Origin of the sequence: Pseudomonas sp. 29, from assembly GCF_002754355.1 — a bacterium.
In the GTDB taxonomy this organism is placed as follows: Bacteria; Pseudomonadota; Gammaproteobacteria; order Pseudomonadales; family Pseudomonadaceae; genus Aquipseudomonas; species Aquipseudomonas neuropathica.
The window spans coordinates 4522988-4753673 of record NZ_PEEY01000001.1 but is presented as its reverse complement, the minus strand read 5'-3'; the positions used below and the strand labels follow the sequence as shown (position 1 = coordinate 4753673).

The 230686-nt window shown below is 59.4% G+C and carries 214 protein-coding genes and 1 pseudogene (2 of these 215 cut by a window edge); 77 read left to right on the top strand and 138 right to left on the bottom strand.

Features of this window, described 5'->3' with window-relative positions; all coding sequences use genetic code 11:
- The 9 genes from sucD to sdhC form a co-directional block, all read right to left on the bottom strand.
- On the bottom strand, positions 1-134 hold the 5' portion of the coding sequence (gene sucD / locus CLU80_RS22075) for a succinate--CoA ligase subunit alpha (RefSeq protein ID WP_008082972.1). It extends 748 nt beyond the left edge of the window; the window shows 134 of its 882 coding nt (coding positions 1-134); it begins with the start codon at positions 132-134; its stop codon lies beyond the left edge, outside the window.
- Positions 134-1300 (bottom strand): ADP-forming succinate--CoA ligase subunit beta, encoded by a 1167-nt coding sequence (gene sucC / locus CLU80_RS22070; RefSeq protein ID WP_007919879.1) that lies wholly within the window; start codon positions 1298-1300, stop codon positions 134-136. Before sucC ends, sucD begins: the two co-directional genes overlap by 1 nt.
- A gap of 182 nt (positions 1301-1482) precedes the next feature.
- Positions 1483-2919 (bottom strand): dihydrolipoyl dehydrogenase, encoded by a 1437-nt coding sequence (gene lpdA / locus CLU80_RS22065; RefSeq protein ID WP_007919881.1) that lies wholly within the window; start codon positions 2917-2919, stop codon positions 1483-1485.
- A 94-nt stretch (positions 2920-3013) separates the two neighbouring features.
- Positions 3014-4234, bottom strand: a complete 1221-nt coding sequence (odhB, locus tag CLU80_RS22060; protein WP_099758392.1) for a 2-oxoglutarate dehydrogenase complex dihydrolipoyllysine-residue succinyltransferase — start codon at positions 4232-4234, stop codon at positions 3014-3016.
- Positions 4235-4276: 42 nt separating this feature from the next.
- The gene (locus CLU80_RS22055; RefSeq protein WP_093439917.1) at positions 4277-7108 is read right to left on the bottom strand and encodes a 2-oxoglutarate dehydrogenase E1 component; all 2832 of its coding nucleotides are present in this window, start codon (positions 7106-7108) and stop codon (positions 4277-4279) included.
- Positions 7109-7359: 251 nt separating this feature from the next.
- Entirely contained in the window at positions 7360-8064 is a 705-nt protein-coding gene (locus tag CLU80_RS22050) for a succinate dehydrogenase iron-sulfur subunit (RefSeq protein ID WP_093440161.1), read from the bottom strand.
- 11 nt (positions 8065-8075) lie between these two features.
- Complete coding sequence (gene sdhA, locus CLU80_RS22045; RefSeq protein WP_099758391.1) at positions 8076-9848, bottom strand: succinate dehydrogenase flavoprotein subunit; 1773 nt, start codon at positions 9846-9848, stop codon at positions 8076-8078.
- 3 nt (positions 9849-9851) lie between these two features.
- Complete coding sequence (sdhD, locus tag CLU80_RS22040) at positions 9852-10220, bottom strand: succinate dehydrogenase, hydrophobic membrane anchor protein (RefSeq protein ID WP_003222999.1); 369 nt, start codon at positions 10218-10220, stop codon at positions 9852-9854.
- A complete protein-coding gene (gene sdhC, locus CLU80_RS22035; protein ID WP_016773673.1) occupies positions 10214-10588 on the bottom strand; it encodes a succinate dehydrogenase, cytochrome b556 subunit in 375 nt (124 codons plus the stop codon). The genes sdhD and sdhC overlap by 7 nt, the downstream gene beginning before the upstream one ends.
- A gap of 363 nt (positions 10589-10951) precedes the next feature.
- Here sdhC and gltA point away from each other — a divergent pair, with 363 nt between their 5' ends.
- Positions 10952-12241 carry a citrate synthase gene (gene gltA, locus CLU80_RS22030; RefSeq protein ID WP_039763648.1) on the top strand — a complete coding sequence of 430 codons (1290 nt, stop codon included), beginning with the start codon at positions 10952-10954 and terminating at the stop codon, positions 12239-12241.
- A gap of 1252 nt (positions 12242-13493) precedes the next feature.
- Here gltA and CLU80_RS22025 read toward each other — a convergent pair.
- The 3 genes from CLU80_RS22025 to CLU80_RS22015 form a co-directional block, all read right to left on the bottom strand.
- The gene (locus CLU80_RS22025; protein WP_093439909.1) at positions 13494-15152 is read right to left on the bottom strand and encodes a cation acetate symporter; all 1659 of its coding nucleotides are present in this window, start codon (positions 15150-15152) and stop codon (positions 13494-13496) included.
- Positions 15149-15460, bottom strand: a complete 312-nt coding sequence (locus tag CLU80_RS22020; protein ID WP_093439905.1) for a DUF485 domain-containing protein — start codon at positions 15458-15460, stop codon at positions 15149-15151. Before CLU80_RS22020 ends, CLU80_RS22025 begins: the two co-directional genes overlap by 4 nt.
- A 240-nt stretch (positions 15461-15700) precedes the next feature.
- Positions 15701-16552 carry a glycine betaine ABC transporter substrate-binding protein gene (locus CLU80_RS22015; protein ID WP_034151546.1) on the bottom strand — a complete coding sequence of 284 codons (852 nt, stop codon included), beginning with the start codon at positions 16550-16552 and terminating at the stop codon, positions 15701-15703.
- Positions 16553-16838: 286 nt separating this feature from the next.
- Here CLU80_RS22015 and CLU80_RS22010 point away from each other — a divergent pair, with 286 nt between their 5' ends.
- Positions 16839-18434, top strand: a complete 1596-nt coding sequence (locus CLU80_RS22010; protein WP_099758390.1) for a glycoside hydrolase family 17 protein — start codon at positions 16839-16841, stop codon at positions 18432-18434.
- Positions 18435-18531: 97 nt separating this feature from the next.
- On the opposite strand, the gene CLU80_RS22005 is transcribed toward CLU80_RS22010, so the two are convergent.
- Positions 18532-18900, bottom strand: a complete 369-nt coding sequence (locus tag CLU80_RS22005) for a hypothetical protein (protein ID WP_099758389.1) — start codon at positions 18898-18900, stop codon at positions 18532-18534.
- A 224-nt stretch (positions 18901-19124) separates the two neighbouring features.
- Here CLU80_RS22005 and mlaY point away from each other — a divergent pair, with 224 nt between their 5' ends.
- Complete coding sequence (gene mlaY / locus CLU80_RS22000; protein ID WP_099758388.1) at positions 19125-20423, top strand: lipid asymmetry maintenance lipase MlaY; 1299 nt, start codon at positions 19125-19127, stop codon at positions 20421-20423.
- On the top strand, positions 20416-21204 hold the full coding sequence (locus CLU80_RS21995; protein WP_034151542.1) for an MlaA family lipoprotein: 789 nt from the start codon (positions 20416-20418) through the stop codon (positions 21202-21204). The genes mlaY and CLU80_RS21995 overlap by 8 nt, the downstream gene beginning before the upstream one ends.
- Before the next feature lie 181 nt (positions 21205-21385).
- On the opposite strand, the gene CLU80_RS21985 is transcribed toward CLU80_RS21995, so the two are convergent.
- Positions 21386-22300 carry a DUF808 domain-containing protein gene (locus tag CLU80_RS21985; RefSeq protein WP_099758387.1) on the bottom strand — a complete coding sequence of 305 codons (915 nt, stop codon included), beginning with the start codon at positions 22298-22300 and terminating at the stop codon, positions 21386-21388.
- Positions 22301-22435: 135 nt separating this feature from the next.
- Between CLU80_RS21985 and CLU80_RS21980 the strand changes: the two genes are divergently transcribed.
- On the top strand, positions 22436-23044 hold the full coding sequence (locus CLU80_RS21980; RefSeq protein ID WP_008083515.1) for a TetR/AcrR family transcriptional regulator: 609 nt from the start codon (positions 22436-22438) through the stop codon (positions 23042-23044).
- 110 nt (positions 23045-23154) lie between these two features.
- Here CLU80_RS21980 and CLU80_RS21975 read toward each other — a convergent pair whose 3' ends face one another.
- Together CLU80_RS21975 and CLU80_RS21970 are read right to left on the bottom strand one after the other, a co-directional pair.
- On the bottom strand, positions 23155-23613 hold the full coding sequence (locus tag CLU80_RS21975) for an REP-associated tyrosine transposase (protein WP_093439884.1): 459 nt from the start codon (positions 23611-23613) through the stop codon (positions 23155-23157).
- Positions 23614-23822: 209 nt separating this feature from the next.
- Complete coding sequence (locus CLU80_RS21970; protein WP_095050212.1) at positions 23823-24263, bottom strand: GlcG/HbpS family heme-binding protein; 441 nt, start codon at positions 24261-24263, stop codon at positions 23823-23825.
- A gap of 268 nt (positions 24264-24531) precedes the next feature.
- Between CLU80_RS21970 and gcl the strand changes: the two genes are divergently transcribed.
- The 8 genes from gcl (at position 24532) to CLU80_RS21930 (ending at position 34128) form a co-directional block, all read left to right on the top strand.
- A complete protein-coding gene (gene gcl, locus CLU80_RS21965) occupies positions 24532-26307 on the top strand; it encodes a glyoxylate carboligase (RefSeq protein WP_099758386.1) in 1776 nt (591 codons plus the stop codon).
- 140 nt (positions 26308-26447) lie between these two features.
- Complete coding sequence (gene hyi / locus CLU80_RS21960; protein ID WP_077571696.1) at positions 26448-27230, top strand: hydroxypyruvate isomerase; 783 nt, start codon at positions 26448-26450, stop codon at positions 27228-27230.
- Between the two features lie 156 nt (positions 27231-27386).
- The gene (locus tag CLU80_RS21955; RefSeq protein WP_007919937.1) at positions 27387-28280 is read left to right on the top strand and encodes a 2-hydroxy-3-oxopropionate reductase; all 894 of its coding nucleotides are present in this window, start codon (positions 27387-27389) and stop codon (positions 28278-28280) included.
- A gap of 160 nt (positions 28281-28440) precedes the next feature.
- Positions 28441-29715 (top strand): glycerate kinase type-2 family protein, encoded by a 1275-nt coding sequence (locus tag CLU80_RS21950; RefSeq protein WP_099758385.1) that lies wholly within the window; start codon positions 28441-28443, stop codon positions 29713-29715.
- Entirely contained in the window at positions 29712-31127 is a 1416-nt protein-coding gene (pyk, locus tag CLU80_RS21945) for a pyruvate kinase (RefSeq protein WP_099758384.1), read from the top strand. The genes CLU80_RS21950 and pyk overlap by 4 nt, the downstream gene beginning before the upstream one ends.
- A 137-nt stretch (positions 31128-31264) precedes the next feature.
- Entirely contained in the window at positions 31265-32179 is a 915-nt protein-coding gene (locus CLU80_RS21940) for an urea transporter (RefSeq protein WP_099758383.1), read from the top strand.
- A 21-nt stretch (positions 32180-32200) separates the two neighbouring features.
- Positions 32201-33025 (top strand): ion transporter, encoded by an 825-nt coding sequence (locus CLU80_RS21935; protein WP_099758382.1) that lies wholly within the window; start codon positions 32201-32203, stop codon positions 33023-33025.
- A 104-nt stretch (positions 33026-33129) separates the two neighbouring features.
- Positions 33130-34128: a sulfate ABC transporter substrate-binding protein gene (locus tag CLU80_RS21930; protein WP_099758381.1), complete on the top strand. Its 999-nt coding sequence runs from the start codon at positions 33130-33132 to the stop codon at positions 34126-34128.
- A 239-nt stretch (positions 34129-34367) separates the two neighbouring features.
- Here the strand turns inward: CLU80_RS21930 and CLU80_RS21925 are convergent, their stop codons facing one another.
- Positions 34368-34979, bottom strand: a complete 612-nt coding sequence (locus CLU80_RS21925) for a DUF5666 domain-containing protein (protein ID WP_099758380.1) — start codon at positions 34977-34979, stop codon at positions 34368-34370.
- 241 nt (positions 34980-35220) lie between these two features.
- Between CLU80_RS21925 and CLU80_RS21920 the strand changes: the two genes are divergently transcribed.
- Positions 35221-36408: an MFS transporter gene (locus CLU80_RS21920; protein WP_099758379.1), complete on the top strand. Its 1188-nt coding sequence runs from the start codon at positions 35221-35223 to the stop codon at positions 36406-36408.
- 69 nt (positions 36409-36477) lie between these two features.
- Here the strand turns inward: CLU80_RS21920 and CLU80_RS21915 are convergent, their stop codons facing one another.
- The 12 genes from CLU80_RS21915 to ccmA all read right to left on the bottom strand — a co-directional run bounded on the left by CLU80_RS21915 (position 36478) and on the right by ccmA (position 44682).
- Complete coding sequence (locus CLU80_RS21915; RefSeq protein WP_099758378.1) at positions 36478-36882, bottom strand: type II toxin-antitoxin system HicB family antitoxin; 405 nt, start codon at positions 36880-36882, stop codon at positions 36478-36480.
- Positions 36882-37094 (bottom strand): type II toxin-antitoxin system HicA family toxin, encoded by a 213-nt coding sequence (locus tag CLU80_RS21910; protein WP_099758377.1) that lies wholly within the window; start codon positions 37092-37094, stop codon positions 36882-36884. The genes CLU80_RS21915 and CLU80_RS21910 overlap by 1 nt, the downstream gene beginning before the upstream one ends.
- A 207-nt stretch (positions 37095-37301) precedes the next feature.
- Positions 37302-37706: a hypothetical protein gene (locus tag CLU80_RS21905; RefSeq protein WP_099758376.1), complete on the bottom strand. Its 405-nt coding sequence runs from the start codon at positions 37704-37706 to the stop codon at positions 37302-37304.
- A 25-nt stretch (positions 37707-37731) separates the two neighbouring features.
- The gene (gene ccmI, locus CLU80_RS21900; RefSeq protein WP_099758375.1) at positions 37732-38934 is read right to left on the bottom strand and encodes a c-type cytochrome biogenesis protein CcmI; all 1203 of its coding nucleotides are present in this window, start codon (positions 38932-38934) and stop codon (positions 37732-37734) included.
- Positions 38931-39401, bottom strand: a complete 471-nt coding sequence (locus CLU80_RS21895) for a cytochrome c-type biogenesis protein (RefSeq protein WP_099758374.1) — start codon at positions 39399-39401, stop codon at positions 38931-38933. Before CLU80_RS21895 ends, ccmI begins: the two co-directional genes overlap by 4 nt.
- Positions 39398-39934 carry a DsbE family thiol:disulfide interchange protein gene (locus CLU80_RS21890; protein WP_099758373.1) on the bottom strand — a complete coding sequence of 179 codons (537 nt, stop codon included), beginning with the start codon at positions 39932-39934 and terminating at the stop codon, positions 39398-39400. The genes CLU80_RS21895 and CLU80_RS21890 overlap by 4 nt, the downstream gene beginning before the upstream one ends.
- Positions 39931-41919 carry a heme lyase CcmF/NrfE family subunit gene (locus tag CLU80_RS21885; RefSeq protein ID WP_093439827.1) on the bottom strand — a complete coding sequence of 663 codons (1989 nt, stop codon included), beginning with the start codon at positions 41917-41919 and terminating at the stop codon, positions 39931-39933. Before CLU80_RS21885 ends, CLU80_RS21890 begins: the two co-directional genes overlap by 4 nt.
- Before the next feature lie 3 nt (positions 41920-41922).
- On the bottom strand, positions 41923-42378 hold the full coding sequence (ccmE, locus tag CLU80_RS21880) for a cytochrome c maturation protein CcmE (RefSeq protein ID WP_053118425.1): 456 nt from the start codon (positions 42376-42378) through the stop codon (positions 41923-41925).
- Positions 42375-42551: a heme exporter protein CcmD gene (ccmD, locus tag CLU80_RS21875; protein WP_003222944.1), complete on the bottom strand. Its 177-nt coding sequence runs from the start codon at positions 42549-42551 to the stop codon at positions 42375-42377. The genes ccmE and ccmD overlap by 4 nt, the downstream gene beginning before the upstream one ends.
- Entirely contained in the window at positions 42548-43303 is a 756-nt protein-coding gene (locus CLU80_RS21870) for a heme ABC transporter permease (RefSeq protein WP_099758372.1), read from the bottom strand. The genes ccmD and CLU80_RS21870 overlap by 4 nt, the downstream gene beginning before the upstream one ends.
- 78 nt (positions 43304-43381) lie before the next feature.
- Entirely contained in the window at positions 43382-44050 is a 669-nt protein-coding gene (ccmB, locus tag CLU80_RS21865) for a heme exporter protein CcmB (RefSeq protein WP_007919970.1), read from the bottom strand.
- Positions 44047-44682: a cytochrome c biogenesis heme-transporting ATPase CcmA gene (gene ccmA / locus CLU80_RS21860; RefSeq protein WP_099758371.1), complete on the bottom strand. Its 636-nt coding sequence runs from the start codon at positions 44680-44682 to the stop codon at positions 44047-44049. Before ccmA ends, ccmB begins: the two co-directional genes overlap by 4 nt.
- Before the next feature lie 197 nt (positions 44683-44879).
- Here ccmA and fliK point away from each other — a divergent pair, with 197 nt between their 5' ends.
- Together fliK and CLU80_RS21850 are read left to right on the top strand one after the other, a co-directional pair.
- Positions 44880-46454, top strand: a complete 1575-nt coding sequence (fliK, locus tag CLU80_RS21855; protein ID WP_099758370.1) for a flagellar hook-length control protein FliK — start codon at positions 44880-44882, stop codon at positions 46452-46454.
- Positions 46451-46780 (top strand): EscU/YscU/HrcU family type III secretion system export apparatus switch protein, encoded by a 330-nt coding sequence (locus CLU80_RS21850; protein WP_016987484.1) that lies wholly within the window; start codon positions 46451-46453, stop codon positions 46778-46780. The genes fliK and CLU80_RS21850 overlap by 4 nt, the downstream gene beginning before the upstream one ends.
- A 112-nt stretch (positions 46781-46892) precedes the next feature.
- Here the strand turns inward: CLU80_RS21850 and CLU80_RS21845 are convergent, their stop codons facing one another.
- From CLU80_RS21845 to flhA, 14 genes are all read right to left on the bottom strand, one after another.
- Positions 46893-47285, bottom strand: a complete 393-nt coding sequence (locus CLU80_RS21845; protein WP_093439804.1) for a DUF2802 domain-containing protein — start codon at positions 47283-47285, stop codon at positions 46893-46895.
- A complete protein-coding gene (locus CLU80_RS21840; protein ID WP_095050193.1) occupies positions 47286-47771 on the bottom strand; it encodes a chemotaxis protein CheW in 486 nt (161 codons plus the stop codon).
- 90 nt (positions 47772-47861) lie between these two features.
- On the bottom strand, positions 47862-48821 hold the full coding sequence (locus CLU80_RS21835) for a CheW domain-containing protein (RefSeq protein ID WP_099758369.1): 960 nt from the start codon (positions 48819-48821) through the stop codon (positions 47862-47864).
- A gap of 2 nt (positions 48822-48823) precedes the next feature.
- Positions 48824-49612, bottom strand: coding sequence for a ParA family protein (locus tag CLU80_RS21830; RefSeq protein ID WP_008077691.1), 789 nt, complete (start codon positions 49610-49612; stop codon positions 48824-48826).
- Between the two features lie 43 nt (positions 49613-49655).
- On the bottom strand, positions 49656-50546 hold the full coding sequence (gene motD / locus CLU80_RS21825) for a flagellar motor protein MotD (RefSeq protein ID WP_093439795.1): 891 nt from the start codon (positions 50544-50546) through the stop codon (positions 49656-49658).
- A gap of 12 nt (positions 50547-50558) precedes the next feature.
- Complete coding sequence (locus CLU80_RS21820) at positions 50559-51299, bottom strand: flagellar motor protein (protein ID WP_003222929.1); 741 nt, start codon at positions 51297-51299, stop codon at positions 50559-50561.
- Positions 51299-52435, bottom strand: a complete 1137-nt coding sequence (locus tag CLU80_RS21815) for a protein-glutamate methylesterase/protein-glutamine glutaminase (protein ID WP_095050191.1) — start codon at positions 52433-52435, stop codon at positions 51299-51301. Before CLU80_RS21815 ends, CLU80_RS21820 begins: the two co-directional genes overlap by 1 nt.
- Positions 52436-52484: 49 nt before the next feature.
- Complete coding sequence (locus CLU80_RS21810; protein ID WP_099758368.1) at positions 52485-54755, bottom strand: chemotaxis protein CheA; 2271 nt, start codon at positions 54753-54755, stop codon at positions 52485-52487.
- Between the two features lie 54 nt (positions 54756-54809).
- Entirely contained in the window at positions 54810-55598 is a 789-nt protein-coding gene (locus CLU80_RS21805) for a protein phosphatase CheZ (protein ID WP_099758367.1), read from the bottom strand.
- Positions 55599-55616: 18 nt separating this feature from the next.
- Complete coding sequence (locus CLU80_RS21800; protein ID WP_161986607.1) at positions 55617-55988, bottom strand: chemotaxis response regulator CheY; 372 nt, start codon at positions 55986-55988, stop codon at positions 55617-55619.
- 166 nt (positions 55989-56154) lie between these two features.
- Positions 56155-56895 carry an RNA polymerase sigma factor FliA gene (fliA, locus tag CLU80_RS21795; protein WP_093439777.1) on the bottom strand — a complete coding sequence of 247 codons (741 nt, stop codon included), beginning with the start codon at positions 56893-56895 and terminating at the stop codon, positions 56155-56157.
- Positions 56892-57722: a flagellar synthesis regulator FleN gene (fleN, locus tag CLU80_RS21790; RefSeq protein WP_003222917.1), complete on the bottom strand. Its 831-nt coding sequence runs from the start codon at positions 57720-57722 to the stop codon at positions 56892-56894. The genes fliA and fleN overlap by 4 nt, the downstream gene beginning before the upstream one ends.
- A gap of 116 nt (positions 57723-57838) precedes the next feature.
- Positions 57839-59179 carry a flagellar biosynthesis GTPase FlhF gene (flhF, locus tag CLU80_RS21785; RefSeq protein ID WP_008077677.1) on the bottom strand — a complete coding sequence of 447 codons (1341 nt, stop codon included), beginning with the start codon at positions 59177-59179 and terminating at the stop codon, positions 57839-57841.
- An 11-nt stretch (positions 59180-59190) separates the two neighbouring features.
- Positions 59191-61320 (bottom strand): flagellar biosynthesis protein FlhA, encoded by a 2130-nt coding sequence (gene flhA, locus CLU80_RS21780; RefSeq protein WP_093439768.1) that lies wholly within the window; start codon positions 61318-61320, stop codon positions 59191-59193.
- Positions 61321-61909: 589 nt separating this feature from the next.
- Between flhA and CLU80_RS21775 the strand changes: the two genes are divergently transcribed.
- Positions 61910-62269 carry a DUF6124 family protein gene (locus tag CLU80_RS21775; protein WP_099758366.1) on the top strand — a complete coding sequence of 120 codons (360 nt, stop codon included), beginning with the start codon at positions 61910-61912 and terminating at the stop codon, positions 62267-62269.
- A 704-nt stretch (positions 62270-62973) separates the two neighbouring features.
- Complete coding sequence (locus CLU80_RS21770) at positions 62974-63333, top strand: DUF6124 family protein (RefSeq protein ID WP_099758365.1); 360 nt, start codon at positions 62974-62976, stop codon at positions 63331-63333.
- Between the two features lie 227 nt (positions 63334-63560).
- Here CLU80_RS21770 and CLU80_RS21765 read toward each other — a convergent pair whose 3' ends face one another.
- Positions 63561-64229 carry a hypothetical protein gene (locus CLU80_RS21765; protein WP_099758363.1) on the bottom strand — a complete coding sequence of 223 codons (669 nt, stop codon included), beginning with the start codon at positions 64227-64229 and terminating at the stop codon, positions 63561-63563.
- 264 nt (positions 64230-64493) lie between these two features.
- Here CLU80_RS21765 and CLU80_RS30320 point away from each other — a divergent pair, with 264 nt between their 5' ends.
- A complete protein-coding gene (locus CLU80_RS30320; protein ID WP_286079756.1) occupies positions 64494-65606 on the top strand; it encodes a hypothetical protein in 1113 nt (370 codons plus the stop codon).
- Positions 65607-65640: 34 nt separating this feature from the next.
- On the opposite strand, the pseudogene CLU80_RS30725 reads toward CLU80_RS30320, so the two are convergent.
- Positions 65641-65724: pseudogene (locus CLU80_RS30725) on the bottom strand (hypothetical protein); the annotation flags it as partial.
- Between the two features lie 543 nt (positions 65725-66267).
- Between CLU80_RS30725 and CLU80_RS21755 the strand changes: the two are divergent.
- Positions 66268-66627 carry a DUF6124 family protein gene (locus CLU80_RS21755; protein ID WP_099758361.1) on the top strand — a complete coding sequence of 120 codons (360 nt, stop codon included), beginning with the start codon at positions 66268-66270 and terminating at the stop codon, positions 66625-66627.
- Between the two features lie 299 nt (positions 66628-66926).
- Here the strand turns inward: CLU80_RS21755 and CLU80_RS21750 are convergent, their stop codons facing one another.
- Positions 66927-67139 (bottom strand): hypothetical protein, encoded by a 213-nt coding sequence (locus CLU80_RS21750; protein WP_099758360.1) that lies wholly within the window; start codon positions 67137-67139, stop codon positions 66927-66929.
- Positions 67140-67852: 713 nt separating this feature from the next.
- On the opposite strand from CLU80_RS21750, the gene CLU80_RS21735 reads away from it, so the two are divergent.
- Positions 67853-68212 carry a DUF6124 family protein gene (locus tag CLU80_RS21735; RefSeq protein WP_099758357.1) on the top strand — a complete coding sequence of 120 codons (360 nt, stop codon included), beginning with the start codon at positions 67853-67855 and terminating at the stop codon, positions 68210-68212.
- A gap of 167 nt (positions 68213-68379) precedes the next feature.
- On the opposite strand, the gene CLU80_RS21730 is transcribed toward CLU80_RS21735, so the two are convergent.
- From CLU80_RS21730 to rfbF, 44 genes are all read right to left on the bottom strand, one after another.
- Positions 68380-68616, bottom strand: a complete 237-nt coding sequence (locus tag CLU80_RS21730; protein ID WP_095050185.1) for a hypothetical protein — start codon at positions 68614-68616, stop codon at positions 68380-68382.
- A 140-nt stretch (positions 68617-68756) separates the two neighbouring features.
- On the bottom strand, positions 68757-69896 hold the full coding sequence (gene flhB, locus CLU80_RS21725; RefSeq protein WP_093439755.1) for a flagellar biosynthesis protein FlhB: 1140 nt from the start codon (positions 69894-69896) through the stop codon (positions 68757-68759).
- 3 nt (positions 69897-69899) lie between these two features.
- Positions 69900-70685 carry a flagellar biosynthetic protein FliR gene (gene fliR, locus CLU80_RS21720; RefSeq protein ID WP_093439752.1) on the bottom strand — a complete coding sequence of 262 codons (786 nt, stop codon included), beginning with the start codon at positions 70683-70685 and terminating at the stop codon, positions 69900-69902.
- A 3-nt stretch (positions 70686-70688) separates the two neighbouring features.
- On the bottom strand, positions 70689-70958 hold the full coding sequence (fliQ, locus tag CLU80_RS21715; protein WP_038363854.1) for a flagellar biosynthesis protein FliQ: 270 nt from the start codon (positions 70956-70958) through the stop codon (positions 70689-70691).
- A complete protein-coding gene (fliP, locus tag CLU80_RS21710) occupies positions 70955-71713 on the bottom strand; it encodes a flagellar type III secretion system pore protein FliP (RefSeq protein WP_095050183.1) in 759 nt (252 codons plus the stop codon). The genes fliQ and fliP overlap by 4 nt, the downstream gene beginning before the upstream one ends.
- A complete protein-coding gene (fliO, locus tag CLU80_RS21705; RefSeq protein WP_093439747.1) occupies positions 71713-72165 on the bottom strand; it encodes a flagellar biosynthetic protein FliO in 453 nt (150 codons plus the stop codon). Before fliO ends, fliP begins: the two co-directional genes overlap by 1 nt.
- A complete protein-coding gene (fliN, locus tag CLU80_RS21700; RefSeq protein WP_008077656.1) occupies positions 72166-72615 on the bottom strand; it encodes a flagellar motor switch protein FliN in 450 nt (149 codons plus the stop codon).
- A gap of 55 nt (positions 72616-72670) precedes the next feature.
- Complete coding sequence (fliM, locus tag CLU80_RS21695) at positions 72671-73639, bottom strand: flagellar motor switch protein FliM (protein ID WP_003222890.1); 969 nt, start codon at positions 73637-73639, stop codon at positions 72671-72673.
- 9 nt (positions 73640-73648) lie between these two features.
- Positions 73649-74152: a flagellar basal body-associated protein FliL gene (gene fliL, locus CLU80_RS21690; protein ID WP_007920033.1), complete on the bottom strand. Its 504-nt coding sequence runs from the start codon at positions 74150-74152 to the stop codon at positions 73649-73651.
- A gap of 764 nt (positions 74153-74916) precedes the next feature.
- Positions 74917-76287 carry a flagellar hook-length control protein FliK gene (locus CLU80_RS21685; protein ID WP_099758356.1) on the bottom strand — a complete coding sequence of 457 codons (1371 nt, stop codon included), beginning with the start codon at positions 76285-76287 and terminating at the stop codon, positions 74917-74919.
- A 104-nt stretch (positions 76288-76391) separates the two neighbouring features.
- Complete coding sequence (locus CLU80_RS21680) at positions 76392-76739, bottom strand: Hpt domain-containing protein (protein WP_093439737.1); 348 nt, start codon at positions 76737-76739, stop codon at positions 76392-76394.
- Positions 76740-76770: 31 nt separating this feature from the next.
- Positions 76771-78474 carry an ATP-binding SpoIIE family protein phosphatase gene (locus CLU80_RS21675; RefSeq protein WP_099758354.1) on the bottom strand — a complete coding sequence of 568 codons (1704 nt, stop codon included), beginning with the start codon at positions 78472-78474 and terminating at the stop codon, positions 76771-76773.
- 5 nt (positions 78475-78479) lie between these two features.
- The gene (locus CLU80_RS21670; protein WP_093439728.1) at positions 78480-78785 is read right to left on the bottom strand and encodes an STAS domain-containing protein; all 306 of its coding nucleotides are present in this window, start codon (positions 78783-78785) and stop codon (positions 78480-78482) included.
- A gap of 190 nt (positions 78786-78975) precedes the next feature.
- Positions 78976-79425 (bottom strand): flagellar export protein FliJ, encoded by a 450-nt coding sequence (fliJ, locus tag CLU80_RS21665; protein ID WP_093439724.1) that lies wholly within the window; start codon positions 79423-79425, stop codon positions 78976-78978.
- A 6-nt stretch (positions 79426-79431) separates the two neighbouring features.
- Positions 79432-80790: a flagellar protein export ATPase FliI gene (fliI, locus tag CLU80_RS21660; RefSeq protein ID WP_093439720.1), complete on the bottom strand. Its 1359-nt coding sequence runs from the start codon at positions 80788-80790 to the stop codon at positions 79432-79434.
- Positions 80780-81586, bottom strand: coding sequence for a flagellar assembly protein FliH (gene fliH / locus CLU80_RS21655; protein ID WP_099758353.1), 807 nt, complete (start codon positions 81584-81586; stop codon positions 80780-80782). Before fliH ends, fliI begins: the two co-directional genes overlap by 11 nt.
- A gap of 4 nt (positions 81587-81590) precedes the next feature.
- The gene (gene fliG / locus CLU80_RS21650) at positions 81591-82610 is read right to left on the bottom strand and encodes a flagellar motor switch protein FliG (RefSeq protein ID WP_016771079.1); all 1020 of its coding nucleotides are present in this window, start codon (positions 82608-82610) and stop codon (positions 81591-81593) included.
- Positions 82603-84390 carry a flagellar basal-body MS-ring/collar protein FliF gene (gene fliF / locus CLU80_RS21645; RefSeq protein WP_093439711.1) on the bottom strand — a complete coding sequence of 596 codons (1788 nt, stop codon included), beginning with the start codon at positions 84388-84390 and terminating at the stop codon, positions 82603-82605. Before fliF ends, fliG begins: the two co-directional genes overlap by 8 nt.
- 15 nt (positions 84391-84405) lie before the next feature.
- The gene (fliE, locus tag CLU80_RS21640; RefSeq protein ID WP_007920044.1) at positions 84406-84735 is read right to left on the bottom strand and encodes a flagellar hook-basal body complex protein FliE; all 330 of its coding nucleotides are present in this window, start codon (positions 84733-84735) and stop codon (positions 84406-84408) included.
- 128 nt (positions 84736-84863) lie between these two features.
- Positions 84864-86255, bottom strand: coding sequence for a sigma-54-dependent transcriptional regulator (locus CLU80_RS21635; protein ID WP_099758351.1), 1392 nt, complete (start codon positions 86253-86255; stop codon positions 84864-84866).
- A 5-nt stretch (positions 86256-86260) separates the two neighbouring features.
- Positions 86261-87454: a sensor histidine kinase gene (locus CLU80_RS21630; RefSeq protein WP_175559666.1), complete on the bottom strand. Its 1194-nt coding sequence runs from the start codon at positions 87452-87454 to the stop codon at positions 86261-86263.
- Between the two features lie 125 nt (positions 87455-87579).
- On the bottom strand, positions 87580-89055 hold the full coding sequence (locus CLU80_RS21625; protein ID WP_007920053.1) for a sigma-54 dependent transcriptional regulator: 1476 nt from the start codon (positions 89053-89055) through the stop codon (positions 87580-87582).
- Positions 89056-89227: 172 nt separating this feature from the next.
- Entirely contained in the window at positions 89228-89524 is a 297-nt protein-coding gene (gene fliT, locus CLU80_RS21620; protein WP_016984299.1) for a flagellar protein FliT, read from the bottom strand.
- An 11-nt stretch (positions 89525-89535) separates the two neighbouring features.
- Positions 89536-89934: a flagellar export chaperone FliS gene (gene fliS, locus CLU80_RS21615; RefSeq protein WP_093439698.1), complete on the bottom strand. Its 399-nt coding sequence runs from the start codon at positions 89932-89934 to the stop codon at positions 89536-89538.
- 129 nt (positions 89935-90063) lie between these two features.
- Positions 90064-91506 (bottom strand): flagellar filament capping protein FliD, encoded by a 1443-nt coding sequence (gene fliD / locus CLU80_RS21610; RefSeq protein WP_007920056.1) that lies wholly within the window; start codon positions 91504-91506, stop codon positions 90064-90066.
- A gap of 82 nt (positions 91507-91588) precedes the next feature.
- Positions 91589-91948, bottom strand: a complete 360-nt coding sequence (locus tag CLU80_RS21605; RefSeq protein ID WP_093439690.1) for a flagellar protein FlaG — start codon at positions 91946-91948, stop codon at positions 91589-91591.
- 72 nt (positions 91949-92020) lie between these two features.
- Complete coding sequence (locus CLU80_RS21600) at positions 92021-92872, bottom strand: flagellin domain-containing protein (protein ID WP_093439686.1); 852 nt, start codon at positions 92870-92872, stop codon at positions 92021-92023.
- A gap of 242 nt (positions 92873-93114) precedes the next feature.
- The gene (locus tag CLU80_RS21595; protein WP_099758350.1) at positions 93115-93381 is read right to left on the bottom strand and encodes a hypothetical protein; all 267 of its coding nucleotides are present in this window, start codon (positions 93379-93381) and stop codon (positions 93115-93117) included.
- Positions 93378-94667, bottom strand: coding sequence for a motility associated factor glycosyltransferase family protein (locus CLU80_RS21590; RefSeq protein ID WP_093439670.1), 1290 nt, complete (start codon positions 94665-94667; stop codon positions 93378-93380). Before CLU80_RS21590 ends, CLU80_RS21595 begins: the two co-directional genes overlap by 4 nt.
- 87 nt (positions 94668-94754) lie before the next feature.
- The gene (locus CLU80_RS21585) at positions 94755-95681 is read right to left on the bottom strand and encodes a ketoacyl-ACP synthase III (protein ID WP_007920064.1); all 927 of its coding nucleotides are present in this window, start codon (positions 95679-95681) and stop codon (positions 94755-94757) included.
- Positions 95682-95907: 226 nt separating this feature from the next.
- Positions 95908-96960, bottom strand: a complete 1053-nt coding sequence (gene pseI / locus CLU80_RS21580) for a pseudaminic acid synthase (RefSeq protein WP_099758349.1) — start codon at positions 96958-96960, stop codon at positions 95908-95910.
- The gene (gene pseG / locus CLU80_RS21575) at positions 96953-98458 is read right to left on the bottom strand and encodes a UDP-2,4-diacetamido-2,4,6-trideoxy-beta-L-altropyranose hydrolase (RefSeq protein ID WP_099758347.1); all 1506 of its coding nucleotides are present in this window, start codon (positions 98456-98458) and stop codon (positions 96953-96955) included. The genes pseI and pseG overlap by 8 nt, the downstream gene beginning before the upstream one ends.
- A complete protein-coding gene (gene pseF, locus CLU80_RS21570; RefSeq protein ID WP_099758346.1) occupies positions 98455-99150 on the bottom strand; it encodes a pseudaminic acid cytidylyltransferase in 696 nt (231 codons plus the stop codon). The genes pseG and pseF overlap by 4 nt, the downstream gene beginning before the upstream one ends.
- Positions 99147-99767 (bottom strand): pseudaminic acid biosynthesis-associated methylase, encoded by a 621-nt coding sequence (locus tag CLU80_RS21565; RefSeq protein WP_099758344.1) that lies wholly within the window; start codon positions 99765-99767, stop codon positions 99147-99149. The genes pseF and CLU80_RS21565 overlap by 4 nt, the downstream gene beginning before the upstream one ends.
- A 31-nt stretch (positions 99768-99798) precedes the next feature.
- Positions 99799-100956 (bottom strand): UDP-4-amino-4,6-dideoxy-N-acetyl-beta-L-altrosamine transaminase, encoded by a 1158-nt coding sequence (gene pseC / locus CLU80_RS21560; RefSeq protein ID WP_099758343.1) that lies wholly within the window; start codon positions 100954-100956, stop codon positions 99799-99801.
- The gene (gene pseB, locus CLU80_RS21555) at positions 100953-101954 is read right to left on the bottom strand and encodes a UDP-N-acetylglucosamine 4,6-dehydratase (inverting) (RefSeq protein ID WP_093439643.1); all 1002 of its coding nucleotides are present in this window, start codon (positions 101952-101954) and stop codon (positions 100953-100955) included. Before pseB ends, pseC begins: the two co-directional genes overlap by 4 nt.
- 23 nt (positions 101955-101977) lie before the next feature.
- Positions 101978-104893: a TIGR00180 family glycosyltransferase gene (locus tag CLU80_RS21550; protein WP_099758341.1), complete on the bottom strand. Its 2916-nt coding sequence runs from the start codon at positions 104891-104893 to the stop codon at positions 101978-101980.
- Between the two features lie 54 nt (positions 104894-104947).
- A complete protein-coding gene (locus tag CLU80_RS21545) occupies positions 104948-105685 on the bottom strand; it encodes a cephalosporin hydroxylase family protein (RefSeq protein ID WP_093439633.1) in 738 nt (245 codons plus the stop codon).
- 17 nt (positions 105686-105702) lie between these two features.
- Positions 105703-106773: a class I SAM-dependent methyltransferase gene (locus tag CLU80_RS21540; RefSeq protein WP_093439628.1), complete on the bottom strand. Its 1071-nt coding sequence runs from the start codon at positions 106771-106773 to the stop codon at positions 105703-105705.
- Positions 106770-107621 carry an NAD-dependent epimerase/dehydratase family protein gene (locus tag CLU80_RS21535; protein WP_099758340.1) on the bottom strand — a complete coding sequence of 284 codons (852 nt, stop codon included), beginning with the start codon at positions 107619-107621 and terminating at the stop codon, positions 106770-106772. The genes CLU80_RS21540 and CLU80_RS21535 overlap by 4 nt, the downstream gene beginning before the upstream one ends.
- Positions 107618-108844 (bottom strand): class I SAM-dependent methyltransferase, encoded by a 1227-nt coding sequence (locus tag CLU80_RS21530; protein ID WP_099758338.1) that lies wholly within the window; start codon positions 108842-108844, stop codon positions 107618-107620. The genes CLU80_RS21535 and CLU80_RS21530 overlap by 4 nt, the downstream gene beginning before the upstream one ends.
- Positions 108841-109401: a dTDP-4-dehydrorhamnose 3,5-epimerase family protein gene (locus CLU80_RS21525; RefSeq protein ID WP_099758337.1), complete on the bottom strand. Its 561-nt coding sequence runs from the start codon at positions 109399-109401 to the stop codon at positions 108841-108843. The genes CLU80_RS21530 and CLU80_RS21525 overlap by 4 nt, the downstream gene beginning before the upstream one ends.
- A complete protein-coding gene (gene rfbG / locus CLU80_RS21520) occupies positions 109398-110480 on the bottom strand; it encodes a CDP-glucose 4,6-dehydratase (RefSeq protein ID WP_099758336.1) in 1083 nt (360 codons plus the stop codon). Before rfbG ends, CLU80_RS21525 begins: the two co-directional genes overlap by 4 nt.
- Positions 110462-111235, bottom strand: coding sequence for a glucose-1-phosphate cytidylyltransferase (gene rfbF / locus CLU80_RS21515; protein ID WP_093439605.1), 774 nt, complete (start codon positions 111233-111235; stop codon positions 110462-110464). The genes rfbG and rfbF overlap by 19 nt, the downstream gene beginning before the upstream one ends.
- Before the next feature lie 293 nt (positions 111236-111528).
- On the opposite strand from rfbF, the gene CLU80_RS21510 reads away from it, so the two are divergent.
- Positions 111529-112670, top strand: a protein-coding gene (locus tag CLU80_RS21510; RefSeq protein WP_286079704.1) for an IS3 family transposase whose coding sequence is annotated in 2 segments (ribosomal slippage) — positions 111529-111790 and positions 111790-112670 — 1143 coding nt in all. Because the reading frame shifts where the segments join, the coding sequence is not laid out codon by codon here.
- Between the two features lie 673 nt (positions 112671-113343).
- Here CLU80_RS21510 and CLU80_RS21505 read toward each other — a convergent pair.
- The 9 genes from CLU80_RS21505 to CLU80_RS21460 form a co-directional block, all read right to left on the bottom strand.
- Entirely contained in the window at positions 113344-116937 is a 3594-nt protein-coding gene (locus CLU80_RS21505) for a glycosyltransferase (RefSeq protein WP_099758335.1), read from the bottom strand.
- 107 nt (positions 116938-117044) lie between these two features.
- Positions 117045-118613 carry a flagellar hook-associated protein 3 gene (locus tag CLU80_RS21500; RefSeq protein WP_099758333.1) on the bottom strand — a complete coding sequence of 523 codons (1569 nt, stop codon included), beginning with the start codon at positions 118611-118613 and terminating at the stop codon, positions 117045-117047.
- A gap of 13 nt (positions 118614-118626) precedes the next feature.
- Positions 118627-120672, bottom strand: coding sequence for a flagellar hook-associated protein FlgK (gene flgK / locus CLU80_RS21495; protein ID WP_093439590.1), 2046 nt, complete (start codon positions 120670-120672; stop codon positions 118627-118629).
- 24 nt (positions 120673-120696) lie between these two features.
- Positions 120697-121989, bottom strand: coding sequence for a flagellar assembly peptidoglycan hydrolase FlgJ (gene flgJ / locus CLU80_RS21490; protein ID WP_099758332.1), 1293 nt, complete (start codon positions 121987-121989; stop codon positions 120697-120699).
- 11 nt (positions 121990-122000) lie between these two features.
- Entirely contained in the window at positions 122001-123089 is a 1089-nt protein-coding gene (locus tag CLU80_RS21485; RefSeq protein ID WP_177413072.1) for a flagellar basal body P-ring protein FlgI, read from the bottom strand.
- Positions 123090-123116: 27 nt separating this feature from the next.
- Positions 123117-123812, bottom strand: coding sequence for a flagellar basal body L-ring protein FlgH (gene flgH / locus CLU80_RS21480; protein WP_034153262.1), 696 nt, complete (start codon positions 123810-123812; stop codon positions 123117-123119).
- 52 nt (positions 123813-123864) lie between these two features.
- On the bottom strand, positions 123865-124650 hold the full coding sequence (flgG, locus tag CLU80_RS21475; protein WP_016984271.1) for a flagellar basal-body rod protein FlgG: 786 nt from the start codon (positions 124648-124650) through the stop codon (positions 123865-123867).
- Positions 124651-124695: 45 nt separating this feature from the next.
- Positions 124696-125436: a flagellar basal body rod protein FlgF gene (locus tag CLU80_RS21470; RefSeq protein WP_093439577.1), complete on the bottom strand. Its 741-nt coding sequence runs from the start codon at positions 125434-125436 to the stop codon at positions 124696-124698.
- A 313-nt stretch (positions 125437-125749) separates the two neighbouring features.
- Positions 125750-127309, bottom strand: coding sequence for a sigma-54-dependent transcriptional regulator (locus tag CLU80_RS21460; RefSeq protein WP_099758329.1), 1560 nt, complete (start codon positions 127307-127309; stop codon positions 125750-125752).
- Positions 127310-127700: 391 nt separating this feature from the next.
- Between CLU80_RS21460 and phhA the strand changes: the two genes are divergently transcribed.
- From phhA to CLU80_RS21435, 6 genes are all read left to right on the top strand, one after another.
- Complete coding sequence (phhA, locus tag CLU80_RS21455; RefSeq protein ID WP_007965510.1) at positions 127701-128492, top strand: phenylalanine 4-monooxygenase; 792 nt, start codon at positions 127701-127703, stop codon at positions 128490-128492.
- Positions 128493-128607: 115 nt separating this feature from the next.
- Positions 128608-128964, top strand: coding sequence for a 4a-hydroxytetrahydrobiopterin dehydratase (locus tag CLU80_RS21450; protein ID WP_003222798.1), 357 nt, complete (start codon positions 128608-128610; stop codon positions 128962-128964).
- Positions 128964-130157, top strand: coding sequence for an amino acid aminotransferase (locus CLU80_RS21445; protein WP_099758328.1), 1194 nt, complete (start codon positions 128964-128966; stop codon positions 130155-130157). Before CLU80_RS21450 ends, CLU80_RS21445 begins: the two co-directional genes overlap by 1 nt.
- A gap of 271 nt (positions 130158-130428) precedes the next feature.
- Positions 130429-130560 (top strand): hypothetical protein, encoded by a 132-nt coding sequence (locus CLU80_RS30315; protein ID WP_256573958.1) that lies wholly within the window; start codon positions 130429-130431, stop codon positions 130558-130560.
- A gap of 71 nt (positions 130561-130631) precedes the next feature.
- Positions 130632-130814, top strand: a complete 183-nt coding sequence (locus tag CLU80_RS21440; protein ID WP_095050236.1) for a hypothetical protein — start codon at positions 130632-130634, stop codon at positions 130812-130814.
- Positions 130815-130928: 114 nt separating this feature from the next.
- Complete coding sequence (locus CLU80_RS21435) at positions 130929-132116, top strand: MFS transporter (protein ID WP_176471293.1); 1188 nt, start codon at positions 130929-130931, stop codon at positions 132114-132116.
- Here the strand turns inward: CLU80_RS21435 and arfB are convergent.
- Positions 132113-132526, bottom strand: coding sequence for an alternative ribosome rescue aminoacyl-tRNA hydrolase ArfB (arfB, locus tag CLU80_RS21430; protein WP_095050152.1), 414 nt, complete (start codon positions 132524-132526; stop codon positions 132113-132115). The genes CLU80_RS21435 and arfB overlap by 4 nt on opposite strands.
- A 157-nt stretch (positions 132527-132683) precedes the next feature.
- Here arfB and queC point away from each other — a divergent pair, with 157 nt between their 5' ends.
- Positions 132684-133382, top strand: coding sequence for a 7-cyano-7-deazaguanine synthase QueC (gene queC / locus CLU80_RS21425; RefSeq protein ID WP_099758327.1), 699 nt, complete (start codon positions 132684-132686; stop codon positions 133380-133382).
- A 54-nt stretch (positions 133383-133436) separates the two neighbouring features.
- Here the strand turns inward: queC and CLU80_RS21420 are convergent, their stop codons facing one another.
- Positions 133437-134312 (bottom strand): queuosine precursor transporter, encoded by an 876-nt coding sequence (locus tag CLU80_RS21420; protein ID WP_093439557.1) that lies wholly within the window; start codon positions 134310-134312, stop codon positions 133437-133439.
- The gene (locus CLU80_RS21415) at positions 134296-134901 is read right to left on the bottom strand and encodes a helix-turn-helix transcriptional regulator (protein WP_093440146.1); all 606 of its coding nucleotides are present in this window, start codon (positions 134899-134901) and stop codon (positions 134296-134298) included. Before CLU80_RS21415 ends, CLU80_RS21420 begins: the two co-directional genes overlap by 17 nt.
- A gap of 532 nt (positions 134902-135433) precedes the next feature.
- Between CLU80_RS21415 and glyA the strand changes: the two genes are divergently transcribed.
- A complete protein-coding gene (gene glyA / locus CLU80_RS21410) occupies positions 135434-136783 on the top strand; it encodes a serine hydroxymethyltransferase (RefSeq protein WP_099758326.1) in 1350 nt (449 codons plus the stop codon).
- Positions 136784-136851: 68 nt separating this feature from the next.
- Here the strand turns inward: glyA and CLU80_RS21405 are convergent, their stop codons facing one another.
- Positions 136852-138270, bottom strand: a complete 1419-nt coding sequence (locus tag CLU80_RS21405; RefSeq protein ID WP_093439548.1) for an amino acid permease — start codon at positions 138268-138270, stop codon at positions 136852-136854.
- A gap of 893 nt (positions 138271-139163) precedes the next feature.
- Between CLU80_RS21405 and CLU80_RS30310 the strand changes: the two genes are divergently transcribed.
- Positions 139164-139301 (top strand): hypothetical protein, encoded by a 138-nt coding sequence (locus CLU80_RS30310; protein ID WP_003222780.1) that lies wholly within the window; start codon positions 139164-139166, stop codon positions 139299-139301.
- Positions 139302-139372: 71 nt separating this feature from the next.
- A complete protein-coding gene (locus CLU80_RS21400; protein WP_099758325.1) occupies positions 139373-140338 on the top strand; it encodes a M29 family metallopeptidase in 966 nt (321 codons plus the stop codon).
- 218 nt (positions 140339-140556) lie between these two features.
- Here the strand turns inward: CLU80_RS21400 and rluB are convergent, their stop codons facing one another.
- The 6 genes from rluB to CLU80_RS21370 form a co-directional block, all read right to left on the bottom strand.
- Positions 140557-141780 carry a 23S rRNA pseudouridine(2605) synthase RluB gene (gene rluB, locus CLU80_RS21395; protein ID WP_099758324.1) on the bottom strand — a complete coding sequence of 408 codons (1224 nt, stop codon included), beginning with the start codon at positions 141778-141780 and terminating at the stop codon, positions 140557-140559.
- Positions 141781-141934: 154 nt separating this feature from the next.
- Complete coding sequence (locus CLU80_RS21390) at positions 141935-142126, bottom strand: DUF1289 domain-containing protein (protein ID WP_034153249.1); 192 nt, start codon at positions 142124-142126, stop codon at positions 141935-141937.
- Between the two features lie 143 nt (positions 142127-142269).
- Positions 142270-143256 (bottom strand): SMC-Scp complex subunit ScpB, encoded by a 987-nt coding sequence (gene scpB, locus CLU80_RS21385; protein ID WP_093439535.1) that lies wholly within the window; start codon positions 143254-143256, stop codon positions 142270-142272.
- 11 nt (positions 143257-143267) lie between these two features.
- Positions 143268-144089 carry a segregation and condensation protein A gene (locus tag CLU80_RS21380; RefSeq protein ID WP_024012074.1) on the bottom strand — a complete coding sequence of 274 codons (822 nt, stop codon included), beginning with the start codon at positions 144087-144089 and terminating at the stop codon, positions 143268-143270.
- Positions 144090-144719, bottom strand: coding sequence for an L-threonylcarbamoyladenylate synthase (locus CLU80_RS21375; RefSeq protein ID WP_093440143.1), 630 nt, complete (start codon positions 144717-144719; stop codon positions 144090-144092).
- A 13-nt stretch (positions 144720-144732) separates the two neighbouring features.
- Positions 144733-145596, bottom strand: coding sequence for a PHP domain-containing protein (locus CLU80_RS21370; protein ID WP_099758323.1), 864 nt, complete (start codon positions 145594-145596; stop codon positions 144733-144735).
- Positions 145597-145683: 87 nt separating this feature from the next.
- Between CLU80_RS21370 and CLU80_RS21365 the strand changes: the two genes are divergently transcribed.
- The 6 genes from CLU80_RS21365 (at position 145684) to CLU80_RS21335 (ending at position 150023) form a co-directional block, all read left to right on the top strand.
- A complete protein-coding gene (locus CLU80_RS21365) occupies positions 145684-146283 on the top strand; it encodes a septation protein A (RefSeq protein ID WP_099758321.1) in 600 nt (199 codons plus the stop codon).
- Position 146284: 1 nt separating this feature from the next.
- Positions 146285-146584, top strand: coding sequence for a YciI family protein (locus tag CLU80_RS21360; protein ID WP_007919677.1), 300 nt, complete (start codon positions 146285-146287; stop codon positions 146582-146584).
- Positions 146585-146733: 149 nt separating this feature from the next.
- Positions 146734-147144, top strand: coding sequence for an SH3 domain-containing protein (locus CLU80_RS21355; RefSeq protein WP_099758320.1), 411 nt, complete (start codon positions 146734-146736; stop codon positions 147142-147144).
- Positions 147145-147151: 7 nt separating this feature from the next.
- Positions 147152-147829, top strand: a complete 678-nt coding sequence (locus CLU80_RS21350) for a response regulator transcription factor (RefSeq protein ID WP_093439526.1) — start codon at positions 147152-147154, stop codon at positions 147827-147829.
- A gap of 229 nt (positions 147830-148058) precedes the next feature.
- The gene (locus CLU80_RS21345) at positions 148059-148508 is read left to right on the top strand and encodes a Spy/CpxP family protein refolding chaperone (RefSeq protein ID WP_007919681.1); all 450 of its coding nucleotides are present in this window, start codon (positions 148059-148061) and stop codon (positions 148506-148508) included.
- A 174-nt stretch (positions 148509-148682) separates the two neighbouring features.
- Positions 148683-150023, top strand: a complete 1341-nt coding sequence (locus CLU80_RS21335; protein ID WP_099758318.1) for a sensor histidine kinase — start codon at positions 148683-148685, stop codon at positions 150021-150023.
- Between the two features lie 303 nt (positions 150024-150326).
- On the opposite strand, the gene CLU80_RS21330 is transcribed toward CLU80_RS21335, so the two are convergent.
- Positions 150327-150893 carry a nitroreductase family protein gene (locus CLU80_RS21330; RefSeq protein ID WP_099758317.1) on the bottom strand — a complete coding sequence of 189 codons (567 nt, stop codon included), beginning with the start codon at positions 150891-150893 and terminating at the stop codon, positions 150327-150329.
- Between the two features lie 121 nt (positions 150894-151014).
- Here CLU80_RS21330 and CLU80_RS21325 point away from each other — a divergent pair, with 121 nt between their 5' ends.
- Positions 151015-152469 carry a TrkH family potassium uptake protein gene (locus tag CLU80_RS21325; protein WP_099758316.1) on the top strand — a complete coding sequence of 485 codons (1455 nt, stop codon included), beginning with the start codon at positions 151015-151017 and terminating at the stop codon, positions 152467-152469.
- Here the strand turns inward: CLU80_RS21325 and CLU80_RS21320 are convergent.
- On the bottom strand, positions 152426-153487 hold the full coding sequence (locus CLU80_RS21320) for an AraC family transcriptional regulator (protein ID WP_202894563.1): 1062 nt from the start codon (positions 153485-153487) through the stop codon (positions 152426-152428). The two genes, CLU80_RS21325 and CLU80_RS21320, sit on opposite strands and share 44 nt — an antisense overlap.
- A gap of 164 nt (positions 153488-153651) precedes the next feature.
- On the opposite strand from CLU80_RS21320, the gene CLU80_RS21315 reads away from it, so the two are divergent.
- Together CLU80_RS21315 and CLU80_RS21310 are read left to right on the top strand one after the other, a co-directional pair.
- On the top strand, positions 153652-153963 hold the full coding sequence (locus CLU80_RS21315; RefSeq protein ID WP_093442638.1) for an Mpo1-like protein: 312 nt from the start codon (positions 153652-153654) through the stop codon (positions 153961-153963).
- A gap of 14 nt (positions 153964-153977) precedes the next feature.
- A complete protein-coding gene (locus CLU80_RS21310; protein WP_099758314.1) occupies positions 153978-154568 on the top strand; it encodes an HD domain-containing protein in 591 nt (196 codons plus the stop codon).
- 116 nt (positions 154569-154684) lie between these two features.
- Here the strand turns inward: CLU80_RS21310 and CLU80_RS21305 are convergent, their stop codons facing one another.
- Positions 154685-155500, bottom strand: a complete 816-nt coding sequence (locus CLU80_RS21305; RefSeq protein ID WP_007919701.1) for a UDP-2,3-diacylglucosamine diphosphatase — start codon at positions 155498-155500, stop codon at positions 154685-154687.
- A gap of 135 nt (positions 155501-155635) precedes the next feature.
- Here CLU80_RS21305 and CLU80_RS21300 point away from each other — a divergent pair, with 135 nt between their 5' ends.
- Complete coding sequence (locus CLU80_RS21300) at positions 155636-156400, top strand: AraC family transcriptional regulator (RefSeq protein WP_093442629.1); 765 nt, start codon at positions 155636-155638, stop codon at positions 156398-156400.
- 176 nt (positions 156401-156576) lie between these two features.
- Entirely contained in the window at positions 156577-157470 is an 894-nt protein-coding gene (locus tag CLU80_RS21295) for a DMT family transporter (protein WP_093442625.1), read from the top strand.
- On the opposite strand, the gene CLU80_RS21290 is transcribed toward CLU80_RS21295, so the two are convergent.
- Positions 157464-157751, bottom strand: a complete 288-nt coding sequence (locus CLU80_RS21290) for an Rdx family protein (RefSeq protein WP_093442622.1) — start codon at positions 157749-157751, stop codon at positions 157464-157466. The two genes, CLU80_RS21295 and CLU80_RS21290, sit on opposite strands and share 7 nt — an antisense overlap.
- A 71-nt stretch (positions 157752-157822) precedes the next feature.
- On the opposite strand from CLU80_RS21290, the gene CLU80_RS21285 reads away from it, so the two are divergent.
- A complete protein-coding gene (locus CLU80_RS21285; RefSeq protein WP_093442619.1) occupies positions 157823-160012 on the top strand; it encodes a patatin-like phospholipase family protein in 2190 nt (729 codons plus the stop codon).
- Positions 160013-160133: 121 nt separating this feature from the next.
- On the opposite strand, the gene CLU80_RS21280 is transcribed toward CLU80_RS21285, so the two are convergent.
- From CLU80_RS21280 to recQ, 3 genes are all read right to left on the bottom strand, one after another.
- Positions 160134-161903, bottom strand: a complete 1770-nt coding sequence (locus CLU80_RS21280) for a motility hub landmark protein FimV (RefSeq protein WP_099759395.1) — start codon at positions 161901-161903, stop codon at positions 160134-160136.
- Positions 161904-162030: 127 nt separating this feature from the next.
- Positions 162031-162465 carry a MarR family transcriptional regulator gene (locus tag CLU80_RS21275; RefSeq protein WP_016984207.1) on the bottom strand — a complete coding sequence of 145 codons (435 nt, stop codon included), beginning with the start codon at positions 162463-162465 and terminating at the stop codon, positions 162031-162033.
- A gap of 428 nt (positions 162466-162893) precedes the next feature.
- The gene (gene recQ, locus CLU80_RS21270; protein ID WP_099758313.1) at positions 162894-165023 is read right to left on the bottom strand and encodes a DNA helicase RecQ; all 2130 of its coding nucleotides are present in this window, start codon (positions 165021-165023) and stop codon (positions 162894-162896) included.
- Positions 165024-165320: 297 nt separating this feature from the next.
- Here recQ and CLU80_RS21265 point away from each other — a divergent pair, with 297 nt between their 5' ends.
- The 5 genes from CLU80_RS21265 (at position 165321) to CLU80_RS21245 (ending at position 169201) form a co-directional block, all read left to right on the top strand.
- Positions 165321-165908, top strand: a complete 588-nt coding sequence (locus tag CLU80_RS21265) for a UPF0149 family protein (RefSeq protein WP_099758311.1) — start codon at positions 165321-165323, stop codon at positions 165906-165908.
- Between the two features lie 10 nt (positions 165909-165918).
- Entirely contained in the window at positions 165919-166314 is a 396-nt protein-coding gene (locus tag CLU80_RS21260) for a YbaN family protein (protein WP_099758310.1), read from the top strand.
- A gap of 124 nt (positions 166315-166438) precedes the next feature.
- On the top strand, positions 166439-167842 hold the full coding sequence (locus CLU80_RS21255) for an AAA family ATPase (protein WP_099758308.1): 1404 nt from the start codon (positions 166439-166441) through the stop codon (positions 167840-167842).
- Between the two features lie 13 nt (positions 167843-167855).
- The gene (gene ptuB / locus CLU80_RS21250) at positions 167856-168503 is read left to right on the top strand and encodes a retron Ec78 anti-phage system effector HNH endonuclease PtuB (protein ID WP_099758307.1); all 648 of its coding nucleotides are present in this window, start codon (positions 167856-167858) and stop codon (positions 168501-168503) included.
- A 338-nt stretch (positions 168504-168841) separates the two neighbouring features.
- Complete coding sequence (locus tag CLU80_RS21245; RefSeq protein WP_099758306.1) at positions 168842-169201, top strand: DUF6124 family protein; 360 nt, start codon at positions 168842-168844, stop codon at positions 169199-169201.
- Between the two features lie 191 nt (positions 169202-169392).
- Here the strand turns inward: CLU80_RS21245 and CLU80_RS21240 are convergent, their stop codons facing one another.
- On the bottom strand, positions 169393-178005 hold the full coding sequence (locus CLU80_RS21240; protein ID WP_099758305.1) for a retention module-containing protein: 8613 nt from the start codon (positions 178003-178005) through the stop codon (positions 169393-169395).
- 532 nt (positions 178006-178537) lie between these two features.
- Here CLU80_RS21240 and CLU80_RS21235 point away from each other — a divergent pair.
- The 3 genes from CLU80_RS21235 (at position 178538) to CLU80_RS21225 (ending at position 183595) form a co-directional block, all read left to right on the top strand.
- Positions 178538-179896: a TolC family outer membrane protein gene (locus CLU80_RS21235; RefSeq protein WP_093438007.1), complete on the top strand. Its 1359-nt coding sequence runs from the start codon at positions 178538-178540 to the stop codon at positions 179894-179896.
- 167 nt (positions 179897-180063) lie between these two features.
- Positions 180064-182223: a type I secretion system permease/ATPase gene (locus CLU80_RS21230; protein ID WP_093438012.1), complete on the top strand. Its 2160-nt coding sequence runs from the start codon at positions 180064-180066 to the stop codon at positions 182221-182223.
- 10 nt (positions 182224-182233) lie between these two features.
- Complete coding sequence (locus CLU80_RS21225) at positions 182234-183595, top strand: HlyD family type I secretion periplasmic adaptor subunit (protein WP_099758304.1); 1362 nt, start codon at positions 182234-182236, stop codon at positions 183593-183595.
- A 121-nt stretch (positions 183596-183716) separates the two neighbouring features.
- On the opposite strand, the gene CLU80_RS21220 is transcribed toward CLU80_RS21225, so the two are convergent.
- Positions 183717-184313: a tRNA-uridine aminocarboxypropyltransferase gene (locus CLU80_RS21220; RefSeq protein ID WP_093438021.1), complete on the bottom strand. Its 597-nt coding sequence runs from the start codon at positions 184311-184313 to the stop codon at positions 183717-183719.
- A gap of 5 nt (positions 184314-184318) precedes the next feature.
- Positions 184319-185212, bottom strand: coding sequence for a LysR family transcriptional regulator (locus tag CLU80_RS21215; protein ID WP_007956593.1), 894 nt, complete (start codon positions 185210-185212; stop codon positions 184319-184321).
- A gap of 395 nt (positions 185213-185607) precedes the next feature.
- On the opposite strand from CLU80_RS21215, the gene speB reads away from it, so the two are divergent.
- The 6 genes from speB to CLU80_RS21185 all read left to right on the top strand — a co-directional run bounded on the left by speB (position 185608) and on the right by CLU80_RS21185 (position 191205).
- Positions 185608-186558 (top strand): agmatinase, encoded by a 951-nt coding sequence (gene speB / locus CLU80_RS21210; RefSeq protein ID WP_003222717.1) that lies wholly within the window; start codon positions 185608-185610, stop codon positions 186556-186558.
- A 10-nt stretch (positions 186559-186568) separates the two neighbouring features.
- Positions 186569-186991: a YybH family protein gene (locus tag CLU80_RS21205; RefSeq protein WP_099758303.1), complete on the top strand. Its 423-nt coding sequence runs from the start codon at positions 186569-186571 to the stop codon at positions 186989-186991.
- A 57-nt stretch (positions 186992-187048) separates the two neighbouring features.
- Positions 187049-188551, top strand: coding sequence for a purine-cytosine permease family protein (locus CLU80_RS21200; RefSeq protein ID WP_099758302.1), 1503 nt, complete (start codon positions 187049-187051; stop codon positions 188549-188551).
- A 170-nt stretch (positions 188552-188721) separates the two neighbouring features.
- Complete coding sequence (locus CLU80_RS21195; protein ID WP_093438031.1) at positions 188722-190101, top strand: sodium:solute symporter family protein; 1380 nt, start codon at positions 188722-188724, stop codon at positions 190099-190101.
- 86 nt (positions 190102-190187) lie between these two features.
- Positions 190188-190913 carry an MBL fold metallo-hydrolase gene (locus tag CLU80_RS21190; protein WP_099758301.1) on the top strand — a complete coding sequence of 242 codons (726 nt, stop codon included), beginning with the start codon at positions 190188-190190 and terminating at the stop codon, positions 190911-190913.
- 43 nt (positions 190914-190956) lie between these two features.
- The gene (locus CLU80_RS21185) at positions 190957-191205 is read left to right on the top strand and encodes a phosphopantetheine-containing protein (protein ID WP_034153223.1); all 249 of its coding nucleotides are present in this window, start codon (positions 190957-190959) and stop codon (positions 191203-191205) included.
- A 104-nt stretch (positions 191206-191309) separates the two neighbouring features.
- On the opposite strand, the gene CLU80_RS30305 is transcribed toward CLU80_RS21185, so the two are convergent.
- Positions 191310-191438 carry a PA1414 family protein gene (locus CLU80_RS30305; RefSeq protein WP_007914492.1) on the bottom strand — a complete coding sequence of 43 codons (129 nt, stop codon included), beginning with the start codon at positions 191436-191438 and terminating at the stop codon, positions 191310-191312.
- Between the two features lie 142 nt (positions 191439-191580).
- On the bottom strand, positions 191581-192474 hold the full coding sequence (gene ptrR, locus CLU80_RS21180) for a putrescine utilization regulator PtrR (protein WP_099758300.1): 894 nt from the start codon (positions 192472-192474) through the stop codon (positions 191581-191583).
- 104 nt (positions 192475-192578) lie between these two features.
- Here ptrR and CLU80_RS21175 point away from each other — a divergent pair, with 104 nt between their 5' ends.
- Positions 192579-193760 carry an MFS transporter gene (locus CLU80_RS21175; protein ID WP_099758298.1) on the top strand — a complete coding sequence of 394 codons (1182 nt, stop codon included), beginning with the start codon at positions 192579-192581 and terminating at the stop codon, positions 193758-193760.
- On the opposite strand, the gene CLU80_RS21170 is transcribed toward CLU80_RS21175, so the two are convergent.
- The 3 genes from CLU80_RS21170 to CLU80_RS21160 all read right to left on the bottom strand — a co-directional run bounded on the left by CLU80_RS21170 (position 193705) and on the right by CLU80_RS21160 (position 196150).
- Positions 193705-194637, bottom strand: coding sequence for a DMT family transporter (locus CLU80_RS21170; protein ID WP_099758297.1), 933 nt, complete (start codon positions 194635-194637; stop codon positions 193705-193707). The two genes, CLU80_RS21175 and CLU80_RS21170, sit on opposite strands and share 56 nt — an antisense overlap.
- 225 nt (positions 194638-194862) lie before the next feature.
- Positions 194863-195267 (bottom strand): DUF2177 family protein, encoded by a 405-nt coding sequence (locus CLU80_RS21165; protein WP_099758296.1) that lies wholly within the window; start codon positions 195265-195267, stop codon positions 194863-194865.
- Positions 195268-195313: 46 nt separating this feature from the next.
- Positions 195314-196150 (bottom strand): CvfB family protein, encoded by an 837-nt coding sequence (locus tag CLU80_RS21160; RefSeq protein ID WP_095049293.1) that lies wholly within the window; start codon positions 196148-196150, stop codon positions 195314-195316.
- Between the two features lie 340 nt (positions 196151-196490).
- Between CLU80_RS21160 and CLU80_RS21155 the strand changes: the two genes are divergently transcribed.
- From CLU80_RS21155 to CLU80_RS21145, 3 genes are all read left to right on the top strand, one after another.
- Positions 196491-196679: a PFL_1563 family small protein gene (locus CLU80_RS21155; RefSeq protein WP_170844885.1), complete on the top strand. Its 189-nt coding sequence runs from the start codon at positions 196491-196493 to the stop codon at positions 196677-196679.
- Positions 196680-196884: 205 nt separating this feature from the next.
- The gene (locus CLU80_RS21150; RefSeq protein ID WP_093438058.1) at positions 196885-197601 is read left to right on the top strand and encodes a TorF family putative porin; all 717 of its coding nucleotides are present in this window, start codon (positions 196885-196887) and stop codon (positions 197599-197601) included.
- 78 nt (positions 197602-197679) lie between these two features.
- Positions 197680-198549: a DUF6279 family lipoprotein gene (locus CLU80_RS21145; RefSeq protein ID WP_099758295.1), complete on the top strand. Its 870-nt coding sequence runs from the start codon at positions 197680-197682 to the stop codon at positions 198547-198549.
- A gap of 122 nt (positions 198550-198671) precedes the next feature.
- Here CLU80_RS21145 and CLU80_RS21135 read toward each other — a convergent pair whose 3' ends face one another.
- On the bottom strand, positions 198672-199064 hold the full coding sequence (locus CLU80_RS21135; protein WP_093438066.1) for a transcriptional regulator: 393 nt from the start codon (positions 199062-199064) through the stop codon (positions 198672-198674).
- A 172-nt stretch (positions 199065-199236) separates the two neighbouring features.
- Here CLU80_RS21135 and CLU80_RS21130 point away from each other — a divergent pair, with 172 nt between their 5' ends.
- The 4 genes from CLU80_RS21130 to CLU80_RS21115 all read left to right on the top strand — a co-directional run bounded on the left by CLU80_RS21130 (position 199237) and on the right by CLU80_RS21115 (position 201812).
- The gene (locus CLU80_RS21130; RefSeq protein ID WP_099758294.1) at positions 199237-199971 is read left to right on the top strand and encodes a DUF899 domain-containing protein; all 735 of its coding nucleotides are present in this window, start codon (positions 199237-199239) and stop codon (positions 199969-199971) included.
- Positions 199972-200077: 106 nt separating this feature from the next.
- Complete coding sequence (locus CLU80_RS21125; protein ID WP_093438074.1) at positions 200078-200353, top strand: hypothetical protein; 276 nt, start codon at positions 200078-200080, stop codon at positions 200351-200353.
- A 262-nt stretch (positions 200354-200615) separates the two neighbouring features.
- The gene (locus CLU80_RS21120; protein WP_093438078.1) at positions 200616-201200 is read left to right on the top strand and encodes a C39 family peptidase; all 585 of its coding nucleotides are present in this window, start codon (positions 200616-200618) and stop codon (positions 201198-201200) included.
- Between the two features lie 12 nt (positions 201201-201212).
- Positions 201213-201812, top strand: coding sequence for a hypothetical protein (locus CLU80_RS21115; RefSeq protein ID WP_093438082.1), 600 nt, complete (start codon positions 201213-201215; stop codon positions 201810-201812).
- Between the two features lie 54 nt (positions 201813-201866).
- On the opposite strand, the gene CLU80_RS21110 is transcribed toward CLU80_RS21115, so the two are convergent.
- Complete coding sequence (locus CLU80_RS21110) at positions 201867-203207, bottom strand: DEAD/DEAH box helicase (RefSeq protein WP_038358505.1); 1341 nt, start codon at positions 203205-203207, stop codon at positions 201867-201869.
- Between the two features lie 191 nt (positions 203208-203398).
- Here CLU80_RS21110 and CLU80_RS21105 point away from each other — a divergent pair, with 191 nt between their 5' ends.
- Positions 203399-204697 (top strand): mechanosensitive ion channel family protein, encoded by a 1299-nt coding sequence (locus CLU80_RS21105; RefSeq protein WP_093438086.1) that lies wholly within the window; start codon positions 203399-203401, stop codon positions 204695-204697.
- A gap of 106 nt (positions 204698-204803) precedes the next feature.
- Here the strand turns inward: CLU80_RS21105 and CLU80_RS21100 are convergent, their stop codons facing one another.
- The 3 genes from CLU80_RS21100 to CLU80_RS21085 form a co-directional block, all read right to left on the bottom strand.
- Positions 204804-205670: a carboxylate/amino acid/amine transporter gene (locus CLU80_RS21100; protein WP_099758292.1), complete on the bottom strand. Its 867-nt coding sequence runs from the start codon at positions 205668-205670 to the stop codon at positions 204804-204806.
- A 345-nt stretch (positions 205671-206015) separates the two neighbouring features.
- Positions 206016-206615, bottom strand: a complete 600-nt coding sequence (locus CLU80_RS21095; protein WP_099758291.1) for an FMN-dependent NADH-azoreductase — start codon at positions 206613-206615, stop codon at positions 206016-206018.
- Between the two features lie 230 nt (positions 206616-206845).
- A complete protein-coding gene (locus CLU80_RS21085) occupies positions 206846-207160 on the bottom strand; it encodes a hypothetical protein (RefSeq protein WP_016985956.1) in 315 nt (104 codons plus the stop codon).
- A 49-nt stretch (positions 207161-207209) separates the two neighbouring features.
- Between CLU80_RS21085 and CLU80_RS21080 the strand changes: the two genes are divergently transcribed.
- The 5 genes from CLU80_RS21080 (at position 207210) to aqpZ (ending at position 212424) form a co-directional block, all read left to right on the top strand.
- Complete coding sequence (locus CLU80_RS21080; RefSeq protein ID WP_007914443.1) at positions 207210-208133, top strand: PA3225 family LysR-type transcriptional regulator; 924 nt, start codon at positions 207210-207212, stop codon at positions 208131-208133.
- 14 nt (positions 208134-208147) lie between these two features.
- Complete coding sequence (locus CLU80_RS21075; protein WP_099758290.1) at positions 208148-208951, top strand: alpha/beta fold hydrolase; 804 nt, start codon at positions 208148-208150, stop codon at positions 208949-208951.
- A gap of 3 nt (positions 208952-208954) precedes the next feature.
- On the top strand, positions 208955-209512 hold the full coding sequence (locus tag CLU80_RS21070) for a peptidylprolyl isomerase (RefSeq protein ID WP_034153204.1): 558 nt from the start codon (positions 208955-208957) through the stop codon (positions 209510-209512).
- 90 nt (positions 209513-209602) lie between these two features.
- Complete coding sequence (locus CLU80_RS21065) at positions 209603-211435, top strand: ABC transporter ATP-binding protein (protein WP_093438109.1); 1833 nt, start codon at positions 209603-209605, stop codon at positions 211433-211435.
- A gap of 296 nt (positions 211436-211731) precedes the next feature.
- On the top strand, positions 211732-212424 hold the full coding sequence (gene aqpZ / locus CLU80_RS21060) for an aquaporin Z (protein ID WP_093438113.1): 693 nt from the start codon (positions 211732-211734) through the stop codon (positions 212422-212424).
- A gap of 116 nt (positions 212425-212540) precedes the next feature.
- Here the strand turns inward: aqpZ and CLU80_RS21055 are convergent, their stop codons facing one another.
- A complete protein-coding gene (locus tag CLU80_RS21055; RefSeq protein ID WP_099758289.1) occupies positions 212541-213665 on the bottom strand; it encodes a GNAT family N-acetyltransferase in 1125 nt (374 codons plus the stop codon).
- 282 nt (positions 213666-213947) lie between these two features.
- Here CLU80_RS21055 and CLU80_RS21050 point away from each other — a divergent pair, with 282 nt between their 5' ends.
- Positions 213948-215270 (top strand): putative porin, encoded by a 1323-nt coding sequence (locus CLU80_RS21050; RefSeq protein WP_007914428.1) that lies wholly within the window; start codon positions 213948-213950, stop codon positions 215268-215270.
- Between the two features lie 143 nt (positions 215271-215413).
- Here CLU80_RS21050 and CLU80_RS21045 read toward each other — a convergent pair whose 3' ends face one another.
- From CLU80_RS21045 to aceK, 5 genes are all read right to left on the bottom strand, one after another.
- Positions 215414-215650 carry an anti-sigma factor family protein gene (locus CLU80_RS21045; RefSeq protein WP_093438121.1) on the bottom strand — a complete coding sequence of 79 codons (237 nt, stop codon included), beginning with the start codon at positions 215648-215650 and terminating at the stop codon, positions 215414-215416.
- Complete coding sequence (locus tag CLU80_RS21040) at positions 215644-216255, bottom strand: RNA polymerase sigma factor (protein ID WP_093438125.1); 612 nt, start codon at positions 216253-216255, stop codon at positions 215644-215646. Before CLU80_RS21040 ends, CLU80_RS21045 begins: the two co-directional genes overlap by 7 nt.
- 137 nt (positions 216256-216392) lie before the next feature.
- The gene (locus CLU80_RS21035) at positions 216393-217514 is read right to left on the bottom strand and encodes a beta-ketoacyl-ACP synthase III (RefSeq protein WP_093438130.1); all 1122 of its coding nucleotides are present in this window, start codon (positions 217512-217514) and stop codon (positions 216393-216395) included.
- 319 nt (positions 217515-217833) lie between these two features.
- Positions 217834-221745 (bottom strand): ATP-dependent RNA helicase HrpA, encoded by a 3912-nt coding sequence (gene hrpA, locus CLU80_RS21030; protein ID WP_099758287.1) that lies wholly within the window; start codon positions 221743-221745, stop codon positions 217834-217836.
- Positions 221746-222037: 292 nt separating this feature from the next.
- A complete protein-coding gene (gene aceK / locus CLU80_RS21025; RefSeq protein WP_099758286.1) occupies positions 222038-223759 on the bottom strand; it encodes a bifunctional isocitrate dehydrogenase kinase/phosphatase in 1722 nt (573 codons plus the stop codon).
- Positions 223760-224157: 398 nt separating this feature from the next.
- Between aceK and CLU80_RS21020 the strand changes: the two genes are divergently transcribed.
- Positions 224158-225783, top strand: a complete 1626-nt coding sequence (locus tag CLU80_RS21020) for a methyl-accepting chemotaxis protein (RefSeq protein ID WP_099758285.1) — start codon at positions 224158-224160, stop codon at positions 225781-225783.
- 85 nt (positions 225784-225868) lie between these two features.
- Entirely contained in the window at positions 225869-226777 is a 909-nt protein-coding gene (locus CLU80_RS21015; protein WP_093438149.1) for a DMT family transporter, read from the top strand.
- A gap of 121 nt (positions 226778-226898) precedes the next feature.
- On the opposite strand, the gene CLU80_RS21010 is transcribed toward CLU80_RS21015, so the two are convergent.
- Positions 226899-227762: a DMT family transporter gene (locus tag CLU80_RS21010; protein WP_099758284.1), complete on the bottom strand. Its 864-nt coding sequence runs from the start codon at positions 227760-227762 to the stop codon at positions 226899-226901.
- A gap of 472 nt (positions 227763-228234) precedes the next feature.
- Between CLU80_RS21010 and CLU80_RS21005 the strand changes: the two genes are divergently transcribed.
- Both CLU80_RS21005 and CLU80_RS21000 read left to right on the top strand, forming a co-directional pair.
- A complete protein-coding gene (locus CLU80_RS21005; protein WP_353616997.1) occupies positions 228235-228741 on the top strand; it encodes a hypothetical protein in 507 nt (168 codons plus the stop codon).
- Complete coding sequence (locus CLU80_RS21000; RefSeq protein ID WP_099758281.1) at positions 228738-228935, top strand: hypothetical protein; 198 nt, start codon at positions 228738-228740, stop codon at positions 228933-228935. Before CLU80_RS21005 ends, CLU80_RS21000 begins: the two co-directional genes overlap by 4 nt.
- A 56-nt stretch (positions 228936-228991) precedes the next feature.
- Here CLU80_RS21000 and CLU80_RS20995 read toward each other — a convergent pair whose 3' ends face one another.
- Positions 228992-229930, bottom strand: a complete 939-nt coding sequence (locus CLU80_RS20995) for an aspartyl/asparaginyl beta-hydroxylase domain-containing protein (RefSeq protein ID WP_093438167.1) — start codon at positions 229928-229930, stop codon at positions 228992-228994.
- A gap of 184 nt (positions 229931-230114) precedes the next feature.
- On the bottom strand, positions 230115-230686 hold the 3' portion of the coding sequence (gene cysK, locus CLU80_RS20990; RefSeq protein ID WP_007911289.1) for a cysteine synthase A. It continues 403 nt past the right edge of the window; only the last 572 of its 975 coding nucleotides appear in the window; the start codon falls outside the window, past its right edge; its stop codon occupies positions 230115-230117.

Genomic DNA, 230686 nt, shown 5'->3' with positions numbered 1-230686 from the left:
CCGCCTTTACCAGGAGTAACGCCACCAACCATTTTGGTGCCGTATTCGATGGCTTGCTGGGTGTGGAAACTACCTTGCGAACCGGTAATACCCTGGCAGATAACTTTGGTGTCTTTATTGATCAGGACGCTCATTATTTGCCCTCCGCAGCTTTGACAACTTGTTGAGCAGCGTCGGTCAGGCTGGTAGCCGCGATGATGTTCAAACCGCTTTCTGCCAGTACTTTAGCGCCCAGCTCAGCGTTGTTGCCTTCAAGGCGAACAACAACCGGGATTTTCACGCCGACTTCTTTCACAGCGCCAATGATGCCTTCGGCAATCATGTCGCAGCGAACGATGCCGCCGAAGATGTTGACCAGTACTGCAGCGACGTTGGTGTCGGACAGGATGATCTTGAACGCTTCAGTTACGCGTTCTTTGGTAGCGCCACCACCTACGTCGAGGAAGTTGGCTGGCTTGCCGCCATGCAGGTTGACGATGTCCATGGTACCCATGGCCAGGCCAGCACCGTTGACCATGCAACCGATGTTGCCTTCCAGTGCTACGTAGTTCAGTTCGAACTTGGCAGCGTGCGCTTCGCGCGGATCGTCTTGCGACGGATCGTGGAAAGTCTTCAGCTTAGGCTGACGGTACATGGCGTTGGCGTCGATGTTGATCTTGGCGTCCAGGCAGTGCAGATCGCCATCAGCCTTGATCACCAGCGGGTTCACTTCCAGCAGAGCCAGGTCGTGATCCTTGAACAGTTTGGCCAGACCTACGAAGATCTTGGCGAACTGAGCAACCTGCTTGCCTTCCAGACCCAGCTGGAATGCCAGCTCGCGACCCTGGAATGGCTGAGCGCCAACCAGTGGATCGATAGTGGCCTTGAGAATTTTTTCTGGAGTGTCGTGAGCGATTTTCTCGATGTCCACGCCACCTTCGGTGGAAGCCATGAACACGATGCGACGGCTCGAACGGTCAACGACAGCGCCCAGGTACAGCTCTTTAGCGATATCAGTGCACGATTCAACCAGGATCTTGGTGACTGGCTGGCCATTGGCATCAGTCTGGTAAGTCACCAGACGCTTGCCCAGCCACTGCTGTGCGAAGGCTTTGGCGTCTTCTTTGCTGCGAACCAGCTTAACGCCGCCCGCTTTACCGCGACCACCGGCGTGGACCTGGGCTTTGACAACCCACTCGCTGCCGCCGATTTTGTCGCAAGCTTCTGCTGCTGCTTCCGGGGTGTCTACTGCGTAACCAGTGGAAACTGGCAGGCCGTATTCAGCGAACAGCTGCTTACCCTGATACTCGTGAAGATTCATGCTTTTTACCGTCTTCGTTAGGTACTGCGCATTCGGCGCTGCGCTCGTTTGAGTGCCGCGCCACCTGTGACTGCTGCTTGCGTAGCTGAGCTACGCAAGACTGCGTCCAGCGGACATTCCGCGGTGAGACTTGCTCGCAAGGCTCACGACGGGCCGTTACCGCCGTGGTTTCTTATTGTGTCTTAACGCTTCTTGCGGTTGGCAATGTGGATGGCACCGCCATTCACAGCCAGAGCAGCTTCGTGCAAGGCTTCAGACAGGGTCGGATGGGAGAAAACCATCATGCCCAGGTCTTCAGCGCTGGTGCCGAATTCCATACCGATCGCGCCCTGCTGAACCAGTTCTGCAGCGCTCGGGCCAATCACGTGCACGCCCAATACGCGGTCAGTCTTGGCATCAGCGATGACCTTGACGAAACCACCGGTATCGTTGGCGGCCATGGCACGGCCGGAAGCGGCGAACGGGAAGGTGCCGACGTTAACTTCAACGCCTTCAGCTTTCAAGGCCTGCTCGGTTTTGCCAACCCACGCGATTTCCGGGTGAGTATAAATAACCGAAGGGATCAGGTCATAGTTCATCTGGGCTTTGTGGCCCTTGATGCGCTCGACAACCATGATGCCTTCTTCCGAAGCTTTGTGAGCCAGCATCATGCCGCGAACCACGTCACCGATGGCGAAAACGCCCGGTACGGTGGTCGCGCAGTGATCGTCAACGTGCACGAAACCGCGCTCGTCGAGGGTCACGCCGCTGTCGGCAGCCAGCAGATCAGTGGTCACCGGACGGCGACCAACGGCTACGATCAGCTTGTCGAAAGTGATGGTCTGTTCGCCGTTGGCATCGGTGTAGTTCACAACGACTTCGTCGCCGTTCACTTTCGAGCCGGTTACGCGAGCGCCCAGTTTGATGTCCAGACCTTGTTTGGTCAGGGTTTTCAGCGCTTCCTTGGAAACAGCGGTGTCCGCTGCCATCAGGAAGGTGTCCAGTGCTTCCAGAACAACGACTTCGGAGCCCAGACGCGACCACACCGAACCCAGCTCCAGACCGATCACGCCAGCGCCGATCACGCCCAGACGCTTAGGTACGGACTGGAATTCCAGAGCGCCAGTCGAATCAACGATGACTTTCTGATCAACCGGAGCCGGTGGAATGTCGATCGGACGCGAGCCTGGAGCCAGAATGACGTTTTCAGCTTCGATGACTTCAACCGAGCCGTCTGGCTTGGTTACTTCGACTTTCTTGCCAGCCAGCAGTTTGCCGTGGCCCTGGATCGAAGTAACGCCGTTGGCCTTGAACAGGGTGGCAACGCCGCCGGTCAGGTTCTTGACGATGCCAGCCTTGCGGCCAACCATCGCAGCGACGTCCATTTTGACCTCGCCAGTCGAGATACCGTGAACGTTGAAGCTTTCTTTCGCTTCCTTGTATTTCCAGGAACTGTCGAGCAGCGCCTTGGAAGGAATGCAGCCCACGTTCAGGCAGGTGCCGCCCAGGGCTTGCTTGCCTTCTGCGTCGGTGTACTTCTCGATGCAGGCAGTGGTCAGACCCAGCTGCGCCGCCTTGATGGCAGCCACGTAGCCACCAGGGCCAGCACCGATCACTACTACGTCAAATTTCTGCGACATTCAAAAAATCCTCTTTAGCGAAAAGCTTCAAGCCGCGCGCTGCAGGCTGTACCGCCGTTTCCGGCGATACCCCCACAGCCCGCGACTGCTTCTATCAGATATCCAGCAACAGACGAGCTGGATCTTCCAGCAGGTTCTTGATGGTCACCAGGAAGGTCACAGCTTCTTTGCCATCGATCAGACGGTGATCGTAGGACAGTGCCAGGTACATCATCGGACGGATAACGACCTGACCATTGATGGCCATAGGACGCTGGATGATGTTGTGCATGCCCAGAATCGCTGCCTGCGGCGGGTTGACGATCGGAGTCGACATCATCGAACCGAAGGTACCACCGTTGGTGATGGTGAAGGTACCACCGGTCATCTCGTCCATCGACAGTTTGCCGTCACGGGCTTTCTTGCCGAAGGTGGCGATGCCGCCTTCGATTTCAGCCAGGCTCATCAGTTCGGCGTTACGCAGAACCGGAACCACCAGACCGCGATCGCTGGAAACGGCAACGCCGATGTCCGCGTAGCCGTGGTAAACGATGTCGCCGCCGTCGATCGACGCGTTGACAGCCGGGAAGCGTTTCAGCGCTTCGGTGGCCGCTTTCACGAAGAACGACATGAAGCCCAGGCGTACGCCGTTGTGGGACTTCTCGAACAGATCCTTGTACTTCGAACGCAGGGCCATGACTTCAGTCATGTCGACTTCGTTGAAAGTGGTCAGCATCGCCATGTTCGACTGTGCTTCAACCAGACGCTTGGCGACGGTGGCACGAACGCGGGTCATCGGTACGCGCTTCTCGATGCGGTCGCCAGCGGCGAACACAGGAGCAGCAGCCGAAGGAGCAGCAGCCTTGGCAGGCGCAGCAGCCGGAGCAGCTTTCTTGGCAGCAACAGCAGCAACCACGTCTTCCTTGGTCACACGACCGCCCTTGCCGGTGCCGGCAACGGAAGCGATGTTGATGCCGTTTTCTTCAGCCAGCTTGCGAGCAGCCGGAGCAGCAACAGGATCGTCTTCGCCTTCGGCAGCAGCTGGAGCAGCGGCAGCGGCCGGAGCAGCAGCGGCGGCTGGGGCAGCGGCAGCAGCGCCGCCCGCTTCGATGGAGCCCAGCACTTCGTCGGACAGAACGGTGTCGCCTTCGTTCTTGACGATTGCGCCCAGCACGCCATCAGCGGTAGCCAGAACTTCCAGTACGACTTTGTCGGTTTCGATGTCGACGATCAGGTCGTCGCGCTTGACAGCGTCGCCCGGTTGTTTGTGCCAGGTGGCAACGGTGCCATCGGCAACCGATTCCGGGAAAGTGGGGGCTTTGATCTCGATAGCCATTATCTGTGGTTCCTTAAATTCGGTTTCAGGTGCGCGAAGGCGTTAAATGGTAAACGCGTCTTGCAGGAGTTTTTCCTGCTGCTCGGCGTGCATCGATGCGTAACCACAAGCTGGGGCAGCAGAAGCCTCACGGCCCGCGTACTCAAGTACGAGAGACTTGTCGAGGTTACCGATGCTGCGACGCAAGTGGTGCTGGCTGCAGTACCAGGCGCCCTGGTTCATCGGCTCTTCCTGACACCAAACGGCATTTTTGACGTTGGTGTATGGAGCCAGGACTTCTTTCAAGTCGTCCTCAGGGAATGGATACAGCTGCTCGATACGCACGATGGCGATATCTTCACGGCCTTCGGCACGGCGTTTTTCCAGCAGGTCGTAGTAGACCTTGCCGCTACACAGAACAACGCGCTCGACCTTTTTCGGGTCCAGAGCATCGATTTCCGGGATCACGGTCTGGAACGAACCTTCGGCCAGATCTTCCAGGGTCGAGATGGCCAGCTTGTGGCGCAGCAGCGACTTCGGCGTCAGCACGATCAACGGCTTGCGCAGCGGACGAATCACCTGACGACGCAGCAAGTGGTAGATCTGTGCTGGCGTAGTCGGTACGGCAACCTGAATGTTGTGCTCGGCGCACAATTGCAGGTAACGCTCAAGACGTGCCGAGCTGTGCTCAGGACCCTGACCTTCGTAACCGTGTGGCAGCAACATGGTCAGACCGCAGAGACGGCCCCACTTGTGCTCGCCGCTGGTGATGAACTGGTCGATTACAACCTGTGCACCGTTGGCGAAGTCGCCGAACTGGGCTTCCCAGATCACCAGCGCATCCGGCGTGGTGGTCGAGTAACCGTATTCGAAGGCCAGTACCGCTTCTTCCGACAGGAACGAGTCGTACAGGTCAAAGCGTGGCTGACCGTCGTACAGGTGCTGCAGCGGAATGTAGGTACCCGCGTCTTTCTGGTTGTGCAGCACAGCGTGACGGTGCGAGAACGTACCGCGGCCGATGTCCTGACCGGTCATACGGATCGGGTGACCTTCGAACGCCAGGGTCGCGTACGCCATGGTTTCGGCGTAACCCCAGTTGATCGGCAGGCCGCCGGCTTGCATCTTCTGACGGTCTTCGTAGATCTTCGAGACCTGACGCTGAACCACGAAGCCTTCCGGAATTTCCAGCAGCTTGGCGGACAGTTCTTGCAGGGTCTTCAGATCAAAGCGAGTGTCGTGACGCGCAGTCCAGGCATGGCCCAGATACGGACGCCAGTCCACGAACAGCTCTTTGTTCGGCTCTTTGACCAGCGATTTCACTACGTGCAGACCGTTGTCCAGCGCGTTGCGGTATTCATCGACTTTCGCCTGAACACGCTCTGCGTCCAGCACACCGCCCTGGGTCAGACGATCAGCGTACAGCTCACGGGTGGTGCGCTGTTTGGTGATCTGCTGATACATCAGAGGCTGGGTGCCGCTAGGCTCGTCAGCTTCGTTGTGGCCGCGACGACGGTAGCAGACCAGGTCGATCACCACGTCACGCTTGAACTGCATGCGGTAGTCGATGGCCAGCTGGGTCACGAACAATACGGCTTCCGGATCATCACCATTCACATGGAGGATCGGCGCCTGGATCATCTTCGCGACGTCGGTGGCGTACTCGGTGGAGCGCGAGTCCAGCGGGTTGCTGATGGTGAAACCGACCTGGTTGTTGATCACGATGTGCACGGTACCGCCGGTCTTGAAACCGCGGGTCTGCGACATCTGGAAGGTTTCCATGACCACGCCCTGACCTGCGAATGCAGCGTCACCGTGGATGGAGATCGGCAGAACCTTCTCGCCAGTGGCGTCATTACGACGATCCTGACGGGCGCGCACCGAACCTTCGACCACCGGGGAAACGATTTCCAGGTGGGACGGGTTGAACGCCATGGCCAGGTGAACTTCACCGCCGGCGGTCATCACGTTGGACGAGAAGCCCTGGTGATACTTAACGTCACCGGAACCCAGCTCGACCTTCTTCTTGCCTTCGAACTCGTCGAACAGCTCGCGCGGGTTCTTGCCGAAGGTGTTGACCAGCACGTTCAGACGGCCACGGTGGGCCATGCCGATGACGACTTCCTTGGTGCCGTAGGAACCGGAACGCTGGATCAGTTCGTCGAGCATCGGAATCAGGCTTTCGCCGCCTTCCAGACCGAAACGCTTGGTGCCCGGGTATTTGGTGCCCAGGTATTTTTCCAGGCCTTCACCGGCGGTTACGCGCTCAAGCAGGTGGCTCTTGATGTCGGCGGAGTACGTCGGACGACCACGCACGCTTTCCAGACGCTGCTGGAACCACTGGCGCTGCTCGGAATCGGTGATGTGCGTAAATTCAGCGCCGATGGTGCGGCAATATGTCTGCTGCAACGCTTCGTGAATTTCGCGTAGGCTCGCTTCCTCTTTGCCGATGAACAGGTCGCCGGCACGGAAGGTCGTATCAAGATCGGCATTGGTCAAGCCGTAATGATTGATCGACAGGTCTGCAGGTGCAGGACGCTGCCACAGCCCCAGCGGGTCAAGCTGGGCTGCCTGGTGGCCACGCATACGGTAGGCCTGGATCAATCGCAACACTTCAACTTGCTTCTTCTCGTGCTCACTGCTCACGCTGCCGGCGGAAACCGGTTGGGCGCGGCGCTGGTTCTTTGCCAGCAGCACGAAATGATCGCGAATCGTGGAGTGCGAAACATCAGTGGCAGAGTTGCCGTCGGCAGGCAACTTCTGAAAGTAGGTGCGCCACTCTTCTGGCACAGCGTTAGGGTCGTGCAGGTAGAGCTCATAAAGCTCTTCCACATAGGCAGCGTTTCCACCTGAAAGGTAGGCGCTGTTCCACATGCGCTGCATCACGCTTTCTTGCATGCTTGGTCACCCTCGGTTAGGGGAACACCATCGATGTCGACACCGAGCAAACTTGCAGAAGTCCGAATGCAGCGACTAAAACAAGCCACTTAGGATCACACTGATAGTCCGGGTACCAGCCCGGATGCCCCTGCTTGTCTCATTTCTTCAAAATAAGAGCGGCAGCTTGTGGCTACTGCTCTGGTTATAGCCATGACGCGGGTTGAAGCCCGCGCCACAGCCTCTACGGTGCAGCGGTTACAGCAGCTGAATCACACGCCGCTCGAAAGCAGCATGTTACGGATGTGACCGATGGCCTTAGTCGGGTTCAGGCCTTTCGGACATACGTTGACGCAGTTCATGATGCCCCGGCAGCGGAAGACGCTGAACGGGTCATCGAGCGAAGCCAGACGCTCGGATGTCTTGGTGTCACGGCTGTCTGCCAGGAAGCGATAAGCTTGCAGCAGCGCAGCTGGACCCAGGAACTTGTCCGGGTTCCACCAGAAGGACGGGCAAGAGGTCGAGCAGCAAGCGCACAGGATGCACTCGTACAGACCGTCGAGTTTTTCACGCTCTTCTGGCGACTGCAGACGCTCGATGGCCGGAGCCGGCGTGTCGTTCTGCAGGTAAGGCTTCACCTTCTCGTATTGCTTGTAGAAGATGCTCATATCGACGACCAGGTCACGGATAACCGGCAAACCTGGCAGCGGACGAACGATCAGCTTGTTACCTTTTACAACGGCGGACAGCGGCGTGATGCACGCCAGACCGTTTTTACCGTTGATGTTCATGCCGTCGGAGCCGCAGACGCCTTCACGGCAAGAGCGACGATAGGAGAAACCCTCGTCCTGCTCTTTGATCAGGGCCAGCACGTCCAGCACCATCAGGTCTTTACCACCGGTATCGACCTGGAATTCCTGCATGAACGGCGCAGCGTCCTGATCAGGGTTGTAGCGATAAACACTGACATTCAACATGGCGGTCACCCTTAATAAGTCCGGACTTTAGGTTCGAAAGTCGGAACAGTCTTCGGCGAGAAGTTCACGGCACGCTTGGTGACGCGCTTGTCACCCGGGAAGTACAGGGTGTGGCACAGCCAGTTTTCGTCATCACGATCTTCAAAGTCTTCACGGGCGTGAGCACCGCGGGACTCTTTACGTACTTCGGCCGCGATGGCGGTAGCTTCAGCCACTTCCAGCAGGTTTTGCAGTTCCAGCGCTTCGATACGTGCAGTGTTGAACGCCTGCGACTTATCGTTGATCTTCACGTTGGCGATACGCTTGCGCAGATCGGCCAGCTGGGCAATACCCTTCTGCATGTATTCGCCAGTACGGAATACACCGAAGTAGTTCTGCATGCAGCTCTGCAGCTCGCGACGCAGGGTAGCGACGTCTTCGCCGTCAGTACGGCTATTCAGTGCGTTCAGGCGCGACAGGGCAGCTTCGATATCGGCTTCGGTAGCGTCGTCGTATTCGATGCCGTCGGTCAGGGCTTTTTCCAGGTGCAGGCCGGCAGCGCGGCCGAATACCACCAGGTCGAGCAGCGAGTTGCCGCCCAGACGGTTGGCACCGTGAACCGATACGCAAGCCACTTCACCTACCGCGAACAGACCAGGAATGATCTGATCCACGCCATCGGCGTTCTGGGTGATCGCCTGACCATGGATGTTGGTGGCAACGCCGCCCATCATATAGTGGCAAGTCGGAACAACCGGAACCGGCGCAACAACCGGGTCAACGTGGGCGAAAGTCTTCGACAGTTCGCAGATGCCTGGCAGACGGCTGTGCAGCACTTCCTCGCCCAGGTGGTCGAGTTTGAGCATCACGTGGTCGCCATTCGGACCGCAACCGTTGCCGGCGATGATTTCTTTAACCATCGAGCGAGCAACCACGTCACGACCGGCAAGGTCTTTGGCATTCGGAGCATAACGCTCCATGAAACGCTCGCCGTGCTTGTTGATCAGGTAACCACCTTCACCACGGCAACCTTCTGTAACCAGTACACCGGCACCGGCGATGCCGGTCGGGTGGAACTGCCACATTTCGATGTCTTGTACCGGTACGCCAGCACGCAGAGCCATGCCGACGCCGTCACCGGTGTTGATCAGGGCGTTGGTGGTGGAAGCGTAGATACGACCTGCACCGCCGGTAGCCAATACGGTGGCTTTGGCGCGGATGTAGGAAGTTTCGCCAGTTTCGATGCAGATCGCGATCACACCGACGAAATCGCCTTCCTGGTTCTTCACCAGGTCGACAGCGTAGTACTCGTTCAGGAACGTGGTACCGGCTTTCAGGTTGCCCTGATAAAGGGTGTGCAGCAGGGCGTGACCGGTACGGTCGGAAGCCGCGCAAGTACGCGCAGCCTGGCCGCCTTTACCGTAGTCCTTGGACTGACCACCGAACGGACGCTGGTAGATACGGCCTTGTTCGGTACGCGAGAACGGCAGACCCATGTGGTCCAGCTCGAAAACCGCGGCCGGGCCTTCCTGACACATGTATTCGATAGCGTCCTGGTCACCGATGTAGTCGGAGCCCTTGACGGTATCGTACATGTGCCAGCGCCAGTCATCGTTCGGGTCAGCAGACGCGATCGCGCACGTGATGCCGCCTTGAGCGGATACAGTGTGCGAACGGGTCGGGAAAACCTTGGTGATCACGGCAGTCTTGTGACCACCCTGCGCCAGTTGCAGCGCAGCGCGCATGCCGGCACCGCCACCACCAATAATGATGGCGTCGAAAGAAATCGTTGGAATGTTAGCCATGACTCAGATACCCCAGAGAATCTGCACACCCCAGACGAAGTAAGCGAACATCGCAACGCCGCATACTGCCTGGAAAAGGAAACGTATCGCCGTTGCGGACTTGCCGAACGCCATCGGCGTCAGGTAGTCAGTCGCGATGGTCCACATGCCGACCCAGGCGTGAGCGCCCAGAGCAACAAGGGCCAGGAGGCTGAAAATACGCATCCCGTTGTGGGCGAACAGTTCATGCCACTGGGCATACTCGAGGCCAGGGTGGGCCACGACGTATCCGATCAGAAAGATGAAGTAAGCCGCGAGAACGACCGCAGACACACGTTGCGCCATCCAGTCATAGAGGCCCGAACGCGACAGGTTCGTGACGTTAGTTACCATATCCAAACTCCTGCCAGAACGATTACCACCACGGAAACGGCGATAACGATTTTCGAGCCCAGCTTGCCGCCTTCCAGCGTCTCACCGATGCCCATGTCCATGATCAAATGGCGCACACCGGCTACCAGGTGATACAGCAGAGCGGACAGGATGCCCCAAATCACTAGCTTGGCTAGCGGACTGGTCAGACACGCTTTCACCTGACCGAAGCCTTCCTCGGAGCTGAGCGACTTGTCCAATGCATAAAGCATGATGGCAAGGCACACGAAGAGGATGACACCGGAGATACGGTGAAGAATGGACGTGTAAGCAGTGACTGGGAGTTTGATGGTCCTTAGGTCTAGGTTTACAGGTCGTTGGCTTTTCACGGCTTTTTTTTCACACTGAAGAGCCCCTAACAATCAGGGCAAAGTTGTTGGGGAGTGCACTGGTCAGGTAACCACCACCCAGGGATGCGACCCCCAATGAAAGCAAGCCCAAAAGCCCTTGGCGGTCGGTGGCCGAGTATAGACAGTTAGGCTACTAATGACAACGCAATCACCTACCCCAAATAGCTGATTGCACAAGTCGTATAAAAGGCGTAAATGGCAGTCAATTTCGAGGAAAAAGTGCGCTTAAAGCCTTCTGGAGCAAGACTTTAGGCAAATTGACATTCGAATTTATCTCACTATAGTGGTGCGGGCCCTGCGTGGGGGGTCTGTCTGATGGTTCAAGCATAAATAGGAGGCCACATGGCTGACAAAAAAGCGCAGTTGATCATCGAGGGCGCAGCCCCCGTCGAGCTGCCCATTTTAACCGGCACCGTTGGTCCCGATGTAATCGATGTTCGGGGCCTGACGGCCACGGGCCGCTTCACTTTCGACCCAGGCTTCATGTCGACCGCCTCGTGCGAGTCGAAGATCACCTATATCGACGGCGACAACGGCATTCTGTTGCACCGCGGCTACCCGATCGAACAACTGGCTGAAAAGTCGGACTACCTGGAAACCTGCTACCTGCTGCTCAACGGCGAACTGCCGACTGCAGAACAGAAGGCCCAGTTCGTCAGCACCGTGAAAAACCACACAATGGTTCACGAGCAGTTGAAAACCTTCTTCAACGGTTTCCGTCGCGACGCCCACCCGATGGCCGTCATGTGCGGTGTAGTCGGCGCCCTCTCGGCCTTCTACCACGACTCCCTGGACATCAATAACCCGCAGCATCGCGAAATCTCCGCGATCCGTCTGGTTGCCAAGATGCCGACCCTGGCAGCGATGGTTTACAAGTACTCCATGGGCCAACCCATGATGTACCCGCGCAACGACCTGACGTACGCGGAAAACTTCCTGCACATGATGTTCAACACCCCGTGCGAGATCAAACCGATCAGCCCGGTGCTCGCCAAGGCCATGGACCGGATCTTCATCCTCCACGCCGACCACGAGCAGAACGCTTCGACCTCCACCGTGCGTCTGGCAGGTTCTTCGGGTGCCAACCCGTTCGCTTGTATCGCCGCCGGTATCGCCGCACTGTGGGGCCCTGCCCACGGCGGTGCGAACGAAGCCGTATTGACCATGCTTGACGAGATTGGCGATGTTTCGAACATCGACAAGTTCATCGCCAAGGCCAAGGATAAGAACGATTCGTTCAAACTGATGGGCTTCGGTCACCGCGTTTACAAGAACCGCGACCCTCGCGCGACTGTGATGAAGCAGACCTGCGACGAAGTACTGAAAGAACTGGGCATCAACAACGATCCGCAACTCGAACTGGCCATGCGCCTGGAAGAGATCGCGTTGACTGACCCGTACTTCATCGAGCGCTCGCTGTACCCGAACGTCGACTTCTATTCGGGGATCATCCTCAAGGCGATCGGCATTCCGACCAGCATGTTCACCGTGATTTTCGCGCTGGCGCGTACTGTTGGCTGGATCTCCCACTGGAAAGAAATGCTCTCCAGCCCGTACAAGATTGGCCGTCCGCGCCAGTTGTACACCGGCTACGAGTCGCGTGACATTACCAAGCTGGAAGACCGCAAATAAGATTTGTCTTGCGATAACGTCTTAAGTTGTATCGGGAACGGCCTCTATTTATATAGGGGCCGTTTTTGTTTGTCTGGGATTTGGGGCTTTGGGATTGGGATTGGGATTGGGGGCATATCCGTTGCTGCGGGTGTTGCCGCTGGCGGTTTCGCTCTTACAGCGAGTCCCTTTTTCAAACGCCAAAAAGGAACCAAAAGGCTTTGCCCCGGCGTACGGCACTTCGCTGAGGCTCAGTGTTCCCTCGCTACGGTGTCCATCCGGGGGCATCGCCTACGGTTTGCTTCGCTGCACCTCCTCTCGATGTGTTCGACTTCGTCGAACGGCGCTGCGCGCCTAACCCCCGGATGAACACCTACGCTCGGCCTGCCGATGGGGCAAAAGATCAAAAACCAAAGCCAAAGCCAAAGCAAGATCACAAGCCAGATCAAGAGCCCCTCACCCTAGCCCTCTCCCGGAGGGAGAGGGGACTGACCGAGGTGTTTGGGAGAGGTACGCCGACGTGCAATACCGCGTTGAACTAAGGCTCTGAAAAGCAAACGAATCGGCCCATCACCCTCCCTGAGAGAGAGGGGACTAACTGAGGTATTTGAGAGAGCTACGCCGACTTGCGATACCGCGTTGAACTCAGGCTCTAAAAAGCAAACAAATCAGCCCCATTTCCTTCCACTACCGGAGGGAGAGGTGACTGATTGAGGTGTTTGGGAAAGCTTCGCCGACGTGCGATACCGCGTCGAACTTAGATTCTGAAAAGCCCACAAATTGGCTCCCTCTCCCTCGGGAGAGGGCTGGGGTGAGGGGCGAATCCAACACAAAACCACAGCCGACCGCGCTGTGTTCTTCACCACTCAACAGGATGAGCGTTAGCTCGGCTGCAGCTCTTGATCTGTAAGGCGACGTCGGAAGGCTGAGTGGAGGGATTGATCCGGACGGGGGAGCGCAGCGACCGTTTGGCGCAGCCAAACACAGCGAGAGGAGGTGCAGCGAAGCAAATCGTAGGCGCTGCGCCCGGATCGATCCCGCAGCGAAGGAACCCCGAGCCCCGGCGAGCGGGCCGCACGTAGGAGCAAGCGTTTTTTTGCTTACTTTTTTTAGGCGTTTGTAAAAAAAGTGAGTCGCCGTAAGGGCGAAACCCTAATCAGCCGTTACCGCAGCAACGGATATGTACACAGCTCTAGCCGATAACCGCCCAATAAAAATGCCCCGATCTCTCAACCGGGGCATTCAGCACAACATTTACAAAACCATCAAACCATCAATGCGAAACCGCCCCACTCGCCCCCAACCCAGTCTGCGAACGCACAAACTGCGGGAAGAACAGCGCCCGCTCGTTATCCGCAGCCGTCGACTTGTCAGTAATCGAGAAGAACCAGATCCCGACAAAAGCAATGATCATCGAAAACAACGCCGGATACTCGTAAGGGAAGATTGCCTTCTCATGATGCAGAATCTGCACCCAGATGGTCGGGCCAAGGATCATCAAGCCCACCGCACTCACCAGACCCAACCAGCCACCAATCATCGCGCCCCGAGTGGTCAGCTTCTTCCAGTACATCGAAAGCAACAGCACCGGGAAGTTACAGCTGGCAGCGATCGAGAACGCCAAGCCCACCATGAACGCAATGTTCTGGCTTTCGAACAAGATACCCAAGCCAATAGCCAGAATACCCAGCGCAACCGTGGTGATCTTCGAAACGCGAATCTCATCCTTGTCGTTAGCCTTGCCCTTCTTGATCACGCTGGCATACAGATCGTGAGAGACCGCCGAAGCACCGGCCAGGGTCAGACCCGCCACTACCGCCAGAATGGTCGCAAACGCTACAGCCGAGATAAAGCCCAGGAAAATACTGCCGCCCACCGCGTCAGCCAGGTGCACCGCCGCCATGTTATTGCCGCCGAGCAGAGCGCCCGCCGCATCTTTGAAGGCCGGGTTGGTGCTGACCAGCAGGATCGCGCCGAAGCCGATGATGAACGTCAGGATGTAGAAGTAACCAATGAAGCCAGTGGCGTAGAGCACGCTCTTGCGCGCTTCTTTGGCGTCACTCACGGTGAAGAAACGCATCAGAATGTGCGGCAGGCCAGCGGTACCGAACATCAGTGCCAGGCCGAGGGAGAACGCCGATACCGGATCTTTCACCAAACCGCCCGGGCTCATGATCGCCTCACCTTTCGGGTGAACCTTGATCGCCTCGGAGAACAGCATGTTGAAGTCGAAGTTGACGTGCTTCATCACCATCAGCGCCATGAACGAGGCACCGGACAGCAGCAGCACCGCCTTGATGATCTGCACCCAGGTGGTCGCCAGCATGCCGCCGAACAGCACGTACATGCACATCAGGATACCGACCAGAATCACCGCCACGTAGTAGTCGAGACCGAACAGCAGCTGGATCAGCTTGCCGGCACCAACCATTTGCGCGATCAGGTAGAACGCCACCACCACCAGCGAGCCGCAGGCCGATAGCGTGCGGATCTGGGTTTGCCCGAGGCGGTAGGACGCCACGTCGGCAAAGGTGTATTTCCCCAGGTTACGCAGACGCTCGGCGATCAGGAACAGAATGATCGGCCAGCCCACCAGGAAGCCGATCGAGTAGATCAGGCCATCGTAGCCGGAGGTGAACACCAGCGCGGAAATCCCCAGGAAGGACGCCGCGGACATGTAGTCACCGGCAATCGCGAGACCGTTCTGGAAACCGGTGATTTTGCCGCCCGCCGCGTAGTAGTCGGCAGCCGACTTGTTACGCTTGGACGCCCAGTAAGTGATGCACAGAGTCGCACCGACGAACACCACGAACATGGCAATCGCCGCGACATTGAGCGGTTGTTTGTGAACTTCACCGGTCAGGGCGTCAGCGGCCCAGACCGCAGGCGCGAACGCCGAGATGCTCAGAAGAGCCAGTAGACGCCGGATCATTGCTGAGCCTCCTTGAGAATCGCATTGTTCAGGTCGTCAAACTCGCCATTGGCGCGGCGCACATAGATACCGGTCAGGACGAAGGCCGAGACAATCAGACCGACACCGATCGGAATGCCCCAGGTAATCGAAGATTCAGGACTGAGTTTCGCCCCGAGCACTTGCGGCCCGTAAGCGATCAACAGAATGAATGCGGAGTACAGCCCGAGCATGATTGCCGAGAGAATCCAGGCGAATCGTTCCCTTTTCTGAACCAGCTCCTTGAATCGGGGACTGTTTTGAATCGAGAGGTAAATGCTGTCGTTCATTGTTTTTATCCTCGCAGCACAGATTATTGTTGGAACATAGCTAATGTATGCGGCTGCGAGCGCGGTAACAGACGACCTTAGTAGTAGAACGCCATGACACTTTTGCCAATTTCCGGTACACACAAAACAACTGTGGGAGCGAGCTTGCTCGCGAAGGCGTCGGATCAGTCGATATTTGCATCAACTGACAGATCGCATTCGCGAGCAGGCTCGCTCCCACAGGGTTAGGCGGTGTGGCGGTTATTTGGTCCAGTCAGCCACGCGATCCGGGTGTTTGGCCACCCAATCCTTGGCCGCGGCTTCAGGTTTGGCACCGTCCTGAATCGCCAGCATGACTTCGCCGATTTCGTCTTTCGACGCCCACTGGAAGTTCTTCAGGAACTTGGCCACTTCCGGCGCCTTGGTTGCCAGCTCTTTGCTGCCGATGCTGTTCACGGTTTCAGCTGCGCCATACACGCCTTTCGGGTCGTCGAGGAAGCGCAGTTTCCACTTGGCGAACATCCAGTGCGGCACCCAACCCGTGACGGCGATGGATTCGTTTTTCTTCTCGGCACGGGTCAGCTCGGCAATCATGCCGGCGCCGGAACTGGCTTTGAGGCTGTATTTGTCGAGGCCGTAATCCTTGATCGCCTGATCGGTCTTGAGCATTACGCCTGACCCGGCATCGATGCCGACAATGCGATTCTTGAAGGTGTCATCGGTTTTCAGGTCTTCGATCGACTTGGCTTTTACATACTCCGGCACGATCAAGCCGATTTTCGCATCCTTGAAGTTCGGGCCGTAATCGACGACCAGATCCTTGTTTTTCGTCCAGTATTCGCCGTGGGTCACGGGCAGCCAGGCCGAGAGCATGGCGTCGAGTTTGCCGGTGGCTACGCCCTGCCACATGATCCCGGTGGCGACGGCTTGCAGTTTCACGTCGTAGCCGAGTTTCTGCTTGATCACTTCGGCCGCTACGTGGGTGGTCGCAACGCTGTCGGACCAGCCGTCAACGTAACCGATGTTCAGGGTCTGTTTTTCTGCGCTGGCGAAAGTGGAACTCATCGCAAGCACCAAAGCAGCACTTGCGCCTAAAAGTCGTCGCATCTTCATCGTTACTTCCCCGAAATGCTGCGCCCGACGGATGACGGGCGGCGTCAACGTATTGTTATGGTGCACGGCGCCCCCATCACGCCTGACCGCAAACTCGTTCGTCGTCAGCGGAGTACTGACGCTTTCGATCATCAACCTGACGCCCGCAGCGACCTGCTCTGTCAGCGACCTCAAGGCAACGAGAAACGACATCAGAAGGCCATTAATCGCGGCTATATAAATGACGCCAAATAATCCGCCCGAACTTTGCATGTCAAAATCATGCGGGCCACCAACCCCTCTATAAATGCAGGTAACATGCGTCGCTTTGCAGCCACTCGGCCTGACCATGTCCGCGACCTCCCGCTTCCCTTTTCTGCCTTATCTCTTCGCCTGCCTGCTGGGGCTGTTTGCCCTCGGCGGCTTCTGGTACGGCCTCGGCCAACCAGTGATCCTGCCCGACGCCGCGACCCCGACGCATAAATTGCAGTGCGCCTCCTACACCCCGTTCGATAAAGACCAATCGCCGTTCGACGTGCCGTTCAAACTGCGCCCGGAGCGCATGGACGCCGACCTCGCATTGCTGGCGACACGCTTTGAGTGCATACGCACTTACTCGATGACGGGCCTGGAAGCGCTGCCGGATCTGGCGCGCAAACACGGCTTGAAATTGATGATCGGCGCGTGGGTCAACAGCAACCCGGTGGACACCGAAAAGGAAGTCGACCTGCTGATCAAATCGGCCAACGCCAACGCGGATGTGGTCAGTGCAGTGATCGTCGGCAACGAGGCGCTGCTGCGCAAGGAAGTCACCGGCGCGCAACTGGCCCGATTGATCAACAAGGTCAAAAGTCAGGTCAAGCAACCGGTCACGTACGCCGATGTCTGGGAGTTCTGGCTCAAGCATCCTGAAGTCGCGCCAGCGGTGGACTTTCTGACAATTCATTTGCTGCCGTACTGGGAAGATGATCCGTCGAACATCGATGTCGCCCTGCAGCATGTGGCGGATGTGCGCCAGGTGTTCGGTAATAAATTCGCACCGAAAGACGTGATGATCGGCGAAACCGGCTGGCCGAGCGAAGGCCGTCAGCGCGAAACCGCCCTGCCGAGTCGGGTCAATGAGGCCAAATTCATTCGTGGTTTTGTCGCGATGGCCGAGAAGGAAGGCTGGCATTACAACCTGATCGAAGCCTTCGACCAGCCGTGGAAGCGCGGCAGTGAAGGCGCAGTCGGTGGCTATTGGGGCTTGTTCGATGCCGACCGTCACGACAAGGGCGTGCTGGCCGGGCCGGTGACCAACGTCCCCTATTGGAAGGAATGGCTGGCGGTCGGTGGTTTGATTTTTCTTGGCACGCTGATCCTTGGCGGTCGCGTCCGCACTACGCGCTCAGCGCTGGTGTTGCCGCTGCTGGGCGCCCTCGCCGCTTGCTCGATTGGCGCCTGGGGTGATCTCGCACGGGTAACCACGCGGTTTGCCAGTGAGTGGTTGTGGGTCGGCTTGCTGACGGTGTTGAATCTGTTGGTTCTGGCACACGCGGCGTTGACGCTGAGCACGCGGACTGGCTGGCGTGAGCGGGCGTTCAATCTATTGGAGCGCCGCGCGGGCTGGCTGGTCGCGGCAGCAGGCTTTGCCGCAGCGGTGATGATGCTGGAGATGGTCTTCGATCCGCGTTATCGCAGCTTTGCGAGCATGGCGTTTGTGCTGCCGGCGCTGGTTTATCTGTGCCGTCCGGTCAGTGTGCCGCGTCGCGAGATTGCGTTGCTGACGTTTATTGTCGGCACGGGGATTGCGCCGCAGTTGTATCAGGAAGGCCTGCAGAATCAGCAGGCGTGGGGTTGGGCGTTGGTGAGTGTGTTGATGGTGGCTGCTTTGTGGCGCTGCCTTCGCGTTCGCAAGGTCTGATTTTCAGCGAGGCTAAAGACCTCTTCGCGAGCAAGCTCGCTCCCACAGGAGAATGCATTCCAAATGTGGGAGCGAGCTTGCTCGCGAAGACTGACTGTCAGGCGCTGCGGGACTCGCGGACCAGACGCAACCCGGCAATCACCAACGCAAACACCGCCAACGTGGTGTTGTACAACGCCAGCGCCGGCGCCCCGAATACCAGTGCCAGCACCGCCAGCCACCACCCTGCCCGCCCCGGCAATACAAACCCGATCAACGCCGCACCCAGCGCCGTCCAGCCCAACACCTTGAAATGAATCATCCAGCCCAGGTTCGAGCGCACCTGACATTCCCAGCGACTGGCCTCATCCACGCAGATGCCCACCCACTTTCCGTCTTCCATAAAGCCATAACGCGCGCCATAACTGGCGGCCAGCCACAACGGCAACAGAACGAGCAGCAAAATCACGGGCAAACGGCGGGACATGAAACACTCCAATCTTCGGAAATCGGCGGCCAGCTTAATCTGCCGCCAGCCGTGTGCAAGAACTAACAACTGTTAACTGTTCATTGAGGGCGTGCAAAGTGTATCGTCCAGCTACTATTACTCCGAATTCTGCCTGTTTGGTGCCGCAGCATGGCACTTTGGCGCAACCCCGGTGGTCATAGCCTGCGAACTTCATTCGGCACCTTCCTCTAAGGGATCTAGTCATGCTCCGTTCCTTGCGCTTCGCCGCGCTGTTCAGCGGCCTTATTTTGAGTGCGTCCGCACTGGCGGTGGATATCGATGCCGCCAGTTATGGCTACCCCCTGACCAACCCGTTCGAGGCGACCATCGCCACGACGCCGCCGGACTTGCGCCCGGAATTGCCGCTGGACGACGACATCAATCAGTCGGACCGCAGCCTGACGTTGCGCCCGGAGCGAGAGTTCATCCTGCCGGACAACTTCTGGGCGGTGAAAAAACTCACCTATCGCATCGCCACCCAGGACAAACCGGCACCGCTGATCTTCCTGATCGCCGGCACCGGCGCGCGTTATGACAGCACCCTCAACGAATACCTGAAAAAGCTCTACTACAAGGCCGGCTACCACGTCGTGCAATTGTCGTCGCCGACCAGTTTCGACTTCATCAGCGCCGCCTCGCGCTTCGCGACCCCGGGCGTGACCAAGGAAGACGCCGAAGACATGTATCGGGTGATGCAGGCCGTGCGCGCGCAGAACCCGAAACTGCCGGTGACCGAGTACTACCTGACCGGTTACAGCCTCGGCGCCCTTGATGCCGCCTTCGTAGCGCATCTGGACGAGACGCGCCGCAGCTTCAACTTCAAGAAAGTCCTGCTGCTCAATCCGCCGGTCAACCTCTACACCTCGGTGACCAACCTCGACAAGTTGGTGCAAACCGAGGTGAAAGGCATCAACAACAGCACCACGTTCTATGAACTGGTGCTGTCGAAGTTGACCCGCTACTTCCAGCAGAAAGGCTACATCGACCTCAACGATGCGCTGCTCTACGACTTCCAGCAGTCCAAGCAGCACCTGACCAACGAACAGATGGCGATGCTGATCGGCACCTCGTTCCGCTTCTCAGCGGCCGACATTGCCTTCACCTCGGATCTGATCAACCGTCGCGGCCTGATCACCCCGCCGAAATTCCCGATCACCGAAGGCACCAGCCTCACGCCGTTCCTCAAGCGTGCGCTGCAGTGCGACTTCGACTGCTACCTGACCGAACAGGTGATCCCGATGTGGCGTGCGCGCACTGACGGCGGCAGCCTGCTGCAACTGATCGATCAGGTCAGTCTGTATGCGCTGAAGGATTACCTGCATGACAGCCCGAAAATCGCCGTGATGCACAACGCCGACGACGTGATCCTCGGCCCGGGCGATCTCGGTTTCCTGCGTAAAACGTTCGGTGATCGTCTGACCGTTTATCCACTGGGCGGCCATTGCGGCAACCTTAACTACCGCGTCAACAGCGACGCCATGCTGGAGTTCTTCCGTGGCTAAATATCTCCTGCTGATGGCAGCGCTCCTCTGCGCAGGCGTGGCCCAGGCCGACAACAGTAAAGCCAACGCGCCGGTCGTCGTCGACAGCGACGGCTTCAAAGAGCCGCTGTCCAAACTCAAGTTCAACCCGGGGCTGGATCAGCGCGAGTTCGAGCGTTCGACGCTCAACGCGCTGAACGTCTACGACCCGCTGGAGTCGTGGAACCGTCGGGTTTACCACTTCAACTACCGCTTCGACCAATGGGTGTTCCTGCCGGTGGTCGATGGCTATCGCTACATCACGCCGAGTTTTGTGCGTACCGGGGTAAGCAACTTCTTCAACAACCTCGGTGACGTGCCGAACCTGGTCAACAGCCTGTTGCAGTTCAAAGGTCAGCGCTCGATGGAAACCACCGCGCGCCTGCTGCTCAACACCACCATCGGCATTGCCGGCCTTTGGGACCCAGCGACCGCCATGGGCCTGCCGCGCCAGAGCGAAGACTTCGGCCAGACCCTGGGCTTCTACGGTGTACCGGGCGGCGCCTACTTCGTGTTGCCAATCCTCGGCCCGTCGAACATCCGCGACACCGCCGGTCTTGCTGTGGATTACACCGCCGAATCAGCGATCAACTTCCTCAACGTCTCGGAAGTCAGCTCCAACCACCCGGAAATCTGGGCCCTGCGCGCGGTCGACAAGCGCTACCAGACCAGCTTCCGCTACGGCCAGATGAACTCGCCGTTCGAGTACGAGAAGGTGCGTTACGTGTATACCGAAGCGCGTAAGTTGCAGATCGCCGAGTAAAAACGGCAGGCACAAAAAAGGGCCATTCAATGAAAATTGAATGGCCCTTTTTATTGGGACAACACAAATCAACTGTAGGAGTGAGCCTGCTCGCGATAGCGGTGTACCAGCCACCATTTGCAGTGCTGACACACCGCTATCGCGAGCAGGCTCACTCCTACAAAGGGTTTTGTGTTGAATGTCAGTTTTTCAGGGCTTTCCAGATTTTGCCGACAACGGAAACCACCGCCAACACCACAGCACCAGCGATGATCCCCGCCACGCCATTGAGCAACATCGGCACCGCAAACCCGGCACTACCGGCCGCGGCGCCAACGCCTTCAATCCAGTCATGCACGACCGGCACGCCATGGGTGAGGATGCCGCCGCCGACCAGGAACATCGCCGCCGTGCCGACCACCGACAGGGTTTTCATCATGTACGGCGCGGCACTGAGAATGGCGCTGCCGATTTTCTTCGCCAACTGCCCAGGCTTTTGCGTCAGCCACAAGCCGAGGTCGTCGAGTTTGACGATGCCCGCCACCAGTCCATACACGCCCACCGTCATCACAATCGCGATACCGGACATGACGATCACTTGCTGAGTCAGCGAAGCAGTAGCCACGGTGCCCAGGGTGATCGCGATGATTTCTGCGGAGAGGATAAAGTCAGTGCGGATCGCGCCTTTGATCTTGTCTTTCTCGTAGGCCACCAGATCGGTCGCCGGATCGGCTACCGCCTCAGTCAGTTGCGCATGTTCGACCTCGTCTTCAGCCTTGCTGTGCAGAAACTTGTGCGCAAGCTTCTCAAAACCCTCAAAGCACAGATACGCACCGCCGACCATCAACAATGGCGTCACCAGCCACGGCACGAACGCACTGATCGCCAGCGCCGATGGCACCAGAATCAGTTTGTTGACGAAAGAACCCTTGGCCACGGCCCAGACCACGGGGATTTCCCGTTCGGCACGTACGCCGGAGACCTGCTGGGCGTTGAGCGCCAGATCATCGCCGAGTACGCCGGCGGTCTTCTTGGCGGCCATTTTGCTCATCAACGCCACGTCATCCAGCACAGTGGCAATATCGTCGACCAGCACCAGCAAACTGCTTCCTGCCATGAATCCTGTTTCCTTTTATGTATGAATGGTGCGAAGCATAACGCGACCACAGACCACACGGGGCATTCTTGAGCGCCGCGCGAGGCCGGTGCTACCATGCGCAACCGCCAGAACAGGCAAGGAACCACCGGGTTTATGAGCACAATCCGCGAGCGCAACAAAGAACTGATCCTGCGTGCCGCCAGTGAGGAGTTTGCCGACAAGGGCTTCGCTGCGACCAAAACCAGCGACATCGCCGCCAAGGCGGGATTGCCCAAGCCCAATGTCTACTACTACTTCAAGTCCAAGGAGAACCTCTACCGCGAGGTTCTGGAAAGCATCATCGTGCCGATTTTGCAGGCCTCGACCCCGTTCAATCCGGACGGCGTACCGAGCGAAGTGCTGAGCGGCTACATCCGCTCGAAAATCCGCATCTCCCGCGACCTGCCCTTCGCCTCGAAAGTATTCGCCAGCGAAATCATGCACGGCGCCCCACACCTCAGCGCCGACCTGGTCGAGCAACTCAACGGCCAGGCCAAGCACAACATCGATTGCATCCAGAGCTGGATCGACCGCGGGCAAATTGCCCCGATCGACCCTAATCACCTGATGTTCAGCATCTGGGCCGCGACCCAGACCTACGCCGACTTCGACTGGCAGATTTCTGCGGTGACCGGCAAGGACAAGCTGGACGAGGCAGATTATGAAGCGGCGGCGCAGACGATTATCCGGCTGGTGTTGAAGGGGTGTGAGCCGGATCAGTAAGACCGCGGTGACCGCTTCGCGAGCAAGCTCGCTCCCACAGGGATTCGTGAACGCCACAGATCCAATGTGGGAGCGAACTTGCTCGCGAATGGAGCGACTCGGTTAGCCTGTCAGACCCACATCGCATCCCACAGGGGATAGTCGCCAAACTTCTGCACTAAACCTGCCCGCAATGGGTTGGCCACGACATAACGCGCCATTTTCACCAAATCGTCTTCCCGCCTCAGCGCACGGTCATGAAATCCCTGCTGCCACAAACTGCCTTTTCTATCCGCAGCCATATTCACAGCCCGCGCGCTCAAGGATTTGGTCCGTTGCATCAGGTCACTCAAGGAACCTCGCTTCAAATCGATCAACCAATGAAAGTGGTCAGGCATAACCACCCACGCCAAAGAGTCGGCAAAGCCCTGCTCTTGGGCGCGTCGAAATTGGTCAACGACCAACCTGCCCAACGCAAAATCGTGGAAAACAGGTTCGCGATATAGGGTATTGGCAGTCAGCAGATAAATTCGGTTGGGCTCGTCGTAACGACCAAAGCGCAAGCGATGTGAAGCGGACAGTTTCGGCATTCCTTTGCCCCTTTCAAGAGATGACCTGAAAGGTTAGATCTGTACACGGGGAGGAAGCGTCAAGACTGTTAGCCAGATGTGTCCGTTGAATCGCCTTCGCGAGCAAGCTCGCTCCCACAGGGGATTTGAGGTGTTCACACTTTATGTGACAGAACACAAACCTGTGGGAGCGAGCTTGCTCGCGAAGACTTCAGTTCAGACGCTAAAGATCAAGCAGCCACCCCCGCATCCGCCCTCAACTCCAACGCCTCCACCGCCCTGATCGCCACCTGCTCATCAATATCCGACAAATCCCCGCTGATGCCGATCGCGCCCAGCACATTCCCCGCCTGATCCCGAATCAACACACCGCCCGGTGCCGGCACGACGCTGCCTTGGCCCATGCTGTTGAGTGCGGCAATAAACGCCGGGCGTTGTTGTGCATCCAGTGCCAGCAGGCGTGAGCCTTTACCCAGGGCAATCGCCCCCCAGGCTTTGCCGATGGCGATGTTCGGACGTAGCAGGCTGGCGCCGTCTTCGCGTTGCAGGGTGATCAGGTGGCCGCCGGTATCGAGTACCGCGATGGTCAGCGGCGCGGCGTTGATGCCGCGCCCTGCAGTGATGGCTTGGTTGACCAGGTTGACTGCGACTTTCAAGGTTAAAGCGCTCATGGTGCCGTCCTCATTTTGTTATAGGGAAAGTCGTGGGCCTGCGGTTTTCTGCCGCAGCCCGATGCAACAAATAGAACACAATGAATTATTTTTTTGTATACAATAATTCTCGAAAAGCGCCACATGCGACGAAAAGCCACAGTCAGAAAGGCTTCCGACGAATGAAACAGGCGCTTGAGAAAATGGATTGACCTGCGCCGTCCGCCGTGAATACACTCTGCGCAAAGCCACTTGTATACAATTACAAAACGTAAAGAGGCACAAAACCATGAGCAAAATGAGAGCAATCGAAGCCGCCGTTCTGGTGATGCGCCGTGAAGGGGTTGATACCGCTTTTGGCATCCCGGGCGCTGCCATCAACCCGCTGTACTCCGCCTTGCAGAAGGTCGGTGGCATCGATCACGTCCTTGCTCGCCACGTTGAAGGCGCCTCGCACATGGCCGAGGGCTACACCCGCACCAAGGCCGGCAACATCGGCGTGTGCATCGGTACTTCCGGCCCTGCCGGTACCGACATGGTCACCGGGCTCTACAGCGCCTCGGCCGACTCGATTCCAATCCTCTGCATTACCGGCCAGGCACCCCGCGCCCGTATGCACAAGGAAGACTTCCAGGCTGTCGACATCACCAGCATCGTCAAGCCAGTCACCAAGTGGGCGACCACTGTCCTGGAACCGGGCCAAGTGCCTTACGCGTTCCAGAAAGCGTTCTTTGAAATGCGCTCCGGCCGTCCTGGCCCGGTGCTGATCGACCTGCCGTTCGACGTGCAGATGGCCGAGATCGAATTCGACATCGACGCCTACCAGCCGCTACCGCTGGCCAAACCGACTGCGACCCGCGTTCAGGTCGAGAAGGCTTTGGCTTTGCTGGATCAGGCTGAGCGTCCATTGCTGGTGGCCGGCGGCGGCATCATCAACGCCGACGCCAGCGATCTGCTGGTTGAATTCGCTGAGCTGACCGGCATCCCGGTGATCCCGACCCTGATGGGCTGGGGCACTATCCCGGACGATCACCCGCTGATGGTGGGCATGGTTGGCCTGCAGACTTCGCACCGTTACGGCAACGCGACCATGCTGAAATCCGACGTGGTGTTGGGTATCGGTAACCGTTGGGCCAACCGTCACACCGGTTCGGTTGACGTTTACACCGAAGGTCGCAAGTTCATTCACGTCGACATCGAAGGCACGCAGATCGGTCGTGTGTTCACGCCGGATCTGGGCATCGTTTCCGACGCCGCTGCAGCACTGACCGTGTTCATCGAAGTGGCGCGTGAGTGGCAAGCCGCCGGCAAGCTGAAAAACCGCAGTCCCTGGCTGCAAGACTGCCAGCAGCGTAAAGCCAGCCTGCATCGCAAGACCCACTTCGACAACGTGCCGGTGAAACCACAGCGCGTTTACGAAGAAATGAACCAGGTGTTCGGCAAGGACACCTGCTACGTCAGCACCATTGGTCTGTCGCAGATTGCCGGCGCGCAGTTCCTGCACGTCTACAAGCCGCGTCACTGGATCAACTGTGGCCAGGCCGGCCCGTTGGGCTGGACCATTCCGGCAGCGCTGGGCGTGGTGAAGGCCGATCCGAGCCGGAAAGTCGTGGCCCTGTCGGGGGACTATGACTTCCAGTTCATGATCGAAGAACTGGCGGTCGGCGCTCAGTTCAAACTGCCGTACATCCACGTCGTGGTGAACAACTCGTACCTGGGTCTGATCCGTCAGGCGCAGCGCGGGTTCGAAATGGACTACTGCGTGCAGCTGTCCTTCGATAACCTGAACGCGCCGGAACTCAACGGTTACGGTGTTGACCACGTCGCAGTGGCTGAAGGCCTCGGCTGTAAAGCGCTGCGTGTATTCGAGCCCTCGGAAATCGCCCCTGCCCTGCGCAAGGCCGAACAGATGATCGAAGAGTTCAAGGTGCCGGTGATCGTCGAGATCATTCTGGAGCGTGTGACCAACATCTCCATGGGCACCGAGATCAACGCCGTCAACGAATTCGAAGACCTGGCGCTGGTCGGCAACGATGCGCCAACGGCGATTTCGCTGCTTGATTAACTGCTGACCGCTCTCCCTGTGGGAGCGAGCCTGCTCGCGAAGACTGCTTCATATCCAACACGGATGTTGGCTGACAGACCGCTTTCGCGAGCAGGCTCGCTCCCACACGGAGAACCTCACAAGATTTACGGGAGACCACCATGCCGCGTTTCGCAGCCAACCTGTCCATGCTGTTCACCGAACAGGATTTCCTTGCCCGTTTCGACGCCGCCGCCAAGGCTGGTTTCAGCGGCGTTGAATACCTGTTCCCGTACGACTTCAGCTCTGCCGAAATCAAGGCCAAGCTCGACGCCAACGGTCTGACCCAAGTGCTGTTCAACCTGCCGGCCGGTGACTGGGCCAAGGGCGAGCGCGGTATCGCGTGCCTGCCGGATCGGGTTGAAGAGTTCCGCGCCGGTGTCGATCTGGCGATTGCCTACGCGCAAGTGCTGGGCAACACCCAGATCAACTGCCTGGCCGGTATTCGTCCGCAAGGCGTTGACGATGCCACCGTGGAAAAGACCTTCGTCGCCAACCTGAAATACGCCGCCGACAAGCTGCAGGCAGCGGGCATCAAACTGGTGATGGAAGCGATCAACACCCGCGACATTCCGGGTTTCTACCTGAACAACACAGCGCAAGCCCTGTCGATTCGCGAGCAGGTCGGCAGCGCCAATCTGTTCCTGCAATACGACATCTATCACATGCAAATCATGGAAGGCGATCTGGCCCGCACCCTGCAATCGCACCTGGGCGAGATCAACCATGTGCAGCTCGCGGACAACCCGGGGCGCAACGAACCAGGCACCGGTGAAATCAACTACCGCTTCCTGTTCGAACACCTCGATCGCATCGGTTATCAGGGTTGGGTGGGTTGCGAGTACAAGCCGCTGACCACCACCGAAGCAGGCCTCGGCTGGCTGAAAACCCATAACGCAATCTGACGCAGATCCCCTGTAGGAGTGAGCCTGCTCGCGATGAATTCACCTCGGTACACCTGATGTACCTCAGCGCCTGAATCGCGAGCAGGCTCACTCCTACATAAAGGCAACAGCTTCCCCCTATTTGCTTGAGCAAGACAAAAACAAGAGGATTTTCTCATGGCTAAAATCGGATTTATCGGCACCGGCATCATGGGCCACCCAATGGCTTCGAACCTGCAGAAAGCCGGTCACAGCCTGTTCCTGTCCGCGCACCACGACGCCGCCCCGGCCGACCTGGTCGCCGCTGGCGCCGTCGCCCTGGCCAACCCGCGCGAAGTGGCGCAGGAGGCTGAATTCATCATCGTCATGGTCCCGGATACCCCGCAGGTCGACGACGTACTGTTCCGCGCCGACGGCGTTGCCGCCGGCCTGAGCAAAGGCAAAATCGTTATCGACATGAGCTCGATCTCGCCGACCGCGACCAAGGCGTTCGCCGCCAAGATCAACGAGAAAGGCGCGCAGTACCTCGACGCACCGGTGTCCGGTGGTGAAGTCGGCGCCAAAGCCGCGACTCTGAGCATCATGATCGGTGGCGACGCCGATGCCTTCGAACGCGCTCTGCCGCTGTTCCAGGCCATGGGCAAGAACATCACTCTGGTCGGTGGCAATGGCGACGGTCAGACCGCCAAAGTCGCCAACCAGATCATCGTCGCCCTGAACATTCAGGCCGTCGCTGAAGCCCTGCTGTTCGCTTCGAAAAACGGTGCCGATCCAGCCAAGGTGCGTGAAGCACTGATGGGCGGTTTCGCCTCCTCGAAGATTCTTGAAGTGCACGGCGAGCGCATGATCAAAGGCACTTTCGATCCAGGCTTCCGCATCAGCCTGCACCAGAAGGATCTGAACCTGGCCCTGCAAGGCGCCAAGGAGCTGAACATCAACCTGCCGAACACCGCCAACGCCCAGCAAGTGTTCAGCACCTGCGCGGCCATCGGTGGCAGCAACTGGGACCACTCGGCGCTGATCAAGGGTCTGGAGCACATGGCCAACTTCTCGATTCGCGACAACAAATAAGCCACTGCCCCACCGCTTAAACCTGTGGGAGCGAGCTTGCTCGCGAAGAGGGCGTGTCAGTCGACATGGATATTGACTGATCCACCGCTTTCGCGAGCAAGCTCGCTCCCACAGGGATCTCTACCGCCCTTTCGAATAACAAGAATTCCGGGAGCCCGCCATGTCGGTCGATCCGCAACAACTGCTGCGCGAGCTGTTTACCACAGCCATCGACGCGGCCCATCCGAACCAGGTCCTCGAAGCCCATCTGCCTGCTGATCGCAGCGGTCGGGTGATCGTCATCGGTGCCGGCAAAGCCGCTGCTGCCATGGCACAAGTGGTCGAGCGCTGCTGGGAAGGTGACGTGTCTGGCCTGGTGGTGACCCGTTACGGTCACGGCGCCCCGTGCGAAAAAATCGAAGTGGTCGAAGCCGCGCATCCGGTACCGGACGCCGCCGGTCTGGCCGTGGCCAAACGCGTGCTGGAACTGGTCAGCAACCTGACCGAAGACGACCGCGTGATCTTCCTGCTCTCCGGTGGTGGCTCTGCCCTGCTGGCGCTGCCGGCCGAAGGTATCACCCTCGCTGACAAGCAGTCGATCAACAAAGCCCTGCTCAAATCCGGCGCAACCATCGGCGAGATGAACTGCGTGCGCAAGCACCTCTCGGCGATCAAGGGCGGGCGTCTGGGCAAGGCCTGCTGGCCTGCCACTGTTTATACCTACGCGATTTCCGATGTACCGGGCGACCTCGCCACGGTCATCGCTTCCGGCCCGACCGTGGCCGATCCAAGCACCTCCGCCGAAGCGCTGGCGATCATCAAACGCTACGGCATCGAGATTCCGGTTTCGGTACGCACCTGGCTGCAAAGCCCTGAGTCGGAAACCGTCAAACCCGGTGATCCAAGCCTGGCACGCAGCCACTTCCAGTTGATCGCCCGTCCTCAGCAATCGCTGGACGCTGCGGCGGTGAAATGCCGTCAGGCCGGTTTCAGCACGCTGATCCTCGGCGACCTCGAAGGCGAATCGCGCGAAGTGGCAAAGGTCCACGCCGGCATCGCCCGCCAGATCATCCATCACGGCCAGCCATTGGCGGCACCGTGCGTGATTCTCTCCGGCGGCGAAACCACCGTGACCGTGCGCGGCAATGGCCGTGGCGGGCGCAACGCCGAGTTCCTCCTTAGCCTCACCGACAGCCTCAAAGGCCAGCCCGGGGTTTACGCCTTGGCCGGTGACACCGACGGCATCGACGGCTCGGAAGACAACGCCGGCGCAATCATGACCCCGGACAGCTACGCCCGCGCCGCCGGTCTTGGCCTGAGCGCCAGCGACGAGCTGGATAACAACAACGGCTACGGCTATTTCGCGGCGCTCGATGCGTTGATCGTCACCGAGCCGACCCGCACCAACGTCAACGACTTCCGCGCCATTCTGATCCTTGAGAGCTGCAAATCATGACGCCTGATAAAAAGGTCAAAATCCTCGCCACCCTCGGGCCTGCTGTCGATGGCATCGAAGACATCCGTGAACTGGTCGAAGCCGGGGTCAACATCTTCCGCCTGAACTTCAGCCACGGTGATCACGCCGACCACGCCAAGCGCTATCAGTGGATCCGCGAAGTCGAGCGCCAGCTCAACTATCCGCTGGGCATTCTGATGGACTTGCAGGGACCGAAACTGCGCGTCGGCAAGTTCGCCGACGGCAAGGTGCAGTTACATCGCGGTCAGGCGTTCCGCCTGGATCTGGACGCGACACCGGGCGATGAGCGTCGAGTGAATCTGCCGCATCCGGAGATCATTGCCGCGCTGGAAGCCGGCATGGATCTACTGCTCGACGACGGCAAACTGCGTCTGCGTGTGGTCACCAAATACGCTGACGCGATCGACACCACCGTGCTCAACGGCGGCGAGTTGTCGGATCGCAAAGGCGTCAACGTGCCGCAAGCAGTGCTCGACCTCAGCCCACTGACTGCCAAGGATCGTCGTGACTTGAGCTTCGGTCTGGAACTGGGTGTGGACTGGGTCGCGCTGTCGTTTGTGCAACGCCCGCAGGACATCGTCGAAGCCCGCGCGCTGATCGGCGACAAAGCCTTTTTGATGGCGAAAATCGAGAAGCCTTCGGCCGTTGAGCAACTGCGCGAAATCGCTGAACTGAGCGACGCGATCATGGTGGCGCGTGGCGACCTCGGCGTCGAAGTGCCGGCCGAAAGCGTGCCGCAGATTCAGAAGAACATCATCACCACCTGCCGCGAACTCGGCAAACCGGTGGTGGTGGCGACGCAGATGCTTGAGTCGATGCGCTTCTCCCCTGCCCCGACCCGCGCCGAAGTGACTGACGTTGCCAACGCCGTGGCCGAAGGCGCCGATGCGGTGATGCTGTCGGCGGAAACCGCGTCCGGTGAATACCCGCTCGAAGCGGTGCAGATGATGAGCAAGATCATTCGCCAGGTGGAAAACGGTCCGGACTATCAGACCCAGCTCGACGTCAGCCGGCCGAAAGCTGAAGCGACCGTTTCCGATGCGATCAGCTGCGCGATTCGTCGTATCAGCAACGTGCTGCCGGTGGCGGTGCTGGTCAACTACAGCGAGTCCGGTGCGTCGAGTTTGCGTGCAGCGCGGGAACGGCCGAAAGCGCCGATCCTCAACCTGACGCCGAACCTGCAGACCGCACGGCGTTTGAGCGTGGCGTGGGGCATTCATTCGGTGGTCAACGATCGCCTGCGTCAGGTCGATGAAGTTTGCTCCACCGCGCTGGAAATCGCCCAGGCGCAGGGTATGGCCGAGCGTGGCGACACGCTGCTGATCACTGCGGGGGTGCCGTTCGGGCAGCCAGGGTCGACCAACTCGCTGCGGATTGAAACGTTGATTTAAGCCCCCCACCATGATCGTTCCCACACTCTGCGTGGGAATGCGGCCCGGGACGCTCTGCGTCCCAAGAGCAGACGCAGAGCGTCCTTTGAGGCATTCCCACGCAGAGCGTGGGAACGATCAGTATCGAATGACCTGCCATGCCTGCCAATCACTTCAACACCCACTGCCCCGACTGGGCCGAGGCTTTGCTCAACGGTTTCAGTCAAATATTCCTTCAGCGCCATCCGCTGTGCGGCTTGCTATGCCTGTTGGCGATCCTGCTGACAGCACCGGTGCTGTTCGCCGGTGCGCTGCTCGGTGCCGTCGCCGGTTTGCTCACCGCGCAACGGCGCAACTACGCCAAGGCTGATCGCCAGGCTGGACTGTTCAGCTACAACGGTGTGCTGCTCGGCCTGCTGCTGAGCCTGTATTTCCCATGGTCGCCGCTGCTGCCGCCGCTGATTCTCGCAGCCGGCGGACTGAGCGCGATGGCCACGCAGCAATGGCTCAAACATGTGTACCGCAGCCGCTCGATTCCGGCCTACACCTCGCCGTTCGTGGCGCTGAGCTGGATCCTGCTGTTGTTCGCCGAACCGTCGGCGCCCATGACGCACATCGAGATGAACCCGCTGAACCTGCTCGCCGCCGAACTGCGTGGTTTGGGCCAGGTGATGTTCCTTGGTCATCCACTGGCCGGCGCGTTGATCGCCATCGGCTTGCTGATCGCTGATCGCCGTGCATTCTGCTGGGCGCTGCTGGCGTCGGCGATCGGCCTCGGCTCCAGTCTGCTGCACCACGAAACCAGTGCTGCACTGTTAGGCCTCGGCAGCTACAACGCCGTACTCGCCGCCCTCGCCTTTTCCGCGCAACGCCAACAACCGTGGCTGCCGCTAGTCGGTATCGTGTTAGCGTTGCTGGTTACACCGTTGTTTGCAGCGGTGGGGCTCGCCACGTTGACCGCGCCGTTCATCCTCGCCGGCTGGCTGATCCGCGCCGGGATTCAGATGCTCGGCAAAACCGTCGTCGAGCGTGCGCCTTGCGCTCACAGGGAGAATCAACCTAGGCTGCGCTGATCTTCGATTCAGGCGTTATCCATGGACAGCAGCAACAGTTGGCGCGAACGGCTTTACGTGATGATTTTCCAGAGTGACACCCTCGCCGGGCGTCGCTTTGACGGCATCCTGCTGTTGATCATCCTCGCCAGTCTGGTGATCGTGATGCTCGACAGTATCGACAGCATTCACCAGAACTATGCGGCCGTGCTGGCCTACATCGAGTGGGGCTTCACGATCATCTTTCTCGGCGAGTACATCCTGCGCCTGTACTGCTCACCGAAGCCGTTGCGCTACGCCTTCAGCTTTTACGGGCTGGTGGATTTGCTGGCGATCGTGCCGGGCATCCTCGCTCTGTATTACAGCGATGCGCAGTACCTGCTGATTATCCGGATCATTCGGATGCTGCGGATTTTCCGTGTGCTCAAGCTCAGCCCGTACCTCAAGCAAGCCAACTACTTGATGTCGGCGCTGCGTGGCAGCAAGCAGAAAATCGTCGTGTTTTTGGTCAGCGTCTGCACGCTGGTGACGGTGTTCGGCACCTTGATGTACGTGATCGAAGGCCCGGAGCATGGCTTCACCAGCATTCCCAAAGGCATCTATTGGGCGATCGTCACGCTGACCACCGTGGGCTTCGGCGACATCGTGCCGAAGACGCCGCTGGGCCAGGTGATTTCGTCGCTGGTGATGATCACCGGTTACTCGATCATCGCCGTGCCGACGGGGATTTTCACCGCAGAACTGGCCAACGCCATGCGCGGCGAACAGCTGCAACACGACTGCCCGGTGTGCAAGAAAAACAGCCATGAACACGGCGCCGCGTTCTGCTCGCGATGTGGCAATGCACTGTTCAAGAAACTGGAATAAGCAAAGAGCTTTTTAATCTTTAAACGACTATGCGCGCGCCGTTATAGTCAGTGGCAATTGAACATCACCCCCTGCTTCTACACCGATAAAACAAGGAATGCGCAGTGAAAAAACTCTTTGGCGCCTCACTTCTCGCCGCCGGCCTGGCCTTGGCCAACATCGCTCAGGCAGCCCCGACGCTGCTCAACGTTTCCTACGACGTGATGCGCGATTTCTACAAGGACTACAACACTGCGTTCCAGAAACACTGGCAAGCCGAGCACAACGAAAACATCACCGTGCAGATGTCCTTCGGCGGCTCGAGCAAGCAAGCGCGTTCGGTGATCGACGGCCTGCCGGCTGACGTCATCACCATGAACATGGCCACCGACATCAACGCCCTCGCCGACAACGGCAAACTGGTCCCGGAAAACTGGGTCACGCGTCTGCCGAACAACAGCGCACCGTTCACCTCGGCCACGGTGTTCATCGTCCGCAAAGGCAACCCGAAAGCCCTGAAAGACTGGCCGGATCTGCTCAAGGACGGCGTGCAAGTGATCGTGCCAAACCCGAAAACCTCGGGTAACGGCCGCTACACCTACCTGTCGGCCTGGGGTTATGTGCTGAAGAACGGTGGCGACGAGAACAAGGCCAAAGACTTCGTCGGCAAACTGTTCAAGCAGGCGCCGGTGCTGGACACCGGTGGCCGTGCGGCGACCACCACGTTCATGACCAACCAGATCGGCGACGTGCTGGTGACCTTCGAAAACGAAGCGGAAATGATTGCCCGCGAGTTTGGTCGTGATCAGTTTGAAGTGATCTACCCGAGTGTTTCGGCTGAGGCTGAGCCGCCGGTGTCGGTGGTCGACAAAGTGGTCGACAAGAAAGGCTCGCGTGCGGCGGCGGATGAGTACCTGAAGTACCTGTGGTCGCCGGAAGGCCAGGAGATTGCTGCGGCAAACTACCTGCGTCCACGTGACCCGGTGGTGCTGGCGAAGTACACCGATCGCTTCCCGAAAGTTGATTTCCTTTCGGTGGAGAAGACCTTTGGTGACTGGCGTACGGTGCAGAAGACGCACTTCAATGATGGTGGGGTTTTCGATCAGATTTATAGTGGGCAGTAAGGTTTAAGCCGTGATGAAAAAGGCGACTCTCAGAGGTCGCCTTTTTTGTGGACGCTTTACCCTCACCCCAGCCCTCTCCCGGTGGGAGAGGGGGCCGACCGAGGTGTCTGGCGAGTTACATCGACCTGAGAAACCTTATCGATTATGGATTCGGCATCGCAGTTTCAGGTCGGCGTATTCCTTCAGCATCCCCCAATCGGTCCCCTCTCCCTCCGGGAGAGGGCTAGGGTGAGGGGCTTCTACATCGGCGGCGTCACCCCATCCTTCCCCGCAGAAATAGATTGCGCCGTCAGCGTGCCATCCGCACCCTGCGTGACGAACGTAACAATCTTCACCCCCACCTTCAGCAAACTCCGATCCCCGGGCACCAGATTGACGATCGGCACATCCTCCGGCACCAGAATCTTCTGCTGCCCGCCCTTGTAGTTAACCGTCAGCACCCGCCCGTTGCTCACCACCAGGTCGCCGACGCTGCCATTGGTCATGCTGCTGCCCTTGGCCAGATCAAACGGCCGATGGCCGTCGCCGCTGCCCGCCAGTTCCGGCGGAAACACATGCACCTCCAGTGCCTTGAGCGTGCCATCCTCTTGAGGCATCGCCGCCGAACCAATGTAACTGCCGGGTTTGATGTCCTCGATATTGGCCAGGGTGACCGCGCGAACTTTAGTGTCACCCGTCAACTGGATCACCACGTTCTCACCGCTGTTGACGTGGACTTTGAGGCTGTCGGCGCTGACCCCGGTGATCTCGCCGCGCACACCGAGGCGCATCCCCGGTGCGTCGGCGGCCTGTGCGCTCATCGCGCCGAGCAGGCTAGTCAGGACAATCGTTGCGATAAGACGAAGCTTCATTGCAATCCTCCGGTCATGAATGTTGAACAAGCCAATACAAACATAAGCACGCTATCGAACAGGATGTAAGTGAATGTATCATCGACCCGCAACGGTCGGACGCAAGGTCCGCCGATGGATGACACGCTGCTAGCACCCCGTCATTGCGCAACGGAATAACTGATATCAACCGAAGGCGTCTTCTGCCCATCCGGTTTGCCCCATAGCCTTAGCGCATTCTTTCGCTGGATCGAGAAACCTTATGACCACCACCACTCACGCAATGACCCGAGGCATGGTGCTGCTGTTCGCCTTCTGCTGCGGCGCCATCGTTGCCAACATTTACTACGCGCAGCCGATCATCGGCCTGATCGCGCCGGACATCGGCCTCTCCGACACCATGGCCAGTTTCATCGTCTCGCTGACGCAGATTGGCTATGCGCTGGGCCTGTTCTTTCTGGTGCCGCTGGGCGATCTGCTGGAAAACCGCCGATTGATGATCATCACCACGGTAGTGGCGATTGCCAGCCTGTTGGCGGCGGCGTTTACCGATCAGCCGAACGTGTTCCTGCTGATCTCGTTGCTGGTGGGCTTCAGTTCGGTGTCGGTGCAGATTTTGATTCCGTTGGCCGCGCATCTGGCACCGGAAGAATCCCGTGGCCGGGTGGTCGGCGGGATCATGGGCGGCTTGTTGCTGGGTATCCTGCTGGCACGACCGGTGTCGAGCGTAGTCGCCGACCATTTGGGTTGGCGGGCGATGTTCATGATTGCCGCCGCATTGATGGCGGCAATCAGCGTGGTACTGGCGTTGACCGTGCCCAAGCGCCAGCCCGATCATAGCGCCACGTATGGCCAGTTGATCGGTTCGCTGTGGACCCTGCTGCGCCAACAACCGGTATTGCGTCAGCGGGCGTTTTATCAGGGCTGCATGTTCGCCACCTTCAGCCTGTTCTGGACCTCCGTGCCGCTGGAACTGGCGCGCAACCATGGCTTGTCGCAAAGCGAAATCGCGATCTTCGCCCTGGTCGGCGCCATCGGTGCCATCGCCGCGCCGATCAGCGGACGCTTGGCCGACGCTGGCCACACCCGCATCGCTTCGCTGCTGGCGATGATATTTGCCAGCCTGAGCTTCCTGCCGGCGTTCATTCATCCGGCCTACAGCGTCATCGGCCTGGCCGTGACCGGCGTGGTGCTCGACTTCTGCGTGCAGATGAACATGGTCCTCGGCCAGCGCGCGGTCTACTCGCTGGACGCCAAAAGCCGCGGTCGTCTGAACGCGCTGTACATGACCAGCATCTTCATCGGCGGCGCCTTCGGCTCGTCGGTGGCCAGTGCGGTGTACGAGCATGGCGGCTGGTTGTGGATCGTGATTGTGGGAAGTGCGTTCCCGCTGTTGGCGTTGTTGCGGTTTTTGAGTGCTTCGCAGCGCAGTTCATTGGCAACGGCGTAAGGTCGCAAAAGCTTCGCGAGCAGGCTCGCTCCCACGGGTTATTCATTTAGCCTGAGGGAGCGATGAAGCTTAGTAACGAACCAGTTTCTCCATCGCCGCATCCGCCAGAAAGGAGGAACGGCTTTTGACGTTGTGTTCGCGCACATAACGATCGATGCGCTGAATTACATAGCCAGGCAACGTCACGTTGACCTTTTCGGTCTTGCCGAGATAGGGCGAAATGTCCAGCTCGAGCATGCCCCAACCCATGTCGGCAAAGTCCGGATTACTGCGATGAGCGGATGCCGAAGTCGGCATAGGAATCGACTCCCCGTCCGCCGCAATCTCCTGCAGCATGATGTGGGCGACTTCAACCGCCGCGTTGTAGGCATCTTCAAAGCTATCCCCCGCTGTAACGGCGCCGGGAATATCGGGGATCTGAATACCGATGGCAGTGTTCTCGTCTCCCCACTCGATACAGATTGGATATTGCATTATGGATCTCCTTCGAAACTGGCTGGCGGGTTGTACAACCCGGCACGTCTCCTGATGCTTTTGACTGTCCCCAACGGGAAATCCTTTTTCGGATGAGGAACGGGAATCGTGTAAGGGTTGTAACGGTGCCTGAAAATGTGATGACTGCCGGTAATCCGGTCCAGCGTCCAACCCGCCTCCTCCAGCTCCTTGATCAATAACCTGCTTTGCACCAATCGCCTCCTTGTCCCGGCCCATTAAAAGTAACCCTAGAGTTACCTTTACTCAAGCACGAAAATCCACAGAGCGACGTCCGGTTGTTTTACATAGTGTGATTGAAACGCTAGATCCTGAGCTTTACGCAGCACTTCCTTGAGCAATTTCTGTGCGAACCCAACAGGCACACAGCAAAACGGCGATCCAAAGATCGCCGTTTTCATTTACTGCCCAAACTGCTTGCCCAACCCCGGGGGCACGCCGTGGATGTTGGTGTCTTCCCACGGGCCATTGGGGCTGACGGAGCGGCTCCAGCCGTTGTTCCAGCGGTAGTAGGTGCGCTGGCGGTAGAAAGTGTTGGTCTGGTCGTCGAGCACGTAGACGCCGAGTTTCTGGTCCCAGTGGCTGTTGCCGCCCGGTGGCGGTGCGAAGCTGGCCGAGGTGCGCGGGACGGGTTTGGCCGGTTTTGCCGGGATGCTTTTGCCTGGGGCTGGCGAGGTCGACGGGGTCGGACTCGGTTGCGAAGGCGGGATCGGCGGCAGGCTGGTGGTCGGTTCCGGGCGTTGCACCGCACATGCACTCAAGCCCAGGGCCAGTGTGAGGACTGTGATTCGGGCGATGGTGTGCATGGCGGTGCTTTCCTGTTGTGTCCGGCTATTGGTCCGGGCTGTCGATGGTCAGTTTTTGTAGCGCAGTGGTGCTGCTGGCCAGAGGGCCGCTGCGACCGACCCACTCGCCGGCAGTCGGTTGGCCGGCGCGGGAGATGCGCGCAACCAGTTGGACTTCAGGGAAGTTCGACAGTTTCAACTGCGGCATCATTGCGTCGGCATCGCCCAGTTCGACGGTCACCGGTAGATCGGCCACGGTTAGACGCTTGGCGGCCAGTGGTGCCGGCGGGCCGGAAGTCGCGCGGGCAAAGATGAACACACTGTCGCCCGGTTGCACTTTACTTCTGAGTTCGCTGGAAAGATCGACGCTGACTTTCAACAGCGCGGCTTTCGCGGCTACGGGCGCCTGAGCAAGCTTGCCACCGCTGGCTTCCAGACGTTCGGCGGCACGTTTGATCCCGCCTTGCAGCGCCGCGCGGGAATTGTCTTCCGGCGGCAATTGCGCCAGCAAGCGGGTCCAGTAGTCGATGGCTTCCTGATAACGCTCGCCTTCGAACGCGGCGATACCGAGCAGACCAAGGCTGGTGACTTCTTTCGGATCAGCCTTCAGCGCTTCGTCGGTCAGGGCCTGAATCTTCGCCGACCACTTTTTGCCATCAGCAAAATACTGCGCCTGCGCCCACTGGCCGAGCAGTTCCGGCTGACGCCCGGCAAGGTTGGCGGCACGTTCAAACATCTTTGCCGCGTCCGCCGGACGCTCTTGCGCCATGTAGGTACGACCGAGGAAATACAGGCCTTCAGCGGAGTCCGGCTGCGCCGCGACGGCACGTTCCAGACGCTGGGTCATCTCTTCCATCGACTGCGGCGCCTGGGCGAATTCGCGGGTCAGTTCGACTTTGTCGGCAGCGCCGAAATGCAGATACAGACCTAGGCCCAACACCGGCACCAACACAGCCGCCAACAACGGCAACGGTTTACCCAGCTTCGACACACGCGGTGCGGCAACGCCTTCGGTATCCGCCAGCAACTCACGCGCCGCCTCGGCGCGGCCGCTGTCCATTTGTGCCGCGTCGAGTACACCTTCAGCCTGTTGCGACTGCAACTCGGCGACGCGCTCCTGATACAGCGCCACGTTCAGAGCAGTCCGATCCTCTTCACGCTGGGCGCGACGCTCACGCAGCACCGGGATCAGCAGAAAACTCAGGGCGACCAGAAGCAACAGCCCTGCGGCAAGCCAGAAATCAATCATTCTTGGTTTTTATCCAACAGTTGATCGAGGCGCTGACGCTCTTCGGAGGACAGCGATTGCGGGGTGTCGGCGCGTTGTCCGCGACGACGGCGGACGATGACCGCGATCACCACGAAACCACCGAGCAGCAGACCGGCCGGGCCGAACCACAGCAGTGCGGTCTTGGCATTCAATGCCGGTTTGTAGCGGACGAAATCACCGTAGCGATCGACCATGAAGTCGATGATCTGCTGGTTGTCCTTGCCCTCGCCGAGCATGCGGAAAATCTCTTTGCGCAAGTCCGCGGCAATCGGCGCGTTGGAGTCGGCGATGTCCTGGTTCTGGCACTTGGGGCAGCGCAGTTCCTTGGTCAGTTCGCGGAAACGCTCGCGATCAGCTTCCTTGGCGAACTCGTATGTATCGATCGCGGCATGGGCGACGCCGGCCAGACTCAAGCCAAAAACCACGGCAGCCAGAAAGCGCTTCATGGCTTGGCCTCATCGACCAGCGCCTGATACTTGGCGGCGAGTTTTTCCCGCCAGACCTGCTCGTCGATCACGCCAACGTATTTATCGCGGATGATGCCCTTGGCGTCGATGAAGAAGGTTTCCGGTGCGCCGTACACGCCGAGGTTCAGACCCAGCGAGCCTTCATCATCACGGATATCCAGCGCATACGGATTGTGGAATTCGGCCAGCCACTTCAAGGCATCGGCGTTGGTGTCCTTGTAGTTGATGCCGTAGATCACCACACCGCGCTCGGCGAGTTTGTTCAGCACCGGATGCTCGACCCGGCAGGAAATGCACCAGGTGCCCCAAACATTGACCAGCGCCGGTTTGCCGAGAATGTCAGCCTTGGTCAGGGTCTTGTCGCCCTGCACCGCCGGCAACGAAAACTCCGGGAACGGCTTGTTGATCATCGCCGACGGCAGCTCCGCCGGATCAAGGTACAGACCGCGATAAAGAAATACCGCCACCAGCAGGAAAATCGCCAGTGGCACCAGCATCAACCAACGTCTCATGCAGCCGCTCCCGTCATGCCCAGTGCTTCACGCACCTTGGCTTTCACCTTGACCCGATAACGTCGATCCAGCGCCGCCAGCAAACCACCCAAACCTGTGAGCAAACCGCCGAACCAGATCCAGCGCACAAACGGCTTGACGTGCACGCGCACCGCCCATGCACCGTTGTCCAGCGGCTCGCCGAGGGCAACGTAGAGGTCGCGAGTGAAACCAGCGTCGATCCCGGCTTCGGTCATCATCGAACTCTGCACGGTATACAGGCGTTTTTCCGGGTGCAGCACGCTGACTTCCTTGCCGTCGCGGATCACCCGAATGGTGCCTTTGTCAGAGGTGAAGTTCGGCCCTTCGAAGTGCTTGGCGCCTTCAAAGATGAAGTGATAACCGGCCAGGTCCATCGACTCGCCCGGCGCCAGACGCAGATCGCGCTCGGCACTGTTCTGGCTCGACAACACCACGCCCAGCGCGCACACGGCGATGCCCAGGTGCGCGATCTGCATGCCCCAATAGCTGCGAGTCAGCGTCGGCAGACCTTTGATCAAACCTTTGTGGCGAGTCTTGTCGACAATGTCGCGCGCACCGGCGAGCAACACCCACGCGGCGAGCAGGAAGGTCGCGATCACTGCCCAGTTGAAATCGCCGTAAGCGACACCAGCCACCACGGCCAGCGCGACGCTGCCGAGCAATACCGGCGTGAGCATGCCGGCCAGCCATTTCACCGGCGTGTCTTTCCAGCGCACGATCACGCCGATCGCCATCACCACCATCAGCAATCCCATCAACGGGATGAACAGCGCGTTGAAGTACGGCGGGCCAACCGACATCTTGGCGCCGCTCAGGGCATCGAGAATCAGCGGGTACAGCGTGCCGAGCAAGATCATCGACGCGGCGACGACCAGCACCAGGTTGTTGCCCAGCAGCAGGGTTTCCCGCGACCACAGGTTGAACCCGACCTGACTCTTCACCACTGGTGCGCGCAGGGCGAACAACGTCAGCGAGCCGCCGACCACAAACAGCAGGAAGATCAGGATGAACACGCCGCGCTCCGGGTCAGAGGCAAACGCATGCACCGAGGTCAGCACGCCGGAACGTACGAGGAACGTGCCAAGCAGGCTCAGCGAGAACGCGGCAATCGCCAGCAACACCGTCCAGCTCTTGAACACGCCACGTTTTTCCGTGACCGCCAGCGAGTGAATCAGCGCGGTGCCAACCAGCCAAGGCATGAAGGATGCGTTTTCCACCGGGTCCCAGAACCACCAGCCGCCCCAGCCGAGTTCGTAATACGCCCACCACGAACCGAGGGTGATGCCGATGCCGAGGAAGGCCCAGGCGACGATGGTCCACGGGCGCGACCAACGTGCCCACGCGGCATCAAGGCGACCGCCCATCAACGCGGCGATGGCGAAGGCGAACGCCACCGAAAAGCCGACGTAGCCCATGTACAACATTGGCGGGTGAACGATCAGGCCGATGTCTTGCAACAACGGATTCAAGTCGGCGCCATTGCTGGGCATTTGCGGCAGGATGCGTTTGAACGGGTTGGACGTGAGGATCAGAAACAGCAGGAAACCGGTGCTGATCATGCCCATCACCGCCAGTACACGAGCGAGCATGACTTGCGGCAACTGCCGCGAGAACACCGACACCGCGAAGGTCCAGCCGCCGAGGATCAACGCCCACAACAGCAATGAACCTTCGTGGGCGCCCCACACGGCGCTGAATTTGTAATACCACGGCAACGCGGTATTGGAGTTGTTTGCCACGTAGGCGACGGAGAAGTCATCGGTCATGAACGCGTAGGTCAGAATGCCGAACGCGAACAGCAGAAAGGCAAACTGCCCCCACGCGGCTGGCTGGGCCAGGCTCATCCAGAAACGGTCGCCGCGCCAGGCACCGACCAATGGCACCACGGCCTGCACCAGCGCAAAACACAGCGCCAGAATCATCGCCAGATGGCCGAGCTCAGGAATAAAAATTGCCGAGGTCATCGATCAACCCTCCTTCGCAGGCGTTGGTGCCGATTGACCACTGTCTTTCAAGGCTTTGGTCACTTCCGGCGGCATGTACTTCTCGTCGTGCTTGGCCAGCACTTCATCGGCCACCACCACGCCGTCGGCGTTGATCTTGCCGAGGGCGACGATGCCCTGCCCTTCGCGGAACAGATCCGGGAGGATGCCGCGATAGGTGATGGTCACGGATTTGTTGAAGTCGGTGACGACGAATTTGACGTCGAGCGAATCCGGCGAGCGTTGCAGCGAACCCTTCTCGACCATGCCGCCAGCGCGGATGCGCGTGTCTTGCGGTGCTTCGCCGTTGGCAATCTGGGTCGGCGTGTAGAACAGATTGATGTTCTGCTGCAGGGCGCTGAGCGCCAGGCCGACGGCAGCGCCGACCCCGACCAGAATGGCCAGAATGATGATCAGACGTTTCTTGCGCAGCGGATTCACTTGCCGTTCTCCCGGCGCAGACGACGCGCCTCTTGTTGCAGATAACGCTTGCGGGCCGCGATCGGCGCCACCACGTTGAGGATCAGCACCGCCAGACAGATGCCGTAGGCCGACCAGACATACAGGCCATGATGGCCCATGGCGAGGAAGTCGCCGAATGAAGCAAAACTCATCGAGCGGCCTCCAGACTGTGCTGCACTTCTTCTTTCACCCAACTGGCGCGGGCCTCACGCTTAAGCACTTCAAGACGCATGCGCAGCAACAGCACGGCGCCGAAGAAGCAGTAGAAACCCAGCACCGTCAGCAGCAGTGGCAGCCACATTTCCGCGGGCATCGCCGGTTTTTCGGTGAGGGTGAAGGTCGCGCCCTGGTGCAGGGTGTTCCACCACTCCACCGAGTATTTGATGATCGGGATGTTGATCACGCCGACGATGGCCAGCACCGCGCAGGCCTTGGCGGCGCTGTCGCGGTTGCTGATGGCATTGCCCAGCGCGATCACGCCGAAATACAGGAACAGCAGAATCAGCATCGAGGTCAGGCGCGCGTCCCAGACCCACCACGAACCCCAGGTCGGTTTGCCCCAGATCGCCCCGGTGACCAGCGCCACGGCGGTCATCCACGCGCCGATCGGTGCGGCGCATTGCAGGGCGACGTCGGCCAGTTTCATCTTCCACACCAGCCCGACCACGCCGCACACCGCCAGCATCACGTAGATCGACTGAGCGAGCATCGCAGCAGGTACGTGAATGTAGATGATGCGAAAGCTGTTGCCTTGCTGATAATCCGGCGGCGCGAAGGCCAGGCCCCAAACGACGCCGATGCCAATCAACAGCAACGCTGCAATGCTCAGCCATGGCAAGAACTTGCTGCTGATGCCGTAGAACCACTTGGGCGAGCCGAGCTTGTGAAACCAGGTCCAGTTCATACTGTTTCCATCACGGGTGCCGCTCATCGGTGTGAGCAGTCTCAGGGTCTTTGCTGGTTAAATTTTAACCAGACCTCATTATTCGCCGACGCTGATCTTCAGGCCAGCAGCTATTGCAAACGGTGTCAGGGTGATCGCCAGGGCGGTCAGGCTACCCAGCCACAGCAGATACCCGGTCGCCGGCATGCCTTGGAGGGCTGCCTGCAAAGCGCCACTGCCGAGGATCAACACCGGGATGTACAACGGCAGAATCAGCAGCGCCAGCAACAGGCCGCCACGCTTCAAACCGACCGTCAGTGCCGCGCCCACCGCGCCGAGCAAGCTCAGCACTGGTGTTCCCAGCAACAACGAAAGCAGCAAAACCGGCAGACAGGCGGCAGGCAAACCGAGCATCAACGCCAGCAGCGGTGAGAGCAGAACCAGCGCCAGACCGGAGAAAAGCCAGTGTGCCAGCACCTTGGCCAAGACCAGAAGTGGCAACGGGTGCGACGAAAGGACCCACTGTTCCAGGGAGCCGTCTTCGAAATCACTGCGGAACAGCCCGTCCAGCGAGAGCAGGACCGACAACAGCGCCGCCACCCAGACTAACCCGGGGGACAGGTTTTGCAACACTTGAGTTTCCGGGCCGACGGCCAGCGGGAACAACGCGATGACGATGGCGAAGAAAATCAGCGGATTGGCCAGCTCCGCCGGGCGGCGAAACAGCAGTCGGGATTCACGGGCAACCAGCAGGCCGAACACACTCATACTGCCCAGTTCCCCAGATCGATGTCGCGATAACCGGCCGGCATCCGGCTCAGCGTATGGTGCGTGGTCAACACCACCAGACCACCGCGTTCGCAGTGCCCGGCCAGATGCTCTTCGAGCTGCGCCACGCCCTGCTTGTCCAGTGCGGTAAACGGCTCATCGAGAATCCACAGCGGCGGGCTGTCCAGATACAAACGAGCCAACGCCACGCGGCGTTGCTGACCGGCGGACAGACTGTGGCAGGGAACATCTTCGAAACCGCGCAATCCTACGGCTGCCAAGGCTTGCCAGATGGCGTCGCGTTCGGCGGGATGATGCAGGGCGCAGAGCCAGGAGAGGTTTTCTTCAGGGGTCAGCAAATCCTTGATCCCGGCGGCGTGGCCGATCCACAGCAGATTGCGTGCGAGTTCGCTGCGTTGTTCGGTCAGCGGCTGGCCATTGAGCAGGACGTGCCCGGCGGTCGGCTGCATCAGCCCTGAAAGCAGACGCAACAGGCTGGTCTTGCCGCTGCCGTTGGGACCGCTGATCTGCACCATATCGCCACTGGCGAGTCTCAATTCGAGATTTTCGAAGAGCAGCCGCAGATCACGTTCACACGCGAGGGCAACGGTTTGCAGGACAGGACTGGTCAAGGGATCACGGGCCTTATACGGTTCAAGTCGGCTCTGGCGCGGCCGTTAAAGAGATGCAGCATAGATGCATTGACGGCTCGATCTAGAGAGCTGGGTCAAACAATTGCTATGTTTTTTATTCGAAGCGCAAGACGGGCGGCATTATACATGTCGTGCCTTACTCTCAAGAGTGCATTTTCCTCAGGTTGTGTCCGCGTATGACAGGCGAAATAAACATCCTCCCGCTCCCGCCCACCACCCCGGCGACCGTTCGCCCGCAGGTCGGTGAGCTGCTCAAGCTGCTGACCCCGGTCGAAGGCCTGATCGGCGCCGGGCAAAGCGCCAAGGCCGAGGTGTTATCGCTCAAGCAGGCGGATCAGACTTTTCAGCTATTGCTCAAGGTGACCGTCGACGGCGGACGCCAGACCACCGTGCAAGCGACCAGCAATCTGCCGCTACCCCAAGGCACCAGTCTGGCGATCACTCAGCCCTCGGCGGGCAATCTGGCGATTACTGTGCAACAAGCCATTGCCAGCAGCGTCGCCGCCCTCACCCGCATCGACACCGCACAATTGCCGGTCGGCACCCTGCTGCAAGGCAAGGTGCTGACCTCGCAGGCGCTGCCGCAGACGCCGGGGCAGGCAGCGGTGTTCCGCTCCTTGGTCAGTTTGCTCAACACCGCGCAGAGCGGCAGCACACTGACCATCGACAGCCCGCAGCCGCTGCGCATCGGCACTTTGCTGTCGGCGTTGGTCGAAGACGCACAATCCCTGAAATTCCTGCCAATGAGCAGCCGTCAGGAACAACTGGCCGTGAGTCAGCAACTGCTCGGCCAGCAAAGTCGTCAGGCGTCGCTGAGCGGGTTGTTGAACGCGCTGCAAAACCTGCCACCCGCCACCGACCAAACCTCTGCGGATCTACGCGCGTTGGTCGACAAGCTCCTTGCCAGCCTCCCGGACGTGCAACAACTGAGCACCGCCAAAGGCGTGGCCCTTGCCCTGGCCAACAGCGGCGTGTTCCTCGAAGGCAAACTGCTGACCGGGCAGAACCCGACGCTGGCACCGGACATGAAAGCCGATCTGCTCAAGCTGATCGCACAACTGACCCCGGGTTTGCCGAGCAGCACCAGTTTCAACGCAATCATCGCCGCCAACACCCTGGCGCAAGCGCTGCCGAGTTTCGTGCGTAATGCGCTCGGCATGCTCGGTCAGGTCAGCGCGAAACCGGTGCCAAGCAGCTTCCCACTGCCCGAGCGTTTGCTGCAAAGCCTGGACGGCGAAGGCGATCTGGAACAGTTGTTGCGCCTCGCTGCTGCCGCTGTTTCGCGCCTGCAAAGCCATCAGCTGTCGAGCCTGGAGCAGACCGGCGTCACCGACGATGGGCGCCTGCTCAGCACCTGGCAACTGGAAATTCCCATGCGCAATCTGCAGGACATCGTGCCGTTGCAGGTCAAGTTTCAGCGTGAAGAAGCGCCGGAGCGAGAACCGCAACCCAACGAACGCCGCGACGAGCGCGAGCCCAAGCAACAACTGTGGCGCGTCGATCTGGCGTTCGACATGGAGCCGCTCGGGCCGATGCAAATTCAGGCGCAGTTGATCGCCGGCAGCCTGTCCAGCCAACTGTGGGCCGAACGGCCGTACACCGCCGAACTCATCGAAAACAACCTGTTTGCCCTGCGCCAGCGCCTGCTCGATCGCGGGCTGAACGTCGGCGACATCGACTGCCACCATGGCACCCCGCCGCAAGGCAACCAAACCCGTCTTGAACATCGCTGGGTCGACGAAACCGCATGAACGATTCCACTGCCCCACGCCAGGCCATCGCCCTCAAATACGACGGCAACCACGCGCCAACCCTCACCGCCAAAGGTGATGACGAACTGGCCGAAGAAATCCTGCGCATTGCTCGCGACTGTGAAGTGCCGATTTACGAGAACGCTGAACTGGTGCGGTTGTTGGCGCGAATGGAGCTGGGCGACAGCATTCCCGAAGAGTTGTACCGCACCATCGCCGAGATCATCGCGTTTGCGTGGAATCTGAAGGGCAAATTCCCCGAGGGGCAGGACCCGAATGCGCCGATGGTCGAGAAAGACGTCACCGATCGCGGGGATGATTACTGAGACTTCGAAGACGCCTTCGCGAGCAAGCTCGCTCCCACATTGGTTCGGCGTACACCGATCTAATGTGGGAGCGAGCTTGCTCGCGAATAGGCAATCAGCTTGAGCGCAAAAATCAGTTTTTGTGAAGTTTGCGCATCAACTCCGCCTCAGCCTGGGTCAACCCGCAGGACTGAGTCAGTTCATCGACGCTTGCGCCCATGCCCACCAGTTTCGCCGCTTGGGCGAATGACAGGCTCGACGGGTCGCGTTGTTCAAGCGCGACAATCTTGTCCGGCAACGGATTCACCACCGCGCGCAACTCGTGCAGGGCGTCGCCCATGCGCACGTTGCCGTTCTGGTAGTCGTCGACACGCTTGGCCAGGTCTTTGATGCGCTGGTCACGCAACGCATCGCCCTGAGCCTGTTGCGCAGCGATCACCCGCTGCGCCTTGATGTACGACACAAACATTGCCAGTGTGCCTGCCCAGAAGAGGAACAGGACAATGACCGCGACCTCGAGAATCAATCAGATGCTCTCCAGTTCCGACCATTCTTCTTCGCTCATCATCTTGTCCAGCTCGACCAGGATCAGCAACTCGTTGTTCTTGTTGCACACGCCCTGGATGAACTTGGCCGACTCTTCGTTGCCAACGTTCGGCGCCGTCTCGATTTCCGACTGACGCAGGTAAACCACTTCGGCCACGCTGTCGACCATGATGCCGACGACTTGCTTGTCGGCTTCGATGATGACGATACGGGTGTTGTCGCTGATCTCGCCGGTGCTCAGGCCGAAGCGCTGACGGGTGTCGATCACGGTGACCACGTTACCGCGCAGGTTGATGATGCCCAGCACGTAGCTTGGCGCGCCCGGCACCGGAGCGATCTCGGTGTAGCGCAGCACTTCCTGAACGCGCATCACGTTGATGCCGTAAGTCTCGTTGTCCAGTTTGAAGGTCACCCATTGCAGGATCGGATCTTCAGAACCTTTTGCATTCGTCGCCTGACTACTCATACCCTGACCCCTCGAAAAAACCGCTCTGAGCGGTGTGTGTTCTGTGTGGCGGCATTCAACAATGCCGTCGCCTGATTGTTATGTCGGCTGCTATGTCGGTTTATGTAGCGGCTTGTGGCCGCCGAGGTGCTTTGCCCCACCGCTGGCGATCAACTCGGCCAGTGCGGAAACGTCAAGCAATGCACACATGTGCTCAATCACGGTGCCGGCGAGCCATGGCCGCTGACCCCGGTGACTTCTCCATTTGATTTCATTCGGGTCCAGACGCAACGAGCGGCTGACCTGATGCACCGCCAGCCCCCACTCGTAACCTTGTACCGAAATCACGTACTGCAGGCCCTGACGGAAGTCATCGCGGTAGCGATCCGGCATGACCCAGCGCGCGGTGTCCAACACTTTCAAATTACCGGCCTGGCTCGGCAGGATGCCGAGGAACCATTCCGGCTGACCGAACAGCGGCGTCAGCTCGTGGCCGGCCAGCGAGTAGATCGAGCCGAGGCACACCAGCGGCACGGCCAGCGTCAGGCCGGCGACGTCGAACAGCAGGCATTCGAACGCTTCCGAGGCCCAGGCCGGGCGACCATCGGTTTCCACCGGTGGCGGCGTATTGCTCGGCGGCAGATGTACCTCCACCAGCGGCGGGACCAGCGTCTGTTCGACGGGCGCGGGTGCAACCGGAGCTGGGGCCGGTTCGACCACTGCCGGTTCCGGCGCGGTTTTCAGCAATTGGGTTTGCAGCAGCGGTGCCAGTGTCGAGACCGGTGCGCGAACCGGCTCGGCTTCTTCAATCAATGCAACCGGTGCCTTGGCGACCGGTGCGGCGGCAGGCGCGACAACCGGCGCAGCAGGCCTGGTCGCTTTCTGTGCGTCACGCGCCTGCTCTTCCAGCACTGCGGCCTGGAATTCGTCCAGCATTTCGGTGCTTTCGACGACTTCAGGCTGCGCCTCAATGACCGGCGGCAGCTCCTCAGGAATTTCCAGCAGCAAATTATCCAGATAAGACTGCAACGCCAATTGCGGACGCGATGTGAGTTTGACCGGGCGATTCATGCTCACGCCACCTGCGGAACAAGTTGTTGCGCCAACAGATGCTTGAGCAGTGCGCGATACGCCAGCACGCCACGGCTCTTGCCGTCGAATTGCGAAGGCGTGACACCGGCCCGGCTGGCGTCGCGCAGACGGGTATCGACCGGAATGTAACCCTGCCAGATCTCGTCGGGGAATTTGTCGCGCAGCACGCGCAAGGTATGCATCGAGGCCTGGGTACGGCGGTCGAACAGGGTCGGCACGATGCTGAACGGCAGCGCCTGTTTGCGCGAGCGGTTGATCATCGCCAAGGTGTTGACCATGCGCTCCAGACCTTTGACGGCCAGATGTTCGGTCTGCACCGGAATCACCAGTTGCTGGCTCGCCGCGAGGGCGTTGACCATCAGCACGCCGAGCAACGGCGGGCTGTCGATCACCGCGTAATCAAAATCCTGCCACAGTTGCGCCAGACTCTTGGCGATCACCAGACCGAGACCACTCTGCCCTGGCGACTGACGCTCCAGGGTGGCGAGTGCAGTGCTCGATGGCAGCAGGGAAATGCGTTCGTCGCTGGTCGACAACAGCAACTGCCCCGGCAGGCCTTGCGGCACGCTGCCCTTGTGCAGAAACAGGTCGTAATTGCTGTGTTCCAGGCTGTCGGGGTCATAGCCGAAATAGCTGGTCATCGAGCCGTGCGGGTCGAGATCGACCACAACCACGCGCTTGCCCGCCTCCGCCAGCAATCCGGCTAAAGCGATGGAAGATGTGGTTTTACCGACACCACCCTTTTGATTGGCGACTGCCCAGACTCTCATTCGGTTCGTTCCTCCCGGCCGATATGCTCGACCGAGACATAGCTCAGCGTGTTAATGCGGGTGACGGAGAATTGACGGCACTCTCGCGTCCCGGCGTCTTGACCGGGGTCGGTGCAGTTTGTGTGCCAGCACGCTTCAACGCAGCATCCGGTTGCGCATGGGCGGTTCCAGTGCCGGTCAGGCTGCGGCGTACATCGAGGTTTCGCGACACCACCAGCACGACGCGACGGTTCTTCGCGCGGCCTTCAGCGGTGGCGTTGTTGGCCACCGGCTGGAACTCACCGTAACCCACTGATGCCAGGCGACCAGGGTTGACACCCTGCATTGCCAGCATGCGCACGATGCTCGCCGAGCGCGCCGAGGACAGCTCCCAGTTGGTCGGGTACTGCGCGGTGCGGATCGGTTGATCGTCGGTGAAACCTTCGACATGGATCGGGTTATCGAACGGTTTCAGAATCGCTGCAACCTTGTCGATGATGTTGAAGGCGATGTCACTCGGCATGGCGTCGCCGCTGCCGAACAACAGGCTGGAGTTGAGCTCGATCTCGACCCACAACTCGTTGCCGCGCACGGTCATCTGATTGGAGCTGATCAAATCGCCGAACGCGGCGCTGATGTCATCGGCGATGCTTTTCAGCGGATCGCTGGCACCGGCAATACCGGCGTCAACCTGCTCAGCGTCCTTGACCAGCGGCTTGGCCGGGGTCACGGTCTTCGGTCGTTCATCGCCAATCGGGATCGGTTTGAGCGAGCGGTCGGAGTCGGTGAAGACGCCGATCAGCGCTTCGGAAATGACTTTGTACTTGCCTTCGTTGATCGACGAAATCGAGTACATGACCACGAAGAACGCGAACAGCAGCGTGATGAAGTCAGCGTAGGAAACCAGCCAGCGTTCGTGGTTTACATGCTCTTCCTGGTGGCGACGACGTGCCATGAGGTTATTCCCTTAATCCATGAAGCCTTGCAGCTTCAACTCAATGGAGCGAGGGTTTTCACCTTCGGCGATCGACAAGATCCCTTCCAGCAACATTTCGCGATAACGCGACTGCCGCAACGCGATTGACTTCAGCTTGGCCGCCACTGGCAGCAACACCAGGTTGGCACTGGCCACGCCGTAAATGGTCGCGACGAAGGCCACGGCAATGCCGCTGCCCAATTGCGTCGGATCGGCGAGGTTGCCCATCACGTGGATCAGGCCCATCACCGCACCGATGATGCCGATGGTTGGCGCGTAGCCGCCCATGCTTTCAAAGACTTTCGCCGCTTCGATGTCGCGGGCTTCCTGGGTGTAGAAGTCCACTTCGAGGATGCTGCGGATCGCTTCCGGCTCGGCGCCATCGACCAGCAGTTGCAGGCCTTTGCGCGAGTAGTTGTCAGGTTCGGCATCGGCCACGCCTTCCAGGCCCAGCAGGCCTTCCTTGCGCGCGGTGAGGCTCCAGTTGACGACGCGATCGATACCACCGGCCAGATCGACCCGTGGTGGAAACAGGATCCACGCCAGAATCTGCATGGCGCGTTTGAACGCGCTCATCGGCGATTGCAGCAGTGCGGCACCGATGGTGCCGCCCAGTACGATCAATGCCGCCGGGCCGTTGGCCAGCGCACCGAGGTGACCACCTTCAAGGTAGTTACCACCGATGATGGCGACGAACGCCATGATGATCCCGATAAGGCTTAAAACATCCATCAGAGACACGCCTCGACAATGTGCTTGCCGATGTCGTCGAGGCTGTACACCGCGTCGGCGAGGTCGGCTTTAACGATGGCCATCGGCATGCCGTAGATCACGCAGCTTGCCTCATCCTGTGCCCACACCGCGCTGCCGCCCTGCTTGAGCAGACGCGCGCCTTCACGGCCGTCGGCGCCCATGCCGGTCAACACCACCGCCAGAACTTTGTCACCGTAGGATTTCGCCGCCGAACCAAAGGTGATGTCCACACACGGCTTGTAGTTCAGACGCTCGTCGCCCGGGAGGATTTTCACCGCGCCACGGCCGTCGATCATCATTTGCTTGCCACCCGGAGCGAGCAACGCCAGGCCCGGACGCAGGATGTCGCCATCCTCGGCTTCCTTGACGCTGATACGGCAGAGCTTGTCGAGACGTTCGGCGAAGGCCTTGGTGAACGCTGCCGGCATGTGCTGGATCAGCACGATCGGCGCCGGGAAATTCGCCGGCAACTGAGTCAGCACGCGTTGCAGCGCAACCGGGCCGCCAGTCGAGGTCCCGATGGCAACCAGTTTGTAGGCTTTGCGTTTCGGCGCTGGCGACGAGGCGCTGGCGGCTGGAGCGCGAGTCGGCGCTGGAGCTGGAGCCGGACGCGTTGGTGCACTGGTGCTGTGGCTGCTGAAGCTCGATGCTGCCGGAGCAGGCGTCGGCGCTGGTGCAGCAACCGGCGCAGGCGCGCTGTAGGCACTGAAACGACGATTACTGCGCGAGATGCTATGCACCTTCTCGCACAGCAGTTGCTTGACCTTCTCCGGATTGCGGGAGATGTCTTCGAAATTCTTCGGCAGGAAATCCACCGCGCCGGCGTCCAGCGCATCCAGGGTGACCCGGGCGCCTTCGTGCGTCAGCGAGGAGAACATCAACACCGGGGTCGGGCAGCGCTGCATGATGTGCCGCACCGCCGTGATGCCGTCCATCATCGGCATCTCGTAGTCCATGGTGATCACGTCCGGCTTGAGCGCCAGCGCCTGATCAATCGCCTCTTTACCGTTGGTTGCAGTGCCGACCACCTGAATGCTCGGATCCGCAGAAAGAATTTCCGAGACGCGGCGGCGGAAAAAACCCGAATCGTCCACCACCAGGACTTTGACTGCCATAAACACTCCATTAGGTGCAGCGGGACGTTGTCGCCCCGCCGCCCCGGATTCAAATACGCCGTGCGGCGTAACGCTTGAGCATGCTTGGAACATCGAGAATCAGCGCGATGCGGCCGTCACCGGTGATGGTGGCGCCGGACATGCCCGGAGTGCCCTGCAGCATTTTGCCCAATGGCTTGATGACCACTTCTTCCTGACCGACCAGTTGATCGACGACGAAGCCGATCCGCTGAGTGCCCACCGAAAGGATCACCACGTGGCCTTCACGCTGCTCTTCGTGAGCGGCAGAGCTGACCAGCCAGCGCTTGAGGTAGAACAACGGCAGCGCCTTGTCCCGCACGATCACCACTTCCTGACCGTCGACGACGTTGGTGGTCGACAGGTCGAGGTGGAAGATTTCGTTGACGTTGACCAGCGGGAACGCAAACGCCTGATTGCCGAGCATGACCATCAGGGTTGGCATGATCGCGAGGGTCAGCGGTACCTTGATGACGATCTTCGAGCCCTGGCCCTTGGTCGAGTAAATGTTGATCGAACCGTTGAGCTGGGAAATCTTGGTCTTCACCACGTCCATGCCGACACCGCGGCCGGACACGTCGGAGATCTCGGTCTTGGTCGAGAAACCCGGGGCGAAGATCAGGTTGTAGCACTCGGTATCGCTCAGGCGATCGGCTGCGTCCTTGTCCATCACGCCGCGCTTTACCGCGATGGCGCGCAGGACGTTCGGGTCCATGCCTTTGCCGTCATCGGAAATCGACAACAGGATGTGGTCGCCTTCCTGCTCGGCGGCCAGAACAACACGACCGCCACGGGCCTTGCCCGATGCCTCGCGCTCTTCCGGCGACTCGATGCCGTGGTCGACCGCGTTGCGCACCAAGTGGACCAGCGGGTCGGCCAGGGCCTCGACAAGGTTTTTGTCGAGGTCGGTTTCTTCGCCCACCAGTTCCAGGTTGATCTCTTTCTTGAGCTGACGCGCGAGGTCGCGAACCAGACGCGGGAAGCGCCCGAAGACCTTCTTGATCGGCTGCATCCGCGTCTTCATCACCGCGGTCTGCAAGTCAGCCGTGACCACGTCGAGGTTCGACACGGCCTTGGACATGGCTTCGTCGCCGCTGTTGAGGCCCAGGCGCACCAGACGGTTACGCACCAGCACCAACTCGCCGACCATGTTCATGATTTCGTCGAGACGCGCGGTGTCAACCCGCACGGTGGTCTCGGCTTCGCTAGCCGGTTTTTCCGGTGGCGGTGTCGCCGGCGCACGGGCCGGAGCCGGTGCAGCAGCGGCAGCCGGTTTTGGCGCTTCGGCTTTTGGCTCAGGCTTGGCGGCAGGCTTCGGCGCTGCAGCAGCGGCCGGTGCCTTGGCGGCAGGTGTGGCGACGGTCGAAGCACTGCCAGCAGCGGCGGTGCCGACTTCGGAGAACTTGCCTTTGCCATGCAATTCGTCGAGCAGCGATTCGAACTCGTGATCGCTGATCAGATCGCTGCCAGCCGCGGCGGCCACGGGAGCAGCCGGCGCCGGTGCCGAGGCAATCGCCGACTCCAGCGCATCCACGGCAAAGTTGCCCTTGCCATGCAACTGATCAAGCAGGGCTTCGAATTCGTCGTCGGTGATGTCAGAGCTATCACCCTTGGCCGGTGCCGCTGGGGCCGCCGCCGCTGGCGCAACCGCGTCCACCGCGAACTGGCCCTTGCCGTGCAGTTGATCGAGCAACGACTCGAACTCGGCATCGGTGATTTCATCGCTCGCGGCTTCAGCGGCCGTTTGCGCAGGTGCAACAGCGGCCGGGGCTTCGGCTTCAGCCTTGACGGCGTTCAGCGAGTCCAGCAGTTGTTCAAATTCGTTATCGGTGATGTCGCCCGACGCGTCGCCTTCGACGACCAGTTCTTCGATCATCTCGGCTACCGGCGATGCCGGGGCGGCATCCGCCGATTGCGGTTCGGCCAGACGCGCCAGGGCGGCCAGCAGTTCCGGGGTGGCAGCGGTGATCGGTGCACGCTCACGGACTTCGCTGAACATGCTGTTCACCGCGTCCAGTGCTTCGAGGACAACGTCCATCAGTTCTGCATCAACGCGACGCTCACCCTTGCGCAGGATGTCGAACACGTTTTCGGCGATGTGACAGCACTCCACCAGCTCGTTGAGCTGAAGGAAGCCGGCGCCCCCTTTTACAGTGTGGAAACCGCGAAAAATTGCGTTGAGCAGATCTGCGTCATCCGGGCGGCTTTCCAGCTCGACCAGTTGTTCGGACAGTTGCTCAAGAATCTCGCCGGCCTCAACCAGGAAATCCTGAAGGATCTCTTCATCGGCGCCGAAGCTCATTAATGGGGTGCTCCTACAGGTCTAAAAACCCAAAAAACCTAAAATTCCACAACTCTAGAATCCGAGGCTGGATAACAAATCGTCCACATCGTCCTGACCGGACACAACGTCTTCTCGTTTATCGGCATGAATCTGCGGACCTTCACCCTGCGAGAGATGTTTTTGTGGATCTTTTTCTGCAAGCATCGCGGCGCGGTCATGTTCGATGCCCGCAAAGCGGTCGACCTGACTGGCCATGAGGACGAGTTTGAGCAAATTGCTTTCGACTTCGGTGACCAGTTGGGTCACACGCTTGATCACCTGACCGGTCAGGTCCTGGTAATCCTGGGCCAGCAGGATGTCGTTGAGATTGCTCGACACCGCACGGTTGTCCGTGCTGCTGCGTAACAGAAAACCGTCGACCCGGCGCGCCAGCTCGCGGAACTCTTCAGCCCCGACCTCGCGACGCATGAAGCGCCCCCAATCGGCGCTCAAGGTCTGCGCTTCATCAGCCAGACTGTTGACCACCGGCGTGGCGCTTTCCACCAGATCCATGGTGCGGTTGGCCGCGGCTTCTGTCAGCTTGACCACATAGCCCAGGCGTTCGGTGGCGTCGGTGATTTGCGACACTTCCTCGGCCTGCGGCATGTTCGGATCGATCTGGAAGTTGACGATCGCACTGTGCAGTTCACGTGTGAGCTTGCCGACTTCCTGGTACAGGCCACGGTCACGGGTCTGATTGAGCTCATGGATCAGTTGCACAGCGTCGCCGAACCTGCCTTTTTCAAGGCTTTCGACCAGTTCGACCGCGTGTTTTTTCAGGGTCGACTCGAAATCGCCCTGTGAAGATTCGTTATGCTCCATAGCTCCCCCGCGCGTTCATCAGCCGATGCGTTCGAAAATCTTCTCGATTTTGTCTTTCAACGCCTGAGCCGTGAAAGGTTTGACTACGTAGCCGTTTACACCGGCCTGAGCGGCTTCAATGATCTGCTCGCGCTTGGCTTCTGCAGTCACCATCAGCACTGGCAGGTGCTTGAGTTTTTCATCGGCACGCACGTGGCGCAGCAGGTCGATACCGGTCATGCCCGGCATGTTCCAGTCCGTTACCAGAAAGTCGATGCTTCCGCTGTTGAGCACTGGAATGGCAGTCACGCCATCGTCAGCCTCGACGGTGTTGGTGAACCCAAGATCACGCAGCAGGTTCTTGATGATCCGCCGCATCGTTGAGAAGTCATCAACGATGAGGATTTTCATGTCTTTGTTCAATTCGACCTCCAAGCAGTCTTAAACGCGCCCAGCACCTGGACGCGCCACTTCAATCAATCGGCGCAGCACTCGAAGACTGTCTGGAGCACAACAGAGCAAGACCGGTGCCGTTCATCACCGCACCAGCCTCGTTCGCAGTGTCCCCACACTGCCTTCAGCGCGCTCGCCACTCCCCCAAACGCCCCCGCAAACGGGCCGCGCACTGGCTGTGTAACTGGCTGACCCGCGATTCACTGACGCCAAGGACTTCACCGATCTCCTTGAGGTTCAGCTCTTCGTCGTAGTACAGCGCCAACACCAGTCGCTCACGCTCCGGCAAATTGGCAATCGCGTCCGCCAACGCTGCCTGGAAACGTTCATCTTCCAGATCGCGTGACGGCTCCATATGAGCACTCGCGCCATCCTCGTGCAGCCCTTCGTGTTCGCCGTCCTGCAACAGGTCGTCGAAACTGAACAGGCGACTGCCCAAGGTGTCATTCAAAATCCCGTAGTAATCGTCGAGACTCAATTGGAGTTCGGCCGCAACCTCGTGATCTTTAGCATCACGGCCGGTTTTAGCTTCAATTGAGCGAATCGCGTCGCTGACCATACGGGTATTGCGGTGAACCGAGCGTGGCGCCCAGTCCCCTTTGCGCACTTCGTCGAGCATCGCGCCGCGGATTCGTATGCCCGCGTACGTTTCGAAACTGGCGCCTTTGCTGGCGTCGTATTTGGTCGAGACTTCAAGCAGGCCGATCATCCCGGCCTGGATCAGGTCTTCGACCTGCACACTCGCCGGCAAGCGCGCCAGCAAGTGGTAGGCAATGCGTTTGACCAGTGGCGCGTAACGCTCGATCAACTCGTACTGCGCGTCACGTGCCGACTTCTTGTAGTAGTTCATACCGCTTGCGGTCATAGCACGGGCCCTGCCGTTTGCTGCACGAGGCGCTCGACGAAAAACTCAAGGTGGCCACGCGGGTTGGCGGGCAGCGGCCAGGTGTCGACCTTCTGCGCGATCGCCTTGAACGCCAGCGCGCACTTGGAACGCGGAAAGGCTTCGTACACCGCGCGCTGCTTCTGCACCGCTTTACGCACGCTTTCGTCGTAAGGCACGGCGCCGACGTATTGTAGGGCCACGTCAAGGAAGCGATCCGTGACCTTGGTCAACTTGGCGAACAGGTTGCGCCCTTCCTGCGGGCTCTGCGCCATGTTGGCGAGGACGCGGAAGCGGTTCATGCCGTAATCGCGGTTGAGCAGTTTGATCAGCGCGTAGGCGTCAGTGATCGAGGTCGGCTCATCGCAGACCACCAGCAACACTTCTTGCGCGGCGCGAACAAAACTGACTACTGAGTCACCAATACCCGCAGCGGTGTCGATCACCAGTACATCGAGATTGTCACCGATGTCGCTGAACGCCTGAATCAGGCCGGCATGTTGCGCCGGGCTCAGGTGCACCATGCTCTGGGTGCCGGACGCCGCCGGCACGATGCGAATGCCACCAGGGCCTTGCAACAGCACGTCGCGCAGCTCGCACCGGCCTTCGATGACGTCGGCCAGCGTGCGTTTAGGAGTCAGCCCCAACAATACGTCAACGTTCGCCAGACCCAGGTCGGCGTCCAGCAGCATGACCCGACGGCCAAGCTCTGCCAGCGCCAGCGACAAGTTCACTGACACGTTAGTCTTGCCGACGCCACCTTTGCCGCCGGTCACCGCGATCACCTGTACGGGATGCATGCTGCCCATGTTATTTCTTTACCTTGTCTTGCATAGACGGAGGCCACATTACTGGCTGCGCGTTCACAACCGGAACAATGCATGGCAGACCATCGATGTAGGTACAAAAACTGTTCATGAATACCTCAGCCTACCTGCTTGGTCGGGCTGTGATAGATATCAGCGAACATGTCAGCCATGGCTTCTTCGCTGGGTTCTTCCTGCATTTGCACGCTGACGGCGCGGCTGACCAGTTGATGACGGCGCGGCAGATGCAAATCATCCGGAATCCGTGGGCCATCGGTCAGGTACGCGACCGGCAATTCATGACTGATCGCCAGGCTCAACACTTCGCCAAGGCTGGCCGTTTCATCCAGTTTAGTCAGGATGCAGCCGGCAAGCCCGCAACGCTTGTAACTGTGATAAGCGGCGGTTAGAACCTGTTTCTGGCTGGTGGTTGCCAAGACCAGATAATTTTTTGAACGAATGCCACGCCCGGCCAGACTTTCCAGCTGCATGCGCAGGGCCGGATCGCTGGCTTGCAGGCCGGCAGTATCGATCAATACCACGCGTTTGCGCAGCAGTGGATCCAGCGCTTGCACCAGCGATTGGCCCGGATCGACGTGGGTCACTGGCACATTGAGAATGCGGCCCAGCGTCTTCAGTTGTTCCTGAGCGCCGATACGGAAACTGTCCATGCTCACCAGCGCGACATTCTGCGCGCCGTATTTGAGCACATAACGCGCGGCAAGCTTGGCGAGTGTAGTGGTCTTGCCCATGCCGGCAGGGCCGACCATGGCAATCACACCGCCCTCTTCCAGCGGCTCGACTTCCGGTACGGCAATCATCCGTGCCAGGTGCGCGAGCAACATGCGCCAGGCCTGACGCGGTTCTTCGATATCGGTGATCATCGCCAGCAGATCGCGCGACAACGGGCCGGACAGGCCGATACGTTGCAGACGGCGATACAGGTTGGCTTGCGCCGGACGGCTGCCTTGCAGCTGATTCCAGGCCAGGGTGCCGAGCTGAACTTCCATCAGCTCGCGCAGGCTGTTCAATTCAAAGCGCATCGAATCCAGTGCACGCGGATCGACACCGCCGGAGGACTGTGCAGGTGCCGGGGCCGGACGCGCCGGAGCGGCGTAAGTCGGCTCGCTCAGCGGTTCAGCGGCGGTCAGCGGCAGGCCGGCCGTCAACGGCAACCCGGCAAAGATCTGGCGATTGCTGTTGCCGTCGGCTTCGCCACGCAGGCTCAACTCGGCCTGGGCGGTGACGATGCGCGACTGGGTCTTGCGCAGCTCGTCTTCGAGTTCCATGTTCGGAACCCGTGGCGCCAGCGCCGACAATTTGTAATCCAGTGCCGCCGTCAACTCGACACCGCCGGCAATGCGGCGGTTGCCAATGATGGCGGCATCAGCGCCCAGCTCATCACGAACCAGCTTCATGGCCTGACGCATATCGGCGGCAAAGAAACGCTTAACTTGCATAAACCACTACCTCAGCCGTTGGGCCCTACTGTCGCAACGATGGTCACTTGCTTGTTGTCCGGTATTTCCTGGTAGGCCAGCACATGCAATCCAGGGACTGCGAGGCGGCCAAAGCGCGAGAGCATCGCGCGGATCGGGCCGGCTACCAAGAGGATCACCGGCTGACCTTGCATTTCCTGACGCTGCGCCGCTTCGATGAGCGAACGCTGCAGCTTCTCGGCCATGCTTGGCTCCAGCAGAACACCCTCTTCCGAGCCTTGTCCTGCCTTCTGCAGACTATTGAGCAATATTTGTTCCAACCTTGGTTCCAAGGTGATCACAGGCAGCTCCGACTCAGTGCCTACAATGCTTTGGACGATGGCGCGAGATACGCCGACCCGCACAGCAGCCACCAGCGCGGCGGTATCTTGACTCTTCGCGGCGTTGTTGGCGATGGCTTCGGCAATGCTGCGGATATCGCGCACCGGCACATGTTCGGCGAGCAGCGCTTGCAACACTTTGAGCAACTGCGACAACGTGACCACACCCGGCACCAGCTCTTCTGCCAGTTTCGGCGAGCTTTTGGCCAGCAATTGCATAAGTTGCTGCACTTCTTCGTGGCCGATCAGCTCACTGGAGTGCTTGTACAGAATCTGGTTCAAGTGGGTCGCGACCACGGTGCTGGCGTCGACCACGGTGTAACCGAGCGATTGTGCCTGGGCGCGCTGGCTGATTTCGATCCATACCGCCTCGAGGCCGAAAGCCGGATCTTTGGCGTTGATACCGTTGAGCGTGCCGTAGACCTGGCCCGGGTTGATCGCCAGTTCGCGATCCGGATAGATCTCGGCTTCGGCGAGGATCACGCCCATCAGGGTCAGGCGATAGGCGCTTGGCGCCAGATCGAGGTTGTCGCGGATGTGCACGGTAGGCATCAGGAAGCCCAGATCCTGCGAGAGCTTCTTGCGCACGCCCTTGATCCGCGCCAGCAATTGCCCGCCCTGGTTGCGATCCACCAGCGGAATCAGGCGATAACCGACTTCCAGACCGATCATGTCGATCGGCGTCACGTCGTCCCAGCCAAGCTCCTTGGTTTCCATGGCGCGGGCCGGCGACGGCAGCAAATCCTGCTGGCGCTTGACCTCTTCCAACGCCACGACTTTAGCGACGTTCTGCTTTTTCCAGAACAGGTACGCGCCACCAGCGGCCAGCGCAGCCATGCTCAGGAACGAGAAGTGCGGCATGCCCGGCACCAGGCCCATGACCGCCATCAGACCGGCGGCCACCGCCAGCGCTTTGGGCGAGGCGAACATCTGGCGATTGATCTGTTTGCCCATGTCTTCCGAACCGGAAGCACGGGTCACCATGATCGCCGCCGCTGTTGATAACAACAGTGATGGCAATTGCGCCACCAAACCGTCACCGATGGTCAACAAGGCGTAAACCTTGCCGGCATCGCCGAAGCTCATGTTGTGCTGGAAGATACCGACGGCCATACCGCCGATGAGGTTGATGAACAGAATCAGCAGGCCGGCAATGGCGTCACCACGGACGAATTTGCTGGCACCGTCCATCGAACCGTAGAACTCGGCCTCTTGGGCGACTTCCTGACGGCGCATCTTGGCCTGGTTCTGGTCGATCAGACCGGCGTTGAGGTCAGCGTCGATCGCCATTTGTTTGCCGGGCATCGCATCGAGAGTAAAGCGCGCGCTCACCTCGGAAATCCGTCCGGCACCCTTGGTCACCACGACGAAGTTGATGATCATCAAGATCGCGAAGACCACGATACCGACCACGTAGTTACCGCCGATCACCACCTCACCGAAGGCCTGAATCACCTTACCGGCAGCGGCGTGGCCGTCCTGACCGTGGAGCATCACCACCCGCGTCGAGGCCACGTTCAACGCCAGCCGCAACAGCGTCGCGACCAGCAGAATCGTCGGGAACACGGCGAAATCCAGCGGTCGCAGCGCATACACGCAGACCAGCAGGACGACGATCGACAGGGCAATGTTGAAGGTGAAGAACACGTCGAGCAGGAACGGCGGCACCGGCAACATCATCATCGCCAGCATGACCAGCAACAACAACGGCACGCCCAGATTGCCTCGACTGAGGTCGGCAACGTTTGTGCGAGCAGTGTTGAATAACTGAGAGCGATCCACCGGTTTTCCCCGTTCCTTTAAAGCAAACTTTTGACGCCCAGAGCGGGCTCACGGCGGGTACTGCAAGAAGCTTTCCAACTTTTGCCGGGGAATGAAATAGAGGGGTTTGATCAAGGAATTTTTGCTGATTGGGCCGGCCCTTTCGCGAGCAGGCTCGCTCCCACAGGGAACCGCATTCCAAATGTCAGATTGAAATGCAATCCAAATGTGGGAGCGAGCCTGCTCGCGAAGGGGCCCTCATGTTCGGCGCAAATTTCTTCATTTAAACGAAGCTGTTTAAAAGACACCTCCAGACACGGTCTCAAGGCTACAAATCCTTGCGCCATTGCCTACAGCCAAGCCAGAATCCGCCGGCTTGTGCGCCTTGGGGGCGGGTTCTATTGTGGATCGGTCGCTGACGAATCAGTGATCGGGTCTCGCAGCCCGTCGATCTCTGGACGCACAACACCCGCTTTTTTATGGCGGCTGTACGTGGGAGACCTTCGGGTCTGCCGGTTCTAGAGTCCCGGTCTGCGACCCGCGTATAGCGGCCACCCTCATTCGTCTCGCAGCGAACGCTGGCAGCTCCAATGACTCTAGGAGCTTCACCATGACCAAACCAACACCCAACCCACCCGAAACCGACCCCACTTCCCCCTACGAATCCCTCGATTCAAAAAAGCTTAACGACGCCGCCGAACGCGCGCTCGATCACTACCTCTGCCCACCCGGCTCCACCCCGCCGCCCCGTAAAACCCGCCGGATGTACGCCGTCACCGCAGACTTCAAAAACGAGGAACTGCTCGCCGATGCCAGCGAAACCCTCGCCTCCGCCAGAACCATCGCCCATGACTTCGCCCACCTGATACCCGCGTCGCAGCGCAGGACGCTGTTGGGGATCGCGCAACTGATCATGCTCGGCGAGTTGGCGGTCAATCGGGCGCTGGATAATCTGGAGTTGCCGCAGTAGCGACACGCGATGATCGTTCCCACGCTCCTGCGTGGGAATGCCTCAACGGACGCTCCGCGTTCGGCTCTGGAAGGGACGCGGAGCGTCCCGGGCTGCATTCCCACGCAGAGCGTGGGAACGATCATAAAAAACCGCCGCCCCGTTCAGCGGCTTTGCGATCAATTGCTCAATACCAAGTAATTTGGGGACGGATTTATTTAACCAGTGAGCGGGGTTTGATCGAGATTTTTCTGCTGACCGGGATGGCCCTTTCGCGAGCAAGCTCGCTCCCACAGGGAAACGCATTCCAAATGTGGGAGCGAGCTTGCTCGCGAAGGGGCCAGTGAAGTCAGCGCAATGCGCTTCTTAAACTCTGGTGTTTAAAAGACACTTCAGGACACGCCTTCCAGGCTACAAATTCTTGCGCCATTGCCTACAGCTACGCCAGAATCCGCCGGCTTGTGCGCTTTGGGGTCGAGTTCTATTGTGGGTCGGTCGCTGACGAATCAGCGATCGGGTTTAGCGACCCGGACCATCTCAGTGCATCAGCGTTCGTGGCTTCGTTGTGGGACTCTTCGCCCGCAATTACGTTATGGCGGCTGTATGCGGGAGACCTTTGGGTCTACCGGGGTGCCTGTGACCGGTTCGCTAACCTGCGTACAGCTGCCACCTTCACTTGTTTAGCGACAGGGAAAGAGTGGTTCCATAACCTCAGGAGCTTCACCATGATCAAACCAACACCCGACCCACCCGAAACCGATCCCGCCTCCCCCTACGAATCCCTCGATTCAAAAAAACTCAACGACGCCGCTGAACGCGCGCTCGATCACTACCTCTGCCCACCCGGCTCCACGCCACCACCGCGTAAAACCCGCCGGATGTACGCCGTTACCGCCGACTTCAAAAACGAGGAACTGCTGGCCGATGCCAGCGAAACACTCGCCTCAGCCAGAACCATCGCCCATGACTTCGCCCACCTCATACCCGCGTCGCAGCGCAGGACGCTGCTGGGGATCGCGCAACTGATCATGCTCGGCGAGCTGGCGGTGAATCGGGTGATGGATAATCTGGAGTTGCCGCAGTAGCGACACGCGATGATCGTTCCCACGCTCCTGCGTGGGAATGCCTCAACGGACGCTCCGCGTTCGGCTTTGGAAGGGACGCGGAGCGTCCCGGGCTGCATTCCCACGCAGAGCGTGGGAACGATCAATGAGACGTTGTGATTGCTCGCGAAGGCGACCTTACAACCAACGCATGTTCAGCCATAAAAAACGCCGCACCGCGCAATCGGGACGGCGTTTTTTAATGCCGGTTACTGCGCAGTCAGTATCTGCTTGGGCGCAATATTGCCGAAGCTCAGTTGCTTGCCGTTGACGTAGCGCGTACCCCGCAAAATCTGCTCACCTTCGACCTCAACGAAGTCCTCATCCATGTACATCAGCACGACCTTGGTCACTGGCGCAATGACTCCAGGGATCATCAGATCGGTTTGCAGCAGATTGAGCGCCCAATGAAACTGGATGGCCGGCAAATCTCCGATTTCGATCTGACCCGTGTCATCCAGCGATCTGAAGTCTCTGCGTGCAGTCACGCGGAATTTTCGCCCGACCTGCACAAACTCCGGTTTGCCATAACGCACCTGCCGATGAGGGCCGGTCGCCCATTGATCGTTGTAATAACTAGGCGAGGTGAAGAGTTCGAACAGCGCCTGATTATCGCGGATGTTTCCCGCTGCACTGAACAGGTAGTTGTAGGAATAATGGTTAGCCAGGCCGTCCAGTTCAGGCCTGATCGCGTTGATCGGGTTGTCGAGATAATCCGGGATATAAGCATTGGCCATCTGTTTGAAATGGGTGAAATCCAGATCCATGTCGAAAGTGACGGTGTAGCAGATGGCCCGCTCTTTCGGGTTCTGTTCCAGTCGCCCTGACACATATTCCAGGCCCATGCCCTCGAGTTTTCGGTAAATGCGCTCTGCCATGATCGTACTCTCCTGATTAAGTAAACTTGCGCCCCTATATCGATGTCATGGACAGCCGTCCGTCTACTGTAAGAGTTGACAGGTGGATGGCACTTCCAGACCAACGGTCTCTCAACGACGGAGCCAACCAAAAGAGGACATCTGCAAAGCCACCGCTCATCGGAAATACTCGATCACCTGTCAGATCTGACAGTGGCGAGAATTCTTACTTCCTGCATCAAATGGAGCCTTTCCAGGCAATCACTCGAACGCAGGAGACACCCCATGAACTCAATTTCAGCAGTCACCGATCCAGTGGCGCCAAAAGTACTTGAGGCACACGGCTCCGCAGGGGATCAACTTGACTTCGATCATGTCTATTTCGCCCAACACGTCACGGCTCAAGTTCCGCACTACACCGGCATGGCCCACGGCCATACGGTCCGCATCACTTGGGAAAACCCTCGGCACACCTACCACTCGGAGGTGATCACCGTGGGAACCCCTCGCACCATCGACATCCGCATTCCGCGCCTGGAGGTGATCGATAGCATTGGCCATACGGTGAAGGTCTTTTACACGGTACGTACGGCCCCGGGCACGACCTTGATTCCTTCGCGCTATTTGCTGCTGCACATTCTCCCTCAGTCATTCGATCTCCTGGCACCGACCCTGTCGAGTGATCAGGAAACTGTTAGCGTCAACTACGCAGGCATGACGACTGGCTATACGGTACGTTTGCGCGCTACCGCCAACACGCTATGGGAAAGTGATACGCGACCCGTTCAGGCAGGTGTCACGCCAGTCTTTACACTTCCTTCTGACTGGCGAACAAACAATCGCGGCGCCGATGCCCTGATCAATTACACCGTGTACAAATCGGGAAGTGGTGAGCGGTTGATGTTTTCGAAGGTGTTGAGGGTGCGGGTAGGCGAGGCGGTTCCTGAGCCGATACTCTTTGAGAATTTTGATGGCCAACCCCACAGCAGCATTACCGTTGGCCAGAGCATCAGTATCCCGAGCATGACCATCACACTCACTTCCGGAGCGGGTACAACCGGCATTCAAACTTACGGTGGTCCCATAGCAGGGATGCTCACCGGCCCAGCTATCGTGACAAACGCCGGCAATGAGCTTCCGACAGGGCAACAACTGATCACGCTTAGTCTCAAATCAGCCTACTCTCGAGTCAGATTCGCATACACCTATCAACTCAGAGCTGCGGAAATCAGCTTTTCCGACAACTCTGGAAATGTGGGATCGAGAAACCTTCCTGCAGACGCTTCCAACGGCCATAAGTGGGTTGATTTTCCTGCACCCTCCGGCAGGAAAATCACTTCAATTCAAATCGTCTCAAGGGACTGGTCTTACCTGGACCACTTTCAATTCTGGGTTTGAATACTGCCGGAGGCCTGATCCTGACACTGGGCAGTCAAGAATCGCGGCGAAGATCCGGCGGAATCGGCAGGTCGTCCTTGAGCGGATCCGGACGCTTGCCCTTGCTGGCGCAGAACTGGCAAGTAAGAAAAGAGGACGGTTTTATCTAACCAGTGATTTAAACAGCGGGGCTTGATCGAGGCTTTTTCTGCTGAGCCGGATGGCCTTTTCGCGAGCAAGCTCGCTCCCACAGGGAAATGCATTCCAAATGTGGGAGCGAGCTTGCTCGCGAAGGGGCCAGTGAAGTCAGCGCAAATCGCCTTTTAAACTCAGGCGTTTAAAAGACACCTCCAGACACGCCTTCCAGGCTACAAATTCTTGCGCCATTGCCTACAGCTACGCCAGAATCCGCCGGCTTGTGCGCTTTGGGGGCGGGTTCTATTGTGGGTCGGTCGCTGACGAATCAGCGATCGGGTTTAGCGACTCGAACTCAAGTCAAAGGTGCATCAGCGTTCCAGGCTTCGTTGCGGATCTGTATTTTCGCGATTTCGTCATGGTGGCTGTATGCGGGAGACCCTCGGGTCTGCCGGGTGCCTTTGACCGGTTCGCTAACCTGCGTACAGCCGCCACCTCTCCTGTTTAGCGACAGGTTGTCGCGGCTCCACCTCAAAGGAGCTTCACCATGATTAAACCAACACCCAACCCACCCGAAACCGACCCCACCTCCCCCTACGAATCCCTCGATTCAAAAAAACTCCACGAAGCCGCCGACCGCGCCCTCGATCACTACCTCTGCCCACCCGGCTCCACGCCACCACCGCGTAAGACCCGCCGGATGTACGCCGTCACCGCAGACTTCAAAAACGAGGAACTACTGGCCGATGCCAGCGAAACCCTCGCCTCAGCCAGAACCATCGCCCATGACTTCGCCCACCTCATCCCCGCGTCGCAACGCAGGACGCTGCTGGGGATCGCGCAACTGATCATGCTCGGCGAGCTGGCGGTGAATCGGGTGATGGATAATCTGGAATTGCCGAATTAACGCCTGACGCCGTGCAGAAAATCAGTCCCACGCGAAGCGTGGGAATGATGAAAAAAACTTCCGACTTTTGCCGAGAGATGAAACAGAGGGTTAACCGAGGTTTTCTGTTGGCCGGGGCCACCTTTTGCAGATCAGGCGGAATCGGCAATACCTCGTTGAGAGGTTGCAGATTCCCCCTGCTGTTGCCACTTCTTTCAAGAACATCATGCTGTTTGATAATCCATGCTTTTCACTTGCTTTGACCCTTCCTTCACGAGATCAAAGTCGACCGCCATGCCCGGTTTGATGTTGATCTGGCGTCAATGCTCTTCAGGAACGATGAAGTAGTAATTTTCATCTTCAACTCCAGATCCTTGGATTTCCCAGGGAAGGATGTTGTCCGTGCCTAAGTCAGCCCATGCCGACGGCAATGTACTCAGCTGATCCCCGAAGAAACTATCTTCAGGTTCAGCGTCAGCCTTGATGAAGACCGTACCTGTGCTTTCGTCATACCTTACGACTGTACCTTTCATTTTCTTTCTCCCTTTCGTTGCAGAAGTGCGCACACGAGAACGTGCGGCATCACCCAACAATCAAATCGCAGAGGCTCCTTTTCCACACCTGTAAAACCTGACAGGTGCGACGTGTTTTCAGACGAAAGGTAAATCTGGAAATCACGCCGTAAATCGGGCGGGATCGTCCAATTGCCCTAAGGGGGACGGATTTATTTAACCAGTGATTTAAACAGAGGAGCTTGATCGAGATTTTTCTGCTGACCCGGATGGCCCCTTCGCGAGCAAGCTCGCTCCCACAGGGAAACGCATTCCAAATGTGGGAGCGAGCCTGCTCGCGAAGGGGCCGTCATGTTCGGCGCAAATTTCTTCATTTAAACGAAGCTGTTTAAAAGACACCTTCAGACACGCCTTTGAGGCTACAAGTCCTTGCGCCATTACCTACAGCCAAGCCAGAATCCGCCGGCTTGTGCGCCTTGGGGTCGGGTTCTATTGTGGTGCGGTCGCTGACGAATCAGTGATCGGGTTTAGCGATCCGATACCCTACAGACGCTCAATCCCCAGTCTCAATTGCAGCTTTGTCTATCTGCACTTGGCGTCATGGTGGCTGTGCGTGGGAGACCTTCGGGTCTACCCGGGGTTTCTGTGACCCGGATCGCTAACCTGCGTACAGCCGCCACCTTTACTTGTTTAGCGATGAGCCGTGGCGGCCAAATCAACCACGGAGTATCACCATGATTAAACCAACACCCAACCCACCCGAAACCGACCCCACCTCCCCCTACGAATCCCTCGATTCAAAAAAGCTCAACGACGCCGCCGAACGCGCCCTCGATCACTACCTCTGCCCACCCGGCTCCACGCCACCACCGCGTAAGACCCGCCGGATGTACGCCGTCACCGCAGACTTCAAAAACGAGGAACTGCTGGCCGACGCCAGCGAAACACTCGCCTCAGCCAGAACCATCGCCCATGACTTTGCCCACCTCATACCGGCATCGCAGCGCAGGACGTTGTTGGGGATTGCGCAGTTGATCATGCTCGGCGAGCTGGCGGTGAATCGGGTGATGGATAATCTGGAGGTGCCGCAGTAGCGACACGCGATGATCGTTCCCACGCTCCTGCGTGGGAATGCCTCAACGGACGCTCCGCGTTCGGCTTTGGCAGGAACGCGGAGCGTCCCGGGCTGCATTCCTTTGCTGCGCGTGGGAACGATCATAAAAAACCACCGCCCCGCTTTCAGCGGCTTTGCGAACAGTGGTCAATACCGGAGGATTTTTACTTTTCCATTCTTGCTCTTGGGCAATTCGAACTCGACCTCGCCGCCCACTTTGACGCTCGCCCGCAGGGCATCGGGCAATGGAATGCTGAATCGGTATTCTTTGGCCGTCAGAAAAAACCCCGTGGCTTCGGCAAAGGAAATACATCGTCCCGAGGGCTTCGGCGTGATGGTGCCCCTTCCGGTTTTTTCGTCATAACTGCTGAAAATACCTTTCATTGTCGTGCTCCCTTGCACTCGCCCGCATGACCGCGCCAGGTTCACGGCGCCACCTTGCATCAAACTGCAAAATCACGACGAGCGCACCTGTCAGAGTTGACAGTAAAGGGAGATCTCAGACCAATGGCTGCACAACGACGTCAGGAGTCGCGACGCAGATCCGGCGGAATCGGCAAGTCGTCCTTGAGCGGATCCGGGCGTTTGCCCTTGCCCGCACGGTACTGGCGGATCTGGTAGACGTAGGCCAGGACCTGCGCGACCGCGAGATACAGACCACCAGGAATTTCCTGCTCGAGTTCGGTGGAGTAGTAGATCGAACGCGCCAGCCCCGGCGATTCGAGGAGCATGACGTTGTTGGCTACGGCGATTTCGCGGATTTTCAGGGCGAGGAAGTCGCTGCCCTTGGCCAGCAGCACGGGTGCGCCGCCCTTCTCCGAGTCGTACTTGAGCGCGACGGCGTAGTGGGTCGGGTTGGTGATGACCACGTCGGCGTCGGGAATCGCCGCCATCATGCGCCGTTGAGACATTTCGCGCTGGGTCTGGCGGATGCGCTGTTTGACCTCCGGGCGACCCTCCTGATCCTTGTGCTCGTCGCGCACTTCCTGCTTGGTCATCAGCAGTTTCTTGTGGGCTTCCCAGAGCTGCACCGGCACATCGACAGCCGCGATGATGATCAGGCCGCAGGCCAGCCACAATGTGCTCCAGCCGACCAGCGTCACGCTGTGGATGATCGCCATTTCAAGTGGCTCGTGGGCGATCCGCAAAAAGTCATCGACGTCCGCCGACAACACTGCCAATGCCACGCCCAAAGTGATGAGGAACTTGGCCAGCGCCTTGAGCAATTCGACCACAGCCTTGAACGAGAACATCCGCTTCAGGCCTGCCGCCGGGTTCATCCGGCTGAACTTGGGCGCCATGGAGCCCGCTGCGAACAGCCAGCCACCGAGGGAAATCGGCCCGATCAACGCGGCGAGCAACAGAGTGATCATGATCGGCTGGATCGCCAGCAGCGCCATCTGGCCCGACTGCAACAGAAACGCGCCCATGGAACCCTGATCCATGATCACTTCGCGCGACAGCGTGAAGTTCAGGCGCATCAGTTCCATCAGGTCTTCGGCCAGCATGCCGCCAAACACCAGCAGCGCACCGGCACCGGCCATGGTCACGGCCAGGGTGTTGAGTTCTTTGGAACGGGCAATTTCACCCTTTTCACGAGAGTCCTTTTTACGTTTCTCCGTGGGGTCTTCTGTTTTGTCCTGACCGCTTTCGCTCTCTGCCATGACTCAGCGCGCCCGTGCCAGTTCGCGTAACAACTGCAAGGCCTCGGTGGCCAGCGGCTGGTACTGATTGAGAATGTCCGCCAGACCGACCCAGACGATAAACAGACCGAGCACCAGGGTCAGCGGAAAACCGATGGAGAAAATGTTCAGTTGTGGCGCCGCGCGGGTCATCACGCCAAACGCGATGTTGACCACCAGCAACGCCGTCACCGCCGGCAACACCAGCAACAATGCGGCGCCCAGCACCCAGCCGAGTTTGCCGGCCAGTTCCCAGTAATGCGCGGTCATCAGACCGCTGCCGACCGGTAGCGTGGTGAAGCTTTCAGTGAGGACTTCGAAGACCACCAGATGGCCGTTCATCGACAGGAACAGCAAAGTCACCAGCATGGTGAAGAACTGCCCGATCACCGCCACCGAGACACCGTTGGCCGGGTCGACCATCGAGGCGAAGCCCATGCCCATCTGGATCGCGACAATCTGCCCCGCGACGGCAAAGGCCTGGAAAAACAACTGCAGGGAAAAGCCGAGCACCGCACCGACCAGAATCTGCTCGGCTATCAGTAGCAAGCCACTGAGATCCAGCGGGCTGACCGCCGGCATCGGCGGCAGGCTCGGCGCAATACACACGGTGATGGCCACGGCGAAATACAGGCGCACCCGGCGCGACACCAACGTCGTGCCGAACACCGGCATGACCATCAGCATCGAGGCGACGCGAAACAGCGGCAACATGAACGACGCCACCCAGGTACTGATCTGGGTGTCGGTCAGCTGAAGCAGCGATTGCATGGCTTAGCCGATGACCATCGGGATGTTTTTGTACAACTGGATGATGTATTCCATGAACGTCTGCACGATCCACGGACCACCGATGATCAACGTCACCAGCATCACCAGCAGACGCGGGAGGAAGCTCAGGGTCTGTTCGTTGATCTGCGTAGCGGCCTGGAACATCGCCACCAGCAAGCCGACCAACAGGCTCGGCACTACCAGAATCGCGACCATCAGGGTGGTCAGCCACAACGCTTCACGAAAGATATCGACCGCAACTTCCGGCGTCATGGCGAGACACCTCCGAAACTGCTGGCCAGGGTGCCGATGATCAGCGCCCAGCCATCGACCAGCACGAACAGCATGATTTTGAACGGCAGCGAGATGATCAGCGGCGAGAGCATCATCATACCCATCGCCATCAGCACACTGGCCACGACCAGGTCGATGATCAGGAACGGAATGAAGATCATGAAGCCGATCTGGAACGCGGTTTTAAGCTCGGACGTGACGAATGCCGGCACCAGAATGGTCAGCGGCGCCTGATCCGGCGTGGCGATGTCGGTACGTTTGGACAAGCGCATGAACAGCTCGAGATCGCTGGTGCGGGTCTGCGCGAGCATGAAGTCCTTGATCGGCACCTGGGCCTTTTCGACCGCTTGCTGGGCGGTAAGGGTTTCCGCCAGATACGGTTGCAGCGCATCCTTGTTCACCCGGTCGAACACCGGGGCCATGATGAACATGGTGAGGAACAGCGCCATGCCTGTGAGGATTTGGTTCGACGGCGTCTGTTGCAGACCGAGGGCCTGACGCAGGATCGAGAAGACAATGATGATCCGGGTGAAACTGGTCATCAGAATCACGGCCGCCGGAATGAAGCTCAGGGCAGTCATGATCAGCAGGATCTGCAGACTGACCGAATACTCCTGCGCGCCATCGGCGTTGGTGCCCAGCGTGATCGCCGGGATCGACAACGGATCGGCGGCGAATGCCAGCGGCGCGGCCAGCAACAGGGCCAGCGTCAAGACGATGCGTAACGCACCCATTACTTCTTATCCTTCTGATCCTTGCCGAGAATCTTCAGCAGATGCTGGGCAAATTCCGGGGTCGCTTTCTCGCTGGTATTCGGCACCTCGACCGGCTCTTTGAGCACATGCAGCGCGGTGATGGTGCCGGGGCTGAGGCCGAGCAGAATCTGCTCGTTGCCGACCTGCACCAGCAGCAAACGGTCACGCGGGCCGAGCGCGCGCGAACCGATCAGCTCGATCACCTGGCCCTTGCCTGCCGGACCGGCCTGCTGCACCCGGCGCAACAGCCAGGCGAGGAAGAAGATCAACCCCAGCACCAGCAACAGGCCGAATACCAGTTGCGTCAGTTGCCCGGCCACGCCGCTGTTGACCATCGGCGCGGTGGCGGCTGGCACTGTGGTCGCCGTTGAAGGCTCGGCGGCCAGCACGCTCAATGGCAATGCCAGCAAAGCCCAGAGAAACCGTTTCACTCAGCGCAGCTTCTTGATGCGTTCGCTTGGGCTGATCACGTCAGTCAGGCGGATGCCGAACTTCTCGTTGACCACCACCACTTCACCGTGCGCAATCAGCGTGCCGTTAACCAGCACGTCGAGCGGCTCACCGGCCAGACGATCAAGCTCGATTACCGAACCCTGGTTGAGTTGCAGCAGGTTGCGGATGTTGATGTCGGTGCTGCCGACTTCCATCGAGATCGATACCGGGATGTCGAGGATCACGTCCAGGTTCGGGCCATCGAGGGTCACCGGATCGTTGTTCTTCGGCACGCTGCCGAACTCTTCCATTGGCAGACGCGAGCCGCTGGATGCGTCGGCGGCCAGCAGGGCGTCGATGTCAGCTTGACCGTCACCGGTTTCTTCCAGGGCCGCAGCCCATTCGTCAGCCAGTGCCTGGTCGTCCTGGGCGTTCATATCGTCGTTCATCATTTGTCCTCGGCGGGCAAAAATTCAGTTAAATGCTTGGGGTAGGAGCGCCGTTTCAGCGACGCTCGATCGGCTCGATCACTTGCAACGCGAGGTTGCCTTTGTGCGAGCCCATCTTGACCTTGAAGGCCGGCACGCCGTTGGCGCGCATGATCATGTCTTCCGGCATTTCGACCGGGATCACGTCACCCGGCTGCATGTGCAGGATGTCGCGCAGTTTCAACTGGCGGCGCGCCACGGTGGCGCCGATGGGTACGTCGACATCGAGGACGTCCTGACGCAGCGCGTTGACCCAGCGCTCGTCCTGATCGTCGAGGTCGGACTGGAAACCGGCGTCGAGCATTTCGCGCACCGGCTCGATCATCGAGTACGGCATGGTCACGTGCAGGTCGCCGCCACCGCCATCGAGTTCGATGTGGAACGTGGAGACCACGATCGCTTCGCTTGGGCCGACGATGTTGGCCATAGCCGGGTTCACTTCCGAGTTGATGTACTCGAAATTGACTTCCATGATCGCCTGCCAGGCTTCTTTCAAATCGACGAAAGCCTGTTCCAGCACCATGCGCACCACACGCAGTTCGGTCGGGGTGAATTCACGCCCTTCGATCTTGGCGTGACGGCCGTCGCCGCCGAAGAAGTTGTCCACCAGTTTGAACACCAGTTTGGCGTCAAGGATGAACAGCGCGGTGCCGCGTAACGGTTTGATCTTGACCAGGTTGAGGCTGGTCGGTACGTACAACGAATGCACGTATTCGCCGAACTTCATCACCTGCACGCCACCGACGGCAACGTCCGCCGAGCGGCGCAGCATGTTGAACATGCTGATGCGGGTATAGCGGGCAAAACGCTCGTTGATCATTTCCAGAGTCGGCATGCGTCCACGGACGATGCGGTCCTGACTGGTCAGGTCGTAGCTTTTGACACTGCCGGGTTCGGCAGCGTTATCGGTCTGTACCAGACCATCGTCGACGCCGTGCAAAAGCGCGTCGATTTCATCCTGGGACAGCAGATCCTGCACGGCCATGTCGTGTTCCTACTGCAGTACGAAATTAGTGAAAAGCAACTGTTCGATCACCACTTTGCCCAGCTCTTTCTGCGCCACTTCCTGGACGCTGGCGGTGGCCTTCTGGCGCAACATCTCTTGGCCGACCGGGGTCGCCAAGGTGGCGAAATCCTGACCGGAGAAGAGCATCACCAGGTTGTTGCGGATCACCGGCATGTGCACTTTGAGCGCTTCCAGATCGGCCTGATTACGCGCCAGCATGGTGATGCTCACCTGCATGTAGCGCTGACGGCCGTTCTGGTTGTAGTTGGCAACAAAGGCCGGCGCCATCGGCTCGAAAATCGCCGGCTGCTTGCCGACAGGCGCTGCATCAGCGGCTTCGGCAGGCTTGCTCTGAGCGCTGTGCATGAAGAACCAGGTCGCCCCCACGGACGCGCCAATGGCCAGCAGCAACGCCAGCACGATCACAATGATCAGCTTGAGTTTGCCTTTGGTTGCGGGGTCTTTCACTGCTGCTGTTTCGCTCTTCGCCATGCCAATAATCCGTCACTAATCGGGTTTTCACAGTCGCACGGCAAGGCAAGAGCAAGTGTTATGCCAGAAGTGTCGGCCGTAGCGCAGACAACGCTAAAGTCAAAGGCACCCTCACCCCAGCCCTCTCCCGGAGGGAGAGGGAGCCGACCGAGGTGTCTTGCGTTAAACATCGACGTGAAAGACCCAGTCGATTAGAGATTCACAGCAGAAGTATCAGATCGGCGTACTTCAAGAGCATCCCCCAATCAGTCCCCTCTCCCTCCGGGAGAGGGCTAGGGTGAGGGTTTTCAGGGGGCCGACCGAGATGCAAGACGTCAAACACCGACCTGAAAGACCGAGTCCATTATGGATTCACAACAGGAGTATCCGGTCGACGTACTTCGCAAGCATTCCCCAATCAGTCCCCCCTCCCTCTGGGAGAGGGCTAGGGTGAGGGTTTTCAGGGGGCCGACCGAGGTGCAAGACGTCAAACATCGACCTGAAAGACCGAGTCCATTATGGATTCACAACAGGAGTATCCGGTCGACGTACTTCGCAAGCATCCCCCAATCAGTCCCCTCTCCCTCTGGGAGAGGGCTAGGGTGAGGGTTTTCAGGGGGCCGACCGAGATGTCGGACGTCAAACATCGACCTGAAAGACCAAGTCGATTATGGATTCACAGCAGCAGTATCCGGTCGGCGCACTTCAAGAGCCCCAATCAGTCCCCTCTCCCTCCGGGAGAGGGCTAGGCGGGCGGCGTTCCGATGAGGGGCTCTTGATTTTGCTCAGGCGTAATAGTCGACCGCGCTGCTGCCAATCACGCTGGTGGTTTGAGCGGCGGCTTCAGCAATGGTTGCAGGCGCCAATTCGTCATCCGCCGAATCGAGGCGACCGCCGGCCGCGCTGGTGCGACCACTCTGGCCCTGCTGCGCCTGTTCCTGACCTTGTTGCCCCTGCCAGCCACGGTTCTGGTCGGAGACATTGACGTCGACCTGACCCATGCCCTGCTGGTTGAACATTTCGCGCAGGCGATGCATCTGGCCGTCCAGCGCTTCTCGCACGCTTGGATGCGCGCTCATAAAGGTCACTTGGGTCTGCTGGTCCGGAACCATGTTGACGCGAATATCCAATCGCCCCAGTTCAGCCGGCTGCAGCTGAATGTCCGCCGCCTTCAGATTGGCACTCGACAGATACATGACGCGATTGACCACTTCTTCAGTCCAGCCGCTCTGGTGCATGGCGATCGGCTGATTCACCGGTACCGCGTTCGCTGTCTTCGGCGTGGCCGCCTGCGTCAGTGCCGCCAGACGGTTGGCGAAGTCATCGACGCGGGTATCGCTGGTCGCAGTCTTGAGATCTTTGAGGCCATCGTCGATCAAGCCGCTGAACGCTTTGTCACCACCCTGGCTGGTGCTGTCCTTGTCGGCTTGCACGTCGAGCATACTGGCCATGCCGGCGGCGAAGGTTTGCGCGGAAGTCAATTCACCGTCGGCCTGAGCCTGAGCCGGCGACGCTTTCGGTTGCGCCTGGCTGGCGGCGGAAATGTGCCCGCCTTGCTCCATCGCCATGCGCACGGCCGGCATCGAGTCGAGCGGGTCGGCCGAAGGGTCGAAATCGCTGTCGGTGGCCGGTGCCGGATCTTTGACCGTCCCCGGCAGAGCGGCAAGCGCAGGCGTTTCGGCTTCAGGCTGGGCACTCGCGACGACCGCCGGAGTCTGTACAACTGGCGCCGTGACTACCGGCTGCACAGCGGTTGCCAATGCCGGATCAAGCGTCGGATCAACCGGCGCCGCGTCTACCACTGGCGCCTGGGCGGTGTCTGTGTTGTCGTCGCTGCTGGCGCTGCTGTCATCGGTCGCTGCGGTTTTGTCGGCAGGCAAGTCGTTGCCGCTATCGGCAACCGCCGGCTGTGCAGCGGCAGACTGATCTTTGCCGATGTCCTTTTTGCCGCTGTTGTCAGCGACCTTGTCGCGCGCCGACTTCGGCGAATTGTCAGCGGTGGCGACAGGCTTGCTCGACCCCTGATCGGCGAACACTTTAGCGAAGCTTGAGGCTTTATCCCCGGTGTCTACGGCCATAGCCGACGTTTTGGCCGAGGCAGCTTGCGCCTTGGCCTGAGCGGCATTCTGAAGAAGGATGTTGGGGGTCGCAGGCATGAAACGGTCTCCGCTGCACTGGGATCGTAGGTACAGTTGCAGAGATAACTGCAAGTGCCGGGCCAGTTTTGCCCGGCGCTCGTAAAAAGCGCCGGACGGCGGGATCAGTGCGTGTGAGCAGGATGTTTTTCGCTTTCATAAACCGGGCGAACTTCAGCAAATTCGCCACTGATCTGAGCGACCAGTTTGACTATTTCCGCCGGGCTCTTATTTTTGGCTTCCGACTCCAGCTCCTGGCAGAGCGCCGCCAAACGGACAGCCCCCATGTTGCTGGCGCTGCCCTTGAAGCTGTGGGCAACTTCCGACAAGGCCTTGGCATCCACCGCTTTTCGCAGATCAACCAAGCGACTTTCGGAATCCGTCAGAAAGGTATCCAGCAGCTCTGGATAACCATCCTCCATGACATCGCGCAGTACGCTCAGCGCCTCGCGATCAATATGTGTGTCAGTCACTTGTTCACTCCTTGATCAAGAATTGCGCGAATTATGCCTCAACCGCCCAGGAAAACTCCACGCGGGCACTACGACCTTCGTCCGACCAACTGGCGTTATGCCCCAATTGCCGGACCAGACTGACGCCGCGCCCCGACAAACGGATACCGTCCAGCGGCCTTTCCATGACTCGCGCCACATCAAAACCCTTGCCGCTGTCCTCAACGCGAATCACCAGCCGGCCGCCCTCGCCTTGTGGCTGCACCTGCAGATGCACACGGACAAAGCCATCCTGCAGCGCCTCCAGCCGATCGTTGCGCTGCTGATAATAGCGAGCAAAACCCGCCGCATCGCGCTTGAGGCTGGAGTCCAGACCCAGCACGCCATGTTCCAGCGCATTGGAATACAACTCGGCCAGCACGCTGTACAAAGCACCACTCTGCGCCCGCAACCCATGCACCTCAAGCAGCAACTGCAACAGGTACGGCAAGGGATTGAAGCGCTTGAGCGTGGCGCCACGAAACTCGAAGCTCACCGACCAGTCGAGCGGGCACGACTGGCCGCTGTCGGAATACACCGGCGCCGACGGTTTGACCTGCGCCGGCTCCAGCAGGCTGACCTCGACCATGCTGACATCGTCGCGCGCCTCGCCACGAAAATCCCGCAGCGCCTGCTCGATATCCTCGAACAAGCGATCCGGCTCGCGATTGGCGGCGAACACCTGCTGCAAACGCTCGACGCCGAACAGTTGATCACTGGCGTCACTGGTGTCGATCACCCCGTCAGACAACAGAAACACCCGATCACCGGCGGCCATCGGATGCACTTCCGTACGATCATCGAACGCCTGTGCACTCAGCACCCCCAACGGCAAGTGCCGCGCTGCCAGCGGCACACGCTCGCCAGTGGCAATCCGATGCAGATAACCGTCAGGCATGCCACCGTTCCACACTTCGACCGAACGCCGCTGAAAACTCAGGCACAGCAACGTGGCACAACAGAACATGTCCACCGGCAGGATGCGCTTGAGCTTGGCATTCATCTCGCGCAGGGTTTCCGCCAGGCCGTAGCCCTTGGCGGTCATGCCATAGAACACCTCGGCCAGGGGCATCGCCCCGACGGCTGCCGGCAGGCCATGGCCAGTGAAATCGCCTAACAGCACATGCATGTCCCCTGCCGGCGTGTAGGCCGCCAGCAGCAGGTCACCGTTGAACAAGGCATAGGGCGATTGCAGGTAGCGGATGTTCGGCGCACTCAGGCAACCGGAATGCGCCACCTTGTCGAAAACGGCTTTGGCCACACGCTGTTCGTTGAGCAGGTAATCATGGTGTTTGGCGATCAGGTCGCGCTGTTGCAGCACGGTTGCCTGCAAGCGGCGCAAGCGATCCATTGCCTTGATTTTGGCGGCGAGGATCACTTGGTTGTAGGGCTTCGCCAGAAAGTCGTCGCCACCAGCCTCCAGACAACGGGCCAGCGCTTCGCTTTCAGTCAGCGAGGTGAGGAAGATGATCGGCACCAGGGTTTCACCCGCCAGCGCCTTGATCTGCCGCGCGGCTTCGAAGCCGTCCATGACCGGCATCATCGCGTCCATCAGCACCAGATCGGGTTGCTGCCGGCGAAACAGATCGACCGCTTCGGCACCGTTGGCCGCCGTCAAGACGTTATGGCCCTGACGACGGACGATGGTCGACAGCAACAGGCGATCGGCGGCGCTGTCTTCGGCGATCAGTATGGTCAGCGGCTCCTGCGCCTGCATGGTCGTCAAGTGATGTCGAAGAGTTTGTCGAAATTGGAGATGGCGAGGATCTTCTTCACATCTGAGCTGCTGTTGACGACTCGCACGTCCGAGTTATCGCCGCCGGCGTGATCGCGCAGCAGGAGCAGCATGCCCAGTGCGGAGCTGTCGAGGTAGGTGGCTTCTTTCAGGTCGACCACAATGGATTCAGGCTTGGTGTCGAGCCGCTCATAGGAATCGCGAAATTCCTGATGGCGACCAAAATCAAATCGACCCTTGACGGAAATCGTCAGCTTTTGACCATCCGGAGAGACTTCTGTAACGACTGACATTGACTGGCTTCCTTGTCATTGACGAACCTGTACAAGGTTTAGCACTTGGTAGACCCATGGGCAAGGTGCAACACCGGATCAAATGTGGGAGCGAGCCTGCTCGCGAAGGCGTCGTGCCAGTCAACAATTGAGTCAGCTGACCGAATGCATTCGCGAGCAAGCTCGCTCCCACAGGGTTTCGCGGTGCAATTTAGAAGGGATTCTGTCGCGGCAAACGCTGTGACAATTCATCGAGCAACTTCTGCTCGCGCTTGTCTTCGAGACGTTGCGCCTCTTCGCGATAACGCTGCACCAGTTTGCGCAAACCTTCGACCTTGGCGAACGCCTGTTGCCATTCCTCACGCGCCTTGTCGAGTTTGTTCTGGTGCCAGACCAGGCTCTGGCGCTGCTGGTCGACGGCGGTGTCGAGTTGCGCCAGAAAGCCCTGAAAACCCAGCAGCCACTGCCCGCTCACGCCGGTACTGCCGCGCACGATCCATTGCTGCGAGTAATCCAGACGAAAGGCATTGAGGTCGGCGAGTTTGCTTTCTGCGACTTTGACCTGACCCTGAAAATAGCCCAGCCGTTGCACGGCGGTTTTCTCGGCCTGTTCGGCCATGTCCACCACCGGAGCCAGGCGCGCAGCGCGGCTGACGGCCATGGCCGGTTACCCGCCCGCCGCAGGGGCGAACAAGGTCTCGAGATAGGCCTGGCTTTCACCCATGTTGATTTTGTCGTTGAGGCCCTGACGCTGGTAGCGCACCAACTGCGGTTGCAGGGAAATCGCCAGATCGGTCTCGCGGTCGCCGCCGGCAACGTAGGCGCCGACGCTGATCAGATCGCGGCTCTGCTGATAACGCGACCACAACTGTTTGAAGTACTGCGCGCGCTGCATGTGTTCCGGCGAAACCACCGCCGGCATTACCCGGCTGATCGACGCTTCAATGTCGATGGCCGGATAGTGCCCTTCCTCGGCCAGACGCCGGGACAGCACGATGTGACCATCAAGTACGCCTCGAGCCGAGTCGGCAATCGGATCCTGCTGGTCATCGCCTTCGGACAACACCGTATAGAACGCGGTAATCGAACCACCGCCCTTCTCCGCATTACCGGCACGCTCAACCAGTTTCGGCAATTTGGCGAACACTGACGGCGGATACCCCTTGGTTGCCGGCGGTTCGCCGATGGCCAAGGCGATTTCCCGCTGCGCCTGGGCGAAACGGGTCAGCGAATCCATCAGCAGCAGGACGTTCTTGCCCTTGTCGCGGAAATACTCGGCAATTCGCGTGCAATACATGGCGGCGCGCAGGCGCATCAGCGGCGCATCGTCCGCAGGGGATGCGACGACCACGGAACGCTTGAGACCTTCTTCACCGAGGATGTGCTCGATGAATTCCTTAACTTCTCGACCCCGCTCACCGATCAGGCCAACGACGATGATGTCGGCCTCGGTGAAGCGGGTCATCATGCCCAGCAACACCGATTTACCGACACCGGTACCGGCGAACAGACCCAGACGCTGGCCGCGACCGACCGTCAGCAAACCGTTGATGCAACGGATACCAACGTCCAGCGGTACGCTGATCGGGTCACGGTTGAGCGGGTTGATCGTCGGGCCGTCCATTGGCACCCAGTCTTCGGCCTTCATCCCGCCCTTGCCGTCCAGCGCACGACCGGCGCCGTCGAGGACGCGCCCGAGCATGCTCATGCCCATCGGCAAGCGACCGGTATCAGCCAGTGGTACCACACGGGCGCCCGGGGCGATGCCGGCAACGCTGCCGACCGGCATCAGGAATACTTTGCTGCCGGAAAACCCCATGACTTCCGCTTCGACCTGGGACGGGTGATAGCTGTCGTCATTGATCACCAGGCAGCGCGTGCCCATGGCGGCGCGCAGGCCTTCGGCTTCGAGGGTGAGGCCGACCATGCGCAGCAGGCGACCTTCAAGAATCGGCGCGCCGGCAATCTCGGTGGCCTCAGCGTAAGTACTCAGGCGCTTGGCGAAACTGGTGCGTTCAAGGCGCATCGGGTTCGTCCGCGAGCGGCTCTTCAGGCGAGGCCGCCGGTTTTACGTCTTCAGGAATGTCCAGAGTCAGATCCGCTTCAGCCGGGTGCAACGCCTGCTCGTGCAACTGATCAAACAGTTTGGCCATGACCTGAGCGACGCGGGTTTCGATGCTGGCATCGATGCGGCTGTGCTCGGTTTCAACCCGACAGCCACCCGGCAACAGCGCTTCGTCTTCGACAATGCGCCAGGTTTCCTCATGACGTTCGCGCAAGGCCTTGGCCTGTTCGAAGTCCTGCGGATTGACGTACAGACGCACGTTTTCCACACCCAGCGGCAACAGCTTGAGCGCATCGCGCATGACGTGTTCGATCTGGCTGGAATCAATGGCCAGTTCGCGCTTGATCACCTGTCTGGTGATGTGCTGCACGAGGTCGACCAGCGACTTTTCGATCTGCGTATCTTGCTCGGCGATGGGCTCGAACAGGTTCGCCATCAACTGCTCAAGGCTGGCAAGTTTTGCCGCCAGCGCCACTTCAGCTTCCTGACGAACCTTGAGCGTGGCGCTGTGAAAGCCTTCTTTCTCGCCGATGCCAAAGCCCTCGTTGTAAGCCTCCTGACGGATGCTTTCGAGTTCTTCCAGGGTCAGTGGCTGGACTTCTTCCAGCGGCACCTCTTCCATTTCCGGCGGTTCGGGTTCCGGCTCTGGCTCGGGTTCCGGTTTCGGCGGGTCGAAGCTGGGCATGGCCCAGGATTCGAAACCACGGACATCGCGGGCACGGATCAGATCCGTCACATCGTCGTCGTGCTTGTCCATGGGCTTAGATCATTTCCTCGCCACCTTTGCCACCGAGTACGATCTCGCCGGCTTCGGCCATACGACGGGCAATGGTGAGGATTTCTTTCTGCGCGGTTTCGACATCGCTGACGCGCACCGGGCCTTTGGCCTCGAGGTCGTCGCGCAACAGTTCGGCAGCACGTTTGGACATGTTCTTGAAGATCTTCTCTTTGACGCCTTCGTCCGAACCCTTGAGGGCCAGCACCAGCACGTCCGAGGACACTTCGCGCAGCAACGCCTGAATGCCACGGTCGTCGACATCGGCGAGGTTGTTGAACACGAACATGAGGTCTTCGATCTGACCGGACAGGTCTTCGTCGACTTCGCGGATCGAGTCCATGAGCTGGCCTTCGATCGAGCTGTCGAGGAAGTTCATGATGTCGGCCGCACGCTTGATGCCACCCAGGGTGGTGCGCGAGGCATTCGAGTTGCCGGAGAACTGCTTCTCGAGAATCTGGTTCAGCTCTTTCAGTGCTGCTGGCTGTACGGTGTTCAACGACGAGACGCGCAGGATGATGTCCAGACGCACCTTGTGGTCGAAGTTGCCGAGCACTTCACCGGCCTGATCCGGGTCGAGGTACGCCACCACGATCGCCTGAATCTGCGGGTGTTCGTAACGGATCACGTCAGCAACGGCGCGCGGCTCCATCCATTTCAGGCTGTCGAGGCCACTGGTGTTGCCACCGAGCAGGATGCGGTCGATCAGGCCGTTGGCCTTGTCTTCACCCAGGGCCTGAGTGAGCATTTTGCGCACGTAGTCGTCGGAACCGACGCCGAGGCTGGTCTGGTCGCCGACGATATCGACGAACTCGCTCATGACCTGCTCGACCTGCTCGCGATGGACGTTGCCCATCTGGGCCATGGCCACGCCGACACGCTGAACCTCTTTCGGGCCCATGTGGCGCAGCACTTGTGCGGCGTCGGTCGAACCCAGGGACAGCAGCAGAATCGCGGCTTTGTCGACCTTGGTCAGTTTGACGGTAGCGGCTCGGTTATCACTCATCTGCGTTAATCCACTCTTTCACGACCTGAGCCACGCGACCCGGATCCTCGGCCACCAGACTCTTGATTGCATTCAGTTGCGCGTCATAACCCTCACTTGGGCTCGGCAACAGAATGCTCTGCGGACCACCGAGGCTTACGCGGTCGTTGGCCAGGTCGCCGTCCAGGCCGCCCATCCCACCGAGTTCCACGTCGCTGCCCAGACCGGCCAGCTCCTTGCCTTTGCCGCCGCCGGTAATGTTGTTGAGCACCGGACGCAGCACACCAAACACCAGCACCAGGATGAACAACACACCCAGCACTTGTTTGACGATGTCCCAGAACCATGGCTGGGAGTAGAACGGAATATCGGCAATCACTTCGCCGCGCTCGGCGGAGAACGGCATGTTGATCACGCTGACGCTGTCGCCACGACTGGCGTCGAAACCGACGGCGTCCTGGACCAGACGGGTGAAACGCGCCAATTCGTCGGCGCTCCACGGCGCGCGTGTGGTTTCGCCGTTGGCCGCGTTGACCTTGACCTGATCGTCGACCACCACCGACACCGACAGGCGATTCAGGCGACCCTGCTGCTGTTTGGTGTGGCTGATGGAACGGTCGAGTTCGAAGTTCTTGGTCGATTGTTGACGCTTGTCTGCCGGGTATGGCGCGAGCATCGGCTGGCCGGTGGCCGGGTCCATGATCTGCTGACCGTTGGCGTCAACCAATGGCTGGCCTGGCTGCACCATAGCGGCCGGCGCGGCGGCGCCACCGGTGGTTTGCGGCGCCGAGGCTGGCGACGGCGGCTGGTTGCTCAGGGCACCCGGCACACCTTGCGGGCCATTGCTGGCGGTGCGTTGTTCGTTGACCGACTGCTCGCTGCGCAACGCCGGTTGATCCGGGTTGAACTGCTCGGCAGTCGACTCGACGGCATTGAAATCGATGTCGGCCGAGACCTCAGCCTTGTAGCGATCATTGCCCAATACCGGCTGCAGAATGTTGTGCACGCGCTGGGTGAGCATGCTTTCCATGCGGCGGCTGTAATCGAACTGCTTGCCGGCCATGGTCATTTCGGAGTTCTCCGCCTGATCAGAGAGCAGGTTGCCCTTCTGGTCGACGACGGTGATCTGCGACTTGCTCAATTCAGGAACGGAGGTGGCCACCAGGTTAATGATCGCCACCACCTGCCCCGGCTCCAGCGAACGACCGGAATACAACTCGACCAGAATCGAAGCACTTGGCTTGCGTTCATCACGCACGAACACCGAACTCTTCGGAATCGCCAGGTGCACGCGGGCACCCTTGACGTTGTTCAAGCTGGAGATGGTCCGCGCCAGTTCACCTTCGAGGCCACGACGGTAGCGCGTCGCTTCCATGAACTGACTGGTGCCCAGCCCCTGTTCCTTGTCGAGGATTTCAAAACCGATGTTGCCGTCGCTGGGAGTGACACCAGCAGCGGCGAGTTTCATCCGCGCACGGGACAGGTCATCGGCCTTGACCAGCAAGGCGCCGGAGTTCGGTTCGACGGTGTAAGGAATGTCAGCAGAGGCCAGGGTGTCCATGACCTGCTTGGCGTCCATGCCGGCAAGGCTGCCGTACAACGGACGGTAATCCGGCTGCTGCGACCACAGCACCACGGCAAAGCCAATCGCCACGCTCGCAGCCAGGCCGACCAACAGGCCCACCTGACGCAGCATGGTCATCTCGGAGAGGTTTTCCAGGAAGGACAGGCCGAACAGCGGCGGTTTGCCGTCTATCGGGGTGGCCTTGGCCGGAACGTTATCGGCGACTGCTTCTGCCATGACTCAATCTCGTCCTTAAACCGGCATCTGCATGATGTCTTGATAAGCCTGAACCAGCTTGTTGCGCACCTGGGTCAGAGCCTGGAACGACACGCTGGCTTTTTGCGAAGCGATCATCACGTCCGTCAGATCGACGCCGCTCTTGCCCACTTCGAATGCGTTGGCCAACTGAGTCGACGCGGTCTGGGTATCGCTGACCTTGTTGATCGCCTGACCGAGCATGTCGGAAAAGCTGCTGCCTCCCAACTCAGGGACAGCGGTCGTCGATTTCGGCGCAGACATGGCATCCAGCTTCATGGCCTTCATGTCTGTCATCAACCGATTAAATTCAATACCTTGGCTCATGGTCTACTCTCTTGGGCGGCCCGCAATTTTTTGACACTCACTCGGCGGGTACACAGGTATTAGCAACAAGGGTGCCAGCTCATGGGCACCCCTTTCAGAAAAGCGTTTTCAAATCGTTGCGCCAGACGTCAGGTGGCGAACAGATAACCTTCGACGTCCATCCCGGCATCGCGCATTTGCGCCAGCTTGTAGCGCAGGGTGCGCGGGCTGATTCCGAGCTTTTCCGCCGCCTCTTTACGTCGGCCGCGCTCGGCGCGCAGGGTGTCGATGATCATCTGAAACTCCCGGCGCCGCAGGTCATCGCCCAATGCACCGGCCGAATCCGCTTCGATTTCCACCTCGCGAAGCACCGCTGACACCGGCGCGACGACGGGCATCGCGGTGTACGTCACGGGACCGGCCAGACAGAAATCCTGCGGCTGAATCAAACCGCCCTGCTGCAAGATCAGCGCACGCTGAATGGCGTTATCCAGCTCACGCACATTGCCCGGCCACGGGTAAGCGGTCAGGCAAGCTTGCGCTTCAGGTGAGAGTTTCGCCGCCGCGTGCTTCATTTTATTGACGTGTTTGGCCAGCAACCTTTCGGCCAGCGGCAGGATATCGGCAGTGCGCTCGCGAAGTGGACGCCAGGCCAAGGGGAAAACCGACAAACGGTAAAAAAGATCCTCACGGAAACGCCCCGCCGCCACTTCGCCCGCCAGATCGCGGTTGGTGGTCGCGACCACGCGAATATCCAGGGCAATCGGTTTACGCGCCCCGACGCGCTCGACCTCGCGCTCCTGCAACACGCGCAGCAGTTTGGCTTGCAGGCCGAGGGGCATTTCGGAGATTTCGTCGAGCAACAGCGTGCCACCGTCGGCTTGTTCGAACTTGCCGGCCTGCGCCGCGATGGCGCCGGTGAACGAACCCTTCTCGTGGCCGAACAACGTGGCTTCGAGCATGTTGTCCGGGATCGCCGCACAGTTGATCGCAATGAACGGCTGGCTGGCGCGATGGGATTGCTGGTGAATGTAGCGCGCCAACACCTCTTTACCGGTGCCGGATTCGCCGGAGATCAGCACTGTCGAATCGCTGCGCGCCACCCGCGCTGCCAGCTCCAGCAACTGCGCACTGGCCGGCTCGACGGCCACCGGACCGTCGCCGTCGCTTGTGCCAATACTGCCTAGCGCATGCCGTGCCACCAGATCCAGCAAGGCCTTGGGTTCAAACGGCTTGACCAGATAGTCGGCCGCGCCCTGGCGCATCGCATCGACCGCACGCTCGACCGCGCCGTGCGCCGTCATCAGCAACACCGGCAATTGCGGTTGGCGGGCCCGCAACAGCGAGAGCAACTGGTGACCGTCCATGCCCGGCATGTTGACGTCGCTGACCACCAGATTGAACGCCTCACGCGCCACTGCCGTCAGCGCTTCTTCAGCGCAGCCGACCGCGTGGTAATCGTGCCCGGCCAGCAACAACGTATCGGCCAGCGCCTCGCGCAATGAGCGGTCATCCTCGACCAGCAAAACCTTGATGCCCATGTCTTTTACTCAGCTCCGTGTACAGCGGAAAACAGCGGCAGGATCACCTGCGCGCACGTGCCGCGCCCGACCCGCGAACGCAGCAGCAATTCTCCCTGATGCGCGCGGGCCACAGCCTTCACCACGGTCAGGCCGAGGCCGGTGCCGGTGACCTTGGTGGTAAAAAATGGCTCGCCAAGCCGCGCCAGAACCGCAGGCTCGATGCCGCTGCCACTGTCGCTGATACTCAGATGCAGGTTGTTGTCACGGGTGTAGCAATGCACTTTCAGGCGGACGTCGCCGACACTGGCCTGAATGGCGTTTTCGATCAGGTTCAGCAGCGCTCCGACCAGCGTGTCGCGGTTGCACAGCAGCTCACCGGCATGACTGTCGCACTGCCAGCGGATGGGCAGATCCTGGACATGCGTCAGCGCTGCCGCTTGCAGCGCCTGCATTAAGGTATTCGGGGTCAGGCGATCGGTCAGCGGCAACTCGCCGCGAGCGAAGACCAGCATGTCGCGCACCTGGTGCTCCAGCTCGTGCAGGCGCTCTTTCAGGCGCCCGGCGAAACGCTGCTGGGTAGCGACCGGCAATTGCTGCTCAGTCAAATGACTGGCGTAGAGCAAAGCGGCTGACAGCGGCGTGCGGATCTGATGGGCCAGCGAGGCGACCATGCGCCCCAGCGAGGACAAGCGCTCGTGGCGTGCCAGTTGATCTTGCAGATGACGGGTTTCTGTCAGGTCATTGAGCAGCACCAGTTGCCCCGGCTCGGCATCCAGCGAACGGGTGGCGATCGACAGGCGTCGACCATTTTTCAAGGAAACTTCATGACCGTCGTCTTCACGCGGGGCAAAGCAACGCGCAATCACATGGCGCCACAGCTCGCCCTCAAGCGGCAAGCCGAGCAGTTCGATAGCGGCAGGATTAGATTCGCGCACCATGCCGTGACCGTCGATGACGATGACGCCACCGGGCAACAGATCAAGGAGATTTTGCAGGCGGTTGGCCAAGCGTTCTTTTTCCGCCAGCTCCTGCATGCGCTGGGCACTGACGACTGCGAGCTCACCCTTGAGCTCGGTCACCCGTGCTTCAAGCATGCTGTAGGAGTCCGTCAGTTGGCTGGACATCTGGCTGAACAGCTCGAATGCCTGCTCCAGGCCCTGTCGGCTTGCCTGCTCTACGGAGGACGGCTGCCCCTCGGGACTGGAGGCAGTAGACATCTGGGCGTGGGGCATTGTGCTTTCTCGCTTGGCTGACCGTCAGTTAAACGGAACGTTGCGAGGGCTGTAGCAATACCCGTGCCTAAAAAAAACTGCTTATAAATGAAGCAGTTGAAAAACAGGCGTCAATCCTCCGCCTGTTCATCTCCATCGCGCCGGCTCATGCCGTACTTGCGCATCTTCTCCACCAGGGTGGTGCGACGGATACGCAGGCGTTCAGCCGCACGCGCCACAATGCCATTGGCATCGTCCAGCGCCTGCTGAATCAGGCCTTGCTCCAGACCACCGAGGTAGTCTTTCAGGTCCAGGCCTTCCGGCGGCAGCATGGCGTTGGCGGTGAAGTCCGGCGTATGGCCGTTGATCGCCACGCGCTCTTCGAGATCGCTGCGCAGGCTGTCGACCATTTGCTCGTCTTCGTCGTCGACATAGCGGAATTTCTTCGGCAGCTCGACCACGCCGATCACCCCGTACGGATGCATGATCGCCATGCGCTCCACCAGGTTGGCCAGCTCGCGGACGTTGCCCGGCCAGCCGTGACGGCACAGCGACATGATCGCTGCCGAGTTGAAGCGGATCGAACCGCGCTTCTCGTGCTCCATGCGCGAGATCAGTTCGTTCATCAGCAACGGAATGTCTTCGACGCGCTCACGCAGCGGCGCCATCTCGATCGGGAACACGTTCAGGCGATAGTAAAGGTCTTCGCGGAAGGTGCCGATCTCGATCATGCTTTCGAGATTCTTGTGGGTCGCGGCGATGATGCGCACATCGACGCTCTGGGTCTTGTTGCTGCCCACGCGCTCGAAGGTGCGCTCCTGCAGGACGCGCAGCAGCTTGACCTGCATCGGCAGCGGCATGTCGCCGATTTCGTCGAGGAACAGGGTCCCGCCATTGGCCAATTCGAAGCGGCCGGCACGGCTGGTGATCGCGCCGGTAAAGGCGCCCTTCTCGTGACCGAACAATTCGCTTTCGAGCAGCTCTGCCGGGATCGCCCCGCAGTTGACCGGCACGAATGGTGCGTCGCGGCGCTTGGAATGGTAATGCAGGTTGCGCGCAACCACTTCCTTGCCAGTGCCGGACTCACCGAGGATCAGTACGCTGGCATCGGTGTCGGCGACTTGCTGCATCATCTGGCGCACGTGCTGAATCGCACGGCTGGTGCCGACAAGGCTGCGGAACAGATTGGGTTCGCGATGACGACCGCGCTCGCGTGCCTGGTCGTACATCTCGCGATAGACTTGGGCACGGTGCAGGGAGTCGAGCAATTTGCTGTAGCTGGGAGGCATTTCGAGGGTCGAAAGCACTCGGCGACGCTGGTCTTCAGGCAAGTCAACGGAAGAATTATCGCCCATCAACAAAACCGGAAGGAACTCATCCCAGGTTGAGAGTGTCTTTAGCAAGCCCAAAAGCGCACCAGGAGCATTAACCGTCCCGATCAGTACGCAAATGACCTCACGACTAGACGACAAAGAGCCGACTGCCTGCTGCCAGTCATGGCTGCCGCAGGGTAAATTTTCTTCGCCAAGAAAATTTAGAATCACCGCCAGGTCGCGGCGGCGGACGCTATCGTCATCGATCAGCAGAATTTTGGTTTCACGCCACATGCAATAGCAACTTCCCTAGTCAACTCAATGCCCAAAATAAGGGGCAAGCGAGACGCTTGCAGGACACCATGTGCCTGTAGACGCCTGAAATCTGAAAACAGCCACTAGTTAAGTCAAAAAACCGTGCACAGTCAAATTTATGGCGCACATGTCTGGATTAACTGGGGGTTAATTAACCAAACAGATGGTAAACCTTTGCCGCCTTTTGCGCTTGGGTGATCTGCGACATCTCGTTGGCTATCGCCTGCCGCTCACCCATGGCCACCTCGAGAAGCTCCTTGTAGACGTGGAGCAACTCCTCAAGGTTGTCGCGCAACGCGACCTCGTCCAGCGCAGCCTCAGCCATGACGTCTTCCATGCAGGAACGGCAAGCCAGATCCAGTTCACCAATGGCTTCCCAATTGCGTTCAGCGAGGGCAGTAACCAACGCTTCTCGGGTATCGGCGATTCGCTGCAATACAAGACTCATGACGATCTCCTTTAAAACTGCGGAGCAGGCACAGGGGCAATAGCATCCCAGCCTTCCTTGACCGTGCTCAGCAAGCCGGCAACCTCATCAAGAATGCGCAGGTCGCTGCTGATGTTCGCCTCGGCGAGGCGCTTCATCATGTAGATATACAGCCCATCCAGATCAGCCAGGGTATCTGCGCTGTTTTCCAGATCAAGGCCTTCGCGCAGACCGCTGACAATGCCAATCGCCTTGCTGATCGAAGTGCATTTGCCAGGAATGTCCTTGCGCTCGATGGCGCCTTTGGCCTGAGCGATACGGGCCAGACCACCTTCCATCAACATTTGCACCAGACGGTGCGGGCTCGCTTCGGATGTCTGAGCGTGTGCGCCGACTTTCTGATACTGCCGAAGGGCTAACATCGGATTCATGTTCTACCTCATTGCCACAATGACTCGTATAACCAGTGTATCGCCAACGAATCACAGAACTTTAGATCAAAAGACAAAAACCCGGCGCACGCCGATGAAGCGTAGCCGGGTTTTTGTCGTGCCCGCCTTTTACTTCGCGGACTGCTGAGCGTTCAGCGAGCTGAAGAACGACGTAATGTTGCTCGCCGTAGCCTTCATCTGCCCTACCAGCAAGTCCATGGCGTTGTACTTGGCAGTCAACGTCTTGGTCAGGTTGGCGACACGCAGATCCAGCGCCAACTGCTGCGACGTGAGGCTGCGGGTGTTGTTGTTCAGAATGGTCATACGCTGATCAAGCAGACCGCTGGTGGTTTTACCATCAGCAGAAGCTTTGAGGTACGGATCGACCGCTTTGCTCATTCGCGCCAACAGACCGTTTTTGTCGTCGGTACCGGAGAACAGCTGCTGCACCTGGCCAGTCATGCCTGGCTGAGACATGGCCTTGTTGAAAGCCGTCGCGTCCAGCGTCAGCTTACCGGTGTCGCGATCGGTCATGACGCCGATCTGCGACAGCACACCCAGCTCGCCAGGCGACGAAGTGGTCAACTGGGCACGAATGTCCGCAATCAACGTCCGCGGCAGAGAGTCACCGGTAAAAGCGGCCTGCACCGTCAACTTGCCATCTTCGTCCGGCGTTGCCTTGGACAGGCTATCGATGGTGGTCTTGAGCGTGTTGAAAGCGTCGACGAATTGCTGAACCGAAGCCTGCAAACCCTTAGTGTTGGTATCGACAGAGACCTTGACCGCGGTGGGGCTGGCTTCCACCAGGTTCATGGTCAAGCCACTGATCGCGCCGCTCACTGTGTTGCTCTTGCTGGTAACGGCAAGACCATCAATGGTCAGCTTCGCATCCTTGGCAATATCGCCCACAGCCCCTGAGTCACCAGCGGCCGGGGTCGCAGACATGACCTTGGTGCCATCGATTTCCAGACCGGCAATACCACTGACCGTCAGGTCGGAGCCTGCGCCCGTCTTGTTGGAGCTGATCACCAGACGCGAAGCGCCCGAGCTGTCGGTCACGATGTTGGCGGAAACACCGTTGACACCCTGCGCCTTGTTGATGGCATCACGGGTAGTCTGCAAGGTAGCATTGGCCGGAATATCGACATTGTAATCAGTGCCATTCTGACTGATTTTCAGGGTACCACTCGGAATGGCACTGGCCGCGCCGCCGGCAAAGGATGCACTGGCTACTTTCGAGCCGGTGGCCAAGTTATTTACCACGACACTGTATGTGCCCGAAACAGCCGTGTTATCGGAAGTAGCGGTCAGCGTTGTCGGGGTAGCCGAGGTCGCCGCGTAACCGGCAAACGCAGGGTTGGTCTTACTGCCCAGATCGGTCATTGCCTTCTGGTAGGCCGCCAATGCGTTTTTCAGCGCACCGACACCGGAAATCTTCAGGGTGTTGGTTTTGGTCGCAGAATCGATCTGCGTCTGCTTCGGCGACTTGTCGGCGTTTACCAGCGCGGTCACGATCGCGCCGATGTCCAGGCCGGAACCCAGTCCGGAACCCGGTAGAATTGGACTTGCCATGTGCATCTCCCTTCAGATTGTTGCCATTCTTTTGACCGTTACACGCATCTTGAGAACGGACAAACATAATTCATGCCAGCTATCAGACTTTGGCGTCAAACAATACGTGACTCGCATTGGCGAGGCTGTCTGCCAGCTTGAGGGCTTCTGCGGAGGGAATCTGTCGTACGACCTCACCCGTCTCGCTTGCGATCACCTTGACGATGACCTTCCCGGAATGCTCATCGATCGAGAACTCCAGATTGCGCTTGATCGATTGGACGAACTTCTCGATCTCCTGCACTGCCAGTTTCAGCTTGGCGTCATCCGTGCCCTGACTTTTCCTGTCAGCGACCGGCGCTTCGACCTTGGCAACTTTTGGCGTCTCTGACGGCTTGTCAGCAACAGGTGTCGCTGGCTTGGGAGCCGGATAAGACACGTTAAGCTTTACGCTCATGTCCATGCCCATCACCTCCTAACGAAAAAAGCGAGAGAGCGCGACCAGCGCACTCCCCCGCTCAAACTCATTCCGAAATTACTGAAGCAGCTTCAGTACAGCGGAAGGCAGTTGGTTGGCTTGAGCCAGAACAGAGGTCGAAGCCTGTTGCAGGGTTTGCTGCTTGGTCAGGTTAGCAGTCTCTGCGGCGAAGTCGGTATCTTGTACGCGACCTTGTGCAGCAGTGGTGTTCTCGGTGATGTTCTGCAAGTTCTGGATGGTGCTGGTCAGACGGTTTTGCGAAGCACCCAGGCTGGCACGAGTTGCACCGATGGCAGCGATTGCAGCGTCGATCGCGGTGATCGCGTTGTCGATGTTCTGCGAAGCGCCAGTTACGTTAGCACCGGTCAGGGACAGAGTACCGCTACCTACCGACAGGCTTACTGCGTCGAACTTGGAGCTCAGTACCAGGTCGATGTGGTTAGCCGAACCGGTGTTTGCGCCCACTTGCAGGGTCACAGTACCAGCCGAACCGTCCAGCAGGTTTTTGCCGTTCAGGTTGGTCGAAGCCGAGATACGGGTGATCTCGTCGGACATCTGAGCGAATTCAGCGTTGGTAGCGGTCTGGTCAGCAGTGCCGTTGGTACCGTTACGTGCTTTAACAGCCAGTTCACGCATACGCTGCAGGATGTCGGTAGTAGCTTGCAGAGCGCCTTCAGCGGTCTGGGCAACGGAGATACCGTCGTTGGCGTTCTGGATGGCTTGGGTGTTACCACGGATCTGCGAGGACATACGGTTCGAGATCTGCAGGCCAGCGGCGTCGTCTTTAGCGCTGTTGATTTTCAGGCCGGAAGACAGGCGCTGCATCGAAGTCGACAGAGCGTCGGAAGCGCGGTTCAGGTTTTTCTGAACGTTCAACGACGTGGTGTTGGTGTTTACTGTTAAAGCCATGACGAATTCCTCGTTGGTTGGGTACTGCGGCTTCCGGCCCTGGCAACCGCCGGGTATGGCCTAGAGAACCTTCGTAATAGTTATCGTCGGGTTTGCAGGTTGCTTGAGGGCTTTTTGAAAAAAATTTGCCATCACCCTGCCACCCCCGAGAAAACAAAGACTTAGCAGTACGTCAGCCGCGAAAAAATGACGTCATAAAACCGACTGCCGCGCAAAGCTGCGGGCCAGTGCTGTCGGCGTGTTCAGACCGGAACACTTTCCAGCAACTCGATCAATTCGTACTCCATATAATCAGCCAGCCCCAACCAGTCCTGGCGCTCCTGACAATCGAGCATTTGCGCGAGCACCTGCGCCCACATTTGCTGGACATCCGCAGACCCCAAGAGCAGCAACTGCTGTGCATCTTCGAAAACATCAACCATGCCCAGCGCTGCCTCGACATCCCGCCCCAGCCGAAACAGACCGGCAGACTGACGGCATTCACCGATGCACTTTTTCATCGCCGTCATTGCACAAACTCCTGATTGAATTGCGTCCCGGCGATCAGCGCACCCGCCCTGCTGCTGTTGAAGAACTCAACGTGCGGATGCGCAGCGATGTAACGTTCCAGCACACACAGGTAACCGCGAAAGTTGAGCTGGGTACTGACTCGCTGTCCCTGCCCATCGCGCACCCAGTGCCGCGCCTGATTCACACCCGGCCCCAGATCGCCATCGCTCCAGCCCGCGTGAGTCTTGTTCATCGGGAAGGCGAAATCGGCGCCAAATAGCGTGATGCGAGACGCGCCCATTTGCACCGCCAGATCGACCGCCGGATGGATCACGCTGCCGCCGACGTGCAGCAGCGCGCGCGGATGCTGTTCACGCAACCCGGCGTAGACCGGACTGGCCGAGTAACCGCCATAGCGCTTGCCCTTCCAGGCCCGCAGAACTTCGGGATCGCTCATGGGCAAATACACCAGCGGGATACCGTCAGACGCCTCGAACGGCAAATGACGGAAGCTGATGCGCTGATCAATGGTCACCACCAGATCCGGAACGATCCCGTGCTCAATCAACGGCCGATACGCCGTGTCGACACAGATGAACAGCGGGCGCTGAGCCTGAGTCCGGAGCGCTGCCAATCGTTCAAAGTGCCCTTCCAGAGTCGGCCCGGTAGCGATCACATAGATCTCGCGATCGGTGCAGGTACCAAACAACTGCGCCACATCGTCATCACCCAGCAGCACCGGCAAGCAGTCCTGCAAGCGCTGTTGAATGAACGGCGACTGCGCGTCGAATTCGCGATTGTTAAAACTCAGATGGACTTCATTGACCAGCCGATCGCGAATCTTCGCGTTGTAGTCATCGGCCAGCAACATCTCGGCAGGCAGGGCAAAAAACGGCGTGAACAAGTCCGGATGATCGGCAGCGTAAAACAACTCGACCCGCGGGTCCTCCAGCCACTGACGCTGATCGAGCAGTTGCACCACCAGCGCAAACAGCGCGCCATTGAGGATGTGCACGTACAAGCGTTGCAATCCCGTTCGCTCAAGCAGCACACCGGGCAAATCACCGAGACCGGTGCCATAGACGTGCAGTTGCGCCTTGTCCGGCAGGCTGGCCGCCTGAATCTGCGCTTCATGGAGGCGATCGTGACGACTGGTGAGCTGGATGCCGTTGATGCTCAGCGTCGAGCCTAGCCCCTCAACCAATTGAGCCGCAATGGCCGTACTGTCTTGCGCCATCAGTCGTTCGAACAGCGCCGGCCAGCGCCGTTGCAACACCTCGGCATTGGCTTGAAAAAACTCGCTCATGGCGCCTCGCGCTCCCTTCCAGGCAAAAAAATAGCGTTCAAGGTTAACCTTGAACGCTATTTTTGTATCCGCCGCTTTTGCTCGGACTCAAGGGCGATAGATGATCGCCGAGCCCCATGAAAGACCGACACCAAAACCGCTCAGCGCAATACGCTGCCAATCGGAATCGATGACGTGTTTTTCCAGCAGTAACGGAATGCTCGACGACACGGTATTACCGGTCTCGACCATGTCCTTGATGAACTTCTCCGGCTCGCCTTCGAAACGCCGCGCCACGGCATCGACAATCGCCGCACTGCCCTGGTGAATGCAGAAGGCATCGATGTCATCGGCCTTCAGACCGGAATCGTCGAGCAGTTCGTGCAAGTGTGCCGGGACTTTGAGCAGCGCAAAGTTGAAGACCTGACGACCGTTCATGAAGAACACGCCATCGGTGACTTTCAAGTGCGGTGCACCGGAGCCGTCGGTGCCAAACTTGGCCTTGCCCAGCGCCCAGGTCGGATCTTCACCCATCCACGTAGCGGTTGCGGCATCGCCGAACAGCATGGTGGTGTTGCGGTCTTCCGGGTCAACGATTTTCGAATACGGGTCAGCGGTAATCAGCAGGCCGTTCTTCAGGCCGGCGGCTTCCATGAAGCCCTTGATCGCGTAGATGCCGTAGACATAACCGGAGCAGCCCAGGGAAATGTCGAAGGCCGCCACGTTGGTCGGCAGACCGAGTTTGTCCTGCACGATTGCAGCCGTGTGCGGCAGGCCTTCTTCGTCACCGTTCTGGGTGACGACGATCAATGCGTCGATCGATTCACGTTTCAGATCCGGGTTGCTGGCAAACAGCGCATTGGCCGCTTCCACGCACAGGTCGGAGGTTTCTTGTTCAGCGTCTTTGCGCGGCAGGAATGCCGAACCGATCTTGCCAAGGATGAATTCTTCATCCTTCTCGAATTTTGCACCTTGTGCGTAATTGTCCACGCCGGCTACAGGAACGTAGCTCGCAATGCTTTTTATGCCAATCATTACGGCTTCCCAATAAAAAACAGCCCAAGACCACCGCTCGCAAGGATTTCGAGGGGCGCCGACAAACAGAAAACGGCCGCCACAACGGGCAGCCACGGGGAGCGCAAAGGGCTATCACTGGAATCGAAAACGAGCCAGGCGCCATCTCCCCGATCAATACAATACAGTGAAGATGCGCGTTATGACTCGCAGGTCACGCTATTTTGCCGAATCGGTGCAGATCGGGTTATTCGACCAACGACCAGTCCAGCGGTGTGCCGCGCTTGATCGGGGCGCGGGCGCGGTGACCAAGAACAGCGTCGGTGTGCTTGGGCGGCAAGCCGAGACCGGGGCGAATGGCGCGCAGATTGTCCCCGCTAAAGGTGTCACCGGCGGCCATGTCGGCCGTGACGTACAGCGAGCGGCGATAGACCAGCGACTTGCGCTCGGCCTCGGTAACGCCGTAATGCACCTGGCCCATGGCTTGCCAGGCGCGCTCGGTTTCCACCACCAGGCTGGCCATTTCCGCCGGTTCCAGCGAGAAACTCGCATCGACGCCACCTGCTGAACGGTCGAGGGTGAAGTGTTTTTCCACCACCGTCGCCCCCAGCGCCACCGCAGCCACCGACACGCCTACGCCCATCGAGTGGTCGGACAGCCCCACCTCGCAACCGAACAGTTCCCGCAGATGCGGGATCGTGCGCACGTTGCTGTTGAGCGGTGTCGCCGGGTAGGTGCTGGTGCATTTGAGCAAGACCAGATCCTTGCAGCCGGCTTCACGCGCGGCGCGCACGGTTTCATCCAGTTCAGCGATGCTGGCCATGCCCGTGGAGATGATCAGCGGTTTGCCGGTGGCGGCCACGCGGCGGATCAACGGCAAGTCAGTGTTTTCGAAACTGGCGATCTTGTAGGCCGGCACATCAAGGCTTTCGAGAAAGTCAACGGCGCTGTCATCGAACGGTGTCGAGAACGCGAGCATCCCCAGTTCCTTGGCACGAGCAAAAATCGGCGCGTGCCATTCCCACGGTGTATGGGCTTTTTCATACAAATCGTAGAGCGAAGTACCCGCCCACAGACTGCCCGGATCCTTGATGAAGAATTCGCCTTCAGCCAGATCCAGGGTCATGGTTTCGGCGGTGTAGGTTTGCAGTTTCAAGGCATGTGCCCCGGCCTTGGCCGCCGCGTCGACGATTTGCAGGGCCACGTCCAGCGACTGGTTATGGTTGCCGCTCATCTCGGCGATGATGAAGGGCGGCGCATCGGCACCGATCAAGCGGTTACCAATCTTGAAACTAGTCATCGGGGTGATCCTTCAAAACACGGGTGAACGTACAGGCACTCTGAGTGAACCCGGCGTCATGAAACACATTCAACGAGGCACGATTGCCCGGCAGTACCTGAGCGGTAATGGCGGTCAATTGCGGCCAGTGGCGGGTGACGAACGCTTCGCCCCGCGCCAGCAACGCCTTGCCCCAACCCAGGCCGAAACGCCCCTCAAGCAGATAGATTGATACTTCGGCAGCAAACCCGCGCAGGTCATAACGCAGCACACCGACCGGGCCGTCATCGGCTTCGGCGATCAACAGTAAACGCTGCGGATTACGCAGACTGGCGGTCAGCCAGTTGACGTGCTGCGACCAGTCGATTTCAGCGCTCGCCAGCGACCAACGCCGCACCGGTTCGGCATTGCGACCATCGAACAACAGCCGTGCATCCTCTAACGTGACGGGACGGATGGCCAGCACTGCGCCGGCCAGAGCGGCAGCAACGCGCAGCGCTCCGCGTCCATCGACCAGTTGCCGCGAGCGTTCGGCCAGGCCCTGTCGCAAATAATAATTGTCGGCGACGAAGCCGATGGCGTCGCGCAACTGCTCGACACTGACCTGCTCACGGGCGCCCATGAAAACATGTGCCCCCGTTACGGCCATGACTTCGCCGTTGGCCTGCTGGTTGTTCGACACGGCAATGCAAATTGTCGGCAAGCCCAACGCCGCGCGCTCCCAACTGGTGCCGCCACCGGCGCCGACAAACAGGTCGGCTTCGCTCATGCGCTGGTAGAAATCGCTGACAAAACTGTGCAGACGCCAGTTCGGCCGTGTCTCGGCCAATGCCTGCATCTGCGCCCACGCCGGATTATCGGCGCCAGCGACGAAGTCCACCTGCAGCTCGGTGAAATCCGCCAGGGCCAGCATCGCGTGGTGGGTTTGCATTGCGGCATCGAATCCACCGAAGTTCACCAGTATCCGGCGCGCCTTTGGCTTGATCTCGATGGCAGGGCAGTTGAATTCTTCGCGCAACAGCGCATAACGCGGCCCGAGCAACGTGCGACAACCTTCGGGCAGCAACGGCGCATAGTTTTCACTGAGGCCGGAAAGATTCTGATTGAGCAACAAATCGACGCTGTAGCGCCGGGTGGCAAGATCATCCACCGCTGCAATTCGATGCGCCCAGCGCCGTGCAGCGGTTTGCCAATGATGATCGAGACCGTAATGGTCGACGATGATCCAGTCAAACTCGGCCTGACCTTCAAGCTGCGAGCCCAGCGCATCAATGTCGGCCTGCCACGGCAGCATCGATTCGATGGCTTGCTGTGGATCTTCATTGGCGTAGCGCTCAGGCAGCGCGAACGTTTCGAAACCCTCGGCGCGCAATGCCTCCAGACGATGTCCCGGCAACCGTCGACAGGCGAAGGCGACATGACTGCCCTGCGCGCGCAGCACTCGCGCCAGCGGCAGGCAGCGGGCGATGTGGCCGCTGCCGATGGTCGGCGAGGCGTCCGCGCGAATCAGCACTCTCATTGCAGTTCTCCACCAGCCTTGAGCGCGGCGTAAAGGTATTCGGCGCGTTTCCAGTCTTCGGCGGTATCGATGTCCTGGACCAGATGCCGGGGCAGAATCACCGGCAGGCTGGCTGGCGAATAGAGCACCTCGCCGCGCAACCACGCCTCACAACGGCCCCAATAAAACTGACCGGCATCCTGAAAAGCTTTGGGCAGGTCCTGCGAGCGGGTGTTGCGGAACTCGGGATACAACGCGCGCAAGGCGCCCTGCTCGTCCAGCGTCAATGCCCGTTGCACCGGAAAGCCGAAATCGCAAACGGAGAACGCAAACGACTTGTCTGCATGCCGTTCCAGCAACTCCAGGCCTTCACGTAGATAACGCACCTGCAACAGCGGTGCCGTAGCGTAAATGCAGCAAGCGAAATCGAAGGGTGGCAGTTGCTCCAGCGCATGCACGATAACCGCAGCAGTGCCGGTGAAATCATCGGCCAACGCCGCCGGACGCATGAACGGCACCTGTGCACCGTGCGTTCGCGCCATCTCGGCAATCTCGGCATCGTCCGTGCTGACCACCACCAGGTCGAACAAGCCGGACTCGAGCGCGGTGCGGATCGAACGGACAATCATCGGCACGCCGTCGAATGGCAAAAGGTTCTTGCGCGGGATGCGTTTGCTACCGCCACGGGCCGGGATGATTGCGACGTTGCTCAAGGGCGCTTTTCCAACAGGAACCAAGTGATGTCGTCCACAGGAAACTGCGGATCGCGGTGATAGACGAAACCATAATCCAGCAAGTGCAAATCGGCATAGCGATCGAGCATTTCACCGGCAAAGTCGCGCTTGAACAGCTTGCCGCTGTTGCCACGATAGGACACCTCCACCGGTGCCGGATTGTAATACTCGGCGATCAGGATGTAGCGCTGGCTCAACGCGTACAACTGCGCATAAGCAGTCGGCAACAGCTCCGGGGCCAAGTGAATCAGCACGCCTTTACTCAGTGTCAGGTCGTAGCGGCGCTCGCGCGGGAAATCGAACAGCGAGCCTTGCCAGATCTGCGCAATGTCCAACGCCCGAGCTTGAGCACAGGCGCTTTCATTGATCTCGACGCCGAACAGTTCACAGCGCGGCAGCAGTTGATGCAACGCCTGCAAATTGTTGCCGGCATTGGTGCCCAGCTCAACCAGACTCTCGATACCTGCAGCCCGGCTCAGCGCTTTGGCAAACAGCGCCAGGTTCGCCGCCACTAGCGGCTGACCGACATTGCGCGCGACGTACTGGTTGCCGAAGTCGCCCTGCCAGAACTTTTCCTGCTCACTCAAATGACGCATTGCAGATACTCATCCATTGCCTCAGCGGCAATTATTCGGTCAGCCGACGCAATTGCTCGACCACGTAATCCTGTTGCGCATCGCTCAACAGCGGAAACAGCGGCAGGCTGATCGCCTCGGCGTAATAACGCTCGGCCTCGGGGAAATCGCCCTCGGCGAAACCCAGGTCGCGATAGTACGGCTGCAGGTGCACAGGAATGTAGTGCAGATTCACGCCAACACCGGCAGCACGCAAGCCTTCAAACACCTGACGATGACTGAGGCCGATGCGGTCGGTCTGCAGCCGAATCACATACAGGTGCCAAGCCGACTCCGCCTCGGGCTGAGAGCTGGGCAACGTCACCGGCAGATACGCCAGCAAGCGATCGTATCGCGCCGCGAGTTCACGACGTCGGGCGATGAAGTCGTCGAGTTTGCTCAGTTGCGACAAACCCAGCGCGGCTTGCAGATCGGTCATGCGGTAATTGAAACCCAGCTCGATCTGCTGGTAGTACCACGGGCCGTGGCTCGGTTCGCTCATCTGCTGCGCATCGCGGGTCATGCCGTGGCTGCGCAAACGCTGCAAGCGCTCAGCCAGTTGCGGCCGATTGGTCAGCACCATGCCGCCCTCGGCGCTGGTGATGATTTTCACCGGATGAAAGCTGAACACCGTCATCGCTGCGAACTCACCGCAGCCGACCGGCCGCCCGGCGTAGGAGGCACCGACCGCGTGAGACGCATCTTCGATCACGGTGAAGTTGTAGCGCTCGGCCAGTTCGGCAATCTTGCGCATGTCACAGCTCTGCCCGGAGAACGCCACCGCTACTAGCACTTTGGGCAAAGTTCCGTCCTGCTCAGCCTGATCGAGTTTCGCTTCGAGAGCGAACGCATCAAGGTTCCAGGTCAGCGGATCAATGTCGACGAAATCAACCTCGGCACCGCAATACCGTCCACAGTTGGCCGAGGCAAGAAAGGTGTTTGGCGTTGTCCACAAACGATCACCCGGCCCCAGGCCTGTGGCCAGACAGGCAATGTGCAGCGCCGCTGTGGCGTTGCACACCGCGACGGCGAAGTCAGCCTGGCAACGCTCGGCCATTGCCTGCTCGAAACGCTCGATGCTCGGCCCTTGGGTCAGCCAGTCCGACTGCAGCACTTGGACGACGGCATCGATGTCTGCCTGATCGAGGCTCTGCCGACCGTAGGGAATCATGCCGAGAGCTTCGCGTGCAGATCAGCGATCTGCCCGACCGAAAGGAAATGCGGATTGGTGTCGGAGCGGTACTCGAAATCCTCGCTCACGGCACGCCCCTGCTCGCCGAGTTTGTCGACGGCAAAATCAACATCGACGCTGGTAAAGCGAATCGACGGCTGGATGGTGTAGTGATCCGCAAACTCCAGGGTCATCCGCGCATCGTCCAGCGGCACCATCAATTCATGGAGCTTCTCGCCGGGACGAATGCCGACGTTCTTGTGCGGCAGGTGTTCAGCCATGCCGCGCGCCAGATCGACAATGCGGATCGATGGAATCTTCGGCACAAACACTTCACCGCCGTGCATCCGCGCAAAGCTGTCGAGGACGAATTGCACGCCGTGGTCGAGGGTGATCCAGAACCGCGTCATGCGCTCGTCAGTGATCGGCAGTTCCTGTGCGCCATCGGCGATCAGTTTGCTGAAGAACGGCACCACCGAACCACGGGAACCGGCCACGTTGCCGTAGCGCACCACGGCAAACCGCGTTTCCTGCTCGCCGGCAATATTGTTGGCAGCGACGAACAATTTGTCCGAGAGCAACTTGGTCGCGCCGTACAGGTTGATCGGGCTGGCGGCTTTGTCGGTGGACAGCGCGACAACTTTTTTCACCCCGTTGTCGATGGCGGCGGCAATGATGTTTTCCGCGCCATTGACGTTGGTGCGGATGCATTCGGTGGGGTTGTATTCCGCCGCCGGCACTTGCTTCAACGCCGCGGCATGCACCACGTAATCGATGCCGCGCATGGCCTGACGCAGACGATCGGCGTCGCGCACGTCACCAATGAAATAACGCATGCACGGCGCGTTGAACGTCTGCTGCATTTCGTACTGCTTCAACTCGTCACGGGAAAACACCACCACGCGCTTGGGCTGGTATTGCTCGAGCAGGCGCGTGATGAATTTGCGCCCGAACGAACCTGTGCCGCCGGAGATGAAAATCGATTTACCGTTGAACATATGCTGATTCCTGTCCGGCGCGCTTAAGCGAGCAACTGTGCCCAGTTGACCGAGGCATTTTCACCCAGGGTGAAACCTTTGCCGCTCAGCGCCAGGTTGGCGTTGTAAGCCGGATCCTGCGCGAAGACGGCGCTCCATTTTTCACGCAGTGCCGCCAGTGCTTCTGGCGCCTGCGGCAACTCGCCGGTATGCAGCACCTGCACCAACGGCGTCCACACGGTGAGGTAGCCGGCCTGACTCGCCTTGAGGCACAGATCGACATCGGCATAACCCTCGACGAACGTCACTTCATCCAGCCCGCCAAGCGCGTTGAACAGCTCTTTGCGCACCATCAGGCAGACCTTCGACACGGCCGAGTAATTCTGCTCGACGGCCAAGCGATGCATGTAGCCGTCTGCTGCGTGACTTTCGCCGATGAAGGCCGAACCCACGCCGTCGTTCAGGCCAAGAATCAAGCCGGCCTGGGCCACCTTGCCGTCACGGTCGACCAATTTCGCACCGACGATGCCCACTTCCGGACGCTGGGCGTGGTTGAGCAGCGAATCGATCCAGTTCGGGTTGACGACTTCACTGTCTGCGGCCAACAGCACCAGATACTCACCTTGAGCCTGCTCGCTGGCGGCGTTGTACAGCGCGACTTCGCTCAGCGGGTGATCGGCACGCAACACATTGACTTTGGCGTGGCGCAGCGTGCCCAGCCAGTCGTTGACCGCTGCCGACTGATTGGCGTTTGCCGCCAGCAACACTTCATAACGACTGTAACGGGTTCTGAGCAGCACGCCTTCCAGGCAGCGGCGCAGCACTGGCAGATCATCGATGACCGGCACAATGATCGAAACCAGCGGCTGTTCCGTGTGACGGTAATCGATTTGCCAGGTGCCCGGCGCCGTCGACGTGACCTTGGCCTTGTAGCCGCGATTGCCCAGATGACGCAGCAACGCCTGACGTTCGTGGGCGTTTTCTTCAAGCTCTGCCGCCTGAGTGATCAGCAACGGCTCGTCGAGATGCGCCAGACCGTCGAGGCCACCCTGCTCGATGATGCGCAACAGCAGGTCGAATTCCAGCGCTTTGCTGAAGTCAGCCTGATATCCGCCGGCTTCAAGCAACACTTCGCGGCGGATCAACCAATGGCGCGCCATCAGTGCCGGCACGCTTTGCAGCAGATCCAGGTTGAAACCCGGACGGAACACGTCAACCAGCGCGCCATTGTCCTTGCGCTGGATTTCATCGGTGGCCACCGCACGCACACCTTCGGCCGACATCAGCTCCAGACTGGCGCGCAACAGGCCGCTGGCGGTGAACTGGTCACCCGCCTCACCCAGCAGCAACCAATCGCTTGGCGACTGCTGAGCGCTCTGGTTGAGCTTGTCGACAAAGTTGCTTTGGGTGACACGAACAAAGTGCAGGGTGTTTTGTGCCGTCGTCGCCGCCGGTGCTTCGCCGGTGGTGAACACGACAATCCTGAACGCTTTGCAGTGACCTTCCAGCAGGCTGTCGAGCGACACCTGCAACTTGTCGATGTCGTTGTCCAGATCGAGCAGGAAAATGCCGAATTGCGGGCCACCGCCCTCAGTCGCCAGATGTTGGCCTATCGACTCGAGTTGTTCGATCGCCGGCGCGCGAGCCGCCAGCCACTGCAACAGGCGACCGGACTTCATTTTGCCGAACACTGGCTGATGATCTTCGACCAATAGCGCTTCGAGACGGGCGATCCACTCGCGCATGGCTTGCGCAGCGCTTTCGTCGCCGACGATGTCCAGTTGGGTCGCCAGACGTTTGACCACGGTCAGGTTGAACGCATTCAGATCATGGGCCTGCCATAACCGGTCAACCACACTTTCCGCCGTGTCGTTATTGCGCGCCTGCAACAGGTGCGCTTGCCGGGCCCACACGCCTTCCAGTCCTTCCAGTTGCATGCGACCAGCCGGCAGGGTGTGCAACATGAATTCGAACTGCTCCAGACGCTCAAAGAATGCTTGGTTGTAGAACGGCATTTCAACGTACTGCAGCGGGCCAAAACGACGATCCGGCGCCTTCAGTTCCTGGTTCCAGGTCGATTCGATAATCAGCTCGGCAGTCAGCGCCCGCCCGGCCTTAAGGCTGTCGGCCATTGCCTCGAAACTCTCCAGGGCAAAGGCCTTGGCCTGCCCTGCATCCAGCCCTTCGATAGCGGTAGGCAACGAGACGAGAAACTCGGCAAACGCCTCTCGTTCGGCGACCGATTTGGCGTCGACGTAGGTCAGCGAGTGATACACATCGGTATTGTGCTCGGAGACACCGTAGTTGATCTCGCGCACCACGTACGGAATCGGCAGGATGCGGGCCTTGGCACTGGCCAGCAGGTAGTAGACGTGGCCGATTTCCTGCCACTGGAAATTGGTCCCCGGCGGCAACGCCGAGTGCCAGTTTTTCATCAGATCAGTACGGGTCACCGCGTAGAACGGCGGGATGTACTGGTTCATGTAATCGAGGACGCGCTCTTGCGCCCGCTCGGACGCATAGTCTTCCTGGACTTTCTTGTCGCGGCGGTAGTAGTTCACGCCATGAGCCAATGACAGGTACATCAGGCAATAGCCGTGGCACATCCCGTAATCAGGGTTGGCATGCAGGAAACCGACGGACTCTGCCAGCGAATCATGCAGGATGAAATCGTCGTCGGCCGCCAGCACCATGTATGGCGTGGTCAGTTTCTCCACGCCATACGCCAGTTTGGCCTGCATGCCCCAGTAGGCGAACTGCGGCACATGGTGGTAATCGACGGCGTCAAAGTCGCCTTCAGGTCGTTCGAGTGTCGAATCGAGCACCATGATTCTGCAGGGCAAGCTGCTGTAATACTTCACCGCCCGGCGCAAAAACGCCGGCCGATTGTGAGTAATCAGGACGACGGTCAATAGCTCTTCGAGCGGTACCGCCAGTTCAGAACTGTACTTGCCTTGCATAACTTCTCTCCACAACCGGCGACTCGCCGAAACAACGCTTGGTGATGTTGCGAATTAACGGACGCGACGCAGATAGCCGTCCGGCGCCACGGTGATCAACAGCTTGTTCTGCAACTGCTGGTCGATCTCGAAATCCTGGTTCTCTTCCAGGTATTTCCACACGGCGGTTTTCGGGTTGTCGCCCGGGCCCCACGGACGATCCGGGAAGAAATCGGCCGGCATGTCTTCAACCACGGTGTCCATGACCACGCAGTAGCTGTCGACCGACACCAGCGGTGCGTACAGACGCAGCTCCTCCAGTACGTGATCGTGGGTGTGGTTGGAGTCCAGAACCAGAATGACTTTCTTGCCTTTGGCCGCCGCCTGCACCTGGGCAGCAATGCCGGCGTCGATGCTCGAGCCTTCGATCATCTTGATGCGCTTGGCCATCGGGTGGCTTTCGATCGCTTCGCGGTTGTGCGGGCGAATGTCGAGGTCGATGCCCAGCACTTCGCCGTGGCCCTGCAACTCCAGCAACGAGGCGTAGTAGATAATCGAACCGCCGTGGGCGATGCCGCACTCGATGACCAGATCCGGTTTGACCTGCCAGATGATCTCCTGCATGGCCATCATGTCTTGTGGCAACTGGATGATCGGACGGCCCATCCACGAGAAGTGGTAACTGTATTTGTGCTTGGCCGATTCGTTGAAGAAATCGCGGGCCAGACCCGTCAGTTTCTGGTCGTCACCCTGCTGGGCAATCTGTTCCCGGCACTCGGCTTCGAAGGCTTGGTTGATGCTGTTGTCGGTCATTTTAATAATCTCAAGGGTCACTGAAACGAAGCGCTGTCGACGGCGTGATAGACGTAGCGTCCACCGGTCATCCGCTTGATCTCTTCGAGGTAATTGGAATTCATCACAAACAGGTTGGCGCCCTCGGGCAGCGCGTCCATGGCCTCTTGCGGCGAGGACACCCGCGCGCCGCTCAACGGCAGATAACGCCCCTGCTTGGCCGGATTGATATCCACCACACGATCCACCGCCACACCGGCACGTTGCAGGAACAGCGAATAGATCACGCCTTTGGACGAAGCGCCCCAGATCGCCGAACCCTGCTCGGGGGCGGACTGAATGATCTGCACGGCGCGATCGAGGCTGGCGGTGAAACCGTCAGGCAGGCTCAGGCGCGGCACCGGTTGATCCGGAGTCAGGCGCAAGGTCGACAGGTCGGCGACGATGTACAGGTATTGGCCACCGAACAGGTGACCGGCCTCGTGCACAGTGCCGAACATCCGGCGTAGGTCATCGAGACGGAAATAATTGACGTGTTCGTAGAACAGGTCGAACCAGGCTTTGTGCTCGAGGATCCAGTCAAAGCACGGCACTTCGATGTAGATCTGTCCGCCCTGATTGGCGTTGGCCATTTCCGCGAGGAAACTGACCGGATCCTGAATGTGCTCCAGCACATGGCGCAGGACGATGGCGTCCGCTGCCAGACCCAGGCCCCGTGTGAAAGGTGCCTTGATCACGTCGGCATTCTCGCCTTCGTACGCCGGATCAATGCCGGTGATCGAATAGCCGAGGCCCTTGAGCAATTCCAGGAAATAGCCTTTGCCACAGCCGACTTCGATCAGCTCCTGGCCCTTGAAGTGCTTGGCGATGATGCCTTCGACGTCACTCAAGTGCTTCTGGAACTGGCCGGAATGCGCCTGCTCGTTCTGGTAATCGGCGTCGTAGCTGAGCTTGTCGGCGTCGAACGCCGCGTTGAAGATCAGACCGCTGCGCTCGTCCTGCACCAACAGCATGTCGGCACTGGCCGAGGCCTGCGCCGACGCGGGATCGGCAAAGGTGCGATTCTGCAGCACCGGCAGGTCGGTGACCCGGTACAACTCGTGCCTCATTGCGGCTCTCCCAATAACTGTTGCAAGCGCTCGGTCACCGCCCAGAACGCCAAGGGTTCGTGGGTCGGATATGGGTAGTGGCCGAGGTTCAGATTCAGTGTCGCGCCACGTTCGCGCAGGCGCTGTTCAACCAATGAACGCACCGACACCGGTTGGCCGCTGGCGCAATTGATCACGCCGTCGAAGTCGTGTCGTTGCAGGATCGCGGCGAGGTAACCGGCAGCGTTTTCAATCGGCAGAAAATCACGCAACTGCTCGCCGGCCGACATGTTGAACGACGCCTCACCGGTATCGATCGCCCGGTCCAGTGCCGCCAACAGGCTGTTGGGGTTCTGCCCTTCGCCATGCAGATAGAACAAGCGCGCCCACTGCAACGTGAACGGCAGTTCCTGCTGCAGGTTTTGCAAAAACAGGTGCAGCGTATGCTTGGCCAGACCGTAAGGGTTGCTCGGCTGCGGCGCGGAGCTTTCGCTGAGCGGACCGCTTTGCATGCCGTATTCGAAACAGGTGCCGGTGACCAGCACCTGCTGCACGCCCGCCTCGACCGCGCTTTTGATAAAGCGGTAATCGGCCATCAGGTTGTGCTCGAAATGGAACAGCGCCCGATAGTTCGGCAAGCCCGGCCAGGCCAGATGCGCCAGCGCATCGATACCAACGGTCAACGCAGCGACATCGAGATCGGCGGCGTGAATATCCGCGCTCACAAACTCGACGTCGTTGATCCACGGCATGCCTTGCGCGGTTTCTGCGTTGCGCGCCACGGCGCGGATCTCGCAGCCACGGGCCAGCAACGCCGCAACCAGATGGCGGCCGACAAAACCGGTAGCGCCGGTAACCAGTACCTTCACAGCACTTTCAACTCGGGCACGGCGATCACAAAGCGGCCGTCCCACTGACGCACTTGCGCCAGTTGCTGACTGACTTCGTGCAGCAGGTTCCACGGCAGCACCAGCACGTAGTCCGGTTTTTCGATGTCGATCTGCGCGGGCGCAACGATCGGAATGCGACTGCCCGGCAGGAATTTACCCTGCTTGTGCGGGTTGGCATCAGCCACCCAGGCGAGCAGGTCCGGTTTGACCCCGGCGTAGTTGAGCAAGGTGTTGCCCTTGGCCGCCGCGCCGTAACCGACTACCCGCTTGCCGTCGGCCTTGGCCTGCAACAGAAAGCGCAGCAAGTCATGCTTGATGCGTTCAGCGGCAGGCGCGAGGGTTGCGTAGTACTCGACGGTTTTTACCCCGGCCTCCAACTCGGCTTGCAGCTGTTGTTGCACCGCTGGTTGAACCGCGCGGCGTTCACCGTCCTTGCGCTGGACGAACACCCGCAGCGAACCGCCGTGGGTGGTCAGTTGGCTGACGTCGAAGACTTCCAGACCATTGCGCTCGCACAGGGTCTGCACGGCGGTCAGCGACAGGTAGGAATAGTGTTCGTGATACAGCGTGTCGAACTGCGCGCCAGCCATCAGCGTCAGCAGTTGCGGGAATTCGAAGGTGGCGACGCCGGTCGGCTTGAGCAGCGTCGCGAAGCCACCGAGGAAATCGTTGATGTCCGGCACATGGGCGAGCACGTTGTTGGCCGCCATCAGGTCAGCGCCCCAACCTTCGCTTTTCAGTTGCGCAGCAGTGTCGCAACCGAAGAACAGTTCGCGGATCTCCAGGCCTTTTTCGCGTGCCGCTTGTGCAGTGCTGCGCGTCGGTTCAACGCCCAGGCAGGCAATGCCGCGAGCGGCGACGTATTGCAGCAGGTAACCGTCGTTGGCGGCGACTTCAACCACACGGCTGTCGGCGGTCAGGCCGAAACGCTCGACCATCTCGGCGACATAGCGCTCGGCATGGGCCAGCCAGGTGCTGGAGAACGAACTGAAATAGGCGTACTCGGCGTCGAACAAGCTGTCGGCGCTGGTGTAATCCTCGGTCTGTACCAGCCAGCATTGCTGGCACACCGCGACCTTCAGCGGCACCCACTGCTCAGCCTGTTCAAGACGATCAGCGTGCACATAGGCGTTGGACGGTGGCGAGGTGCCGAGGTCGATCAGCGGCAGGCTCAGCGGTGCGGCGCACCCACGGCAGTTCATAGACGCACTCCAGCAAAGTGTTGATCGAGCGCGGGATGGCTGGAATCACGCGCTGACAAATTATTGACAGGCAACGGCCAGGCAATCGCCAGCCGTGGATCATTCACCGACAGCCCGCCCTCGTGCTCCGGCGCGTAATCGGCGCTGTGCAGGTAAAGCAGTTCGGCGTCTTCGGTGAGGGTCTGGAAACCATGGGCGAACCCGGCCGGAATCAACAGACTGCGGCCGTCGCCAACCTTCAGATGCTCGGCGTGCCAGTGCAGAAAAGTCTCGGAGTCAGGGCGCAGATCCACCGCCACGTCCCACACTTCACCGCGCAGGCAAGTGATCAGTTTGGCTTCCGGGGCATTGGCATTCTGATAATGCAGACCACGCACACTGCCCTTTTCACGGGTGCAGGAATGGTTGATCTGACGGATATGGAACTCACTGCCAAACGCACTCAGGCTGCCTTCGCAGAACAGCCGGGCAAAGTGTCCGCGCTGATCTTCGAAACGTTTGTGCTGGACGCTGAACAGTCCGGCCAGCGGCAATGCCTTCAGGGAGAATTCGCTCACAACGCGCCTCGGTACAGGTTCAGTTGGCCGAGAGTGACGTTGCGCATGTCATCGCCGTTCTGCCACGCCAGATGCCAGTCGAGGGTCTGGGCCAGACATTGTTGCAAGGTCCAGCGCGGATGCCAGCCAAGTACTTGGCGTGCGCGGCTGCTGTCCAGACGCAGCAGGCCGGCCTCGTGCAGTTCGCTTTTTTCGATGCGCAAACCGCACGCCTGCGGCCAGCGGCTGGCGAGCAATTCGACCACTTCGCCGACACTGCACATGTCCGCTTCACCCGGGCCGAAGTTCCATGCCCCGGCGTATTCCGGGCCTTGTTCGTAGAGACCGGCGGCCAGTTGCAGGTAACCGGCCAGCGGCTCCAGCGCGTGCTGCCACGGGCGCACGGCTTGCGGATAACGCAGGGTCACCGGTTCGTCGGCGCTCCACGCTTTGAGCACGTCGGGAATCAGGCGCTCCGGGGCAAAATCGCCGCCGCCCAAGACGTTGCCAGCGCGCGCGGTGGCCAGGGCCAGACCGTGCTCGGCGTACTTGTCCGCCGGGAAAAACGACGCGGCATACGACTGTGCGAGCAATTCACAGCAGGCCTTGCTGCTGCTGTAAGGATCGTGGCCACCAAGGGCTTCGTCTTCGCGATACGGCCACAGCCATTCCTTGTTGGCGTAGACCTTGTCAGTGGTCACCAGCACGCAGGCGCGCACGCAACCGACCTGACGAATCGCTTCGAGCAGGTTCAGCGTGCCCATGACGTTACTGGAGTACGTGCCGAGCGGATCGCGATAGCCTTCGCGCACCAACGGCTGAGCCGCCAGGTGCAGAACGATCTCAGGCTCGGTGTCGGCGATGATTTCCAGCAAGGCACCGAGATCCCGCAGATCACCGCGCTGATCGTTGATGCCCTCATGCACCTGCGCAAGTTCGAACAAGCTCGGCTCAGTCGACGGATCCAGGGAAAAGCCGCTGACTTGCGCGCCGAGGCTTTGCAGCCACAGGGTCAGCCAGCTGCCTTTGAAACCGGTGTGTCCGGTGACGAGGACGCGTTTGCCGCGCCAGAAATCCGCACTCAGGCCCATTGCTTCCATGGGGCCTCCCCGCTCTGCCACAGCGCTTCGAGATGGTTCTTGTCGCGCAGGGTGTCCATCGGATGCCAGAAGCCTTCGTGCTCGAAGGCTTTCAACTGTTCGTCCGCGGCCAGACGCGCCAGCGGTTCGGCTTCCCAAGTGGTGGCGTCATCGGCGATGTACGGCAGCACTTTCGGCGAGAGCACGAAGAAGCCGCCATTGATCCAGCCACCGTCACCGCGAGGCTTTTCGGTGAAGCCCAGCACTTGATCACCCTGACGCTCAAGCGCGCCGTAGCGGCCCGGCGGTTGCACGGCAGTGACGGTCGCGAGACGGCCGTGGCCTTTATGGAAATCCACGAGTTGAGCAATGTTGATATCGGAAACGCCGTCGCCGTAGGTGAAGCAGAACGCCTCTTCATCCTTGAGGTAACGGCCGGCACGCAGCAGACGACCACCGGTCATGGTTTCCTCACCGGTGTCGATGAGCGTGACGCTCCACGGCTCGCTGTAATTCTGGTGCACGTCCATGCGGTTTTCACGCATGTTGAAGGTGACGTCAGAGGTGTGCAGGAAGTAGTTGGCGAAGAAGTCCTTGATCGCATAGCCCTTGTAGCCGAGGCAGATCACGAAGTCGTGAATTCCGTGGGCGGAATACTGCTTCATGATGTGCCAGAGAATTGGCTTGCCGCCGATCTCGATCATTGGCTTGGGCTTGAGGTGCGACTCTTCACTGATGCGCGTGCCGAGGCCACCCGCCAAAATAACTGCCTTCATCGTCTCCCCTCTTGTTCTTCACCGGGCTGCGCATGGCTTTGTTGAGCGCTGCGGGCCGTCTGGCTAAACCTTTTGCCGCTCCGGGCGCCGCTGGAGTGACCGCGAGCGCTCGTTTTATGGCGATTTACAGGGGACTTGCAGGAAACGCGCCAGCTCCACAAGCCCCCTCACCCTAACCCTCTCCCAAAGGGAGAGGGGACTGACCGAGGTGTTTGGGAGAGCTACGTGATCTGGCTTAATGATTCTGGACACCCCTAAAGGGCGTTAATCTACGCCCAACGAAGAGGTGTGATTTGACCAGAAGATATTTTTCGACAGATTTCAAACGGGATGCGGCTTGCCTGGTTTTGGATAAAGACTATTCGGTGAGTGAAGCCTGCGAAGCAATGGGCGTGGGCCCTACAGCTCTGCGCCGCTGGGTTGAGCAACTGCGTGCGGAGCGCAGCGGCAAGACGCCTGAGAAGTCCAAGGCCATGACCGTTGACCAACAACGCATCCAGGAACTGGAAGCAACAATTCGACGGATTGAGCGCGAGAAGGAAATTTTAAAAAAGGCTACAGCTCTCTTGATGTCGGATTCCCTCGATCGGTAAGGCTGGTCGAGGAGTTAAGCGAGCAATATCCAAGATCCGAGTTGTGTGGCGTGTTTGGTATCAACCGCAGCAGTTATTACGAGCGTCTGAAACAGCGGGCGAAAGTGCATGTCGGACGCGATCGCCTAAAGATCAAGGCTGCCGAATTACATGAGCAAAGTCGCGGCTCAATGGGCGCGCGCAGCCTGTCAAAAGCGCTGTGTAACGAAAAAGAGTCGGTAGGTCGTTACATGGCTCGTAGCCTGATGCGCGAGCTCGGTTTGAAGAGCCAGCAACGGCGCAGGCATCGGTACAAACCCAGCGGTGCGGAGGCGCAATACGCCCCCAATCATTTGGAGCGTAAATTCAATGTCGAGGCCCCCAATCGAGTGTGGTGTGGCGACGTAACTTACATTTGGGCCGGTACTTACTGGGTTTATCTGGCTGCTGTACTTGATCTGCATGCCCGCCGCATCGTCGGCTGGGCGATGTCCAGAAGTCCGGATTCAGCTCTGACCTGTCGAGCGTTAAAGATGGCTTTCGAGTCGCGAGGACGCCCTGAAAACCTAATGTTCCATTCGGATCAGGGCTGTCATTACAGCAGTAAAGTGTTTCGTGAAACGCTGGCGGACATGCGCATAAAACAAAGCATGAGTCGACGAGGAAACTGCTGGGACAACGCCCCGATGGAGCGTTTCTTTGGCAGTTTGAAATCTGAATGGATACCCAAGGCTGGCTACCGAAACGAAGATGAGGCCAGTACCGATGTATTGCGCTACCTGACCCATTATTACAATCGGATCAGGCTGCACAGTCACAATGGCTACCGAACTCCGGTGGACATGGAGGCCCTGGCGGCATGAAAAAGGGTAAAACCCTATAACCGTGTCCAGTATCGTTTGACCAGATCAACGCCGACGTGAAAGACCGAGTCGAGCTCAGATTCTGAAACAGATCAAAAGCCCCTCACCCTAACCCTCTCCCGGAGGGAGAGGGGACTGACCGAGGTGTTTGGGAGAGCTACGCCGACGTGAAATACCGAGTCGAGCTCAGGTTTTGAAAGGCCCACAAATCGGCTCCCTCTCCCTCGGGAGAGGGCTGGGCGGGCGGCGTTCCGATGAGGGGAAAACCCACCACAAATCCAAAGCCGACCACGCCCCTCTCCTCACCACTCAACAGGATGAGCGTTAGCTCGGCTGCAGCTCTTGATCTGTAGGGCGACGTCGGAAGGCTGAGTGGAGGGATTGATCCGGGCGTGGGAGCGCAGCGACCGTTTGGCGAAGCCAAACACAGCGAGAGGAGGTGCAGCGAAGCAAACCGTAGGCGCTGCGCCCGGATCGATCCCGCAGCGAAGGAACCCCGAGCCCCAGCGAGCGGGCCGTACGCAGGAGCAAGCGTTTTTGGTTACTTTTTAGGCGTTTGTAAAAAGTGACCCGCCGTAAGGGCGGAACCCTAATCAGCAACCCCCGCAGCAACGGATACACCCCCAAAACCCCAAGAGCCTGGTCGGCCCAAAGGCCGCCAAGCCCGGCTCGATCAATCCGCCAGCCAGCCGTATTCCCAGTAGCGCAAGTTATCGCCGCGCAATACGTAATCGCGCAACACCACCTCACGCAATTCATCGCCCATGCGATAACTGGCATCCGGATCGGCCAAGTGCATACGGATCGCTTGCAGCCATTCATCCGTACTGTTGGTCTTGATCCGCGTGCACGGCAAATAACCGCGATAGGCCTCGGTATCCGTACAGATCACCGGGTAACCGCAGGCGCCGTATTCCAGTAGCCGCAAGTTGCTCTTGCAGTCGTTGAAGATATGGAATTCCAGCGGCGCCAGTGCCAGATCGAGGTTGAGACTGGCCAGTTTTGCCGGGTACACGTCCAGACCGATGACACCATGGAACTCATGCATGTACGGCCGCAGATCATCCGGGCACATGCCGAAAAACACCCAGTCGACTTCATTGGCCAGTTCACGAACGACCTCGGCGATCACCGCCAGATCACCGTGGTGACTGGTGCCGCCGCCCCAGCCGACCCGCGGTTTCTTCGAGGTCCGACGCTGGCTGCGCAGGTGGCCCCACAAGTCCTTGGCCAACATGTTGGGGACGACACGAATGTCGTGGTGCATGTCCGACAGCACATTAGCCAGTGGTGCGGTGGATACGACCGCGCGATCACACAGCCCGATCGCACGCCGCACCATGCGCTCCATATCCTGCTTGCTCGGCATGTTACGGATGTGCGCATTGCGGTGGGGAACATCAATGACGTAGTCGTCGAGTTCGAAGATCCGTCGAGCGTTGAAGTACTTTTTCAGCGGTGGGATTTCATCGATGGCGTACTCCGAGTAGCGCCCTTGCAGAACGATCACATCAGGCGACTGACGTTCGATGTCGATGATCGACGGCAAGCCGTAGCAAATACGCCCTTCCGCCCGATTGGCCGCTTCCAGCTCGATCATCGGCTGGCTCATGCGGTAATGGCCAATAGCTGAAGCATTGATCGGCACCACCAGCAGATTGGGCAGCTGTGCCTTGGAGAACGCACTCCATCCGGTACGCAGACCCGGCTCCAGACTGAAGTTGGTGGCGCCCACGCCCTGCAACGTCAGGTTGACGTTGTAGGCCGGGTCTCGCGCCACCAGCGGCAACCAGCGCTGGTAAAACGTCTCCCGCTCCTCGGTGTGCAGCGCTTCTTCCTCCGGTGTCGCCATCGCATTTGGCCGCGCACCCACAGCCAGGATCGCATTGGGGTTCAACACCACCAGATAACCGTCGCGGCCAACGCGCAGACACAGGTCCACGACATTGAGCGTTTGTTTGAGGTCCTGCTCGTCCAGCCCGCCGGCAGCTTCGAACACCGACTTGCGAATCATCAGGCAATCACCGCCGACGGCACTCAGGTCATGCACCGCCTGCAGGCGATGCATGTACCCTTCCGACTGCATCGGCTGGCCATAGAACGGCAACCCGACCGGCCCGTTCAAGCCAAGAATCAGCCCGGCGTGCAGTACGCCGCCGTCCGGATTGAACAGCTTGGCGCCAACCACCCCGACTTCCGGGCGTTGCGCATGATTGAGCAGTTCGTCGAGCCAGTCGTTCCGGGTGATCACCGCAAAGGCGTTGAGCATCAACACATACTCACCGCGCGCCTGGCTGACGGCATAGTTGTGCACCGCTGCCGCGTTACCCTTTTGCGGGTAGCTCAGCACGCGAATCCGCTCGCTGCCCAGTTGTGCCATACCGTCCAGCCAAGCCAACGCTTCAGCGCTTTCGCTGCCGTTATCGACCAAGAGCAATTCGTACTCGGTGTAGTCGGTCTTTTCCAGCAATGTCTCGACGCAGCGTTGCAAGGCAGCCGTCTGGTCCTGCGTGACAATGACCACCGACACCAATGGGCGCCGGGCATGGTGATAGTCGACACGATTGAGCAGCCCGCCGTTACGGTCGCGAATGTCGTGAGCGATGCCAAGGCGTTGCAGATGCGCTTCGAGGATTCGCGGACTTTGCTGCGCAACGCCAGGATCAGTGAGCCATTGCGACAGATCGAATTTCGACTCCAGCAACACTTCAGCAATGTGCCCGACCACTTGCAGGCCATCGCTTTCAACCATGCGCCACAGCACATCGTGGGGCGCGAGTTCGGCGAACGTCGAGGTAAAACCACCAAGCGCCAGGAACCGTTCGCGCTGGAACGCCAGCGCACGCCCGACGTAAGGGTAGCTGCGCATGAGGTCGAGGTTGAAATCCGGCTTGAACGCAGGCTCGGCCGACTCACCATCGCGCAGACTGCCTTCGTCGCTGTACAGGCATGTCAATGAGCTTGCGTGCGCAATGCGATCGGCCATCACCAACAATGCTGGCGCCACCGGGCAGTCACCTGGCTGCAACAGATAAAACCAGTCGGCGCCTTCCAGTTGCGGCAGCAGAGCGTTGATCTGCTCCAGGCCGTCACCCTGCAACGGCATGTGGAACACCCGATCGTCCAGCTTCGCCTCGCTGCAAGCCGTGGACAGCACCAGAACCAGCTCCGGCGGGTAATCCTGAGCGGCGAGTGCCGCAAGGGTGCGCTTCAGGCCATCGCGACTGCCTTGGGGATCAATGATGATCGGTACGATGCGCGGTCGGTACGGCCAGCCAGCGAGGGTTTCCGGCAGCCATTGGCGCTGCGCCTCGGTCAACACCCGAACCGCCAGCCATTGTGCATAGAGTTCGCCAAAACTGAAGCTGTCGACTCCGACCCCTAGCTCCTGACGGCTCTGCTTGGTGCCGAGGGTACGGCTCAGCGGCAGTTCTTCCCAGACCCGAGGTGTCTCATCGGCCTTGGTCAACGGCACATAACGCACCCAGCCCGGCGCCGGTGCCGACTCGCCGCTGCGGACCTTGAGCATTTGCGAGATCCACTCGCGCTCGATCTCCGCCGCGTCTTTCATCGGTTGCTGCGCGCTCAGACGCTCGGGGTAGAGACGCTCGGCACTCAGTACGTTGTTGGAGACCACCAGATTGCCGCGCCGCAACAGACAGACGTACAAGGCAAAATCCAGCGTCGCAACGAAGCAGGCACCCTCCTCGGTCAAGGCTGGCAAAAGCTCCACAACATCGCTACGGCGAAACAGCGCACTACTGAATCCACCCAGTACGTTGACCGGGAATTTTTCAAAGATGCTCAGTACATCGTCGCCTTTGAGCAAGCCACTGGCCGGCGACAATGAGCTGTTTTCCAGACGTGCGGGCAGGATGATGTCGTTGGCATCCCACAACAACCGTTGCGCTACCACCAGACTGACTTCGTCACGCCGCAGCTCGTGGGCTTGCTGTTCGATACAGGCCGAATACAGCAGGTCATCGTCGCACAGGAATTTGATGAACTCGCCCCGGGCTTGCTCAAGGCAGGCCTTCAGGTTACCGACCAGTCCCAGCGTTCGTGGGTTGCGCACGTAACGCACGGCAAAGCCGGTCTGCTCCGTCACCCGCGTAACGATGTCTTCAATCTCGTCGCCACGATTGTCATCGCACACGATGATTTCAAGATTGGCGTAATTCTGGCTGACAGCGCTGTTCAGCGTCCGCTCGAAGAAGCGCGGATTGAAGGCGGGAATGACAAGACTGACAAGAGGGAGTGAATTCACGGCGGGCTCACAGGCGGTGCGAGCCCGCTCGGAAAAGCGAGCCCTTGATACCGCTAAAAACATGACTGAGTGGCAGGGTAAACGGGCGCTTACGCGCCCGTTGAGGATCAGATCTTGTTGAACAGACCCAACTGGCTGATCTTGCTGAACGCAAGCTGCGAAGCTTGCAGCATGGTCTGCTGCAGGGTCAGTCGCGTCATCACTTCAGCCGGATCCGAATCGCGAATGGAACCTTGCGTGGTGGTATTCGCGGTGCTCAGACTGTCATTGGTGGTGGCTTGCATTTCCAGCGCCTGACCACGGGCACCAATCTCGGTCACCGCAGCGCCGATTTGATTGTTGGCCGCGTCGATGTTGCCGAGGCCCGCCTCCATGGCGCCCTGGAATTTCTGCTTGGCCACCGGATCACCATCGATCGGTGTATTCAGAGCAGTAATCATCTGACCGAGGGTGTCGAGCACGTTCTGGGTCTGGTGATCATTTGGGCGGATCGAGAACTGATCACCCGCGGCCGGTGCGCTGCCCAGAGCAAAGGTCACGCCTGCCGCCGTGGCGTTGCTACCGGCCACAGTGCCCGAGGACACCGGTTTGCTGTCCGCAGTCACCGGCGCAGCATACAGATCGAATGCGGTGGCGCTGGTGAACTTGAGAACGGCGCCGCCCTGCGGGAATGCCGCGGTGTACGCTGCCTGGTCAGTGATGCTCGAACCGGTAATCACGGCGGTCGACGGGTTACCCGGGCTGCGCGTGGTAGTGAACGAGTCAGGCGCGGTGGACAACTGGAAGCTGTGGCCGGCAATGACCGCGTCCGGGTTGGTATCACCAGCCTTCAGGTTGATGTTCAGCTTCATGTCGACGCCACGGAAGCTGACCGTCTGGTTGGCACCGCTGCTGTTGCTGACCAAACCGTTCTGGCTCGCCTCAGCCGTCACGTCGTTGCCAAGGGCATCGGTGATTTTCAGCTGGGTGCTGCTGAGGAAGCTGACGGTATACGGCTGGCCAGCGGTGAACTTGGAGTTGTAAGTGGCTACGGTACCGATCGTGCCGTTGGACAGTACGACGCGACCGTCATCCACTGCCGGTGCGGTCATGGCGACGTTGGTACGCGCGGTATTGATGGTCTGCTGGAAAGCAGCCCAACCGGTGGTGTTGGTGCCGATCGTCATGCCATCGCCGATGCCCAGATTGATCGTGGTCTGGTCACCGTTGTAGCTGTAGGTGCCGTCGGCATTCTGCGAATACGGCGCGGTGTCAGTCTTCGAACCAGAGAACAGGTAGTTGCCGCTGGCATCCTTGGCGTTCATCAGACCCAGCACTTGTTGCTGGATCTGGCCCATTTCCGAAGCGTAAGCCTGGCGGTCCTTGTCGGTGGCCGTGCCATTGTTGGCGGCCAGGGCGAGTTCCTTGGCGCGGGCCAACGCGGTGGTGATCGAATCCAGCGTGGATTCTTGCACGGTCAATGCACTTTTGGTGCTGTCGACGTTGGTCTTGTACTGATCGAGCATCGCGGCCTGCTGGCCCAGTTGCAGCAAGCGCCCGGCACCGATCGGATCATCGGCGGCGGTATTGATGCGCTGCAGGCTGCTCGCCTCGCTGGCGGTGGCGACGGCCTTGTTGAAGTTACGCTGATAGTCCGACGCTTGCGTGCCGTAATACTGGGCGGTGGAAATGCGCATGAATTACGACTCCTTAAAGGCTGTTGATCAGCGTGGCGAAAGTTTCCTGCGCAGCTTTGATGATCTGCGAAGACGCTGTGTAGTACTGCTGATATTTGACCAGGTTGCCGGTTTCTTCATCCAGGTTGACCCCGGACAGCGAATCGCGCGCGCCTTTGGCGTTATCCAGAATCGCCGAGGTCGCGGCGCTGTCGGACTTGCCTTGGGCGGTTTTGGTACCGACGTTGGTCACCAGCTTGTTGTAGGCGTCAGTCAGGCTGATGCCCTTGCTCGCCGAACCGGTATCGACGGTCTGCGCCGTTTGCAGGGCGACCAGCGATTGCGCGTTGCGGTTGTCCGAAGACGCCGCACCGGTGAGATTCATGGTGAAGGTTTCGCCGGACTTCGGCGTGCCGCCAACGGTGGTCTGTACGGAGAATGTCTTCTGCACGTTCGGCGTAACACTGGTGTCCATCACCGGGTTGCCGCTGGCATCGACGATGCCGACTTTCAGGTCTAGCGTGTTCGATTGACCGGGAACGATAGTGCCGCTGCTGATGAGGCCGCCCTTGGCATCCACAAAGGTGTAGGACTGGCTGCCCCCGGTGACCGCACCAAACACCAGTTTGACCGGCGTCGAGTTCTTCAGCGCCGCTTGCATGTCAGCCTGGGCAGTCGGGTTGTAGATATCGATTTTGCTGTTGAGCGTCGGCTGGGTGAAAGTGCCCAGACCGTTGGCGCTCGCCACACCGGTCAACGGACCGGCCGCAGCGATTTTCTTCGGATCGGTGAGCACTGTCTGGATGCTCGCCGCCGCATTGCGGGTCGGCGTGACTTTGAAGCTGTCACCAGCGCTCAACGCACCACCTTTGAGCGCGAGGGTGAAACCGTCGATCACTGGAGGTGGATTGGTCGTCGTGCTGAACGCACCCAGATCGGTGCCGTCGGAGCGCTTGACCGTGTAGTCAGTGGCACTGGTGAACGTCACCTGATAATCGCTGGTGGTCAGCTTGCCGGTGTCCTTGATGGTGACATCGAGGTTACCCGAACCGGTGCTGTTGCCCGACTGCGCGATGCTGCGCGAACTGATCAGCGCGGCACTGTTGATGTTGTTGAAAATCGCCGCGCCGAAGTCACCGTTCTTGTCGATGCCCTGGGCTTGCTGACTGTTGACCTGATCAGCGATCACCAGCGCCACGCGGCCCAGCTCGTTGAGCGACGGGTCGAGGACTTCTTTGCGGTAAGTCAGCAGGCCGCCGATTTCACCGCCGCTCATCGCCGAGGTGATGTCGATGGTACTCGAACCGCGATCCATCTGGATGGCCATGCGCGACGGGTCGTCTTTGCTCGCGACCATGCTCAGCGTGTTGGTGGTGTTGCCGATCACCAGCGGCTGACCGCTACCGATGTAGACGTCGAAACTGGTGCCACGCTCGACGATTTGTGCACCCGTCAGCTCAGAGAGCTGGCGCACGGCTTCGTTGCGGCTGTCGAGCAGATCGTTCGGCGCACCGCCACTGGTGGAGATCTCGCCGATTTTCTGGTTCAGGTTGGCAATCGAGGTGGCCAGTTTGTTCACCTGGGCCGTCATGTCGCCAAGGCTGCCGTTGATGGTGGTGTTCTGGTCGTTGAGCTGTTTGGCGATGGTATTGAAGCGACTGGTCAGCGCCTGCGCACCGGTCAGCACCGATTGGCGGGAGGTGTCATCGGTCGCCGACGTCGAAACGCCCTGCATCGTGGTGAAGAACTTCTGCAGCACACCGGTCAGGCCGGTGTTGGTGTCCGACAGCATCGAGTCCAGCGGTGTGGCCTGCGCCAGGTAAGCAGCCGATTCGCTGTCGAGCGAAGTAGCGGTGTGCAGCTGGCTTTCCAGGTAAGAGTTATACACCCGGCGCACGTCGGCCAGGGTCGTGCCCGTACCGATGAACACGGTGCCGAACTGCTGCGAGGATTTGGTGCCCTGCACGGTTTGCTGACGTGAATAACCGGCGGTGTCGACGTTGGCAATGTTGTTGCCTGTCGTAGCCAAAGAGGACTGGCTGGCCGACAGTCCCGACATCCCGATATTGAGCAAACTCATGGTTCAGACCTTATACCTTGTGCCTTATAAAGGCGTGGTGGATACACCCGCCGCAGCGTAGTTTTGGAAACTGTTCATCTGCTTGGCAATCTGCGAAATCTTGCTTGCGTAGTTCGGGTCGGTGGCGTAACCGGCCTTCTGCAACTCGCGTACAAACTGTTCTGGGTTATCGGCAGACTTCAGCACATCTTGATAGCGATTATTGCTCTGCAGCAAAGTCACCAGATCGTGGAAGCTGTCCTTGTACGAGGCGTAGGAACGGAACTCGGCCGTCTCCTTGACCATCTCGCCATTGCGAAACTCGCTGGTGATCGCCCGGGCCGAATCACCCTTCCAGTTGCTGCTCGCCTTGATGCCGAACAGGTTGTGGCTGCTACTGCCATCCTGGGCACGCATGACCGACTTGCCCCAACCGGTTTCCAGCGCCGCCTGTGCCACCAGATAACGCGGATCGACGCCGATGCGGTCGGCCGCTTCCTTGGCCATCGGCAGCATGGTGTTGACGAATTCGTCGGCGGAACTGAAAGCTTTCTTCGCCGGCGCCAGTGGAATCTGCGCCATGGCGCGACCGTAGATCTGCATCTGCCCGCCCGAGGCCTTCTCGGTCTCGGCGCGGGCCAGCCAGTCGCCGTTGTACAACGGGCCGGCGCCAGTGGTGGCAGCGGTTGTCGCACGCTGCGGCAATTGATTGGCGGCCGCCGGCGTCGCCGACGGCACCAGACCTGCGAGCAAACGATCGGCCAGTTTCGGCGGCAAGGCCAGCCGACGCTGATTGATCAACGCCATGTCATTGCGGTGGGAAATATCGGTGTTCGGTGCATTCACCGAACGCGAGGCCCACAGCGGACGCTCACCATTGAGGCGCGACAACGGGCCATTGGTGGCGACGGTTCCCGCGGCAATCGGCGTCACCACGGCAGCGGCCTTGGCCTTGGCTTCTTCCTGCTTGGCCGCGGACGCGGCAGCAGCCTCGCCCGGCGCCATCGGTTTGTTCTTCGACATCTGACGCATCAGCACGTCAGCCAGACCGATACCACCGCCCTCGCGAGACATGGAAACGGCCAACTGCTGATCGTACATTTCCTGATACTGCTTGGCCGCTGGCGTGTTGAGCGGATTGTCCTGGCCCAGCGCTTCAGTGGCCGAGCGCATCGACTTGAGCATTTCGCCAAGGAACAGCGATTCGAACTCCTGCGCCACTTTGCGCATGTTCGCATCGCTGTTCTTGTCGCCGACCTTGAGTTGGTTCAGACGATTGAGGTCCGAGTAGGAACCCGAATCGCTGCTGCTGACCATACCGCTCTTGCGCATATCCATGATGGTCGGCCTCAGATCACGATCAGGTCGGCTTGCAACGCGCCGGCCTGCTTCAGTGCTTCAAGGATCGCCATCAAGTCACCCGGTGCCGCGCCGACCTGGTTCACCGCACGGACGATTTCGTCGAGGGTGGTGCCAGGGCCGAACTTGAACATCGGTTTGGCTTCCTGCTCGGCATTCACCCGCGAGCGCGGCACGACAGCGGTCTGGCCGTTGGACAGCGGGCCGGGCTGGCTGACGATCGGGTCTTCGGTGATGGTCACGGTCAGGCTGCCGTGGGTCACGGCGGCTGGCGACACTTTCACGTTCTGGCCGATGACGATGGTGCCGGTACGCGAGTTGATAATGACTTTCGCCACCGCCTGACCCGGATCGACTTCGAGGTTTTCCAGGATCGACAGGTAGTCGACGCGCTGGCTCGGATCGAGCGGCGCAGTGACACGGATCGAACCGCCGTCGATGGCTTGCGCAACGCCAGGGCCAAGCATGTCGTTGATCTTGTCGACGATACGTTTGGCGGTGGTGAAGTCGGAACGGTTGAGGTTCAGCGTCAGGCTGTTGCCCTGGTTGAAACCGCTCGGCACCGAACGTTCTACCGACGCACCGCCCGGGATACGGCCGGCCGACGGAACGTTGACGGTGATCTTCGAACCGTCACGCCCTTCGGCATCAAAACCGCCGACCACCAGGTTGCCCTGAGCGATGGCGTAGACGTTGCCGTCGATACCCTTGAGCGGGGTCAGCAACAAGGTGCCGCCACGCAGGCTCTTGGAGTTACCGATCGAGGACACGGTGATGTCGACCTGCTGACCCGGCTTGGCGAACGCAGGCAGATCGGCACTGATCGACACCGCCGCAACGTTTTTCAACTGCACGTTGCCCGATCCCGGCGGCACCTTGATGCCGAACTGCGAGAGCATGTTGTTGAAGGTTTGCAGGGTGAACGGGGTTTGCGTCGTCTGGTCGCCGGTGCCGTTAAGCCCGACCACCAGGCCGTAACCGATCAACTGGTTGGAACGCACGCCGGAAATGCTGGCGATATCTTTCAGCCGCTCGGCGTGGGCAGCAAAGGCTGCGGACATCAGCGCCGCAGCGAGCATGAGGCTCTTGAAATTCAAAGTCGCCACCTAGAAAGGGAACAGCGGGCTGAGGAAGAAACGGTCGAACCAGCCTGGCTGACTCGCATCGGCAAACGAGCCGGTGCCCGAGTAGGTGATGCGCGCATCGGCAACACGAGTCGACGACACGGTGTTGTCAGTGGCGATGTCATCGGCACGCACCAGACCGGCAATCCGCACCAGCTCATCACCGGTGTTGAGGGTCATCCACTTCTCACCGCGCACAGCAATGATGCCGTTGGGCAAGACGTCGGCCACAGTCACGGTGACCGAACCGGTCAGGGTGTTGCCCTGCGCGGCCTTGCTGTCGCCCTTGGTGGCGCGGTCGCCGCTGTAGCCAACGTCCAGACTCAGATCGTTACCGCCCAACGGGTTGTTGGTGGTACCGCTGCCGCCGAACAACGAGGTCAGACCGATACCGGTCTTGCTGTTCTTGGCCACTTGCGAGTTGGCGTTCTTGCTCGCCTGGGTCTTCTCGTTCAGGGTGATGGTGATGATGTCACCGACCCGGAAGGCCTTGCGGTCGCTGTACAGGTTCTGCTCGAAGCCGGCCTGATAGATCGAGCCGTTATTGGCGGCAGCCGGCAACGGCGTGCGCGGCAACACCGGGGCGTAGTAAGGGTCATTGGGCTTGGGCGTCGGAGCGACGCAGCCCGCGAGCGAGACGACCCCACTCAATGCCAGAACAGATACAAAGCGATTCATGACCCTACCTCACGGTGTTGCAGGCGACCTCATGGCCGCCTCATAGACTTGATTACAGATTCTGCGTTACGAACGAGAGCATCTGGTCGGCGGTGGAGATCACCTTGGAGTTCATCTCGTAAGCGCGCTGAGTGGTGATCATGTTGACCATCTCTTCAACGGTGCTGACGTTGGACGTTTCCAGGGTGTTCTGCAGCATGGTGCCAAAACCGTTCAGGCCCGGCGTGCCGACTTGCGGGGCACCCGATGCAGCGGTTTCGAGGAACAGGTTGTTGCCCACCGCTTGCAGACCGGCCGGGTTGATGAAGTCGGCGGTTTGCAGGTTGCCGATCACTTGCGCTGCCGGGTTGCCGGCGATGGTTACCGACACAGTGCCGTCACGGCCGACGGTGAAGGTCTGGGCATCGTTCGGAATGACGATGGCCGGTTCCAGAGCGAAACCGCTGGCGTTGACGATCTGGCCGTTGGAATCGAGGTGGAAGGTACCGTCACGGGTGTAGGACGTGGTGCCGTCCGGCTGCAGGATCTGGAAGAAACCGCGACCGTCGATGGCCATGTCCAGCGGCTGCTCGGTGGTTTGCAGGCTGCCGGCGGTGAAGTTTTTCTGGGTGCCGACGATACGCACACCGGTACCCACTTGCAGACCCGACGGCAGTTCGCTGTCCTGAGTCGACTGGGCACCAGGCTGACGCTTGATCTGATAGAGCAGGTCCTGGAACTCGGCACGATCACGTTTGAAACCCGTGGTCGACACGTTCGCCAGGTTGTTGGAAATGGTGGTCAGGTTGGTGTCCTGGGCGGACAGACCGGTTTTGGCAACCCATAGAGCCGGAAGCATTCGATTCTCCTCGTGCGCCTGTTTTTCGGCGCGACGTTCTGATAATTAGCTGATCTGCAAGACCCGAGCCATGGCCTGGTCATCGTCTTTGGCGGTGTTCATCATCTTGACGTGCAACTCGAACTGCTTGGCCAGGGCCAGCACCGAGGTCATCTCTTCAACGGCGTTGACGTTGCTCGACTCGAGGAAACCCGACACCAGTTTGACGTTGGCATCAGCCGGCGCAGGCTGGCCGTCCTTGGTGTAGATCGAGCCGTCGAGGCCCTTGTTCATGTTCTTGATGTCCGGGTTGACCAGCTTGATCCGGTCGACCTCCGCCATGACACGCGGGCCTTCGCCCATCGCACGAATACTGATGGTGCCGTCTTCACCGACTTCGATCTGCTGCTCGGGCGGCACGGCGATCGGACCGCCATTGCCCATCACCGGCATACCGTTGCCGGCGCGCAATACGCCGAGGGCGTCGACGTTGAGGCTGCCGGTGCGCACGTAGCTTTCGCCGCCGTTCGGGTTCTGCACCGCGATCCAGCCATTGCCGGTGACGGCGACGTCGAGGTCACGACCGGTCTGCACCAGCGAGCCCGGGGTGAAGTCGGTGGCGGGCCGTTCGCTCATGGCAAACGCACGCGCCGGAAAGCTGTCACCGAACACCGGCATCGAACGCGCCTGCTCCAGGTCGCGCTGAAAGCCGTTGGTGGAGATGTTCGCCAGGTTGTTGGCATGAGCCTTCTGCGCCAGTGCGTTCTGGCTGGCGCCGGTCATTGCCACATAAAGGTACTTGTCCACACTCTTTCCTCTGCATGCCGGACGTTTGCCGCCCACCGCTGTACTGCTGAGCCATAAGCAATTTGCAGACCAACTTTTTTCTGGCGGGCAAAGGCCCGGTAAACAAAGGACTTGGGGGATGGCGAGAGGAAATTTGAAATGTATCGAAGTCGAAAAACCGGCGGTGTTATGCCGCTTGGCGGCAAAGGATCAAAAGATGATCGTTCCCACGCTCCGCGTGGGAATGCCTCAATGGACGCTCTGCGTCCGCTTTGGGACGCGGAGCGTCCCGGGCTGCATTCCCACGCAGAGCGTGGGAACGATCATGCTTGAGCTATGAATCGGTTTTACCGACTTCATACTCGCGCAGTTTATTGGCAATGGTGGTGTGCGAAACCCCCAGCCGCTTACCCAATTGCCGACTGCTCGGATGCTCGGAATACAACCGCTCCAGCACCGCTTTCTCGAAGCGCCCGACAATTTCGTCCAGGCCACCTTCCAGCGAGAAATCGCCAAGCGGCTGACGCACGCCGTAATCCGGCAGGCGAATATGCTCGGCCTTCACCGTGCCGCCATCGCACAGCGAAACTGCCTGAAACAAAACGTTCTCCAGTTGCCGCACGTTCCCCGGCCAGTGGTAATGACTGAGGCGATCCATCGCCGCCGGCGCCAGTTTCGGCAGTGTGCAACCGATCTGCCGACTGGCCTGATCGAGGAAGTGCTCGACCAGCGGCGTCAACCCGTCGAGGCATTCGCGCAGCGGCGGGATGTGCAGGGAGAGCACGTTCAAACGGTGATACAAGTCCTGACGAAACTCGCCGCGCGCGCACAACTCGGACAAGTCGACCTGCGTCGCACAGATGACCCGCACATCCAGATAAACCTCTTCATCACTGCCGACCCGGCGAAAGCAACCGTCCTGCAAAAAGCGCAGCAACTTCACTTGAAGACGCGGGCTCATCTCACCGACACCGTCAAGAAACAGCGTGCCGCCCGCCGTCAATTCCAGCAGCCCGAGCTTGCCTTCGGCGCGCGCACCTTCGAACGCGCCCGGGCCATAACCGAACAACTCAGTCTCGGCCATCGACTCCGGCAGGCCTGCGCAGTTGAGCGCCATCAACGGCGACTGCCCACGCGGACTGGCGAGGTGACAGGCGCGCGCAAGCAATTCCTTGCCGGTACCGGTTTCGCCCTCAATTAATAGCGGAGCGTCGAGCGGCGCCATACGCCGTGCTTCGCGCACCACGGCGGCCATCACTTTCGAGCTCTGGAAGATGCTGTCGAAACCACGCAGTTCCTGCTTGCGCACGTTATAGATACGCTCGCCAACGCGGTCAGCGCGATGCAAGGTCAGCACCGCACCGGCCATGGCCTCACTGTCGTCGTGCTCCGATTGCAGCGGCGCGATGTCGGCCAGAAAGATGTCGCCCTTGACCTTGACCCGCATGCCGTTGATTCGCGATTTGTTGGCGCGCACCAGCTCTGGCAAATCGAAATCCTCGGCGTAACGCGACAGCGGAATCCCCGGCACTTCATCGACGCGCACGCCGAGCAACTGCGCCGCCGCGCGGTTGGCCGCCACGATCGAGCCGCCCATGTCGATCGACAGCACCGGAAACTCCAGCGCGCCGAGCAGCGCATTCAACTCCATGTGCCGACGTTCGCTGGGCATCAGCCCAACCCGCTTGACGCCAAACACCCCGGCGATCGCCTCGAATTTCGGGCGCAACGCCTGGAACTGGATGTTGATCAGGTTCGGGCAATGCAGATAGATCGCGTTGCCATGCTCACCGCCGACCTCACCGCGCGCGACGTTGATCCCGTAGGCAACCAGCAGGTTGAGAATGTCGCGCAGGATGCCGATGCGGTTCTGGCAGTGGACTTTGATGCGCATATATAAGGCCCGACAAGATTGGGAGTTGAATACCGACCCTGTGGGAGCGAGCTTGCTCGCGAAGGCGTCAGCACATCCAGCATTGATGTGTCGGACCCAGCGCTTTCGCGAGCAAGCTCACTCCCACAGGTATTGCGGTGCGCCCGGAGCCCATTTTTCTGCCGAGGCACGCAGATAGTTGTCAAGATTATGTGACAGCCATCGGCCTTTTCAAACCCATGAATCACCGCAAATGCGAGATATCCGTCAAAGCGTAACGATTACTTTACAAATTCAGACGAATTTTCCTACGCGCATCGCGATCAACCTACTGCAAACCACATCGCTCTCAGGTAATTCTGAATCCATCGCTGGACATAACAAGAACGAATTCCCCTAGCAGGAGAGCAGTATGAAGCAGACGCAATACGTGGCCCGCGAGCCCGATGCGCAAGGTTTTATCGACTACCCCGCCGAAGAACATGCGGTGTGGAATACGCTGATCACTCGCCAACTGAAAGTGATTGAAGGGCGTGCCTGCCAGGAGTACCTGGACGGTATCGAAAAACTCGGTCTGCCCCACGACCGCATTCCGCAACTCGGCGAAATCAACAAAGTGCTTGGCGAGACCACCGGTTGGCAGGTCGCCCGCGTGCCGGCACTGATCCCCTTCCAGACCTTTTTTGAACTGCTGGCCAGCAAGCAATTTCCGGTGGCTACGTTCATTCGTACCCGCGAAGAGCTGGACTACCTGCAAGAGCCGGACATTTTCCACGAGATCTTTGGTCACTGCCCGCTGCTGACCAACCCGTGGTTCGCCGAATTCACCCACACCTACGGCAAACTCGGCTTGCAGGCGACCAAGGAAGAACGTGTTTATCTGGCGCGCCTGTACTGGATGACCATCGAGTTCGGCCTGGTCGACACCCCGCAAGGCAAACGCATTTACGGTGGAGGCATCCTGTCTTCGCCAAAAGAAACCGTTTATTCGCTGTCGGACGAACCTGAGCATCAGGCGTTCGATCCGCTCGAAGCCATGCGCACGCCGTATCGCATCGACATCCTGCAACCGCTGTACTTTGTCCTGCCGAACCTCAAGCGTCTGTTCGACGTGGCCCATGAAGACATCATGGCCATGGTTCGCCAAGGCATGCAGCTGGGTCTGCACGCACCGAAGTTTCCGCCGAAACCGAAAGCCGCGTGAACCGCGACTTTTGCTGACAATTGAGCCTGTCCGTCGCCGCCACTTTGGTTTAGCGTGACGGCATTGACAGCTCAAACGTTTTAATAAAAAAACACACTCGATTCAGGAATACACCATGTCCACTTTGAACCAAGCCCACTGCGAAGCCTGCCGCGCCGATGCGCCACAAGTCAGCGACGAAGAACTGCCGATCCTGATCAAGCAGATCCCTGACTGGAACATCGAAGTCCGCGACAGCATCATGCAGCTGGAGAAAGTTTTCCTGTTCAAGAATTTCAAGCACGCCCTGGCGTTCACCAACGCTGTCGGCGAGATCTCCGAGGCAGAAGGTCATCACCCGGGCCTGCTGACCGAATGGGGCAAAGTCACCGTGACCTGGTGGAGCCATTCGATCAAAGGCCTGCACCGCAACGACTTCATCATGGCTGCGCGCACTGACGAAGTGGCCAAGACCGCAGAAGGACGCAAGTAATGCACTTCGACGCCATCGGCCGGGTACCCGGCGACCCGATCCTCGGTTTGATGGAGGCGTATGCGCAGGACACCAACCCGCGCAAATTCGACCTGGGCGTTGGCGTCTACAAGGACGCTCAGGGCCTGACGCCAATCCCGGAGGCGGTGAAAATCGCCGAAGCGCGGCTGGTCGAAAGCCAAGACACCAAGACCTACATCGGTGGCCACGGCAACCCGCTGTTCGGCAAAGTCATCAATCAGTTGGTGCTCGGTGCCGACTCGAAGCTGATCGCTGCACAACGTGCCGGCGCCACCCAGACCCCGGGCGGCACTGGCGCCCTGCGCCTGGCCGCCGACTTCATCGCCCAATGCCTGCCGGGCAAAGGCGTGTGGCTGAGCAACCCGACCTGGCCGATCCACGAAACCATTTTCGCCACGGCCGGGGTCAAGGTCAGTCACTACCCGTACGTGGGCAGTGACAACCGCCTCGACGTCGATGCCATGCTCGCGGTGCTCAACCAAGTGCCGAACGGTGATGTGGTGCTGCTGCACGCGTGCTGCCACAACCCGACCGGTTTTGACTTGAGCCATGACGACTGGCAGCGCGTGCTCGATGTGGTGCGCAGCCGCAATCTGCTGCCGCTGATCGACTTTGCCTACCAGGGCTTTGGCGATGGTCTGGAACAGGATGCGTGGTCGACCCGGTTGTTCGCGGCCGAGGTGCCTGAGCTGCTGATTACCAGTTCCTGCTCGAAGAACTTCGGTCTTTACCGCGACCGCACCGGTGCGCTGATCGTCTGCGCGAAAACCGCCGAAAAGCTCATCGACATCCGCAGCCAACTGGCCAACATCGCCCGCAATTTGTGGTCGACACCGCCCGATCATGGTGCTGCGGTGGTCGCGACCATCCTCGCCGATCCAGAGCTGAAAGCCCGTTGGGCCGATGAAGTGGAAGCCATGCGTTTGCGTATCGCGCAGTTGCGCAGCGGCCTGGTTGAAGCGCTGGAGCCGCATGGCCTGCGCGAGCGTTTCGCACACATTGGCGTACAACGCGGGATGTTCTCTTACACCGGACTGTCGCCGGAGCAGGTGAAACAACTGCGTGAGCATCACAGCGTGTACATGGTCAACTCGGGCCGGGCGAACGTCGCCGGCATCGACGCTACGCGCCTCGCCTTGCTGGCAGAAGCCATCGCCAGCGTCTGCAAATAGTCTAAACACCGCAATACCCTGTAGGAGTGAGCCTGCTCGCGATAGCGGTGTATCAGCCAGCATTTTAGTTGACTGATACACCGCTATCGCGAGCAGGCTCACTCCTACATTTGTTCTGTGGTGACCTTTCGTTTTTGCCTCCCCTGCGGCCATCTGTCGCATTAATTTGAATTAAAAGTCTGATTGTCATTTTTCCTGCTGTATCCTGCGCAGGCTTTCAAGAAGCGCGGATCTACCAGATCTATCAACAGACTTAGCGAGGAGCGCAACCATGCACGAGATTCCTAATCTCCCCTTCCCAAGCCTGCACGTACCTGAGCAGACGACCACGCAGCAAGCCGGAGCCCAACAGCCCGAGCAGAAAGAAGCCGTTGAGAGCCGCCCGGCCGACAACGAAGAGTAAGACCCCGTCGTACAGACCGTGTGGAAAGCGCTAACATGCGCTTTCCACACTGCCTGACCCCCGAGCCCGCCATGACCGACGAATTCTCCGAAAGCCAAGCTGCCGTCCTGATCGGCGCCACCGAGAAAATGATCGATATCTGGAACCGTCTCTCCCCCGAGAAACAAGCCGCCCTGCTCGCCCGTTTCGGCAGCGAAGAAAATGCCCTCGCGGCGCTGGTCACCACACAACTGGTTGCCCCGGCCAACCCCTGAAGCGGCCTCCCGGCAAATAGTTTTACTTTTCCCGCCCCAGAAGCCTCCACGCCGGTATCATAAGCAGCCTATCTAATCTGCCGTTCCTGTGGATCGTTACCCATGTCGTCCTCTATGTCCGAGCCCCAGCGCCCCCTGGCGGTCACGCTACAAGTCGTTTCTATCGTCCTCTTCACCTTTATCGGTTATCTGAACATCGGCATTCCGCTCGCGGTGCTGCCAGGTTATGTGCACAGCGATCTGGGCTTTGGTGCGGTGATCGCCGGTCTGGTGATCAGCGTGCAATACCTCGCCACCCTGCTCAGCCGCCCGTACGCCGGCAAGATCATCGACAACCAGGGCAGCAAACGCGCAGTGATGATTGGCCTGGCCGGGTGTGGCTTGAGCGGTGTGTTCATGCTGATTTCGGCGTGGACCCCGAGCATGCCGATGCTCAGTTTGATCAGTCTGTTGATCGGTCGCCTGGTGCTGGGCAGCGCTGAAAGCCTTGTCGGTTCCGGCTCGATCGGCTGGGGCATTGGCCGGGTTGGCGCGGCAAACACCGCCAAAGTGATTTCCTGGAACGGCATCGCCAGTTATGGCGCACTGGCGGTTGGCGCACCGTTCGGTGTGTGGCTGGTCGGCCAGTTGGGTTTGTGGAGCATGGGCGTCAGCATCATCTTGCTGGCGATTCTTGGTCTGGCGTTGGCCTGGCCGAAAACCGCCGCACCTATTGTGGCGGGTGAACGCCTGCCGTTCATGCATGTGCTCGGTAAAGTGTTTCCCCACGGTTGCGGCCTGGCGCTGGGCTCGATCGGCTTCGGCACCATCGCCACTTTCATCACCCTGTATTACGCCACACAGCATTGGGACAACGCCGTGCTGTGCCTGAGCCTGTTCGGTGCCAGCTTCATCGGTGCGCGCCTGCTGTTCGGCAATCTGATCAACCGCCTCGGCGGCTTTCGCGTGGCGATTGCCTGCCTGTCGGTGGAGACACTGGGCCTGCTGCTGTTGTGGCTGGCACCGGACGCACATTGGGCGCTGGCCGGTGCGGCGCTGAGCGGGTTTGGTTTCTCGCTGGTGTTCCCGGCGCTGGGTGTGGAGGCAGTGAATCTGGTGCCGGCTTCAAGCCGTGGCGCAGCGGTCGGTGCTTATTCGCTGTTCATTGATTTGTCGCTGGGGATCACCGGGCCATTGGCCGGGGCGATTGCGGCAGGCTTCGGCTTTGCTTCGATCTTCCTGTTCGCCGCTCTCGCTGCATTGAGCGGATTGGCCTTGAGCGTGTATCTGTACAAGCACACGGCCAAGTACCGCGAAGACTAGAAGTCCACTTTGCCGCGCCCGGCCTTGATGCTGCCGCGCTTGGTTTTCGATTCGAGCCGGCGCTTCTTCGATCCGAGGGTCGGCTTGGTCGGGCGGCGTTTCTTTTCGACTTTGGTGGCGCTGAGGATCAGCTCGACCAGACGCTCAAGCGCATCGGCACGGTTGGCCTCCTGCGTACGGTATTGCTGGGCCTTGATGATCAACACGCCATCGCTGGTGATGCGACTGTCGCGCAACGCCAGTAGCCGCTCCTTGTAGAACTCGGGCAAGGACGAGGCCGGAATGTCGAAGCGCAGGTGCACCGCACTGGAAACCTTGTTGACGTTCTGCCCACCGGCACCTTGCGCGCGGATGGCCGTCAGTTCGATCTCGGCATCGGGAAGATGCACGTTGTTGGAAATCACCAGCATGGAAAAACGTCCGTAATCAGAGTGCACAGGATACCGCGATTAGCTGCAAAGCGACCTGCGGCCTGCGGGCGCAACTTCCAGCGCACTTATATCGAGCATCATTTCGAGTTACCATTGCGACCTTTAAATTTACCCGTTTAATGCAGGAAGCAGACTTATGAGCAACAAGGCAGTTATCGTTTTCAGTGGTGGCCAGGACTCTACGACCTGCCTGATCCATGCACTGACCCACTACGATGAAGTCCACTGCATTACCTTTGATTATGGTCAGCGTCACCACGCGGAAATTGAAGTTGCGCAGCAACTTTGCAAACAGCTTGGCGTGACCGTTCACAAGGTAATGGATGTCTCTCTGCTGAATGAACTGGCGATCAGCAGCCTGACCCGCGACAACATTCCCGTGCCGACCGTCAATAGCTCCGGAGAAAGTCTGCCGAGCACTTTCGTACCGGGAAGAAACATTCTGTTTTTGACCCTCGCTTCTATCTATGCGTATCAGGTTCAAGCCCGAACAGTCATTACCGGTGTTTGCGAAACCGACTTCTCGGGTTACCCGGATTGCCGCGATGAGTTCGTCAAGGCGTTGAACAACGCGCTTGAACTGGGCATGGATTACAAGTTACGTCTGGAAACGCCACTGATGTGGCTGAACAAAGCCGAAACCTGGGCACTGGCTGATTACCACAATCAACTGAACCTGATTCGTCATCACACGCTGACCTGCTACAACGGTATAGCTGGAAGCGGATGCGGCGACTGTGACGCGTGCAATCTGCGCGCGAAAGGCCTCAGCGAGTTCCTGGAGAACAAAGAGCAGGTAACCAACAGTTTGAAATTGAAACTCAAACTAAAATAAGACACAAAAAAACGCTCGACTGGGACAGTCCAAGCGAGCGCTTCTGCTATTCGATCAAACCTGGCTTCCCGTCAGATACTTCTTGAACAGCGACCGCGCCCCATAAGCGGGCATGATATTAAAGAAAGCAAAACCCACTTTGATCGCGATCTGCACATAGATCATGCTCAAGATCGCACTGTTCTCCATCGTTCCATAGAATGCGATGTAACAGAACAGAAAGCTGTCGATGATCACTGCAAACAATGTACTCAAGAATACTCGCAAAAACAGGAATCTGGAGTTGGTCAGTTCCTTGATCTTGCACAACAGATACGAGTTTATGTTTTCGGACACCAGAAACGATATCGAAGACGCTACCAGAACAGAAGACAATTGACTGATCACGTCATTGTAAGGTCCATCGAGCTTCCACCCCGGCAACCCCGGCAAATGGGTGGTGATCGCCAATAGAATGATAATCGCCGCATTGCTGATGAACGCAAAGAGAATTGCCCGGCGCGCCAGCCGCAGACCAAAGGTCTCGTTCAACAAGTCAACGATCAGAAAGGTCAGCGGGTAAAGAAAGGTTCCCGGGGTTACGACAATGTCAAAGTAATCCAGGTAGATCGGCTTGGTCGCCGCAATGCTGGTGAAAATATAAAGCGTGAACAGCATCAGGTTCAGGATGATGTAAATCATCCACGAACTTTCATGACGATCATTGATTTCGTATGCCGTCAGCGCCCCACCCTGGGAGTAGAACTTCTTGTAGAGGTTTTTCACTTCGATTTTATTCAGATTATCCATAATCTCACTATTCAACACTTCACTCAGTTTTATTTTAATTATCTTGCCTGTCGCGATGACCATGATAACGGCCAGGCTTTTTCCATTTTCGAACCCCAGCAATTTGTACTTGCTGTTTTCCATTTCAACACTGCAATCCATTAAATCGTTCCTCGATTACATCTCCGATCACGCATACACGATCCGCATCAAAGCTGCCTTCATGGCTTATAGATAACTTCGCTGTGATTTTGTCATACACCAGTTTTTCCCTGTCGCTGGTCGATGCTCCTTTCTGCACGATCAACAGTTCACCGGGTTCATGCAGACCGCTGATTTCGTTTTCCAGCAGCACACCAATCAGATTAAAAGAAGCGCCAAAATAGTAAGTCAATGGATAAATCGTCGCCAACTCACCAATTCTCTTATCCAGGCTTTGCAGCAGCAGACTTTCTTTAATCACCGGAACCGCCGCCGGATTCATATTCCCCTGTGGCGAAATACTGCTTTCGATTATTTCCTTCTCTTCAAAATCAATCGTTTCTATTTCCTCGTAAGACACGCCGAAAAAATCAGAAATCTTACGTACAGTGGACTGCTGTACATTGACCACTTTGCCTTCAAGGATGTTGTAGATGGTGGTACGCGTCAAACCACTGGAGTGACACAAGGACAACTGCGTCTCCCCGCGACTCTTTATCAGGTATTTGATGTTGTTCTTCAGATTCTCCGATCTTTCTCTTCTGTGCATCACATGCTTATCATCCATTTTTAACTGCAATCAATGTCACGTCCCGAATGATCATTCCGGACATACACAAGTGAGGTAGGAAATTGCAGTTATATCCCTGTCAGTGCCGCGCAGGATCATAGCATTCTCCCTCCCTGGGTTCGGTATAAAAAGTCAGCTTTCACAGGCTGCTTCCGCCAACGTGCGGGGTCATTTCAGCCTCGGTAATGACTCGTCAGTTCCTTTCGACTTCCACCCAAGGCCTGAAAATCGGCTCCGGGCAATGCCTGTTTTACACCCGACGCGACTACAAAAAGAATCATTTTCTTTGAAGAATGTTCATTTTTTTGATTAATTCTGTGGCGTTCCTCACTGAAAAATTTATGATGCGTCAATCCGGCGTCCCATTCTCGAGAGTGAAAGGACGAAAAAACGGGAGGCCTGTACAGGGTTTAGTTTTGCGCGCACAGCGGTCAAAACACGGATTCGCCTGTACAGATCCGGCAAGCAAGGACATGCGCAAATCTCGCAAAACCAGGGAAGGAATCAAGCAATGGCAGTCATTACTGAACCGCTCCAGAACCAGGCTGACATGTTGCGTCGTGGCCTGACGGATCTTCGCGCAGAAGATGCCGAACTGGCGGCCATTCTCGACGCGGAAATCACGCGTCAACAGCACACGCTTTCACTGGTCTCCTCCTCCTGCGCAGTTCAGCCGCGAACCTTGGCGGCCAGCGCTTCCGTGCTGGTCAACGTGACGGCAGAGGGCATGTCCGGCAAGCGCCACAGTGCAGGGTGCGAGAACGTCGAACTGGTCGAGTCGCTGGCCATCCGCCGAGCGCGGCAACTGTTCGGCGCGCAATACGCCAACGTGCAACCACACTCAGCGTCGAACGCCATATACCAAGTCCTTACGGCCTTGATGGAGCCTGGCGATACCCTGTTGGGTATGGCGGTGGAGCACGGTGGTCATCTCACCCATGGCAGCCTCGCGGCGTTTTCGGGCGCCTACTACAAGGCGATCCAGTACGGCACGACATCCGACGGTCTTATTGATTACGACAAAGTGCGCCTGCTGGCGCTCGCCCATCGCCCACGCGTCATCCTCTGCGGCGCCACCGCCTATTCACGCGTAGTCGACTTCACGCGGTTTCGCGAAATTGCCGATGAAGCCGGCGCCATCCTGCTCGCCGACATTTCGCATATCGCCGGGCTTGTGGCCACCGGTCGGCATCCAGGTCCGATCGACGCCGCACATGTCACCGTCACCTGCACGCACAAGCAACTCGCCGGGCCTCGGGGTGGCGTGATCCTCAGCGGTGCTGATGCGAACACCAAGATTCCCGGCTTGAGAACCACCTTCAGTCGCCTGCTGGATGAAGCCGTTTACCCGCGAATGCAGGGTGCGCTCGCTGCCAACATGATCGCTGCGAAGGCTGCCGCGCTGGGTTACGCCATGTCGGCAGAATTCGACGTCTGCATGGCGCAGATCCGCAGTACTGCGGATGAAATGGCCCGCGCCTTCCAGGCACAGGATTACGAAGTGGTTGGCGGCTGCAGTGAAAACCATACGGTACTGGTTCGCTTGCGTGGCGACATCACGGGCGCTATCGCGGAGGCGGCACTGGGTCACTGCGGGATCATCGTCAATCGCCATCGCGTTCCCGGCGATCACCGCTCGACACTGGTGACGAGCGGACTGCGCATCGGCACGGGCGCTCTGGCGCAACGCCGGGTCGATGTCCACGGCAGCCGCCAGATCGTCGATTTGATAGTGCGGGTTCTGAATACGGTAGCGCCGCTCGGCGAACAGGATTACACACTGGAACCCCTGCTCCTCGCGCAGTTTCGCTCAGAGGTCGAAACCCTGTGCAGGGACTATCCTCTCGCCGATTATCAATAGCCGTCCAACATTTGCACTCATAAAAAAACCCGGCACTCAGGCCGGGTTTTGTTTTTCTGCATCAGCGCTTACTTGGCAGCACCTGCCGCGTGCACGGCCTGCTGCGCGCCGCGCTTGTTCTTGATCACGTAGCAGACCCACATGAACACGACCCACACCGGAATCGCATACACCGAGATCTGAATGCCCGGGATCAACAGCATCACGCCGAGGATGAAGGCGACGAATGCCAGGCAGATGTAGTTACCGTACGGATACCACAGCGCCTTGAACAGCGGCGTCTGTTTGGTCTTGTTCATGTGCTGGCGGAACTTGAAGTGCGAGAAGCTGATCATCGCCCAGTTGATCACCAGCGTCGCAACCACCAGCGACATCAGCAGTTCCAGCGCGTGTTGTGGAATCAGGTAGTTGAGCAGCACAGCCACCAGCGTCACTGCCGCCGAAGCCAGAATCGAACGCACCGGCACACCGCGCTTGTCGATTTTCGCCAGCGCTTTCGGCGCATCACCCTGCTCGGCCATGCCCAGCAGCATACGGCTGTTGCAATAGGTGCCGCTGTTATACACCGACAACGCAGCGGTCAGGACCACGAAGTTGAGGATGTGCGCGGCGGTGTTGCTGCCGAGCATCGAGAACACTTGCACGAACGGGCTGCCGCTGTACGAATCGCCAGACGCGTTAAGGGTTTCCAACAGGCTGTCCCATGGCGTCAGCGACAGCAGGATCACCAGTGCACCGATGTAGAAAATCAGGATTCGGTAGATCACCTGATTGATCGCTTTCGGGATCACGGTTTTCGGCTTGTCCGCTTCAGCGGCGGTGAAACCGAGCATTTCCAGACCGCCGAAGGAGAACATGATGATCGCCATGGCCATCACCAGACCGCTCACACCGTTCGGGAAGAAACCACCGTGCGACCACAGATTGCTCACCGAGGCTTGCGGGCCGCCGTTGCCGCTGACCAGCAGGTAGCTACCCAGCGCAATCATGCCGACGATCGCGACGACCTTGATGATCGCGAACCAGAACTCGGCTTCACCGAAGACTTTGACGTTGGCCAGGTTGATCGCGTTGATCAGCACGAAGAAAGCCGCTGCAGAAACCCAGGTCGGGATATCCGGCGCCCAGTAGTGAATGTATTTGCCGACCGCGGTCAGCTCCGACATGCCCACCAGAATGTACAGGATCCAGCAGTTCCAACCGGACAGGAACCCGGCAAAGCCGCCCCAATACTTGTGCGCGAAATGGCTGAAGGAACCGGCCACCGGCTCTTCGACAATCATCTCGCCCAACTGGCGCATGATCATGAAGGCGATGAAGCCGCAAATGGCGTAGCCGAGGATCATCGACGGGCCGGCGGATTTCAGTACCCCGGCCGAGCCGAGGAACAATCCGGTACCGATCGCGCCACCGAGGGCGATCAGTTGAATATGGCGATTTTTCAGGCCGCGTTTCAGCTCGCCTGATTGCGAGGGTTGTCCACTCATGAAAAAGGTCTCACGCAAGGTTTGATGGTGTTCAGTAGACGTTGCTGCAAGGTTGCGATTTCAGGCAGCCCCGATCAAACCCCAGCGCAGGCACCAGGAGTTCAGCTTATTTACAACGGTCATGCGTCACCTGTTTGTTTTTATCTGTGACGAAATCGAACCCGAAACGCTTGTGGCGCCACGGAGTGAACAAGGCGGATAGCCTTGAGATTTGCGCGATTACGCAGAGGGTCACAGTTAAAACGCGGCGCATTGTACACCGCTAACCCCCTGCTGCCAGACCCCGCTGGATCAGCGTGGCGGTTGCCGGGATTGCGTGTGTCCGCCTCGAGTCACTCGAGCGGCTGCAAAAATTGAGTCAGGCCTTTGCAGGCCATCGGCGTGGACGAGGAAAAAATCGTCCCACGGAGAGAGATGGAGATCAGTCACGGCGTTCATTGCGCCTCCTTCTTGTTATGCACCTGCACGACAGGCATGAGGCGCATCTCACCCTGCAAACGGCGCTGAAACAAGCGCGCCAGAGCCTTGTCCGGCCCGCGGCGGAGCAGGCTTCGGCAGCTTTTCCTTACAGCAATCATGACGGGTTGGTTTCCCTCGGTTTTACCGGCTTTTTTGTAAACATTTCTTTACGACGCGTAACGCAGAATTTCCATTTCAGAAATATCTGTCAGACGTCTGCAAATTGACGGTAGCTAGCTTGCTAATGAAACGTGCCGTTTAGTTTTTTGTTTTCAAATAAGAAAACTGCCGCCGAAAAACAGAATAAAAAGTCTATTTAAAAATTAAATGAATAATTTTTTGCATTACAAAAAACCCTGAACTAGGTTCTTCACGTCTTGCCGGCCACCTCGACCGGCCAGTCACAACCGTGAATGTCATCTAGGAGATCGACCATGCAAGCACTGGAAAAAGACTTGGATACCGAACTGCAACTGGACGAATGGTTTGAAGCACCGACCCACGAGGCGGCTGTAGAAATGATGCAAGCCGACGCGGTAGTTCCGTTCGGCACGGCGATGTGGCCTCTGTAAGACATCTCCGGGCAGGCACGATCCGGCCGGTCGTGCCTGCCGCTTTCTACACGGTCAGTCAGGGAGGATTCATGGATAAGCCCCGCGCGATCTCGCATTTCCTTTACTACCTCGAACACCACCCCGCCCTTGCCGGTCTCGACTCGGCGAAGGTATTGCTCGGCCACACGGCTGATTACGAAGCGCTGACCGGCGCGATCGCCGAACAGGCAGGCGATCATCCTCGTTTCCAGTTCAGCAGCCGACGTCTGGACCTGGACAGCACTGCAACGCTGACCTCGGCAATCACCGACAGCGATCTGTACATTTTCTTCTACGACTCTTCCACCTTGCCCAACCCACGCCCCGACGGCCCGGAGTTCGTCCGCGCGCTGCAAGCGGTGATGGCGGAGAACTGGAAGAAGTCGCTGCTGTTCAAGGATTACGGCGATTATTTCTATGACACCTTCAGCGTCACGCCGCAGCGCATTGCTGGCCTGAACAGTCACCTGATCCAGCGTATGTCCCAGGCGACCACGCTGAGTTTCAAAGACGATGACGGCTCATGGTTTGAAACGCCGCTGAGCAGCATCAAGAAGTGGACCGATATCAACGGCATCGGCAACTTCGACCTGGCCCCCGGCGAAATCGCCACGCACAGCGAAGCCATCAATGGCCATGTGAAATTCAAGGGCACGTTCCTCAGCACCATCCCGTTTGCGCGCAAATACGGCGTACTGGAATCGCCGTTGGAGCTATGGATCGAGAATTCGACTATCAGCCGCATCGCCACGGAGGTGCCGGGGCTGGAGCATGATTTCAACAAGTATCTGGACGCCAATCCGTCGAACAGGCGGATTGAGGAGTTGGGGATTGGCACCAATGAAGGCGTGAAGGATTTGTATGCGCGTAATGCCGGGTTTGAGGAGCGGCATTGTGGCTTGCATCTGGGACTGGGCGGCGGGGCCAAGGGCAGTCACCACCTGGACCTGATCTTCTCGGGCGGTGTTTTGGCGCTGGATGATAAACCTGTGTTTGATGGACGCTTTGTGTTCTAGCCCCAAGATTTCTTTATTGAAGCTACCGACCCTTTCGCGAGCAAGCTCGCTCCCACAGGGGATTTGTGTACGACACAGGTCCAATGTGGGAGCGAGCTTGCTCGCGAAGAGGCCCTGCCAGGCGCTACATACCTTTCATCAGACGAAAAAAAACGCCAACCCTGAGGTTGGCGTTTTTGCTTTAGCCTGAAGCTTGCCGCTAGAAGCTCGCAGCTGCCTTATTCCGGCTTCTTGCGACCAAACCCCGGACGCTGACCGGAACCGGCCGGTGCGCCACGACGCTTGCCCGACGGCTTGTCACCGTCAACCAGCTTGATCCCCGGACGCTTCGGCGCAGGTTTGGCCGGGCGCTTGTTGGTGGTGTCCGCTGGACGATCCGCCACAGGCGTGCCACGACCGGCAGGTGCACCACGCTCGCCACGTTCAGTGCGACCGTTGGCCGGACGCGGAGCGCGCTCGCCGTCACGGGCGGCAACTGGCTTGCGACCTGGGCGCTCGCCTTCGATCTGCGGCTCACGGCTCGGGCGTGGGCCGGTCGGCGCGCCAGCGGCTGGACGCAGGGTGCGCACGCGCTCGGTCTTGGCCATCGGCCGCGACGATTTGCGCTGCATGCGCTCAAGCTTGTCTTTGCTCTTGGCGTTCAGTTGCGGCATCGCTACCGGCGTCAGGCCGACTTCAGCACTGAGGATGTCGACTTCGTACTGGCTCATTTCGCGCCAGCGACCCATCGGCAGGTCGGAGTTGAGGAACACCGGACCGAAACGCACGCGCTTCAGACGGCTGACCACCAGACCCTGCGATTCCCACAGACGACGAACCTCACGGTTACGGCCTTCCATCACCACGCAGTGATACCAGTGGTTGAAGCCTTCACCGCCTGGCGCCTGCTTGATGTCGGTGAACTTCGCCGGGCCGTCTTCCAGCACGACGCCGGCCTTCAGGCGCTCGATCATCTCGTCGTCGACTTCACCGCGTACGCGCACGGCGTACTCACGGTCCATCTCGTAGGACGGGTGCATCAGACGGTTGGCCAGCTCACCGTCGGTGGTGAACATCAGCAGACCGGTGGTGTTGATGTCGAGACGACCGATGTTGATCCAGCGACCTTCTTTCGGACGCGGCAGCTTGTCGAACACGGTCGGACGGCCTTCAGGGTCGTCACGGGTGCAGATCTCGCCATCGGGTTTGTTGTACATGATCACGCGGCGGACCGATTCGGCCGCTTCTTCGCGCTTGATCACCTTGCCATCAATGGTGATGGCGTCGTGCATGTCGACGCGCAGACCGAGGGTGGCGTCTTTGCCATTGACCTTGATCCGGCCCTGGCTGATCCAGGATTCCACGTCACGGCGCGAGCCGACGCCGATACGGGCGAGGACTTTCTGCAGCTTTTCGCCTGCTGGGCCGATTTCCTGGTCGTCTTTCTGAATGATGTCGCTCATCTGGGCACCTCCCGGTGTGGTCTGTTCAAGCGCTCTGAATTGGACGCCTGAAGCATTGAAATCTGGGTTCTCGGCCGAAGGGATCGGCGGAGGGTCGCGAATCATACGCGGATGTGCGCCATCGCGCATCAGAGACTAGTCGATCAGGCCAAGGTTATTTCTTTTTCCGCCGACCGGCGCCACCGAGTTTGATCAGGCGCAGCGCGGCTTCGGCCAGTACGCTGCGCTTGTCGTCCTTGTCGAGTTTCTTCCAGGCCTTGATTTCGCGCTTGCTGCGGCCGCAGCCGAGACAGATGTCGTCGGTGAATTTGCAGAGGCTGATGCACGGGTCTTTTGTTGAACTCATATCTACTCCAGAAACACACAAATCCCCTGTAGGAGTGAGCCTGCTCGCGATTGCGGTGTATCTGCCAAGAAGATGTCGACTGACACACCGCAATCGCGAGCAGGCTCACTCCTACAGGGGTTTGCGGTGTTCTTGGGATCGGATCAGTCTTCGAACTCGCGGCGTTCGGCTTCGATGGCTTCGGCCAAGGCGCGGGCTTCGGCTTCTTCTTCGCTCAGCTCGGGTTCTGGCGCGGGTTGTTCGAGCGCGGCGACGGCGGCCAACAGCTTTTCGCGGGCTTCGGCGACGCCAAGAATGTCCTCTTCCGGTTCGGCTTCTGGCTCGGCTTCAAGTTCAACTTCAATCGCTGGCTCAGCGACTTCGGTTTCAGGCTCGGTCGTCGGCGCGTCACTGTCGCCCGCCTCACCATCCGCCGCATCTCGCAGCAAATCGTCGAAGTCGGTCTTGATCCCCTCCTCCATGCTGTCCAGCTCCAGCAGCAAGGTATGGAAACTGGTCTCTTCCTTCTCCTCTTCCGGCTCGGCGCTGGCGTCGGCCAACTCCTGCAAACCCTGCGGCACCGGAGCGTCGTCGAAATCGAGCACCGGGTCGGTTTCCATTTCGCGCAATTCGGCCAGCGGCGGCAGGTCTTCGAGGTTCTTCAGGTTGAAGTGATCGAGAAACATCTTGGTGGTGGCAAACATCGCCGGTTTGCCCGGCACATCGCGGTAACCAACAACACGAATCCACTCGCGCTCCAGCAAGGTCTTGACGATATTGCTGTTCACCGCCACGCCACGCACGTCTTCGATCTCGCCACGGGTGATCGGCTGACGGTAGGCAATCAGCGCGATGGTTTCGAGCAAGGCGCGGGAGTAACGCTGCGGGCGCTCTTCCCACAAGCGGCCGACCCACGGCGAAAACTTTTCGCGGATCTGCAAGCGATAGCCCGATGAGACTTCCTTGAGCTCGAAAGCACGGCCCTCGCAGGACTTGCCCAACAGGGTCAGGGCTTTCTTGAAGACCGCAGGCTCGGGCCGTTCGCCTTCTTCAAACAGTTCAAACAGGCGCTCAAGGGATTGCGGCTTTCCCGAGGCCAACAGAAAGGCTTCAAGCAGGGGGGCCAGCTCGCGGGGTTCAGTCAGGTTCATGTTTCGACTCGTTATTCGGCTCGGGCTCGCACGTGGATCGCGGCGAACGGCTCATTCTGCACCAGCTCGACCAAGGATTCCTTGACCAGTTCAAGGATCGCCATAAAGGTCACCACCACACCCAGCCGCCCTTCTTCGGCGGTGAACAGCTCGACGAACGGCACAAAACCGCCGCCCTTGAGCCGTTCCAGCACATCACTCATGCGCTCGCGCGTGGACAGCGCCTCGCGGCTGACCTGGTGGCTTTCAAACATATCGCCACGGCGCAGCACTTCGGCCATGCACATCAAAATCTCTTCCAGCGCCACATCCGGCAACAGCTTGCGCGCCCGGGCTTCCGGGGCGTCGAGCTTGGGCACGATCACATCGCGGCCAACCCGGCTCAAGCCGTCGATGCCTTCGGCGGCCGCCTTGAAACGCTCGTATTCCTGCAAGCGGCGGATCAGTTCGGCACGCGGGTCGTCTTCTTCGTCTTCGACGGTTTCAGCGCGCGGCAGAAGCATGCGCGACTTGATCTCGGCGAGCATCGCGGCCATCACCAGATACTCGGCGGCCAGCTCCAGACGCACCGACTGCATCAACTCGACATAACCCATGTACTGGCGGGTGATTTCCGCCACCGGGATATCGAGGATGTTGATGTTCTGTTTGCGGATCAGGTACAGCAGCAGGTCGAGCGGGCCTTCGAAGGCTTCAAGGAAGACTTCCAGCGCATCCGGCGGGATGTACAGGTCCAGCGGCATCTCCATGACTGCCTGGCCATAGACCATGGCAAACGGCAGTTCCTGCTGAGCGCCAGCCTGGGGATCGACAACGGTTTCCACTGCGGACATTCAGGCCTCGACCATGAACGGCGCGGGGTCGCCGCAACCAACGCGGATCACTTCAGGGTCGTCGCCGGTCAGGTCGATCACGGTGGAGGCTTTGATGCCGCCGAAACCGCCGTCGATGATCAAGTCCACTTGGTGTTCAAGCAGTTGGCGCATTTCGTAAGGATCGCTGAGCGGGTCTTCGTCGCCGGGCATGATCAGGGTCACGCTCATCAGCGGCTCGCCGAGTTCGGCCAGCAGCGCCAGCGCGATCGGATGGCTCGGCACACGCAGACCGATGGTGCGCTTCTTCGGATGCAGCAACAGACGCGGCACTTCGCGGGTGGCGTTGAGAATAAAGGTGTAAGGCCCCGGCAGATGCGCCTTGAGAATGCGGAAGGTGCCGGTGTCGATCTTCGCGTAGTTGCCCAGTTGCGACAGGTCGCTGCAGATCAGCGCGAAGTTGTGCTTTTCATCGAGTTGACGCAAACGGCGCACGCGCTCGATGGCTGTCTTGTCGCCGATCTGGCAGCCGATGGCGTAGGAAGAATCCGTGGGATAAACCACCACCCCGCCTTTGCGGATGATTTCGACCGCCTGTTTTATCAGGCGCGCTTGTGGGTTTTCCGGATGTATCTGGAAAAATTGACTCACATTTTCTACCTGTTCAGACGGCGGCAATATCTGTGTCATGTTTGAACCGACACCACAGGGGTGGAAGGTCCTCGGGAACCGGCCGGTACTGGCCGATCTCTGACCAGCCGCCAGGGCCATGGAAGTCACTGCCGGCGCTGACCAGCAGACCGAACTCACGGGCAAGGATTGCCAGGCTGCCGACCTGTTCCGCAGGCTGATGGCCATTGACCACCTCGATCGCATGCCCGCCTGCTTGAATATAGTCGGCAATCAGCTTTCGGCGCTTGCTGCGGGTGAAATCGTAGTGCCACGGATGCGCCAGGCTGACCCAGGCATTGGCGGCGCGCAGCGTAGCGACGGTGTCTTCCAGCGTCGGCCAGTGCAATTTGACGTCACCGAGCTTGCCGGCGCCGAGCCACTTGCGGAAGGCTTCGGCGCGATCCTTTACAAAACCTTCACGCACCATCCAGTCGGCGAAATGCGGACGGGCCGGGGCGTTGCCACTGTCACCCAGTTCCTGCTGGACCTGCCGGGCACCTTCGAGGGCACCGGGCATGCCCTTGAGGGCGAGCTTGCGGCTTATTTCTTCCGACCGCAGCCAGCGGCCATCGTGCAATCTGGCAATCGCTTCGACCAACGGTGTGGCGTTGACGTCGAAACCGTAGCCCAACACATGAATCGTCGCACCGCCCCAGGTGCAGGACAATTCGACGCCGTTGACCAGTTGCATGCCCAATTCGTTGGCGGCCGTGCGCGCTTCGGCGAGGCCTTCGAGGGTGTCGTGGTCAGTCAACGCCAGGACTCGCACGCCGTTCTCGAACGCACGCGCAACCAGAACCGCAGGCGCGAGGGCGCCATCGGAGGCCGTGCTATGGCAATGCAAATCAACATTCACGGGGAGTTGTAACCTCAAATCAGCTGGCGCTATCGCGCGCCCATATGTTTGTTATTATGCCGCCACATCCAGCTTCTGGCTCTCACTGTGAAACAATTCATCGATTTCATCCCGCTTCTGCTGTTCTTCATCGTTTACAAACTTGATCCACGGGTCGTCGACATCGCTGGCCATGAAGTGACTGTAGGCGGTATTTACAGCGCCACGGCGATGCTGATCATCAGTTCCCTGGTGGTGTACGGCGCGTTGTTCATCAAACAGCGCAAGCTGGAAAAGAGCCAATGGCTGACCCTGATTGCCTGCCTGGTTTTCGGCAGCCTGACGCTGGCCTTCCACAGCGAGACCTTCCTCAAGTGGAAAGCCCCGGTGGTCAACTGGCTGTTCGCCGTCGCCTTCATCGGCAGCCACTTCATCGGTGACCGCCTGCTGATCAAACGCATCATGGGCCACGCACTGAGCCTTCCGGATCCGGTCTGGACCCGCCTGAACATCGCCTGGATCGGCTTTTTCCTGTTCTGCGGCGCTGCCAACCTGTTCGTCGCCTTCACCTTCCAGAGCTACTGGGTGGACTTCAAGGTGTTCGGCAGCCTGGGCATGACCTTGGTATTCCTGGTCGCACAGGGCATTTACCTGTCGCGTCATCTGCACGATGCCGATACCCCAACAACACCAAAAACCGAGGACTGACATGCTCTACGCCATCATTGCCACCGACGTCGCCAATTCGCTGGAAGCACGCCTGGCCGCGCGCCCTGCGCATCTGGAACGCCTGCAAGCGCTCAAGGGCGAAGGCCGCATCGTATTGGCCGGCCCGCACCCGGCCGTCGACAGCAATGATCCGGGCGCTGCGGGTTTCACCGGCAGCCTGATCGTCGCCGAATTCGATTCCCTCAGCGCTGCGCAGGCATGGGCCGATGCTGATCCGTACATCGCCGCGGGTGTCTACGCCAACGTGGTCGTCAAGCCGTTCAAGCAAGTCCTGCCTTAAACGTCCGGTGATGAGGGGATTTACCCCTCATCACTCGCGACACTGCCTCATGCAATGAACCTTCCTGGTTCTTGCTGCTCTCAATCGCTCATTATTCTCGTTTGCCTGCCGACAACCTGCCCAATATCCATTTGGAAACAGGTGTCGCGATGCGCAAGGGTCCGTTGTGTCTGATGTTGGTCACGTTGTCGATCATGGCACCCGCCCATGGTGAGGAAACCACCGAAGGCGGCAATTCCACGCCATTGTCGTTAAGCGCCGGCAGCCAGATCACCGAGTTGCAGCAGCGCCTCAAGGCCAGCGAGCAGCAACGGGAAGAACTGAGCAAACAACTGCAAAATGCCGACAATACCCGTGAAAGCGCCCAGCTCGCCCGGTTGCGCCAGGAGAACCAGCGTCTCAAGCTGCAACTCAAGGAAGCCCAGGCCAGCCCGCTGCCGCGTCTGCTGACTGATCAGCAGCAATGGTTCGTCACGGGCGCCGGAGTAGCGCTATTGGCGCTGCTCTGCGGTATCTTTGCCAGTGGAGCAAGCCGAAAACGTCGGCAATGGCTAAATTGAGTGAGTCATGAGCGAGCTGTTACTGATTGATGATGACCAGGAGTTGTGCGAACTCCTGAGTAGCTGGCTGAGCCAGGAAGGCTTCCATGTGCGCGCCTGCCACGATGGCCAGAGTGCACGCAAGGCGTTGGCCGAAACGGCCCCGGCGGCGGTGGTGCTGGATGTGATGCTGCCCGATGGCAGCGGTCTGGAACTGCTCAAACAACTGCGCAACGACCACGCCGATCTGCCGGTGCTGATGCTTTCGGCCCGGGGTGAGCCGCTGGATCGCATCCTCGGTCTGGAACTGGGCGCCGACGATTATCTGGCCAAACCCTGCGACCCACGAGAACTGACCGCCCGCCTGCGCGCCGTACTGCGCCGCAGCCATCCGGCGGCAGTCTCGACGCAGCTTGAGCTGGGCGATCTGAGTTTCAGTCCGGTGCGCGGCGTGGTCAGCATCGACGAGAAAGAACTGACCCTCACCGTTTCCGAAAGCCGTCTGCTCGAAGCCCTGCTCAAGCAACCCGGCGAGCCGCTGGACAAACAGGAACTGGCGCAGATCGCCCTCGGCCGCAAGCTGACCCTGTACGACCGCAGCCTCGACATGCACGTCAGCAACCTGCGCAAGAAAATCGGCCCGCATCCCGACGGTCGCCCACGCATCGTCGCGCTGCGCAGCCGTGGTTACTACTACAGCCTCTGAGGCTCCCCATTGTAGGAGTGAGCCTGCTCGCGATAGCAGTGTGTCAGTCGACATGTTCTTGCCCGATACACCGTTATCGCGGGCAGGCTCACTCCTACAGGGTGTGTTTGTCAGGTCAGCGCTCGAGTGTCTTTACCGAAGCTTTACGCAGTGCTGACCGCCGCTGACCTTGATCTCCGTAATCTGAACTCATCCGGAACGTACCGGGAACGAGACAAGGAGATACACCATGCGCAAGACTCTTATCGCTCTGATGTTCGCTGCCGCTCTGCCAACCGTCGCCATGGCCATGCCGCAAGACGGTGGCCCGATGGGTGGCCCGCTCGACGGCCCACGCCACGGCGGTCAGATGCACGGCATGCACGGCAAAGGCCCGTACAGCCAACTCGACCTGTCCCGCGAACAGCGCGAACAGATCCGCAAGATCATGGGCGAGCAGATGCACGAGCGTAAGCAAGTGGTCGACAAGTATCTGGAAAAACTCTCGCCGGCTGACCAGAAAGCCATGAAGGACGAGATGGCCGCCAACCACAAGAAAGCCGAGTCCGATGTTCGGGCGCTGCTGAAACCGGATCAACAGAAGAAATTCGACGAGATCCAGAAAAAACAGGCCGAGCGTCGCGCAGAATGGGCCGAGTTCAAGGCGTGGAAAGCGCAACAGGCACAAAAGGCGCAATAATGTTCTGACCCGGACCCGACGGCTAAACACCGCCGGGTCTTTTTCCACCGATCCAATGTAGGAGTGAGCCTGCTCGCGATAGCGGTGTGTCAGTCAACGAATACTTGTCTGACTCACCGCTATCGCGAGCAGGCTCACTCCTACAGGGATTTGCGTTTGTTCTGAGGATTTTCTGTGCGTTCATTGTTCTGGCGTATTCTCGCGAGCTTCTGGCTGGCCATCGCTCTGGTGGCCGGGCTGTCCATTCTGCTCGGGCACATGCTCAACCAGGACGCGTGGATCCTCAGTCGCCATCCGGGCCTCAACACCCTCGCCGGCGAATGGACACAAACCTACGAAGCCCAGGGCGAGGAAGCTGCCCAGGACATCCTCGAACAGCGCAAACGCCAATATCACATCGATGTTCAGGTGCTGAACGAATCCGGCGACCCGGTGGTTCGCGGCACCTTCCCGCGCCGCGCAGCCGCGTTCGAAGCCCGCCAGAACAATGATGACCGGCGTCTGCCATGGCGACGTCTGACCGATGAATTCACCAGCGAAAAAACCGGTGACACCTACCTGTTCATCTACCGCATCCCGCATCCGGAACTCGACTCTTGGCACCGCGAAAGCCTGCTTTGGCCATTGAGTGCGCTGGGGATTGCGCTGGTGGTGTTGACCCTTTTCAGTCTGCTGGTGACCTTCTCCATCACCCGCCCGCTCAGCCGTTTGCGCGGCGCGGTGCATGATCTCGGGCAGACCACTTATCAGCAGAACAGCTTGGCGAAACTGGCCAACCGCCGCGACGAATTTGGCGTGCTGGCCAACGATTTCAACCGCATGGGCGCGCGCCTGCAAAGCCTGATTGGCAGCCAGCGACAGCTGTTGCGCGACGTTTCCCACGAATTGCGCTCACCGTTGGCGCGGCTGCGTATCGCCCTGGCCCTGGCCGAACGCGCCAACCCTGAAGAACGCGAGAAACTCTGGCCACGCCTGACGCGCGAGTGTGATCGGCTGGAAGCGTTGATCAGTGAAATTCTGGTATTGGCGCGGGTCGATGCCGACAACGCCAGTGCTGAAGACGTGGATCTGAATGCGTTGCTCGGCCTCTTGCAGAAGGACGCAAAACTGGGATCGCCCGAGCAGATCGTGCGTCTGGATGCCGAACCGCAGCTGAATCTGAAAGGCTGGCCGACCATGATCGAGCGCGCCGTCGATAACCTGCTGCGCAACGCCCAGCGCTTCAACCCGGAAGGTCAGCCGATTGAAATGCAGGCTTCACGTCAGGGTGAAAAAATCATCGTGAGCGTGCGCGACCATGGGCCGGGGGTGCAGGCTGAACATTTGAGCCAGTTGGGCGAGCCGTTTTACCGGGCGCCGGGACAGACGGCGGCGGGACACGGTTTGGGCCTGGCGATTGCGCGAAGGGCGGCGGAGCGGCATGGTGGGAGTTTGACGCTGGCCAATCATCCGCAGGGTGGGTTTATTGCCAGCCTGGAATTGCCGTTGGTGCCCGGAGCGGTGGTGCAACTTTAAGAGCCTAAAAACTACCCTCACCCCAGCCCTCTCCCGGTGGGAGAGGGGGCCGACCGAGGTGTCTTGCGTCAGACATCGACCTGAAACACCGAGTCGATTATGGGCCAGAAAGGCACGTGAATCGTCGCCGACTCTGGGTTCGAAATGCATTGGAGCCGTTATCGACTCCGAACTCGAAATGCATTGGAGCCGTTATCGACTCTGGATTCAGCCGAGCACTTTCAGGTCGGCGTACCTCTACAGCATCCCCCAATCAGTCCCCTCTCCCTCTGGGAGAGGGCTAGGGTGAGGGGCTTTTGATCTTCAGGCGTTGGCGGGCCAGGCACTGACGAACTCGGCCAGATCAACCTTTTCCGCCACACGCGGCTCTTTCTGCGGCGTGCCGAGGTAGAGAAACGCGATGACCTCTTCGCCTTCCGCCAGCCCCAAGCCTTGGGCGACATGTTTCGAATAAGCCAGATCACCCGTACGCCACACCGCACCAATCCCTTGCGCATACGCCGCCAGCAAAATCCCGTGCGCCGCACATCCGGCCGCCAGCAACTGCTCGGCCTTCGGGTACTTGACGTGTTCCTGCAACTTGGCGATCACCACAACCACCAGCGGCGCACGCAGCGGACCGTTACGGGCCTTGTCGATCATCGCTTCAGTGACTTCGCCTTCCTGCATTTGCGCAGCTTGCGCCAGCAACTCGCCCATTTGCTCGCGTGCCGCGCCTTCGACCGTCAGGAAGCGATACGGCTGCAAATGCCCGTGATCCGGCGCGCGCAACGCGGCGCCAAACAGGGCTTCGCGCTGCTCGGCAGTGGGGGCCGGTTCGACCAGTCGTGGAACGGAAACACGGTTGAGCAACGCGTCGAGAGCCTGCATCGGCCACCTCCTGAAAAATATGTGCGGCTATTCTAGCTGTATCTGCCAACAGGATGCCGGTTTACATGCCCTGCCCCACGGGTAGAATGGCGCCCTTCCCACATCAGCCCGAGCGGACTTCATGGCGTTGCCGACCTTACGGATCATTGGTTTCATCATCGGCATCTTCCTGATCACCCTGGCTGTGGCCATGGTCGTGCCTATGGCCACCCTGGTGATTTTCGAGCGCACCGGTGATCTGCCGTCGTTCCTCTGGGCGAGCATGATCACCTTCGTCGCCGGCCTCGCGCTGGTGATTCCCGGCCGACCGGAACACATTCACCTGCGCCCGCGCGACATGTACCTGCTGACGGTCAGCAGTTGGCTGGTGGTGTGCATTTTTGCTGCGCTGCCGTTTCTGCTGACCCAGCACATCAGCTACACCGACTCGTTTTTCGAAAGCATGTCCGGCATCACCGCGACCGGCTCGACCGTACTCAGCGGGCTCGACACCATGTCACCGGGCATTCTGATGTGGCGCTCGCTGCTGCACTGGCTCGGCGGCATCGGCTTTATCGGCATGGCGGTGGCGATTCTGCCGCTGCTGCGCATCGGTGGCATGCGCCTGTTCCAGACCGAATCCTCGGACCGCTCGGAAAAGGTCATGCCGCGCTCGCACATGGTGGCGCGCCTGATTGTGGCAGCGTATGTCGGCATCACCATCCTTGGCAGCCTGGCGTTCTGGTGGGCCGGGATGAGTCCGTTCGACGCGATCAACCACGCGATGTCGGCGATTTCCACCGGCGGGTTCTCGACCTCCGACCAGTCGCTGGCCAAGTGGACGCAACCGGCGGTGCACTGGGTCGCAGTCGTCATCATGATTCTCGGCAGCCTGCCGTTCACCCTGTACGTGGCGACGTTGCGCGGCAACCGCAAGGCGCTGATCAAGGATCAGCAAGTACAGGGTTTGCTCGGTATGCTGCTGATGACCTGGCTGGTGCTCGGCACCTGGTACTGGTGGACGACCAATTTGCATTGGCTGGAGGCGCTACGCCACGTAGCGCTGAACGTGACGTCGGTGGTCACCACCACCGGTTTCGCCCTCGGCGACTACAGCCTGTGGGGTAACTTCTCGCTGATGCTGTTTTTCTATCTGGGTTTTGTCGGTGGCTGTTCCGGGTCGACGGCGGGCGGGATCAAGATCTTCCGTTTCCAGGTCGCCTACATCTTGCTCAAGGCCAACCTTAACCAACTGATTCACCCGCGTGCGGTGATCAAACAGAAGTACAACGGCCACCGTCTCGACGAAGAGATCGTCCGTTCGATTCTGACCTTTTCGTTCTTCTTCGCCATCACCATCTGCGTGATCGCCCTGCTCCTGTCGCTGCTTGGCGTTGACTGGATGACCGCGTTGACCGGCGCTGCCAGCACCGTGTCCGGCGTCGGCCCGGGCCTGGGCGAAACCATCGGCCCGGCAGGTAACTTCGCCACCCTGCCGGATGCGGCCAAGTGGATCCTGTCGTTCGGCATGCTGCTCGGCCGGCTGGAGATCATTACGGTGTTTGTACTGTGTATTCCGGCCTTTTGGCGTCACTGACCGCGCTCGGCGCCTGCAACAACCGCGTCCGGTAATCGCCGGGCGTGGTGTCGAACCAGCGGCGGAACGCGCGAAAGAAGTTGCTCGGGTCGGCAAATCCCAACAGATAAGCGATTTCCAGCAGCGTCATGCTCGGTTGCGCCAGATACTGCTCGGCCAGTTCGCGGCGGGTGTCATCGAGCAACTGCTGAAAACTGGTGCCCTCCTCCTGCAAGCGGCGCTGCAAAGTGCGCTGCGATAAATGCAGAGTCTGCGCCACAGTATCGCGCTTCGGCTCACCTTGCGGCAGCAAACGGCACAGCACCTGTCGCGCTTTGTGGGTCACGCGGCTTTCGGAAAACCGCGCCAGATATTCCCCGGCAAAGCGGTCGTGCAACAGCGCCATCGCTTCGTTGGCTGTCGGCAGCGGCGCTTCCATGTCGGCGCGTTCGAAGATCAGCGCGTCATACGGCGCGTTGAACATCAGCGGCGCGTGGAAGGCTTGTTTGTAGGGTTCCAGGTCCTCGGGTTCGGCGCCCTGCACCAGCACTTTGACCGGGTGCAACGTGCGTCCGGTCAACCAGCCGCACAGGCCCAGCGCACAGGCCAGCGAGGCTTCGGCGCTTTGCCGGGTCGGCGGCAGATGGTCACCGTGCACGGTCAGAATCAGCGCATAACCTTCATCAAGCAATCGGAAACTCAGATCGGCGCTCTCGGCGATGATGCGCTGATAGCGCACCAGCCGTTGAAAGCCTTCGGCGAGGGTATTGCTCGACATCAACGCGTAGCCGGCGACATGAAAAGACGCCGGTCGCACCACCTTGCCCATGTTCAGGCCGATCGCCGGGTTGCCGGATAACTCGACCGCCCGTTGCCAGAGACGGGTCATGGAATCTTGCGGGAAGCGCGCATCCGGATCATCCAGAGCCGTGTAATCGAGCCCCAGTTGTTTGAACAGAACCCGGCAATCCAGGCCGTCCATCTCCAATGCTTTGACAATCCCCATCGCCCAGCTTGCAGAAGTCGTTCGTTCGCTCATGGCGTTTTTCTTTTACATGATGGGCCGCATGTTACGGCCCGATTTGCGAAGGATACTAAAGTGGCGCCGATTGTCACTGGCCCACGCCAATGATCACTCTAGACTCAAATAAGCTACCCGCAGCACAACTCGTCGCCAGAACAATAACCACAGAGAACGCGGTCGTGGAAAACATCAAACATTTCAACAGCTTCGCTGAGTTCTATCCGTATTACCTCAGCGAACACAGCAACAGCACCTGCCGGCGCCTGCATTTCATCGGTACGACACTGGTGATTTTTATTCTCGCGCTGACCATCGCCAAGGGCGCCTGGCTGTTGTTATTGGCCTTGCCGCTGGCCGGTTACAGCTTCGCCTGGGTCGGGCACTTTTTCTTTGAAAAGAACCGGCCGGCGACTTTCCAGCATCCGCTGTACAGCCTGCTTGGCGACTTCGTCATGTACCGCGACATGATTCTGGGTCGCGTGGCGTTCTGAATGAGGGTCAGCCAATGAATGCCAATGCCCGCTTCACCCATATGAAGGACGGTACCCAAGAAGATTGGGCGATCATCGCCGCCGACTTCAGCGCCTATGCCAAACAGTTGCCCGCACGGATCATGACCCACCTGAAACTGCTGGAAGGCGATTTCGGTGGCTTCCAGGTGGATCGCCTGACCCACTCGCTGCAAACCGCCACCCGTGCCTTTCGTGACGGGCGCGACGAGGAATATGTGGTTTGTGCCTTGCTGCATGACATCGGCGACACCCTGGGTTCGTACAACCATCCGGACATTGCCGCTGCGATACTCAAGCCGTTCGTCAGCGCCGAGAATGTGTGGATGGTCGAGAAGCACGGGGTGTTTCAGGGGTATTACTTCTTTCATCACCTGGGCATGGATCGGCATCTGCGTGAACAGTTCGCCGGTCATCCGCAGTTTCAGGCAACGGCCGAATTTTGCGCCAAATACGATGCGGCGGCGTTTGATCCTGACTATGACACGCTACCGTTGAGTTTTTTCGAGCCGATGATGGAGCGGTTGTTTGCGCAGCCGAAGAACTCGATTTACAAGGCCGCGATGGAGCAACACTCGCCAGCGTAATCATCCTCGGGAACCGCTGCGCGGTTCATCGCGAGCAGGCTCACTCCTACAGTTGAAATGCGTACCCCTGTAGGAGTGAGCCTGCTCGCGATGAGGCCCTCTCAATCACCAGAGCATTAGGCGAGTTCGGCGACTTTGGCCGCTTTCAGCTCCGCCTCCCGCGCCTGCGCATCCGCCAGCCGATACAACTCGATCGTGCCATCCCAGTGTTCGATCAGCGCCGTGCACGACTCCACCCAATCGCCGCAATTGAGGTAATCCACCTCGCCCACCTTACGAATCTCGGCATGGTGAATGTGCCCGCACACCACGCCATGCAACTCGCGCTTCACGCATTCATGGGCGATGGCTTCTTCAAAGTCGCTGATGAAACTCACCGCGGTCTTCACCTTGTGTTTCAGGTACGCCGACAGCGACCAATAGCCGTAGCCATAGCGCGCACGCCAGTGGTTGAGCCAGCGATTGAGGGTCAAAGTGAATTCGTAGGCGGAGTCGCCAAGGAAGGCCAGCCAGCGGTGATAACGGGTGATTACATCGAACTGATCGCCATGAATCACCAGCAGATGCCGGCCATCCGCCGTGACATGCACCGCTTCGTCGACCAACTGGATATTGCCCAGAATCAGCTTCGAATAACGACGCAGGAATTCGTCGTGGTTGCCGGTGACGTAAATCACCTCGGTGCCGCGCTTGCTCATGGTCAGCAAGCGGCGGATCACGTTGGTATGCGCCTGCGGCCAGTACATGCCGCCGCGTAGCTTCCAACCGTCAATGATGTCGCCAACCAGGTAAATCTTGTCGGCATGGTAGCCCTTGAGAAATTGCGACAAGTGCTCGGCCTGGCAATCCCGCGTGCCCAGGTGCACGTCGGAGATCCACAGGGTTCGCACCCGTTGTTTACGACTGGGTCGGGCGAGCTCGGCGCTGGTCATGGGCAACCCTCTGCGATGTTTTCGCCACTGTGCGCGCGCCCGGTTAATCGACCATGACAAGCGTGAGTCAGTCCTGTGACAACGCATCCGGTGTGCGCCGGTGTAGACTGACGACCACTTCGGAGACGACCTGCCATGCGACCGATCCTCACCCTGCGCCAGTACACCCACGATTTGATCGCCCACAGCCACGACCACGCGCAATTGGTGTTCGGGCTGTCCGGTGCGCTGGATTTCGAGGTCGAGGGCAGTGGCAGTCAGGTGCGTCAGCAGAGTTTTGTAGTTATCCCTTCCGGCGCTCATCATGCCTGCGGCAGTCCCAATGGTAGCCGCTGTCTGGTACTGGATATCCCGAACGGCCAATGGCTGACGGATTCACTGGGCGAACATGCCGACGCCAGCCATCGTCTGCTCGATCAACCGGCGCGCTTGTCGCTGGATTCGGGGCAAAGTCAGTTGGTCAGCTGGCTGGCAAACAGTCCGGTCAGCGATCCATTGATTGCCCAGCAAGGCGCGGTGTTGCTGCTGGCCAGTCTGAATCACGCGCAACCTGCGGAACACGCCATTCGCCGCCTGCCCTATGCCGCACTGGATGCGCACATCGAGCAATACGCCGCGTATCCGCTGCAAGTCGCCGATCTGGCACGGGTGGCAGGATTGTCCAGCGCGCGTCTGCATGCGCGGTTCATGGCCGAATGCGGGCAGACGCCGATGGATTACATCCGCAGCCGACGCCTGCATCTGGCCGTGCAAATGCTCCGCGACACCGCCCTGCCGATCGGCGAAGTTGCCAGTCGCGTCGGCTACAGCTCGCAGAGCGCTTTCTCGGCCGCGATCCTACGTGAGTTCAGCGCATCGCCCGGCCAGCTTCGGCGCGATTCCTGCGACAAACGACGATAGTCTGCCGACAGACTTGTAGGCCGATACAGGGTTCAATGGACTTATTGATCGTTCCCGCGCTCTGCGTGGGAATGTAGCCCGTGACGCTCCGCGTCACTGGACGCAGAGCGTCCCTAGAGGCATTCCCACGCAGAGCGTATCAATCACAAGAAACCGTGTCTGGATTAAGGATTGCAATGACTCCGCGTACCGCCCTCGGCGCTCTGCATATCGGTGCTTTGATGTTTGGCCTGACGGGTGTGTTCGGCAAACTCGCTGCCGCGTCCCCCGCTGTGATCGTCTTTGGACGCGCGGCTTTCGCCGTACTCGCCCTGGCATTTTTCGCCCGTTTCGCCAGCCAGCAAGGCTGGCAGAAACTTCAGGCCGTGGACTGGCGCCGCCTCGCCCTCAGCGGCGTGTTGCTGGCCGGGCACTGGGTGAGTTTCTTTCTGTCTGTGAAGATCGCCGGTGTCGCCATCGCGACGTTGGGTTTTGCCAGTTTCCCGGCCTTCACGGTGATTCTCGAAGGGCTGATCTTCCGTGAACGCATCCGCGCCAATGAAATACTGCTGGTGGTGTTGGTCAGCATCGGCCTGATTCTGGTGACCCCGGCCTTCGATCTCGGCAGCGGTGCGACCATCGGCTTGCTCTGGTCAGTGCTTTCGGGGCTGCTCTTTTCGCTATTGTCGCTGACCAACCGCGCCAGCTCCGGGCGCATCCCGGCGGTACAGGCGGCGTTGTGTCAAAACGTCGTGGTGGCGCTGTGTCTGCTGCCGGTTGCAGCACCGCTACTCAGCGAAGTACGCGCACTCGACTGGCTGTGGATCGCCCTGCTCGGGGTGTTCTGTACCGGCGTCGCCCACAGCCTGTTTGTGGCCAGTCTGGCGGTGATCAAGGCGCGCACGGCGGCGGTAGTGTTTGCGCTGGAGCCAGTCTACGGCATCACCGTCGCCTGGCTGTTGTTCAATGAAAACCCGACGTCGAAGATGTTGATCGGCGGTGCGTTGATCATTGTTGCCATCGTCGTGTCAGCGCGGATGTCCGGCCATGCCGACAAGAAAACCGTCGCCGCCGAGGCTGCGTCTCACTGAGTGCGGTCGTTGTGACCGAGGTCGCGGTCAGGATCGATCTGATCGCGAACCCGCTGCTTCAACACCTTAGCCTCGGGAAAACCGCCATCAGCCTTGCGTTCCCAGATCTGCACGCCGTCGCAGGTGATGTGAAATACCCCGCCGGTGCCGGGCACCAGGGAGACTTTGCCGAGGTCATCGCCAAAGGTGCTGAGCAGTTCCTGCGCCAGCCACGCCGCGCGCAGCAGCCACTGGCATTGGGTGCAATAGGTGATGACAACTTCTGCTTTTGCGACAGTCATGTTCGCTGAAACTCCTGAGACAGAGGGCGCCGCTATAATAGCCGGCTTTATCGCTTGTCCCGAGACTCACAATGCGCCGTTTGCTGTTCTGCCTGCTGCTTGGTTTGCTTCCACTGTTTGTTCACGCCAGTGACGCGCCGCGACCGAAAGTCGGCCTGGTGCTGTCCGGCGGTGCTGCGCGTGGTCTGGCGCACATCGGCGTGCTCAAAGCCCTCGAAGAACAAGGCATCAAAATCGATGCGATTGCCGGCACCAGCATGGGCGCGGTGGTCGGCGGCCTGTACGCCTCGGGCTACAAGATCGATGAGCTGGAAAAACTCGCGCTGAACATCGACTGGCAAGCCGCATTGTCCGACGCCCCGCCGCGCGAGGACGTGCCGTTTCGACGCAAACAGGATGACCGCGACTTTCTGGTGAAACAGAAACTCAGCTTTCGCGACGACGGCAGTCTCGGCCTGCCTCTGGGTGTGATTCAGGGCCAGAACCTCGCGCTGCTGCTGGAAAGCCTGCTGGCCCACACCAGCGATACCCGGGATTTCGACAAACTGCCGATCCCGTTCCGCGCTGTGGCCACCGACATTGCCAATGGCGAAAAAGTGGTGTTCCGCAAAGGCCACTTGCCTCAGGTGATCCGCGCCAGCATGTCGATCCCGGCGGTGTTCGCCCCGGTCGAGCTCGACGGCCGGCTGTTGGTGGACGGCGGTATGACCGACAATATCCCGCTGGATGTCGCACGGGAAATGGGCGTTGACGTGGCCATCGTCGTCGACATCGGCACACCGCTGCGCAACCGCAAGCAACTGACCACCGTGGTCGATGTGCTGAACCAGTCGATCACCCTGATGACCCGCAGTAATTCCGAAGAACAACTGGCCGCGCTGAAATCCTCCGATGTGCTGATCCAGCCTGCGCTGGCCGCATACGGTGTCACCGATTTCGGTAAAGCCCAGGACATGATCGACGCAGGTTACCGCGCGACCCGCATCCTCGATGCGCGCCTCGCCGTGCTCAAACCCGAGGAATCCCAAGACGCCGAACTTGCTGCCGCCCGTTCCCCGGGGCAGCGCACGCCGATCATTACCGCGATCCGTGTCGAAAACGACTCGAAAGTCGATGACGACGTGATCCGCTACTACATCCGCCAGCACATCGGCGAGCCGCTGGACCTGGGGCGATTGCACTCGGACATGGGCACCTTGTATGGCCTCGACTACTTCGAACAAGTGCAGTACCGCGTGGTGCACAAGGGCCAGGACCACACACTGGTGATCAGTGCCCGGGGCAAGCGCAGCGGTACCGATTACCTGCGGGTCGGTCTCAATCTGTCCGACGACATGCGCGGCGATAGCGCCTTCAACCTCGGTGCCAGTTACCGCATCAACGGCATCAACCGCCTCGGCGCGGAATGGCTGACACGCGCGCAGATTGGCGATAAACAAGAGCTGTATACCGAGTTCTATCAACCGCTGGACGTTGGCTCGCGTTACTTCGTCGCACCGTACGCCTCGTTCGAGGCGCAGAACGTTGAAGCGGTGCTCGACAACGATCCGATCGCACAGTACCGCGTCGAGCGCTACGGTTTCGGCCTTAACTTCGGTCGCCAGATCGGCAACAACGGCGAAGTGCGGTTCGGTGTCGGCGAGGCCTGGGGCAAGGCCGATGTGCGCATTGGTGATCAGGATCTGCCGAGTGAAAACTTCAACGAAGGCTTCTATGCGCTGAAATATTCGTACGACTCACTGGATAACGTCTACTTCCCTCACGAAGGCAAGGACGTCAGCCTGACGCTGATGCAGTTCGAACCGGGGCTGGGTTCGGATACGCGCTATCGACAATGGGAATTCAAACTCGACAAAGCCATGAGCCGTGGCCCGGACACGCTGATTCTCGGCGGGCGCTACGGGCGTACGCTGGACGATGCCAATGTGGTGACGTCGAGCTTCCTGCTCGGCGGCGCGCGGCAATTGTCGGGGTTCCGTGAAGACGCGATTTCCGGGCAGAACGTCAGCCTGATGCGCGCGGTGTACTACCGCCGGCTGACGCCGCGCTCGTATCTGCCGCTGGACTTTCCGCTGTATGCCGGCGCCTCGCTGGAGCGTGGGCGGGCGTGGAACAACGACAATGAGTTCGACAGTGGCTACATCAACGCCGCCAGCGTGTTCATTGGTTTTGACACGCCGCTGGGGCCGTTGAATTTCAGTTACGGGTTGAATGATGCGAATGAGCAGGCGGTTTATCTGAACCTTGGCCAGACCTTCTGATCAGGTCGCCTGACAATCCGTCTTCGCGAGCAGGCTCGCTCCCACAGGGGAACGCATTCCAATTGTGGGAGCGAGCCTGCTCGCGAAAACGATATCAGCGCCACCGCAAATCAATCGGGTATTAGCGAATCCCCGCCAACAACGTTCGCGCCGTTTGCTTCAAAGGCTCATCGCCTTCCTTGAGTAACTCGTTAAGCAGCGCAATCGCACTGTCGATGTCACCGTCATCAATGCAGGTCTGCGCTTGTTCGAGTTTTCCAGAGTTTTCATCGTGTAGCGGCTCAGCTGCGTGCAAGTCCAACGGTTGCAACACCAGAGACGGCTCGGCATCGGCAAACTCATTGAGAAAATCTTCATCCAGCGGCTCGGCGTCCGGCTCAGGGATCCACTCAAGTTCGGCGTCCTCGCCGGCCGCTTCCGGCAGTTCAAAATCCTGCGGCAGTATTTTCAGGCTGGAGCCCAGCGCCGAGGTGTCTGCCGTTGGCTCAGTAGTGGCCGTGCGGCTGTCTTCCAGATCCCAACTGGAATCCATCGACAGCTCTCCCAGATTCAACTCGAAATCATCTTCAGGTGCCGGTTGGGCCGTGACAGCAGGCGCCAGCGCAATGACGGGCGCCGCCGCGGCCAACGGTGCGGCACCCGCCAGTTTCGGATGTCGAACACGAACGTCCTGTAACGTCTGGGCATCTACGCCTTGTTCACACAACTGACTTTCCTGCTGTTCATACGCGGCGCTGTCACCCTGGCGTCCCAGGACTTCGAGCAACTGCAAACCGATATCGGTGCGCTCCGGCTCCTTGTGCAAAGCGTCGCGCAATAACCCAGCAGCTTCGCCCAAGCGGCCGTAGGCCAGATAGATTGCTACTGCCTCCAGCACATCGCCCGCTGCCGGTTCTTCACGGTGTTGGGTTGAGGTGTGAGCCCTGACAGACTCTGCGTTTTCGACTTCATCTACCTCAGGTTCCTCGCCCTGCGGCAACTGTGGCAGCGGTCGATCAGCCTGTTGCGACTGTTGCCGTCGACGGTGCACAAACAGACCGGCCAAGGCCCCCAGCAACAGCAACAGGCCCCCGAACAATGGCCAGTTCAAACCGTCATCTGTGGACTCGACAGGTACCACAACCGGGGCAGGTGCCGGAGCGACTTCGGTCGGTGGCGGGGCTTTCCTGAGTTCGGTCAATTGCGTTTGCAGCTCAGTAATCTGCTTCTTGCCAGCGGCAATCTGCACATCCTGCGTCTGCAGTTTGGCGTTCAGCTCATCGACGCTCTTTTGCAATTGCTGATTGAGTAAGACACTGGCAGCCAGTTGCTCGGCGAGTGCATCGTTGGCCGGCGGATTTGCAGGCGTTGGCGCGGGCACGGCATCGCGTTTGGCCTGAGGTGCCTGCGGCGCTGCGACAACAGGCTCGACGCTGGGAAACGCGGAAGATTGTGCACGCGGATCCGGTTCATCAGTGGCCGGCACGATACCCGGCGAACCCGGAGGGTCGATCAACACCGTGTACTCACGCAGCAAACGGCCATTGGGCTGATTGAGCTGCACAAGGAAATTCAGAAAAGGTTCGTTGACTGGTTTGCTTGACGTGACCCGGATCATCTGGCGATTACCATGCAGGATCGGGATGAACTTGAGGTCGTTGAGGAAGAACACCCGCTCGACCCTGGCCTCGGCGAATTCATCCGCCGTGGCCAGGCGCACCGTCAGATCGTTTGGCGTCAGCCCGCCAACATCGACCAACGCGATATCGGCCTTGAGCGGCTGATTGAGACCTGAATGAACGGTGATATCACCCAGCCCCACAGCCATCGACCAGGCCGAATAGCTGAATACGCCAGCGGCCAGCAGCCATTTGGCGCCACCGCGCAGTACCACGTGCCGACTTGCGAGCATGAGCATCCCTTAAATAAGCAAAACCGACTTCTATGCGTTCGCACATCCGGTACGAACACGATATTGCCCAGTAGTTCTTATAGTCGGCTCAGCGCGATCTCTCAAAGATACGGCACGTGGATGTGCCTCAAGATTTTTCCAGGTTGCCCAGAATGTGCCCGTGAACCCGCATGCACACCTTCAAATCCGCCTCGTCGACGCCTTCGAACAATTCATGACGCAGTTGTGTGGCAATGGTTTCGATCTGTTCGATCAGTGGCAGGGCCGGTGCACAGAGGACGATTTTTTTCGCCCGGCGGTCTTCCATCACGGACTGGCGTTGCACCAGGCCCTGGCTTTCCAGACTGTCGAGCAAGCGAGCGAGGGTCGGACCTTCGACACCAACGCTCTGCGCCAGCTCACGTTGGGTCGGCGCCTCTTCAAAACGCGCCAGGTGCAGCAGCACCAGCCAGCGCGCCTGGGACAGTCCCAGTCCGGCCAGTCGGCGGTCCAGTTCGGCACGCCAGCCACGGGACATCTGGGCCAGTTGCATGCCAAAGCGGTGTTGATCGGTTAACGGCATAAAACACTCACGGTTAGACTGAAAATAAAGAAAATCTAATTATTAGCCAGCTAAGCATGAGCTGCAGTTATAGGCAAGTGGCGGTCTGTACTGAATCGTTACATCTTGAGAGCCCCTCACCCTAGCCCTCCCGAAACGTCGGACCGCCCGTAGGGAGAGGGGACTGAATGGGGGATGCTTCAGATATTCAGCGACTTGGGAATGCTTTGCTGAATCCGGAATTGGACGGCCCTCACCCTAGCCCTCTCCCAAAGGGAGAGGGCTAGGGTGAGGCTGCTCGGGATATTCAGCGACTTGAACGTGCTTTGGTGAATCCATAATCGACTCGGTTTTTCAGGTCGATGTATGGCGCATGACACCTCGGTCGGCCCCCTCTCCCTTTGGGAGAGGGCTGGGCGGGCGGCGTTCCGATGAGGGCCGGAGCCAAATTACATCTCGAATTCAGACTGCAACGCAGCCCGCACGCAATACAGCACGCCCTCCGGCACACGCCCGGCAAACAGCTCGGCCACTTCGGCGACGGACGGCAACTCGCCCTCACCATCAAGAAACGCGTCCTGCACTTCACCCATCAGCTCTTCCGGCAAATCCAGCGCCTGCTCAAGCGACAACTGCTGCTTGCCGATCGCCTCGGCGAGCATGGTGTAGACGTTCTTTTCCGAGCACTGCAACTGACCGGCGATCTGCAGCGGCGTCATGCCGGCGCGGGCCAGGGTGATCAGTTCGTGGCGCACGTCGGCCACCGCTTTCGGCGCCTCGGCCTCGCCGCCGAGCACTTCGAGGAAGGCATCGCCGTAGCGCTCCAGCTTGCGTGCGCCGACACCGCTGACCCGGGCCATTTCCGCCAGCGAGGTCGGTTGGCTGCGGAGCATTTCCAACAACGTGGAATCGGGGAAGATGACGTACGGCGGCACGCCATGCTCTTCGGCCAACTTGCGCCGCAGGGCGCGCAAGGCTTCCCACTGTTCGCGCTCTTCGCCGCGCACCAGTTGGCTGGCTGGGCTCTTGCTGGCGGTTTTGGCCGTAACCTGCGGTTTGAGATCGCGGCGCAGCTCCAGCGTGACCTCGCCCTTGAGCAATGGCCGGCAACTGTCATTAAGACGCAGACCGCCATAACCTTCGTGATCGACATCCGCCAGACCGCGCGCCACCAATTGACGGAACAGCGAGCGCCACTCGCTCTCGCTCAACACCTTGCCGACGCCCCACACCGATAGATGCTGATGGCCGAAACTGCGGATTTTTTCGTTGTCCTTGCCCAACAGCACATCAACCAGATGACCTACGCCATAACGCTGACCGGTACGGAAAATCGCCGACAATGCCTGACGTGCAGGTTCGGTAGCGTCCCAGGTCTGCACGCCATCGACACAGTTGTCGCAATGGCCACACGGCTCGGGCATGTCTTCATCGAAGTACGCCAGCAGGGTCTGTCGACGGCAGCGGGTCTCTTCACAAAGCGACAGCATGGCGTCGAGCTTGTGTTGCTCCAGACGCTTGTGCCGCTCGTCGCCTTCGGAGTTTTGCAGCATCTGCTTGAGCATCACCACATCTTGCAGACCGTAGGCCATCCACGCATCCGCCGGCAGACCGTCACGGCCGCCGCGCCCGGTTTCCTGGTAATACGCCTCAAGGGATTTCGGCAGATCGAGATGGGCGACGAAACGCACGTTGGGCTTGTCGATGCCCATGCCGAACGCCACGGTGGCGACCATGATCAAGCCTTCCTCGTTGAGGAAGCGCTTCTGATTGAAGGCGCGCAGATCATTGGGCAGACCAGCGTGATACGGCAACGCCGGGAAGCCCTGCTCGCTGAGGAATGCCGCGACTTCCTCGACTTTCTTGCGCGACAGGCAATAGACGATGCCGGCGTCACTGCGCCGCTCGGCGAGGAACGCCAGCAACTGCTTGCGCGGCTGCTCTTTGGGCACGATGCGGTAAAAGATGTTCGGGCGGTCGAAGCTCGACAGGAAGCGCTCGGCATTTTGCAGGTGCAGGCGGGTGACGATTTCTTCGCGGGTGCGCTTGTCGGCGGTGGCGGTCAGGGCGATACGCGGTACATCGGGGAACATCTCTGCCAACTGGCCCAGTTGCAGGTATTCCGGACGGAAATCGTGGCCCCACTGCGACACGCAATGCGCTTCGTCGATGGCGAACAACGCAATGTTCAAGCCTTGCAGGAACGACAGCATGCGCGGCTGTACCAGACGCTCGGGCGCCAGATACAGCATCTTCACTTCGCCGCGCTTGATCCGCGCTGCGAGGTCACGCTGCTGTTCAGCGCTCAGGGTGGAGTTCAGCGCGGCGGCGGCCACACCGAGTTCTTCGAGGGTGGCGACCTGATCGTCCATCAGCGCAATCAGCGGCGACACCACCACCGCCAGGCCATCGCGCAACAGCGCCGGCACCTGAAAGCACAGGGACTTGCCGCCACCGGTAGGCATCAGCACCAGCGCATCACCGCCACTGGCCACGCGCTCAATGATTGCACCCTGACGGCCACGGAAACTGTCGTAGCCGAAGATGTCCTTGAGGACGCGTTGAGCCTGTTCGAGCATAAAAACTCCAAAAATCTACCGATACATCCCTGCGCAGGCTGGTTCAGAACAGCCGGAGCTGCTTAAACAAAACGTAAGAGCGCATTGCACGACAACCGCAATGCGGGCAGGGATCGCAAAACGCGGCAGTATACCCGAGCCCTCCCCTGCACAGGGTGCCGCTGATAAGACACTGATAAACCTGCCACAGGTTTGGCATGTGGCCCGGCAATTGCGGCAAATCTGCCATGCGGCTGGCTTGAGCGCGCAAGAAGGCCTAGAATTCCCGCATTGTTTATTCCCCAAGGTAGCCCCGTAATGTCCTTCGCTGAGCAACTGACCCGCCTGCAAGTTTTCCTCGACGCCGACGAGCTGCATGACGAGGCGCTGGATTACGTGGCCGCTCACGGCTACCTGACCGCGCTGTCGATCTGCGCTGAGGACGTACCGGAGCGTGAGTGGATCGACGCCTTGTTCGCCGAAGAGCCGCACTACAGCAGCGACGCCCAGCGCGAAGAGATCGAAGCCACCCTGATCGGCCTCAAGGCCCACATCGCCCGTCAACTGGCCTCGGATGAAGAGTTCGAGCTGCCATGCGATCTGGATCTGGGCGACGAGCCGGACGATTCCGAACTGCGCGGCTGGTGCATCGGTTTCATGGAAGGCGTGTTCCTGCGTGAAGCCGCCTGGTTCGAAACCGCCGAAGAAGAAGTCAGCGAAATGTTGCTGCCGATCATGGTCGGTTCGGGCCTGTTCGACGAACAGCCGGAATTCGAAGACATCGCCAAGGACGCCAACTTGATGGACGACATGATCGTGCAGATCCCGGAAGCCCTGACCGCGCTGTACCTGCTGTGCCAGGCGCCCGACGAAAAACCGGCGATCCTCAAGCCACGTCACCACTAAGATCCGGCCTATGGACAACCCCATAGGCAACCGCCCCCTGATGTTGCGCTATTTCCTGCTGGCCATCGGCTGGCTCAGCGTAGCATTGGGGGTGATCGGGATTTTCCTGCCCGTCCTGCCCACCACCCCTTTCCTTCTGCTCGCCGCGGCCTGCTTCGCGCGCAGCTCTCCGCGTTTCTATCAATGGCTGGTCGAGCATCCCCGGCTGGGGCCATGGATCCGCGATTACCTCGATGGCAACGGCATACCACTCAAGGGCAAGGTCTACGCGATCGGGCTGATGTGGGCGAGCATTCTGTTTTCCTGCTACCTGGTGCCGTTGCCGTGGGCGCGGGGTTTCATGGTGACCAGTGCGGTGTTGGTGACGGTTTATATTTTGCGGCAGAAGACTTTGCGCAAACCTTGATGCACTAATGGATAGAGGACAGGTATGCACCTCTTTCCAATCACAGTAGAATTTGCGCCAAATCTGATCCTTGGAAACACCACCACTGCCGCAGCCTGGCATCGGTCTACATGGAGGAAAGTCTGTGAAACTGATCAGGCTGGAGCTGGAAAACTACCGTTGTTTCCCATCGCTGACACTTGAACTCGATACTCAGCTGACTTTGTTGGTCGCGCGCAACGGTCAAGGCAAGACAAGTCTGTTGGATGCTATCAAGGTGGCGTTGTGGCCTTACGTTCGCGGGTTTGACCTCGGCAGCACTACCAATGACATCACCGGAATTCATCCGGAAGACGTTTTTTTGCGCCCCCTAAAAGCGCATCAAATGGAACCATCTCTTCCTGCTCGACTGTCTGCTCAAGCAACTCTGCATGGACAAAACTGGGAGTGGACCCGGCGCCGTGAAAGCATTCGTAAAGGCACACAGACCCGCGGTGATGACGCTGCCAACAAGCTTGAGGCAGCAGCCGAAACCCTAGAGGTACAGATTTTCAACCGCGCAGTTTCGGACCAGCCTCCATTCGATTTACCCGTTCTGGCCTACTACGGCACCGGTCGGCTCTGGAGTCAGAAAAAGCTGACCGCTGCATTCGAGAAGGCGGAAAACGCCGAATTTTCCAGGACGTACGCCTACCGCGATTGTCTGGATCCGGCATCCAGTTATAAGCACTTCGCTAAGTGGTACACGCGAATTTTCCGCAGTTACCGCGATGAGCAAATTCGCAACATTGAACGCGGACATCTGAGTATTGATGTCAAGGATGAGTTCGCGCATCCGGTACTGGCTGTCCAGAATGCAGTAAATGCTGTCCTCGCGACTCAAACTGGCTGGAGAAATCTGGCTTACAGTAGTGAGTTTTCCGATCTCGTACTTGAGCATCCAATTCATGGGACGCTGAAAGTCAGCCAACTCAGCGATGGTATCCGCAACATCGTTGCCTTGGCGGCAGATATCGCCTATCGCTGTATAAAGCTAAATCCTCACTTGGGCATTACCGCGCCTCGCCAATGCACGGGTGTGATATTGATCGATGAGGTCGACATGCACCTTCATCCTGCGTGGCAACAAACGGTCATACCTGATCTGCTCGGTGCCTTTCCAAATATTCAGTTCATCGTCACGACACATAGCCCGCAAGTAATCACCTCGGTGAGGGCAAAGTGTATCCGTGTCCTGCACACCGTAACTGAAGACAAATTGCTGCAAGTAAAAATCAGCAATGTCGATCAACAGACCCAAGGGGTCGCCAGTTCACAAGTCTTGGCATACGTGATGGGCATTGATCCCACACCTGACAATGAGCCTTCTCGCAAATTAAGCGAGTACATGGCGCTGATTCAGCAAGATCTGCATAAATCACAACAAGGTTTGGTGCTACGCGAATACCTGAACTTGCATTTTGGTACCCAGCATCCGGACATGCTTGATTGTGATCGGTTGATTCGCCTCGAAACATTCAAACGCAAACAACTGACACAAAAAAAATAAGGAAGTCGGGCGGATGCGAAAACTGATTCGAGGTACGGCTCCAAACTGTCTTGCTCGTTATAGGCATGGAATAAATAAATGGGCTGATGTGACACATGCAGACAAAGAGCAGATCCGCCAGTGTCTTCAAACTATGCAAGATACTCGTTGCGCCTACTGTGAAGCGGATGTCAGCACGATAGGACATTCGCATATCGAGCACTTTCGACAAAGGCACGGATATACCCAAGGTACATTCGAATGGACCAATCTCTTCAATTCATGTTGTCGGGAAGAGGCCTGCGGAAAATTCAAAGACAATTGCCCACCCTACGATCACAAAAGCTTGCTTAAACCTGACGAGGATGATCCGGACGGTTTTTTGCTTTTTATCAGTGACGGCACAATCAGCCCACTCGTTAATCTGGATGACCGGGCGCGGACGCGCGCCGTCGAGACGCTGCGCATATTCAATCTGGACGCGCAAAACGGGGCCTTGCGCGCCATGAGACGAGAGGCAATCCGCCCTCACCAGAAAACGGTTGAGGATCTGATGGCGATAGCCGAAGAACTGTCGCCAGACGATCTTCAGGAGTTTCTGCAAGACGAGATTCAGAGCATCGCCCATTTGCCATTCTCTACAGCCATACGACACACCCTGTCGAAATCTCGGGCTGTTTAAGAGACACCTCCAGACACGCCTTACAGGCTACAAATTCTTGCGCCATTACCTACAGCTACGCCAGAATCCGCCGGCTTGTGTGCCTTGGGGGCGGGTTCTATTGTGGTGCGGTCGCTGAAGAGTCAGCGATCGGGTTTAGCGACCCAAATCTGTAATAGGTGCATCAGCGCTCCATGCTTTGTGGCAGATTCAATGTCTGCAACTTCGCTATGGTGGCTGTATGCGGGAGACCCTCGGGTCTGCCGGGTGCCTATAACCGGTTCGCTAACCTGCGTACAGCCGCCACCTTCCTGTTTAGCGACAGTTCTGGGCGGCTCCACTCTAATAGGAGCTTCACCATGATCAAACCAACACCCAACCCACCCGAAATCGATCTCGCCTCCCCCTACGAATCCCTCGATTCAAAAAAGCTCAACGACGCCGCCGAACGCGCCCTCGATCACTACCTCTGCCCACCCGGTTCGACCCCACCGCCACGCAAAGCCCGCAGGATGTACGCCGTCACCGCAGACTTCAAAAACGAGGAACTGCTGGCCGATGCCAGCGAAACACTCGCCTCAGCCAGAACCATCGCCCATGACTTCGCCCACCTCATACCCGCGTCGCAACGCAGGACGCTGTTGGGGGTCGCGCAATTGATCATGCTCGGGGAGCTGGCGGTGAATCGGGTGATGGATAATCTGGAGTTGCCGCAGTAGGTCAGACAACCGATCGTTCCCACGCTCTGCGTGGGAATGCCTCTTCGGACGCTCTGCGTTCGGCTCTGGAGGGGACGCGGAGCGTCCCGGGCTGCATTCCCACGCAGAGCGTGGGAACGATCACGTGAGGCAGAAAAAACCCGCCGCCCCGGTTGAACGGGGCGGCGGGTTTTGTCGTTTCAGCCCTCAGTTCAAACCGTATCCACCTTCAACGAATGATCATTCAACATCCCGCTGATGATCGTCGCCGTGTCATGCCCACCGGCAACCACGCCGCCCGCCCCTGGCGTCACACCGTAATGGCTGGCGAGGTTGACGCCGGCCAGATCAATCGTCTGGTTCGGCGTGGCGCCGGCCATGGCGCTGACGTCGATGCTGGTGAGCAGCGAGGCGCCGCTGCCAGTGACGGTGAAGTGCAGGTAGTCATCCAGTGAGGCGGTGGTGCCGTTTTCGCCTTGCAGCAGTTGCGACAGGTCGAGCTTGTCGGTGCCGGGGGTGAAGTCGGTGATCAGGTCATGGCCGCTGTTACCCTTGAGCCACTGGAAGGTGTCGGCCCCTGCGCCACCGGTCATGGTGTTATTGCCCATGCCGCCGATCAGCAGGTCATCACCGCCACCACCGTTGAGGATGTCGTTACCCAGGCCACCGTTGATCACGTTGTTATTGTTGTCGCCGGTCAGGGTGTCATTGAAGTTCGAGCCGACGAGGTTTTCGATGCCGGTCAGGGTGTCCGTCCCCGCGCCGACGGTGTTTTGCGCACCGAGCAGACCGAGGTTGACCGTGACCCCGGCGGTGGCGTGGGCGTAGCTGGCGGTGTCGATGCCGGTACCTCCGTCGAGCAGATCATTGCCCGGGCCGCTGTAGAGCAAGTCGTTGCCGGCGCCGCCGTGCAGTTCGTTGTTGCCGGAACCGGCGGTGAGCACATCGTTGCCGTCGCCCGCGTTGAGGATGTTGTCGCCGGTGCCGGCTACCAGCACGTCATCCCCCGAGGTGCCGGTGAGGGTGTGGCCGTCCTGATAGCTGATGGTCACGTTGGCCGTGTCGCTGCCGCCGTGGTTGTCGTTGGCGGTGTAGCTGCCGTGGAAGTCCGGGGTGAGATCGTGGGCCCCGGCGTAATTGACTGTCATGGTCAGTTGGTAGTTTTCCGCCGCATTCGGGTTACCGCCACTGGTATTGCTGATGTTGGTGACGTGGATCTGGTAGGTGCCATCGGCGCTGGCGGTGATGGTGCCGCCATCGGCAATCGCGACAAACGCGCCACCGTTGAGCGAATACTCCAGGGTGACGTGCCCGGCCGCCAGGTTGTGATCCAGGTTCAGCGTTTCGCCCTGTTTCAGTTTGACCGTGATCAGGTCTTCATCGTTGGCATTGGCGTTGGTCACCGCGCCGAGGTAGCCGCTGATCACCAACACCGCGGTCATCGCTGCGGTGTTGGCGGCGAAGGCATTGCGCACATCGGCCAGGGTCTGGTTGGCGGCAGTGTTGCTGTTGCCGTTGAACGTGATCGCACCGGTGCCGGTGAAGTCCGCGCCCTTCGCTATCCAACCAGTATTGAAGGTGGTCGGTGTGGCGTTGAGCGTATCGCCATTCGGATCGGTGTCGTTGGCCAGCAGCAACTCGCCCGGCACCACGATGTTGCTCGACAACACGTTGGTGATGACGTGATCGTCCACCGCCACGGGTGGCGCGTTGGGGATCACTTTCACGGTCAGCGTCGAGCTGGCGAGGTCGCCGTCGTTGTCGCTGAGGGTGAAGCCGATGTTCTCGGTAATCACCACCGCCGTGGTTTTCTGCGAGGTGTAGCTGTAGTCGCCGGTGTCGAGGTTGATCACCAAGGTGCCGCTGTTGTTGGTGGCGATGCTCAACGTGTTGTTTACGGTGTTAAAGGTGCCATGGTTGACGCCACCGGTGGCGGTCAACGAGCCTTGGCCACTGAGGGCTTTCGGATCGTAGGTGTAAGTGGTGCCGTCAACGACAATGGATTTGATGAAGCCGCCATCGGCGCCGAAGGTACCGCCCTCGCCCAGCAACGAACCGGTGACCGGCGCGCCTTCTACGGTGCCGGACAGCACCGAGTTGAGCTGATTGAGATCGGTAACCACCACCGCGTTGGTGTTGGTGTGGGTGATGCCGTCGTACGCCAGCGGATCAAGGTTGGCGTTACTCACGCCGCTGCCCAGGCCAATCGCGTAGTTCTTGATGTTGTTGGCATCGAGGAAGTTTTTCAGCGCGGCTTCATCAGCGGCGTTGATGTCGCCCTCGTTGGGTTTGCCGTCCGAGAAGAAGTAACCGACGTTCTGTGCCCCGGTGAGTTTGCCCGAGGTGTTGAACGCGGTTTGCATGACCGCCACCGCGGCGTCGTAGTTGGTGCCGCCACCCGCCGACAGACCGGCGAGAATCGTCTTCGCGGTCGCCACATCGACCCATACCGACGTTCTGTCAGTGGCGTTGCTGCTGAAGGTGACGAGCTGGACTTTGACATCGCCGAGGTCATCGTACTTGTCGAGCAAGGCACTGATCGCCTGCTTGGCCAGGTCCAGCCGCGACAGGCCCGGCACACCGGAGGCGTCGGCCATACTGCCGGAGATATCGAGCACGATGAGCAGGTTGGAATCGATCTCCACCGCCGCTACCGAACGATCCGAGGCCACCGCTTTTGGTACGTCATCGACGATGTTCACCACAAGGCTGCTGGTGGTGCTGTTGCCCAGTGCATCGGTGGCTTTGTAGGTGAAACTTTCGCTCAGGGTGTTCGCCCCGTCGTTGGCGCTCGGCGAGGTTTTCGGCGCCGAGGTCAGCGTGTAGGTGTAGGTGCCGTCGGCGTTGAGCTGGATCTGCCCGTAGCTGCCGGTGGCGCTGCCGACCAAGGTGTAGGTGATCGCGCCCGTACCGCCGGTAACTGCGCCGACCAGCGTGCCAGTCGCGGTTTCACCGGTGTTGCTCGGATCGCTGCCGGTGACCGTACCGGCAGCCAGATCCTGGCCGTCCTTGGTCAGGTCGAGGGCTTTTTCATAGACCGTTACGTCCTGATCGACCGAGGCCACCAGCTTGCTGTCGGCAACGTTGATGGTGATGGTCGTGGTGCTTTCATCGCCGTCGCTGTCGCGAATGGTGTAGGTGAAAGTGTCGGTGGCGCCGGGTGGGCTCACCGAGTTCGGGTTGCTGTGATAGACGGCGTTGCCCGCCGCATCAAGGGTCAGGAAACCGAAGTTGCCGTTGATGTTGCTGTTGAGGCCGCCGATGGCCGAAGTGCCGGTGTTGCTGCCGGCGCGCACGCCGACCACCGAGGCTGCGCCATCGGCGCCGCTGATGTCATTGCCCAACACGCTGATGTTGACCGTACCACCCTCCGCCACCGAGCCGGTGTCGGGTTTGGCGGTCGGCAGGTCATCGATGATGTTGACGTTGATCTGACCATTGGCAGTGCTGCCATCGGTGTCCGTCGCCACCACGTTGAAGTTCTCGGTGAGGCTGTTGGCACCGTTGGCGTTCGGATGGGTTTCGTTGTCGACCAGGGTGTAGCTGTAACTGACCACGCCAGTGGCTGGGTTGTAACCGGTGACGGTGAAGGTGCTGCCCAGCGGCGAGACGACGGATTGCGGGAAGCCTGCGGCGACACCGTTGGTGACCACGGCAATGCCGCCGACGGTGAGGGTTTGCAGACCATCAAGCGCCGTGACGGTGAAGGTGCCGCTCTGGGTCAGTGCCGGAGTGTCGGGGCTGGTGCCGTCGCTGAGGTTTTTCTCGAAGACGGTGAGCTCGCCGCCGTTGACGTCGAGGCCGTTGAGCACCACCGGATCGTCGTTGTTGTGGATGTTCAGCACCAGGTTGGCGGTGCTGGTGTCGCCGTCGGCATCGGTCAGGGTGTAGGTGAAGGTTTCGGTACCGTTGCCGCCGCCGTGCAGGTTTTTGAAGTCGGCATCGTTGGGGTTCAGCGTGTAGGTGTACGTGCCGTTGGCGTTGAGCACCAGCGTGCCGTAAGTGCCGGTGAACGTGCCGGCGGTGATCGGCCCGGCATTCGGTCCGGTCGCGACCACATCGGCGCCTTGCACATCGTTGGTCAGCACATTGCCGGTCAGGGTCAGTTGCGTTTCCGAGGCGCTGTTGGCGTTGCTATCGTTCATCGCCTTGGGCACGTCATCGACGATGCTGACAACGATGGTGCTGGTGACAACGTTGCCCAGCGAATCGGTGGCCTGATAGGTAAAGGTTTCGCTCAGGGTATTGGCGCCGTCGTCGGCATGCGGCGTGGTGCTCGCCGGCGAGGTCAGGGTGTAGGTGTAAGTACCGTTGGGGTTGAGGACGATCTGCCCGTAGTTGCCGGTGGCGCTGCCAACCAGCGCGTAGCTGATCGCGCCGACGGCGCCGGTGACCGCGCCGACCAGGGTGCCGGACGCAGTTTCGCCGGTACTGGTCGGGTCGCTGCCGGTAACCGTACCGGGCGCCAGATCTGCGCCGTCCTTGGTCAGGTCCAGCGCTTTCTCGTAAACGGTGACGTCAGTGTCGCTGGTCGCGTACAGCTTGCTGTTGGCGACATCGATGGTGATGGTGGTGGTGCTTTCATCACCGTCGGAATCGCGCACGGTATAGGTGAACACATCCACCGCGCCCGGGCCGTTCACCGCGTTGGGGTTGCTGTGATAGACCGCGTTGCCATTGGCATCCAGGGTCAGGTAGCCGTAGGTGCCGTTGATGTTGCTGTTGAGGCCGCCGATGGCCGAAGTCGAGGTGTCGGCGCCTGCGCGCACGCCGACCACGGCACCGGTCACGGCCGGGCCGTCGGCGCCGCCAATGTCATTGTCCAACACATTACCGCTGACCGTGCCGCCCTCCGCCACCGACGCGGCGTCAGGATGGGCGCTGGGTAAATCATCGACGATATTGACGTTGATCTGGCCGCTGGCCGTGCTGCCATCGGTGTCCGTCGCCACCACGTTGAAGTTCTCGGTGATGCTGTTGGCGCCGTTGGCGTTCGGATGGGTTTCGTTGTCGACCAGGGTGTAGCTGTAACTCACCACACCGGTCGCCGGGTTGTAACCGGTGATGGTCAACGTGCTGCCCAACGGCGTGACGATCGATTGCGGGAAGCCTGCGGCCACGCCGCCGGTGACCACGTTGATGCCGCCCACGGTCAGGGTTTGCAGACCGTCGAGGGCGGTGACGGTGAAGGTGCCGCTCTGGGTCAGCGCCGGAGTGTCGGGGCTGGTGCCGTCGCTGAGGTTTTTCTCGTAGACGGTAAGTTCGCCGCCGTTGACGTCGAGGCCGTTGAGGTAGACCTGATCGTCGTTGTTGTGGATGTTCAGCACCAGATTGGCAGTGCTGGTATCACCGTCCGAATCAGTGATGGTGTAGGCGAACGTCTCGGTGCCATTGCCGCCGCCGTGCAGGTTTTTGAAATCGGCATCGTTGGTGTTCAGCGTGTAGGTGTACGTGCCGTTGGCGTTGAGCACCAAGGTGCCGTAGGTCCCGGTGAAAGTGCCCGGGGTTACCGGCCCGGTCGGTACACGATCGGCGCCTTGCACATCGTTGGTCAGGACGTTGCCGGTCAGGGTCAGCAAGGTTTCCGATGCGGTGCCGGCGTTGCTGTCATCCACCGCTTTTGGCAGGTCATCGACGATGTTCACATCGAGGGTGGCATTGGCGGTGGTGCCGTTGTCATCGACCACGGTGACGGCGAACTGCTCTGGCAGATTGTTCGCACCGTTGGCGGTTGGGTGCGCTTCGTTGTCGACCAGGGTGTAGCTGTAGCTGACCACGCCGGTGGTGGCGTTGAAACCGGTGATGGTCAGCGTGCTGCCGAGTGGCGTGGTGACCGATTGCGGGAAGCCTGCCGCTACGCCATTGGTAACGACAGCAATGCCACCGACAGTCAGGGTCGTGACGCCATCAAGTGCGGTGATGGTGAACGTGCCGCTTTGGGTCAACGCGGTGGAATCCGGTGCGCTGCCGTCGCTGAGGTTTTTCTCGTAGACGGTGAGTTCACCGCCATTCACGTCGAGGCCGTTGATGATCACCGGATCGTCGTTGTTGTGGATCTGCAGAACGAGATTCGCCGTGCTGGTATCACCGTCGGAATCGGTGATGGTGTAGGCGAACGTCTCGGTACCGTTGCCACCGCCGTGCAGGTTTTTGAAGTCGGCGTCATTGGTGTTCAACGTGTAGGTGTAGGTGCCGTTGGCGTTGAGTACCAAGGTGCCGTAAGTCCCGGTGAAGGTGCCCGGAGTTATCGGTCCAGTCGGTACGCGGTCGGCGCCTTGCACATCGTTGGTCAGGACATTACCGGTCAGAGTCAGCAAGGTTTCCGACGCGGTGCCGGCGTTGCTGTCATCCACGGCTTTTGGCAGGTCATCGACGATGTTCACGTCGAGGGTGGCATTGGCGGTGGTGCCGTTGTCATCGACTACGGTAACGGCGAACTGCTCAGGCAGATTGTTCGCACCGTTGGCGGTGGGGTGCGCTTCGTTGTCGACCAGGGTGTAGCTGTAGCTGACCACGCCGGTGGTGGCGTTGAAACCGGTGATGGTCAGCGTGCTGCCGAGTGGAGTGGTTACGGATTGTGGGAAACCTGCCGCTACGCCATTGGTAACGACAGCAATGCCACCGACAGTCAGCGTCGTGACGCCATCGAGTGCGGTGATGGTGAACGTGCCGCTTTGGGTCAACGCGGTGGAATCCGGTGCGCTCCCGTCAGTGAGATTTTTCTCGTAGACCGTCAGTTCTCCGCCTTCGACGTTCAGGCCATTGATGACCACTGGATCGTCATTGTTATGGATCTGCAAAACCAGATTCGCCGTGCTGGTATCACCATCCGAATCGGTGATGGTATAGGCGAAGGTTTCCGTGCCATTACCGCCACCGTGCAGGTTTTTGAAGTCGGCATCGTTGGTGTTGAGCGTGTAGGTGTAAGTACCGTTGGCGTTGAGTACCAAGGTGCCGTAAGTCCCGGTGAAGGTGCCGGCCGTGATCGGGCCGGCACTTTCGTTGGTCACCACGCGGTCGGCGCCTTGCACGTCGTTGGTCAAAACGTTGCCAGTCAGAGTCAGCAAGGTTTCCGATGCAGTTCCGGTGTTGCTGTCATCCACGGCTTTTGGCAAGTCGTCGACGATGTTCACATCGAGGGTGGCATTGGCGGTGGTGCCGTTGTCATCGACCACGGTGACGGCGAACTGCTCTGGCAGATTGTTCGCACCGTTGGCGGTTGGGTGCGCTTCGTTGTCGACCAGGGTGTAGCTGTAGCTGACCACGCCGGTGGTGGCGTTGAAACCGGTGATGGTCAGCGTGCTGCCGAGTGGCGTGGTGACCGATTGCGGGAAACCTGCCGCTACGCCGTTGGTAACGACGGCGATGCCACCGACAGTCAGGGTCGTCACGCCGTCCAGCGCAGTGATGGTGAACGTGCCGCTTTGGGTCAGCGCGGTGGAATCCGGTGCGCTGCCGTCAGTGAGATTTTTCTCGTAGACCGTCAGCTCGCCGCCTTCGACGTTCAGGCCATTGATGACCACTGGATCGTCGTTGTTGTGGATCTGCAGAACGAGATTCGCCGTGCTGGTATCACCGTCCGAATCGGTGATGGTGTAGGCGAAGGTTTCCGTGCCATTACCGCCACCGTGCAGGTTTTTGAAGTCGGCGTCATTGGTGTTCAGCGTGTAGGTGTAGGTGCCGTTGGCGTTGAGTACCAAGGTGCCGTAAGTGCCGGTGAACGTGCCTGGCGTAACGGGACCGGTGGGCACACGGTCGGCACCTTGCACGTCATTGGTCAGCACATTGCCGGTCAGCGTCAGTTGAGTCTCTGAAGCCGTACCATTGCTGTCATCGAACGCTTTCGGCACGTCGTCGGTGATGTTGACGTCGAGCGTGCCGGTCGCGGTGTCGCCATTACTGTCACCGGCAATCACCGTGAACTGTTCGCTGAGGTTGTTCGCGCCATCGCCGGCCGCGTGGCTTTCATTGCCGTTGAGGGTGTAGCTATAACTGACCACGCCGGTCGCCGGGTTGTAACCGGTGATGGTCAGGGTGTTGCCCAGTTGCGTGGTGATCGATTGCGGGAACCCGACCGCTACGCCGCCGTTGATCAGGTTGATGCCGCCAATGCTCAGGCTGGTCAGACCGTCCGGCGCCGACACAGTGAAGCTGCCGCTTTGCGTGAGGGCGCCAGGATTGGCCGCCGAGCCGTCAGGCAGATTGGCTTCATTGAGATTGAGTTCGCCACCAGCCACATCCAGGCCGGTAAGGGTTACCGGATTGTTGACCGGTGGCGGCACCACGACTGCCGGGGTGTTGTCGCCGTTGTCGATCACCGCGTTGTGGCGTTCTTCAGGGAATTCGGGAATACCGCCGAACCCGGCGGTAGGGAAACCGATGATCGGGTCGACCCGGCCGCCGACTTCGGTCAGCAAGACAAAACTGTGGCCGCCGCCCAATTCACCCGGCGCCCCGCCCGGGGCATTCGGGCCGGCGGCAGTGGCTTCGGCGTTTTTGCTCGGGTCATCACCGGCGGCGATGGCTTTCTGGATTTGCTCAACGTCAGTCAGTTGCGCTTCGCTCGGGGTCACCGCCTCTGGCGCATTTACGTGCGCCGCTTGATCGGCCAGCAATTGGCCGGTCATGGTCAGGCTGCTGTCACGGCCCAGGGTCAGTTCCTGGCCGTTTTGCAGATGAACGGCGACGGCGCCTTCTGCGCCGGTGATCAGTTGATCGCCGGCAAACAGGCGATCCCCCTCAACCAGTGCGCGTTTAGTGCCGTCGGCTGACTGGGCGAAAACCTGGCCAATGACTTTGGTGACTATCCCGATGAGCGTTGCCATGTGAAATCCTCCGCTGCCGACCACCGTCGGCACTGGTAAGCGAAGCAGCCCATGGCTCAATCGGGTTGTTGGAGGCGACGCTCGCACCTTCAACAGTTCGTTTCGCAGGTGGCTTATTCCGGAAACATCAGTGCTATCAAGCACTTCCGCATCCTGATCAAAGCCATACGCCTACTAACGCTACGTAACGGTGGTGAATCACTCGAGTGACAAAAATCTGTCGCCCATCAGCCGCTACGCGTCCCTCCCCTTCAGCAGTACTTCGCCGTATGTCGCAAAGTGAATGGAACTTTCCTCAAGCCTTTTTGCACTCCCTAAAGCGCATAAAACAAAGGCTTTCATGCTGAACAATGTGCCGGTTTTTACAAAGCGCATAAGTTTTTTTCGGCATAAGCCTTATGAAAATTTTTTCTTAGCTACGCTTCAGGATGTTCTTAGCTCTGTTGTTACAAGAGTGAAACGCCTACACCTAAAAATATCGTCAAATATTTGGCGACAGTAACACACCATCAGGACTCAGGGAGATGCACCCATGCGCGTTCTAACCCCCCTCTGCAGCGCGGTTTTGCTGGCCATGGCTTGCACTTCTCAAGCTCAGGCCATGAACCTCACCGAGGCGATTCAAAGCACCATCGCCACTCACCCGGAACTGGCCTCGCGCGTGGACGCCCGCCTGTCGGCTGATGAACAAGTCAAAGTCGCCAAGGGCGGTTTCTATCCGTCCGTCGATTTGAACGCCGCCTATGGCCGTGGCTACAGCGACAACACCAACACCCGGGCCTTCGGCAATCACCACACCGAAATCCTCAATTACACCCAGTCCGAGCTGCGCCTGCGGCAGATGCTGTTCGACGGTTTCAACACCGCCAACGAAGTCGAACGCACCAAAGGCGTCTCCAATTCGCGCGCGTACTACGCGCAAGGCACTGCCCAGGATCTGGCTCTGCGCACCATCGAGGTCTACCTCGAAGTGCTCAAGCGTCGTGAACTGGTGACCCTGGCTCGCAACAACCTGCAGGCACACTTGCGGGTCAACGATCAGATTGGCCTGCGCACCGAGCGGGGTGTCGGCAGCACCGCCGACTCCGATCAATCGGTTGCGCGTAAAGCGCTGGCGCAGAACAACCTCGACACCGCCGAAGTCGATCTGTCTGACGCCGAAGCCAACTTCTACAGCGTCGTCGGGCGCATGCCCGATGAGCTGGAAACCCCGGCCTCAACCCGTGGCGAACTGCCGACCGAATTGCGTGAAGCCCAGCAGAGCATGGTCGACAACAACCCGTATCTGAAGTCCGCCCAGGCTGACGTGCAATCGGCCGAGAGCCAGTACGAAGTCGCCAAGTCGCCGTTCTACCCGCGCTTCGACGCGGAAGCGGCCGTCGGCGCGAACAACAATGTGCAAGGCGATGAAGGCCACGACAACGAATGGCGCGTCGGTGTGGTGATGAACTACAACCTGTTCCGTGGCGGCAGCGATAAGGCGCGCCTGGCCTCCGATGCGCACCAGATCAATCAGGCGATGGACATCCGCAACAACGCCCTGCGTCAACTCAACGAGAACATTCGCCTGGCCTGGAACGCCATGCAGAACGCGAAGAAACAGACCCCGACCGCACGCGAATACGCGGAAACCACCAAACGCGTACGCGCCGCGTATCAGGATCAGTTCGGCCTGGGCCAACGCACCCTGCTCGACTTGCTCGACAGTGAAAACGAGCTTTACAACGCCAACCGTCGCTACACCGAAATCCGCTACACCGAGGAATATTCGATGTACCGCGTGCTGGCGAACATGGGCCAGTTGCTGAGCAAACAACGGGTGGTGCTGCCGGCCGATGCGATCGCCGCGACCGAAGTGAAAAACGAAGCGCGCCTGCCGGAACTGAAGTAAGTCCCATGTAGGAGCTGCCGAAGGCTGCGATCTTTTGATCGTTCCCACGCTCCGCGTGGGAATGCAGCCCGTGACGCTCCGCGTCACTGGACGCAGAGCGTCCCTAGAGGCATTCCCACGCAGAGCGTGGGAACGATCAATGAAGCGGTAACAGGGGAGCGATCAATATGACCAGCATGGAACCCGGCCACACCGGGATCGATCCGCGGCTGAGCTTCGATGATCCGTTACTCGACGGTCTGTTGATCCTCTGCAAACTGCATGGCGCGACGGTCAGTCGCGCCAGCCTGAGTGCCGGGTTGCCCCTGAACAAGCAACGCCTGAGTCTGGACCTGCTGCCCCGCGCAGCAGCCCGGGCCGGGTTGCAGGCGCGGATTTTGCGCCGTGAACTGAAAGACATCTCACCACTGAATCTGCCGATTCTGCTGCTGCTCAACGACGGTCGCACCGCTGTTCTGCGGCGCTTCAGCGACGACGGCAAAGCGCTGATCCTGCCCAGCGAAGCCGATGGCGGCGAGCAATGGATCAGCCGCGAAGAGCTCAGCGAGCACTACAGCGGCCAGGCCTTGTTCGCCCGTCCGCGCCACGAACTCGAAGACCTGCGCTCGCCGCTGGTGCCAAGGGTACATGCATGGTTTCGCGACACCCTGAAGCTGTCGAAATGGCTCTACAGCGATGCGATTCTCGCCAGTTTCCTGATCAACCTTTTAGGCCTGATGGTGCCGCTGTTCGTCATGCAGACCTACGACCGCGTGGTGCCGAATCAGGCCACCTCGACCTTGTGGGTGCTGTCGATCGGTTTGCTGATCGGCACCGGGTTCGAACTGGTCCTGCGGGTAGTTCGCGCGCACCTGCTCGACACCGCCGGCAAGAAAACCGATGTGATCCTTTCCGCGACTTTATTTGAACGCATCACCGGCATGTCGATGAAGGCCCGGCCGGCGACCATCGGTGGTTTCGCCCAGAGCATTCATGACTTCCAGGGCCTGCGCGAATTCCTCACAGCGGTGACCCTGACCAGCCTGATCGACCTGCCCTTCGTCGTGCTGATGCTGGTGGTGATCGGCCTGCTCGGCGGCTGGCTGGTGGTGATTCCGCTGCTGGCGTTTCCGATCACCATCATCTTCGCGATGATCATTCAGGTGCGCCTTCGCGACACCGTGCAGAAGAGCCTGAGCCTCGGTGCCGAACGCCAGGCGGTACTGATCGAAACCCTCGGTGGCCTGGAAACCCTCAAGGCTTGCAGCGCCGAAAGCGAGCGCCAGCACAAATGGGAGAGCACCCACGGCGCCCTCACCCGCCTCGACAGCCACGCACGCAATCTGTCGGCGCTGGCCACTAACGGCACATTGTTCATTCAACAATTCTCGGGGATGGCGACGATTGTCGCCGGGGTCTACAGCATCATCGCCGGTAACCTCAGCGTCGGTGCGCTGGTCGCCAGTTACATGCTCGGCAGCCGTGTACTTGCGCCGCTGGGGCAGATTGCCGGGCTGATCACCCGCTATCAGCAAGCGCAACTGACCATGAAAAGCACCGATGCGCTGATGGCCCTGCCGCAGGAACGCGACGGCAAGCAGCGGCCGCTGGAGCGCACGCAACTGCAAGGCGCACTCGACGTCAGCGGCGTGACCTTTCATTACAACGGCCAGAATGCGCCGGCACTGAGCAATGTTTCGTTCAGCCTGAAACCCGGTGAACGGGTCGGCATCATCGGCCGCAGCGGCTCGGGCAAAAGTACCTTGGCCCGTTTGGTCATGGGTTTCTATGAACCCGAGGAAGGCCAACTGCTGCTCGACGGCCTCGACCTGCGCCAACTCGATGTTGCTGACCTGCGTCAGCAGATCGGCTACGTCGCTCACGATCTGCCGCTGCTGGCCGGCAGCCTGCGTGACAACCTGACCCTCGGCGCACGTTACATCAGCGATGCGCGGATGCTCGAAGTCGCCGAACTGACCGGCGTTACCGAACTTGCCCGCCAGCATCCGCAAGGTTTCGACCGGCCGGTGGGCGAGCGCGGGCAATTGCTCTCCGGCGGTCAACGTCAGGCCGTTTTGCTCGCGCGATCCTTGTTGCTCGATCCACCGATCATGCTGCTCGACGAACCCACCAGTGCCATGGACAACAGCAGCGAAGACCAACTGCGGCAGAAGCTGCACGGCTGGGTGCAAGGCAAGACACTGCTGCTGGTCACCCACCGCACTTCAATGCTGAGTCTGGTGGACCGCTTGCTGGTGCTGGACAACGGCCGGGTCGTCGCCGACGGTCCGAAGGAAGCGGTCATCGATGCACTGCGCAAGGGCCGTGTCGGCTCGGCGGCGGTTTAGGAGTTGCCCCATGTCTGCTTCCACCGATAGCAAAGATCGCGGCTACTTCGACAGTTTCGGCAAAAGCGCCGAAGCCGAATTCATGCCGGAAACCGCCGGTGCCTCGTTACAGGATTCGCCGCGCTGGTCGCGAATCACCGTGTGGCTGGCGGCAGCGCTGCTGATCAGCGCAGTGGTCTGGGCCAAATTCGCCGTGCTCGAAGAAGTGACCATGGGCGAAGGCAAGGCGATTCCATCGAGCAAGGTGCAGGTGATCCAGAACCTTGAAGGCGGGATCGTCACCGAGATTTTCGTCCGCGAAGGGCAAATGGTGAACAAGGGCGACACGTTGCTGCGCCTGGATGACACACGCTTTCGCTCGAACAAGGGTGAGAGCGAGGCCGATCGTTATGCGTTGACCGCGCAGGTCGAGCGACTGTCGGCGGAGGCCGAGGGCCGGCCGTTCAAGCTCTCCGATGAAGTGATCGCCAAAGCCCCGCAAGTCGCCGAAGACGAACGCTCGCTGTACGACCAGCGCCAGCGCCGACTGGCCAGCGAACAGCGTACGCTTAGCGAACAGCTGCGGCAGAAGACTCAGGAGCTGGCGGAGTTTCGTTCCAAACAGGGCCAGTTCAGTTCCAGCCTGGCGCTGTTGCAGCAAGAGATGAACATGTCTGAACCGCTGGTGAAAACCGGTGCGGTGTCACCCGTGGAAATCCTGCGTTTGAAACGCAGCGCCGTGGAAATCCGTGGCTCGCTGAACGCCACCACGCTGGCGATTCCCCGCGCCGAATCGGCGATTGCCGAGATCCGCAGCAAGATCGACGAATCCGAGCAGACCTTCCGTTCCGAGGCGGCCAAGGAGCTGAACGAGAAACGTACGGACCTGTCGAAAATCACTGCCACCAGCATCGCCATCGACGACCGTGTCAGCCGCACCACCGTGACTTCACCGGTGCACGGGGTGATCAAACAATTGAAGGTCAACACCATCGGCGGCGTGGTTCAACCGGGCAGCGACATGGTTGAAATCGTACCGTTGGAAGACAACCTGTTGATCGAGGCCAAAGTGCGGCCGCAGGACGTCGCGTTCCTGCATCCGGGCCAGAAAGCCATGGTCAAGTTCAGTGCTTACGACTACACGATTTACGGTGGGCTGAGTGCCAAGCTGGAGTTGATCGGTGCGGACACGATTACCGATGACAAGGGCAACAGCTTTTATCTGATTCAGGTGCGTACCGATAAAAACCATTTGGGCGGGGATGTGAAACCGTTGCTGATTATTCCGGGGATGGTGGCGACGGTGGACATTATTACCGGCGAAAAGAGTGTCCTGGATTACCTGCTCAAGCCAGTGTTGAAAGCGCGGACCGAGGCGATGCGTGAGCGCTAGTCATTGTTAAGATTTGCGGTGATTGATCTGGCGCCTTCGCGAGCAAGCTCGCTCCCACATTTTGGAATGCGTTCCCCTGTGGGAGCGAGCTTGCTCGCGAAGAGGCCGGCACAATCAACGCCTATCTATCACCATGATTACGCTGGAAGGTCTCCTCCCCCATCGCCGCAATCTGCCCCTCGATCAACGCCTCGAACGGCTTGAGCAAAGGCTCGAATGAAACCGGCGCCTCCAGCGTCTGCAACGCCTGCACAATCGCCTCAATCGTCGACAACGCCCCCGGCCCCGGAGCCTTGCGCAAGCGATACCGCGACACCCCGCCCTCGGCCAGCGTCACCCGGGGCAGCGCCGCCAGCAATGGATTGAGGTGCAACATCTTGCGCGCCTTGCGCCAGGTGCCATCCGGCACCACCAGCAACAACGGTTCCTCGGACTCACCGTAAGCCTGCATCGGCTGCGCGTCATCGGCCGGAAACAACAACCGCGCCCGATACCCCGGGCGGCTTAACAGCGTCGGCAAATCCTCGAACACCTCACCGACGATCAGCTCGGCATTGCTCAACCCCAGCGCTGCCAGACGCGCGGTATTCAACGCGTGATTAACCTCGCTCGGATGCTGCAACAGCAACACCCGCGTGCGACTGTCGAGGCTCGGGATCAGCGGGCAAAGGCAATGGGTTTGGGGGCGCAGGCAGCGCGGGCATTGAGGTCTGGACATCGTTCTTAAGCCTGATTGAGCTGTGCTTTAAGCAAATCACGGAAGGTCTGGATCAGCGGCTCGCGACTGCGACCCCGGCGCATGATCATCGAGAACGGCGCCTGATAACCAAACGTCGCTGGCAGCAACACACGCAAATCGCCCTTGTCGGCCCAGGCCTGAGCATAGTGCTCCGGCAAGTAACCGATGTAGGCGCCGGACAGCACCAGAATCAGCTGCGCTTCCATACTTTCCACGGTGGCGGCGCTGTGTTTGAAGCCGTGCCGGGCCAGCTCGGCCTGGCTCCAGTAACCGCGCCCGACCATGCGTTGCTGGGTGATGACTTGCTCGGGAATCCGCCGCTCGTTGAATAACGGATGGCGGCTACTGCAATACAACCAGTGCTGTTCACGGTACAGCGGCATGTAGACCAGACCGCTCATGCGCGTGGAAAACGCACCGATGGCCAGATCGAGACGGTTGTCCTGCACACCGAGTTGCAGTTCGTACGGGCTCATCACCGACAAATGCAAATGCACCGCCGGGTGTTCCTGACTGTAAGCGCCGATGGCTTCGGCGAACGGCAGGGCCTTGTCGCTGACGGTAGAGTCGATGACGCCAAGGTTGAGCGTGCCACGCAATTCGCCCTTGAGCGCAGCGGCGTATTGCTCGAAACCTTCGAGCTCGGCGAGCAGGCGCAGGGTTTCCTGATGGAACAGCTCACCCTTGCTGGTCAGGCTGAACCCACCGCGGCCGCGATGGCATAGCACCAGGCCGAGCGCGGCTTCGAGCTGGCTCATGTAGGTGCTGATCGCCGAGGTCGACAGGTTGAGTTCCTGCTGGGCGTTGGCGAAACCCTGATGACGGACGACGCTGACGAAGATGCGCAACAGTTTCAGGTCGGGTAAAGCGTTGGCCATGTCTGCTCCGGGGTTTGCAACTGCGTGTCTGTGGGAAAAGCCCCTCACCCCAGCCCTCTCCCCGAGGGAGAGGGCGCCGACCGGGTTGTATTCGGGATTTACATCGACCTGAAATACCGAGTCGATCTCAGGATTTGAAAGCCATGGAGATCAGCCCCCTCTCCCTCCGGGAGAGGGCTGGGGTGAGGGCAGCAATGTTCAGCCAGGCAAGAATCCCGAGACCGCAAAGTCTAATCCCAGCCCCGCCATTAGTTTAGAAAAATCTGAACTAAGTTTTTGCCCGTAGCGATTCTTTCCCCTCACTACATTTCGCATCATCGGCCCCACAGCGGCGCCCGCTCCCCTGCTCCACGGCGCGCCGACATAAATAAAACAAAGACGATGAGGCCTTACCCGTGGACAAGATTCTTCACCAACCACTGGGCGGCAACGAAATGCCGCGCTTCGGCGGCATCGCCACCATGCTCCGACTCCCCCATGTACCGACCGCTGCCGGCCTGGACGCTGCCTTTGTTGGCGTGCCCCTGGACATCGGTACTTCGCTGCGTCCCGGTACCCGCTTCGGGCCACGCGACATCCGCACCGAATCGGTGATGATCCGCCCGTACAACATGGCCACCGGCGCGGCGCCATTCGACTCGCTGTCGGTCGCCGACATCGGTGACGTGGCGATCAACACCTTCAACCTGCTCGACGCCGTGCGCATCATCGAAGAAGCCTACGACAACATCCTCGAGCACAACGTGATCCCGATGACCCTGGGTGGCGACCACACCATCACCCTGCCGATCCTGCGGGCGATTCATAAAAAGCACGGCAAGGTCGGTCTGGTGCACATCGATGCTCACGCTGACGTCAACGATCACATGTTCGGCGAGAAGATCGCCCACGGTACGACCTTCCGTCGCGCCGTCGAAGAAGGCCTTCTGGACTGCGACCGCGTGGTGCAAATTGGTCTGCGTGCGCAGGGTTACACCGCTGATGACTTCAACTGGAGCCGCGATCAGGGCTTCCGCGTTGTTCAAGCCGAAGAGTGCTGGCACAAGTCGCTGGCGCCACTGATGGCCGAAGTGCGCGAGAAAGTCGGCGGCGGTCCGGTGTATCTGAGCTTCGACATCGACGGCATCGATCCGGCCTGGGCACCGGGCACCGGCACCCCGGAAATCGGTGGTCTGACGACCATTCAGGCGATTGAAATCGTTCGCGGCTGCCAAGGCCTCGACCTGATCGGTTGCGATCTGGTAGAAGTCTCGCCCGCTTATGACACCACCGGCAACACCTCGCTGCTGGCCGCCAACCTGCTGTACGAAATGCTCTGCGTACTGCCTGGCGTGGTCCATCGCTGAGGGTCGGGTCATGAACGAACGTGATCAGGTTCTGCAAGCGGCCGCCGATCTGGTGTCCGCCTTTGCCCGTAACGATCGCGAAGCTTACTTCGGCGCCTTCAGCGCCGATGCGAGTTTCGTTTTCTACACCCTCGAACAGCCGCTGCTGTCGCGCGATGCCTATCAGGCCTTGTGGGACAGCTGGCGCGCCGAGGATGGCTTCGAGGTGCTTGCGTGCACGTCGAGCAACGCCTTCGTCAGCCTGCAAGGTGATGTGGCGATTTTCATCCATGATGTGGCCACCGAGCTGCGCATGCAAGGGGAGCAACACTTCAGCCAGGAGCGCGAGACGATTGTTTTCAAGAAACAAGCGTCGAGCCTAGAACAACAAGGCCATTGGCTGGCCTGCCACGAACATTTGTCCGCAATGCCGGAAGGGCTGCCATCCCCTTAGCCAAAACAGGTGACGCCTCACGCACGATGAGGCGCGCCTTTATGATCGGAGCAGATCATGAATAACAACAACAACGACCAAAGCCTTACGCAGATTGAAACCCACGGGGTCGAACAGATCCCGGACCACGAACGCAGCGCAGGCCCGACGGACTTGTTCCGGATGATCTTCGGTGGTTCGAATACCTTTGCCACCGCCGTGCTCGGCAGTTTCCCGGTGCTGTTCGGTCTGTCATTTCAGGCCGGCGTCTGGGCGATTGTGTCGGGCGTGCTGCTTGGCTCGCTGATCCTCGCACCGATGGGCCTGTTCGGCCCGCTCAACGGCACCAACAATGCCGTGTCGTCGGGTGCGCATTTCGGCGTGCATGGGCGCATCGTCGGTTCGTTCCTGTCGCTGTTGACCGCTATCGCGTTTTTCTCGCTCTCGGTGTGGAGTTCGGGGGATGCGCTGATCGGCGGCGCAAAACGCCTGATCGGTCTGCCGGAAACCGACCTGACTCTGGGTCTGGCCTACGGTCTGTTCGCGATTCTGGTGCTGACCGTGTGCATCTACGGCTTCCGCTTTTTGCTGTGGGTGAACAAGATCGCAGTGTGGAGCGCCAGCCTGTTGTTCCTGCTGGGCATCTTCGCCTTCGCCGGTCCTTTCGATGTGAACTACGCCGGTACGGTAAGCCTCGGTCAGCCAGGCTTCTGGGCCGCGTTCATCGGCGCCGCGCTGGTAGCCATGAGCAACCCGATTTCCTTCGGCGCGTTCCTCGGCGACTGGTCGCGCTACATCCCGCGTGACACATCGAAACAACGGATCATGGCAGCGGTCGTGCTGTCGCAGATCGCCACGTTCATCCCGTTCCTGTTCGGCCTGGCCACCGCGACCATCGTCGCGATCAAGGCGCCGGACTACATCGCGGCGAACAACTATGTGGGCGGTTTGCTGGCGGTGTCGCCGAGCTGGTTCTTCCTGCCGGTGTGCCTGATTGCGGTGATCGGCGGCATGTCCACCGGCACCACTTCGCTGTATGGCACCGGGCTGGACATGTCCAGCGTGTTCCCGCGGGTGCTGTCGCGAGTGAAAGCGACACTGCTGATCGGCGTGCTGTCGATTGCCTTCATCTTCATCGGCCGGTTTGCGGCGAACCTGGTGCAGAGCGTGTCGACTTTCGCCGTGCTGATCATCACCTGCACCACGCCATGGATGGTGATCATGATCATCGGCCTCTTGGTGCGTCGCGGCTTCTACTGCCCGGATGACCTGCAAGTGTTCACGCGCGGCGAACAGGGCGGTCGCTACTGGTTCAGCCACGGCTGGAACTGGCGCGGTCTGGGCGCATGGATCCCGAGCGCGGCGGTCGGTTTGTGCTTCGTCAATTTGCCGGGGCAGTTCGTCGGTCCGCTGGGTGAAATGGCCGGCGGCATCGACATCAGTTTGCCGGTGACCCTGGGCCTGGCTTCGGTGGTGTACCTGACGCTGCTGAGCCTGTTCCCGGAACCGCGCGAAGTGTTCGGCCCGACGGATGCCCGCAGCCAAGTCGGGGAGTCGTCGGCTAAAGCGCAAGCTGCCTGAGTAAACGCCTACCCCCTGTGGGAGCGAGCTTGCTCGCGAAAGCGATCTGTCAGTCACATCACTTTTGAATGTGCCGCCGCCTTCGTCGGATCGCCGCCCGGAGCAAGCTCGCTCCCACAGGGAGATTCGAATCAGCCTCACATAAAAAAGACAATCGGAGACACGCCATCATGGCTTTGGATTTATTCGTCGTCCTCATCTACGCCGCCGGCATGCTCTTGCTTGGCTACTTCGGCATGCGCAAGGCCAAGACCAACGAGGACTTTCTCGTCGCCGGTCGTAACCTCGGCCCGAGCCTGTACATGGGCACCATGGCCGCGACTGTTCTGGGTGGCGCGTCGACCGTCGGCACCGTGCGCCTGGGCTACGTGCACGGCATCTCCGGTTTCTGGCTGTGCGCGGCTCTGGGTTGCGGCATCGTTGCGCTGAACCTGTTCCTCGCCAAACCGCTGCTGAAACTGAAGATCTACACCGTTACCCAGGTCCTGGAAAAACGCTACAACCCGATGGCCCGCTCGGCGAGCGCGGCGATCATGCTGGCCTACGCACTGATGATCGGCGTGACCTCGATCCTGGCGATCGGCACCGTCCTGCAAGTGCTGTTCGGCCTGCCATTCTGGGTGTCGGTATTGCTCGGCGGTGGCGTGGTGGTGATCTACTCGGCGATCGGCGGTATGTGGTCGCTGACCCTGACCGACATCGTCCAGTTCATCATCAAGACCGTGGGCCTGATGTTCATCCTGTTGCCGATCTGCCTGTACCGCGTCGGCGGTTGGGACGAACTGGTGCTGAAACTGCCGGCGACTGCCTTCAGCTTCACCACCATCGGCTGGGACACGATCATCACCTACTTCATGATCTACTTCTTCGGCATCCTGATCGGTCAGGACATCTGGCAACGGGTGTTTACCGTCAAGACCGCCAAAGTCGCGCAATACGCCGGCAGCATCGCCGGCATCTACTGCATCATCTACGGCTTGGCCTGCGCGCTGATCGGCATGGCTGCACACGTGCTGATCCCGGATCTGGACAACGTCAACAACGCCTTTGCCGCCATCGTCAAACTGTCGCTGCCGGACGGCATCCGTGGCCTGGTGATCGCTGCAGCACTGGCGGCAATGATGTCCACCGCCAGCGCTGGCCTGCTCGCCGCCGCCACCACGCTGACTGAAGACCTGCTGCCAAAACTGCGTGGCGGCAAACAGTCGAGCCTGGGCATCAACCGTCTGTTCACCCTGCTGACCGGTGTCGTGGTGCTGGGTATTGCGCTGGTGGTAAATGACGTGATCAGCGCCCTCACCCTCGCCTACAACCTGTTGGTCGGCGGCATGCTGGTTCCGCTGATCGGTGCGATATTCTGGAAACGCGCAACCACCGCCGGCGCCATCGCCAGCATGGGCCTGGGTTTCGCCACCGCACTGCTGTTCATGTTCAAGGACGGTCTGGATGCCAATACGCCGATCTACTACAGCCTGGCGGTGGGTCTGGTGAGTTTTGTCGTGGTCAGCCTCGCCTCGCGCCGTCCTGTCTCGGTGGCCCGCGCGATCTAAGCTGAAACATAACGACTTGATGCTTTCTTCGACGAGTGTGGCGTCGGTTGCCACACTCGTTTTTTTACGCTTGGAGAAAAGTACCGATGAAGATCGTTTCTCGTGATCAGTGGTTTGAAGTGCAGCACCTGAGCGATGGCATTCGGTTGATTCACGAGCCGTATATCCGCCCGTTCTACCGCTGCAACCTCTGGCATGTGCAGGGCCGTGACAAAGACCTGCTGCTGGACAGCGGCTCAGGACTGGTCAGCCTGCGCGAACAGTTGCCGTGGATTACCGAGCGGCCACTGGTGGCAGTGGCCAGTCATTGCCATTTCGACCATATCGCCGGGCATCACGAATTTGCTGAACGGCTGGTGCATCCGGCCGAAGCGGACATTCTGGCCGCGCCGGATGGCGAAAACGACTTGAGCCGCGCTTTCGTTGGCGACGACATGTTCGAAGCGCATCCGGATTGCCCGTTGTGCTACGCCGAATACCGGGTCAAAGCCGCGCCGGCGACCGGGTTTGTCGAGGACGGTGATGTGCTCGATCTGGGTAATCGCACGCTGCAGGTGCTGCATACACCGGGGCATTCGCCGGGCGGCATCAGCCTGTATGAGGCGGCGACTGAAACGCTGTTCAGCGGCGACATCATTTACGACGGGCCGCTGATCGAAGACGCCTACCACTCCAATCTTGAGGATTACGCCGCCAGCCTGCGACGTTTGCAGGCGTTGTCGATTCGCACGGTGCATGGCGGACATTTCGGCAGTTTTTCCGGGGAGCATTTGCGTTCGATGATTGACGAGTGGTTGCGCGGCCACGTCTGAGGCCTGCTTCACTCAAGCACAACAACAATCAGAAATATCTGCCATGAGAAGAGCTGCCGTGCGTGCCGCCGTGCACCGATATATCCGGCGTCTGTTGGAAACCCGCGAATTCAACGACAACACCAGCCTTGTGCAACTGGGCCTGGAGAAAGCCGATATAGAAGATTTGATCTTTCATCTGGAAGATGAATTCGGCCTGACGGCGTTTACCGCCGAGGAAGACCGCATGCTCAAGACCGCGAAGACCGCGAATGACTTGAGCCGGTTTTTGCTGGAGATCGGGCGGCACTGAGAACAAAAGATCGCAGCCTTCGGCAGCTCCTACACGGATTAATGCAGGAGCTGCCGAAGACTGCGATCTCTTGATCTTGAATCCTTGATCTCGGATCGGGGGCGTTACCGGCGCCGTTGTTGACGGCGGCGCTGCTCGTCATCGGTGCGGATCGGGACAGGTTGCAGAGGCGGTTCGATCAAGCCAAGGGCAACACCCAAGTCGTGCAGCCAGTTTTGAATTTTCTCTTTCATCGTCATGCCCCCTTCAGGGTGGTGCTGAGCGGCCGGAATTCTGAGGCCGCTTCGCACTGATAATAGTCCGAAGTCCTACGTAATGCTCGGCCAAATCCGCAATGATCTGTTACTGAATTGAACAGAATATGCCGCCATTGGTTCAGGCTGTTTCTCGGGTTTCAATCTGAGCCGCAGGATAGACAGCCTGTTGCACCTCGATCCATGCATTGAGGTTGGCGCCGACCATGCCCTTGCGCCACATGAGCCACGTTGTCGCACCCACAAATGGCTCGGCCAATGGATGCACCGCGACGCTGTCACGCCCCGGCAGACTGGCCAGCATCGACTCCGACATCAGCGCCACGCCACTGCCGGCAATTACACAGGCGAGCATGCCTTGATACGACTCGATCTCCATCGCCCGGCCCATAGTCGCGTGATAGTGCGAAAACCACGCCTCCAGGCGCATGCGGTAGGAACAGCCGCGACGAAAGGTGAACACCGAACGCCCTTCAACATCCCGCGCGCTGCGCACCGGCGGATGATCGATTTCAGTGATCAACACCAACCGCTCCTCGCACAACGGCACGCCGTCGAGCCCGGCGAGTTCCAGCGGGCCATCGACCAACGCGGCATCAAGGCGCCCGGTGAGCAACCCCTCCAGCAACTCGCCACTCGGTGCTGACTGCACTTGCAGATTCACCGCTGGATAGCGCTTGTGATACTGCGCCAGCAGCGCCGGCAGATGAATCGCCGCCGTGCTGTACATGGTGCCCAGAGCGAAGTCACCGGCGGGTTTGCCGCCCATCACCGCCGCAGTGGCCTGATCGCGCAGGGCGAAGAGTTTACCGGTGTAGTCCAGCAGGACTTTTCCTGCAGGCGACAGTTGCAAACGCTGACGCTCACGGACGAATAACTCGACACCGAGCTGCTCCTCCAGTTGCTTGAGTCGGGTCGATAGATTCGATGGCACGCGGTGCAGGCGTTCCGCAGCGCGGGTGATGGAACCTTCCTCGGCCACGGCCTGGAAGATCCGTAGTTGGCTGAATTCCACAACCTTTCTCCAGAACAGAACAAGTTACTCACTATTATTCAATTTTAAAGAAAGTCAATCAGTCCTAGCCTGACGGTCATTGATCCTTCAAAGGAATCCCGACCATGTCGCCGCTTATTCGCTTATCTGCCTGCTTCGTGGCCCTGATGATGGCCATGGGCATCGGACGTTTCGCTCTCACCCCGCAAATGCCGCACCTGCTCAGCGAAGGTCAGATCGACCTGACAGCCGCTGGTCTGATTGCAGCGGCCAACTACCTCGGTTACTTGCTCGGCGCGGTGGACGCGATGTTCGCCCATCGCCCGCAACAGGTTCAGCGGCGCCTGCACGGTGGCTTGTGGCTGTGTGTGCTGCTGACCCTGGCATCGTTCTGGGCCGATGGTTTTTGGTCGCACCTGGTGCTGCGCTTCGGCACCGGGGTGGCGAGTGCCTGGGTGCTGGTGATGATCACGACTTTAAGCCAACCGTTGGCTGCGGCAGCGGGTCGTCCACGTTTGGGCGCACTGGTATTCGCCGGACCGGGTTTAGGGATTTTTCTGACAGGATTGTTGGCACTGGTCTCACATCTGCTCAACCAGACTTCCGCGACGTTGTGGCTGATTTACGCAGCGGCTGCGTTGGTGATGATGCTGGGCGTCTGGCGACTGCTGCCTAAGCCCGTCGCAACGGCTGCGGTTGCTGTGGCGGCAGGCAATCCATCGAATCGCGGCATCGGGCGGCTGGCCGTGATTTATGCGCTGTACGGCGTCGGCTACATCATTCCCGCGACCTTCCTGTCGCAGATGGCCACTGGGCAATTTCACGGACAATGGCAGGCGGACTTGTTCTGGCCGTGCTTCGGTCTGGCCGCGGCGCTTGGCGTGTTGCTGGTGAGTCTACGGCGTCACGATCCCGAAACGACGCGCCACTGGTTGATGGCGACGTTGTGGCTGCAAGCGGCCGGTGTCTTTGCCTGCCTGCTCGGCAGTGGCCTGGGCCTCGCACTGGGCGTGATCCTCTGTGGCACACCGTTCCTCGCCTGCATGCAACTGGTCATGCAACGCTCGCGGGAACTGGCGCCGCATGCCACCCAACGCAATGCCGGCATGCTCACCGCGTGCTTCGCCGTCGGCCAACTCAGCGGCCCGTTGCTGGCGGCGTTGAGCAGCCATTTCAGCGGTGGTTTGCAGCCAGCACTGGTCATCGCCGGCAGCGGATTGTTGATTGCCGGCGGTCTGGCGATGCAATCGACTAGCGCTGGCCCAGCGCTTTGCGCAAACGCCGACGCAGCCACTGCTCGGCGCTGACAAAAGTGATGCCGAGCAACACCAGTACAGCGCCAACGACGAAGTTCACAGTCAACTGTTCGCCGAGCAGCAACACGCCAAAGGTCACGCCGAACAGCGGCGTCATGAACGAAAACACCGCGAGGTTGGCTGCCAGATAACGGCGCAGCAGCCAGAACCAGATCAGGTAACTGAAGAACGACACCACCAGGCCCTGGAACAACACGCTGGCCACCGCCACGGTGGTCAGGCTGACGTGGGTGATCTGGCCGCTGAACAGCGCAATCAAGAGCAGCCCGATGAAGCCGACGATCAATTGATAGAACAGGGTCAGCGTCACCGGTGCTTCCGACAGACGCGAAGCGCGCACTACCACCGTGGTCGCGCCCCAACAGGCACCAGCCAATACGCCAAAGGCATCGCCGAGCAGCATGCGCCGGTCGAGGTTGTCCCACGACACACCGCCGGCAAAGGCAATCGCGATGCCGATGAAGGCGAGCAGGATGCCAAGCCATTGCAGCGGCCGCAGTCGCTCACTGGCCAGCAGAAAGTGCACACCCAACGCGGTGAAAATCGGTGCGGTGTAGAGGAACACCGACATGTGCGCAGCAGTGGTCAGTTGCAAGCCTTCGGCGATGAAAAAAAACTCCAGACCAAACAGCGCACCGGCCAGTAAGCCACCGCGCCAGGTCGTACCGACCTGATCCCAGCCGCCTTTCCAGCAGATCAGCAAACCGACCAGCAACGCGGAAATTCCCGAGCGCCCCGCCGCTTGCATCACCGGTGCGATGTCCGCTGCGGCCCACTTGATCATCACCTGTTGCACGCCCCAGATCAGGCAGAGGCCGATCATCACTTGCAGGGCAAAACTGTCGGCATTGCGCCGCTCGACACTCACCGCAACACCTCGAATACACACAACATGGCAGGCCATCCAATGGTCAGAAAACAGTGTCGAGGATTATCAATGACTCGAGCGCAAAAAGCCGTCTGGAAAAGACATTTTGTGCTTCATTGGCGCCAGTGGTGAATGGCTGTCGGCTACGCCGTCGCTCCCACTTTGGAATGCGTTCGCCTGTGGGAGCGAGCCTGCTCGCGAAGAGGCCGGCATTGCCAACCCAGACTACCGATCAGATATGCCAAACCGTTTAGCCAACAAAAACCCGACGCTACAAGCCACAGCAGTAGCAAACGTCCCCCACGCCCAATCCATCAGCGTCACCTGCACCGACCAGCCACGCAACGTCGCCCAATTGGTCAGGTCATAGGTGCCATAAGCCACCAGCCCCAACAACGCGCCCCGCTTCGCCGCCCACTGCCAGGTCGCCGCAGGCAGCACCACAAACACCACGCAGCCAAAAACATACAGGCAATAAAAAACCGCTGCAGGAATCAGCAGCGGTTTTTCGAGCATCAGCGGGCCGAGCAGTTCGCGATAGGTCGGCGCCATCAACAGGCCGAGCCAGATACCGTCGAGCAATAAAAACATCACCAGTGTGGCGACGTAGGCAATCAGCGTTTTTTTCATCGACCCGATCTCGTGTGTGTCCCATGCAAGATGGGCCACCCAAGGCTCAGGTTAGTTCAATGCGATCAGCATGAATAACGATCTTGCCTTCCTTGTACAGCGCACCGATGGCCTTCTTGAAGTTGCCCTTGCTGACGCCGAACAGGCTGCTGATCAACGCTGGATCGCTCTTGTCGCTGACCGGCAACGTGCCGCTGTTGTCACGCAACTTGGCGAGGATCTTCGAGTTCAGGCTGCTCGCAGCTTCCTGGCCAACCGGTTGCAGGCTCAGGGCGATCTTGCCGTCGGCACGCACTTCCTTGATGTAACCCTTCTCGCTCATGCCGGCGCGCATGAACTTGAAGATTTCGTTCTTGTGAATCAAACCCCAGTGCTTGTTGTTGATGATCGCCTTGAAGCCCATGTCGGTGGCTTCGGCAACCAGCAGATCAACTTCCTGACCCTGACTGTAATTGGCCGGAGTCTTGTCGAGGTAGCGATCCAGTCGCGCAGTGGCGGTGATACGGCGGGTGTGCTTGTCGAGGTAGACATGCACCACGCAGTATTCGCCGGCGGTCATCTGGCGCTTCTCTTCGGAATACGGCAGCAACAGATCCTTCGGCAGCCCCCAATCGAGGAACACACCGATGCTGTTGACTTCAACGACTTTCAGACTGGCAAATTCGCCGACCTGCACTTTCGGTTTTTCCGTGGTGGCGAGAAGTTTGTCTTCGCTGTCCAGATAAACAAAAACGTTGAGCCAATCTTCATCTTCGGTCGGAATATCTTTTGGGATATAACGATTAGGCAAAAGAATCTCGCCATCGGCACCGCCATCCAGATATAAACCGAAGTTAGTGTGTTTAACCACTTGCAAACTGTTGTAACGCCCGACTAAAGCCATTTCCAGAACCCTCATTGCGTGGGCGGCATTCTACCCGTTTTTATCGTGGCCGTCGGGTGACAGATCGGCACGCTTGTGAAACCGGTTCAACACCTTGATTTTCCTCGGGCGCAGCCGGGCCGAGGTGCCGCTCGTCAGACAGGCACGAACGCTCATGACTGAATATTTCAATGCACGCGCACATAAATGTTGTTATTTAAAACAGCAGGTTAGCCGGATATTTCGAATATTGGATCGAGAATAATGCAGCAATGCGGTTGGTTATTCCGGGGGATATTTACCAAGCAATTGTCAAGTTATTCCTGTACGATGCCTGGCCGAGTTACTTTTCTACAGGTTAATGGCCGCCATGCGTGTAAAAGCATCCTCCAGCAAAGCAAAGCCAGCTCCAGCCGTTGAAACCAGCGAATCGATCAACGATCAGATCGCAGCGTTTCTCAAGTCTGGTGGCGAGATTCAGCAAATTGCCAAAGGCGTCAGTGGCCAGACATTCGGCCCGTCCAAGCAGATCAGCCTGGGCAAGAAGTAACACCGGTTTTACACCCGTCCAGAGGCGCTTTGAGCTTTGAAGCGCCTGGACTGGCACCGCGTAACCTCCCTCCTTTTTAAACAAAATTCCTTGTGAATCGACGAACGGCCTTCAATGCCGATCATTCGCCGGTATCCTTGCACGCGTCTAGATCAAGCGTTTCAGCAGGCCCGCCTTCCTGCGCTCGCTGTTCATGGAGTGACGCATGCGCAAATCTTCCTGTTTATTGCTCGTAAGCCTGATAGTCGGCTCGACCGCGCACGCGCAGATTTTCCAGCGTGAACTCGGCGACTTCGATCTCAAACTCGGTACCACGCCCACGCGCAGCATGGCTCAAGGCCTGGTCAAACCGGCAGCCGTCGGTTCGTTCCATGGCGGCCTCGACCTGAGCCACGACAGCGGCCTCTATGTCGGCCAGTACGCACCGAGCATGGGCATCTCCCCGGGCAAGAACCTCGAAATCGACTCCTACGTCGGTTTTAAACAACCTTTCGATCAGACCCTCGGCTATGAAGTCGGCATGATCCACTACAGCTATCCCAAGGTAGACACTCTCGACAGCCAGGAGCTGTTCGGTGGCCTGACCTTGCTCGGCAGTCGTTTCGGCGTGGCCTTCAGCAATGACCCGGATAAACAGAACAACACGTTGTTTGCCGATCTTGGCGGCAACCAGCCATTCGGCATCGGCGTCAGCATGAAATACACCACCCACCAACTGAACACGCCAGTGGCCGTGGACGGTGGTTATGTCGGCAGTTTTACCGATTGGTCGGTGAAATTGTCGCGACCGTTCATGGGCGTCGACCTCGATCTGATCTACAGCGACTCCAGTCTCAGCGGCAGCGATTGTTCGGCCTACTCCGGGCACAACAGCGAGTGCGACGGCCTCGTCACCCTCAAGGCTGCGCGCGCGTTCTATTGATCGGCTGAACTGCCGGGTTCATTCTGCGTTCACATAGGAATCAGTTCCTCGAAGCCAGGCTCACGCAAGGATTCGCCCATGTCTCGCTGGTTCAAACACATCGCCGCGCTACTGATCTTCACCCTCGCCCTCGGCGCTTGCAGCCGTGTCGGCCTGGCCTATCGCAACCTCGACGTGATCATTCCATGGACGCTCAGCGACTATCTGGACATGAACGGCGAGCAGAAAGACTGGTTCAACGAACGCCTCAAGGACCACCTGAGCTGGCATTGCACCACGCAATTGCCGGGCTATCTGGACTGGCTTGATCGCCTGCAGACCATGGTCGAATCCAATCAGGTCACCGATGCCGCGTTACAGGCGCGCACTGCGGAAGCCAAGCAGGCCATTGCCGAAACCGCTCGAGAGATCACCCCGTCGGCGATCGAGTTGCTGCAAGGGCTGGATGACAAGCAAGTGGCCGAGATGAATGATGCGTTTGCCAAGGATCTGCGCAAGCGTCAGCAGGAATACCTCAAGCCGCCGCTTGATCAACAAATTGCCGAGCGTGGCGCGCGAATGGTTAAACGTCTGAACGACTGGCTGGGGCCATTGAGCGCCACTCAAGAACAGCGGGTAATGGCGTGGTCGACCGCGCTGGGCGATCAGTACACCCAATGGATCGCCAATCGCGCCCATTGGCAGAAGCAATTCAGTGCAGCTGTCGCACAACGCAAAAGTCCCGAATTCCCACAGAGAATCGAGACGCTTCTGGTCAATCGCGAGAGTTTATGGACAGCCGATTACCGCAAGGCCTTCGCCGAAACTGAAGCGCAGGGACGCTCTCTGGCGGTGGACTTGATGGCCGAAAGTACGCCGCAACAGCGTCAGCGGTTGTTAAAGAAAATCGAAGGAGTGCGCAAAGACTTCAACGAGCTCAAATGCCTCAAGGCCGCGCAAAAAACCTGAAGACACCTACATCCAATTGTAGGAGTGAGCCTGCTCGCGATAGCGGTGTTCCAGTCAACATTGATGTCACTGGAAGACCGCTATCGCGAGCAGGCTCACTCCTACAGGGGATCTGCGTAAGCTCAGGCGATCTGGGCTTTAGACGCCACTTCCTCAAAGGTCGCCTCGGCCAGCGCATCCTCTTGCTCATCCAGCACCTGACGCGGGTGATCGTTGCCAGGAATGCTGCTGTCGATCAGGCTCAGCAGGCTGGAACCGCGAGGCGTCAGAACAAAATTGTTTCCCGTGCTGCCCTCCTCATCCGGACGCGGTGCGATGTAGCCGCGCAACAGCAGCAACCGTTCATAATCGCAGGCCAGCGTTTTCAGATGATCCAGATTCTCGATCGGCTCGCCGGCGCTGGCTTTCGCCGCCGCATAGTCTTCGGCGTAGGCTCGAGGGGCAAAACTGTGGCCGGCACTGTTCTGCACTTCATGCAGCAAGCGTTCAATCAAATCCCAATTATATTTCGTCATCCTGATACAACCTCCGGTGCGCGTGATTTATGGCGCGTTCATAGGTTGTGACCGGAGTGGCTCGCAGCCGTTCAGCCGCATTTCCCGCAGCGACCGACCGGCGGTCTGTCGATCCTGCGCAGGGTTAAACGACTAGTCTGAAACAGGCTTCAACCCCGCAGGAGAAATCATCATGAACGTTGAGAATCATCCGGTGGTATCGCGCGAAGAATGGCTCGCCGCCCGTAAGCAGCATCTGGCCCATGAGAAAGCTTTCACCAAGGAACGCGATCGCCTCAGCGCCGAGCGTCGAGCCTTACCATGGGTGAAGGTCGACAAGGACTACCACTTCCAGCGTCCGAACGGCGAGTTGAAATTGGCTGACCTGTTTGGCAAAAACAGCCAATTAGTGGTTTACCACTTCATGTTTGCCAAGGACTGGGAGGAAGGTTGTCAGGGTTGCTCGTTCCTCAGTGACCACATTGATGGCGCTAACCAGCATCTGGCCCATCACGACATCGCCGTGGTCGCTGTGTCCCATGCGCCCTTCAACGAATTCCAGGCGTTTAAACAACGGATGGGCTGGAAGTTTGACTGGGTGTCGTCAGAGGGTTGCGACTTCAATTATGACTTCGGCGTTTGTGCCCGGGCTGAGGATGTCGCGGCGGGAAAGGCTACGTACAACTACGAAAAGACTGACAGTGCTGAGGAGGAAATGCCGGGGTTGAGTGTGTTTTATCGCGATGAGGCCGGGGAGATTTTCCACACCTACTCGACCTACGCTCGCGGTCTCGACATGCTGGTCGGCGCCTATAACTACCTCGACCTCACGCCCAAGGGCAGGAATGAAGACGAGATCATGGAGTGGGTGCGGCATCACGATCGCTATGAGCTAGCGACAAAATCCAGTTGCTGCCACGGTAACTGAAAGCCTTTTGTGGGAGCGAGCTTGCTCGCGCCCATAGAGTCTGAACTTTTCGCCAGTTTCGCCGCTCAACCGGTTAACCCGCCTTAACCGGAACTGAGGCCTGCCCATGAAAACCCTGATCAAGCTCACCCTCGCCGCCACCTTGGCCTGCGCCCTGCCCGTCTGGGCCTGCACGCCGGAGGAAGCCACCGAAAAGCGCGAACAACTGGCCAAGGAAGTCGCCAAGCTCACCGAACAGAATCCGGCCAAGGCCAAGGAGATCAACGCCGAGTTGCAGAAGATGGATCTGGGCACGGCCAGTGCCGATCTGCCGGATAAATGTCAGTTGATTGATCAGCGGTTGAAAGAGTTGGGCACGGCGGAGAAAAAAGCGGAAAGCTAAAAGCCAGATCAAAAGATCGCAGCCTGCGGCAGCTCCTACATCGATCCCTGTAGGAACGGCCGAAGGCTGCGATCTTTTGCTTATGGAAATGCATTAATGCATCTATTTATTTGCATTAACGCATATCCACATCTACGGTTACATCGAGCAACGAGATCGGAACCCGCCATATGACATGGCAACCCGTGAACACCGATCGCTCGGCAACACCGCAACACCCACACAAGCTGGACGCTTGTTTTCACTCATGGAGGATTGAAAAATGTTAACAACAGCAGCAACACAATTCACCGGCGAATCACTGCCAAGGTGCCTGGCCGGTCACCTGCTCGACCCGCAACTCGCCGAAGTCGAAGCCGCTGAACAGCTCAGCGCCCGCGCCGCTGGCAGCCTTAACTTCAATATGCAGAAACAGACCCAGACCAACTGGTGCTGGGCCGCCGTGTCCGCTTCGGTCGGCAACTATTACGGCACCGGCAACTGGACGCAGTGCGGCGTGGCCAGCACCCAACTGGACCGCAATTGCTGCAATCAGCCGGGGCCGTGCAACGTCTACGGCTATCTGGATTCCGCTCTGCAAACCACTCGCAGCTACAACGGCATGAATCAGGGCTCGCTGCAGATGTCGGCCATCCGTAACCAGATCAGCATGGGCCGCCCGGTCGGACTGCGCTGCGCCTGGTACGGCGGCGGTGCGCACTTCCTGACGATCTACGGCACCAACGGCGATTACGTATTGGTTGCAGACTCGATCTACGGCTATTCGACCCGCGCGCTGAACGCGTTCCCCCGCGCCTACAACGGCGGCGGCAACTGGACCCACACTTACTTCACCGTGAAAAACTAGGAGGGCGAGATCATGCAACTGACTTATCCAAAGGCGCCTTCCAACGGCGTACAGACCTTGCGCCCGGCGCTGCAAGCGGCACTGCAAACCCAAGGCTTTGGCGCCAATCGCCAGTTCGCCAATGCAGCACCTGCGAAGATCAGCCTCAGTGAGGCCTATCGCGGCTACTCACTGAATCTGGAAGACCTGAGCCACGGCAAAGGTCTGAAAGACGCACGAATCGGCGACTGGCATTACCTGGTGTTTGCCGACGGCGTGACGATTGCCGATGCGCAACTGGCCGAGGTGCGCGGGCATGTCGAATTCGCCTCGTTGAACCACGGCGATCACGCCGCCGCTACGGTGGCTGCGCTGAAACTGGCGGAACAAGCGCCGCAATTGCAGGGTAAAACCGTTGAGCTGCGCGTGCTGTTTGTCTCGGCACTGCACGTTGTCGCAATCTGGCTGCACGCCGACGGTGAGGACGTGCTGATCCCGATCGAGCCGACGCCGAAGGAGCTGGCGGTCACGCGGTTGTACAGCGAGGCAGCCTTGCTCGCAGCATTGAAGCCGGCGGCCGATCAAGCCAAACGGCGCTTTGATGCCGACACCAGTGGTCAGCTCGGCAACTGATGGACGAAAAAAACCCGGACACTGTCCGGGTTTTTTATGCTCGCTAGAAACGCCTTACTCAGCCGCAGGCTCTGCTGGCTTGCGACGCTTGAGCGGTGCCATGCCGTCGCTGCTCACCAACGAGTCAGGCTTCGGACGATTGACGCTCTTGCGCTTGGTCGGCGTCTTGGCGGCAGTTTTCTTCTTGTCACCCTTGGCGTCGGTCTTTTTCTTCTTCACACCAACGGCTTTGCCCGAGGCCTTGACCTTTTTCGGTCCGCCGTAGGTGCCTTTGACTTCCTTGATGGTGCGGCGCTCGAAGCTCTGCTTCAGGTAGCGCTCGATGCTCGACATCAGGTTCCAGTCGCCGTGGCAGATCAGCGAGATCGCCAGACCGTCGTTGCCGGCACGACCGGTACGGCCGATGCGGTGCACGTATTCGTCGCCGCTGCGTGGCATGTCGAAGTTGATCACCAGATCCAGGCCATCAACGTCCAGACCACGGGCCGCGACGTCGGTGGCGACCAGAATCTTCACGCCGCCCTGCTTCAGACGGTCGATCGCCAGTTTGCGATCCTTCTGGTCTTTCTCGCCGTGCAACACGAACGCTTTGTATTCCTGAGCCACGAGGCGGCCGTAGATGCGGTCGGCCATGGCGCGGGTGTTGGTGAAGACGATGGCCTTCTGGTAGGTCTCGTTGGCCAGCAGCCAGTTCACAATCTGCTCTTTGTGCTGATTGTGGTCGGCGGTGATGATCTGCTGACGGGTGGTCGAGTTCAGCTGGCTGACCGCGTTGAGCTGCAAGTGCTCAGGGTTGTTCAGTACCTTGCCGATCATCTCGCGCAGGCCGGAACCACCGGTGGTGGCCGAGAACAGCATGGTCTGCTGACGGTTCGGGCATTCGTCAACCAGACGCTGTACGTCTTCGGCGAAGCCCATGTCGAGCATGCGGTCAGCTTCGTCGAGCACCAGCACTTCGACTTCTTTGAGGTCGAGGTTGCCGGCGTTGAGTTGCTCGATCATCCGGCCCGGGGTGCCGATGAGGATGTCCGGCACTTTGCGCAGCATCGCGGCCTGGACCTTGAAGTCTTCACCGCCGGTGATCAGGCCGGACTTGATGAAAGTGAACTGCGAAAAGCGCTCAACTTCCTTCAGCGTCTGCTGGGCCAGCTCGCGGGTCGGCAGCAGGATCAGCGTCTTGATGCTGACGCGGACCTTGGCCGGGCCGATCAGGCGATTGAGAATCGGCAGTACGAAAGCGGCGGTTTTGCCGCTACCGGTTTGCGCCGTCACCCGCAGATCACGCCCTTGGAGCGCCAGCGGGATGGCCGCGGCTTGCACAGGCGTTGGCTCGACAAATTTCAGCTCGGCCACAGCTTTAAGCAGGCGTTCGTGCAGGGCGAATTGGGAAAACACGGGTGCTACCTCGAAGATATGCAAAAAAACAGCTGCATAGGTTACCGGTTTCGAGCGCTCAGGCCGAGTTTCTTTATACAAACGGACGTAATCAGTGGCTTTTTTGTTGCTCGATTTGTCTTCAACGGTAATACACGGCGTCTTAAATGCTCTAATCGCCCATCGCGTCTTACAGAAGAATCGTTGCTCATATGGATTTCAAACAGCTCTGGCACAACGCCCAAGACCTCTGGGGCACCCTCGAACAGCATCCGTTCTTGCAGGCTGGCCTCGCACTGACCGTGCTATTGGTCATCGCACTGGTGCTCGGACGAGTGGCGCGTTACCTGATCCTGCACGCCAGCCGCATGCTCGGACGCCAGCCGGCGTTGCACTGGATCAATGACTTTCGCCATAACAAGGTGTTTCAGCGTGTGGCGCAGATGACGCCATCGCTGGTCATCCAGTTCGGCCTGCATCTGGTGCCGGAACTGAACAAAACCGCGATGACCTTTCTCGGCAACGTCGCGTTGTCGTTCACCATTCTGTTCCTGCTGCTCTCGGTCAGCGCTCTGCTCAATGCCCTGCTCGACATCTATGCGCGTACCGAACATGCGCGTACGCGCTCGATCAAAGGCTACGTGCAACTGGCGAAAATGGTCCTGTACGTATTCGGCGCGATCATCATCGTCGCCACGTTGATCGACCGTTCGCCGCTGTTGCTGCTCTCCGGTCTGGGTGCAATGTCGGCGGTGATTCTGTTGGTCTACAAGGACACCCTGCTGTCGTTTGTCGCCAGTGTGCAGTTGACCAGCAACGACATGTTGCGCGTGGGTGACTGGATCGAGATGCCACAAGTCGGCGCCGACGGCGATGTGGTCGACATCACCCTGCACACGGTCAAGGTGCAGAACTTCGACAAGACCATCGTTTCGATCCCGACCTGGCGGCTGATGTCCGAGTCGTTCAAGAACTGGCGCGGCATGCAGCAGTCCGGCGGGCGGCGGATCAAGCGCAGCCTGTTCATCGACGCCAGCGGTGTGCGTTTCATCCGCGATGACGAAGAGGAAAAGCTCTCCCAGGTGCACCTGCTCACCGACTACATGAGCCGCAAAAAAGCCGAGCTCAAGGCATGGAACGAGGCGCAGGGCAATGTCGCGGCGATGTCGGCCAACCGCCGGCGCATGACCAACATCGGCACGTTCCGCGCCTATGCGCTGGCGTATCTGAAGAGTCATCCGGAGATTCAGCCGAACATGACCTGCATGGTCCGGCAGATGCAGACCACGGCGCAGGGCATTCCGCTGGAGATCTACTGCTTCACCCGCACCACGGTGTGGGCCGATTACGAGCGGATTCAGGGGGATATTTTCGATTATCTGCTGGCGGTGTTGCCGGAGTTCGGGCTGAGTCTGTATCAGCAGCCGAGTGGTGGGGATTTGCGTTCCGGGTTGCTGCCGGCGGTACTTGGCGCGGCGAGCATTCCCGAACCACAGAAACACCTCATGTAACCCAAAGATCAAATGTGGGAGCGAGCCTGCTCGCGAATGCAATGTGTCAGTCGACCCATACTTATCTGACCCAGCGCCTTCGCGAGCAGGCTCGCTCCCACAGGGGTTATGCAGCGACCGTTTTTTTTCGGATGCCCAGTCGGCTGATCCATACGGCGGCAAGGATGACGCTGCCACCGAGGAACAATCTTCCAAGTTCCTCATGCTGATTCCAGATCAGCAAATTCAGCAGCAACCCCACCGGCACATGCAGATTGTTCATCACCGCCAGCGTGCCGCCGTTGACCATGCACGCACCCTTGTTCCACCAGTACATGCCCAGCGCGGTCGAGACCAGGCCGAGGAACAGCAACACGCCCCATTGCAGCGGCGCTTCCGGGAGGAAGTTGGCTTTGCCGAACATCAGGAATGCCGGCAGCACCACCGCCAGCGCGCCGAGGTAGAAGAAGCCGAAACGCCGGTAATGCGGTAGATCGCTCGGGTGTTTCGCCACCAGATGCTTGTACATCACCTGACCTGCGGCGTAGGTGAAGTTGGCCAGTTGCAGCAGCAGGAAGCCCATGAAGAAGTCCGGGCTGATGCTGTCGAAACGAATCACCGCCGCCCCGCCCACCGCGACCAGCGCGGCAATCAGCGCCCACGGATTGAAGCGCCGGTTCAGGGCGTCTTCGATCAACGTCACGTGCAGCGGCGTGAGGATGGTGAACAGCAACACTTCCGGCACCGTCAGCACGCGGAAGCTCAGGTAGAGGCAGACGTAAGTTACGCCAAACTGCAAGGCGCCGATCATCAGCATGCCGCGCATAACCGAAGGTTCGACCGAGCGCCAGCGGGTCAACGGAATGAACACCAGCCCCGCCAGCACCACGCGCACCAGCACCGCGAAATAACTGTCGACGTGACCGGCCAGGTATTCGCCGATCAGACTGAAGGAAAACGCCTGGATCAGCGTGACAAAAAGTAGATAGCCCATGCTCGCCCCTAATTTGAATGGCGGCGACGATAGCGGTTTTTGCGCCAGACCGCGAACCCACGGACAACGCCGACTCCTGTGGGAGCGAGCTTGCTCGCGAAGAGGCCGTGTCAGTAAACATCGTTGCTGAATGAAATATCGCTTTCGCGAGCAAGCTCGCTCCCACAAGGATCTGATGACATTCAACGAATCGCAGACAAAAAAAAGCCCGATCTCGCTAATGCGTTCAATCGGGCTACAGCACTCAGGAGCAACAAGTGCAAAGGGAGGTTCGATGCGCGTAGAGCCTTGAAGGGGTTGCGCCAGGTCACTTAAACAATCGGCGATTATCTGGGGATTAACCTATCAAGCGACCTGGGACAGCTTGGCATTGGCCTGATTCAGGCCCTTCTCCTGAAAGTCGCCACCGAGGTTCATGCCCTCGGCGTGAATGAACGTCACGTCGTTGATGCCGATGAAGCCCATGACCTGACGCAGGTACGGTTCCTGATGGTCGGCCGGGCCGCCGGCGTAGATGCCGCCGCGAGCGGTGAGCACGTAGGCACGTTTGCCGCTGAGCAGGCCTTGGGGGCCGGTTTCGGTGTACTTGAAGGTCACGCCGGCACGCAGCACGTGGTCGAGCCAGGCCTTGAGGGTGCTCGGGATGGCGAAGTTGTACATCGGCGCGGCCATCACCAGTACGTCGGCGGCGAGCAACTCATCGGTCAATTCGTTGGAACGATCCAGCGACGATTGCTCGTTGGCGTTGCGCTGATCGGCAGGCTTCATCCAGCCACCCAACAGATTGCTGTCCAGGTGTGGCACCGGGTTCACGGCGAGGTCACGCACAGTGATCTGATCGTTGGGATGCGCTGCTTTCCACTGACTGATGAAAGTCTGGGTCAGTTGACGGGAAACCGAGTCTTGCTGGCGGGCGCTGCTTTCGATGATCAGAACGCGGGACATGGTGTGTAGCCTCCATCCGAGAATGTTGTAGGTCGATGGAGTGAAGGTTAAACAGAGTCGAATCGATGAAAAAGCGCAAATAATTGCTGCAAAGCATCGAATAATTCGTTTAGATGCTGACACACACCTTGTAGGAGTGAGCCTGCTCGCGATAGCGGTGTGTCAGTTAACACAGATGTATCTGACACACCGCTATCGCGAGCAGGCTCACTCCTACAAGGGATCGACCGTTATTTCGGGGTGCAGGTCAGTTTGATGCGCAGCTTGATGATCTCGCGGGTGAACTTGGCCGTGGCGTTTTTATGTTTGCCGGCTGCCACTTCGATGTTGCGGGTGCGCGGCGCCTCGGGTCCATTGGTGAAGACGGCCTTGCACACTGCGTCGACATCACCGTAGTTGGCCACCCGAATCGAGCCGATGTCGTTATCGGTATCGAAGGTCTCGTAATCGATCTTCATGCCGTTGAGATCCTTCTGCACATCGATCGGGTAAGCAAAAGCAGTCAGCGGCAGCAGCGCCAGCAGCACACAACAGAATTTTTTCATTCGGCAGTCTCCATGAGGGACGGCCAGCTTAGGACAAGAGGAGCTATTGATGAAAGCGCCCCGCGTGACCCTTGATCAATGGCGAACATTGCAGGCCGTGGTCGACCACGGCGGATTCGCCCAGGCCGCCGAGGCCTTGCACCGTTCGCAATCGTCGGTGAGTTACACCGTCGCCCGCATGCAGGACCAGCTCGGCGTGCCGTTGCTGCGCATCGACGGGCGCAAAGCCGTGCTCACCGAAGCCGGCGGTGTGTTGCTGCGCCGCTCGCGGCAACTGGTGAAACAGGCCAGTCAACTGGAAGACCTCGCCCATCACATGGAGCAAGGTTGGGAAGCCGAAGTGCGGCTGGTGGTCGATGCAGCCTATCCAAGCGCACGCATCGTCCGCGCGCTGACCGCGTTCATGCCGCAGAGTCGTGGCTGCCGCGTGCGTCTGCGTGAGGAAGTATTGTCGGGTGTCGAGGAGGTGCTGCTCGAAGGCGTGGCCGATCTGGCCATTACTGGCCTGAGCATTCCCGGCTACCTCGGCGCGGAATTGAGCGACGTAGAGTTTGTCGCCGTCGCCCACCCCGATCACCCGCTGCACCGGCTCAACCGTGAACTGAGCTTTCAGGATCTGGAAACCCAGATGCAAGTGGTGATCCGCGACTCCGGCCGCCAGCAACCACGGGATGTCGGCTGGCTCGGCGCCGAACAGCGCTGGACCGTTGGCAGCCTCGCCACAGCGGCGACGTTCGTCAGCAGCGGCCTCGGTTTTGCCTGGCTGCCTCGCCACATGATTGAACGAGAGCTGAAGGATGGCTCGCTCAAGCTGCTACCGTTGGACAGGGGCGGCAACCGCAACTCCAGCTTCTATCTGTATTCGAACAAGGACAAACCCTTGGGCCCGGCCACGCAAATCCTCATCGAACTGCTGCGCACCTTCGACACTTTGCCGCTGGACGCCCCGTTCGCCGCCCCTGAACAAGCCTGACACGGAGTTCACCGATGGCGTATTTCGAGCACGAAGGTTGCAACCTGCACTACGAGGAATATGGCCACGGTACGCCGTTGCTGCTAGTTCACGGGCTCGGTTCGAGCACGCTGGATTGGGAAATGCAGATCCCGGCGCTGGCCGCGCACTATCGGGTGATCGTCCCGGATGTTCGGGGCCACGGGCGTTCGGACAAACCGCGCGAGCGCTACAGCATCGCCGGTTTCAGCAACGACCTGCTGGCGTTGATCGAGCACTTGAACCTCGGCCCGGTGCATTACGTCGGGCTGTCGATGGGCGGCATGATCGGCTTCCAGTTCGGCGTCGATCATCCGCAAATGCTCAAGAGCCTGACCATCGTCAACAGTGCGCCCGAGGTCAAAATCCGCAGCCGCGACGACTACTGGCAGTGGTTCAAACGCTGGAGCCTGATGCGCGTACTCAGCCTCGCGACCATCGGCAAAGCCCTCGGCGGTAAACTTTTTCCGAAACCGGAACAGGCGGATCTGCGACAGAAAATGGTCGAACGCTGGGCAAAAAACGACAAACGTGCTTATCTCGCCAGCTTCGATGCGATTGTTGGCTGGGGCGTTCAGGAACGACTTTCCCGAGTGTCCTGTCCAACGCTCGTCATCAGCGCCGACCGTGACTACACACCGGTGGCACTGAAAGAAACCTATGTAAAACTGCTGCCGAATGCGCGGCTGGTGGTGATCGCCGATTCGCGCCACGCCACCCCGCTCGATCAACCCGAACGTTTCAATCAAACGCTGCTGGAGTTCCTTGCCGCAGCCGATATTCAATCTCAGGATCACTGACCCATGTTGAAAAAACTCGCCCTCGCCGCTGGTACTGTGCTGTTTGCCGCCAACCTGATGGCTGCCACGCCAGCCAAGGCACCGCACGTGCTGCTGGACACCACCAACGGCCAGATCGAAATCGAACTGGATCCGGTCAAGGCACCGATCAGCACCAAGAACTTTCTCGATTACGTCAACAGCGGCTTCTACAACAACACGATTTTCCACCGTGTGATCCCGGGCTTTATGGTCCAGGGCGGCGGTTTCACTCAACAGATGCAGCAGAAAGAAACCAAGGCTCCGATCAAGAACGAACACAAAAACGGTTTGGCGAACGTTCGTGGCACCTTGTCCATGGCTCGCACTTCCGTACCTGATTCGGCGACCAGCCAGTTCTTCATCAACGTCAAGGACAACGACTTCCTCGACCAGGGCGATGGCTACGCAGTATTCGGCAAAGTGGTCAAAGGTATGGACGTCGTTGACATCATCGTCAACTCGCCGACCACCACCAAACAAGGCATGCAAAATGTGCCTTCCGACCCTGTCTTCATCAAGTCGGCCAAAGTCATCGACTAAGCTGTACAGGGCGTATCGAGCGGCGCTGGCCTGATCCCGCGCGCCGCTCACACCGATAAAAGGAGAGCCCGTTCCCCGGGCGGTTATCTGATGCTCTATCGCCGTTTCGAACAACTGATCGACGTGTTCCGCGACGCCCCCACGGCATCCCCGCCGGATCGCGTGCTGCCCTTCTACACCTATTACCTGAAGCAGGTCTGGCCGAGTTTTGCCGCCCTGCTCACCGTCGGACTGTTCGGCGCCTTGATCGAAGTGGCGTTGTTCAGCTACCTCAGTCGCATCATTGACCTCGCCCAAGGTGCACCGAATCCGAATTTCTTTCAGGAGCATGGCCTGGAATTGGCCTGGATGGCCGTGGTCGCGCTGATCTTGCGCCCGGTCTTTGTCGGCCTGCACGACCTGCTGGTGCACCAGACCCTGAGCCCGAGCATGACCAGCATGATCCGCTGGCAGAACCACAGCTACGTGCTCAAGCAGAGCCTTAACTTTTTCCAGAATGACTTCGCTGGTCGTATCGCCCAACGCATCATGCAGACGGGCAACTCGCTACGTGACTCTGCGGTGCAAGCAGTGGATGCGTTGTGGCATGTGCTGATCTACGCGATCAGCTCGCTGGTGCTGTTCGCCGAGGCGGACTGGCGCCTGATGATTCCGTTGCTGACGTGGATCGCCGCTTACATTGGCGCGCTCTGTTACTTCGTGCCGCGGGTCAAGGAGCGCTCGGTGGTGTCCTCCGATGCACGCTCCAAACTGATGGGGCGGATCGTCGATGGTTACACCAATATCGCCACCCTGAAGTTGTTCGCCCATACCAATTACGAGCAGCAATACGCCCGCGAAGCAATCGAAGAACAAACCGAAAAAGCCCAACTGGCGGGCCGCGTTGTGACCAGCATGGACATCGCCATTACCACCATGAACGGCCTGTTGATCGTCGGCACCACAGGCCTGGCCTTGTGGCTGTGGACGCAATCGCTGATCACTGTCGGGGCGATTGCCCTGGCAACCGGTCTGGTGATTCGCATCGTCAACATGTCCGGCTGGATCATGTGGGTGGTCACCGGCATTTTCGAAAACATCGGCATGGTCCAGGACGGCTTACAGACCATTTCGCAACCGGTCAGCGTCACCGATCACGAGCAAGCCAAACCGCTGGAAGTGGCCCGTGGCGAAGTGCGTTTCGAGCACGTGGATTTTCACTACGGCAAGAAGCGCGGGATCATCGGCGATCTCAATCTGAACATCAAACCGGGTGAGAAAATCGGTTTGATCGGGCCATCCGGCGCCGGCAAATCGACGCTGGTCAATCTATTGCTGCGCCTGTACGACGTCGAGGGTGGGCGGATTCTGATTGATGGCCAGAACATCGCCGAAGTCGGTCAGGAAAGCCTGCGTGCACGGATCGGCATGATCACCCAGGACACCTCGCTGCTACACCGTTCGATCCGCGACAACTTGCTGTACGGCAAACCGGATGCGACCGATGCCGAGTTATGGGACGCGGTGCACAAAGCGCGCGCCGATGAGTTCATTCCGCTGCTGTCGGACGCCGAAGGGCGCACCGGGTTTGACGCGCACGTCGGTGAGCGCGGGGTGAAACTGTCCGGCGGCCAACGCCAGCGCATCGCGATTGCGCGAGTGTTGCTCAAGGACGCTCCGATCCTGATCATGGACGAAGCGACCTCGGCACTGGATTCGGAAGTCGAGGCAGCGATTCAGGAAAGCCTGGAAACCCTGATGCAGGGCAAAACTGTCATCGCGATTGCGCACCGACTCTCGACCATTGCCCGTATGGATCGGCTGGTGGTGCTGGAGAACGGCAAGATTGCCGAGAGCGGCACCCATGCCGAGCTGTTGGCCCATCGCGGTCTGTATGCACGACTTTGGGCGCACCAGACCGGAGGGTTTGTCGGCATAGATTGATGCACTGGACTTCCCTGTGGGAGCGAGCTTGCTCGCGAAAGCGTCGTATCAGTCGCCACTTGCGTTGCTGATCCACCGCTTTCGCGAGCAAGCTCGCTCCCACAATGGACATGCAACAGCTCACAAGGCCGCCACAGCCCGCAAACCAAGGGCGCTGGCGGTTTTTTTGTGGCTGCTGGAAATCCGCAGAAAGCCTGCTGTACTCAGCCAAGGTTTCGGCACGAAACCTGTCGTAAATCTGCAGGGATGCACAACTCGATGCAGTCTCGATAGCAGGGCTATCAAGGACGCCTCTCATGTCTCTGTTCAAACGTTCAGTCACTGAGTTGTTGGGTACGTTCTGGTTAGTATTGGGTGGTTGCGGCAGCGCGGTGATCGCCGCGTCTTCACCGTTGGGAATCGGGGTGCTGGGGGTGGCCCTGGCGTTTGGTCTGACGGTGCTGACCATGGCATTCGCCATCGGTCACATCAGCGGATGTCACCTAAACCCGGCCGTGTCGGTCGGTCTGTTCGTCGGCGGTCGGTTTCCGGCCAAAGAGTTGCCCGCCTACATCATCGCGCAGGTGCTTGGCGCGATTCTCGCGGCGGCGCTGATCGCGCATATCGCCAGCGGCAAGGAGGGTTTCGATATCGCTGCAGGCCTCGCTTCCAATGGTTATGGTGAGCATTCGCCGGGGAAGTATTCCATGGCGGCAGGGTTTGTGACCGAGCTGGTGATGACGGCGATGTTCGTGATCATCATTCTGGGCGCGACCGATAGACGCGCACCACCGGGGCTGGCACCGATCGCCATCGGCCTGGGCCTGACGCTGATTCACCTGATCTCGATTCCCGTCACCAACACCTCGGTGAACCCGGCCCGTAGCACGGGACCGGCACTGATGGTCGGCGGCTGGGCGATTGCGCAGTTGTGGATGTTCTGGGTCGCACCGTTGATTGGCGCGGTGGTCGGTGGCGGGATCTATCGCTGGTTGGGCAAAGAAGAGTAGCCAAGGCATACACAAAACAAATGTGGGAGCGAGCTTGCTCGCGAAGGCGGTGTGTCAGCTGATATCCATGTCACTGCAACACCGCTTTCGCGAGCAAGCTCGCTCCCACAAGGGATCTAGGTTTGGCGATAAGGCAACGCGGTTTTCGCTTCTTCGGCATAAGCGAGGACGCCGGCGCGTTCCTGTTTCAGGAAATCCTTAACCGCCGCTTTCAACCCCGGATGACGCAAGTAATGCCATGAATGGGTGATCACCGGTTCAAACCCACGAATCAGTTTGTGCTCGCCCTGCGCCCCGGCATCGAAACGCTGATAACCCTGCGCGATCGCGTAATCCATGCCCTGGTAAAAACACGTCTCAAAGTGCAGCCGATCAAACTCCGCCAGACAGCCCCAATAGCGCCCGTAGAAACTGTCGCCACCGACCAGACTGAAGGCCATCGCCACCGGCCGTGAGCCTTGTTTGGCCAGTACCACGCGGATCGCCTCGGGCATACGCTCGGCCAGCAGACTGAAAAACTCCCGCGTCAGGTACGGTGCCTGACGCCGCACCGCATAGGTATTGGCGTAGCAAGCGTAGACAAAATCCCACTGCGCCTCGTCCAGCTCGCGCCCCTCCAGCCATTCAAACGCAAAGCCCTGCCCCGCCACTTGCTCGCGTTCCTTGCGCATCTGTTTGCGCTTGCGCGAACTGAGTACGTCGAGGAAATCCTGAAAGTCGCGATACCCGCGATTCTGCCAGTGATATTGACAGCCAATACGTTGCAGCCAGCCTGGTTGCTCGGCCATTGCAGCGTCGGTGAAAGGATCCGTGAAGTTGATGTGCGCGCTGGAAAGCCCTTCGATTTCCAGGTAACCGGGCAGGCTCTTGAGCAGCTCGAAACCGTCTTCGACATTGGCCGCCAACAAGCGCGGGCCGCTGACCGGGCTGAACGGCACGGCGCTCAACAGCTTGGGGTAGTAATCGATGCCGGCGCGGGCGCAGGCGTCGGCCCAGCCATGATCGAACACGTACTCGCCGTAGGAATGCCACTTGCGATAACTGGGCAGTGCGGCGATCAGTCGATCACCTTCAATATGCAGCAAATGCTCAGGTTGCCAGCCGGTGTGAGGGCCAACGCTGCCACTGTCTTCCAGTGCACTGAGAAAAGCGTGGCGCAGAAATGGCTGGCTTTCAGGCACCAGCGCATCCCAGGTTGCCGGAGCGATTTGCGACAGGTTTTGCAGGCATTGCAACGGCATCGACAGCTCTCCACAACAAGACTTCAGCGCCCGGCGAGTATCGCCGATTGCGTGGCATTGCACACCCGCAATCGGCCGACAGCGCTCTAGATCAATAGTTCAGGACAAATCGATATCGTCATCAACCTGCCATCACTGTGCCACTGCTCTGTCATAAACCATCGCGATACTGGCGCCTGTTTTTAGAGCGCCGGGTTCTACCCGGACACTGTTTTCCGACGCTCGAATCGTCGGTTGTGCCCCGGATGGTTGTGCCATCCCCTCTCATCTTCGGAGATTGCTATGCGTCTTGCTTCCACGAAAACTGCGGCGGCCCTGTGCGGTGGCTTGTTGCTGGCCATGAGTGTTCCGGCCAGTGCTGCAGTCGACGCCAAACTGCTCGACATGCTCAAGGCTAACGGTTCCATTTCCCAGGCGCAGTACATCGAACTGCAAACTGAACTGGCCAAGGATCAGAAGGCTCAGCAAATCGCGCAGCAGGCGCAGCAAGAGACCAACGAACAAGTCGCCGCTGTTGCGAAGAAAACCAACGAACAAAGCGTCTTCGACCAGAAACTCGCCTGGGCAGCCAAGACCCAATTCAAGGGCGATGTGCGTATCCGTCAGGAGACCATCAAGATCGACGGCGAACCGAACAACGGTGGCCGCGACAAGGACCGTCAGCGCATCCGCGCCCGTCTGGGTGCCTACACCGAGATCAACCCGCAAGTCGACACCGGTATCCGTATCGCCACCGGCGGCGGCGATGATGCCCGTTCGACCAACCAGGACCAGGACAACTACTTCGACAAGAAGCAGATCTGGCTGGATCTGGGCTACATCGACTACCACCCTGACCAGATCAAGAACCTGCACATCATCGGCGGCAAGATGCTCCAGCCGTGGGTCAGCATGGGCGACGTGATCTGGGATAGCGACATCAACCCGGAAGGTCTGGCCGTTACCTACAAATACCCGTTGGGCAGCAGCGCCGAACTGTTCGGCAGCCTGGGTAACTACAACCTCAAGGACAACGTCGATGGCGATGGCGTGCAATTCCGTCACGACCTGCGTCTGACCGCCGGCCAGTTGGGTAGCCGCTTCAACATCACCGACAACTTGAAAGTGACTCTGGGCGGTAGTGTCTATGCCTACCAGAACGACGAAGACAGCCGCTGCACCGGCACTTCCACACCGTGCGCACTGGCGGTCAACGGCAACTCGGCCAACAACGAATTCCGTCTGTATGAAGGCTTCAGCCAGGTCGACATCGGCGGTCTGCCAATGCCACTGTCGTTCTACGGTCAGTACGTGAAGAACAACGATGCCGTGACCGATCAGGACACCGCGTGGCTGTTGGGTGCCAAGTCGAAAGTCTTCGGCCTGAACCTCGATTACAACTATCGTGACGTGCAGCGCAACGCCGTAGTCGGCGCTTTCACCGACTCCGACTTCGCCAACGGCACCACCGGTTCCCGTGGCCACAAGTTCAAGGTCGGTTACGACATCGACAAGAACTTCGCCATTGGCGCTACCTACTTCCTGACCAAGGCCGATTTCGCCAGCCGTACCCAGCGTGACGCTGACGCCAACACCTTGCAGCTGGACGCGGAAGCCAAGTTCTAAGAAAACAGCTACAAGCTTCGAGCGACAAGCCGCAAGTCACGGCTCCCCTTGCGATTTGCCGATCGAAGCTGATTTTCCTGCAGCCCGGTGCAGTTACAGCGATCCCCATCATCCGTTCGCTGGCGCTGCACCGGGCTGTGTTTTTACGGGCTATCGTCCCGCCTCTGCGTAGCCAGACGCTCAGCCAGCGCGTCCACACCCTCTTCCGGTTTCTCCGGCATCGCCTTCAAGGTCGCTTGCATCAAACGCATCTGACGAATGAAACGCCGACAGTTCGGGCAAAACATCAGGTGATGGCGCACCATCAGTTTTTCACGAAAGCTCAATTGGCCATCGAGATAATCGCTGGAGCGCGCCACTTGTTCCTTACAGGTCAGCATTCCCCTGTCTCCTCAAAATGCTCCACGGTCGCGAAGACTTTCAGCCGCGCACGATGCAGCAGCACACGGACATTGGAGAGCGAGATCTCCAGAAGATTACAGATCTCCTCCAGCTCCAGCCCTTGGCGTTCGCGCAACAACAAAACGCTGCTTTGCAGTTCCGACAGGTTCAGCAGGGTGTGCTCCAGACAGTCACGCAATTCACCTTCGGTCAGCAAGGCTTCCGGGGTGTCCTGATGCCAGGCGAACGGGGCAACCAGCCAATGGCCGTCACCGGGAGAAAAGCGGTCATCGTCGATCGTGCCATGAGGTGACGGCAGATCATCCATCAACACTTCCCGGCGATTTTGTTTATAACGGCTTTTGGCCGAGTTGGCCGTGATGGTCAACAGCCAGGTCTTGAGACTGGAGCGGCCTTCGAAGCTGGCGATGTGGCGCACCACCGACAACCAGGCGTCCTGCACCACTTCTTCGACATGACGCTGGCCGACAATCGCATACGCCACGGCGCGCATAGCGCTCTGATACGTCGTCACCAGTTCCTTGAAAGCCTTTTGCTCACCCGCCAGCAGGCGCGCAAGCAGTTGGGTGTCGTCAGCCGCCATCCAAAAATCTCCTTGTGCCGATTCCGAAAATGATAGCGGCAGGTCTTCACCTGCCGCCATTTCCGAAAAATTACAGCGTTTGAGCCGATTCGGATGTAGGAAAGGTCGGCGCGATCAGGTGGAAATTAAACCGATTTTCAACGCTTGCGCAGAATCACGCTACCGATCGAATAGCCTGCACCGAACGAACTCAACACCGCCAGCGAACCGGCAGCCAGATCATCCTGATACTTGTGGAAAGCAATCACCGAACCCGCAGAGCTGGTGTTGGCGTAGGTGTCGAGAATCACCGGGGCTTCTTCTTCAGTGGCTTCGCGACCCAGCAACTTGCGCACGATCAGGTGATTCATGCTCAGGTTGGCCTGGTGCAGCCAGAAGCGCTTCACGTCGCCGACGTTAAGCTGGTTCTCTTGCAGATGTTCGCCGATCAGCTCGGCAACCATCGGGCAGACATCCTTGAACACCTTGCGGCCTTCCTGCACGAACAGTTTGTCGCGGGCACCAATGCCCTCTTCCGCCGCGCGGTTGAGGAACCCGAAATTGTTGCGGATGTTGTTGGAGAACTTGGTCAGCAGCTTGGTGCTGACCACATCGAACTGGTGTTTGGACGTCGCTGTCTCAGCGCGCTCGATGATCACTGCAGTCGCCGCATCGCCGAAGATGAAGTGGCTGTCGCGGTCACGGAAGTTCAGGTGACCGGTGCAGACTTCCGGGTTGACCATCAGGATCGCCCGGGCCTGGCCCAGCTGCACGCTGTTGGCAGCAGCCTGGATGCCGAAAGTCGCCGAGGAACAGGCCACGTTCATGTCGAAACCGAAACCCTGAATGCCCAGGGCTTCCTGGACTTCGATGGCGATGGCCGGGTAGGCGCGCTGCAGGTTGGAACAGGCAACGATCACGCCGTCGATGTCGGCAGCAGTTTTGCCGGCACGTTGCAGGGCCTGTTCGGCAGCGCCGATGGCCATCTGGCAAAGCACCGACCATTCGTCGTTGGAACGCTCCGGCAAGCGCGGGGCCATGCGTTGTGGGTCGAGGATGCCATCCTTGTCCATGACAAAGCGGCTCTTGATGCCTGAGGCTTTTTCGATGAACGCGGCGCTGGATTCGGTCAGGGCCTGGACCTCGCCGCGGGCAATGGCCTCGGCGTTGTCGGCGTTGAACTGGGCGACGTAGGCGTTGAAAGACTGCACCAGCTCTTCATTGGAGATGCTGTTGGCCGGGGTGTACAGGCCGGTGCCGCTGATGACGACGTTATGCATGGTCGTTTCTCTAATCTGTTCAGGCAGAAAGTGCTGGAACCGTCGTACCAACACACAAAGGGTCTATTCCCATCCGGGGGACGCAAACCTGGCATCGCTTTATTCCGTCGCGCGAACCGGCCGAAGGCTCTGGGTCGCGAAACCGGCGTTTATGGTGGCGAAGTTTGCCATAAACGCGGGGTTTTGGCGCCTTTCTCAAGATCAACACGGATGATCGTTCCCACGCTCCTGCGTGGGAATGCAGCCCGTGACGCTCCGCGTCACTGGACGCGGAGCGTCCCCAGAGGCATTCCCACGCAGAGCGTGGGAACGATCAGCGTTACGGTTCGACCTGGGTCCACTGCTTGTTAAGGCGTTTGTCGGAAATCGGTACTTTCGTCCCCAACTGCTGGGCGAACAGCGACACCCGGTATTCCTCCAGCCACCAGCGATACAGCTCAAGCTGCGGATCGCGTTTGCCTTCCTGAGCATGTTTCGCCGCGCGAGTCTGGTATTGCCCCCAGAGGCCGGCGAGTTCGCCGCTCCAGACGCGATCCTTCTGCACCTGCGCGCCGAGCTTTTCGAAGCGCTGCTCGACCGCTTTCAGGTAACGCGGCAACTCCTTAAGCCACTGCATCGGCGTTTCGCGGACAAACCCCGGATACACCAGATTGTTGATTTGCTGCTTGATGTCATTGAGCGCCACGGCCTGGGCCAGATCGATCTTGCCCTTGAAGCGCTTTTGCAGGCCGTGCCACAGCTTGAGAATTTCCAGCGTCAGGCGCGCCACGCGCTCGGCGTGCTCGGTCCAGTTGCCGCGTTTGCGCTCGGCCAGTGCCGCCAAACCAGCGCCGTCGCGGGGCAACGGGTCTTCGCCTTCGAGAATGCAGCTGTCGAGGCTCGCCAGCAGAATGTCTTCAACCAGCGCATCAACCCGGCCCAACTCGCGATAGAGCAAGCCCAGCTCAGTCTGCCCCGGCAACTTGCCACGCAGGAACTTGGCCGGTTCCGCCAGTTGCTGCATCAACAACCGCTGCAAGGCGCGACGATGCTGGAATTCGGCTTCGGCCGGAGTCGAGAAACGTCCCTCCTTGACCGTGCCGCCCTCTTCAACCAGCGCCGGATATACCGTCATCGACAGCCCGGCGATCTTCTGTTGAGTCTTTTCCGCCACCGGTGCGAAGACCTTGGCCTCCACCGGTTGCTGACTTTTCGCACTCTGCGGCACCGCCAGCGCGGCCTGACTGGCTTCGGCAAACCGTGCGGTCAGCTCGGCCAGATCGCGACCTTCGCCGAGGAATTTGCCTTGGCCGTCGACAATTTCCAGGTTCATCCGCAGATGCCCCTCGACGCCTTGCTCGGCTTCGGCCCACGCCTCGTCACTGACCCGCGCGCCAGTCATGCGCAGCAGTTCGCGACCGAGCGCTTGCGGCAACGAACCCTCGGCAAAGGTCATGCGTTGCAGCGCAGCTTTGATGAAGTCCGGCACCGGCACGAAGTTCTTGCGCAAGGCCTTCGGCAGGTTGCGCACAAGGGCGATGCACTTGGCCTCGATCAGCCCCGGCACCAGCCATTCCAGGCGTTCCGGTGGCAGCATCGGCAACAGCGGGGCCGGCACGCGCAGGGTCACGCCGTCGCGCGGATGATTGGGCTCGAAGTGATAAGTCAGCGCCAGTTCCAGATCGCCGATGTGCAGCGTGTCCGGGTAATCCCGCGCGGTGACTTCACTGGCTTCGCGGGCCAGCACGTCTTCTTCGCGCATGATCAACAACTGCGGATTCTTCTGGCTGTTGATGCGGTACCAACTGTCGAAGGTGGCGGTCTGGTGAATCTCCGCCGGCAACCGCGCGTCGTAGAACGCGTACAGGGTTTCTTCATCCGCGAGAATGTCGCGACGACGGGCCTTGGCTTCCAGTTCGTCGAGCTGTTCGAGCAACTGTTTGTTGGCGGTCAGGCACTTGGCTTTCGATTGAATCTCGCCACGCACCAAGCCTTCGCGAATGAACAGCTCGCGAGAAACCACGGGATCCACCGGACCGTAATGCACCGGCCGGCGGCCGACCACGATCAGCCCGAACAAAGTGATCTGCTCATAGGCCACGACCTGGCCGCGCTTCTTTTCCCAATGCGGTTCAAAGTGGTTTTTCTTGATCAAGTGCCCAGCCAGCGGCTCGATCCAGTCGGCGTCGATCTTGGCGACCATGCGTGCATAAAGCTTGGTGGTTTCCACCAGTTCGGCGGTCATTAGCCACTGCGGGCGCTTCTTGCCGATGCCCGACGACGGGTGAATCCAGAAACGTCGCTGACGCGCGCCGAGGTAATCGCCATCCTCGGTTTTCTGACCGATCTGGCTAAGCAACCCGACCAGCACCGCTTTGTGCAGTTTCGGGTAATCCGCCGGCTCTTTGTTGAGGCTCAGCTGCATGTCGCGGCAGATCAGGCTCAACTGCCGATGCGAGTCGCGCCACTCGCGCAGACGCAGATAGTTGAGGAAATTCTTCCGGCACCAGTTACGCAACGGGCTGGCGGTCAGCGCCTGGCGCTGCTCTTCAAAACCGCGCCACAGATTGACCAGTCCGGCGAAGTCCGAGTCGGTGTCTTTCCATTGCGCGTGGGCCTGATCGGCAGCTTGCTGACGCTCCGGCGGACGCTCGCGCGGGTCTTGAATCGACATCGCACTGGCGACGATCAGCACTTCCTGCAAACTGCCGAGCTTGGCTGCTTCAAGCAGCATACGGCCCATGCGCGGGTCGACCGGCAGGCGCGCCAGTTGGCGACCGAGCGGGGTCAGCTGACTGTTGCGGTCAACCGCCGAGAGTTCTTGCAGCAGGTTGAAACCGTCGCTGATCGCCTTGCCATCCGGCGGCTCGATGAACGGGAATGCGGTGATCTCGCCGAGACGCAGATGCAGCATCTGCAGAATCACGGCAGCGAGGTTGGTGCGCAGAATCTCTGGATCGGTGAATTCCGGGCGCCCGTTAAAATCTTCTTCGCTGTACAGCCGAATACAAATGCCCGGCTCAACCCGCCCGCAACGACCTTTACGCTGATTGGCGCTGGCCTGGGAAATCGCCTCGATCGGCAGACGCTGGACCTTGGCGCGATAGCTGTAGCGACTGATGCGCGCGGTGCCGCTGTCGATCACGTAACGGATGCCCGGCACGGTCAACGAGGTCTCGGCAACGTTGGTCGCCAGCACCACGCGACGGCCCGGGTGCGACTGGAAAATCCGCTGCTGCTCGGCCGGCGACAAGCGCGCGTACAGCGGCAGGATTTCCGTGTGTTTGAGTTGCGCCTTGCGCAGCATGTCGGCGGCGTCGCGAATCTCGCGCTCGCCGGGCAGGAATACCAGCACGTCTCCCGGACTGCGGCGTTCGCTGCGCTCGTAAGCGGCGATTTCGTCAAGGGTCGCGAGGATCGCTTGATCCACCGTCAGGTCATCCTCGACGCGGTTGCCCTCTTCGTCCTGCTCCAGGGTCAGCGGGCGATACCAGGTGTCCACCGGGAAGGTGCGGCCGGAGACTTCGACAATTGGCGCATCGTCGAAGTGCTTGGAGAAGCGCTCCAGATCGATGGTCGCCGAAGTGATGATGACTTTCAGGTCCGGGCGACGCGGCAGCAGGGTTTTCAGGTAGCCGAGCAGGAAGTCGATGTTGAGGCTGCGTTCGTGGGCTTCGTCGACGATGATCGTGTCGTAGCGTTCGAGGTAGCGATCGTTCTGGGTTTCCGCCAGCAGAATACCGTCGGTCATCAGCTTGATCAGAGTGTTGGAATCGCTTTGATCCTCGAAACGCACCTGATAGCCGACCAGCGCACCGAGCGGCGTAGCGAGTTCTTCGGCGACCCGGCTGGCGACGCTGCGCGCAGCGATTCGACGTGGTTGGGTGTGGCCGATCAGACCGTGCTGACCGCGACCGATTTCCAGACAGATTTTTGGCAACTGGGTGGTTTTGCCCGAGCCGGTTTCGCCGGCGATGATCAGCACTTGATGCTTTTCCAGCGCCTTCTTGATCTCGTCGCGCTTGGCCGCAATCGGCAGACTGTCGTCGTAACGAATCACCGGCAGGCTGGCACGGCGGGCCAGCACCTGATCACAGGACGCCTGCATGCGCGTCACCCACTGGGCCAGTTTGGCCTCGTCGGGTTTCTTGCGCAGCTCAAGCAACTGTCGCCGCAGCCGGTGACGGTCGGCGAGCATGGCGTGATCGAGGTTCTTCAGCAGTTTGTCGATGGAGGGCGATTCGTCGGTCATCGGGTAGGCAATTCGGTCGTCTATTTATGCAGGGGGCGGATTGTCGCAGATTTGGCGGATTTGTGGCGTGTCAGGGGGATTGCTGCCCTCACCCTAGCCCTCTCCCAAAGGGAGAGGGGACCGACCGAGTCAACTTTGCCAGCTTCGCCGACCTGAACGCGCATCACCGAATCCACAATCGCCAAGCTCTTTCAGGTCGGTGTTTGGCGCAAGACACCTCGGTCGGCCCCCTCTCCCTACGGGCGGTCCGACGTTTCGGGAGGGCTGGGGTGAGGGTGTTTTTTTAAAAGAGCTACTCGTTATCGAGACCTTTACGCCGATACGGGAAAACATCAATGACTTTCCCGGCCCGAATCGCCTCCTGCAAGCCCTTCCAGTAATCGGCGTTATACAACTCGCCATGCAACTGATCGAACAACTTGCGCTGCCCCGAATCGGCAAACAGAAACGGCGGAAACTCCTCGGGAAAGACATCCAGCGGCCCGATCGAATACCACGGCTCCGAGGCCATTTCATCCTCCGGTGTGCGCGGTTGCGGGATGTGGCGGAAGTTGGCTTCGGTCAGGAAGCAGATTTCGTCGTAGTCGTAGAACACCACGCGCCCGTGGCGAGTGACGCCAAAGTTCTTCAGCAGCATGTCACCGGGAAAGATGTTCGCCGCCGCCAGTTGCTTGATCGCCAAGCCGTAATCCTCCAGCGCCTCACGCACCTGCGCATCGTTGGCGTTTTCCAGATAGAGGTTGAGCGGGGTCATCCGCCGCTCGGTCCAGCAGTGACGGATCAACACCGTGTCGCCCTCGACCGACACCGTCGACGGCGCCACCTCCAGCAGCTCCTCCAGGCACGCCGGATCAAACTTGCTCAGCGGAAAGCGGAAATCGGCGAACTCCTGGGTATCAGCCATGCGCCCTACCCGGTCGACGCTTTTCACCAGTCGGTACTTCTCGATCACCGTGGCGCGGTCGACGTTTTTCGACGGCGAGAAACGGTCCTTGATGATCTTGAACACGGTGTTGAAGCCCGGCAGCGTAAACACGCTCATGACCATGCCGCGCACACCCGGCGCCATGATGAACTGATCATCGGTGTTGGCCAGGTGATTGATCAGCGCGCGGTAAAACTCGGACTTGCCGTGCTTGTAGAAGCCGATTGAGGTGTACAGCTCGGCAATGTGCTTGCCCGGCAGAATGCGCCGCAGGAAGCCGATGAACTCCGCCGGCACCGGTACATCGACCATGAAATACGAACGGGTGAACGAGAAGATAATCGATACATCGGCTTCGTCGGTGATCAACGCGTCGATCTGAATCCCGCGCCCTTCTCGATGCAACAGCGGGATCACCAGCGGCCATTGCTCGTCGCGGGTGTAGATGCGTCCAACCAGATAGGCGCCCTTGTTGCGGTACAACACCGAGGAAAACAGCTCGACGCTCAGCTCCGGATCCTTGCACACCCAGTCCGGCAGGTTCTCACGCAGTTGCGCTTCGAGGCGACGCAGGTCACCCGGCAGATCGGCGTAATCCTCGCTGAAGCGATAGTCGGCAAAAATGCTCGCGAGCATCCCCGACAACTGCCCCTGCGGTTTGTAGGTGCGGGTTTGCGCGGCGCGGGCTCGGCGCAGGCTCGGGCGGGTGGTGTGGATGAACATGCAGCCGTCGCTGATCAGGTCGTGGCTGAACAGCCCGCAGAAAATCGAGTTGTACCAGGTCTCGGACAACTCATCATCGAAGCGCAGGTCGATGACGCTGATGTAGGCACTTTTCACCAACGGCCAGCAGCTGACGTTCATCAGCGTTTCATCATCGAAGTATTCGCGCAGGCGAGCGATGGTTTCGCTGACCTTTTCTTCGTAGAGATTGATCCGTGCCGCCGACGCCGTTTGCGTCTCCTGCCAGCGCGCCTGCTCGAAGCGCTCCCGGGCGCCGTCGGTGATTCGCCGGAAATGCTCGCGGTAATCGTCAAAGCCATCGAGGATCATGCGGGCGATATCGGTGGCTGGCCATTGCTGCGGCATAGATAAGACCTCGGCGTGCGTGGGGAAATCTGTGCCTGAGCTTAGCCACGCAAGCGTGTGCGCGTGAAGTGCAATTTCTGCCAAATCCGCGTCAGGGTTGTACAGCGACACAGTTTTTAGCAAAGTTTTTTTAATCGACCGTTCGGTCAGTTAATCACCTTGATGGTCCTTCTGGCCGCCCTGCGCCAGGCCGCGAATTCTCTGGGCTTCGGATCCAATACTGATCAAACGCGTCTAGCTCGTGGCTTTACTGCAAATGCACCTACCGACGGCGACGCTTCCAGATTGGTCTTACCAAAATAGTGGCACTTTGATATACAGCCCGCCATTACCCCCTTCATAACAAGATCCTCGCTGACGAGGACGACCTCCCCCCTCAAAGATCAAGGAGCACACTGATGTCTATCCGGAATCTGCGCATAGGTTTGCGCGCCAGTTTGAGCTTTGCCGTTTTGGCCGGTCTGCTGGTGGTGGTCGGCCTGTTCGGTCTGGGCCAGATGAAAACCCTGCGCGAGAGTGCAACAGTGATTGAAGAATCGTGGATGCCAAGCATCGAGAGCATCCATGACACGGCGGCGAACATCGCCAGCATCCGTCTTGAATCCTTGCGCCTGATCACCAGCACCCAGTCTGCTGTGCGCGACAGAAGCAAAGGCATCATCAAGGCGCAGCGCGAAGAACTGCTCAAGCGCCTCGCCGATCACAAAGCCCTGCTCACCAGCGAAGAAGAACGGCTGATGCTCGACGGTTTGAATGCCAACACCGCCAAGTACATGAGCATTCTCGAACAGATCATCGGCCAGATCGACGCCGGGCAAAGTGAGCAGGCCTACACGCGGCTTAACAATGAACTGGCGCCACAGGGAACGCTGCTCGACAAAACCCTCGAGCAGATGATCGCGTTCAATCAGCAAGGTGCCGACGCCGCCGCAGATGCCGCCGCAGCGATGTACCAACGGGCATTGTGGATCGTCGCGACCATCATCGTGGTTGCCCTGATTGCCACGCTGCTGCTGGCCTGGCAACTGACACGCAGCATCACCACCCCGATCAATCAGGCCCTGAATGTGGCGCGGCGCATTGCTGCCGGCGACCTCAGCGGCGAGATCGTCAGCACCGGTAAAGATGAGGCTGCGCATTTGCTCAACGCCTTGGCCGAGATGCAGGGCAATCTGCGCTCGACCATTCGCGGCATCAGCGAATCGGCGCAGCAGTTGGCTTCCGCGGCCGAGGAAATGAGTTCGGTGATGGAGCAAAGCACTCGCGGCCTGCAACAGCAGAACGATCAGATCGAACAAGCCGCCACCGCAGTGACCGAGATGAGCACCGCGGTGGACGAAGTCGCGGCCAACGCGGTGTCCAGCGCCGAGGCGTCTGCCGCGTCGAACGAGGACAGCAAGCACGGTCATGTGCAGGTCAGCGAAACCATCAGCTCGATTCAAGAACTGGTCGACGCCGTACTGGGCGCCTCAGCACAAGCTGAAGGCCTGGCCACGCAGGCACAGGACATCAGCAAAGTGCTGGAAGTGATTCGCGGGATTGCCGGACAGACCAACCTGCTGGCGCTCAATGCGGCGATCGAAGCGGCCCGCGCCGGTGAAGCCGGGCGCGGTTTCGCGGTGGTGGCCGATGAAGTGCGCTCGCTGGCACAACGCACGCAAAATTCCACGGAAGAAATCGAGCTGATGATCAGCAGCATCCAGCAAGGTACGGGGTCGACCGTGGGCGCGCTGCAGAGCAGTGCCGAACAGGCTGGCCAGACGTTGCGTCGGGCCAACAGCGCAGGTCAGGCGCTGGAGAAAATCACCGCGTCGATCTCGCAGATCAACCAACGCAACCTGGTGATCGCCAGTGCAGCCGAGCAACAGGCCTTGGTCGCTCGCGAGGTCGATCAGAATCTGGTGACCATCCGCGACCTCTCGACCCAGACCGCCGCTGGCGCCACCCAGACCTCGGCCGCAAGCCAGGAACTGTCGCGTCTGGCCGTCGACTTGAACGGCCTGGTCACACGCTTTGTGATCTGAACGAACAGTTGCATGCCCGATTAGCGGTTGCCTTCGGCAGGGCGCTCGGCAACACTCTCGTCCCGATCAAGGAAGGAGACCCGCCGTGAGCCCTGTCGATATTTTCCGTATGTTGTCGCTGGCGGCCATCTGGGGCGCAAGTTTTCTGTTCATGCGCATTATTGCGCCGGTGATCGGCACGATCCCGACCGGATTCTTTCGCGTGTCGATTGCGGCCCTTGGCCTGCTGGTGATCCTCGGGCTGATGCGCGTACGCTGGGATTTCAAAGGCAAACTGAAAACCGTGATGCTGCTGGGTGTGATCAACTCGGGGATTCCGGCGACGCTGTATTCGGTCGCGGCCCAGGTGTTACCGGCCGGTTATTCGGCGATCTTCAACGCCACCACGCCGCTCATGGGCGTGCTGATTGGCGGGTTGTTCTTCAGTGAAAAACTCACCGCAGCCAAACTGGGCGGGGTGTTCCTCGGCCTGTTCGGCGTTGGCGTGCTGACCCGCGCCGGTCCCGTGGCGTTCGATCTGCAATTGTTGATGGGCGCCCTCGCCTGTTTGCTGGCGACCACTTGTTATGGTTTTGCCGGTTTCCTCGCACGGCGCTGGCTGGATCAGGCTGGTGGTCTGGACAGTCGCCTGTCGGCGCTGGGCAGCATGCTCGGTGCGACGTTGTTTCTGTTACCGCTGTTTGGATATAGCGTGATCACCGCACCGCCGGCCAGTTGGGGCGGCTGGAATGTCTGGCTGTCGCTGTTGGGCCTGGGTCTTGGCTGCACGGCGTTTGCCTACATCATTTACTTCCGCCTGCTCAGCTCGATCGGGCCGGTGAAGTCGATGACCGTGACCTTCATGATTCCGCCGTTCGGGGTGTTGTGGGGGGCTTTGCTGCTGGATGAGCCGTTGTCGATGGCGCACATTTATGGCGGGGTGTTGATTGCGCTGGCGTTGTGGCTGGTGTTAAAGCCGGCGGTGGTGAAACCGGCTGAGGCGCCGGCCCGATAAATTTGTGCGGTTGCCGAAAAGGCCATCGCGAGCAGGCTCACTCCTACGATTGGAATGCGTTCCTCTGTAGGAGTGAGCCTGCTTGCGATCGGCGGCCTAAAAGCCGCCACCTGACGATCTGTTAGCTGGTTTTACGGAACACAAACGCCAGACCGACAATGATCAACAGCATCCCCAGCACACTCAACGCCGCCAGGCGATTGCCGAAAATCAGGTAGTCCATCACTGCCGTCACCGCTGGCACCAGGTAAAACAGACTGGTGACATTGACCAGATTGCCCCGCGCGATCAGCCGATACAGCAACAGCGTCGCCAGCACCGACACCACCAGCCCCATCCACAACACCGGCACGATAAAACCGGTGCTGTGCTCAAAGTGGAACGGCTGAAACGGCACGAAAATCCCGCATAACAACAGACCGGCCAAGTACTGCACCGGCAGCGTACCGAGAGGATTGTCGGTGATGCGTTTCTGCATGATCGAGCCCAGCGTCATACTCGCCAGCGCCAGCAGACCAAACAGCATCCCCGCCAAGGACATCCCGGCCAGACCGACGCCTTGGTAAACCACCATGATCAGCCCCGCCAACCCCAAGGCCAGACCAAACATCCGGCTCGCCGAGCGCTGCCGCTCCATCAAGACCACGGTGAGAATCGGCTGCACGCCCATGATGGTCGCCATCACGCCCGGAGTGACTTTGCTGTTCAAGGCCAGTAGATAAAAGATCTGATAGGCCCCCAACAACACCACACCCGTGGCAATCGCAAACATCATCGGTTTGCCGCCCTTGGGCAGCTTCAGCTTGAGCAACGGCGCCAGCAGCACGAGCCCGCAAAAGGCAATCGCGAAGCGAATTAGCAGAAAGGCAAATGGTGACGCGTGGGCCAGCCCCCATTTGGAGAAGATCGCGCCGCTGCTCCACAGCAGAACGAACAGGCTCGTGGACGCGGCCGCGAGCGCGGATTTTTTCGACAGGACAAACATGATTACCACCTGTAGTCAGGCAAGAAGCCAACTCAGCCGAAGCTGAAATTCAGTAGGTTTTTCTGGCGGGCGCAGGGGTCAGCAAAAACTGCCGATCAGCCCGAAACACCAACGCCCGGCGGTGATACGACTGCGCACACCGGCGTGCTACTGACAGGTGGGGGGGTAATGACTGATCTGCTTGGGCTGCTGATTCCCGCACGGCACGACGCCAGCGTTGACCGCTGAATCGACTACCGCGTTGATGAGGGATGCAGGCATTGGCGCAGATCTTTTTTGAGAGGGTGGAAGGTGAGGCTTACGACTCACGAGCGCCGACTATAACCAGCGGGCGACATGGATTGCAATGATTTGGACAAAGGGCCAGTAGCGACGGATGCATGAGAGCTGAATAGGCTTTTGAGCAACCGCAACACCTATCGATGGGGAGACATGGAATGCTCGAAATCATATGCCAAGAGAGCGGACGTATTTGCGCTATCAGTTGTATCGGTCGCTGGCCAGGAAGCAGGCAAGCATCGCCACTGCTCTGTTGCAGCTACCAGCGGGACAAGACTTGTCGAAAGTACGCTTTGAACCTATCGATGCCAAAGCACTAGATGCGTTTGAGCTTTGGGATGATCCGCATTTTTGCTGGCGAGAGATTGCCGAATGGAAGTCACGAGAACCTTTATCCCTGGATATCGCGATCTGGTTTGAAGAACAGCTGTGCGGGCTGTGTTTCGTCAATCCGAACAAAAGCCCCCTGCGAATTCGGATCGTACGATTGGAGGGGCGGTCCGGAGTGCCTCACCCGCTTAAAAAGCGTATTGCGCTTTTGTCGATGGTGGCCATCGATGAGTTTGCGCAAATAATCGGTAGCAAGTGCATTGAAGTTCAGGAACCGATACCTGGAGCAATTCCTGTTTATACAAAACTCGGCTTCAAATTTGATTTGGAAGGCCGCCTTGTCCTCGCAGTGGAGAGTAAAGTATCGTGAAAACTGTTCAAGTAATGATCAACGAGGGCGGGAACATGCGTAAATCCGTGAAAAAATCCCCTACTAAGAAAAGATCAATCAAAACGGACGAAAAGTTTATCTCCTCCGAACTATCAGCCAATCAGCAGCGCTTTCTTCAGCTATTGATTACAGGCATCGAAGACGAACCCAACGTTCTCGCTGGGCGGCGCTGACTCGCAGATAATAAAAAACCGCTCACAAGGAGCGGTTTTTCATTGCCTGTCCAGCCTCAGCCAAACAGCCAATACCCCAACAACGTCAATACCACCACCGCCAGCACCGGACGCATCACGCGGTAGGCTTTCGGATGACGGCGTTTCCACTGCTTGACCACGCCACTGAACTTGTCGCTGAAGTTCTTGCTCCAGGCGTAGGCCTGGTTGATCCCGCCGACGCGTTCATCATCAAGGTTCTGCGGTGCAGTGGCACGGCCGAGCCAGGCGCTGATGGAGCGGTTGATGCGGGTCATGAGGCGGTTGCTCAGCGGACGCTCGACGTCGCAGAACAGGATCACGCGGGTCTGGTCGGTTTCATTCTTGACCCAATGCACGTAGGTCTCGTCGAACATTACGTCTTCACCGTCACGCCAGGCATAAACCTGACCATCAACAAAGATCCGGCAATCGTCGGAGTTCGGCGTCGACAAGCCGAGGTGATAACGCAGCGAGCCGGCGAACGGATCGCGGTGCGGGTTCAAGTGGCTGCCACCCGGCAACAGCGCGAACATTGCGCCTTTGACGTTGGGAATCGCACTGACCAGCGCCACGGTTTTCGGGCACAGGGTTTCGGCCGATGGCAGCGGTTTGTCGTACCATTTGAGGTAGAAACGTTTCCAGCCCTTCTTGAAGAACGAGCCGAAGCCGGCGTCGTTGTTCTTTTCTGCCGCGCGAATATAACCCTCGTCGAACAGGTGCATGGCCTCGTCGCGAATGGTTTCCCAATTGTCGCGCAGCACGTCCAGTTCCGGAAATTTGCTGCGATCCAGGTACGGCTTGGACGGCACGCCGGAGAACAGATACATCAGGGCGTTGTACGGAGCGAACAGCGCCGAGTGGTTGACGAACTGGCGCAGAACCGGCAAACGCGCCTTGCCGCGCAAATGCACATAGAGGATGCTGCCCACGAACAGCAGCAGCACCAATACCTTGGCGGCTAACGAAAAGGTCATCAACGACTCCTTGAATAAAGACAACGCTGCGCAATGCCCTTTACCCGGCATGGCAGCCGGCCATGATAAACACTACCGGCGCCGGGCAAAACCCGCCTTACACAAGATTCAGTGTTAAGAATTGCGCAACAAAGCATTTATTAGCATAACGATCCTGAACCCCGGCTGATCTGAATCAACTGGATTACTGCTGAGTCTCCTGCTCAGTGAACAGATCGCTGAACAGCATGCTCGACAGATAACGCTCGCCGGAGTCGGGCAGAATCACCACGATAGTCTTGCCCTGCATCTCCGGCGTCTCCGCCAAACGCACCGCGACTGCCATCGCTGCACCGCAGGAGATGCCGCATAGAATCCCCTCTTCCTGCATCAAGCGCAGGGCCATTGCCTTGGACTCTTCGTCGGTGACTTGCTCGACCCGGTCGACCATCGACAGATCCAGGTTCTTCGGCACAAAGCCGGCACCGATCCCCTGAATCTTGTGCGGGCTCGGTTTGATTTCTTCACCCGCCAGCGCCTGGGTGATCACCGGCGACGACATCGGCTCCACGGCCACCGAAAGAATCGGTTTGCCTTGGGTATTCTTGATATACCGCGAAACGCCGGTGATGGTTCCGCCGGTGCCGACGCCCGCTACCAGTACATCGACGGCACCGTCAGTGTCGTTCCAGATTTCCGGACCGGTGGTCTTTTCGTGAATGGCGGGGTTGGCCGGGTTATCGAACTGCGCCGGCATGAAATATTTGTCGGCATCGC

Coding starts and splice junctions, on each gene's coding strand:
- sucC (WP_007919879.1), bottom strand. CDS start 1,300: ATGAATCTTCACGAGTATCAGGGTAAGCAGCTGTTCGCTGAATACGGC.
- lpdA (WP_007919881.1), bottom strand. CDS start 2,919: ATGTCGCAGAAATTTGACGTAGTAGTGATCGGTGCTGGCCCTGGTGGC.
- odhB (WP_099758392.1), bottom strand. CDS start 4,234: ATGGCTATCGAGATCAAAGCCCCCACTTTCCCGGAATCGGTTGCCGAT.
- CLU80_RS22055 (WP_093439917.1), bottom strand. CDS start 7,108: ATGCAAGAAAGCGTGATGCAGCGCATGTGGAACAGCGCCTACCTTTCA.
- CLU80_RS22050 (WP_093440161.1), bottom strand. CDS start 8,064: ATGTTGAATGTCAGTGTTTATCGCTACAACCCTGATCAGGACGCTGCG.
- sdhA (WP_099758391.1), bottom strand. CDS start 9,848: ATGGCTAACATTCCAACGATTTCTTTCGACGCCATCATTATTGGTGGT.
- sdhD (WP_003222999.1), bottom strand. CDS start 10,220: ATGGTAACTAACGTCACGAACCTGTCGCGTTCGGGCCTCTATGACTGG.
- gltA (WP_039763648.1), top strand. CDS start 10,952: ATGGCTGACAAAAAAGCGCAGTTGATCATCGAGGGCGCAGCCCCCGTC.
- CLU80_RS22025 (WP_093439909.1), bottom strand. CDS start 15,152: ATGATCCGGCGTCTACTGGCTCTTCTGAGCATCTCGGCGTTCGCGCCT.
- CLU80_RS22020 (WP_093439905.1), bottom strand. CDS start 15,460: ATGAACGACAGCATTTACCTCTCGATTCAAAACAGTCCCCGATTCAAG.
- CLU80_RS22015 (WP_034151546.1), bottom strand. CDS start 16,552: ATGAAGATGCGACGACTTTTAGGCGCAAGTGCTGCTTTGGTGCTTGCG.
- CLU80_RS22010 (WP_099758390.1), top strand. CDS start 16,839: ATGCAGGTAACATGCGTCGCTTTGCAGCCACTCGGCCTGACCATGTCC.
- CLU80_RS22005 (WP_099758389.1), bottom strand. CDS start 18,900: ATGTCCCGCCGTTTGCCCGTGATTTTGCTGCTCGTTCTGTTGCCGTTG.
- mlaY (WP_099758388.1), top strand. CDS start 19,125: ATGCTCCGTTCCTTGCGCTTCGCCGCGCTGTTCAGCGGCCTTATTTTG.
- CLU80_RS21985 (WP_099758387.1), bottom strand. CDS start 22,300: ATGGCAGGAAGCAGTTTGCTGGTGCTGGTCGACGATATTGCCACTGTG.
- CLU80_RS21980 (WP_008083515.1), top strand. CDS start 22,436: ATGAGCACAATCCGCGAGCGCAACAAAGAACTGATCCTGCGTGCCGCC.
- CLU80_RS21975 (WP_093439884.1), bottom strand. CDS start 23,613: ATGCCGAAACTGTCCGCTTCACATCGCTTGCGCTTTGGTCGTTACGAC.
- CLU80_RS21970 (WP_095050212.1), bottom strand. CDS start 24,263: ATGAGCGCTTTAACCTTGAAAGTCGCAGTCAACCTGGTCAACCAAGCC.
- gcl (WP_099758386.1), top strand. CDS start 24,532: ATGAGCAAAATGAGAGCAATCGAAGCCGCCGTTCTGGTGATGCGCCGT.
- hyi (WP_077571696.1), top strand. CDS start 26,448: ATGCCGCGTTTCGCAGCCAACCTGTCCATGCTGTTCACCGAACAGGAT.
- CLU80_RS21955 (WP_007919937.1), top strand. CDS start 27,387: ATGGCTAAAATCGGATTTATCGGCACCGGCATCATGGGCCACCCAATG.
- CLU80_RS21950 (WP_099758385.1), top strand. CDS start 28,441: ATGTCGGTCGATCCGCAACAACTGCTGCGCGAGCTGTTTACCACAGCC.
- pyk (WP_099758384.1), top strand. CDS start 29,712: ATGACGCCTGATAAAAAGGTCAAAATCCTCGCCACCCTCGGGCCTGCT.
- CLU80_RS21940 (WP_099758383.1), top strand. CDS start 31,265: ATGCCTGCCAATCACTTCAACACCCACTGCCCCGACTGGGCCGAGGCT.
- CLU80_RS21935 (WP_099758382.1), top strand. CDS start 32,201: ATGGACAGCAGCAACAGTTGGCGCGAACGGCTTTACGTGATGATTTTC.
- CLU80_RS21925 (WP_099758380.1), bottom strand. CDS start 34,979: ATGAAGCTTCGTCTTATCGCAACGATTGTCCTGACTAGCCTGCTCGGC.
- CLU80_RS21920 (WP_099758379.1), top strand. CDS start 35,221: ATGACCACCACCACTCACGCAATGACCCGAGGCATGGTGCTGCTGTTC.
- CLU80_RS21915 (WP_099758378.1), bottom strand. CDS start 36,882: ATGCAATATCCAATCTGTATCGAGTGGGGAGACGAGAACACTGCCATC.
- CLU80_RS21905 (WP_099758376.1), bottom strand. CDS start 37,706: ATGCACACCATCGCCCGAATCACAGTCCTCACACTGGCCCTGGGCTTG.
- ccmI (WP_099758375.1), bottom strand. CDS start 38,934: ATGATTGATTTCTGGCTTGCCGCAGGGCTGTTGCTTCTGGTCGCCCTG.
- CLU80_RS21895 (WP_099758374.1), bottom strand. CDS start 39,401: ATGAAGCGCTTTCTGGCTGCCGTGGTTTTTGGCTTGAGTCTGGCCGGC.
- CLU80_RS21890 (WP_099758373.1), bottom strand. CDS start 39,934: ATGAGACGTTGGTTGATGCTGGTGCCACTGGCGATTTTCCTGCTGGTG.
- CLU80_RS21885 (WP_093439827.1), bottom strand. CDS start 41,919: ATGACCTCGGCAATTTTTATTCCTGAGCTCGGCCATCTGGCGATGATT.
- ccmD (WP_003222944.1), bottom strand. CDS start 42,551: ATGAGTTTTGCTTCATTCGGCGACTTCCTCGCCATGGGCCATCATGGC.
- CLU80_RS21870 (WP_099758372.1), bottom strand. CDS start 43,303: ATGAACTGGACCTGGTTTCACAAGCTCGGCTCGCCCAAGTGGTTCTAC.
- ccmB (WP_007919970.1), bottom strand. CDS start 44,050: ATGAGTGTGTTCGGCCTGCTGGTTGCCCGTGAATCCCGACTGCTGTTT.
- fliK (WP_099758370.1), top strand. CDS start 44,880: ATGACAGGCGAAATAAACATCCTCCCGCTCCCGCCCACCACCCCGGCG.
- CLU80_RS21850 (WP_016987484.1), top strand. CDS start 46,451: ATGAACGATTCCACTGCCCCACGCCAGGCCATCGCCCTCAAATACGAC.
- CLU80_RS21840 (WP_095050193.1), bottom strand. CDS start 47,771: ATGAGTAGTCAGGCGACGAATGCAAAAGGTTCTGAAGATCCGATCCTG.
- CLU80_RS21835 (WP_099758369.1), bottom strand. CDS start 48,821: ATGAATCGCCCGGTCAAACTCACATCGCGTCCGCAATTGGCGTTGCAG.
- CLU80_RS21830 (WP_008077691.1), bottom strand. CDS start 49,612: ATGAGAGTCTGGGCAGTCGCCAATCAAAAGGGTGGTGTCGGTAAAACC.
- motD (WP_093439795.1), bottom strand. CDS start 50,546: ATGGCACGTCGTCGCCACCAGGAAGAGCATGTAAACCACGAACGCTGG.
- CLU80_RS21820 (WP_003222929.1), bottom strand. CDS start 51,299: ATGGATGTTTTAAGCCTTATCGGGATCATCATGGCGTTCGTCGCCATC.
- CLU80_RS21815 (WP_095050191.1), bottom strand. CDS start 52,435: ATGGCAGTCAAAGTCCTGGTGGTGGACGATTCGGGTTTTTTCCGCCGC.
- CLU80_RS21810 (WP_099758368.1), bottom strand. CDS start 54,755: ATGAGCTTCGGCGCCGATGAAGAGATCCTTCAGGATTTCCTGGTTGAG.
- CLU80_RS21805 (WP_099758367.1), bottom strand. CDS start 55,598: ATGGAGCATAACGAATCTTCACAGGGCGATTTCGAGTCGACCCTGAAA.
- CLU80_RS21800 (WP_161986607.1), bottom strand. CDS start 55,988: ATGAAAATCCTCATCGTTGATGACTTCTCAACGATGCGGCGGATCATC.
- fliA (WP_093439777.1), bottom strand. CDS start 56,895: ATGACCGCAAGCGGTATGAACTACTACAAGAAGTCGGCACGTGACGCG.
- fleN (WP_003222917.1), bottom strand. CDS start 57,722: ATGGGCAGCATGCATCCCGTACAGGTGATCGCGGTGACCGGCGGCAAA.
- flhF (WP_008077677.1), bottom strand. CDS start 59,179: ATGCAAGTTAAGCGTTTCTTTGCCGCCGATATGCGTCAGGCCATGAAG.
- CLU80_RS21775 (WP_099758366.1), top strand. CDS start 61,910: ATGACCAAACCAACACCCAACCCACCCGAAACCGACCCCACTTCCCCC.
- CLU80_RS21770 (WP_099758365.1), top strand. CDS start 62,974: ATGATCAAACCAACACCCGACCCACCCGAAACCGATCCCGCCTCCCCC.
- CLU80_RS21765 (WP_099758363.1), bottom strand. CDS start 64,229: ATGGCAGAGCGCATTTACCGAAAACTCGAGGGCATGGGCCTGGAATAT.
- CLU80_RS30320 (WP_286079756.1), top strand. CDS start 64,494: ATGAACTCAATTTCAGCAGTCACCGATCCAGTGGCGCCAAAAGTACTT.
- CLU80_RS21755 (WP_099758361.1), top strand. CDS start 66,268: ATGATTAAACCAACACCCAACCCACCCGAAACCGACCCCACCTCCCCC.
- CLU80_RS21750 (WP_099758360.1), bottom strand. CDS start 67,139: ATGAAAGGTACAGTCGTAAGGTATGACGAAAGCACAGGTACGGTCTTC.
- CLU80_RS21735 (WP_099758357.1), top strand. CDS start 67,853: ATGATTAAACCAACACCCAACCCACCCGAAACCGACCCCACCTCCCCC.
- CLU80_RS21730 (WP_095050185.1), bottom strand. CDS start 68,616: ATGAAAGGTATTTTCAGCAGTTATGACGAAAAAACCGGAAGGGGCACC.
- flhB (WP_093439755.1), bottom strand. CDS start 69,896: ATGGCAGAGAGCGAAAGCGGTCAGGACAAAACAGAAGACCCCACGGAG.
- fliR (WP_093439752.1), bottom strand. CDS start 70,685: ATGCAATCGCTGCTTCAGCTGACCGACACCCAGATCAGTACCTGGGTG.
- fliQ (WP_038363854.1), bottom strand. CDS start 70,958: ATGACGCCGGAAGTTGCGGTCGATATCTTTCGTGAAGCGTTGTGGCTG.
- fliP (WP_095050183.1), bottom strand. CDS start 71,713: ATGGGTGCGTTACGCATCGTCTTGACGCTGGCCCTGTTGCTGGCCGCG.
- fliN (WP_008077656.1), bottom strand. CDS start 72,615: ATGAACGACGATATGAACGCCCAGGACGACCAGGCACTGGCTGACGAA.
- fliM (WP_003222890.1), bottom strand. CDS start 73,639: ATGGCCGTGCAGGATCTGCTGTCCCAGGATGAAATCGACGCGCTTTTG.
- fliL (WP_007920033.1), bottom strand. CDS start 74,152: ATGGCGAAGAGCGAAACAGCAGCAGTGAAAGACCCCGCAACCAAAGGC.
- CLU80_RS21685 (WP_099758356.1), bottom strand. CDS start 76,287: ATGCCTGCGACCCCCAACATCCTTCTTCAGAATGCCGCTCAGGCCAAG.
- CLU80_RS21675 (WP_099758354.1), bottom strand. CDS start 78,474: ATGCAGGCGCAGGAGCCGCTGACCATACTGATCGCCGAAGACAGCGCC.
- CLU80_RS21670 (WP_093439728.1), bottom strand. CDS start 78,785: ATGTCAGTCGTTACAGAAGTCTCTCCGGATGGTCAAAAGCTGACGATT.
- fliJ (WP_093439724.1), bottom strand. CDS start 79,425: ATGGCCGTCAGCCGCGCTGCGCGCCTGGCTCCGGTGGTGGACATGGCC.
- fliI (WP_093439720.1), bottom strand. CDS start 80,790: ATGCGCCTTGAACGCACCAGTTTCGCCAAGCGCCTGAGTACTTACGCT.
- fliH (WP_099758353.1), bottom strand. CDS start 81,586: ATGGACAAGCACGACGACGATGTGACGGATCTGATCCGTGCCCGCGAT.
- fliG (WP_016771079.1), bottom strand. CDS start 82,610: ATGAGTGATAACCGAGCCGCTACCGTCAAACTGACCAAGGTCGACAAA.
- fliF (WP_093439711.1), bottom strand. CDS start 84,390: ATGGCAGAAGCAGTCGCCGATAACGTTCCGGCCAAGGCCACCCCGATA.
- fliE (WP_007920044.1), bottom strand. CDS start 84,735: ATGAGCCAAGGTATTGAATTTAATCGGTTGATGACAGACATGAAGGCC.
- CLU80_RS21635 (WP_099758351.1), bottom strand. CDS start 86,255: ATGGGCATCAAGGTTTTGCTGGTCGAGGATGACCGCTCATTGCGCGAG.
- CLU80_RS21630 (WP_175559666.1), bottom strand. CDS start 87,454: ATGTCTACTGCCTCCAGTCCCGAGGGGCAGCCGTCCTCCGTAGAGCAG.
- CLU80_RS21625 (WP_007920053.1), bottom strand. CDS start 89,055: ATGTGGCGTGAAACCAAAATTCTGCTGATCGATGACGATAGCGTCCGC.
- fliT (WP_016984299.1), bottom strand. CDS start 89,524: ATGAGTCTTGTATTGCAGCGAATCGCCGATACCCGAGAAGCGTTGGTT.
- fliS (WP_093439698.1), bottom strand. CDS start 89,934: ATGAATCCGATGTTAGCCCTTCGGCAGTATCAGAAAGTCGGCGCACAC.
- fliD (WP_007920056.1), bottom strand. CDS start 91,506: ATGGCAAGTCCAATTCTACCGGGTTCCGGACTGGGTTCCGGCCTGGAC.
- CLU80_RS21605 (WP_093439690.1), bottom strand. CDS start 91,948: ATGGACATGAGCGTAAAGCTTAACGTGTCTTATCCGGCTCCCAAGCCA.
- CLU80_RS21600 (WP_093439686.1), bottom strand. CDS start 92,872: ATGGCTTTAACAGTAAACACCAACACCACGTCGTTGAACGTTCAGAAA.
- CLU80_RS21595 (WP_099758350.1), bottom strand. CDS start 93,381: ATGACGGCGATGAAAAAGTGCATCGGTGAATGCCGTCAGTCTGCCGGT.
- CLU80_RS21590 (WP_093439670.1), bottom strand. CDS start 94,667: ATGAGCGAGTTTTTTCAAGCCAATGCCGAGGTGTTGCAACGGCGCTGG.
- CLU80_RS21585 (WP_007920064.1), bottom strand. CDS start 95,681: ATGATTGGCATAAAAAGCATTGCGAGCTACGTTCCTGTAGCCGGCGTG.
- pseI (WP_099758349.1), bottom strand. CDS start 96,960: ATGACTAGTTTCAAGATTGGTAACCGCTTGATCGGTGCCGATGCGCCG.
- pseG (WP_099758347.1), bottom strand. CDS start 98,458: ATGAGAGTGCTGATTCGCGCGGACGCCTCGCCGACCATCGGCAGCGGC.
- CLU80_RS21565 (WP_099758344.1), bottom strand. CDS start 99,767: ATGCGTCATTTGAGTGAGCAGGAAAAGTTCTGGCAGGGCGACTTCGGC.
- pseC (WP_099758343.1), bottom strand. CDS start 100,956: ATGATTCCCTACGGTCGGCAGAGCCTCGATCAGGCAGACATCGATGCC.
- pseB (WP_093439643.1), bottom strand. CDS start 101,954: ATGTTCAACGGTAAATCGATTTTCATCTCCGGCGGCACAGGTTCGTTC.
- CLU80_RS21550 (WP_099758341.1), bottom strand. CDS start 104,893: ATGCAAGGCAAGTACAGTTCTGAACTGGCGGTACCGCTCGAAGAGCTA.
- CLU80_RS21545 (WP_093439633.1), bottom strand. CDS start 105,685: ATGACCGACAACAGCATCAACCAAGCCTTCGAAGCCGAGTGCCGGGAA.
- CLU80_RS21540 (WP_093439628.1), bottom strand. CDS start 106,773: ATGAGGCACGAGTTGTACCGGGTCACCGACCTGCCGGTGCTGCAGAAT.
- CLU80_RS21530 (WP_099758338.1), bottom strand. CDS start 108,844: ATGAACTGCCGTGGGTGCGCCGCACCGCTGAGCCTGCCGCTGATCGAC.
- rfbG (WP_099758336.1), bottom strand. CDS start 110,480: ATGGAAGCAATGGGCCTGAGTGCGGATTTCTGGCGCGGCAAACGCGTC.
- rfbF (WP_093439605.1), bottom strand. CDS start 111,235: ATGAAGGCAGTTATTTTGGCGGGTGGCCTCGGCACGCGCATCAGTGAA.
- CLU80_RS21500 (WP_099758333.1), bottom strand. CDS start 118,613: ATGCGCATTTCCACCGCCCAGTATTACGGCACGCAAGCGTCGGACTAT.
- flgK (WP_093439590.1), bottom strand. CDS start 120,672: ATGAGTTTGCTCAATATCGGGATGTCGGGACTGTCGGCCAGCCAGTCC.
- flgJ (WP_099758332.1), bottom strand. CDS start 121,989: ATGGATATGCGCAAGAGCGGTATGGTCAGCAGCAGCGATTCGGGTTCC.
- CLU80_RS21485 (WP_177413072.1), bottom strand. CDS start 123,089: ATGCTCGCTGCGGCGCTGATGTCCGCAGCCTTTGCTGCCCACGCCGAG.
- flgH (WP_034153262.1), bottom strand. CDS start 123,812: ATGAATCGCTTTGTATCTGTTCTGGCATTGAGTGGGGTCGTCTCGCTC.
- flgG (WP_016984271.1), bottom strand. CDS start 124,650: ATGCTTCCGGCTCTATGGGTTGCCAAAACCGGTCTGTCCGCCCAGGAC.
- CLU80_RS21460 (WP_099758329.1), bottom strand. CDS start 127,309: ATGCGCATCAAAGTCCACTGCCAGAACCGCATCGGCATCCTGCGCGAC.
- phhA (WP_007965510.1), top strand. CDS start 127,701: ATGAAGCAGACGCAATACGTGGCCCGCGAGCCCGATGCGCAAGGTTTT.
- CLU80_RS21450 (WP_003222798.1), top strand. CDS start 128,608: ATGTCCACTTTGAACCAAGCCCACTGCGAAGCCTGCCGCGCCGATGCG.
- CLU80_RS21445 (WP_099758328.1), top strand. CDS start 128,964: ATGCACTTCGACGCCATCGGCCGGGTACCCGGCGACCCGATCCTCGGT.
- CLU80_RS30315 (WP_256573958.1), top strand. CDS start 130,429: ATGCACGAGATTCCTAATCTCCCCTTCCCAAGCCTGCACGTACCTGAG.
- CLU80_RS21440 (WP_095050236.1), top strand. CDS start 130,632: ATGACCGACGAATTCTCCGAAAGCCAAGCTGCCGTCCTGATCGGCGCC.
- CLU80_RS21435 (WP_176471293.1), top strand. CDS start 130,929: ATGTCCGAGCCCCAGCGCCCCCTGGCGGTCACGCTACAAGTCGTTTCT.
- arfB (WP_095050152.1), bottom strand. CDS start 132,526: ATGCTGGTGATTTCCAACAACGTGCATCTTCCCGATGCCGAGATCGAA.
- queC (WP_099758327.1), top strand. CDS start 132,684: ATGAGCAACAAGGCAGTTATCGTTTTCAGTGGTGGCCAGGACTCTACG.
- CLU80_RS21420 (WP_093439557.1), bottom strand. CDS start 134,312: ATGGATTGCAGTGTTGAAATGGAAAACAGCAAGTACAAATTGCTGGGG.
- CLU80_RS21415 (WP_093440146.1), bottom strand. CDS start 134,901: ATGCACAGAAGAGAAAGATCGGAGAATCTGAAGAACAACATCAAATAC.
- glyA (WP_099758326.1), top strand. CDS start 135,434: ATGGCAGTCATTACTGAACCGCTCCAGAACCAGGCTGACATGTTGCGT.
- CLU80_RS21405 (WP_093439548.1), bottom strand. CDS start 138,270: ATGAGTGGACAACCCTCGCAATCAGGCGAGCTGAAACGCGGCCTGAAA.
- CLU80_RS30310 (WP_003222780.1), top strand. CDS start 139,164: ATGCAAGCACTGGAAAAAGACTTGGATACCGAACTGCAACTGGACGAA.
- CLU80_RS21400 (WP_099758325.1), top strand. CDS start 139,373: ATGGATAAGCCCCGCGCGATCTCGCATTTCCTTTACTACCTCGAACAC.
- rluB (WP_099758324.1), bottom strand. CDS start 141,780: ATGAGCGACATCATTCAGAAAGACGACCAGGAAATCGGCCCAGCAGGC.
- CLU80_RS21390 (WP_034153249.1), bottom strand. CDS start 142,126: ATGAGTTCAACAAAAGACCCGTGCATCAGCCTCTGCAAATTCACCGAC.
- scpB (WP_093439535.1), bottom strand. CDS start 143,256: ATGAACCTGACTGAACCCCGCGAGCTGGCCCCCCTGCTTGAAGCCTTT.
- CLU80_RS21380 (WP_024012074.1), bottom strand. CDS start 144,089: ATGTCCGCAGTGGAAACCGTTGTCGATCCCCAGGCTGGCGCTCAGCAG.
- CLU80_RS21360 (WP_007919677.1), top strand. CDS start 146,285: ATGCTCTACGCCATCATTGCCACCGACGTCGCCAATTCGCTGGAAGCA.
- CLU80_RS21355 (WP_099758320.1), top strand. CDS start 146,734: ATGCGCAAGGGTCCGTTGTGTCTGATGTTGGTCACGTTGTCGATCATG.
- CLU80_RS21350 (WP_093439526.1), top strand. CDS start 147,152: ATGAGCGAGCTGTTACTGATTGATGATGACCAGGAGTTGTGCGAACTC.
- CLU80_RS21345 (WP_007919681.1), top strand. CDS start 148,059: ATGCGCAAGACTCTTATCGCTCTGATGTTCGCTGCCGCTCTGCCAACC.
- CLU80_RS21330 (WP_099758317.1), bottom strand. CDS start 150,893: ATGCAGGCTCTCGACGCGTTGCTCAACCGTGTTTCCGTTCCACGACTG.
- CLU80_RS21325 (WP_099758316.1), top strand. CDS start 151,015: ATGGCGTTGCCGACCTTACGGATCATTGGTTTCATCATCGGCATCTTC.
- CLU80_RS21320 (WP_202894563.1), bottom strand. CDS start 153,487: ATGAGCGAACGAACGACTTCTGCAAGCTGGGCGATGGGGATTGTCAAA.
- CLU80_RS21310 (WP_099758314.1), top strand. CDS start 153,978: ATGAATGCCAATGCCCGCTTCACCCATATGAAGGACGGTACCCAAGAA.
- CLU80_RS21305 (WP_007919701.1), bottom strand. CDS start 155,500: ATGACCAGCGCCGAGCTCGCCCGACCCAGTCGTAAACAACGGGTGCGA.
- CLU80_RS21300 (WP_093442629.1), top strand. CDS start 155,636: ATGCGACCGATCCTCACCCTGCGCCAGTACACCCACGATTTGATCGCC.
- CLU80_RS21295 (WP_093442625.1), top strand. CDS start 156,577: ATGACTCCGCGTACCGCCCTCGGCGCTCTGCATATCGGTGCTTTGATG.
- CLU80_RS21290 (WP_093442622.1), bottom strand. CDS start 157,751: ATGACTGTCGCAAAAGCAGAAGTTGTCATCACCTATTGCACCCAATGC.
- CLU80_RS21285 (WP_093442619.1), top strand. CDS start 157,823: ATGCGCCGTTTGCTGTTCTGCCTGCTGCTTGGTTTGCTTCCACTGTTT.
- CLU80_RS21280 (WP_099759395.1), bottom strand. CDS start 161,903: ATGCTCGCAAGTCGGCACGTGGTACTGCGCGGTGGCGCCAAATGGCTG.
- CLU80_RS21275 (WP_016984207.1), bottom strand. CDS start 162,465: ATGCCGTTAACCGATCAACACCGCTTTGGCATGCAACTGGCCCAGATG.
- recQ (WP_099758313.1), bottom strand. CDS start 165,023: ATGCTCGAACAGGCTCAACGCGTCCTCAAGGACATCTTCGGCTACGAC.
- CLU80_RS21265 (WP_099758311.1), top strand. CDS start 165,321: ATGTCCTTCGCTGAGCAACTGACCCGCCTGCAAGTTTTCCTCGACGCC.
- CLU80_RS21260 (WP_099758310.1), top strand. CDS start 165,919: ATGGACAACCCCATAGGCAACCGCCCCCTGATGTTGCGCTATTTCCTG.
- ptuB (WP_099758307.1), top strand. CDS start 167,856: ATGCGAAAACTGATTCGAGGTACGGCTCCAAACTGTCTTGCTCGTTAT.
- CLU80_RS21245 (WP_099758306.1), top strand. CDS start 168,842: ATGATCAAACCAACACCCAACCCACCCGAAATCGATCTCGCCTCCCCC.
- CLU80_RS21240 (WP_099758305.1), bottom strand. CDS start 178,005: ATGGCAACGCTCATCGGGATAGTCACCAAAGTCATTGGCCAGGTTTTC.
- CLU80_RS21235 (WP_093438007.1), top strand. CDS start 178,538: ATGCGCGTTCTAACCCCCCTCTGCAGCGCGGTTTTGCTGGCCATGGCT.
- CLU80_RS21230 (WP_093438012.1), top strand. CDS start 180,064: ATGACCAGCATGGAACCCGGCCACACCGGGATCGATCCGCGGCTGAGC.
- CLU80_RS21225 (WP_099758304.1), top strand. CDS start 182,234: ATGTCTGCTTCCACCGATAGCAAAGATCGCGGCTACTTCGACAGTTTC.
- CLU80_RS21220 (WP_093438021.1), bottom strand. CDS start 184,313: ATGTCCAGACCTCAATGCCCGCGCTGCCTGCGCCCCCAAACCCATTGC.
- CLU80_RS21215 (WP_007956593.1), bottom strand. CDS start 185,212: ATGGCCAACGCTTTACCCGACCTGAAACTGTTGCGCATCTTCGTCAGC.
- CLU80_RS21205 (WP_099758303.1), top strand. CDS start 186,569: ATGAACGAACGTGATCAGGTTCTGCAAGCGGCCGCCGATCTGGTGTCC.
- CLU80_RS21200 (WP_099758302.1), top strand. CDS start 187,049: ATGAATAACAACAACAACGACCAAAGCCTTACGCAGATTGAAACCCAC.
- CLU80_RS21195 (WP_093438031.1), top strand. CDS start 188,722: ATGGCTTTGGATTTATTCGTCGTCCTCATCTACGCCGCCGGCATGCTC.
- CLU80_RS21190 (WP_099758301.1), top strand. CDS start 190,188: ATGAAGATCGTTTCTCGTGATCAGTGGTTTGAAGTGCAGCACCTGAGC.
- CLU80_RS21185 (WP_034153223.1), top strand. CDS start 190,957: ATGAGAAGAGCTGCCGTGCGTGCCGCCGTGCACCGATATATCCGGCGT.
- CLU80_RS30305 (WP_007914492.1), bottom strand. CDS start 191,438: ATGAAAGAGAAAATTCAAAACTGGCTGCACGACTTGGGTGTTGCCCTT.
- CLU80_RS21175 (WP_099758298.1), top strand. CDS start 192,579: ATGTCGCCGCTTATTCGCTTATCTGCCTGCTTCGTGGCCCTGATGATG.
- CLU80_RS21165 (WP_099758296.1), bottom strand. CDS start 195,267: ATGAAAAAAACGCTGATTGCCTACGTCGCCACACTGGTGATGTTTTTA.
- CLU80_RS21160 (WP_095049293.1), bottom strand. CDS start 196,150: ATGGCTTTAGTCGGGCGTTACAACAGTTTGCAAGTGGTTAAACACACT.
- CLU80_RS21155 (WP_170844885.1), top strand. CDS start 196,491: ATGGCCGCCATGCGTGTAAAAGCATCCTCCAGCAAAGCAAAGCCAGCT.
- CLU80_RS21150 (WP_093438058.1), top strand. CDS start 196,885: ATGCGCAAATCTTCCTGTTTATTGCTCGTAAGCCTGATAGTCGGCTCG.
- CLU80_RS21145 (WP_099758295.1), top strand. CDS start 197,680: ATGTCTCGCTGGTTCAAACACATCGCCGCGCTACTGATCTTCACCCTC.
- CLU80_RS21135 (WP_093438066.1), bottom strand. CDS start 199,064: ATGACGAAATATAATTGGGATTTGATTGAACGCTTGCTGCATGAAGTG.
- CLU80_RS21130 (WP_099758294.1), top strand. CDS start 199,237: ATGAACGTTGAGAATCATCCGGTGGTATCGCGCGAAGAATGGCTCGCC.
- CLU80_RS21125 (WP_093438074.1), top strand. CDS start 200,078: ATGAAAACCCTGATCAAGCTCACCCTCGCCGCCACCTTGGCCTGCGCC.
- CLU80_RS21120 (WP_093438078.1), top strand. CDS start 200,616: ATGTTAACAACAGCAGCAACACAATTCACCGGCGAATCACTGCCAAGG.
- CLU80_RS21115 (WP_093438082.1), top strand. CDS start 201,213: ATGCAACTGACTTATCCAAAGGCGCCTTCCAACGGCGTACAGACCTTG.
- CLU80_RS21105 (WP_093438086.1), top strand. CDS start 203,399: ATGGATTTCAAACAGCTCTGGCACAACGCCCAAGACCTCTGGGGCACC.
- CLU80_RS21100 (WP_099758292.1), bottom strand. CDS start 205,670: ATGGGCTATCTACTTTTTGTCACGCTGATCCAGGCGTTTTCCTTCAGT.
- CLU80_RS21095 (WP_099758291.1), bottom strand. CDS start 206,615: ATGTCCCGCGTTCTGATCATCGAAAGCAGCGCCCGCCAGCAAGACTCG.
- CLU80_RS21085 (WP_016985956.1), bottom strand. CDS start 207,160: ATGAAAAAATTCTGTTGTGTGCTGCTGGCGCTGCTGCCGCTGACTGCT.
- CLU80_RS21080 (WP_007914443.1), top strand. CDS start 207,210: ATGAAAGCGCCCCGCGTGACCCTTGATCAATGGCGAACATTGCAGGCC.
- CLU80_RS21075 (WP_099758290.1), top strand. CDS start 208,148: ATGGCGTATTTCGAGCACGAAGGTTGCAACCTGCACTACGAGGAATAT.
- CLU80_RS21070 (WP_034153204.1), top strand. CDS start 208,955: ATGTTGAAAAAACTCGCCCTCGCCGCTGGTACTGTGCTGTTTGCCGCC.
- CLU80_RS21065 (WP_093438109.1), top strand. CDS start 209,603: ATGCTCTATCGCCGTTTCGAACAACTGATCGACGTGTTCCGCGACGCC.
- aqpZ (WP_093438113.1), top strand. CDS start 211,732: ATGTCTCTGTTCAAACGTTCAGTCACTGAGTTGTTGGGTACGTTCTGG.
- CLU80_RS21055 (WP_099758289.1), bottom strand. CDS start 213,665: ATGCCGTTGCAATGCCTGCAAAACCTGTCGCAAATCGCTCCGGCAACC.
- CLU80_RS21050 (WP_007914428.1), top strand. CDS start 213,948: ATGCGTCTTGCTTCCACGAAAACTGCGGCGGCCCTGTGCGGTGGCTTG.
- CLU80_RS21045 (WP_093438121.1), bottom strand. CDS start 215,650: ATGCTGACCTGTAAGGAACAAGTGGCGCGCTCCAGCGATTATCTCGAT.
- CLU80_RS21040 (WP_093438125.1), bottom strand. CDS start 216,255: ATGGCGGCTGACGACACCCAACTGCTTGCGCGCCTGCTGGCGGGTGAG.
- CLU80_RS21035 (WP_093438130.1), bottom strand. CDS start 217,514: ATGCATAACGTCGTCATCAGCGGCACCGGCCTGTACACCCCGGCCAAC.
- hrpA (WP_099758287.1), bottom strand. CDS start 221,745: ATGACCGACGAATCGCCCTCCATCGACAAACTGCTGAAGAACCTCGAT.
- aceK (WP_099758286.1), bottom strand. CDS start 223,759: ATGCCGCAGCAATGGCCAGCCACCGATATCGCCCGCATGATCCTCGAT.
- CLU80_RS21020 (WP_099758285.1), top strand. CDS start 224,158: ATGTCTATCCGGAATCTGCGCATAGGTTTGCGCGCCAGTTTGAGCTTT.
- CLU80_RS21010 (WP_099758284.1), bottom strand. CDS start 227,762: ATGTTTGTCCTGTCGAAAAAATCCGCGCTCGCGGCCGCGTCCACGAGC.
- CLU80_RS20995 (WP_093438167.1), bottom strand. CDS start 229,930: ATGACCTTTTCGTTAGCCGCCAAGGTATTGGTGCTGCTGCTGTTCGTG.